Source organism: Microvirga sp. RSM25 (assembly GCF_044784385.1).
Lineage (GTDB): Bacteria > Pseudomonadota > Alphaproteobacteria > Rhizobiales > Beijerinckiaceae > Microvirga > Microvirga tunisiensis.
Window position 1 is genome coordinate 2,320,809 of the sequence record NZ_CP173039.1, and the last position, 189,192, is coordinate 2,510,000.

General features: G+C 62.3%; 178 protein-coding genes, 3 tRNA genes, 2 rRNA genes and 8 pseudogenes (2 of these 191 running past the window's edge). 74 read left to right on the plus strand and 117 right to left on the minus strand.

The window, feature by feature from the left end; genetic code table 11:
* The 3 genes and pseudogenes from ACD578_RS10905 to ACD578_RS10915 all read right to left on the minus strand — a co-directional run.
* Nucleotides 1–1,101 carry the 5' portion of a M10 family metallopeptidase gene (locus ACD578_RS10905; protein WP_404292974.1) on the minus strand. 948 nt of this gene lie to the left of the window's left edge, so the window shows 1,101 of its 2,049 coding nt (coding positions 1–1,101); the start codon lies at nt 1,099–1,101; its stop codon lies beyond the left edge, outside the window.
* A gap of 244 nt (nt 1,102–1,345) precedes the next feature.
* Entirely contained in the window at nt 1,346–1,870 is a 525-nt protein-coding gene (locus tag ACD578_RS10910) for a hypothetical protein (RefSeq protein WP_404293788.1), read from the minus strand.
* Nucleotides 1,871–1,957: 87 nt separating this feature from the next.
* Nucleotides 1,958–3,004 (minus strand): annotated as a pseudogene (locus ACD578_RS10915) (calcium-binding protein); the annotation flags it as partial.
* Nucleotides 3,005–3,870: 866 nt separating this feature from the next.
* Between ACD578_RS10915 and ACD578_RS10920 the strand changes: the two are divergent.
* From ACD578_RS10920 to ACD578_RS10930, 3 genes are all read left to right on the plus strand, one after another.
* Nucleotides 3,871–7,572, plus strand: a complete 3,702-nt coding sequence (locus ACD578_RS10920) for a vitamin B12-dependent ribonucleotide reductase (protein WP_404292976.1) — start codon at nt 3,871–3,873, stop codon at nt 7,570–7,572.
* Between the two features lie 15 nt (nt 7,573–7,587).
* On the plus strand, nt 7,588–8,232 hold the full coding sequence (locus ACD578_RS10925) for an ImmA/IrrE family metallo-endopeptidase (protein ID WP_404292978.1): 645 nt from the start codon (nt 7,588–7,590) through the stop codon (nt 8,230–8,232).
* Nucleotides 8,233–8,848: 616 nt separating this feature from the next.
* Nucleotides 8,849–9,058 carry a hypothetical protein gene (locus ACD578_RS10930; RefSeq protein WP_404292979.1) on the plus strand — a complete coding sequence of 70 codons (210 nt, stop codon included), beginning with the start codon at nt 8,849–8,851 and terminating at the stop codon, nt 9,056–9,058.
* Here the strand turns inward: ACD578_RS10930 and ACD578_RS10935 are convergent.
* The 4 genes and pseudogenes from ACD578_RS10935 to ACD578_RS10950 form a co-directional block, all read right to left on the minus strand.
* Nucleotides 9,037–9,301, minus strand: a pseudogene (locus ACD578_RS10935) (GIY-YIG nuclease family protein). The gene ACD578_RS10930 and the pseudogene ACD578_RS10935 overlap by 22 nt on opposite strands.
* 367 nt (nt 9,302–9,668) lie before the next feature.
* On the minus strand, nt 9,669–10,043 hold the full coding sequence (locus tag ACD578_RS10940) for a hypothetical protein (RefSeq protein ID WP_404292981.1): 375 nt from the start codon (nt 10,041–10,043) through the stop codon (nt 9,669–9,671).
* 918 nt (nt 10,044–10,961) lie between these two features.
* A pseudogene (locus tag ACD578_RS10945) lies at nt 10,962–11,233 on the minus strand (DNA-3-methyladenine glycosylase); the annotation flags it as partial.
* Nucleotides 11,234–11,348: 115 nt separating this feature from the next.
* Complete coding sequence (locus ACD578_RS10950; protein ID WP_404292983.1) at nt 11,349–12,209, minus strand: EcsC family protein; 861 nt, start codon at nt 12,207–12,209, stop codon at nt 11,349–11,351.
* Nucleotides 12,210–12,388: 179 nt separating this feature from the next.
* Here ACD578_RS10950 and ACD578_RS10955 point away from each other — a divergent pair, with 179 nt between their 5' ends.
* Nucleotides 12,389–13,192: a DUF72 domain-containing protein gene (locus tag ACD578_RS10955; protein ID WP_404292985.1), complete on the plus strand. Its 804-nt coding sequence runs from the start codon at nt 12,389–12,391 to the stop codon at nt 13,190–13,192.
* A 347-nt stretch (nt 13,193–13,539) separates the two neighbouring features.
* Here the strand turns inward: ACD578_RS10955 and ACD578_RS10960 are convergent, their stop codons facing one another.
* Nucleotides 13,540–13,785, minus strand: coding sequence for a hypothetical protein (locus ACD578_RS10960; RefSeq protein ID WP_404292987.1), 246 nt, complete (start codon nt 13,783–13,785; stop codon nt 13,540–13,542).
* A 196-nt stretch (nt 13,786–13,981) separates the two neighbouring features.
* Here ACD578_RS10960 and ACD578_RS10965 point away from each other — a divergent pair, with 196 nt between their 5' ends.
* The 3 genes from ACD578_RS10965 to ACD578_RS10975 all read left to right on the plus strand — a co-directional run bounded on the left by ACD578_RS10965 (nt 13,982) and on the right by ACD578_RS10975 (nt 15,208).
* Nucleotides 13,982–14,209, plus strand: a complete 228-nt coding sequence (locus tag ACD578_RS10965) for a hypothetical protein (protein ID WP_404292989.1) — start codon at nt 13,982–13,984, stop codon at nt 14,207–14,209.
* A 67-nt stretch (nt 14,210–14,276) separates the two neighbouring features.
* The gene (locus ACD578_RS10970; protein WP_404292991.1) at nt 14,277–14,762 is read left to right on the plus strand and encodes a hypothetical protein; all 486 of its coding nucleotides are present in this window, start codon (nt 14,277–14,279) and stop codon (nt 14,760–14,762) included.
* Between the two features lie 53 nt (nt 14,763–14,815).
* Nucleotides 14,816–15,208 carry a hypothetical protein gene (locus ACD578_RS10975; protein WP_404292993.1) on the plus strand — a complete coding sequence of 131 codons (393 nt, stop codon included), beginning with the start codon at nt 14,816–14,818 and terminating at the stop codon, nt 15,206–15,208.
* 296 nt (nt 15,209–15,504) lie between these two features.
* Here ACD578_RS10975 and ACD578_RS10980 read toward each other — a convergent pair whose 3' ends face one another.
* The 13 genes from ACD578_RS10980 to ACD578_RS11040 form a co-directional block, all read right to left on the minus strand.
* On the minus strand, nt 15,505–16,218 hold the full coding sequence (locus ACD578_RS10980) for an ABC transporter ATP-binding protein (RefSeq protein ID WP_404292995.1): 714 nt from the start codon (nt 16,216–16,218) through the stop codon (nt 15,505–15,507).
* A complete protein-coding gene (locus tag ACD578_RS10985; RefSeq protein ID WP_404292997.1) occupies nt 16,211–16,972 on the minus strand; it encodes an ABC transporter ATP-binding protein in 762 nt (253 codons plus the stop codon). Before ACD578_RS10985 ends, ACD578_RS10980 begins: the two co-directional genes overlap by 8 nt.
* Nucleotides 16,965–17,972 (minus strand): branched-chain amino acid ABC transporter permease, encoded by a 1,008-nt coding sequence (locus ACD578_RS10990; protein WP_404292999.1) that lies wholly within the window; start codon nt 17,970–17,972, stop codon nt 16,965–16,967. Before ACD578_RS10990 ends, ACD578_RS10985 begins: the two co-directional genes overlap by 8 nt.
* A gap of 4 nt (nt 17,973–17,976) precedes the next feature.
* Nucleotides 17,977–18,879, minus strand: coding sequence for a branched-chain amino acid ABC transporter permease (locus ACD578_RS10995; protein WP_404293001.1), 903 nt, complete (start codon nt 18,877–18,879; stop codon nt 17,977–17,979).
* Nucleotides 18,880–18,944: 65 nt separating this feature from the next.
* Entirely contained in the window at nt 18,945–20,162 is a 1,218-nt protein-coding gene (locus tag ACD578_RS11000) for an ABC transporter substrate-binding protein (RefSeq protein WP_404293003.1), read from the minus strand.
* A gap of 126 nt (nt 20,163–20,288) precedes the next feature.
* On the minus strand, nt 20,289–20,537 hold the full coding sequence (locus ACD578_RS11005; protein WP_404293004.1) for a hypothetical protein: 249 nt from the start codon (nt 20,535–20,537) through the stop codon (nt 20,289–20,291).
* Nucleotides 20,538–20,774: 237 nt separating this feature from the next.
* Nucleotides 20,775–22,478, minus strand: coding sequence for an FAD-dependent oxidoreductase (locus ACD578_RS11010; RefSeq protein ID WP_404293006.1), 1,704 nt, complete (start codon nt 22,476–22,478; stop codon nt 20,775–20,777).
* The gene (locus ACD578_RS11015) at nt 22,468–23,256 is read right to left on the minus strand and encodes an SDR family NAD(P)-dependent oxidoreductase (protein ID WP_404293008.1); all 789 of its coding nucleotides are present in this window, start codon (nt 23,254–23,256) and stop codon (nt 22,468–22,470) included. The genes ACD578_RS11010 and ACD578_RS11015 overlap by 11 nt, the downstream gene beginning before the upstream one ends.
* A gap of 10 nt (nt 23,257–23,266) precedes the next feature.
* Nucleotides 23,267–24,067 carry an SDR family NAD(P)-dependent oxidoreductase gene (locus tag ACD578_RS11020; RefSeq protein ID WP_404293010.1) on the minus strand — a complete coding sequence of 267 codons (801 nt, stop codon included), beginning with the start codon at nt 24,065–24,067 and terminating at the stop codon, nt 23,267–23,269.
* Between the two features lie 81 nt (nt 24,068–24,148).
* Nucleotides 24,149–25,267, minus strand: coding sequence for a C4-dicarboxylate TRAP transporter substrate-binding protein (locus ACD578_RS11025; protein ID WP_404293012.1), 1,119 nt, complete (start codon nt 25,265–25,267; stop codon nt 24,149–24,151).
* A gap of 78 nt (nt 25,268–25,345) precedes the next feature.
* Nucleotides 25,346–26,650 carry a TRAP transporter large permease gene (locus ACD578_RS11030; protein WP_404293014.1) on the minus strand — a complete coding sequence of 435 codons (1,305 nt, stop codon included), beginning with the start codon at nt 26,648–26,650 and terminating at the stop codon, nt 25,346–25,348.
* Between the two features lie 10 nt (nt 26,651–26,660).
* Entirely contained in the window at nt 26,661–27,167 is a 507-nt protein-coding gene (locus ACD578_RS11035; RefSeq protein ID WP_404293016.1) for a TRAP transporter small permease subunit, read from the minus strand.
* Nucleotides 27,168–27,193: 26 nt separating this feature from the next.
* On the minus strand, nt 27,194–27,952 hold the full coding sequence (locus tag ACD578_RS11040) for an SDR family NAD(P)-dependent oxidoreductase (protein WP_404293017.1): 759 nt from the start codon (nt 27,950–27,952) through the stop codon (nt 27,194–27,196).
* A 159-nt stretch (nt 27,953–28,111) separates the two neighbouring features.
* On the opposite strand from ACD578_RS11040, the gene ACD578_RS11045 reads away from it, so the two are divergent.
* Both ACD578_RS11045 and ACD578_RS11050 read left to right on the plus strand, forming a co-directional pair.
* Nucleotides 28,112–28,873 carry a GntR family transcriptional regulator gene (locus ACD578_RS11045; protein ID WP_404293018.1) on the plus strand — a complete coding sequence of 254 codons (762 nt, stop codon included), beginning with the start codon at nt 28,112–28,114 and terminating at the stop codon, nt 28,871–28,873.
* Nucleotides 28,873–29,496 carry a glutathione S-transferase gene (locus ACD578_RS11050; protein ID WP_404293791.1) on the plus strand — a complete coding sequence of 208 codons (624 nt, stop codon included), beginning with the start codon at nt 28,873–28,875 and terminating at the stop codon, nt 29,494–29,496. Before ACD578_RS11045 ends, ACD578_RS11050 begins: the two co-directional genes overlap by 1 nt.
* Before the next feature lie 124 nt (nt 29,497–29,620).
* Here ACD578_RS11050 and ACD578_RS11055 read toward each other — a convergent pair whose 3' ends face one another.
* The 15 genes from ACD578_RS11055 to hmgA form a co-directional block, all read right to left on the minus strand.
* Nucleotides 29,621–30,571 (minus strand): DMT family transporter, encoded by a 951-nt coding sequence (locus ACD578_RS11055; protein ID WP_404293020.1) that lies wholly within the window; start codon nt 30,569–30,571, stop codon nt 29,621–29,623.
* Between the two features lie 60 nt (nt 30,572–30,631).
* Entirely contained in the window at nt 30,632–31,291 is a 660-nt protein-coding gene (locus ACD578_RS11060; RefSeq protein WP_404293022.1) for an EthD family reductase, read from the minus strand.
* 161 nt (nt 31,292–31,452) lie between these two features.
* Nucleotides 31,453–32,409: an MBL fold metallo-hydrolase gene (locus ACD578_RS11065; RefSeq protein ID WP_404293024.1), complete on the minus strand. Its 957-nt coding sequence runs from the start codon at nt 32,407–32,409 to the stop codon at nt 31,453–31,455.
* A 16-nt stretch (nt 32,410–32,425) separates the two neighbouring features.
* Complete coding sequence (locus tag ACD578_RS11070) at nt 32,426–33,613, minus strand: NADH:flavin oxidoreductase/NADH oxidase (protein WP_404293025.1); 1,188 nt, start codon at nt 33,611–33,613, stop codon at nt 32,426–32,428.
* Nucleotides 33,614–33,651: 38 nt separating this feature from the next.
* On the minus strand, nt 33,652–35,388 hold the full coding sequence (locus ACD578_RS11075) for an FAD-dependent oxidoreductase (RefSeq protein WP_404293027.1): 1,737 nt from the start codon (nt 35,386–35,388) through the stop codon (nt 33,652–33,654).
* Between the two features lie 126 nt (nt 35,389–35,514).
* The gene (locus tag ACD578_RS11080; RefSeq protein WP_404293029.1) at nt 35,515–36,195 is read right to left on the minus strand and encodes an EthD domain-containing protein; all 681 of its coding nucleotides are present in this window, start codon (nt 36,193–36,195) and stop codon (nt 35,515–35,517) included.
* A gap of 48 nt (nt 36,196–36,243) precedes the next feature.
* Nucleotides 36,244–36,993 carry an SDR family NAD(P)-dependent oxidoreductase gene (locus ACD578_RS11085; RefSeq protein ID WP_404293031.1) on the minus strand — a complete coding sequence of 250 codons (750 nt, stop codon included), beginning with the start codon at nt 36,991–36,993 and terminating at the stop codon, nt 36,244–36,246.
* 216 nt (nt 36,994–37,209) lie between these two features.
* A complete protein-coding gene (locus ACD578_RS11090) occupies nt 37,210–38,070 on the minus strand; it encodes an IclR family transcriptional regulator (protein ID WP_404293033.1) in 861 nt (286 codons plus the stop codon).
* 31 nt (nt 38,071–38,101) lie between these two features.
* A complete protein-coding gene (locus ACD578_RS11095) occupies nt 38,102–38,824 on the minus strand; it encodes an ABC transporter ATP-binding protein (RefSeq protein WP_404293035.1) in 723 nt (240 codons plus the stop codon).
* A 16-nt stretch (nt 38,825–38,840) separates the two neighbouring features.
* Nucleotides 38,841–40,619 carry an ATP-binding cassette domain-containing protein gene (locus ACD578_RS11100; RefSeq protein ID WP_404293037.1) on the minus strand — a complete coding sequence of 593 codons (1,779 nt, stop codon included), beginning with the start codon at nt 40,617–40,619 and terminating at the stop codon, nt 38,841–38,843.
* A 5-nt stretch (nt 40,620–40,624) separates the two neighbouring features.
* The gene (locus ACD578_RS11105; RefSeq protein ID WP_404293039.1) at nt 40,625–41,545 is read right to left on the minus strand and encodes a branched-chain amino acid ABC transporter permease; all 921 of its coding nucleotides are present in this window, start codon (nt 41,543–41,545) and stop codon (nt 40,625–40,627) included.
* 70 nt (nt 41,546–41,615) lie between these two features.
* Nucleotides 41,616–42,812: an ABC transporter substrate-binding protein gene (locus tag ACD578_RS11110; RefSeq protein ID WP_404293041.1), complete on the minus strand. Its 1,197-nt coding sequence runs from the start codon at nt 42,810–42,812 to the stop codon at nt 41,616–41,618.
* Between the two features lie 430 nt (nt 42,813–43,242).
* Nucleotides 43,243–43,878, minus strand: a complete 636-nt coding sequence (gene maiA / locus ACD578_RS11115) for a maleylacetoacetate isomerase (protein ID WP_404293043.1) — start codon at nt 43,876–43,878, stop codon at nt 43,243–43,245.
* A 10-nt stretch (nt 43,879–43,888) separates the two neighbouring features.
* Nucleotides 43,889–45,196 carry a fumarylacetoacetase gene (gene fahA / locus ACD578_RS11120; RefSeq protein ID WP_404293045.1) on the minus strand — a complete coding sequence of 436 codons (1,308 nt, stop codon included), beginning with the start codon at nt 45,194–45,196 and terminating at the stop codon, nt 43,889–43,891.
* An 8-nt stretch (nt 45,197–45,204) separates the two neighbouring features.
* A complete protein-coding gene (gene hmgA / locus ACD578_RS11125; protein ID WP_404287275.1) occupies nt 45,205–46,563 on the minus strand; it encodes a homogentisate 1,2-dioxygenase in 1,359 nt (452 codons plus the stop codon).
* Nucleotides 46,564–46,622: 59 nt separating this feature from the next.
* Between hmgA and ACD578_RS11130 the strand changes: the two genes are divergently transcribed.
* Nucleotides 46,623–47,057 (plus strand): MarR family winged helix-turn-helix transcriptional regulator, encoded by a 435-nt coding sequence (locus tag ACD578_RS11130; protein ID WP_404293047.1) that lies wholly within the window; start codon nt 46,623–46,625, stop codon nt 47,055–47,057.
* Nucleotides 47,058–47,166: 109 nt separating this feature from the next.
* Here ACD578_RS11130 and ACD578_RS11135 read toward each other — a convergent pair whose 3' ends face one another.
* The 6 genes and pseudogenes from ACD578_RS11135 to ACD578_RS11160 form a co-directional block, all read right to left on the minus strand.
* A complete protein-coding gene (locus ACD578_RS11135; RefSeq protein ID WP_404293048.1) occupies nt 47,167–47,397 on the minus strand; it encodes a hypothetical protein in 231 nt (76 codons plus the stop codon).
* Nucleotides 47,398–47,423: 26 nt separating this feature from the next.
* On the minus strand, nt 47,424–48,575 hold the full coding sequence (locus ACD578_RS11140; RefSeq protein WP_404293050.1) for a potassium channel family protein: 1,152 nt from the start codon (nt 48,573–48,575) through the stop codon (nt 47,424–47,426).
* 29 nt (nt 48,576–48,604) lie between these two features.
* Nucleotides 48,605–49,765, minus strand: coding sequence for an SMP-30/gluconolactonase/LRE family protein (locus tag ACD578_RS11145; RefSeq protein WP_404293052.1), 1,161 nt, complete (start codon nt 49,763–49,765; stop codon nt 48,605–48,607).
* 77 nt (nt 49,766–49,842) lie between these two features.
* Nucleotides 49,843–50,441, minus strand: a pseudogene (locus ACD578_RS11150) (hypothetical protein).
* A gap of 18 nt (nt 50,442–50,459) precedes the next feature.
* The gene (locus tag ACD578_RS11155; RefSeq protein WP_404293054.1) at nt 50,460–51,635 is read right to left on the minus strand and encodes a zinc-dependent alcohol dehydrogenase; all 1,176 of its coding nucleotides are present in this window, start codon (nt 51,633–51,635) and stop codon (nt 50,460–50,462) included.
* Nucleotides 51,636–51,878: 243 nt separating this feature from the next.
* Complete coding sequence (locus ACD578_RS11160) at nt 51,879–53,792, minus strand: PAS domain-containing protein (RefSeq protein ID WP_404293056.1); 1,914 nt, start codon at nt 53,790–53,792, stop codon at nt 51,879–51,881.
* 346 nt (nt 53,793–54,138) lie between these two features.
* On the opposite strand from ACD578_RS11160, the gene ACD578_RS11165 reads away from it, so the two are divergent.
* Together ACD578_RS11165 and ACD578_RS11170 are read left to right on the plus strand one after the other, a co-directional pair.
* A complete protein-coding gene (locus ACD578_RS11165) occupies nt 54,139–54,882 on the plus strand; it encodes an SRPBCC family protein (RefSeq protein ID WP_404293058.1) in 744 nt (247 codons plus the stop codon).
* A gap of 14 nt (nt 54,883–54,896) precedes the next feature.
* On the plus strand, nt 54,897–56,066 hold the full coding sequence (locus tag ACD578_RS11170) for a zinc-dependent alcohol dehydrogenase (protein ID WP_404293060.1): 1,170 nt from the start codon (nt 54,897–54,899) through the stop codon (nt 56,064–56,066).
* Between the two features lie 255 nt (nt 56,067–56,321).
* Here the strand turns inward: ACD578_RS11170 and ACD578_RS11175 are convergent, their stop codons facing one another.
* The 4 genes from ACD578_RS11175 to ACD578_RS11190 form a co-directional block, all read right to left on the minus strand.
* Nucleotides 56,322–58,868 carry an excinuclease ABC subunit A gene (locus ACD578_RS11175; protein ID WP_404293062.1) on the minus strand — a complete coding sequence of 849 codons (2,547 nt, stop codon included), beginning with the start codon at nt 58,866–58,868 and terminating at the stop codon, nt 56,322–56,324.
* A gap of 357 nt (nt 58,869–59,225) precedes the next feature.
* Nucleotides 59,226–60,482 carry a Zn-dependent hydrolase gene (locus tag ACD578_RS11180; protein WP_404293064.1) on the minus strand — a complete coding sequence of 419 codons (1,257 nt, stop codon included), beginning with the start codon at nt 60,480–60,482 and terminating at the stop codon, nt 59,226–59,228.
* Nucleotides 60,483–60,499: 17 nt separating this feature from the next.
* Nucleotides 60,500–61,087 (minus strand): TenA family protein, encoded by a 588-nt coding sequence (locus ACD578_RS11185; RefSeq protein WP_404293794.1) that lies wholly within the window; start codon nt 61,085–61,087, stop codon nt 60,500–60,502.
* 61 nt (nt 61,088–61,148) lie between these two features.
* Nucleotides 61,149–61,991 carry a BtpA/SgcQ family protein gene (locus ACD578_RS11190; protein WP_404293065.1) on the minus strand — a complete coding sequence of 281 codons (843 nt, stop codon included), beginning with the start codon at nt 61,989–61,991 and terminating at the stop codon, nt 61,149–61,151.
* A 27-nt stretch (nt 61,992–62,018) separates the two neighbouring features.
* Between ACD578_RS11190 and ACD578_RS11195 the strand changes: the two genes are divergently transcribed.
* Nucleotides 62,019–62,915: a ribokinase gene (locus ACD578_RS11195; RefSeq protein WP_404293067.1), complete on the plus strand. Its 897-nt coding sequence runs from the start codon at nt 62,019–62,021 to the stop codon at nt 62,913–62,915.
* A 9-nt stretch (nt 62,916–62,924) separates the two neighbouring features.
* Here the strand turns inward: ACD578_RS11195 and ACD578_RS11200 are convergent, their stop codons facing one another.
* From ACD578_RS11200 to ACD578_RS11225, 6 genes are read right to left on the minus strand one after another with little or no spacing between them, the layout of a single operon-like run.
* Nucleotides 62,925–63,695: a glutamine amidotransferase gene (locus ACD578_RS11200; protein ID WP_404293069.1), complete on the minus strand. Its 771-nt coding sequence runs from the start codon at nt 63,693–63,695 to the stop codon at nt 62,925–62,927.
* Nucleotides 63,696–63,736: 41 nt separating this feature from the next.
* The gene (locus tag ACD578_RS11205; protein ID WP_404293071.1) at nt 63,737–64,801 is read right to left on the minus strand and encodes a phosphotriesterase; all 1,065 of its coding nucleotides are present in this window, start codon (nt 64,799–64,801) and stop codon (nt 63,737–63,739) included.
* A gap of 3 nt (nt 64,802–64,804) precedes the next feature.
* Nucleotides 64,805–65,809 (minus strand): ABC transporter permease, encoded by a 1,005-nt coding sequence (locus ACD578_RS11210; protein WP_404293073.1) that lies wholly within the window; start codon nt 65,807–65,809, stop codon nt 64,805–64,807.
* Entirely contained in the window at nt 65,806–66,618 is an 813-nt protein-coding gene (locus tag ACD578_RS11215) for an ATP-binding cassette domain-containing protein (protein WP_404293797.1), read from the minus strand. Before ACD578_RS11215 ends, ACD578_RS11210 begins: the two co-directional genes overlap by 4 nt.
* Nucleotides 66,618–67,568: a substrate-binding domain-containing protein gene (locus ACD578_RS11220; RefSeq protein WP_404293075.1), complete on the minus strand. Its 951-nt coding sequence runs from the start codon at nt 67,566–67,568 to the stop codon at nt 66,618–66,620. Before ACD578_RS11220 ends, ACD578_RS11215 begins: the two co-directional genes overlap by 1 nt.
* 32 nt (nt 67,569–67,600) lie before the next feature.
* Nucleotides 67,601–68,626, minus strand: coding sequence for a LacI family DNA-binding transcriptional regulator (locus ACD578_RS11225; RefSeq protein WP_404293077.1), 1,026 nt, complete (start codon nt 68,624–68,626; stop codon nt 67,601–67,603).
* 779 nt (nt 68,627–69,405) lie between these two features.
* On the opposite strand from ACD578_RS11225, the pseudogene ACD578_RS11230 reads away from it, so the two are divergent.
* Nucleotides 69,406–70,572, plus strand: a pseudogene (locus ACD578_RS11230) (tyrosine-type recombinase/integrase).
* Nucleotides 70,573–71,519: 947 nt separating this feature from the next.
* Here the strand turns inward: ACD578_RS11230 and ACD578_RS11235 are convergent.
* From ACD578_RS11235 to aqpZ, 6 genes and pseudogenes are all read right to left on the minus strand, one after another.
* Nucleotides 71,520–72,769: pseudogene (locus tag ACD578_RS11235) on the minus strand (IS701 family transposase); the annotation flags it as partial.
* Between the two features lie 245 nt (nt 72,770–73,014).
* Entirely contained in the window at nt 73,015–73,182 is a 168-nt protein-coding gene (locus ACD578_RS11240) for a hypothetical protein (protein WP_153885380.1), read from the minus strand.
* Nucleotides 73,183–73,786: 604 nt separating this feature from the next.
* On the minus strand, nt 73,787–74,722 hold the full coding sequence (locus ACD578_RS11245) for an HlyD family secretion protein (RefSeq protein WP_404293078.1): 936 nt from the start codon (nt 74,720–74,722) through the stop codon (nt 73,787–73,789).
* Nucleotides 74,719–74,958 (minus strand): DUF3302 domain-containing protein, encoded by a 240-nt coding sequence (locus tag ACD578_RS11250; RefSeq protein ID WP_404293080.1) that lies wholly within the window; start codon nt 74,956–74,958, stop codon nt 74,719–74,721. Before ACD578_RS11250 ends, ACD578_RS11245 begins: the two co-directional genes overlap by 4 nt.
* A gap of 20 nt (nt 74,959–74,978) precedes the next feature.
* Nucleotides 74,979–75,404: a DUF3597 domain-containing protein gene (locus ACD578_RS11255; protein WP_404293082.1), complete on the minus strand. Its 426-nt coding sequence runs from the start codon at nt 75,402–75,404 to the stop codon at nt 74,979–74,981.
* A gap of 106 nt (nt 75,405–75,510) precedes the next feature.
* Complete coding sequence (gene aqpZ, locus ACD578_RS11260) at nt 75,511–76,263, minus strand: aquaporin Z (protein ID WP_404293084.1); 753 nt, start codon at nt 76,261–76,263, stop codon at nt 75,511–75,513.
* A gap of 375 nt (nt 76,264–76,638) precedes the next feature.
* On the opposite strand from aqpZ, the gene ACD578_RS11265 reads away from it, so the two are divergent.
* From ACD578_RS11265 to ACD578_RS11330, 14 genes are all read left to right on the plus strand, one after another.
* Nucleotides 76,639–77,001, plus strand: coding sequence for a hypothetical protein (locus ACD578_RS11265; protein ID WP_404293086.1), 363 nt, complete (start codon nt 76,639–76,641; stop codon nt 76,999–77,001).
* Nucleotides 77,002–77,324: 323 nt separating this feature from the next.
* Nucleotides 77,325–77,810 carry a sulfatase-like hydrolase/transferase gene (locus ACD578_RS11270; RefSeq protein ID WP_404293088.1) on the plus strand — a complete coding sequence of 162 codons (486 nt, stop codon included), beginning with the start codon at nt 77,325–77,327 and terminating at the stop codon, nt 77,808–77,810.
* Nucleotides 77,701–78,591 carry a sulfatase-like hydrolase/transferase gene (locus tag ACD578_RS11275; protein WP_404293090.1) on the plus strand — a complete coding sequence of 297 codons (891 nt, stop codon included), beginning with the start codon at nt 77,701–77,703 and terminating at the stop codon, nt 78,589–78,591. Before ACD578_RS11270 ends, ACD578_RS11275 begins: the two co-directional genes overlap by 110 nt.
* A 38-nt stretch (nt 78,592–78,629) precedes the next feature.
* Nucleotides 78,630–79,649, plus strand: coding sequence for a hypothetical protein (locus ACD578_RS11280; protein WP_404293092.1), 1,020 nt, complete (start codon nt 78,630–78,632; stop codon nt 79,647–79,649).
* 68 nt (nt 79,650–79,717) lie between these two features.
* Nucleotides 79,718–81,130: a DUF1254 domain-containing protein gene (locus ACD578_RS11285; protein WP_404293094.1), complete on the plus strand. Its 1,413-nt coding sequence runs from the start codon at nt 79,718–79,720 to the stop codon at nt 81,128–81,130.
* Nucleotides 81,131–81,275: 145 nt separating this feature from the next.
* On the plus strand, nt 81,276–82,199 hold the full coding sequence (locus ACD578_RS11290) for a formylglycine-generating enzyme family protein (protein ID WP_404293800.1): 924 nt from the start codon (nt 81,276–81,278) through the stop codon (nt 82,197–82,199).
* On the plus strand, nt 82,196–82,702 hold the full coding sequence (locus ACD578_RS11295; protein ID WP_404293095.1) for a hypothetical protein: 507 nt from the start codon (nt 82,196–82,198) through the stop codon (nt 82,700–82,702). Before ACD578_RS11290 ends, ACD578_RS11295 begins: the two co-directional genes overlap by 4 nt.
* A gap of 4 nt (nt 82,703–82,706) precedes the next feature.
* The gene (locus tag ACD578_RS11300; RefSeq protein WP_404293096.1) at nt 82,707–83,183 is read left to right on the plus strand and encodes a YidH family protein; all 477 of its coding nucleotides are present in this window, start codon (nt 82,707–82,709) and stop codon (nt 83,181–83,183) included.
* Nucleotides 83,184–83,234: 51 nt separating this feature from the next.
* Entirely contained in the window at nt 83,235–84,791 is a 1,557-nt protein-coding gene (locus tag ACD578_RS11305) for an arylsulfatase (protein WP_404293097.1), read from the plus strand.
* Nucleotides 84,792–84,851: 60 nt separating this feature from the next.
* On the plus strand, nt 84,852–85,406 hold the full coding sequence (locus tag ACD578_RS11310; protein ID WP_404293099.1) for an HAD family hydrolase: 555 nt from the start codon (nt 84,852–84,854) through the stop codon (nt 85,404–85,406).
* Nucleotides 85,403–85,807: a hypothetical protein gene (locus ACD578_RS11315; RefSeq protein ID WP_404293101.1), complete on the plus strand. Its 405-nt coding sequence runs from the start codon at nt 85,403–85,405 to the stop codon at nt 85,805–85,807. Before ACD578_RS11310 ends, ACD578_RS11315 begins: the two co-directional genes overlap by 4 nt.
* Nucleotides 85,808–85,825: 18 nt before the next feature.
* The gene (locus tag ACD578_RS11320; RefSeq protein WP_404293103.1) at nt 85,826–86,206 is read left to right on the plus strand and encodes a DUF1622 domain-containing protein; all 381 of its coding nucleotides are present in this window, start codon (nt 85,826–85,828) and stop codon (nt 86,204–86,206) included.
* A complete protein-coding gene (locus tag ACD578_RS11325; protein ID WP_404293105.1) occupies nt 86,203–87,195 on the plus strand; it encodes an HAD family hydrolase in 993 nt (330 codons plus the stop codon). Before ACD578_RS11320 ends, ACD578_RS11325 begins: the two co-directional genes overlap by 4 nt.
* Nucleotides 87,196–87,245: 50 nt before the next feature.
* Nucleotides 87,246–88,562, plus strand: coding sequence for a DUF1214 domain-containing protein (locus ACD578_RS11330; RefSeq protein WP_404293107.1), 1,317 nt, complete (start codon nt 87,246–87,248; stop codon nt 88,560–88,562).
* A gap of 126 nt (nt 88,563–88,688) precedes the next feature.
* On the opposite strand, the gene ACD578_RS11335 is transcribed toward ACD578_RS11330, so the two are convergent.
* From ACD578_RS11335 to ACD578_RS11360, 6 genes are all read right to left on the minus strand, one after another.
* On the minus strand, nt 88,689–89,153 hold the full coding sequence (locus ACD578_RS11335; protein ID WP_404293109.1) for a hypothetical protein: 465 nt from the start codon (nt 89,151–89,153) through the stop codon (nt 88,689–88,691).
* A 33-nt stretch (nt 89,154–89,186) separates the two neighbouring features.
* The gene (locus ACD578_RS11340) at nt 89,187–89,468 is read right to left on the minus strand and encodes a hypothetical protein (RefSeq protein WP_404293110.1); all 282 of its coding nucleotides are present in this window, start codon (nt 89,466–89,468) and stop codon (nt 89,187–89,189) included.
* A gap of 524 nt (nt 89,469–89,992) precedes the next feature.
* A complete protein-coding gene (locus ACD578_RS11345) occupies nt 89,993–90,259 on the minus strand; it encodes a hypothetical protein (protein ID WP_404293112.1) in 267 nt (88 codons plus the stop codon).
* A gap of 256 nt (nt 90,260–90,515) precedes the next feature.
* On the minus strand, nt 90,516–90,893 hold the full coding sequence (locus tag ACD578_RS11350) for a response regulator (protein WP_404293803.1): 378 nt from the start codon (nt 90,891–90,893) through the stop codon (nt 90,516–90,518).
* A 19-nt stretch (nt 90,894–90,912) separates the two neighbouring features.
* Nucleotides 90,913–91,311 (minus strand): response regulator, encoded by a 399-nt coding sequence (locus tag ACD578_RS11355; protein ID WP_244627154.1) that lies wholly within the window; start codon nt 91,309–91,311, stop codon nt 90,913–90,915.
* On the minus strand, nt 91,292–91,489 hold the full coding sequence (locus ACD578_RS11360) for a hypothetical protein (protein WP_404293114.1): 198 nt from the start codon (nt 91,487–91,489) through the stop codon (nt 91,292–91,294). Before ACD578_RS11360 ends, ACD578_RS11355 begins: the two co-directional genes overlap by 20 nt.
* A 217-nt stretch (nt 91,490–91,706) precedes the next feature.
* Between ACD578_RS11360 and ACD578_RS11365 the strand changes: the two genes are divergently transcribed.
* Nucleotides 91,707–92,459 (plus strand): extensin family protein, encoded by a 753-nt coding sequence (locus ACD578_RS11365; RefSeq protein ID WP_404293116.1) that lies wholly within the window; start codon nt 91,707–91,709, stop codon nt 92,457–92,459.
* An 83-nt stretch (nt 92,460–92,542) separates the two neighbouring features.
* On the plus strand, nt 92,543–93,073 hold the full coding sequence (locus tag ACD578_RS11370; protein WP_404293118.1) for a hypothetical protein: 531 nt from the start codon (nt 92,543–92,545) through the stop codon (nt 93,071–93,073).
* Between the two features lie 35 nt (nt 93,074–93,108).
* Here ACD578_RS11370 and ACD578_RS11375 read toward each other — a convergent pair whose 3' ends face one another.
* Both ACD578_RS11375 and ACD578_RS11380 read right to left on the minus strand, forming a co-directional pair.
* Complete coding sequence (locus ACD578_RS11375) at nt 93,109–93,432, minus strand: hypothetical protein (RefSeq protein ID WP_152712688.1); 324 nt, start codon at nt 93,430–93,432, stop codon at nt 93,109–93,111.
* Between the two features lie 63 nt (nt 93,433–93,495).
* Nucleotides 93,496–93,927: a response regulator gene (locus ACD578_RS11380; protein ID WP_404293119.1), complete on the minus strand. Its 432-nt coding sequence runs from the start codon at nt 93,925–93,927 to the stop codon at nt 93,496–93,498.
* A 468-nt stretch (nt 93,928–94,395) separates the two neighbouring features.
* Between ACD578_RS11380 and ACD578_RS11385 the strand changes: the two genes are divergently transcribed.
* Complete coding sequence (locus ACD578_RS11385) at nt 94,396–95,061, plus strand: hemolysin III family protein (RefSeq protein WP_404293121.1); 666 nt, start codon at nt 94,396–94,398, stop codon at nt 95,059–95,061.
* Nucleotides 95,062–95,068: 7 nt separating this feature from the next.
* On the opposite strand, the gene ACD578_RS11390 is transcribed toward ACD578_RS11385, so the two are convergent.
* From ACD578_RS11390 to ACD578_RS11400, 3 genes are read right to left on the minus strand one after another with little or no spacing between them, the layout of a single operon-like run.
* Entirely contained in the window at nt 95,069–95,416 is a 348-nt protein-coding gene (locus tag ACD578_RS11390) for an MliC family protein (RefSeq protein ID WP_404293122.1), read from the minus strand.
* Nucleotides 95,413–95,649 (minus strand): BrnA antitoxin family protein, encoded by a 237-nt coding sequence (locus tag ACD578_RS11395; protein WP_404293124.1) that lies wholly within the window; start codon nt 95,647–95,649, stop codon nt 95,413–95,415. Before ACD578_RS11395 ends, ACD578_RS11390 begins: the two co-directional genes overlap by 4 nt.
* 53 nt (nt 95,650–95,702) lie before the next feature.
* Nucleotides 95,703–95,909, minus strand: a complete 207-nt coding sequence (locus ACD578_RS11400; RefSeq protein ID WP_404293125.1) for a hypothetical protein — start codon at nt 95,907–95,909, stop codon at nt 95,703–95,705.
* On the opposite strand from ACD578_RS11400, the gene ACD578_RS11405 reads away from it, so the two are divergent.
* Entirely contained in the window at nt 95,908–96,582 is a 675-nt protein-coding gene (locus tag ACD578_RS11405) for a type 1 glutamine amidotransferase domain-containing protein (protein ID WP_404293126.1), read from the plus strand. The two genes, ACD578_RS11400 and ACD578_RS11405, sit on opposite strands and share 2 nt — an antisense overlap.
* Nucleotides 96,583–96,623: 41 nt before the next feature.
* Here the strand turns inward: ACD578_RS11405 and ACD578_RS11410 are convergent, their stop codons facing one another.
* The 4 genes from ACD578_RS11410 to ACD578_RS11425 all read right to left on the minus strand — a co-directional run bounded on the left by ACD578_RS11410 (nt 96,624) and on the right by ACD578_RS11425 (nt 101,358).
* Nucleotides 96,624–97,673 carry an alpha/beta fold hydrolase gene (locus ACD578_RS11410; RefSeq protein ID WP_404293128.1) on the minus strand — a complete coding sequence of 350 codons (1,050 nt, stop codon included), beginning with the start codon at nt 97,671–97,673 and terminating at the stop codon, nt 96,624–96,626.
* Nucleotides 97,674–97,765: 92 nt separating this feature from the next.
* The gene (locus ACD578_RS11415) at nt 97,766–99,058 is read right to left on the minus strand and encodes an epoxide hydrolase family protein (protein ID WP_404293130.1); all 1,293 of its coding nucleotides are present in this window, start codon (nt 99,056–99,058) and stop codon (nt 97,766–97,768) included.
* Between the two features lie 152 nt (nt 99,059–99,210).
* The gene (locus ACD578_RS11420; RefSeq protein ID WP_404293132.1) at nt 99,211–100,524 is read right to left on the minus strand and encodes an epoxide hydrolase family protein; all 1,314 of its coding nucleotides are present in this window, start codon (nt 100,522–100,524) and stop codon (nt 99,211–99,213) included.
* A gap of 144 nt (nt 100,525–100,668) precedes the next feature.
* Nucleotides 100,669–101,358 (minus strand): VOC family protein, encoded by a 690-nt coding sequence (locus tag ACD578_RS11425; protein ID WP_404293133.1) that lies wholly within the window; start codon nt 101,356–101,358, stop codon nt 100,669–100,671.
* A 293-nt stretch (nt 101,359–101,651) separates the two neighbouring features.
* Here ACD578_RS11425 and ACD578_RS11430 point away from each other — a divergent pair, with 293 nt between their 5' ends.
* The gene (locus ACD578_RS11430; protein WP_404293135.1) at nt 101,652–102,515 is read left to right on the plus strand and encodes an adenylate/guanylate cyclase domain-containing protein; all 864 of its coding nucleotides are present in this window, start codon (nt 101,652–101,654) and stop codon (nt 102,513–102,515) included.
* A 210-nt stretch (nt 102,516–102,725) separates the two neighbouring features.
* On the plus strand, nt 102,726–103,187 hold the full coding sequence (locus tag ACD578_RS11435) for a DUF1801 domain-containing protein (RefSeq protein WP_404293137.1): 462 nt from the start codon (nt 102,726–102,728) through the stop codon (nt 103,185–103,187).
* A gap of 256 nt (nt 103,188–103,443) precedes the next feature.
* Here ACD578_RS11435 and ACD578_RS11440 read toward each other — a convergent pair whose 3' ends face one another.
* Nucleotides 103,444–105,738 (minus strand): putative bifunctional diguanylate cyclase/phosphodiesterase, encoded by a 2,295-nt coding sequence (locus ACD578_RS11440; RefSeq protein ID WP_404293139.1) that lies wholly within the window; start codon nt 105,736–105,738, stop codon nt 103,444–103,446.
* 731 nt (nt 105,739–106,469) lie between these two features.
* The gene (gene corA / locus ACD578_RS11445) at nt 106,470–107,483 is read right to left on the minus strand and encodes a magnesium/cobalt transporter CorA (RefSeq protein ID WP_404293141.1); all 1,014 of its coding nucleotides are present in this window, start codon (nt 107,481–107,483) and stop codon (nt 106,470–106,472) included.
* Between the two features lie 138 nt (nt 107,484–107,621).
* Between corA and ACD578_RS11450 the strand changes: the two genes are divergently transcribed.
* Nucleotides 107,622–108,095 (plus strand): hypothetical protein, encoded by a 474-nt coding sequence (locus tag ACD578_RS11450; protein ID WP_404293143.1) that lies wholly within the window; start codon nt 107,622–107,624, stop codon nt 108,093–108,095.
* Nucleotides 108,096–108,107: 12 nt separating this feature from the next.
* Here the strand turns inward: ACD578_RS11450 and ACD578_RS11455 are convergent, their stop codons facing one another.
* The 3 genes from ACD578_RS11455 to ACD578_RS11465 all read right to left on the minus strand — a co-directional run bounded on the left by ACD578_RS11455 (nt 108,108) and on the right by ACD578_RS11465 (nt 110,308).
* The gene (locus ACD578_RS11455) at nt 108,108–108,764 is read right to left on the minus strand and encodes a protocatechuate 3,4-dioxygenase (RefSeq protein WP_404293145.1); all 657 of its coding nucleotides are present in this window, start codon (nt 108,762–108,764) and stop codon (nt 108,108–108,110) included.
* A gap of 207 nt (nt 108,765–108,971) precedes the next feature.
* Nucleotides 108,972–109,553 (minus strand): peptidoglycan-binding protein, encoded by a 582-nt coding sequence (locus ACD578_RS11460; RefSeq protein WP_404293147.1) that lies wholly within the window; start codon nt 109,551–109,553, stop codon nt 108,972–108,974.
* A 74-nt stretch (nt 109,554–109,627) separates the two neighbouring features.
* Nucleotides 109,628–110,308: a caspase family protein gene (locus ACD578_RS11465; protein WP_404293149.1), complete on the minus strand. Its 681-nt coding sequence runs from the start codon at nt 110,306–110,308 to the stop codon at nt 109,628–109,630.
* A gap of 183 nt (nt 110,309–110,491) precedes the next feature.
* On the opposite strand from ACD578_RS11465, the pseudogene ACD578_RS11470 reads away from it, so the two are divergent.
* The 3 genes and pseudogenes from ACD578_RS11470 to ACD578_RS11480 form a co-directional block, all read left to right on the plus strand.
* Nucleotides 110,492–110,827, plus strand: a pseudogene (locus tag ACD578_RS11470) (DUF3365 domain-containing protein); the annotation flags it as partial.
* Between the two features lie 71 nt (nt 110,828–110,898).
* Nucleotides 110,899–111,261: a HAMP domain-containing protein gene (locus ACD578_RS11475; protein ID WP_404293150.1), complete on the plus strand. Its 363-nt coding sequence runs from the start codon at nt 110,899–110,901 to the stop codon at nt 111,259–111,261.
* A gap of 116 nt (nt 111,262–111,377) precedes the next feature.
* Entirely contained in the window at nt 111,378–112,742 is a 1,365-nt protein-coding gene (locus ACD578_RS11480) for a serine/threonine-protein kinase (protein ID WP_404293152.1), read from the plus strand.
* On the opposite strand, the gene ACD578_RS11485 is transcribed toward ACD578_RS11480, so the two are convergent.
* Nucleotides 112,735–113,094, minus strand: a complete 360-nt coding sequence (locus ACD578_RS11485; protein ID WP_404293154.1) for a hypothetical protein — start codon at nt 113,092–113,094, stop codon at nt 112,735–112,737. The two genes, ACD578_RS11480 and ACD578_RS11485, sit on opposite strands and share 8 nt — an antisense overlap.
* A gap of 49 nt (nt 113,095–113,143) precedes the next feature.
* A complete protein-coding gene (locus ACD578_RS11490; RefSeq protein ID WP_404293156.1) occupies nt 113,144–113,407 on the minus strand; it encodes a hypothetical protein in 264 nt (87 codons plus the stop codon).
* 198 nt (nt 113,408–113,605) lie between these two features.
* Here ACD578_RS11490 and ACD578_RS11495 point away from each other — a divergent pair, with 198 nt between their 5' ends.
* Nucleotides 113,606–113,776 carry a hypothetical protein gene (locus ACD578_RS11495; RefSeq protein ID WP_404293158.1) on the plus strand — a complete coding sequence of 57 codons (171 nt, stop codon included), beginning with the start codon at nt 113,606–113,608 and terminating at the stop codon, nt 113,774–113,776.
* 3 nt (nt 113,777–113,779) lie between these two features.
* Here ACD578_RS11495 and ACD578_RS11500 read toward each other — a convergent pair whose 3' ends face one another.
* On the minus strand, nt 113,780–114,676 hold the full coding sequence (locus ACD578_RS11500; RefSeq protein ID WP_404293160.1) for a Crp/Fnr family transcriptional regulator: 897 nt from the start codon (nt 114,674–114,676) through the stop codon (nt 113,780–113,782).
* Nucleotides 114,677–114,711: 35 nt separating this feature from the next.
* On the opposite strand from ACD578_RS11500, the gene ACD578_RS11505 reads away from it, so the two are divergent.
* The 5 genes from ACD578_RS11505 to ACD578_RS11525 all read left to right on the plus strand — a co-directional run bounded on the left by ACD578_RS11505 (nt 114,712) and on the right by ACD578_RS11525 (nt 121,142).
* Nucleotides 114,712–115,260 carry a hypothetical protein gene (locus tag ACD578_RS11505; RefSeq protein WP_404293162.1) on the plus strand — a complete coding sequence of 183 codons (549 nt, stop codon included), beginning with the start codon at nt 114,712–114,714 and terminating at the stop codon, nt 115,258–115,260.
* Nucleotides 115,261–115,612: 352 nt separating this feature from the next.
* A complete protein-coding gene (locus ACD578_RS11510) occupies nt 115,613–117,526 on the plus strand; it encodes a type I secretion system permease/ATPase (protein WP_404293806.1) in 1,914 nt (637 codons plus the stop codon).
* A gap of 168 nt (nt 117,527–117,694) precedes the next feature.
* The gene (locus tag ACD578_RS11515; protein WP_404293164.1) at nt 117,695–119,011 is read left to right on the plus strand and encodes an HlyD family type I secretion periplasmic adaptor subunit; all 1,317 of its coding nucleotides are present in this window, start codon (nt 117,695–117,697) and stop codon (nt 119,009–119,011) included.
* Nucleotides 119,012–119,273: 262 nt separating this feature from the next.
* Nucleotides 119,274–120,281 carry a patatin-like phospholipase family protein gene (locus ACD578_RS11520; RefSeq protein ID WP_404293166.1) on the plus strand — a complete coding sequence of 336 codons (1,008 nt, stop codon included), beginning with the start codon at nt 119,274–119,276 and terminating at the stop codon, nt 120,279–120,281.
* A gap of 309 nt (nt 120,282–120,590) precedes the next feature.
* Nucleotides 120,591–121,142 carry a transglutaminase-like cysteine peptidase gene (locus tag ACD578_RS11525; protein ID WP_404293809.1) on the plus strand — a complete coding sequence of 184 codons (552 nt, stop codon included), beginning with the start codon at nt 120,591–120,593 and terminating at the stop codon, nt 121,140–121,142.
* Nucleotides 121,143–121,244: 102 nt separating this feature from the next.
* Here the strand turns inward: ACD578_RS11525 and ACD578_RS11530 are convergent, their stop codons facing one another.
* The 3 genes from ACD578_RS11530 to ACD578_RS11540 form a co-directional block, all read right to left on the minus strand.
* Entirely contained in the window at nt 121,245–121,955 is a 711-nt protein-coding gene (locus ACD578_RS11530; RefSeq protein WP_404293168.1) for a Crp/Fnr family transcriptional regulator, read from the minus strand.
* A 441-nt stretch (nt 121,956–122,396) separates the two neighbouring features.
* On the minus strand, nt 122,397–122,531 hold the full coding sequence (locus ACD578_RS11535) for a hypothetical protein (RefSeq protein WP_404293170.1): 135 nt from the start codon (nt 122,529–122,531) through the stop codon (nt 122,397–122,399).
* Nucleotides 122,532–122,611: 80 nt separating this feature from the next.
* Complete coding sequence (locus tag ACD578_RS11540) at nt 122,612–122,764, minus strand: hypothetical protein (RefSeq protein WP_153885282.1); 153 nt, start codon at nt 122,762–122,764, stop codon at nt 122,612–122,614.
* 116 nt (nt 122,765–122,880) lie between these two features.
* On the opposite strand from ACD578_RS11540, the gene ACD578_RS11545 reads away from it, so the two are divergent.
* Complete coding sequence (locus tag ACD578_RS11545) at nt 122,881–123,117, plus strand: DUF6894 family protein (RefSeq protein ID WP_404293171.1); 237 nt, start codon at nt 122,881–122,883, stop codon at nt 123,115–123,117.
* A 287-nt stretch (nt 123,118–123,404) separates the two neighbouring features.
* Here ACD578_RS11545 and ACD578_RS11550 read toward each other — a convergent pair whose 3' ends face one another.
* The 4 genes from ACD578_RS11550 to ACD578_RS11565 all read right to left on the minus strand — a co-directional run bounded on the left by ACD578_RS11550 (nt 123,405) and on the right by ACD578_RS11565 (nt 128,206).
* Nucleotides 123,405–123,578 carry a hypothetical protein gene (locus ACD578_RS11550; RefSeq protein WP_404293173.1) on the minus strand — a complete coding sequence of 58 codons (174 nt, stop codon included), beginning with the start codon at nt 123,576–123,578 and terminating at the stop codon, nt 123,405–123,407.
* A gap of 2,164 nt (nt 123,579–125,742) precedes the next feature.
* The gene (locus ACD578_RS11555; protein ID WP_153885280.1) at nt 125,743–125,898 is read right to left on the minus strand and encodes a hypothetical protein; all 156 of its coding nucleotides are present in this window, start codon (nt 125,896–125,898) and stop codon (nt 125,743–125,745) included.
* A gap of 186 nt (nt 125,899–126,084) precedes the next feature.
* Nucleotides 126,085–126,597, minus strand: a complete 513-nt coding sequence (locus tag ACD578_RS11560) for a CopG family transcriptional regulator (protein ID WP_404293175.1) — start codon at nt 126,595–126,597, stop codon at nt 126,085–126,087.
* Between the two features lie 142 nt (nt 126,598–126,739).
* Entirely contained in the window at nt 126,740–128,206 is a 1,467-nt protein-coding gene (locus ACD578_RS11565; RefSeq protein WP_404293177.1) for a glycosyl transferase family protein, read from the minus strand.
* 352 nt (nt 128,207–128,558) lie between these two features.
* On the opposite strand from ACD578_RS11565, the gene ACD578_RS11570 reads away from it, so the two are divergent.
* The 8 genes from ACD578_RS11570 to ACD578_RS11605 all read left to right on the plus strand — a co-directional run bounded on the left by ACD578_RS11570 (nt 128,559) and on the right by ACD578_RS11605 (nt 137,214).
* A complete protein-coding gene (locus ACD578_RS11570; protein ID WP_404293179.1) occupies nt 128,559–130,652 on the plus strand; it encodes a TonB-dependent receptor domain-containing protein in 2,094 nt (697 codons plus the stop codon).
* Between the two features lie 62 nt (nt 130,653–130,714).
* Nucleotides 130,715–131,476, plus strand: coding sequence for a siderophore-interacting protein (locus ACD578_RS11575; protein ID WP_404293181.1), 762 nt, complete (start codon nt 130,715–130,717; stop codon nt 131,474–131,476).
* Nucleotides 131,477–131,521: 45 nt separating this feature from the next.
* Nucleotides 131,522–132,457 (plus strand): siderophore ABC transporter substrate-binding protein, encoded by a 936-nt coding sequence (locus tag ACD578_RS11580; protein WP_404293183.1) that lies wholly within the window; start codon nt 131,522–131,524, stop codon nt 132,455–132,457.
* Between the two features lie 140 nt (nt 132,458–132,597).
* Nucleotides 132,598–133,527, plus strand: a complete 930-nt coding sequence (locus tag ACD578_RS11585) for an ABC transporter permease (RefSeq protein WP_404293812.1) — start codon at nt 132,598–132,600, stop codon at nt 133,525–133,527.
* The gene (locus ACD578_RS11590; RefSeq protein WP_404293185.1) at nt 133,520–134,482 is read left to right on the plus strand and encodes an iron chelate uptake ABC transporter family permease subunit; all 963 of its coding nucleotides are present in this window, start codon (nt 133,520–133,522) and stop codon (nt 134,480–134,482) included. The genes ACD578_RS11585 and ACD578_RS11590 overlap by 8 nt, the downstream gene beginning before the upstream one ends.
* Nucleotides 134,479–135,237, plus strand: coding sequence for an ABC transporter ATP-binding protein (locus tag ACD578_RS11595; RefSeq protein WP_404293187.1), 759 nt, complete (start codon nt 134,479–134,481; stop codon nt 135,235–135,237). The genes ACD578_RS11590 and ACD578_RS11595 overlap by 4 nt, the downstream gene beginning before the upstream one ends.
* A gap of 127 nt (nt 135,238–135,364) precedes the next feature.
* Nucleotides 135,365–136,219 (plus strand): alpha/beta fold hydrolase, encoded by an 855-nt coding sequence (locus ACD578_RS11600; RefSeq protein ID WP_404293189.1) that lies wholly within the window; start codon nt 135,365–135,367, stop codon nt 136,217–136,219.
* Nucleotides 136,216–137,214, plus strand: coding sequence for an ornithine cyclodeaminase family protein (locus tag ACD578_RS11605; protein WP_404293191.1), 999 nt, complete (start codon nt 136,216–136,218; stop codon nt 137,212–137,214). Before ACD578_RS11600 ends, ACD578_RS11605 begins: the two co-directional genes overlap by 4 nt.
* 12 nt (nt 137,215–137,226) lie before the next feature.
* Here the strand turns inward: ACD578_RS11605 and ACD578_RS11610 are convergent, their stop codons facing one another.
* From ACD578_RS11610 to ACD578_RS11650, 9 genes and pseudogenes are all read right to left on the minus strand, one after another.
* Nucleotides 137,227–138,078: a DMT family transporter gene (locus ACD578_RS11610; RefSeq protein WP_404293192.1), complete on the minus strand. Its 852-nt coding sequence runs from the start codon at nt 138,076–138,078 to the stop codon at nt 137,227–137,229.
* 290 nt (nt 138,079–138,368) lie between these two features.
* On the minus strand, nt 138,369–138,668 hold the full coding sequence (locus tag ACD578_RS11615; RefSeq protein ID WP_404294069.1) for a hypothetical protein: 300 nt from the start codon (nt 138,666–138,668) through the stop codon (nt 138,369–138,371).
* A gap of 29 nt (nt 138,669–138,697) precedes the next feature.
* Nucleotides 138,698–139,261, minus strand: a pseudogene (locus ACD578_RS11620) (NAD-dependent epimerase/dehydratase family protein); the annotation flags it as partial.
* Between the two features lie 60 nt (nt 139,262–139,321).
* Nucleotides 139,322–140,476, minus strand: a complete 1,155-nt coding sequence (locus ACD578_RS11625) for a mandelate racemase/muconate lactonizing enzyme family protein (protein WP_404293194.1) — start codon at nt 140,474–140,476, stop codon at nt 139,322–139,324.
* Nucleotides 140,477–140,488: 12 nt separating this feature from the next.
* A complete protein-coding gene (manD, locus tag ACD578_RS11630) occupies nt 140,489–141,697 on the minus strand; it encodes a D-mannonate dehydratase ManD (protein ID WP_404293196.1) in 1,209 nt (402 codons plus the stop codon).
* A 4-nt stretch (nt 141,698–141,701) separates the two neighbouring features.
* Complete coding sequence (locus ACD578_RS11635; RefSeq protein ID WP_404293198.1) at nt 141,702–143,402, minus strand: ABC transporter ATP-binding protein; 1,701 nt, start codon at nt 143,400–143,402, stop codon at nt 141,702–141,704.
* Entirely contained in the window at nt 143,399–144,553 is a 1,155-nt protein-coding gene (locus ACD578_RS11640; protein ID WP_404293200.1) for an ABC transporter permease subunit, read from the minus strand. The genes ACD578_RS11635 and ACD578_RS11640 overlap by 4 nt, the downstream gene beginning before the upstream one ends.
* The gene (locus tag ACD578_RS11645; protein ID WP_404293202.1) at nt 144,550–145,536 is read right to left on the minus strand and encodes an ABC transporter permease; all 987 of its coding nucleotides are present in this window, start codon (nt 145,534–145,536) and stop codon (nt 144,550–144,552) included. The genes ACD578_RS11640 and ACD578_RS11645 overlap by 4 nt, the downstream gene beginning before the upstream one ends.
* Before the next feature lie 75 nt (nt 145,537–145,611).
* Entirely contained in the window at nt 145,612–147,552 is a 1,941-nt protein-coding gene (locus tag ACD578_RS11650) for an ABC transporter substrate-binding protein (RefSeq protein WP_404293204.1), read from the minus strand.
* Between the two features lie 170 nt (nt 147,553–147,722).
* Here ACD578_RS11650 and ACD578_RS11655 point away from each other — a divergent pair, with 170 nt between their 5' ends.
* Entirely contained in the window at nt 147,723–148,415 is a 693-nt protein-coding gene (locus ACD578_RS11655; protein ID WP_404293206.1) for a GntR family transcriptional regulator, read from the plus strand.
* A 756-nt stretch (nt 148,416–149,171) separates the two neighbouring features.
* Here the strand turns inward: ACD578_RS11655 and ACD578_RS11660 are convergent.
* Nucleotides 149,172–149,918 (minus strand): hypothetical protein, encoded by a 747-nt coding sequence (locus ACD578_RS11660; RefSeq protein WP_404293207.1) that lies wholly within the window; start codon nt 149,916–149,918, stop codon nt 149,172–149,174.
* A 199-nt stretch (nt 149,919–150,117) separates the two neighbouring features.
* Here ACD578_RS11660 and ACD578_RS11665 point away from each other — a divergent pair, with 199 nt between their 5' ends.
* Nucleotides 150,118–151,128: a zinc-binding alcohol dehydrogenase family protein gene (locus ACD578_RS11665; protein WP_404293208.1), complete on the plus strand. Its 1,011-nt coding sequence runs from the start codon at nt 150,118–150,120 to the stop codon at nt 151,126–151,128.
* Nucleotides 151,129–151,276: 148 nt separating this feature from the next.
* Nucleotides 151,277–151,756 carry a cupin domain-containing protein gene (locus tag ACD578_RS11670; RefSeq protein ID WP_404293210.1) on the plus strand — a complete coding sequence of 160 codons (480 nt, stop codon included), beginning with the start codon at nt 151,277–151,279 and terminating at the stop codon, nt 151,754–151,756.
* A gap of 25 nt (nt 151,757–151,781) precedes the next feature.
* Here the strand turns inward: ACD578_RS11670 and ACD578_RS11675 are convergent, their stop codons facing one another.
* On the minus strand, nt 151,782–152,438 hold the full coding sequence (locus ACD578_RS11675) for a class I SAM-dependent methyltransferase (RefSeq protein ID WP_404293212.1): 657 nt from the start codon (nt 152,436–152,438) through the stop codon (nt 151,782–151,784).
* A 415-nt stretch (nt 152,439–152,853) separates the two neighbouring features.
* Between ACD578_RS11675 and ACD578_RS11680 the strand changes: the two genes are divergently transcribed.
* Nucleotides 152,854–153,039, plus strand: a complete 186-nt coding sequence (locus tag ACD578_RS11680) for a hypothetical protein (protein WP_404293214.1) — start codon at nt 152,854–152,856, stop codon at nt 153,037–153,039.
* Nucleotides 153,040–153,218: 179 nt separating this feature from the next.
* Complete coding sequence (locus tag ACD578_RS11685; RefSeq protein ID WP_404293216.1) at nt 153,219–153,371, plus strand: DUF1127 domain-containing protein; 153 nt, start codon at nt 153,219–153,221, stop codon at nt 153,369–153,371.
* A 44-nt stretch (nt 153,372–153,415) separates the two neighbouring features.
* On the opposite strand, the gene ACD578_RS11690 is transcribed toward ACD578_RS11685, so the two are convergent.
* Nucleotides 153,416–154,093: a class I SAM-dependent methyltransferase gene (locus ACD578_RS11690; RefSeq protein ID WP_404293218.1), complete on the minus strand. Its 678-nt coding sequence runs from the start codon at nt 154,091–154,093 to the stop codon at nt 153,416–153,418.
* 302 nt (nt 154,094–154,395) lie between these two features.
* Here ACD578_RS11690 and ACD578_RS11695 point away from each other — a divergent pair, with 302 nt between their 5' ends.
* From ACD578_RS11695 to ACD578_RS11705, 3 genes are all read left to right on the plus strand, one after another.
* Nucleotides 154,396–155,541 (plus strand): tlde1 domain-containing protein, encoded by a 1,146-nt coding sequence (locus ACD578_RS11695; protein ID WP_404293219.1) that lies wholly within the window; start codon nt 154,396–154,398, stop codon nt 155,539–155,541.
* A gap of 242 nt (nt 155,542–155,783) precedes the next feature.
* Nucleotides 155,784–156,914: an alginate lyase family protein gene (locus ACD578_RS11700; RefSeq protein WP_404293221.1), complete on the plus strand. Its 1,131-nt coding sequence runs from the start codon at nt 155,784–155,786 to the stop codon at nt 156,912–156,914.
* Nucleotides 156,915–158,098: 1,184 nt separating this feature from the next.
* On the plus strand, nt 158,099–159,331 hold the full coding sequence (locus ACD578_RS11705; protein WP_404293222.1) for an alpha/beta hydrolase: 1,233 nt from the start codon (nt 158,099–158,101) through the stop codon (nt 159,329–159,331).
* A 112-nt stretch (nt 159,332–159,443) separates the two neighbouring features.
* Here the strand turns inward: ACD578_RS11705 and ACD578_RS11710 are convergent, their stop codons facing one another.
* The 3 genes from ACD578_RS11710 to ACD578_RS11720 all read right to left on the minus strand — a co-directional run bounded on the left by ACD578_RS11710 (nt 159,444) and on the right by ACD578_RS11720 (nt 163,285).
* The gene (locus ACD578_RS11710) at nt 159,444–160,076 is read right to left on the minus strand and encodes a response regulator transcription factor (protein WP_152713894.1); all 633 of its coding nucleotides are present in this window, start codon (nt 160,074–160,076) and stop codon (nt 159,444–159,446) included.
* Nucleotides 160,077–160,205: 129 nt separating this feature from the next.
* The gene (locus tag ACD578_RS11715) at nt 160,206–162,620 is read right to left on the minus strand and encodes a PAS domain-containing protein (protein WP_404293223.1); all 2,415 of its coding nucleotides are present in this window, start codon (nt 162,618–162,620) and stop codon (nt 160,206–160,208) included.
* 272 nt (nt 162,621–162,892) lie between these two features.
* Entirely contained in the window at nt 162,893–163,285 is a 393-nt protein-coding gene (locus ACD578_RS11720; RefSeq protein WP_404293224.1) for a DUF6455 family protein, read from the minus strand.
* A 188-nt stretch (nt 163,286–163,473) separates the two neighbouring features.
* Between ACD578_RS11720 and ACD578_RS11725 the strand changes: the two genes are divergently transcribed.
* Both ACD578_RS11725 and ACD578_RS11730 read left to right on the plus strand, forming a co-directional pair.
* The gene (locus ACD578_RS11725) at nt 163,474–164,427 is read left to right on the plus strand and encodes a carbohydrate kinase family protein (RefSeq protein ID WP_404293226.1); all 954 of its coding nucleotides are present in this window, start codon (nt 163,474–163,476) and stop codon (nt 164,425–164,427) included.
* Nucleotides 164,424–165,347 carry a pseudouridine-5'-phosphate glycosidase gene (locus tag ACD578_RS11730; RefSeq protein WP_404293228.1) on the plus strand — a complete coding sequence of 308 codons (924 nt, stop codon included), beginning with the start codon at nt 164,424–164,426 and terminating at the stop codon, nt 165,345–165,347. Before ACD578_RS11725 ends, ACD578_RS11730 begins: the two co-directional genes overlap by 4 nt.
* 5 nt (nt 165,348–165,352) lie before the next feature.
* Here the strand turns inward: ACD578_RS11730 and ACD578_RS11735 are convergent, their stop codons facing one another.
* Both ACD578_RS11735 and ACD578_RS11740 read right to left on the minus strand, forming a co-directional pair.
* Entirely contained in the window at nt 165,353–166,264 is a 912-nt protein-coding gene (locus tag ACD578_RS11735; RefSeq protein ID WP_404293230.1) for a histone deacetylase, read from the minus strand.
* 27 nt (nt 166,265–166,291) lie between these two features.
* Nucleotides 166,292–167,182 (minus strand): MYG1 family protein, encoded by an 891-nt coding sequence (locus tag ACD578_RS11740; protein WP_404293232.1) that lies wholly within the window; start codon nt 167,180–167,182, stop codon nt 166,292–166,294.
* 209 nt (nt 167,183–167,391) lie between these two features.
* On the opposite strand from ACD578_RS11740, the gene ACD578_RS11745 reads away from it, so the two are divergent.
* The 3 genes from ACD578_RS11745 to ACD578_RS11755 all read left to right on the plus strand — a co-directional run bounded on the left by ACD578_RS11745 (nt 167,392) and on the right by ACD578_RS11755 (nt 169,340).
* Nucleotides 167,392–167,775, plus strand: a complete 384-nt coding sequence (locus ACD578_RS11745) for a DUF305 domain-containing protein (RefSeq protein ID WP_404293234.1) — start codon at nt 167,392–167,394, stop codon at nt 167,773–167,775.
* A 135-nt stretch (nt 167,776–167,910) separates the two neighbouring features.
* Nucleotides 167,911–168,213: a hypothetical protein gene (locus tag ACD578_RS11750; protein ID WP_404293236.1), complete on the plus strand. Its 303-nt coding sequence runs from the start codon at nt 167,911–167,913 to the stop codon at nt 168,211–168,213.
* A gap of 116 nt (nt 168,214–168,329) precedes the next feature.
* Nucleotides 168,330–169,340 carry a ribonuclease Z gene (locus ACD578_RS11755; protein ID WP_404293238.1) on the plus strand — a complete coding sequence of 337 codons (1,011 nt, stop codon included), beginning with the start codon at nt 168,330–168,332 and terminating at the stop codon, nt 169,338–169,340.
* Between the two features lie 4 nt (nt 169,341–169,344).
* Here the strand turns inward: ACD578_RS11755 and ACD578_RS11760 are convergent, their stop codons facing one another.
* Nucleotides 169,345–169,809: a DUF2726 domain-containing protein gene (locus ACD578_RS11760; RefSeq protein ID WP_404293239.1), complete on the minus strand. Its 465-nt coding sequence runs from the start codon at nt 169,807–169,809 to the stop codon at nt 169,345–169,347.
* Nucleotides 169,810–169,953: 144 nt separating this feature from the next.
* Here ACD578_RS11760 and ACD578_RS11765 point away from each other — a divergent pair, with 144 nt between their 5' ends.
* Both ACD578_RS11765 and ACD578_RS11770 read left to right on the plus strand, forming a co-directional pair.
* Nucleotides 169,954–170,664, plus strand: a complete 711-nt coding sequence (locus tag ACD578_RS11765; RefSeq protein WP_404293241.1) for a L,D-transpeptidase — start codon at nt 169,954–169,956, stop codon at nt 170,662–170,664.
* 220 nt (nt 170,665–170,884) lie between these two features.
* Complete coding sequence (locus tag ACD578_RS11770; RefSeq protein WP_404293243.1) at nt 170,885–171,997, plus strand: DUF882 domain-containing protein; 1,113 nt, start codon at nt 170,885–170,887, stop codon at nt 171,995–171,997.
* Here ACD578_RS11770 and ACD578_RS11775 read toward each other — a convergent pair.
* A complete protein-coding gene (locus tag ACD578_RS11775) occupies nt 171,978–172,409 on the minus strand; it encodes an RNA polymerase sigma factor region1.1 domain-containing protein (protein WP_404293245.1) in 432 nt (143 codons plus the stop codon). The two genes, ACD578_RS11770 and ACD578_RS11775, sit on opposite strands and share 20 nt — an antisense overlap.
* 167 nt (nt 172,410–172,576) lie before the next feature.
* Nucleotides 172,577–172,834 carry a hypothetical protein gene (locus tag ACD578_RS11780; RefSeq protein WP_152713891.1) on the minus strand — a complete coding sequence of 86 codons (258 nt, stop codon included), beginning with the start codon at nt 172,832–172,834 and terminating at the stop codon, nt 172,577–172,579.
* A 124-nt stretch (nt 172,835–172,958) separates the two neighbouring features.
* Between ACD578_RS11780 and ACD578_RS11785 the strand changes: the two genes are divergently transcribed.
* Nucleotides 172,959–174,926, plus strand: a complete 1,968-nt coding sequence (locus tag ACD578_RS11785) for a PhoX family protein (RefSeq protein ID WP_404293247.1) — start codon at nt 172,959–172,961, stop codon at nt 174,924–174,926.
* A gap of 141 nt (nt 174,927–175,067) precedes the next feature.
* Here ACD578_RS11785 and ACD578_RS11790 read toward each other — a convergent pair.
* From ACD578_RS11790 to ACD578_RS11825, 8 genes are all read right to left on the minus strand, one after another.
* Nucleotides 175,068–175,144 (minus strand) — tRNA-Asp (locus ACD578_RS11790).
* Nucleotides 175,145–175,294: 150 nt separating this feature from the next.
* Nucleotides 175,295–175,519, minus strand: coding sequence for a hypothetical protein (locus ACD578_RS11795; protein WP_152716896.1), 225 nt, complete (start codon nt 175,517–175,519; stop codon nt 175,295–175,297).
* Nucleotides 175,520–175,555: 36 nt separating this feature from the next.
* Nucleotides 175,556–176,059: a peptide deformylase gene (locus tag ACD578_RS11800; RefSeq protein WP_404293249.1), complete on the minus strand. Its 504-nt coding sequence runs from the start codon at nt 176,057–176,059 to the stop codon at nt 175,556–175,558.
* 48 nt (nt 176,060–176,107) lie between these two features.
* Nucleotides 176,108–176,503 carry a VOC family protein gene (locus tag ACD578_RS11805; RefSeq protein WP_404293252.1) on the minus strand — a complete coding sequence of 132 codons (396 nt, stop codon included), beginning with the start codon at nt 176,501–176,503 and terminating at the stop codon, nt 176,108–176,110.
* Nucleotides 176,504–177,003: 500 nt separating this feature from the next.
* Nucleotides 177,004–178,044: a hypothetical protein gene (locus tag ACD578_RS11810; RefSeq protein WP_404293255.1), complete on the minus strand. Its 1,041-nt coding sequence runs from the start codon at nt 178,042–178,044 to the stop codon at nt 177,004–177,006.
* Nucleotides 178,044–178,328, minus strand: a complete 285-nt coding sequence (locus tag ACD578_RS11815; protein WP_404293257.1) for a hypothetical protein — start codon at nt 178,326–178,328, stop codon at nt 178,044–178,046. The genes ACD578_RS11810 and ACD578_RS11815 overlap by 1 nt, the downstream gene beginning before the upstream one ends.
* Before the next feature lie 56 nt (nt 178,329–178,384).
* Nucleotides 178,385–180,934, minus strand: coding sequence for a penicillin-binding protein 1A (locus ACD578_RS11820; protein WP_404293259.1), 2,550 nt, complete (start codon nt 180,932–180,934; stop codon nt 178,385–178,387).
* A 206-nt stretch (nt 180,935–181,140) separates the two neighbouring features.
* Nucleotides 181,141–181,899 carry an SDR family oxidoreductase gene (locus tag ACD578_RS11825; RefSeq protein ID WP_404293261.1) on the minus strand — a complete coding sequence of 253 codons (759 nt, stop codon included), beginning with the start codon at nt 181,897–181,899 and terminating at the stop codon, nt 181,141–181,143.
* 178 nt (nt 181,900–182,077) lie between these two features.
* On the opposite strand from ACD578_RS11825, the gene ACD578_RS11830 reads away from it, so the two are divergent.
* A complete protein-coding gene (locus tag ACD578_RS11830) occupies nt 182,078–182,497 on the plus strand; it encodes a DUF1236 domain-containing protein (RefSeq protein ID WP_152716891.1) in 420 nt (139 codons plus the stop codon).
* Between the two features lie 74 nt (nt 182,498–182,571).
* On the opposite strand, the gene ACD578_RS11835 is transcribed toward ACD578_RS11830, so the two are convergent.
* The gene (locus ACD578_RS11835) at nt 182,572–184,842 is read right to left on the minus strand and encodes a DNA translocase FtsK (RefSeq protein ID WP_404293263.1); all 2,271 of its coding nucleotides are present in this window, start codon (nt 184,840–184,842) and stop codon (nt 182,572–182,574) included.
* Nucleotides 184,843–186,222: 1,380 nt separating this feature from the next.
* Between ACD578_RS11835 and ACD578_RS11840 the strand changes: the two genes are divergently transcribed.
* From ACD578_RS11840 to ACD578_RS11855, 4 genes are all read left to right on the plus strand, one after another.
* Nucleotides 186,223–187,709, plus strand: a 16S ribosomal RNA gene (locus tag ACD578_RS11840).
* A 149-nt stretch (nt 187,710–187,858) separates the two neighbouring features.
* Nucleotides 187,859–187,935 (plus strand) — tRNA-Ile (locus tag ACD578_RS11845).
* A 124-nt stretch (nt 187,936–188,059) separates the two neighbouring features.
* Nucleotides 188,060–188,135 (plus strand) — tRNA-Ala (locus ACD578_RS11850).
* Between the two features lie 280 nt (nt 188,136–188,415).
* Nucleotides 188,416–189,192: ribosomal RNA gene (locus ACD578_RS11855) — 23S ribosomal RNA — on the plus strand; it runs 2,034 nt beyond the window's last position.
* The 16S and 23S rRNA genes sit together here with 2 tRNA genes alongside, the layout of an rRNA operon.

Genomic DNA, 189,192 nt, shown 5'->3' on the forward strand with positions numbered 1-189,192 from the left:
ATCGAGCCAATCGTTGCCGACACCTCCGATGAGGGTATCGTTCCCCGAAGCGCCCGACAAACTGTCTTTGCCGTAATCGCCATCGAGCCGATTGTCAGCGGTGTTTCCGATGATCCTGTCGTTTGCAAAGGAGGCGATGACGTTTTCGATCAGAGAGCGGGGATCATCATTGTACTGCAGCGCATTGAAAATATTGCCCTGGGCAAATTTATTATCGCCAAGCGGCGCGAGTTGACGGGTTGAAACGATCGACCACGCTCCAGGATTTAGGTCGATCGTCATCCCCAGATCGAAGCTGCTGAAGTCGTAAGTGTCGATGCCGCCGCCGTCCCACACCGTCATGAAAATATTATAGGCGTAGCCGACCTGGACACCATTGACGAAGGTTTCTCTCTCAGGCGTCCACTTGTAGACGGTGTCCGTGCTGTTGGTGTCGAAGTTGGCGCCATAGAGATATTGCAGGGCCGCGATGTCATACATCATCAAGGTTTGAGGAAAGATCGCAGCACTGTTACCCTCGGGATCGTCATCGCCGATATACTCTTTATAGGTCATGACCGAGAATTCTATGGAGTCACGATCGGGGGTGAGAACGAAGGGATTGTGGGTATTACCCTGTTCATGACCGTGCTTGAGCCCGAGCGCATGACCCAGCTCATGCAGAAGCGTGTGGTAACTATAGGTTTCTACCCCTCCTGACGTGACGCCGTCGTGCAGCCAAACGTCGCCGGCGTGCCCATCGGACGGGGCCGCTTCCGGATAATAGCCCGTCGGCCGTTCCAGCTGTGACGATCGCCCGACTGCGATGTCGGAACGTGAGCTGCCCGTCGAATAGAAAAGGAGATTGGCCACGGCACTCACGGAGGTGAGTGTCGTGTAATCCCCGGACTGGGGCGCGGACGTAGGCCCTTGCAGAATGTTGCGGACCGCTTGCTGGATCCCGGCTCCGACGGGTGCGAAACCATCCATGAACCAATATTTGTAGCGATAAGCGTCCAGGGAATCTGCAAAGTAATAGCCGAGGACGGGAGTGGACCAGGAATTGCCTGAGAGGAGGGCGTAGGTGTTGTTAGCGAGAGCCATGGGTGTTTCCTTGTGCATCGTGCGGGATGCAAGCAAAACTAAATAACGTTGCTTCAAAAGCAACTAGGACGTGTGGGGACGCGCTGAATGGACGTGACCCTTTCAGCCTCACATGAGACGAGGCGCAGCTTGCGGCCGCACCTCGAGTGTTTGTCATGGGTGTGTTGTGGTGGCCGGCTGCACACCACCTGCAGATCGCTCGTTCTCAGCGCCGTGCTCGTGCGGTTGTTGCGTACTGGACCTAAGCCTGCCGCCGGACCGCTTACAGGATCTGGAAGCTTGAGGCGCTGAGCTGCAGATGGTTGGCGATCACGGCGAACTTGATCGCCGCACCCGCCCCCGCTCCGTCGGCATCGTAGAACAGATCGCCCGTGCTCTGGTTGTAGACGATGCGATGCGCCGCCGTGCTCGCCGCAGCCCCGAGGGTGAAGGCCGAGCCCGCCAGAGCATCATAGCCTGCCGCCGCGAACACGCTCCGGCTCAGCACGATCCGGTCGCCCTCGGCCCCCGAGAAGTCCTGCACCGTGTCGACGTTGCCGGCCCCGAGCGCCGTCGAGAACCGGAACGTGTCCGCTCCGGTCCCGCCGTTGAGCACGTCGCCGCCGAAGCCGCTGTCGAGCAGGTCGTTGCCGGCCCCGCCGAAGAGATAATCGCCGCCGGCCCGGCCGAGCAGCGTGTCGTGGCCGCCCTCGCCGTAGAGCTGCGCGCCCGAGCCGCCGCCGCGGTCGAGGCTGGTCAGGGTATCGGCGAAGTTCGAGCCCTGCAGCACCTCGATGTTGGAGATCACGTCACCAGTAGCCGCGCCGCCGTTGGCGTTGCCGGTCATGTCGACCACCACCCCGCTGGTGGCGCTCTGGTACGACAGCACGTCCCAGCCGGCGCCGCCGTCGAGGATGTCGCCGCCCGGCCCGCCGTCGAGCCAGTCGTTGCCGGCGCCGCCGAACAGGGCATCGCCGCCGGCCTTGCCGGTGAGCCCGTCGTCGCCACCCTCGCCGTAGAGCTGGACACCGCTGCCGCCGCCACGGTCGAGGCCGGTCAACATGTCGGCGAAGTTCGAGCCCTGCAGCACTTCCATGTTGAGGATCGTGTCGCCGGAAGCCGCCCCGCTGTTCGCATTGCTGGTCAGGTCGACGGTGACACCACCGGTGGCGCTCATGTAGGAGACCACGTCCCAGCCCTCGCCGCCGTCGATCAGGTCAGCCCCGGCACCGCCATCGAGCCAGTCGTTGCCGACGCCGCCGTCGATCACATCGTTGCTACCATAGCCGATGATGCTGTCGTCACCCGTCCCACCGAAGACGAAGCCGGCCTGGTGGAGAGAATCGTTGCCGATCGTGCCGACCGTGACCGCAGCGGTGGAATAGCTGCCGTCTGCCAACTTGAAGACGACATTGGTCTGTTGAACGGTCGTTCCACCGTCAATTCTTCCGCCGCCTAAGGTTCCACCATCACTGCCGCCTGAGGTTCCACCATCACTGCCGCCGGTAGTCCCGCCGCCGCCGTCGGTACCCCCAGATCCGTAGATCGGCTCCATGAGCTGATAACGGCTGTGGAAGGTGAAGTCAGGGGAAGCCATCTCTACGCCATTGGCACCTGTTTCAAGACGAAAAACAGTAGCAGAGTTGGGATGCTCGGGATCGACGGCATATCGATGGCCGCCGAGTTCGTACACGTCATAGACCTTGCTTCCGATCTGAATCTGATCGACGCGCGTTACGGCGGAGCCTCCCCCGGTGCTCCCGCCAGACCCGCCGCCGGATCCGGTGCTACCCCCATCGGTCGGCCCGCCAATGACGGTGGTTCCGGCCAATACCGTACCGGCAAGCACCCGCTGCTCAAGATTCTCCATCTCTTCCCAAAGATTGAATGCCACGTTTCGTTCTCCTCTCTGCAGCAGAAAGATCCTGCAGTCCTCCCGCATATGATATGATATGTTGTTTCAATAAAAGCTCAAGTGTCCGGAGGCGAGTGGCTCTGTTCGATGGGCCGATATCAACGAGAGGCTTTGGTCCTGTTGCAGGCGCCGCTTTAACCTGTGCCGCCAATGCGCCGTCACGCGGGGCGCCAAACGGACGCACCGATGCACGACCTGCACACCATGGCTCACGTCTCGAACCGCGACTTGCCTCTCGACGTCTTCTTTAACAAGCTCGGTATGACCGAGACCTGCCGCAGGCTGATGGAAGATCCTTCCCTGATTGCAGGAATCAGAATTGACGCGCTCGATTCGTCCGAGACGATCCAGCGCCCGAATCCGCGGAATCCCTTGGATTTCGGCGCTTCCAAGGATTTTCCATGGCTCCGCTCGTCCCGGCCTCGATTGATGCGCCGGCACAACATCGCGTGCCTTTTCGACACGACTCTGGGACGACCAGGCTTGGCCATTGCAGAATCCCGGAACGGATTCTCAGAGGAGTCTCTGTGGCTTAGCTAGTTTTCCACATTCTTAACACTCTTCACACTATATATAGTTGGAACCGTGAGCCGCGACACAAGTTCTTGACGTAAGGCTCGCAACACGACTAGCTTGCCGGGGTACCGACCAGAGACCGGCGACCGACCTGAAAAGGGCGGTTGAAACCTCCCCAGAGTAAGCGTCAGAGCCCCGTGGCAATCCGTTGCCGCGCGACCCGTGACGCCTGATGGAGGCCGTAACTCGGGCGTGTTGCGTGTGGCGATCCGGAAGAATGGATCGTTGGGGCGTCGAACAATCATTGTGGGCTGATGAGCTGCGGGGCAAATCGCGGCCATGGGGACGTTTGTCCCCAGTACTTAGGAATGTGACCTATGCGGATCGAGCGGCGTTATACGAAAACCGGCCAATCGCCTTATTCCTCCCTCGCCTTCCGGCTCGCCACGAGCGAGATCCGCAACCCGGATGGCTCGGTCGTCTTCAAGCTCGAGAACATCGAGGTGCCGGAGACCTGGAGTCAGGTGGCCTCCGACGTGCTGGCCCAGAAGTACTTCCGCAAGGCCGGCGTTCCCGCCCGCCTGAAGAAGGTCGAGGAAAACGACGTCCCGAGCTGGCTGTGGCGCTCCGTGCCCGACGAGGCGGCGCTTAGCCAGCTGCCCGAGGATCAGCGCCTCGGCTCCGAGATTTCCTCCAAGCAGGTCTTCGACCGCCTTGCCGGCTGCTGGACCTATTGGGGCTGGAAGGGCGGCTATTTCTCCTCCGAGGAGGACGCCCAGGCCTTCTATGACGAGCTGCGCTTCATGCTCGCCAACCAGATGGTGGCGCCGAACTCCCCGCAATGGTTCAACACCGGCCTGCACTGGGCCTACGGCATCGACGGTCCCGGCCAGGGCCACTTCTACGTGGACTACAAGACCGGCAAGCTGACCAAGTCGAAGTCGGCCTACGAGCACCCGCAGCCGCATGCCTGCTTCATCCAGGGCGTCGAGGACGACCTGGTGAACGAGGGCGGCATCATGGACCTGTGGGTCCGCGAGGCGCGCCTGTTCAAGTACGGCTCCGGCACCGGCTCCAACTTCTCCAAGCTGCGCGGCGAAGGCGAGAAGCTCTCCGGCGGCGGACGCTCGTCCGGCCTCATGAGCTTCCTCAAGATCGGCGACCGCGCCGCCGGCGCGATCAAGTCCGGCGGCACCACGCGGCGCGCGGCCAAGATGGTCGTGGTCGACGTCGATCACCCGGACATCGAGAGCTACATCGACTGGAAGGTGAAGGAGGAGCAGAAGGTCGCGGCGCTCGTCACCGGCTCCAAGCTCGGGAACAAGCACCTCAAGGCCATCATGAAGGCCTGCGTGAACTGCGAGGCCGAAGGCGATGCCTGCTTCGATCCGGAGAAGAATCCGGCCCTGAAGAAGGAGATCAAGCTGGCGCGCCGGGTGATGATCCCGGACAACTACATCAAGCGCGTCATCCAGTTCGCGCGCCAGGGCTACACCGACATCGACTTCCCGATCTACGATACGGATTGGGATTCGGAAGCCTACCTGACGGTGTCGGGCCAAAACTCCAACAACTCCGTCTCGCTCACCGACGACTTTTTGCGCGCGGTGGAGAACGACGCCGACTGGCACCTCACCGCCCGCAAGGACGGCAAGGTCGTGAAGACCCTGAAGGCGCGCGACCTGTGGGAGCAGATCGGCCACGCCGCTTGGGCCTCGGCCGATCCGGGCCTGCACTTCAACACCACCATGAACGACTGGCACACCAGCCCCGCCGGTGGCCGCATCCGGGCGTCGAATCCCTGCTCGGAATACATGTTCCTGGACGACACGGCGTGCAATCTCGCCTCCGCCAACCTGCTGCAGTTCTTCGACCGGAAGAACCACAAGTTCGACGCCGGCTCGTTCGAGCATGCCTGCCGCCTCTGGACGGTGGTGCTCGAGATCTCCGTGATGATGGCGCAGTTCCCGTCGAAGGAGATCGCGCAGCTTTCCTACGAGTACCGCACGCTCGGCCTCGGCTTCGCGAACATCGGCGGCCTGCTCATGACCATGGGCCTGCCCTACGATAGCGATGCGGGCCGTGCGCTCGGCGGCGCGCTCACGGCGATCATGACCGGCGTGTCCTATGCCACCTCGGCCGAGATGGCGGGCGAACTCGGGCCGTTCCCGAACTACAAGGCCAACGCGAAGCACATGCTGCGCGTGATCCGCAACCATCGCCGCGCGGCGCATGGCGAGGCGGCCGGCTACGAGGGCCTCGCCGTCAACCCGGTCCCGCTCGATCATGCCTCCTGCCCCGATGCGGATCTCGTCGCCCATGCGAAATCCGCCTGGGACAAGGCGCTCGAGCTCGGCGAGAAGAACGGCTACCGCAACGCGCAATCCACCGTGATCGCGCCCACCGGCACGATCGGCCTCGTGATGGATTGCGACACCACCGGCATCGAGCCCGACTTCGCGCTCGTGAAGTTCAAGAAGCTCGCCGGCGGCGGCTACTTCAAGATCATCAACCGGGCGGTGCCCGACGCGCTGCGCGCGCTCGGCTACCGCGAGCATGAGATCGCCGAGATCGAGGCCTATGCGGTCGGCCACGGCTCCATGAAGCAGGCTCCTGCCATCAACCCGGGCAGCTTGCGTTCCAAGGGCTTCACCGACGAGAAAATCGACGCGGTGGAGAAAGGTTTGAAATCGGCCTTCGACATCAAGTTCGTCTTCAACCGTTGGACGCTCGGCGAGGACTTCCTCATCGGCACGCTCAAGGTGCCGGCCGACAGGCTCAACGATCCGTCCTTCGACCTGCTCTCGTTCCTCGGCTTCTCGAAGGCCGACATCGAGGCCGCGAACATCCACATCTGCGGAGCGATGACTCTCGAGGGAGCCCCCTTCCTGAAGACCGAGCATTACGCGGTGTTCGATTGCGCCAACCCGTGCGGCAAGATCGGCAAGCGCTATCTCTCGGTCGAGAGCCACATCCGCATGATGGCGGCATCGCAGCCCTTCATCTCGGGTGCGATCTCCAAGACCATCAACATGCCCAACGACGCCACCGTCGAGGATTGCAAGAACGCCTACATGCTGTCCTGGAAGCTGGCGCTCAAGGCGAACGCCCTCTACCGCGACGGCTCCAAGCTCTCGCAGCCGCTCAACTCCGCTCTCATCGCCGATGAGGAGGAGGATGCGGAGGACGCGGTGGAAGCGTTGACCGCCATGCCGGCCGCAGCAAAAGCAGCCCACGTGTCGGAAAAGATCGTCGAAAAGATCGTCGAGCGCGTGGTGGCCCTGCGCGACCGCGAGAAGATGCCCGACCGCCGCAAGGGCTACACCCAGAAGGCCGTCGTCGGCGGCCACAAGGTGTACCTGCGCACGGGCGAGTACGACGACGGACGCCTCGGCGAGATCTTCATCGACATGCACAAGGAAGGCGCCGCCTTCCGGGCGATGATGAACAACTTCGCCATCGCGATCTCGCTCGGCCTGCAATACGGCGTGCCGCTGGAGGAATACGTGGAGGCCTTCACCTTCACGCGCTTCGAGCCGGCGGGCTTCGTCCAGGGCAACGAGCGCATCAAGTCCGCGACCTCGATCCTCGACTACGTGTTCCGCGAGCTCGCGGTCTCGTATCTCTCCCGCAACGACCTCGCCCATGTCGACCCGTCGGAAGCAGGCCCCACCACCATCGGCTCGGGCGAGGCCCAGTCGAAGGCGCCGGAGCCCGCCCCCGCCACGGCCATCGTGTCCCGCGGCTTCGTGCGCGGCAATTCCGACCGCCTCATGCTGATCCCGGGCGGTGGCGGCAGCGCCGGAGGCAGTGTTCAGCGCTCCCCCGGTCTCACCGTCGGCGCGAACGCCCTGAAGGGCGAACTCGCTCCCGCGGCCGCTCCGATGGAGGAGAAGGTCGGCGAAGCCGAAATGTCCAAGCTCGCCTTCGCGGCACCTTCGGTCGCCGACCGGCGCGCCGAGGCCAAGATGAAGGGCTATGTCGGCGAATCCTGCCCCGAATGCGCCAACTTCACGCTGGTGCGGAATGGTACATGCTTAAAATGTGATACATGTGGCAGCACGACGGGGTGCTCTTAATAGGAGCACCCTTCAATGGGGCAGGACTTCAAGGCTCGACATCAGTGGAGTGAAGGACAGCTTGCGGAAGACGCCTTGAAGGTGCGACGCAAGCACGGATACCGCGACAACACGTTGTCGTTCGACATCCTTGATTGCCTGACCAAGCTGACCTTTACCCGTTCCGTTCCGGTCAAGTACTTTGAACTGACGGATGCCGCTGATCCTGCATATGTGAAGTTCAACCCGTTAGAGCTTCACATTGCACGGGAGATTCGCCGATCCGCGGAAGATGGTAATGGATACGCCCGCCTCGTCGTTGCACATGAGATTGCTCACCTGCGCCTACATAGCGATGGAGTGAATAGCTTTTCGCCATTCAATGATCACGAGGAACGCTGGTTCATCAAAGAGCAGTCCGTCGAGTGGCAAGCCAACACATGGGCTCTCTATTTCCTGCTGCCCAATGCAATCGTCGAGATGCTTCGCTCCACCGATGCAATCGTTGAGATGTGCAACGTCGATCCTTCGACAGCGTCGATGCGTTTAGCCCAGATACAGGATCGCGAGAATCGCCAAGCAATGGCGGGACTTTGCTCGGAGTGCGGTAGCTTCAATCTGATTTGCGAGGGTCAAATTATGAGATGCGGCACGTGTGGCAGCACAACTAGGCGCGGCTGATCCAATGATGTTCAGCCCTGTGGATTGCGAGGAACAGAACATGATCAGAATTCCTGGTTTGCGGAATCCCGTATTCTAGAAACATCAAAGCCGAAGCGACAGCTTCGGCTTTGATGCCCACGAAGTAGCTGTAGAAGTACTTGTGGGGGCGACGAAAAGCGAGACTCGCTTTCCGGTGGGGACTGGGAAACTAGCGTCTTGCCTTTTCAACGTCCAGCGGAGCTTCTGCGTTCCAACAGAAAAGGCCAACTATGCCTAACAACCTTCATATCTCATATGACCTCAACAGCCCGGGGCAGACATACGATAAAGTTGCGGGAGCAATCATGCAGTTGGGAAGCTGGGCGAAGATTCACTATTCCTTCTGGTATGTGAAAAGCCCTCTTACTGCAGAGCAAGCTCGGAATGCGCTGCTAAACGTCATCGACGCTAACGACAGCTTGTACGTAGTAGATGCAACTAACAGTCAGGCAGCATGGCACAACTTGTCACCTGAAGTTGCTACGTATGTTCGGGAGAATTGGAACGTCAGAAAAGTAGCTTAAGCAGTGCCCTGGATGGCCGGGCGCGTCCCGGCCATCTAATTCTTGGAATCCACTGCGCTTTGAAGGCGTGGATGGCCGCAACGAGTGCGGCCATGACGGGGAGCGGTGACGCGCGGGACGGGACGGATCCCTGGATCAAGTTCGAAGCAGCCATGACGGTGGTGCGTTGTCTCGGTCGGTGTGGAAAGGCGGCGATGCGCGGCACGATCCCCGATCAAGTCCGGGGGCATGACGACGCGGATGTGAAACGCATGCGCGCTCACTGGTTCAGCGTTTCATAGAGATCGTCCCAATCCAGGTTCATGGCGTGGATGAGGCGGACCTTCCAGGCGCGGGGCCAGTGCTTCATGGTCGTCTCGCTGGATCGCCAAGCGGATGTCGTCGTGCCATTCGTACCAGACGAGGCGCGTGAGGCCGTATTGCTTGGTGATGCCGTCGATCAGGCTCTCGCGATGCTCCCATGCGCGCCGGGCGAGGTCGCTCGTCACGCCGAGGTAGAGCGTGCCGTTCTGCCGGTTCGTCATGAGGTAGACCCAACCGCCCTTGTGCATGGCACGATGATACTCAGTTGCTTTTCTTCCTCCATCGTCATGCCCGCGCTTGTCGCGGGTATCCACGGCTTTTTCTGCGCGGCGAGTTCAAGACATGGATGGCCGGATCAAGTCCGGCCATGACGGGTGAGGTGACGGAAGACGTGGGTGCATGGGCCCGATCCCGGATCACGTCCGGAGACGAGCATGACCGGAGCGGCGAAAAAGACGTGGGTGCCCACAACACGTGCGGGCATGACGAGGTGTTGACCGGGACGGGAAGACGTGGATGGCCGGACTTGTCCCGGCCATGACGAGGGAGGGGACGCCCATGATGACGAGGCGGGTATGCCGAGCCCCCTCACCTCTCCGGCCTGCGGAACACGCCCTGCACCACCGTCCCGCGTCCGATCAGCTCCGGCGGCGGGTTGGTCCAGTCCACCGCCTCGGGCGCGCGGCCATGCCAGTAGACCATCCAGCGGCCTTCCCCGTCCTGATACACGCCGTAGATCAGGTGGCCGCGCCAATGGCGGCGCTCGCGGCGCCAGCGGCGCTCGCGGCGCCAGCGGCGCTCGCGGCGCGCGAGGCGGACGAGATCGCCGATGCCGCGCATCACGAGCCATGTGATCCCGAGCAGGGTCAGCGGCACGGCGACGAGCCACAATCCTTGGATGAGTTGCGGCGAGCTGTGAAACTTGGAGAGCCAATCGGCCCACATACTGTACGGCTGGTCCATCGCGGCAACTCCCTTGCGAGAAGCGACCACCAGGAACCCTGGTGGCCGGGGAGTTGAGAAGCCGTCAGGGACGACCGCGCTGCCCTTTAGGCTTTCACCCTGGACATGCGACAGCGCCTCCCCGGCCGTAGGCTGGGAAGGCATCGTTGCGGCGGATGCTTGCGCCGCCCTGACGGGGTTCTCACGCCCCAGAGCCGAATGCGTCCGGCTCCGGCACTGAGATAACATGCAAAGGTGGTGAAGGGTCAATGGCCGAAGCGCCAGCCGCGGCGCGCCCTTACGAGCATGCCGCGATCCTTGTCGCCTCAGTGCCTTGGTCGGTCGGGAATGATACCCGTCGCTCCCCTCCCGTCATGGCCGGCCTTGTGACGGCCATCCCTGTCCGGTGAGGCGCTGCGCCTTTTCGATGGGGATCACCGCCCTAGACACCCCCCGTCATGGCCGGGCTCGTCCCGGCCATCCCGATCGGACGAGCGCAGCGCTTTGATCCATCGGGATCACCGGCACAAGGCCGATGATGACGGCGCGGGGTGCAGTCGGAGGGTACGAGGGCTGAGGGTACGAGGCCGAACGGCGCAGGCCGATCCGGGAGCGTGAAAACCAGCCCGGCACCGTCATCCCGGGGCCGCCTGAGCGGAGCCCGGGATCCCTGACGGCCGACGGCGCAGACGGAGACGTCACGCGGCCCGCCCTTTCCTGGTACGTCGCGATTCTCGATCCCCGCCTGCACGGGGATGACAATGTTGTGGGTCAGGCGACACGCTCCTCACGCGATCCCGGATCGCTGGCTCCGTCCAGGATGACCAGGCCAGGATGACCAGGGAGGTGACGAAAGGTGTCGGATCCCCTTCCTCGCGACGCTCAACCTGAGGATGACGCCCCCTCAGCCATCCGGGCGCCGGAACATGCCCTGCAGCAACGTCCCGCCATAATCCCGAGCCCGGCGGTTGCCTCCGATGCCCGGACCAGGACGGCGCTCCCCGGCAGGCAGACGACGTTCAGGCGCCAGTGATTCCGTAAGACCGGTACACGTAGGCATGCCCGGCCCGACCGAACATGGCTGCATTCCGTGCGGTTGGGCCGCGGAAGCTGTGCGAGGCCGGATCGTCGCCCGTGTAGGCCTCGGTTTCGACGATCACGCCGCCGATTCCATCGACGAGCAGAGTGGCCCCGGCAAGATCCTGGGCCATGGTGACGGCATCCCGGGCGAAGAACGCAGACGACAGGGGTGTGGCCAAGGCAGGGCCCTTCTCATGCAGCGACGGGATCTCTGCTTTCCGCGACGACTTCGGCCTGCGCGCGTGCTCACAGGCCTTCCTGGGCCCGAATCCGATCATAGGCCGCGCGAACGGTCCCCTTGCCGTAGATCCGCTCCAGCCGACGCACGGTGAAATGCCCGCGGGCCAGAGTCTGGAAGTGATCGATGAAGGCGGCATTGACGGCCGCACCGCCGATCGCCCCGACAACCGGAACCGCCTGGGCGGCGACCTTCTGCGAAACAACCAATCCGAAGCGGGCTCCGATCTGGGCCAGCAGGCGCACGATGGCCGAGGTGCTCTCGTCGACGACACCGCGCCCGGCCATCTGCTGCAGGGCGCGAGTGACGGACTTCGCCATCGCGGCCCGCACGGCAAAGTAGCCGGCCTCGTGCAGGTTGTCCGAACCGGAATGCCCGCCGAGGGCAAAGACCTGGACACAGGCCAGCACCGTCTCGGGATCCTCAAGGTCCTCGCCCTCGCTCTGGGCGATGCGGGCGATGGAGCGCAGCATGATCGTGGTCGAGATCGGGAGCTCCACCAAAACCGCCGAGATGCCGAGCGCGCCGCCCATGGCCCCGGACAGGACCGCGAGCGCCTTGTGAACACGGATCTCGGGATCCCTGCCCTCCTTCGGGATCGTCCGGAGCGCATACCGCAGGGCGCGGGTGAGCGCCGTCTGGGTGGCCTTCGAGATCACGCCGGAGACCGGCACCGGAAGCGCCTGCCCGAGCAGTTCGATCGGCCGGCCCGCCAGTGCCGACAGGCGAGCCACGTAGCTCGGCCCCTCGAGCGCGAGCACGGCCTGCCGCAGAGCCTCGCGGTCCTCGTCCGAGAGGGCGATCTCGGGTGGCGCGGCGTGGCCTGCGGTCGCTGGAAGCGGTTCCTGGCGGCGAAGTTCCTGGCTCATGCCCTTCATCTGGGGATCCGGAGCGACTACTGACAGGCCCGCCTATGGATTTGGCCTTTGGTCAGCCTACGGAAAGTGCACTGTCTTGTCCCGCGCGGCCAGCGAATGCCAGGACCCACGGCCGGAACGGCTGATCGGCACCTGCGTTGGCACAGCGAGGCGGTTGCACTGAGAGGAGCATGCACATCCTTCCGGAGACACTTCGCCTGATATCCCGCACACCATGTTCATCCTCGGACAGAATTGGCGCCGCGGTGCGGATCGGCACCGCGGCGTGGAGCATCCCGAGAGAGCATGCCGCCCCCTTCCCCGTGGCGGGATCCCACCTGGAGCGCTATGCCGCTGTTCTCAATGCAGTGGAGATCAACTCCTCGTTCTACCGCCCACACCGGACAGCTACCTATGAGCGCTGGGCCGCATCGGTGCCGGAGGACTTCCACTTTGCTGTGAAGATCCCGAAGGCCATTACTCATGAGCGCCGGCTGGCGGATGTCGACGACCTGCTGGACCGGTTCCTGTCAGAGGCGGGAGGCCTCGGGCCCAAGCTCGGGCCGCTGCTCGTCCAACTGCCTCCGAGCCTAAGCTTCCAGAGCGGAATCGCTGATCGCTTTCTGAGCGAGCTGAGAAGCCGGGTCCAAGGCAGCATCGTCTGCGAACCCCGCCATGCCTCCTGGTTCACGCCCGAAGTCGAGGCGCTGCTCACCGAGCTGCGGATCGCCCGTGTCGCGGCCGACCCAGCTCCAGTCGCAGGCGCGGACGAGCCAGGCGGCTGGCGCGGACTGTCGTACTACCGGCTGCACGGCTCGCCCAAGATCTACTACTCGGCCTACAGTCCGGAATATCTGGCCGCCATAGCAGAGGTGCTCGCCCGGAATGCCGCTGCGGGAATTGAAACGTGGTGCATCTTCGACAACACGGCGGCGTTTGCCGCGACGGGAGATGCGCTCACCACCCGAAGCTTGGTGATCGCTGCCGACTGCTAGCACGCACGAGCGAACCGAGCCTACCGCATCTCGAGACGGCTCACCCACCGCTCAGGGGTTCCGAGATGGTCTGAGCCGCGCACGGTCCGGTGAAACAGCTGGCCTCTTAGATAGACGGCCCCCACAGACGCGTGCGGGGCCGCACTGCCGACCGGCGGCCGCCGCGGTATCCCACACCCTGCACGCGATTATGAAGGAGGGTGCCATACAGGACGATAGAGAACGGTTTTCGTTAGCAGCAGCGATCACCGCTGTCTTCACGTTGGGCTGCACCATCGGCGTTCTCTACCTGCCGCTCTTCCTGCGCTGAGCGCCTGCTTGGGTACGGCTCCTGCTTAGACCTTGCTTTATCCGGTCGGCATCGTCACCGTCACATCCGTTCGGCCCATCCGCCGCTGCAATTCATTACAGTCCCGTGCCCGAAGACCCTGGAGATGCTGCAGGCTCTGCACCGCCTGGCCCGTGATGACATGGACCGCGAGACCGTCGTCCTCCCGAGCAACCGTGGCGATCGTCACAAGCCCGGTTGGCGTCTCCCGCTCGATCCGGCCGCCCAGTACGTCGTCACATTGCAGGCGCAGTATGACCTCCATCGGAACCTCCTCGAAACTTGCTCGCACCGGATCAACGGAGCAGATCCAGCACAGGTCCTAGGAAGCGACGGGAGAGCCTCCTGACCACCCATCGATGGATGTCCACGCATTCCACAGATTAAGAACAAATCAAGAACATTTTTATGGTGATCCAGGGCGCGAAGCAGTAGCATCGTGACTTCCAAGGGAGAGGACGATGACTGATCAGGAACAGGCGGCATGCGACGCGGATCCGCTGGAAGCGAATGTCACGGCCGTGATCGAGGCCTGCGGCGGCAATCCAAGAATTGCTATCAAGGCCCTTCTCGTCGAGCAGCTCATTCAGGAACAACGAATTGAACGGTTGGCGGCCGCCCTGTCGTTCGGATATGTGCGCGGACAAATCGGCGCGATGTCCGGGCGGCCCAAATTCCCAACCTCTTGATGCCCACATTCGTGATGGTTTGGCTGACGTCTGTAGGATCGGCCAGGAAGGTCCTGGAACAGCAGCCGTGCTCGGTATCGCAGGCCGCAGGCATGCGATACGGCAATCATACGAGGTCACAATCTCCGCCGAAGGGCCGGACCGTGACCGCGACGATTGGCAGTATGACTTCGAGCACTGGTGTCGCGGACACGGCCGGGTCGTGGAACGTAAGCGCCCCAACCGGAACGGAACAACACGGATCGCTTCCTTCGAGGGAACGCCAGCGGTCGTGGCATTCATTGTCGATTGGATCGGGCTCGAATGGCTGGAGAGCGCCATGCAGGGCAGCGTCGGCATTCAGGCGCCGACGGACGTGTCTGCCCCCTTCGTTCAGCTTCAGGAACTTCTGAGCCTGACGCACAAGATTGATGCCCGAACGAGAATAGCGGATTTCCGGTTCTGGGCCGCGGCACGGGTGACGCTGAGGCTCGACGTCCCTTCCACAGAGCTCAAAACAGGCAACTGGGATCATCTCTTCGATCAGGATCAGACGAACACTGTCCGGGAGTAACGTTATGCACCACTGGCCTGATCCAGATATCATGTGCAATCTTTGACTTGGTCTTGCCTCACGTGGGGTTAGTCGCTGAGCACGTCGTGATTCGTAAATACGCTCTTGGTCTCCTGATCCCGCCAGCGCTTCTGTTGGCCGTGGGTTGGTTTGCTCTGCAAGGCGATGACTTTCTTGAGATCAAGTTCCTGGCCTTTTTCGGCACGCCTGCAGCCGTGATGGTTCTGGCGTGGGCCGCTGTTGTGGCCAATGAGATCGCCAACCAGCGGAGTGAACGGCGACCGCATCAGGGCCGTTCAGCCAAGATCTTATTCGTCTATCCCCTCGCGCCAGCCATCCTTTTGCTTAGTGGCTGGGCTGCCCTGCGCGTCGGCTACATCGACGAAGCGTTGTTTCTCCTCAGCGCCGGGGCTCCTGCGGCGGTCCTGCTCCGCCCTGGTGGCTAACGAGGTTGCGAACAGACGAGCTGCAAAACGCCAGCATCATGATTGAGGGCAGATCCTGTGAACGCACCCGAAACTTGTCAGGATTCTTGGAAGTCGCGGTGAAGGATGGCTGAGTCCATCAGGAGAAAGCAATGAATGTGCAGACTCGCTTGGAGGCCAACGCGATCCTCGATCGTCTTGTCGCAGATGGATCGACCTTCTCCCGAAACGACGCGCGCCGGCTTATCGAGTTGATCCTGTTACGCGCCAGTGGCTCGCGTGCTCGGAGATGACTGTCCGCCGTAGCGCTTTGTGCTTCAATGTCCGAGATACGTCCGACGCACGCTGTCGTCGCGCCGCAGCTGCTCGGATGCACCCTGCAGGGCCATCTCGCCGTTCTCGAGGATGTAGGCGTAGCTCGATGTGGTCAGAGCCACGGCAGCGTTCTGCTCGACAAGAAGGATCGTCAGGCCATCCTTGTTCAGGCGGTCGATGATGCCGAAGATCTGCTGCACGAGCACGGGCGAGAGGCCTAGCGACGGCTCATCCAGAAGAAGCAGCCTGGGTCTTGCCATCAATGCCCGGCCGATGAGGAGCATCTGCTGCTCACCACCTGAGAGCGTGCCGGCCCGTTGCAGCAGGCGGTCCCTCAGCTTGGGGAAGTAATCGAGGACACGGTCGAAATCGGCACGGACCATCGCTGCATCCTTGCGCCGATATGCGCCCATCTCTAGGTTCTCGCGCACGCTCATGTCGCGGAAAACCTCACGACCTTCGGGGACCTGCACCACACCACCTTCGACAACCTTATGAGAGGCCATGCTCTCGATGGGTTTGCCGTCGAAGCGAATGCTGCCGGACTGCACGGGAACGAGGCGGGATATCGTGTTGAGGGTTGTTGTCTTACCGGCGCCGTTGCTGCCGAGCAGCGCGACGATGCTTCCCTCTGGAACGCTCAGCGAAACACCGGATAGGGCCTGGATACGTCCATAGGATGCGGACACGCCGGTGAGTTCGAGCAGATCACGCATGGGCCATCTCCTGTCCCAAGTAGGCTTCGATGACGCAAGGATCGTTGCGCACCTCATCGGGCGTTCCCTCCGAGATCTTGGTGCCGAAGTTGAGGACTGTGACGCGATCTGAGATCGCCATCACGAGCTGCATGACGTGCTCCACCAGCAGAATTGTGATCCCCTCCCGCCGGCAAAGATCCGTGAGCAGCGCATCCAGTGCGGCGATCTCCCGGTTGCGGAGGCCGGCTGCAGGTTCGTCGAGAAGGAGAAGGCGCGGGCGAATGGCGAGAGCACGCGCCAGCTCCAGAAGCTTCTGGTGGCCGAAATCCAGATTGCGGGCAACCGTGTTGCGATAAGCGGTGAGGCCGGTACGTTCTAGCAGGTGCTCGACATGCTCTACTACGCCGGACGGGCGTGCTGACAAGGCTTCGACCCAGGATCTGCCCGCATGGACGTGAGCGCCAATCATTACGTTCTCGAAGACGGTCAGCTCCCCGAACAGCTCCAAGTTCTGGAAAGTTCGGGCAACGCCAAGGCCTGCCATGGCGCTTGCGGGCATCCTTGTCACGTCGACGCCGTCCAGGATAATACTTCCGGTGGTGGGCTGATAGAAGCGTGAGATGCAGTTGAAGGTGGTCGATTTTCCCGCCCCATTCGGTCCAATCAGCGCATGAATGGTGCCACGCTTCACGGCGATGTCGAATTTGTTCACGGCGGTGAGACCACCGAACTTGACCGTCAAGTCGGTGACCTCAAGCAGGTGCTCAGCCACGGGTTATCCTCCCCACTTGGTCGCGAATGAAAGCAAAGAGGCCGCGTGGCGCATACATCATGAAGACGATCAGGATCAGGCCGTAGATGATCTCCTGATACGAGGGTGTCTGACGCAGGAATTCGGAGATCAAACCGAAAACGATCGCGCCGCCCACCGCGCCGACGATGGAGCCAAGGCCGCCAACAACAACCATGGTCAGCACCAGGATCGTGGTCTGGAACCCGAGGCTATCCGGATGAATATAAGTGGAGAAGGTCGCAAACATGCTGCCCGCCACACCCGCGTAGAAAGCGGACAGACCGAAAGCGGTGATCTTAGCCTTGCGCACCGGGATGCCCATGGCCATCGCTGCCACATCGGACTCACGCACCGCCCGGAACGAGCGTCCAACGCGGGAACGGGAGATCACGATGGTCAGGGCAATCATCAGCAGGGCCACGATCACCACCACGGGATACGCCTGCCTGTCGGTGAGAAATTCCAGATCGCCGAGGCGGGCTGGGCTGATGCGCAACCCGTTTGGCCCTCCGGTCACCGGATCCCAGTTCAGGAAAACCCATTGCATGGCCTCACCAAAGGCGAAGGTGGCGAGCGCGAGATAGATGTCTCGCATGCGCAGGGCAACGGTTCCGATCACCATGCCGACCACTCCCGCAACAAGACCCGCCAGCAGCATGGACAACGGAAACGGCCATCCGAAGGCGTTGCCGGCCAATCCGCTCGTATAGATGCCAATGCCGTAGAAGGCGGCATGGGCCAGGGCGAACTGTCCGGTTTCTCCGATCACCAGGTGGAGACCGAGACAGAGCACGATGAAAACCAGGAGAAGATTGGCAATGTAGAGAACATAGCCGGTCACCATGAAGGGAAGGACGACCAGGGCCGCGGCCGCCAAAGCCAGCAGGGCGATCTGCGTTGCCGGCATCCTCTCCGGTGCGGCCAGGCCCGGCCTTTCGGTGTCGGATCCCGGGATAATGATGACTGTCTTGTCGGACATGGTCTCAGACCTTCTTGATTTCCACTCGCCCGCCGAACAGCCCCTGAGGACGGATCACGAGCACGAGCATGATCGCGACGAAGGGCGCGAGCACGATGGCACGGGAGGAGATGAATAGGCCGACGAGGTTCTCGATAATGCCGATGAGGAAGCCGCCCACCACGGCGCCGGGCAGGCTGGTGAAGCCGCCCACGATCGCAGCGGCGAAGCCCAGAGTCACAATCGAGCCCATGTCGGCTGTCATCAGCACCTTGGGCGAGATCAGAAGAGCAGCGATGGCCGAGATGCCGCCTGACAGCCCCCAGACGATCATGTGAATGCGGGTCAAGTCGACGCCGACGAGTTGCGCCGCCTTGGGGTTCATGCCTACGGCGCGCATAGCTCTGCCGATTTTGGTGTACTTGAACATCCAGAAAAAGGCCACCATGACGACAACGGCGGTGGCCAAGATCACGAGGTCAAGGGTCGTCACGGCCGCCTGCCCGATCATGATCGATTGCGGCTCGACCACCGGCGGGAAAGATCGTGGCGTGTCACCGAAGCCAGTTTGCCGCACGAATCCCCTGAGCACATAGGAGAGGCCGAGCGTCGCGATGACGAGGTTCACCGGACTGCCATTGGCCCGCGCCACCTGGTTCAGCACCAGTCGGCGAAACAGAGCCGCTCCGGCATAGGCCACAAGTATCGTCGCAGGCATGACGATCCAGAGCGGCATGCTCCTGAACACCAGAAGATAGAGCGCAATATATCCGGCAGCCATGACCATCTCACCCTGCGAGAAGTTCGGCACTTCGGATGTCTTGAAGATGACGACGATGGCGAGGGCGAGCAGCGCGTACACGCTGCCAATGACAAGTCCAGAGGCCACACCCTGCTGCAAAAAGAGGAAGACTACGTCGAGCGTCATGCTGCCCTCGTTGACGTGAAAAGACCGCGGGAACAATCACGCTCCCGCGGCAGTGCGGGAGGAGCCTATCCCTTGTATTTCCAGCGGCTCTGGAAGGAGCCAGGAATGAGGGTCTGCTGAGTTCCGTCGAATTTCAGATAGATCGTCGACTCCTGAGCCGCGCGATCGTTCGGCCCGAATTCGATGGGACCAGCCATGACACCGGAATCGAACTTCTGGTTTCTCAGGTTGTCGGCCACCTTCTCGCGAGTCGGATTGGGACCCGCATCCTGCAGGGCTTTGACGACCGACATGGCGGGCGCGATGCCATACGGCATGTAGGCTTGGGGGTGATCCGGCTTCGCATCGAGATCGGGGTAGTACTCCCTATACATGTCATATACCCACTTGATCTTGGGGCCGCCGGGCGCATCCGCGAGAACGTCTTGGACGTAGAAGTTCTTGAGGGCATCCCTGTTGCCCACGTTCTCCACAAGCTGAGACATGTTGGCGGTGCCGGTCACCGTGAGAACGATAGGCTTCGTGATGCCGAGTTCATGCGCCTTCTTGATGATCAGGGCCGCAGGCTTGGCATAGGTCGTGATCGCGATCATGTCAGGATTGGCAGCCCTCAACTTAACCAGAGGAGCGGTCACATCTGTAATGTTTGGATTGATCGATTCTACTGCGAGCTGAACGCCAACCTCCTTAGCGGTGACCTGAGCCGCTTCAAGGTTCCAGGCGCCGTAGGCGTCATCATGATTGATGTAGCCGATCTTCTTCGCCTTCAGGTGCTGCTGTCCGAAATCCACAACGGAGCCGCCAACGGCATATTGAGTGATCGAGAAGGCGCCAAAAATGTAATCGGTAGGCGGATAGAGAGCGCCGTCCGCGGAAGCGTTCAGCATCACCCACGGAACCTTGCTCCGAACCACGTAATCCTTGGCCGCAACAGCTGCGGCGGAGCATGAGCCGCCGTTGAGCATAAACACTTGATCCTGCTCTACGAGCTTCTTGACCGCCGAGACGAGATCGTTGGCGTTGCAGCGGTCGTCTTCGATGACGAGCTCGATCTGACGGCCGTGGACGCCGCCTTCCTTGTTGACCTTGTTGTAATACATCTTCGCCGCGTTGATCACGTCGAAGCCATAGGCCATGTTCGCTCCGGAAAGCGGTGAGAACACGCCGATCTTAATTGTTTTCTCGGTTAGGCCTGGCTCCTGCGCAGCGGCTCCTGCGGAGTGAATGAAGCCGGCAGCGAGCAGCGCCGCTCCAAGCCACACACAAGTTATCCTGTCTTTCATTTTTTCCTCCCTTTTTGATTTAACAACGGTTGCATCCGATGGCCCATTCGGGTCGGTGGGAACGCTCGTGATGTACGAAGGCGCCGGATGCATTGGAAAGCATACGGCAGCCAAGTCGCCTTATGGCTAAAAGCGACCAAGCGGAACGGCTGACGACGCTTTTTCAGCGTCGGCGGAATCACGTGAAAAGGGAGGTATGGGTACGTCGATCAGGCCCGGGTTGATCGCGTTGACCCTGATGCACTTGGCGGCCACCGTGCGAGCGAGTGACTGCGCCATCGCATTGCTGTCATCTGCCAGCGCCCGGCAACCCGCAGCATCAATGCCTTTGGCGCTACCAGTCACCGGCACAAATCTTCGGATCTGAGACGTCACCGTTTCCTCCAAAGGCGATCAGGTGCCGCCATTGGATACAATCCAGCAGGTCCGGCACTACTTTGTCAATAATTCTTGAGCGAATGCAGAAGGATTTTATCCAATCCCGTTCCGGCTGTGTCTGCTCCCTACCCGGCCGTGACAGCAGTTCTACGGAAATCAACTTTGCTCTTGGCCAATTCTCTTGTGAGAGACCCGGTTTAGCAAATGAAGCCATATCCCGCTGAAGGATCCGTATCACGATGCGGCGTGCCGTCCGATGACATAGCCGAACGTCAGCGCTGGCCCGAGAGTAATGCCGGCACCGGGATACGACCCGCTCATGATCGAGTTGATGTCGTTGCCGCAAGCATAGAGGCCTTCAATTATCTGGCCACGGGTGTCGCGCACTTGGCCGTTGGCGTTGACGTCCAGCCCCATTGTTGTGCCGATATCGCCGGGGAATATCTCGACCGCGTAAAGCATACCTTCAAGCGGCTTCAGGCACTGGTTCGGCTTATGATCCGGATCCCCGAGAGCGGTCTGGTAGGGAGTCGATCCCTTGCCGAAGTCGGGATCAGCCCCTTGAGCTGCAAACCCGTTATACCGATTGATCGTCCTTTTTAGGGATCCGGCATCGATACCGCATGTCTCAGCCAGTTCCTCCACGCTCCGGCCGCGCTTGAGATAGCCAGACTTCAGATAGAGGCGGATCCGGCCCGGGAAACAGGGAACCGCCCCCAGCCCATAGCGGCGTAGGGAAGCCTGATCGCAGATCAGGAAGGCCGACCTCTCGTTATCGTCCAGTAGCTTTTCCACCAACCCTTGCACGAAATCATGATAGCTTGCCGCCTCGTTGGTGAAGCGCCGGCCATCATGGCCGACCGCAATGATGCCAGGCTTCGCGCGGTCCATGAACAGGTGAGGAAACGGCCGCTTCGAACCATCGGGCTGCGGAATTAATGAGATCGGCGCCCAAGAAGCGGCATCTGAGTTGGTGGTCACGAATGCGGCACCAATCGCCTCAGCGGCAGCAATCGCTCCACCCGTATTTGGTGAAGGTGACATGCTGTAGTGAGGCAAGCCACGGCGGACATGCTCAAACCTCTCAGCGCGGCGCTTAGCATCGTGAGGAAAGCCGCCGCTGGCGAGGACTACGCCCTCCTTGACTGCGATCGCCGTGTTGCCATGGTTCGTGCGCACCATGACACCTGTCACGCGTCCTGCTCCATCTCGCTGGAGCGAGACGAGTTCGTGCTCGGTGAGAAGTGGTATCTTCAAGGCGAAAACTGTCTCAGCCAATCGGCCCGCGACCGCTGCACCCAGACTCAACCGTGTGTTGCGTCCAACAACCACCTTGTCCCTGAAATATCGGAGCACCTGCTTGGTGGCATGCACGAAGGACGGCCACTCGCGCGTCATGCGCACGAAATGGAAGAGGTCCGCGCGTCCGAGTTGCATGCCGCCGAGGATTGTGAACTCTTTGATTGGCGGGCGCAGCCGCTTCAGGTTTTTACCCAACGCCCTACCGTCATATTCCAGCGCATCCAGCACACGCCCCCCGAGCGCAGCGCCTTCCTTGTCCGGATGGTAGTCCGGTGAATAAGGGCGATGGGTCATCTTCAACGCAGTGTTCTTGTTGAAGAAGTCGATGGCTGCGGGACCGTTTTCGAGGAAGGCGTCAACCAGTTCCGCATTGAATCGATTTCCGGTTTCCAACTCAATATAGCGACGTGCTGCCCTGCGATCGTCCTCCATACCGGCCGCACGCATGATCGGATTATCCGGCACCCAGATCGCGCCACCGGATACCGCCGTGGATCCGCCGAAATACTCGGACTTTTCGATAATTACAGGCTTCAGGCCGGCATGAGCTGCGCTGATCGCAGCCGCCAGTCCCGCCGCGCCGGAGCCGACAACCAGAAGGTCACACTCGGCAGGAAGCACTTCTTCAGTCGACATGCACGGGCTCCTGCCTTGGGAAGCGCCCGATGGTCCAACCGCCGTCGACGGCGAGGACCTGGCCCGTGACAAAAGACGATTCATCCGAGGCGAGGAACCGCACAGCACGGGCGACGTCGAGCGGTGTGCCCGCCCGAACAAGTGGGGTCTGCTCGATCATGATCTGGCGGCGCCAGGGCTCTGACCGGATGCGCTCGGCAGTCAGGGGCGTTTCGATAAGACCAGGGGCGACAGCATTCACGCGGATACCGGAGGGTCCGAAATCTGTCGCCATTTGGCGCGTCATGCCAACGACCGCAGCCTTCGATATAGAATAGGCCGCCGAGTTATAGGCCCCAATCAGACCGAAGACTGAGGCCGTGTTCACGATCGCTCCGCCGCCTGCACGGATCATCAGCGGCACTCCCCAGCGGGATAGCGCGAAGGCGCCCTTGACGTTGATATCGAAATAACGCTGCAGATCCTCATCCGTAGTCTCGACTGCATGCGAGCCGCGGCCTATACCAGCATTGTTGACCAGAATAGAAAGCGTGAGGCCGTTCCCGGAAAGCTCGGCGCCAAGCTTGGCGGTAAGTCCTGGATCGGTCACGTCGCCTCGTATTGAGATCACACGGGATCTGCGGGCTGCGAGCGCGTTGATGCCGGCCTCTTCGCGATCGACCGCGATCACCGTCGCGCCGGCGGCCACAAGACCTTCGGCGATGGCTTCACCGATGCCTTGGCCCGCGCCGGTCACAATGGCGGTGCGACCTTCAAGAGTCGTGATGTCGAAGCTCATGACAGCTACCTCAGAATGCCGCGGTGCCGCCGACCGACCGACCACCGTCGACGATCAGGACCTGCCCCGTGACGAAATTAGTCCGCTTATCGGCGAAGAAGGCTACGGCATGGGCGATGTCTTCGGGGATTCCCAGTTCCCCGGTGGGCTGCTGGCTTCGGAGCAAGTGCACGTCCGAGCGCGCCAGCAGCATATCTGTCTGGATTACGCCCGGCGCCACAGCATTCACCGTGATCTGCATGTCGCTCAGATCGAGCGCCAAAGCCTTTGTAAAGCCAGCGACAGCAGCTTTCGATGCAACGTAATGTGCATAGTTGCGTGCCCCGAATGCCGCTCGTGAGCAAAGATTGATGATCCGACCCCATCTCGGCAACTTGCGTGCCGCCTGCTGGGAGAGATGGAACATGCCCACGAGGTTGACTTCATACATCTGGCGAAAGTCATCGGCAGTCAGCTCATCAAAAGCCTTTACATTGAAGATGCCGGCATTGTTCACCAGCACCTGCAGGTTCTCTGCACCATCAATCAGCGCCTGTGTGGCGATCGGATCGGTGATATCGACGATTTCGGCGCGTGCTTTGAAGCCCCGGGACGTTATCTGGTCTACGGTCTCGACCGCGGGCGCTTTGGCGCGGTCGGCTACGATCACGAAGAAGCCGTCTTCTGCCAAACGATGTGCGATGGCGCGACCGATTCCGGAACCTGCACCGGTGACGATGGCAGATTGAAGACTGCGTTCTGACATTGATTTTTCCTCGGATTCTGCCTTGCCGAGCAAAATCGTGCGACCTTGCTCGACATCATCGTGCAACAGAAGGAAACTGCAGATCTATCGCGTTCAGCAGTCCCAGTCGGGGGAGCAGCGCTCAGGCGCGCCGCTCCGAGTTCAGGCTCAGAGGCCGAAGCTCTTCTCATCGACCTTCGAGAAGATCTCATCGGCGACCAGCTTGGCGACCGCATCTTCGTTATTGACGTCAAATCCTTCAAGGAGCTTGGTCCACTTGGCCTGCAGTGCAAGAAATCCCTTTGCAACATCGGTCGGATCCTGCACGCGACGTTCCTTGGCAGTACGACCGGGATAAGTGTCGACCACATTGGCGCGGAACTTGGCCAAGGCCTCGACAAGTGAGGCGTCGGGTTGGTTCATCTTCAATCCACGCTCTTGAGACCCCTTCAGAGCCTTGCTGACAGCCTGAGAATAGGCAATCTGCACGCGAGCGACGCTGCGGGCGGTCACGTCGAGCAGCTTGCGGCGGTTCTCCGGGCCAATGTCAGACCAGAAGTCCTTGTTATAGACATAGGTGACTCCGAGCGAGGTGCCCTGCTCAAGCATGGTGATTGTCTTGACCACTTCCCAGAGCTTAAGGCCTGTTTCGAGACTGGTCGGGTCCGTCAGCGTGCAGTCGATTGAGCCACGCTCAAGGCCGGAATAGACGTCCGCAGCCGTGACAGCCACCGGGACGGCGCCAAGAGAAGAGACCCATTCGTTCTGAGCCGTGCCGGCTGTTCGGATCTTGAGGCCCTTGACTGCGTTCAGGTCACGCACGTCTCGCATGCACAACATCAGGTAGGTCGGTGTGGAGTAGCCTGCCAGAGCGACCGTACCGTGCTTGGCAAATTCATCCTGTATTCTTTTATTTGTAAGCACGGTCTCGGTTAGGGCAAAGGCGGTCGCCATGTCATTCGTTGCCACAAAGGCAAGGTCGTTGATCATACCTGAGATCGGCAGTTCTGACGGAGTATAGGAAGTGGCTACGAGCCCGAGCTGGGCCACATTGTCACCCAGAGCCCCCAATGTGGTCTGCGCCGGCACAAGTGAGCCCGATGAATAAAGCTCAAAATCGACCTTGCCGTTGGTAGCGGCCTTCACATCGGCAAGAAATGGCACGTAACCGACGCTGGTCAGGATGTGGCTCGGCGCCAGCCAAGTCGTCGCCTGATACTTATCGGCATGGGCCACCCCAGTCATCAAGGCTAGCGAAGCAGCGGTGGCAGTCAGGATCTTCCTCATTGTCTCTCTCCCTTAAAGGTTTCGTTTGTTTGAGCGGCGGGACGCAGCCTCGTGTGTCGCGACTTGTCTCCTGGCATTTTATCTCGCCATGAGTTCAGGCAGCCACAGGCTGAGAGCTGGAAAGGCGATTAGTGCCGCAAGCACGAACAGGTCAACGATGATGAACCAAGTGACACCTCCGAAGATCTGATTGAGCGAGACCCGACCGCCGAGTGAAGACTTAATGACAAAGACATTCATTCCGACCGGCGGGCTGATCAGCCCTATTGTCATCAGCTTGATGACCAGGATCCCGAACCAGGTGAGATCGACCCCATGGCTGGAAAGGACGGGCGCGAGCACCGGCATGGTGAGCAGCATGATGGATACCTCCTCCATGAAAGTACCCATCAAAGCGAGAGTGACGCACACCAGAATGATCATGGTCATGGTGTCATAGCCATCGAAAAAGCCCATCACCCAGGTCGGTATCGTGGCAAGCGCCACGAAGCGGGCGAACAGCGCCGCGCCGAGCACGATCATGAAGATGGACGAGGTGCCGGAAGCGGTATCGATGAGCGCGCGTCGGAGCATGCGGTAGTTGAGGCGACCGCGAAGGACCGCGACTATACAGGCTAGAAACGCACCCACGGCGCCAGATTCCGTTGCGGTGAAGACACCGGTGAAGATGCCGCCCATCACGATGAAGGTAATCACCGGCAGTGGCCAAGCATCGCGCAGGAGAGACCACTTCTCCGCCCTCGTCGTCTTATCGACGTAGCGGGGAGCAAGGTTCGGATTGATCATGCAGCGCACGGTGATCATCACGATGAACACTGCGGCTGTAAGGATACCTGGCACGAATCCAGCTATGAAGAGCGTATTGATCGAAGTATCGACCAACAGGCAATAGATGATCATCAAAACCGACGGCGGGATCAGCGCAGCCAAGGTTCCGGACGCCGCCACGGATCCGGTCGCGAGACCAGGATCGTACTTGCTGTCCAGCATCTCAGGAACGGCAATTCGTGAGAAGGCGGCGGAGGTCGCCACGCTCGAGCCACTCGCGGCTCCGAAGAGCGCAGAGGCGAAGACGGTAGAAGAAGCAAGACCGCCTGGGATTCGAGCAAGAAAGATGCGTGCTGCCCCGAACAAACTTCGCGTTAGGCCCGCCTCAACGGCCACGAACCCCATGAAGAGAAACATCGGAACTGCAGAGAGATTCCAATCGCCGATGAGGTTGAACGGAATCGCTTTCGAGATCCCGACCGCAGCGCTGAGACCCATCATTGCCCAGATGCCGAAGAAGGCGGTGACGCCCATGGCGACGCCAATTGGCACGCGGATGCCGATCAGCGCAAGGATGGCGATAACGCCGATTAAGCCGATCTCGAGACGTTCCATCCCAGCTTCCTCAGATTTCTACTGTCGAGTTAGGGTCGGTCGCGCGTCCACGCTCTCCCCGGAGAACACGCATCACCAGCACGACAACAGCAAGGCAAAAACCGAACGGTAGCAGGAACTTGGCCGGCCAAGTCGTGATGCGCCAGATGCCGTCAACTGTCTCGTTGATTCTCCAGGCGCGGACCGCAAGATCCCAAGAGAACCAAGCCAGCACACTGTAGTAGATTGCCGAAATGATATCCGCAGCGATGAGCATAAACTTCTGAGCGCGCGGGGAGACTTTCTCGTAAATCACCTCGACGACGATGGAGCCGCCCGCCGCCTCCACATAGGCGAGCGGAAGGAAGACGGCGCCGATCATGTAGTAGGCGGCCACGACCTCAGCCGTACCGGGCAGAGGAGCATTGAAGAGGTATTTTCCCAGCACGTCGATCATGACGTGGATCATCATCAGCAGGATCACTAGCCCGGAAACCCAAGCCAGCAGTTGGGTGAGCTTTTCGGCAAGCCTTACCATCGTCTCCTCCGTGGCGCTGATCCGCGCTATTGCATCCGGTATCCGCCATTGACGTCGATCACAGCGCCGGTGATGTAGGAGGCATCCTTGCTCAGCAGGAAAGCAACGGCGCCGGCGACATCTTCGGGGCTGCCGACCCGCTGGAGGGGAATGTTTCCGGTGACCGAGGCATAGTTCTCGGGATCCAGCGATTGATGCAGCATGGGTGCATCAATCAGTCCGGGAGCGACCGCATTGATCGTAATACCCATGGAAGCAGCCTCACGGGCGGCAGCCTTCACGAGACCAAGAACAGCACTCTTACTCGCGATATAGGCAGAACTCGAACGGTACCCGCCCAGCTGCGCCGCAACCGACGAGAATGCCACGAAGCGGCCACTTTCAACCGGGGCTCGCGTGCGGGCGCGCAGGTATTCACGCAGAAGCAGGAAGGTTCCGGTGCTGTTCACTCGCTGTGTCAGGTCCCACTCATCCAGGGAAATCTCGGTCAGCGGCGGGCGCTGCCCACCATCCCTCAGCAGCAGAATGCCGGCAGCAGCGACCACGAGGCCGATTTTGCCCCCATTGGTCTCGACATCATTGAAGAGTTTGTGGACCTTCGCTTCGTCCGTCACGTCGAGGGCAAGAGCCTTGTGCCCACTGCCGGGCAGCGACGCCACGACCTCAACTGCACCGGCCTCATTGGTGTCAGTCGCGATGACAGGAAAGCCATCGCTGGCAAGACGTTGAACGATAGCTCGACCGATTCCGCCCGCAGCCCCAGTCACGAGGGCATAATTGGTCATGGATCCTCCCTTGATACATTCTTGCGAAATTGATGTATCGCCAGATTGGATCCAATTCGCGCCCTATACAACCAGACTTTCGTCTTAAATCGCTAAAATTGGATCCACAGCTAAGTCGCGACCACTTGCACTTGCTACGGCGCGCAGTATTTTTGGAGCATGAGCACTGCAACCACATCACTCCCTGCGGAGATCACCAGCGCCGATCTTGTCGCGAAAACCATTCGCGAGAAGATCCTGGAAGGTGAGTTGGAACCGGGCCGAAGGCTCCAGCAGGATCATCTGTCCGACATGCTGGGCGTATCCCGCACGCCGCTTCGGACGGCTTTGGCCATGATCGCCCAGGAGGGACTCATCGAGTATGAGGCCAATCGGGGCTATCGCGTCCGAGCCTTTTCGATCTCCGAGGTGCGGGATGCTTTTGCCGTCCGGGCGCAACTCGAGGGTTTCGCCTGTCGATGCGCAGCTGAGCGGAAGATCCCGGACGCGACGATCGCCAGATTTGAGGCGCTGGTCACGGAGGGAGACCGCCTCCTGTCCGGCGGAACGCTGGACCCTTCCTTACTTCCCGCCTACCGACGCATGAATGTCGAGTTTCATCAACTGATCATATCTCTGGCAGGCAACTCCTGGATCGAGAGCTTCGTGCGACAAACACACAACGTTCCCTTGGTATCGGATCGCATCATTCTCTGGGACAACTACGATATCATCTATCGCTCCCATGACGACCATCATCGGATTGCAAAGGCGATTGCTCAAAATGAGGGTATCCGAGCCGAGAACCTGATGATCGAGCACGTTATCTTCGCAGGAAAGCTCTTGGCCGAGAGGCTCGAAATGGATCCACGCGGAGTCCTGATGTCGCAGAGCAAGACCTCGAATGGGTTCCTCAAGTCCCGCAAGAACGGAAAGTTATGATGACCACCCTGAAACTCTTCCACTCGCCTGCTTCTCCATATGTCCGCAAGGTCTTGGTCAGTGCCCATGAGAAAGGCGTCGCGCATCAGATCGAGTTGCTGCCATCGGCGGCAGGCCCAGTCAAACGCGACCAAACGATCATTCCTCACAATCCATCCGGCAAGGTACCGACGGCCGTCCTACCGGACGGCCAGCCTCTTTTCGACAGCCGTGTGATCTGCGCTTATGTAGATACTTTGAGCGAGACGCCGCGTCTTGTGCCGACGTCACATGACGAGCGGTTCCGTGTACTGACGCTTGAGGCTCTTGCGGATTCCATTCTCGATGCAGCTCTGCTCTGCCGCTACGAGACGGTTATGCGCCCCGAAGAGAAGCGCTGGGCCGACTGGTACAACGGCCAGATGGAAAAGATCGACAGCGGCCTTGATGACCTGTCCCGCAACTGGCTGGGCAGACTGCAAGGCTCGGTCTCCGCCGGCAGCATCGCCGTTGCTTGCACGCTCGGTTACCTGGACTTCCGCTTCGCCGACAAGGACTGGCGCACAGGCCGCAATGCCCTGGCCGATTGGTACGGAGTGTTCGCTGAGCGCGAGTCGATGAAGGCTACTTGGCCTCGGGGGTAATTCGACCCTGGCTGCGCTTAGTCGCCCGCAGCACCGAATGTTCTTCATCTTTCGCAAGAAGAGCCGCCTGTCCGGTGCAGGCGGCCTTTTCACTCTGAATGCATGAGAACCGGGGGTGTAAAGCTTACTTTGGATCTGGCTGGTTGGCAGGATGCGCACTGACAATCCGGATGACATTCAATGCGGTAAGCAGACCTAGCGTGCAGATGGCAACTCCTAAGATCTCCGATGAGGTTGGCCACTCGTTGAGCAGTGGAACCGCGAGCAGAAGTGCGCCCGATGGTACGATCGAGGGAAACAGCGACGCCTCCGTCGCGCCAAGATAGGAAACCGCCTTGGCAATCGCCACAGGCGCAAGGCATCCGCCCAGCACTCCCTGAAACAGGGCCTGGCTGACCCACACGCTAGAAGGTACCGGGCCGTTGGTGTGCCATGCCAGAAAGAACGGCAGGAAAGCGAGAGTCGACAGGAGCGAGACGTACCCGATGCCCGCCAGAGGCTCGACCTTCCAGCGCCCGAGAAGATACGTAAACGTGCCCCAGAGTGTCCCAGCGGCGGCGAAGCACAAATCTCCTAACCAGATAAGGCCTGGTGACTGGGGGCTCACATCCTGGCCCGTGGCGATCACCAGCAACCCGGCGATAAGGATGGTCATCCCCAGCAGTCGGAACGGAGAGGGCTTCGTACGATCGAGAATCCATGCCAGCGTGGAACTGCTTACCATCGTGGCACCGGCGGTTAGCACCACTGCATGCGACAACGGTGCCAAGCCGAACGCGGTATTGATCAGGAGGCCGAACAATGGCCCTGCCAAAGCCACGAGTGTAAGGACGCGCAGCCATCCGAAGCTGTGCTTCATGCCGCGCGAGACGACAAACGGCGCCAACAGGATGGCTGCGACGCCGAACCGGAGCATCGACATATCCATTGGGGCAAGCCCATCCATCCGGCCGAGGCGCGACCCAACATTGTACCCTGACCAAGCGAATGCCGCGATGAGCCCCCATAAAATGCCTGTAGCCATCGATTTCTGACCCTTTGGCTGGATAGTAGTCGTTCGGGCAAGGGACATCATGGTGTGGCCTTCATACGCGCCGCCTGGTTGTTCAAATGGGAGTCATCAAGCCACAATCGTTCACCGCTTGAGATCTTTCAGGGTCAACTCATCAACCTGAAACGCTCCGATAACATTAATATCGGTGGTATCAGCGAGCGCACTCTGCATCGCATTATCGTTCGCGCCTTCCGGTAACCAGACTTCCAGCACGGCGTCGACGACCTGGCGACCCGACCGGACGGCCGGATCGGCCGAGTGTTCCTCGTTGATGACCAGATTGGTGCGGAGTGCCATGCTTTTCCAAAGGGCGGCGAGTAAGGCGAAGAGCTCTTCGTCCAAAAACTTCAGAGCAGCATCGGGGCCACCCAGCAGATAAACGAACTTTGCCGGCAAATGGCTGGTGTTGCCGTGTTGCCGCGTGTCTCCCTGCTGCTGCACTACGATGGTTACGCCATCGAGAAACGTGTGCAAGTCTTCGACACAGGCGCGCTGTTCGGCGGAATCCATGGCCACCCGCATGGCCTCGATGTCGTCGAACCAGAGTTGCGAGATGCCATCCACGCGGTGCAGCCTTGCGGCCTGTGGCGAGGGACGACGAGCGAGGATGTGGTTTTGCCGATATGCCCGCATGGCCGCGACTTGCAGCGCGAGCGGTCCGTGCACATGACGCCAGTGCTCGGAAAAATGAGTGAAGTCGACATCGTCGCGTTTGCGGATCAACCCGCTGCGAATGATCATGCTTCACTCCTGTTTGAGGTCGCAAGAGAACATTGGCGCTTACTCTTCGGTCCAGGCGATCCGGGCCAGTCCAGTCTTCTGGGCGTCCTGTCGGGGCGGCATTCAGGAGGGAACAGTCCAGACTGTTCCCTCTCTCGGTGATTTTGCTGTGGCAGCTGCTTCTAGCCTTGCAGGGCCGCCCACATTTCCCGGTCTCGGTCGGCGGTCCAGATAACCGGATGGTCGATGCCGGAGGCCTCATCGAAGGCGCGGGCGACGTTGAACGGCAGGCAGTGCTCGTAGATGGCGAACGAGCCGAACTTCGGGTCCATGACCTGGCGGGTGGCCGCGAAAGTCTCCTTCAGTGAGCGGCCGCGCGCCACCGACAGCTCCGCCGCGCCATAGAGCGAGGTGACGAAGTCTCGCGTCATGGCCACGGCCTCGCGCACCTGCCGCTCGCCCTGCAGAGCATCACCGCGGCCGGGCGCGATCGCCTTGGGCTGGAAGTCCAGGATGGCGTCGAGCGTCTGCGGCCACTCGCGCAGGTGGGCATCGCCGCAGTAGCAGGCCGAGTGATATTCGACGAGGTCGCCTGTGAACATCACCTCGGCATCCGGTACCCAGGCGACGATGTCGCCGGCGGTATGCCCTGCACCGAGATGAAACAGCTTGATCTCGCGCTTTCCTAAAAACACCGACATGCCGCTCTCGAAGGTCAGCGTCGGCCAGGTCAGACCGCCCGGAATGCTGTTCTCGCCCCGGAACAGGCGAGGAAATCGCCCGATTTCGGAGGCCTTGTCCTGTTCGCCGCGCTCAACGATCAGGTCATAGGTGGTATTCGAGGCGATGATGGCTTCAGCCTTGTAGGCCGAGGCGCCGAGTACCCGCACCGCGTGGTAATGGGACAGCACCACGTACTTGATCGGCTTGTCCGTCACGCTGCGTACACGGGCGATGACATCCTCAGCCATGGCCGGGGTGGCCTGAGCGTCGATCACCATGCAACCGTCATCGCCGATGATGATGCCTGTGTTCGGGTCGCCTTCAGCGGTATAGGCGTAGAGATCGGGCCCGATTTCGGTGAATGACACCGTCTTGTCCGACAGATCTCCTGTCGAGGCGAAGGCTTTGCTGGACATTGTCTGCTTCTCCCGATTACCGGCCGGAGCCTGTCAGGCTTCTGGCGCTGTTGTCCGCGGAACGGAGTTTTTCAATCAGAGGCGCGCGCTTGGCGAGCCATGGCCCATGCTGAATAGGCCAGTCCTCAAACCGCAGGTCATGACCAAGATCGTGAGCCGCGTGATGAGGCCAGTAGGGGTCGTAGAGCGCCTCTCGGCCAACCGCGATCAGGTCCGCCCTGCCCTCTTGCAGGATGGCTTCCGCCTGCGGCCCATCGAGGATGACTCCCACAGCCTGCGTCAGGACATTGGCCTCGCGGCGGATGCGCTCCGAATACGGAACCTGGAAGCCCAGTCCTCTTGGAACGTTCATGTTGCGCGTTTCGTCGGAGAGGCCACCTGACGAGCAGTCGATCACGTCAACGCCGATGGCCTTGAGCGCGCGCGCGAGGACAACGGAGTCGTCCAGCCCCCAGCCGTCCTCGGTGCCGTCGACCGCGGAGATACGCACGAAGAGCGGCTTGTCCTGAGGCCACGCCGCCCGGACATCGCGCGCGACCTCAAGGGCGAGCCGCATGCGGTTATCGCGGGAGCCGCCATAATCGTCTTCGCGGCGATTGGAATGCGGCGACAGAAACGATGCCACGAGATAGCCGTGACCGAAATGCAGCTCGAGAACGTCGAAGCCGGCCCGGTCGGCCCGTTCGGTCGCGGCAATGAACGTTTGCCTGATCTCGGCGATGCCTGCGCAACTCAGGGCCTCCGGAACGGACCACTCAGGGCCCGCGGCAAGGGCACTCGGACCGATGCGGCGCCAAGGCTCGCCCGTTTCCTTCAGTTGCTCCATGGTCAAGGCGCGCCCGCCTTCCCACAGAGCCTGCGATCCGGCTTTGCGTCCAGCATGGGCAAGCTGGACACCGATAGCCGCGCCGTTCTGATGCACGAAGTCGACGATCGCCCGGAACGGTGCGACCTGCTCATCCGACCAGAGCCCCACGTCCCGAACGCCGATCCGCGCGCCCGGCTCCACAGCGGTGCTTTCGACGAAGATCAGCCCCGCGCCACCAAGGGCGAACTTGCCCAGATGAACCAGATGCCACGCGCCGGCGCAGCCCCGCTCGTCCGCTGAATGCTGGCACATTGGCGAAATGACCACCCGGTTCTTGAGTTCAATGCCACGGATGCGCAGAGGCTCGAAAAGGCACGGCCGGTGCGGTGACGTCATGACACTTCTACCTTCTTCGGCTGCAGCACGCGGGCGGCTCACGCCGCTGGCCTGCTCGTGACGGAAGTGCTCTCCTCCGTTACGCCCGCCAGATGTCGGCCGGCGATGTAGCCGAACGTCATGGCCGGGCCCAGCGTGATGCCGCCGCCTGGATAGTTGCCGCCCATGATGCTCGCCATATCGTTGCCAGCGGCATAGAGGCCTGGAATGACCTGTCCACTCTCGTCGATAACCCGCGCATTCGGATCGGTGCGAAGACCCGCGAAGGTCCCGAGATCGCCCGGCACGACCTTCACCGCATAGAAGGGGCCGCGCTCGATCGGACCGACACAGGGATTTGGCTTCTGGTCGGGATCGCCAAGATAGCGGTTATAGGCGGTGCTGCCGCGCTTGAACTGCGGATCCTCGCCCTTCCGAGCGTCGCGGTTGAATGTCTCCACGGTTTGCTCGAAGGCAGCAGGGTCAATGCCGGCTCTCTGCGCGAGTTCGCGCAGCGTTCGTCCTTTGAGCAAGTATCCGTTCTGCAGATAGGGGGTCAGGGGCACAGGGAACGGCTTCACGAAACCGAGGCCATAGCGGCGGATCGTCGGATGATCGACGATGAGCCACGCCGCCTTTTCCGGATCGCCCCCGCAGGCGCCGATCATGGCCTGCACAAAGTCGTGGTAGGAATTGGATTCGTTGGTGAAGCGTTTGCCGTGCTTGGTGACGGCGATGACGCCCGGCTTGCCCCGGTCGATGAAATGCGGGAACGGACCCGATGTTCCGTCACGGCGCGGAACCAGCGAAACCGGCACCCAGGCCGCCGCATTCGGCAGACCCTCGATCGCGCGGCCTCCAACCTTCTCACCGAGCCGGATACCATCACCTGTATTGCCGGGAGGCGCCGGCGACCAGTGCTCCTGTCCAGTAGGAGCATGCGGGAACAGCTCTTTGCGGCGCAGTACATCCTGCGGGAAGCCGCCAGCGGCAAGCACGACGCCGCGGCGGGTGCGGACCTCGGTTACACCATCTTCAGTCTGCACCAGGGCGCCCTTGACCGCACCATCCTCCACGATCAGGTCCTTCACCGGCGAGGAGGTCCAGATCGGAACGTTCAGGTCAAAGGCGGATTTCGCGAGACGCCCGATCAGCGCATTGCCGTTGGTCAGCCGCATCGCACGTCCGTGAGAGGCCAGATCCCGACCGTATTTCGCCAGAAGCACGCCCACATAAGCTGCCGATTTGACAGAGCGGGTGACGTTGAAGAAGTGCAGCAGTTCCTTACCGGAGCCGATCATCATGCCGAGAAAGGTGATTTCCTTGAGCGGCGGCCTGAGGCGCGCGATCTCCTTGCCGAGTTTGCGGCCATCGTAAGGGGTCGCCACGATCGACCGGCCGCCGGGCGTGCCGCCCGGCGCATCGGGATGATAGTCCGAGAAGGCAGGCCCAAGGGTGAACTCCATCTCGGTGTTCTTCTCGAAGAACTCAACCATCTTCGGGCCGTTCTCAAGGAAGGCATCGATACGGCCCGCATCGAAGTGATTGCCGGCTTCGTGCTGGAGGTAGGTGCGCGCCGCTTCCTTGGAGTCCTTGAATCCTTCTTTCTGTGCCAGCGGATTGCAGGGAATCCACATCCAGCCGCCGGAGCGTGCGGTCGTTCCGCCGAAGACCGGCTCCTTCTCCGTGACGATGACGTCGAGTCCATGGTGACGGACCGTCAGCGCGGTCGCAAGACCGCCTGCTCCCGATCCGACAACAAGGACATCGCAGGTAACCATCTTCGTTGGCGTCATGGCGTTCCTCGCATCTCATACCGGCTGGTCAAATGCGCCGGGAGATCTTTGATTCAGCATACGCGAATGCGTTCGTTAATTTGTTTTAGACGAACGCATTCGCTCATTCAAGATATTTCGCAAGCCTCACGCGTTCGACTTCTGGCTCATTCCGGCTGGGACGATCTCATGGGTTTCGACGAGGAAAGTTGTGATTTCGGCGATGAAGCTGAGTGCATGCGCCTGCGAGACACTCGCCGCCGGGGAGTGGAACGCGCCCTCGACATCTGCGACGGAGCGGAACCACAGTTCCACCATGCCATCGATGGGAAGAGCCTCGTAGGAGGCGGGCTGGCCCAGGCCTGAGCTTCGCCCGGTCACAAGATTTTGGGTATACCCCATCAGGTTCGGAAACTTGCTGACGGCTTCGGCGTGGAAGCCCCACCACTCTTCCTTGAACTGCTCGGGGGTGAGACCCGGCTTTCGGGTCAGTATCGACATGCGTTTCACGAGCGGCCCGGCGGAGGGATCGACGGGCACGACCACATTCTGTACGGCGGTGATCAGCGCCGTTGGACCGACAAAGAGGTGGTGGTCGCGTGCGACCTCCTTGTACTCATTGGAAGACAAGGCCCTCTTCATGTCGTCTTCGCTGTCGAACCACAGCTCTGAAATGCCGTCGATGGACCAAGCTCCCCGGGCATGATCGATGGCAAGCTGGCGGTTGTCGACAACATGGTTCTGATGATAGCGTCGCAGTCCCGGCAGGCGCGCGGCGAGAGGGCCATGCACCTCGCGCCAGTGGCGTCTGAACTCGGCCTGAGTCACGCCAGGCCTGCGCGGAGAAGTCCCATGCGAACGATCATGTTGGCCTCCTCAGACCGCTAGATAGCCGCCGTCAACGACGAGAGTCGTGCCGGTCACGTAGCTCGACATGCTGGACGCGAGGAAGACGGTCGGACCGACGAGTTCCTCCGGCTCTCCGAAGCGACCGAGAGGAATTCGAGACAGGAAACGCTCTGCCCGCTCAGGATTGGTGCGCGTCGCCTCGGTCATTGGAGTGTTGAGGGTGCCTGGAGCGATGGCATTCACGCGAACACCATCCTTGGCGAGTTCCTGCGCGAGATTCTGGGTGAGCATGCGCACGGCAGCCTTCGACGTCGAGTAGCTGATCGATGTCGCAGTCGACACGAAGGAGGCAATGGAGGCCATGTTGATGACCGTGCCTTTCGTCGCGCGCAAAGCCGGAACAAAGGCAAGCGTGACGTTCAGGGTGCCGTTCAGGTTCACCTGCATCGCGGCATCCCAGGAGCGCATCACATCGGGGCTGTCGATGGTGTTGCGCGGGCATATGCCGGCATTGTTCACGAGAATGGAAACCTGCCCGATGGAGCCTTCCACATCGCGTGCCAGAGCACTGCAGGCTTCTGCATTGGCAACATCAAGGGCATAGGACCAGGCCTCTCCGCCCTCGTCCACAATTCCCGCGGCCGTGCGGGATGCCGCCTCGCCGTTCAGATCGGTCGCGATGACCCGCGCCCCTTCCTTCGCTAGGCCTCGCGCAATGGCAGCACCATTGCCCTGACCGGCGCCTGTGACCAGCGCAATACGCCCTTTGAGCAGCATTCGTTCCGGCTCCCTGACTTGATTGAGAACACCGCCCCTTTGATCGCGACGGCGCTAGCCTCATATAAGCATATGACGAATGCGTTCGCAAATAGCGAATAGTCGTAAATGCGCCGAGCGCCTGAACTTGCCACCATGCGCGGGCAAGAGCGTGCCTGCGCGACGACAGAGTCTGCCGAGCACCAGCGTTGGATCGAAAGCGGCTGGGGGGAGAAGCTATGCCCGGCGGCGACGCTTTACGGGAGCTTCGGCAGTGGCATTCTGCGCGGCCTCCACCTGAGGCATCTCGCCGATGGCGTGGGGCATGTAACCGAGCTGGGCTGACAACCTGCGCGTGAACGCCAGCAGAGCCTTGGCGTCGGCGCTCTCGGGATGAATGTCCAGAACGCCAGTCGGTCCGATGACGGTGATGGCGAGCTGCATCTGTCCGCTGTAGTCGAAGACGGGAGCCGCGATACCGTTGATGCCAGTAACGGGCTTGCTCTCCGTGGAGGCATAGCCAAGCCTTCTCGCGGTTACGATCTCGGCTTCAAGCTCCTTGCGCGACGTTGCCGTACCCACGCCCTGAATGCGAGCTCCCTTCCGCAGTTCCTCGGCCAACTGAGCTTCGATGACCTTCGGCGACATGAAGGCGGCGAAGACTTTTCCGGTCGCGGTGCCGGTGACGGAAAAAACGGTGCCGGTGCGCACGTTCACGTGGACCTGATCGCTACCCTCTTGGACCTGCACGATGGTAGGACCATGAGTTCCCCACACGGCGATGGTCACCATGTGGTCGATCTGTTCCGCAAACTCGACGATGGCATGACCTGCGAGCCGCAGGGGATCGAAGCTGCGCAGCCGTGCGATGCCGAGCTGGAGGGCGAAGGGACCAAGCTGATAACGGCCGCTTGCGATATCCTGCTCAACGAGTTCGAGCTTACGGAAGCTCACGAGGTAGGCATGGGCTTGGGCGGGGGCAACATCGGCCAAGGTTGCGAGTTCGCGCAGCATCAGGGGCTTTCCCGCTTTGACCAAAGCCGAGAGGATACGCCCCCCGACCTCGACCGATTGTACGCCGCGTCCTTCTATGCTCATGACCTGCTCAGTGTTTGTGATCCGCCCCGCATCACGCGGCGTTGTGGGAAATCCCGAGATACGCCGCGCGGACCTTGGGGTCGTGGAGGAGCTGCTGCCCGGTGCCAGACAGTGTAACACTCCCCGTTTCGAGCACATAGGCCCGATCCGCAATAGCAAGTGCCATATTGGCCATCTGTTCCACAAGCAGGATGGTAATGCCGGATTTACGTAGGGATACGATGATGTCGAAAATCTCCTGGATGATCTTCGGTGCGAGGCCAAGGGAAGGCTCGTCAAGCAGAAGCAGACGGGGCTTTCCCATCAAGGCCCTCGCGATCGCCAGCATTTGCTGCTCACCGCCTGACAGGGTGACAGCGAGCTGATCGCGCCGCTCCCGCAGCCGCGGAAAAAGCTTGAACTGCGCCTCCACCTCGGCATCGAGAGCATCGTTGGACAGCCGCCGGAAATAGGCTCCCAAAGTAAGATTATCGTAGACCGACTGGTCCGGAAAAACCTGACGCCCCTCCGGTGAAAGGGCGATCCCCCGCGCCACCCGCTTGTGGGGCGCAAGCCGCGAAATCTCCTCGCCATCGAAGACGATCTGCCCCGATCCTACAGGCATCAGCCCAGCGATGCCCTTGAGCAAGGTGCTCTTGCCAGCCCCATTCCCGCCCACGATGGCGACGACCTCGCCGGCCTCCACATCGATGGAGGCCTTGCGGACCGCCGCAATCGGTCCATAGGCCAGATCAACGTCCCTCAGCTTCAGCATGTGCGTGCCCCCTGCCCTAGGCTGCCTCGACGGAGGTGCCGAGATAGGCCTCCATCACCCTTGGATCGGCTTGGACCTTGCTCGGCGTGCCCTCGGCGATTTTCTGGCCGTAATCGAGCACGATCACGTGGTCCGAAATCGTCATGACGAGATCCATGTGGTGCTCGATCAGAAGAATGGTCATTCCCTCGTTGCGAATGCGCACCAGCAGTTGTCCGAGTTCCGCCGTTTCCTGCGGATTCAAACCGGCAGCTGGCTCATCCAAGAGGAGGAGCAGAGGTTCCGAGGCCAGTGCCCGCGCCAGCTCGACGCGGCGCTGAAGACCGTAAGCAAGGCTTCCCGCTGGAGCGTCGGCATATTGCAAGAGCCCAGTAAACTGAAGGATATTGTTGACCTTCTGCAGCGCCTTGGCCTCCTCCCGCAGCGCCTTGGGCAATCCGAGGAGCGATGAGACAAATCCGTTCTGCATCCGGGAATGCTGCCCAAGAAGCACGTTCTCGCGGACGGACAGATCCTTGAACAGCCTGAGATTCTGGAAGGTGCGCGCCACACCATGGCCGCAGATGCCGTGAACCGTCTGCTGCGTGATGTCGTGGCCCAGGAACGTCACCTTGCCGCGATCGGGCCGAATAATGCCGGTCAGCATGTTGATGAAGGTGCTCTTGCCCGCGCCATTCGGCCCGATCAGGGCGTGGATATGGCCGACCGTCAGGTTGACAGATACATCTTTGGCGGGAACGACGCCGCCAAAGGCCTTGTTGAGGCTGTCGGCTGTCAGCAGGCTTCCCGCAACCGTCTGGGGGACGGATCGGCTCGGAAGCTTTGATGCAGCCCGGCCCGGCTCAGCGCCTCTGCCCGGGCTGTGTCCAAGCCCGAACCTCCTGAAGAGCGAGCCGAAGACGCCGGCCAGTCCCTTCGGCATGGCGTAGAGGGCGAACAGCAGCAGCGCGCCGTTCACGAAATGCTCAATCCAGGTCCAGCGCGCCACGAGCGCCCCGATGATGACGAGGGTTACCGATCCGAGGAGCGGGCCATAGAGTGAGCCGCTGCCGCCGAACAGCACGAGAAGAAGGATGAAGATCGACAGGTGGAAATTGATGAAGTCAGAGTTGATGTACTGGTTCTGCTGGGCCACGAGCGCGCCTGCCAACCCGCAGGTCACAGCGGCGATGACGAAGGCAAGGACCTTGTAGCGGTACACCGCAACACCCACTGCGCCGGCCGCAACCTCGTCAGCCTGCAGCGACAGGAAGGCTCGTCCGAACCGGCCCTGCAGAAGGTTGCGCAGGAGAAGATGGGCGGCGAGGCAGAGCCCCAGCCCGAACCAGACCCACTGCAGCATCGTGAAAGGCACGCCGCCGATATTGAGCGGCTGAATCGCATAAATGCCCATGGCGCCGCCGAACACCTCGGAGCCTTCCGTGACCACCTTCTCGATCACGATACCAAAGGCCAGGGTGACCATCGCAAGGCTCGGCCCTTTCACGCGCAGCGACGGCATCGCGATCAGGATGCCGAAGACGGCCGAAACGCCACACGCCAAGAGAAGGGATAGCCAGGGACCGACTTCAAAGCGGGTTGTCAGCATGGCCACAGCATAAGCACCCGCCGCGAACAAGCCGGCCTGCCCGAGTGATTTCTGTCCAGCAAAGCCCAGGAGTACGTTCATGCCCGCTGCACACAGGAAGTAGACGCAGATCATGAACAGGGTGCGCAGATAGAACTCGTTGTCGATGAACAATGCAACTGCGGCGATCACGGCTGCGAAAACGACAGATCCAATCAAGTGGCGCATGAGAGTTAAACCTTGTCGACAGCAGCCTGGCCGAAGAGGCCCGCCGGGCGAAACGCCAGAACCAGGATAATCAGGCCGAACACCACAATCTCACGCCATTGTGCCTGCCAGAGGCCGACGGCAGACTCCAGCACGCCCAGGATGAACCCGCCATAGATGCAGCCGCGTGGGTTATTGAGGCCGCCAATGATCGCCGCTGAAAAGGCCTTGAGGGCGAAACCCATGCCCATGAACAGGGAGGCAGAGGCAATCGGAGCAATCAAAACGCCCGCCACGCCTGCGAGACCGCTTGACAGGGCGAAGGCGCCGATCATGACAAGGCTGACATTGATACCCATCAGGCTCGCGGTCTGGGGCGAGTGCGCCACGGCCATCATGGCCTTGCCAATGCGCGAGCGGCGCATCACCAGATCGAGCGCCACCATGATCAGGATGGCGCAGGCCAGAACCAGAAGCTCCTGCGGGCGGACGCCGGCTCCGGCGATCCGCAGCACGTCATCTCCCAGCGGAGACGGCACCATGACGGGCGCAGGCCCCCAGACGGCAAGTCCAATGCTCTGGAGCATCACGCCGAACCCGAGAGTGCTCATCACCCAGTTCATGCCCCCCTTCCCGGCGAAGGGCCTGACCGCAAGCAGAAAGATGAGGATCCCCATCAAGCCCGCGACCGCTCCGGCGACAAAGACCGCCGCTGGATATCGCCAGGCGGAAGCCGCCTCGCTTGGAACAGCCGTCGTTGTGCTCGCTAGGCCCGACAACAGCAGGAGCATCGTCACGCCGATAAAGGCACCAAACGCGATGAACTCGCCCTGAGCGAAGTTCAGCGTCTTGGTGGTTGTGAAGGTGATGCTGAAACCAAGCGCGATCAGGGCGTAGACGCCACCGACGGCAAGTCCGCTGAGGAGAGTCTGGATGTAGACGTCCATGAAAGCTCCAACGTGCAAAGTGTCGACGCCTGCCGGTCCGGGAGAACCGGCAGGCTGGGCAGTTGCAGCCCTACTGCGTGAAGTCCGTTGGCTTGAGAGCCTTCACCACATCGTCCGTATAGGTGACCAGCTTTCCGTCCTTCCAGCGGGTCCAGCGGTAGTCGGCGGCCGTCAGCGCCTCGTGCTCGGACGCGGAGAATGGTTTGTTGTAGGTCTTCATGATGCCTTCGACCGGCGACTGAAGGTTATCGAGCGACTCGCGCATCTTCGGCCCCTCGGTGCTGCCCGCCTGCTTGATCGCAGCAGCCGTAATCATGAGTGCGTCATAGCAATGAGCCGCGAAGCTGAAGGCGCTCTTGGAAGCCATCTTTGGAGCCAGACGATCGTAAAGCTGCTGCTGCTTGGGGGTACGATCTTCGGTGATGGTGCGCATAAAGATCGGCTTTTCAGCCAGCGTCTTGCCTGCGGTATCGAAGAAGCTCGCGTTATCCGACGACCAGGAGGTGAGCGTCACGGGGAAGTAGTTGATCTTCTCCATGCTGCGCACGAGCTGCCCGATCGGGGTGCCCTGCGCCCAGACGAGAACCGTATCGACGCCGGCACTCTTCAGCTTGTTCAGCTGGGAAGTCATGTCGGTGTCGTTGACACCGAACTTCTCAGTCGCCACCGGCTTGAGGCCCTTGGCTTCGGCGAGTTCCTGGAGATCCTTCAAACCACCTTGGCCATACCCTGTGGTCTCAACAAGAAAACCGACATTCTTGGTTGCCGGATTGTTCTTCGTATAGGCAATGAGGCCAGCGACCTGCGCCCGATCCACCATTGAGACGCGGTACATGTAGTTTTCAGCGTTGGCACTCGCAGGCTTGGTGATGTCGGTGGCGGAGCCGATGCAGCCGATAGACGGATTCTTTTTCTGGTTGGGGATGTGCTTCCAGGCGAGTGCATTGCCGGAATTGGTCGGGCCGAGAACCGCCACAACCTTCTCGTTGTCAATGAGATCGCTCATATTCTGGATTGATTTCGGCGGCTGCGAGAGGTCATCGCGCACGACAAGGGTCAGCTTGCGGCCAAGTACGCCCCCGGCTGCGTTGATATCCTCAATGGCGGCTTGGATGCCGAGCACGCCAGCCTGCCCGCTCTGTGCGGACGGCGAAGCGGAAAGATCGCCGTTAAAACCAATCTTGATCTCTTGGGCATAGGCCGCCGACGACATGGCGAGCACACTACCAAGGAGAGCTGCTTTCAGGGCTGTATGTTTTGGCGTCATGGTTTTCCTTCCCTCAAGGGTACGATTTCGGCCGCGGGTACCACGCCCATTGCGCACAACCCGTCCGAGTTTTGGGCAGGCAGGGCCCGCCAGTTCTCAAAGGTCCAAGGGAGGAAAGAGGAGTGCCGACTTTCGCCTGCTCACGCCATCCGCACCGTTTCCGGCAATGCCGGGATAGGCTTTCGGGCGGTTCCTTCCCTTCTGTCTTTCATATCGTCCGCTCTTTTGCCAGAGCTTACCAATATAAGTACCGAATAGCGAATGCGTTTGCAATAGACGAATGCATTGACTTTGGTAGTGGTGACAGCGTGCCTTCAGGGAGAGCCGTCTAGATATCGCTCAAAAGCGAAAGCGGCCGCTTATAGCGTAAGCGGCCGCTGTGAAGATCTCGAAGGACAGAATCCCGTTTCAGAAACCCTGCAGACTCATCCTATTCTGCATCCGGCTGGTTGCCAGGATGCGCGCTGAGGAAAGCTGGATGCTCACCGGCGACTTTCTCGACGCGGAGAATGCGTGGGAAGGCCTCCAGCGGCACCGCAAACCGCCGTGCTGCGTAGAGTTGCGGCAGGAGAAAGACATCGGCCAGTGTGGGCTCCGGACCGAAGCAGAAGCCTTCATCGCCGATGAGGACTTCAACGGCCGAAAGCCCCTGCCCCACCCAAGTGGCGATCCAGGCGGGTACCTCCGGCTCTGAACGACCGAAAACTTTCCTGAGATGGTTGAGCGGACCGACATTGTGCAGCGGATGAACATCGCAACCGATGATCGACGCCACTGCCCTGACTTTGGCCCTTGCCACCGGATCGGACGGCAGAAGCGCCGGTGTCGGATAGATCTCTTCAAGATACTCGAGAATTGCAGGAGACTGGATGAGAATGCTGCCGTCATCGAGTTCGAGCGCCGGCACGCGGCCCTGCGGGTTGATCGCCCGGTAGCTGGGAGCATTCTGCTCGCCCCCGTTGCGGACCAGATGAACGAAGGCCTGCTCCGCCTCAAGCTTTTTCAAGGCGAAGGCAATGCGCACCCGGTAGGAGGAGGTAGACCGCCAATACGTATAGAGCTTCATGCCTGCACCCTCACGCAGCCGGCAGGATCACGGCCCGGCATTCGCCGAAGCCGACCGGCGCACAGCCATCCCGGCGGCCGCGGGCCCGCAGGATCACCTCGTCCCCATCCTCCAGGAAGCGGCGCTCCTCTCCCGAGGCGAGGTTGATCGGGCTCTTCCCGCCCAGGGTCGCCTCCAGAATGCTGCCGCAGCTGGTTTGATCGGGACCCGAGATCGTTCCCGTGCCCAACAGATCGCCAGGCTGCAGATTGCAGCCGTTGCTGGTGTGGTGTGTGACCATCTGGGCCACCGTCCAGTACATGTGCCTTGCATTCGAGAGAGCGAGCCGATGCGGCGGCAGTCCATTTTCCCGCATGCCCGGGGTGAGAAGCAGAACCTCAAGTTCCAGATCCAGTGCACCCTCGCGCTGGTCCGCCTCATTCGTCAGGTATGGCAAGGGCGCGGGATCGCCCTCAGGTCGCCCGGGCTGCGCGATGCGGAACGGCGCCAGCGCCTCCGGCGTCACGATCCAGGCCGAGATGGTGCTGGCAAAGTTCTTGGACAGGAACGGACCGAGCGGCTGGTATTCCCAAGCTTGGATGTCGCGCGCCGACCAGTCGTTCAGCAGGCAAAAGCCGCCCACGTGCTCGGATGCTTTGCCGATGTCGATGGGCGCGCCGAGTTCGTTGCCGGGTCCAATCCAGACGCCCAGCTCCAGCTCGTAATCGAGCCTTTGACTGGGCCCGAAGCCCGGCTCCGACGCATCCGGGGGCTTCGTCTGCCCCCGCGGCCGCCGCACTGGCACACCCGAGGGGCGGATCGATGACGCGCGGCCGTGATACCCGATCGGGACATGCTTGTAGTTCGGCAGCAGCGGATTGTCGGGCCGGAACTGCTTGCCGACATTGGTGGCATGATGAATACCGACGTAAAAGTCCGTGTAGCCGCCGATGTGCGCCGGCAGGTGCAGCGCGCAGTCGGAGGCTGGTTGCAGGCACGGCTCCACCCTGCCCTCGTCAGGGCTGCCCGTCTTCAGCAGTTCGGACAGTCTTGCGCGCAGAGCCTGCCTGGGTCCTGCCCGAAGCGCCAGGAAGGGATTGAGCACCGAACCGGAGGCTGCTTCCGCTGCCCGCGCAGCCTCCCCTGTGAAGAGGTCGGCTGCCAAGGCAGCCGACAAGTCGAGGATCCGGTCGCCAATGGCCACGCCACCGCGCGGAGCGCCGCCGCCGGGGCTGAAGATTCCCAGCGGCAGGTTCTGGATCGGAAAGTCGGAGTGACCGTTGGCAGAGACCACCCAGCTTTCAAGCTTCGAATCATGCGTGTGATCGAGTTGAGCCATCGTTTCGATCACCGCTGGTTTGGGTTGAAATGCTTCTTCAGCTTGTGTCCGTAGGCGCCGTAATCCTTCTGCAGCGACTCGGTGTTCGCGCCGAAGGCCGTCACCTTCTGCGGGAAGCGCGTCTCGAACATGAACGCCATCGTGCCTTCAAGCTTGTGCGGCTTCAGCTCCACATTGCTGGCCTTCTCGAACGCATCCATGTCAGGCCCATGCGGGAGCATCGTGTTGTGCAGCGACATGCCGCCCGGCACGAAGCCGCCGCCGGTCTTGGCATCGTACACGCCGTAGACCAGACCCATGAACTCGCTCATCACGTTCATGTGGTACCAGGGCGGCCGGAAGGTGTTTTCCGCCACCAGCCAGCGGTCGGAGAAGAGCACGAAATCGATGTTGGCGGTGCCGGGCGTTTCCGACGGCGAGGTCAGCACCGTGAAGATCGACGGGTCGGCATGGTCGTACAAAACCGGTCCCACCGGCGAGTAGCGGCGCAGGTCGTATTTGTACGGGGCGTAGTTGCCGTGCCAGGCCACCACGTCGAGCGGCGAGTGGTCCATCTCGGCCACCCACAGCGAGCCGCCCCACTTTACATACATCTTGGAGGGGGCGTCCTTGTCCTCGTAGGCCGCCACGGGCGTGAGGAAGTCGCGCGGATTGGCCAGGCAATTGGCGCCGATCGGTCCGCGCTCGGGCAGCGTGAAGGCGCCGCCGTAGTTCTCGCACATGTAGCCGCGCGCCGGACCGCCCGTGAGCTCGACCCGGATCTTCACGCCGCGCGGGATCACCGCGATCTCGCCCGGCTCGATGTCGATGATGCCGAACTCGGTCCACAGCCGAAGGGAGCCCTGCTGCGGCACGAACAGCAGTTCGCCATCGGCATTGTAGAAATACTCGTCCGCCATCGAGCGGGTGATGAGATAGACATGTGCGCCCATGCCCGCCTGGCTGCCGGCATCACCCGCCGTCGTGATGGTGCGGATGCCCTCCAGGAACGAGACGGACTCGCTCGGGATCGGGATCGGGTCCCAACGCATGGGCGCGATCGGCACCTCCACCTCGACGGCCGGCGCCGTGCGCCACAGGCCGATATCGGCCTTCTGGAACTGGCCCCAATGGGAGACGGTCGGGCGGATGCGGTAGAGCCAGGAGCGCTCGTTGGTGGTGCGTGGCGCCGTGAAGGGCGAGCCGGAGAGCTGCTCGGCATAGAGCCCGTAGGAGCACTTCTGGGGGGAGTTGCGCCCGATCGGCAGCGCCCCGGGCAGCGCCTCGGTCTCGAAGCCGTTGCCGAAGCCGGACATGTAGCCGGGCTGGATGGCGCTCTGCAGCCGGCCGGCGGCCTGGGTCTGTAAGGACGGGTTCTGGACATTCATGGTCGCGACCTCCTAGAGTTGGTCACGACTGTAACTGTCCATTTTGTAACCAACAACCAATGATCAAACTCGAACTCGAACACTTCCTCCCTTACCGGCTGAACCGGATCGCGGCGGCCGTCTCCCAAGACTTCCGCTCGGTCTATGGTCCGCATCATGACCTGACGATCCCGGAATGGCGGGTGCTGGCGACGCTGGGCCAGTTTGAGGCGATCAGCGCCAAGGCGATCGGCCAGCACTCATCCATGCACAAGACCAAGGTCAGCCGGGCGGTGCGGGCTCTGGAGGAGAGGCGCTGGCTCAGGCGCCGCCCGAGCGAGGAGGACCGGCGCGAGGAGATCCTGTCTCTCACAGCCCTCGGCCAGAAGACTTACCGAGAGATCGTCCCGAAGGCCGTGGCGTTCGAATGCCACATCCTGGACGCGCTCGGGCCGGAAGCCGAGGCGGTTCTAAACGCCTTGGAGCGGCTCGAAAAGATCTTCAAAACGCTATGACCCTGTGATTTGGGTCAACCTCCGGCGATCCCCTGCCCTTGTCCAATGTCCGCTTCTGCCAGATTAACGGCCCTCGGGCCTAGGTCTCAGATGTGCCAGAAGCAGACCTTCATGCGACGCCACGATGGATTGCGTCGAAGCCGAGGTCCGTCAGCTCGACTGTCCCACCGTCCGGCACGGTCACATATCCGAGCTGCTTCAACTCCGAAATAGCCACTGCAACAGCGGGATCTGTTCCGAAGTGCGCATCCAGTGTTGCCATTGTTATGCGGGCGCCAGGTTTTCGGTGTGTCTCACGAAAGAACTCGAGGATCTCGCGGGCCGTCTCGCTGAGCGGCATTCCCGCCTCCATCGGATCAACTTCTGCTATTCGGCCACGTGTAGGCGGGGCCGGGGATCGTTCGCGCTGTCCTTCGATCCTAAACCGCTCATTGCCGCGTCAATTTCCTCCATGCTGTAAGCCATGGAGGGAGCCAGGTTCGTGATGTGATGATCCCATTGCATGCGGCAGGAGATGTAGGCCTCGGCACCGGCCTGCCCGTCAGCCGTGATCTCGATCCCCGCCTGTCGAAGCCGAAGCAGGGCGTCGTGGTAGCGTGCTCGCCAGCGGTCCCGGGTCTGCTGGTCCGGTTGAGCCTCGCGCTCTGGTGCTCCAGAAGGGAGGAAGGTGTCCTCCAAGGTAGTGACCAGCATCATTGACGCCTCCCAGAGCTGCGCGACGGCTCCTGCCTCCTTCAGCCAGCGGTACTTCTGATCATCCAGGGCGCTCTTGATCAGGCTCACCGTGTCCAATGCGACCAGCGTGGAACGGGACACCGAGTGGTATGGATCACTGAAGCGGAAATAGAACAGCACCGGGTAGAAGTGGTGCGACTCCTTGGCCATGGTCATCTCGACACCGAGTTCCGACAGGTTCGTGTAGCCTCCACTGAACTGCCCCTGAGGTCCAAGACGGGCCAGCAATTCGGCGGCATCGCCTGTGCACCCTGAGAGGAAATGAATGTTCATGGCCAGCACGTTGCGCCGCTGGAGCGCCGTATAGACCTGCATCAGGTAGGTCAGCGTCAGCGACATCACCGACATGCCGATCAGCGAGTTGAACAGGAAGAGCAGCCGTGTCGGGCTCGTGTGCGGGGTGAAGTCGCTCGCGCCGACAATCGCCATGCTGGTGCCACCGGCATACATCGCGGTGACGAAGTCGGTGGGCGTCTCGCCGTTGGTGGCGCGGATAGACGTGCCGAGTTCCGAGTGCATGATCAACGCCGCCCCAAGCGTCAGCCCGAGAGCCCAGACCCCGACCAGCAGCACGAGGATGACCGGACCACAGACGGACAGAACAACTCCTCGTCTGGTGCCAAAACCCTTTGAGGCTCTGACGAAGGAAGCCCAGACCAGCCGCCCGACCCTGGATCCGATGAGGCTGGTGCCGATCCGGGCGTAGAGCACAGTCAGAAAGATATCGAGCAAGATGATCAGGATCACCAGTATGCCAAGGACCTGCTCCAGTCGCCCCATCATGGCTACCTCCTGTCATCCCAGCTGCTCCGTCAGGGACGTTGCGGTTGCCCGGTCGAGCCGGTCGCCTCCCCGTTCGGTCCAGGCTCGATGCGCCATAACTGCGTCTCAAGGCGCGGGCCTGTCTCGGGTTTGAACCAGCTCATGTCCTGGATGCGGGAACTGGTGACGTAGATGGTCCCGTCGGGTCCCTCCGAGAATGTATCGGGCCAGCGCAGCCGCTTGTCCTGTACAAGTGTGGTGATGCGATCCCCCTCACGAACCTTCACGGCATCCTGCTCAATCGCGCTCAGATAAAGCCGCCCGCGCCCGTCGATCCAAAGACCGTCCGTCGGCTCGGTTTCGGCGATACGCTCCACACGAGCTTCGAGGTCCTTCGCAGACAAACGTGGGTTCTCCAACGCATCCGTCGTGATGCGATAGAGGGTCCGGCCGGTCAGGGCTTTCCAGTAGAGCGTGCGCCCATCGGGAGAGAGCGCGATGCTGTCGGCGGCAAATTCGACCCCGCGCCCGTCGGGCCGGCGCAACTCCTGCCCATCCGTCTTCACCACCACGTCCTTTTCCGGCTGGGTGCTCGGGTGGCCGTCAAGGACGCGCCGAGCCTTGCCGCTCTGGAGATCCACAACAACGAGAGCACCCTTGGCCCCGGCATCGGTCAGGTAGGCATGCCGCCCGTCCGGCGAGAACCGCACGTCGTTCAGGTAGCTGCCCTGAGGCGCGACCGTCTCGTCGAAGCGGATCACCTGCGCAACCTTGTTCGCCGTCAGGTCGATCCTGACGAGCTTGGGCCCACCTTGCACAACGGGTGCTGTGGCTGGCGCGGCCGGATCGACGACCCAGAGATTGCCGTGCGCATCGGCCACGACGCTCTGGACGCACACGAAGTGATCGCTGGCTGACATCAGGTTCTTCTTGGCATTGCGCCAGGAATTCCACTCGTCATCCGGATACGGTTTGATCTGGCCGTCGCGCGTCACCTCGGCCACCGAGATCGGTGCATCCTCCGTCCAACGCGGGAAGTTGACGAAGATGCGTCCATCCTTCGAAACGGTCACCCCGGTCACCTGGTGTTCAAAGCTGGCGACCTGCTGCAGTTGCGCGGTACCCTGAGATGGTGCTGCACTCTGCTGTGCCATGGAGGTGGTGGCCAGCAGCGTTCCGAAAAGCAGGGTCACTGGTGTGAACCTGAGCATGTTCATCTCCATCGTGTGGGATACGGCTGCGCCTCACAGCGTGAACGCCGCTCGACCGCAGCCGTATCGTCGAGAGTTCAGTGAGGACGTGCCCTCTCTTGCGGGGCACGATCGGACACCGCTGCGAGGGGTGGTGCGGCCCGCATGTCCGGAGGCACCTGGAAGTCCTTGGCTGCGCCTCGCGCCGCCTGGACACCCTGCGGGAAGCCTGTCCGATCCCTGTAGGAGCGTGGCCGGCCAGGGGGCGGCTGTGGCGGGCCGTGACCCCCTGCGCGCCAATGATGTCGAGCAGCGTCACCCCGAGCACCGCCGCAAGAGCAATCCCAACATTGTCGCGCTTCGGATTGTCATGCCGCATGGCCGCCATCAGGGTGGCGATGTCGAGCCCGTCTCCGGCCACCCGGCTCCACAGGCCAAGGTGCTTGTCTGGGGAGAGCGAGACGATGCCGTGCCCGATTTCACGGACGCCGTAGGCCCTCACAAGGGCTTCCTTGCCCTCCATGCCAAGCGCCCGGGTGATGCGCTCCGCCGCAATCAGCTCCGTCAGGCCGAGCCCGATGCTGAACCAGCCGAGGGCTTTGGCTAGGCGGTCAGCGCCCCCCAGCGAGCTGGGGCCGGAGTGGATGACCTTCGGGTCGCCCTTGGACCGGGCAATGTTCGAGATGTAATAAGCCATGTCTTCTCTCCCGGGTCTTTAGGGCTTCAGAACCACCTTGATGCAGCTGTCCTGCTTGTCGCGGAACACTTTGTACATCTCGGGCCCCTCATCGAGGCTGACCGTGTGGGTGATAACGAAGGACGGATCGATCTGCCCCTCCTCGATGCGGCGCAGAAGGTCATCGGTCCAACGGTTGACGTGCGTCTGGCCCGTCCGGATGGTCAGGCCCTTGTTCATCACCTGCCCCATCGGGATCTTGTCGACCAACCCGCCATAGACCCCTGGGATCGAAATCACCCCGGCCGGGCGGCAGACGTAGATCATCTCGCGCAGCACATGCGGCCGGTCGCTTTCGGCTCCCAGCATCTGCTTGGCGCGGTCGTAGACCGTATCCGGCATGGAGGGCGAGACATGGGCTTCCATCCCGATGGCGTCGATGCACTTCTCCGGGCCCTCGCCGCCGGTGATCTCGTTCAGGCGCTCGACCACGCTCTCCTCGTCGAAGTTGATGGTGATGGCGCCACCGGCTTCCGCCATTTCCAGGCGCTCCGGCAGGTGATCGATGGCAACCACCTGCTTGGCGCCGAGGAGGACGGCGCTGCGGATCGCCATCTGACCGACAGGACCGCAGCCCCAGATCGCAACGGTGTCGGTCGGCTGGATGTCGCACTGGACCGCCGCCTGCCAGCCCGTCGGGAAGATGTCGCCGAGGAAGAGAACCTTCTCGTCCGGGATACCATCCGGCACCTTGATGTGCGTCGCATCGGCAAAGGGAACGCGGAGATATTCAGCCTGCCCGCCCGGATAGCCGCCGGTCAGATGCGTGTAGCCGAACAGGCCTGCGGTCGCATGGCCGAAGACCTTGTCAGCGAGATACTTCTTGCGGTTGGTGGTCTGGCACACCGAGAAATTGCCGCGTTTGCACTGATCGCATTCGCCGCAGATGATTGTGAACGGAACCACCACCCGGTCGCCGACTTTCAGCTTGCCTTTGGCTTCCGGCCCGACCTCGACGACCTCACCCATCATCTCATGTCCCATGACATCGCCGGGCAGCATCGCGGGGATGAAGTTGTGGAACAGGTGCAGGTCCGAGCCGCAGATGGCGCAGCTTGTCACCTTGACGATGGCGTCGCGCGGCTGCTCGATCTCAGGGTCCGTGACGGTGTCGCAGCGGATATCTTCCTTGCCGTGCCAAACGAGGGCTCGCATGTCTTCCTCCTCCTCTCGTCCAACGAAGATGCAGATGCTACTGCGTCCGCAACTCGTTACGGCACGGGGCAGGTCTCTGCGGGAATGATTGTCAGGGCTCGTGGCGTTTGAACGTCTACAGTGCGGGGAAGTGCTGCGGATGATCCCTGAGGGACATTCCGCTCCGTTTCATGCAGTGCTGCCCTCCCGCTTTGCCCACCTAAGCGAGGACAGCAATATGAGTGGGACATTCCTGCCAGGCGGTCAGGTTTCGGGCGAGCCCGACCCCTGAGGCACGTTCTGCCCTGAGCTGGGCGACTGGAATCCCGCGGAGGTTGCGACCAGCACGGCTTGAGACAGGGTCTGCACCCCAAGCCGCTGCATAACGTGGGCCCGATGGGTCTCTACCGTCCGAGGGCTGAGGCCGATGTCCCGTCCAATTTCCTTGTTGGTCTTGCCGGCCAACAGGCCTGCCAGGACTTCGCGCTCCCGTTCCGACATTTCGGCAATCCGAAGCCGCGCCCGATCTGCCTCCTGGTTCTGCTCATCCCCCTCACGGCTGCTGGCTGCGGCCGACGCCACGGCGGCCAGAAGCTGGTTCGAACCATACGGGACCGGCAGGAAGTCCACGGCTCCAGCTTTCATCACCTGCACCCCAAAGGTCACGTCGCCTTTGGCATCCCCCAGAACAATGACCGGCAGGCCGATGCGCCGGGCCTTGAGCTCCCTCGGAATGACCAGACCACCAGCGCCAGACCGGCAAATGTCGAGAATAACGCACCCGGCCGCGAGAGCCGGGACCGCCTCCAGGAAGGATTTGCCGGACGAAAAGGCTCTGACCCTGTAGCCGGCGTCGCGAAGTAAATGGGAGAGACCTCGGTGGGCGGTCTCTTCGGCATCGACAACATACACGAAACGCCCATCATGGCGGGTGATGTCCTGGGCAATGCCGCCGGCGCGGCGGATCTGGCCCTGAGCGTCGCGAATGGGGAAGTAGGTGTTGCGGATCCAGCGCACCGCCCCATCAGAGCGGATGATGCGGAACTCTTCCGTGATGGCTTCTCCCAGCCTGACCAGGTCAACCGCGCCTCGCGCGCGTTCTCGATCATCCGGATGGACGAAGCGGCTCCACCGGCTGGGATCGCCAAGCGTGCTTTCGATTGTTTCGCCCAAGATGACCTCAAAGGCGGGGCTCAGGTATTCGAGCCGCATCGTCGCAGGGTCGAGGATCCACAGCACGTTGCTGGAATTCTCAGCGAACTGCCGGAAGCGCTCCTCGCTCTCACGCAGGGCTGCTTCGGCCCGCTTGCGCTCCGTGATGTCCAAGGCGGCGCCAATGAACCCCACCGACTGGCCATTTTCGAAGGTGGTCCGGCCATGGGTGGAGACCCAGCGCTCCACCCCATCCTCAATCCCGATCACGCGGTATTCGATGGCGTAGACACCATCACCCATGGGGTCGACACAATGCGCGAGCGCGGCCTCGACGCGCGGGCGATCCTCGGGATGAATGCCGGATAGCCCCACCTCGTAGTCGACATGAGCATCCGGGGGCAGCCCCCACATCGTCTTGAGCCGGGCATCCCAGTCCAGCGCACCGGTGGCCGGATCCCAGGTGTAGGGCGACAGGCCAACGAGATCGATGGCGGACTGGAGCCGGGTCTCGCTCGCCCGCAGCGCCTGCTCAGACTGGTCTCGCTCCTCCGCAGCCTTGACCCGTCCTGTCGTTTCGAACGCGATGACGTGTGCGCCGCCGACCGCGCCGTTCTCATCGAGGACCGGGATGAGATAGTTGTCGAACCATGCGGCTTCCAGAACGCCATGCCTGTTCAAGATCCATTGGCTGTTTTCCAGGACCACCGTCTCGCCCGCGAACACACGCAAGTAGAGCGGCCCGGCGACCTCCCAGACCTCGTGCCAGCACTCAGCCGCGGGCTGGCCCAAGCCGGCAGGGTGCTTCAGTCCCATGAGCGGCGCATAGGCATCGTTGTAGATCTGGATGAGCTCTGGCCCCCACAACAGGTTCATCGGGAGCGGCGCCGCAAGAACCAGATGGACGAGGCTCTTCAGACTTTGGGGCCAGGTTGCGATGGAACCGAGGGACGTCGAAGCCCAGTCGTGGTGTCGCACGCGTTCGCCCATGATGCTGCCGTTGGGAAAGCCTTCCGCCACGTTCATCTCCATTCTCCCTCGAAGCACATCATGAGCGGCCTTTCCGACAAAACTAAACGGTTGTGAGGGCGGCTTCTCAAAACGGGACTACGGCTGCGCGTCTTCCCTGGCCAATCCTGCTGCACCTGACCGCATTGGCTGTTCAGCGATGTAAGTGTGGGCTGAAGGAGGCCAGCCCACGCTGGTTGGTTCGCAGCCACGTATCTTCCCTCAGGAATCGACCGGTATGCGTATAGGCCCTTACGATCGTTACCCTCCACGAGTTCCGCAGAACGACGATTGTTAGCGTCAACCCATCCGATCTCATCAGGTTGGGCGCTACCGAAATCCCTCGACGCCACTAAGGTGTGCCATGACGGACCAACACGATGAACGGCCCCAACGGGATCGCGGCCATAGTGCGGCTCACACTCAAGCAACGGGAGCCGCGCAGTCCTGGCCGAACCAACGGCGACGTCGACAGGATGCTCCCGGGGACCGCTCTAGCCCTGGCATCGTTGGGCTCGCCCTCGCGGCGGCCGCCGGCGTGGCCGCCGTCGGTCTGATCGGCGCCCAAATGCGCCATAACGGGAGTCGGACCAGGACAGGTCCGAACCGACGATCGGCTGCTGGGCACGAGCCGGAAGTCGAGCGCTCGATTACGATCGAGGACGTTCCCGCGGACGAACTTTACCGTCGCTGGCGCGATCCGGAAACCTTGAGGCGGATCATGGCGCCCTTTGCCGATGTCCAGCCCAAGGGTGACGGGCAGACACGCTGGAGCGCCGGACACAATCTCGGCTCCTGGGACATGCGCTTGGCCGATGACCAGCCTGGCGAGTTCATGCGCTGGGAGGCACAAGGCGACGGCGCTCTGATCCGGGAAGCGTCGGTGCGCTTCCGCCCCGCTACCGGCAACCGCGGCACCGTGGTGGTCCTGCGTGCCAGCCTCGATCCGCCCGGTGGCATGCTCGGCCGGATTGCCACCCAGATGCTGGGCAATACGGTACCGGCGGCGCTTGCGAGCAAGTCGCTGCACTTCTTCAAGGCCCTCGTCCAGACCGGCGAGATCCCGACCACCGAGCGCCAGCCGGCAGCTCGGCCCGACCCGCGCTGACGAGGAGGCTTCTCATGCGTGCGCTCATCTGGAACGGCGTCAACGATCTGCGTGTCGAGACCGTCAAGGACCCCGAGATCGTCAATCCGCATGATTGCATCCTGCGGGTCACCATGTCGACCACCTGCGGCTCGGACCTGCACTTCATCGACGGCTACATCCCGACCATGAAGGCCGGTGACGTGATCGGTCACGAGTTCATGGGCGTGGTCGAGGACGTCGGGCCTGAGGTGAAGAAGGTCAAGAAGGGGGATCGGGTCGTGGTGCCGTCCTTCATCACCTGCGGCCAGTGCTGGTACTGTAAGAACAAACTTTATTCGCTGTGCGACAACACCCATCCCAAACCCGAGTTGCAGGAACCCGTCTTCGGCTATCCGACCGCCGGCATCTACGGCTATACCCACGCATTCGGCGGCTATGCCGGAGCGCACGCCCAGTATGTGCGCGTGCCGTTTGCCGACAACGATTGCTTCAAGGTGCCGGATGGTGTGCCGGACGAGCAGGTGCTGTTTCTGTCTGATGCGGCCCCGACCGGCTACATGGGGGCAGATTTCTGCAACATTCAGCCCGGCGACGTGGTGGCCGTGTGGGGCTGCGGCGGCGTCGGCCTGATGGCCCAGAAGAGCGCCTTTCTGATGGGAGCCGAGCGGGTGATTGGGATCGACCGCCTGCCCGAGCGGCTGCAGATGGCCCGCGAGCATGTCGGCTCCGAGACCATCAACTACGAGGAGGTCGACAGTGTCCTGGAGGTGCTCAAGGAAATGGCAGGTGGCCGTGGCCCCGACGCGTGCATCGACGCGGTCGGCATGGAGGCGCACGGCACCGGTCTGCAATACGCCTACGACCGTGCCAAGCAGCTCATGTACATGCACACAGATCGCGGCCAAGCGCTACGCGAAGCAATCCTGGCCTGCCGCAAGGGGGGAACACTGTCGATCCTGGGCGTCTACGGCGTGATGGACAAGTTTCCGATTGGCGCGATCATGAACAAGGGCCTGACGGTGCGCACGGCCCAGCAGCATGGGCAGGCTTACATGGACCGCCTGCTCGACCATGCTCAGAAGGGAGAGCTGAACCCATCGTTCCTGGCGACGCATCGATTCTCGCTCGAAGATGCACCGCGTGGCTACGCCATGTTCAAGCACAAGGAGGACGGTTGCGTCCGCTCTGTGTTCATTCCCTGAAACCGACGTGATCCTCATAACAATGTTTAAGGCTCTGGAATTGTCGGAATAGATGCCGTTTGAGCATATTCGAAAGCTGCCATCGGCATTCGTCTCGGTGAGGCAGTAAAGAGCTCGTTTATACGGCCGCTCTGCCCGACCCAATGTGGGTACGAATATTGACGAACGGCCGTGGAGCTGGTGGCGCTAACCCTGCTGCCGGAATTGTGCTGTACACAAGCCATATGCCTCAGATCTGCTAAAGGCAGCTCCGGATCAAGCGAGTGCATACGCCAAATAAGGCGCCGTCCGGCTGCCTGATGCTTTTGCCACTTCGACTGGCGGCCCCGATGCAACCAGCCGTCCGCCCTCGTCACCGGCTCCCGGACCGAGATCCATGACCCAGTCGCTTCTCGCCGCCACACGCATGTCGTGCTCGACCACGATGACGGTGTTGCCAGCTTCGACGAGCCCGTCGAGCTGAGCCACAAGCCTTTCCACATCGGCCGGATGCAATCCGGTGGTCGGCTCGTCGAGGACGTAGAGCGTATCGCCGCGCTGGATTCGCTGCAGCTCGGTCGCAAGCTTGATCCGCTGAGCCTCCCCTCCGGACAATTCGGTCGCGGGTTGGCCAAGCCGCAGATAGCCCAAACCCACCTCGCGCACGATCGTGAGGGACCGATGCAGATGCGGCTCGCCGGCGAAGAACTCCCAGGCCGCATCGACTGTCATTCCGAGCACGTCGGCGATGGACTTATCGCGATATTTGATCTTGAGCGTCTCAGCGTTGTACCGCGCCCCGTGACAGGTTGGGCAGGGTGCATAGACGCTCGGCAGGAACAGCAGCTCCACCATCACGAAGCCTTCACCTTCGCAATGGGGACAACGTCCCTTAGCGACGTTAAAGGAAAAGCGTCCCGCATCGTAGCGACGGGCCCGTGCCTGCTTGGTTGCGGCAAACAGTTTTCGGACATGATCAAAAAGGCCAGTATAGGTGGCGAGATTCGAACGCGGCGTGCGCCCGATCGGCTTCTGATCGACTCGCACCAAGCGCTTGATCCCTTTCATGCCGCTGACAATCCGGCCGCTGGCGGGAATGACCGCCGCCCGTTCGAGCTCCTCCCCCTCTTCCTCCTGCGCAGGGATGTCATGGCCGAGATGTTCCGCGACCAGTTCGACCAGGGCTTGGCTGACCAAGCTCGACTTGCCGGAGCCGGATACCCCCGTGACACTCGTGAACACGCCCAAGGGAAATGCGACATCGAGCCCATCCAGATTGTTGCGCGTGACGCCGGCGAGGCGCAGCCAGTCTTTCGGTAGGCGCGGCTCCCGAGAACGGATAGGACATTCGCCGAACAGGAAGCGCCGTGTCTGCGAGGTCTCGACCTGTCTGAGCCCTTCCGGTGGACCGCTATAGAGTACGAAGCCGCCCTGCTCGCCGGCACCCGGACCCACGTCGACGATCCAGTCGGCTTGACGGATCACGTCGAGATTGTGCTCGACCACGAACTGCGAATTCCCGGACGCCTTCAGCTGCTCGAGCGCATTCAGCAGCGCCTCCGTATCCGCTGGATGAAGCCCGGCCGACGGCTCGTCGAGCACGTAGACCACACCGAACAGGTTCGAGCGCACCTGCGTGGCGAGCCGCAGCCGTTGGAGCTCGCCGGGCGAAAGCGTCGGGGTGCTGCGTTCGATGGCGAGATAGCCTAGCCCGAGATCGAGCATGACGTCGAGCCGGGCGACGAGATCCTGCGCGATGCGCTGTGCGACCACCGCCTTTTCCGGATGCTCCGCCTCGATCTTTGCCATTCGTGAGGCCGTCCCATCCGCATAGGAGCGGAAGATGTCGGAGAGGCGGGCCAGCGGCAGACTGGAAATGTCGGCGATGTCCAGCCCCGCGAACTTGACGGCCAGGGACTCGCGGCGCAGGCGCTTGCCGTGGCACAGCGGGCATTCGGTGCTTACCATGTATTGCGCCACCCGCCGCTTCATCAGCGGGCTTTGCGTATTGGCGAAGGTGTGCAGCACGTGGCGTTTGGCGCTCGTAAACGTCCCCTGATAGGCGGGCTCTTCCTTGCGTTTGAGCGCGCGCCGAACCTCCTGCTGCGTATATCCGGGATAGACCGGAACGGTCGGCTGCTCGTCCGTGAAGAGCAGCCAGTTGCGATCCTTCTTGGGCAGATCCCGCCAGGGCCGATCGACGTCGAAGCCGAGCGTGACCGCGATGTCGCGCAGGTTCTGCCCATGCCAGGCGGTTGGCCAGGCGGCGATCGCCCGCTCGCGAATGGTCAGCGCGTCGTCAGGCACCATCGATCGTTCGGTGACCTCATAGACCCGGCCGAGGCCATGGCACCCAGGACAAGCCCCCTCCGGAGTATTGGGCGAGAACGACTCGGCATAGAGGATCGCCTGGCCGCGCGGATAGTCTCCGGCGCGGGAATAAAGCATGCGCAGCAGGTTGGACAAGGTCGTGACGCTGCCCACGGAGGAGCGCGTGGTCGGCGATCCGCGCTGCTGCTGAAGCGCGACGGCGGGCGGCAAACCGTCGATGTCGTCCACATCCGGGACGGGCATCTGATGGAACAGTCGCCTCGCATAGGGCGACACCGACTCGAGATATCGCCGTTGCGCCTCGGCATAAAGGGTTCCGAAGGCGAGCGACGACTTTCCGGAACCGGAGACGCCTGTAAACACCACGAGGGCGTCGCGAGGAATTTCGAGATCGATATTCTTGAGATTGTGCTCGCGGGCCCCGCGAACGCGGACAAACCCAGTTCCTTCCCGCACGGCCGTCGGAGATCGGAACTTGCTTTTCTCTGGCATTGCGTGGCTCGGCAAGATATCGGACCCGCGATGATCTAGGGCGATCCGACGCTCCCGCCAGAGGAATGATCTCCGACTCCGCGTAGCGGAACCGCTAAGGGCATGCTCGCCGGGAACAGGCCCTGTCGTTCGGCACTAGGACTATCTTGGAGACTGCGCTGCGCACAAGGCATATGGTCCCGAACCGGCTAACGTCAGCTTCGGGTCAAAATCGGTCCAAGTTCTGGACTTCCTAAAGTTCCGCTTTGCTCCTGGATCCAAACAATCCTGCCCATTCGTATCCGGAGATCGCAGTCGGGATCGTGGTCTTCGTCGGGTGATCTCAAGACTCGATGCGTCCTAGGCACTGCCTCAACCTCATTTGCTCCCAAGTGAAGCAAGCGCCTCCAAGGTCGATGCCAACAACATTCGCGCACCAGCGATACTGTGAGAAGGCTCAACATACTCGGCTTCATTATGGCTCAGGCCATCCCGGCAAGGCACGAAGATCATTGCAGCAGGTGCAACTCGGTTCACAAACAGTGCATCGTGAAAAGCCCCCGAAAGCATGCGCGTGGTCGTAAGCCCCTGTCTCTCAGCCGCACGGTCGAGACAGGCGAGCAACTCTTCTGGGAAGGTGGCAGGAGGCATGTCGAAGAAGCGGCGGCTCTGTGCCTCACACCTAACCGAAGCTGCCGCATCAGCACATGTCTTCTCGATTAAAGCTTCCAATGCATCGAGGGTTTCGGTGTCGGGATGCCGAAGATCCACTGTGAAGGTGACAGACGCTGGAACGGCGTTCACAGATCCCGGATCAACGGCAAACCGCCCCACTGTGAAGCGCGCGCGCTCGTCCTGCGGCATGACTGTATCGAAGAGCCGCTTCAGGGCCGCCACCGCCGCGGTCATCGGATCGCGGCGAAAGGCAAGTGCCGTTGTGCCCGCATGAGACGCTTGACCGGTGATGGTGATGTCAAGCCAGCGGGTTCCTTGAATGCCATAGACGATGCCGACCGGGATGTTCTCCCGCTCCAGGGAAGGCCCCTGCTCGATGTGCAGTTCAAGATAGCCTGCAACGGGGAAGCCCAGCGGCCGCATCTGCGCTTCTGACAACGCCTCGAGGGTTGCGTGCAGCTCTTGGGAGAAGATGTCTCCGTTGCTTGCGCGCAGATCATTCCACTCCGCCGGGATGGCCTTCAGAGAGAAGGCCATCGAACCCATACAGCCTGGGGAGAAATGGCTTCCCTCCTCGTTTGTCCAGGCAACCACCTCCAGCGGCGCCTCCGTCTCGATCCCGGCATCCTCCATGCTTTCGAGCACCTCGAAGGCGGCGAGAGTGCCGAGCGCGCCATCGAAGCGTCCGCCCGTGGGCTGGCTGTCGAGATGACTGCCGATCAGGAACGGCGGCAGATCGCCTCGTTTCCCGTCTCGCCGGACGAAGAGATTGGCGATCGGGTCCAGGAACACCTGAAAGCCTCGCGCCAAGGCCAGTTCCGCGAGAAGACGCCGCGCCTCGCGGTCTTTCACCGACAGAGCCTGCCGGTTCACGCCGCCTGCGGGGGTGGCGCCGATGGCGGCGAAATCGTCGAGGCGCTTCAGCAGCCTCTCGGCGTTGACCTGCGCTTGATGGGGCATGTGATTCTCCGCACAGTTCAAAGATAGGGCGCGTCGTGAAAGGCGATCTCCAGGCTCTGAGCCTGCCCGAAGATTTGGCTGAGCTTGGTGCGCTCTGCTTCACCGAGCGTCGCACCAGCCTCGTCGAGCCGGTCCCTCAGCCACAGGGCTTGGGCGGCAAAATCCTCATGGGCATGGAGATCAACCCATTCCTTCAGAGTCGGGTCGGTAATCGGACGGCAGGCGGCCTCTTTCGACCAGATCCAATACATCCATTCCGCTGCGAACATGGCGGCCACGATATCGAGAAACGTGCCGTCGCGGGCGATCTCAAGCATGTCTGACCGGAATGCTGCTACCTCCGGCAGGCTGACGTTGAAGCTCGCAGGGTCAATGCCACGCGCCGCGAAGGTCTTCTCGAAATAGGCAATCTGCTGATTGGCGAGTGCATCGAGGACGGCGATGAGCCAGCGTTTGTGCTCGATCCGTTCGGCCTTGGCGACCGCATAGGCAAAGATGGAGATAGCTGTATCGACGAAGGCGCCCTCATAGACGAGGTAGCGTTCGAAGACGCCCGTCGACAACCTGTCGTGCTTGATGTCTTCGACGAAGCGATGCCCGATCATGGCATCGAAGACGGCGCGGTTTTCGCGAAGTATCTGTTGCGAAAGGGATTCGGCCACGGTCTCATCCCTCCAGCGCTGGCTCGGCTGCAACACGGAATGCACGCACGCGCTCCGGATCGACCGGGTTCCACCACATGCCTTCCTGCTTGAGGGACGAGGCAACGATCACACCGTTCGTACGCTTGAGGATCTCCGCCACATTGTCTTTGTCGACACCGGATCCAACCAGAAGCGGCAGGTGCGTGGCTGAACCAATCTCTTCGATCTCCGCGACGGTAGCTGTGTTGCCTGTGCGCTGTCCAGTGGCGATAACTACGTCGGCATCGAAAAAGGCGAGATCCCGCGTCAGCTCCTGGATCGACCGATCGGCTACAATCGCGTGGCTGCCATGCTTCACGTGACTGTCGGCAAAGACCTTGATGTGCTCCGCCCGCAGCAGGGAGCGATAGCGCAACGCCTCTCCGGCGCGTCCTTCTATAAATCCCTCATTCGCCACATAGGCATTGGCCCATTGGTTCACCCGGATGAACTTCGCGCCGCCTGCCATGGCGATGGCAAATGCGGGAATGGGCGCATTGGCCAGCACGCTGATGCCGAGCGGAACGCCCGTCGCGCGCGCGACCCTGTCGGTCACGACGGCCATGAAAGCAGAGGTTTCCGGTCCGATATCCTCCGGCTTCGAGAAAGGTATGTCGCCGTGGTTCTCAATTATGAGGCCATGCATGCCTCCCTCGATCAGCATCTCGGCATCCCTCATGCAGGCATCGTAAACGCTCCCCATGGCGGCACCCTGATAGCGCGGCGATCCCGGGAATGCCGGGCAATGGATCATGCCGATGAGAACCTTGTCAGTGCCGAATATTTCTCCTATAGCGCTTGCAGCCTTGCCTGAGATGTTCTTCATTTCTTATCCCTTTTTGGAAGTGAACCCATGGACGCTTACGTCATCGGCAATGTCACCATCGACGAAACCCTCGCCGTCGACGCCATGCCGAAACCAGGCGCTTCCATTCTCGGCACCGAGCGGTCCCGCGACCTCGGCGGCAAGGGTGCTAACCAGGCAGTTGTCATGGCGCGGTGCGGATTGCGCACGCATCTCGTGGCTGGCGTGGGCGGCGACCTGCGCGGCGATCTGCTGCGCCAGCGCCTTGCGGCGGAACCAGTGACCGAGCATCTCGTTCCGATCACCGGCCGGTCGACAGACTTCTCCATCATTCTCACGACGCCCGATGGCGAGAACGCCATCGTCACCACAACCGATTGCGCCCAGAACCTGGATGTCGCGCAGGCCGTCGCTGCCCTGGACGACGCGAAGCCCGGCGATCTTGCTGTGTTGCAGGGAAACCTGACGGACGCGGTCACGCGCAGCGTTCTGGAAGCCGCCCGCTCGCGCAGGATGGTGACGGCTTTCAACCCCTCGCCTCTGCGGCCCTTCTTCGGCGATCTCTGGAGTCTCATCGATATCGCCTTTCTCAACGAGGGGGAAGCTTTTACCCTCACGGACGCCAGCGGAGAGGAGGCGGCGCGCAAGCTGCTCGCCGCCGGCGTGAAAACGGTCGTGCTCACCTTAGGCCGCGACGGCGCGATGCTGGCGACCGAGGACGGCATCATCCGCGTTCCGGCCGTTACCTGCCCGGTCGCCGATACCACCGGCGCGGGCGATACCTTCATGGCGACCGCGCTCGCATCGTCCGCTTTGCGCGGCACGGCTCTCGACCGAACAGCCATCGAGCATGCGAGCAGAGCAAGCGCCGTCACAGTGAGCCGCCCCGGAACTCAGTCGGCCTTTCCGACGGCCGAGGAGCTCGCGGCAATCCTCGACCTGTAGAGATGCATCTCACCGAGCCTCGGTGAGCCAACCGAGCAGGTTCTTCCAGAGGCGGCCATAGCCTTCCCACGCACAGAACGCGGGCGACAGCCAGTGCGGACCAATGTCCGACGTCCATGCTGCCGTGCGTCCCTGCCCGTGGGTGCCGAGAATGAGCAGTGGGTGGCCACCCTGATCGTCGGGCAGGCGTGCCAGGACCTCGACGTCCGCACGGTCGCGCAGTTCGACCTCGTTGACGCCGAGCAGCAGCGGCCAGTCGCCCTCAAGACCGGCCAGGACGGGATGATCCGGACGTACAATCGACGCCACGGCGCCTTCAGGCATTTCGACGCGGTCATCGTAGGGAAGGCACGTGACCGGCAGAGTGTCCTCTACCGGCGTGCGGCGCCAGCGAGCCTTGCCATCGATGCCCTGGAACGAGAAGTAGCCCCCCACCATGAGCAGGCCCCCGCCCTTTTCCACCCAGGCCTTGATCAGCTTCAGGCGGTTGGGAACCGTGCGCGAATGAAGCCACACGTCCGGGGGCAGCAACAGGGAGTTGGAGCCGATGTCCGACAGGATGATCGCGTCGAAGGCGTCGAGCCCCGCCATGTCATAGGGGAATTTTTCGACTGCATCGTGGGCGGTCATGTAGGTCAGCGCAAACTCGCTGCCCTCCAGGGCCTTCACCAGCGGCTCGGCACCGAGATGAAAAGTGACGCTGCCGAACTGGTCGAAGCCCTTGTAGTGGGTGGCGGAGCTGACCCAGCTTTCGCCGACGAGTAGAACTTTCTTTGTCATAGCATAACCATCGTCAAGTTGATCTGTTCGGGCAAGGACACTCAGGACGCACGGAAGACGCTGCGGGGATTGTCCTGCATCATCTGATTGAGAATGGCTTCGTTCAGCCCGTGCCGCCGCAGACGTGGCAGGAAGTGGCGGGGGATATAGGCATAGCCGTTGCCGCCATACCGGGTCAGCATCATCTTCAGGAAAACATCGTGCGACAGGAGGATCCGATCGGTGTATCCCGCCTCCACCAGTTTTACGATCGCACGCGCCGCCTCTTCATCGCTGGGGCATTGCACCTGCTGATCGGCATAGAAGAAATCCATGCCGATCATGTCGTATTCAATGAAGGCGCCACGCGCGGCGAGCTCCTGCTGGTAGGGCTGATCGTCATGGGAGGGATTCATGTGGCACAACACCGTATGCCGCAGATCGCCACCCTCCTCGGCCACCACGTCGAGGACCCGGTGCCCGAGCCTGAACCAGCCGGGTAAGTGCACCATAAGGGGCAGGCCGGTGCGCACCTGGGCCTGCGCCGCGCCCCTCAGGGACTTCTCCTCCCCCGCCGTGAAGTCGGATGAAACACCGATCTCGCCGATCAGCCCGATCTTGACGTCGCTGCCATCTACTCCTTGCGTCGCCTCGCGAACGATCTCGTCGGCGATCTGCTCAGCGGTCATGGCGGCGACCTTTTCAGGGTGCGACGAACCAAGGTAGTACCCGGCGCCCATCACGATGTTGAGCCCCGTTGCCTCAGAGATGCGGCGGAGGGCGCGCGGATCGCGGCCAATGCCCTGGCAGGTCGGCTCGACGACGGTACGCCCGCCCTCCGCCGCAAAGGCCTTGAGCTCGGCGATGGCGAGAGGTTCGTCGTCGAGCGTGATGTTGTGTTTGTTAACGAAAGGATCCTGCCTCAACTCGCCGAGGATTTCGATACAAACGAAACTCTCGGCCAGGTATTGCCGCTCCCGTGTCTTCGGTGCGTGCCACCAGCAGCGGCAGTCGTTGAGGATATGCTCGTGCATGAGCGTCATGCCGAGTTGATCGACCGCCACGGGTCCCGTGACAGTCATCACCTTGCCGGAGCGCACATGCGCGTCCGAGAGTTCCTGGCCCATCACTCACCTGGCCTTTCTGGTGACGAAGCGGAAGTTCGCCGAGAAGATGCGGGTGTTGAGCCAGATCGCCAGGAGAATGATCGCGCCGGTGACGATCTGCGTGAAGAAGGGTGAGATGTGCATCAGGATGAGTCCATTGCCGATGACCGCGATGGTCATGGTGCCCAGAACCGTGCCCAGGATCGTACCGCGCCCGCCCATCAGGGAGGTGCCGCCGAGCACCACGGCCGCTACCACCTGAAGTTCGAAGCCGACGGCGGCGTTGGACGAACCGGACCCGAGACGGGCGGCGATCAGCAATCCCGCGAGGGCCGAGGCGACGCCTGCGATCAGATAGACCGAGGCGACGATCCACTTCGCCGGCATGCCGACCCGGCGCGCCGCCTCCATGTTTGATCCGACCGCCACGACCTGGCGGCCGTATTTGGTCGTGGTGATCACCGCATAGCCGAGGAGCGCCACGCCGATGGCGATCAATGCTGGAACAGGAAAGCCGACGATCTCGCCGCGGCCAATGGTGATGAAGCCCGGCACGTTGTTGATGGGAATCGAATAGCCCTGGGTGAGATAAAGCGCCAATCCGCGCAGGATCGACAGGCCTGCAAGCGTGACAATAAAGGCGGGAATCCCCTGATAGGCCACGAACCACCCCTGGACGAAGCCGATGAGGGCGCCGAGCGCGAGCATCGCCACGACCACCAGGGGCCAGGGAACGCCCATGCTGAGAACGATGGCGGCAACGGCGTTGACGAGTGCGACAAGTGAGCCAACGGACAGGTCAATACCGCCTGTGACGATCACAAAGGTCATGGCCACGGCGACGATGAGGATCGGCGCGGCCTGACGCACGACATTGAGAATGTTGCCGACCGTCAAGAATGTGTCGGTCGTGATAGCAAATAAGGCGCAGCAAGCCAGAAAGAAGAACGCGATGGAAAGGACCTGCGCGTGTTCGACGAAGAAGTCGGCAACCGGCGAGCCCTTCTGCCGCTCCGTATAGGTGCTCATTGTCTGGTCCCCTCGCCGACAATCAGTTTCACGAGATCTTCCAGATTGGTCCTGCCGATCTCCCTCTCCGCGACCTTGGTGCCCTCGTACATGACGGCGATCCTGTCGCAAACGCGGAACAGGTCCTGCAATCGGTGGGTGATCAGCACGACCGAGACGCCGCGCGCCTTCACCCGGTTGATCAGCGCGAGCACCGCCTCCACCTCGGCCACGGCGAGCGCAGACGTGGGCTCGTCCATGATCAGGACCTTTGGGTTGAACGAGGCTGCGCGGGCGATGGCAATGGCCTGCCTCTGGCCGCCGGAGAGCTTTTCCACCTTCGCGGTCAGGCGTGGAATACGGATCTCCAGCGAATCCAGCATATGCCGCGCCTCAAGGAGCATCCGCGCCCGATCAAGGAAGGGACCCTTGGTGAGTTCGCGGCCCAGGAAGAGGTTCCCGACCACATCGATGTGATCGCACAAGCTGAGGTCCTGGAACACCATGTCGATGTGACGAGCGCGCGCATCGGCGGGACCGGAGAAGCGCACCGTCTCGCCGTCGATGGCGATCGTGCCCTCGTCCGGGATGTAGGTACCGGAGATGATCTTCGTCAGGGTCGATTTGCCGGCAGCGTTGTCGCCGACGAGCCCCAGGCACTCGCCCGTATAGAGATCGAGGTCGACGCCGCGGAGCGCCTGATGCGATCCGAACGACTTGCGGATGCCCCGGAGCGAAACCCGCGGCGGAACTGTCTGGGATCCGGTAGGCCGAGGGAGCATAGGCCCCTCGGCTCCGGTGACAGCGTGCTGGTGCTGTCGTTCGATCATCATTTGAACACGGCCCGGTAGGGTTCGACGTTTTGCTTGGTCACGATAGTGACGGGAACCGAGATGGTCGGCTCCACGGTGCCGCCACTTGAGAGCGTCTTCAGGGCAGTCACAGCGGCCGCGCCCATGCTGGCAGGATCCTGCTGGATCACCGCCGCCACATAGCCCTTGTCGATACCAGCGATAGCTTGTGCGGTGAGATCCCAGCCGAACACCCTGACGCTTTCCTGCTTGCCTTGGCTTTCCACGGCCGCGATCGCGCCCATCAGAGCAGGCTCGCCGGTGGCGTAGATCGCTGTCATGTCAGGATTGCCGGTAATCAGGTTCTCGGCGGCCGCGAGGGCATTGTCCTGAATGTTCTGACCGTCGACGACACCTGCCTTGGTGATGCCTGGGGCGCTGCTGATACTCTTCTCAAAGCCCTCTTGGCGAACATTCTGGATGAACGAGTTTAGAGCGCCGACGATTCCGACTTTCGCTTTACCGTTCATGTTCGGCGTCACGTAGTCGAGGAAGAACTTACCCAGGTCGGCGCCTGCCTTCGCGTTATCAACGCCGATCTGCGCCTTTTGCGGCCCCTTCGGCAGGATCGCGTCGATGGCGACCACCGGAATGCCCGCCTGGGCTGCTTGATTGACGGCCGGCATGATGCCATTGACGTCGATGGCGACCACCGCGAGACCATCCACCTTCTGCTGGATGTAGGTCTCGATGGCGCTGTTCTGCGCTGCGGGATCGTTGTTGGCATTGAAGATGACCAGATTGATGCCCGCGGCATCCGCTGCCTTCTTGGCACCCTCGTTCATCTGGTTGAAGAACAGGGCCTGCTGATTGATCTGCACGAGTGCAAAGGTCTTCTTCTGCTGGGCGTCGGCCTGGGTCGTGCCGATTGTGAGAGCCGCGACGGCGGTGAGGCCCAGAGCGGCGAAAGTTCTGCGTTTCATGGTCATAGTCACATCCTCTGTCTGGTTTCCATCGCAAGTTATTGTTTCGACGGCGGCGCAACGGATTTCCGCACGACGATTTCGACCGGCAGGATCTCCTCAGTTGCGTGAGGTTCCCTCTCCTGCCAATTCGTTTCGAGAAGCAGTGACAAGGCCCGCTGTCCGAGCGCCCGGACAGGCTGGCGGATCGCCGTCAGCGGCGGCGCGAACAGATGCAGAGGGCCCACATCGTCAAAGCCTATCATGGAGACATCGTCAGGCACACGAACGCCTTCCGTCTGGAACACCTCCATCAAACCGACGGCGATTTCATCGGAGGTCGCAAAGATCGCAGTTGCCCGGCACTTCTCAGCAATGAAGCGCCGGGCGGCATGACGGCCGAAGCTCGCTGTGTAGTCACCTCTATAGGCCTCGATAGTGGCGTCAGACCCGAAGGCCTTGCGCATGGCACGCTCAAACCCACTGAAGCGCCGACGGGTGCTGACCATCTCTTCTGGCCCCCCGACAAAGAGAACACTCCTGTGACGATGCTCCGCGAGATGACCTCCGGCGAAATGTCCACCCGCCTCGTTGTCGCCGAAGAGTTTCGGAGCCTTCGCGCCGGGAACGTCCTCGTCAACGACGACGACCCTGCCTGTACTGTTGATCAGGTCTGCGAGGCGCCCGTCATCGGGATGGTTCGTCAGGAAGATGAGGCCATCAATGTAATTGCGTGCGATCGACTGAAGATACGCGATCTCACGTCCGGGCCTGTTGAGCGTCGCATTCAAAGCCACTGATAATCCCCTCCGATCTGCCTCCTCTTCGACTGCCGCGACGAACATCGCGAAAAAGGGATTGGCTATATCAGGAACTACGAGGCCAATCGTTTCTGACCGGCCCAGGCTTAACCGCCGCGCATGCGGGTTGGGTTGATAGTTCAGATCTCGGATCGCGTCCTGGATGCGTTTCTTTGTTTCGGTCGGCAGATCTAGGGTCCCGTTCAGCATCCGGGAGACAGTCGCGACGGACACACCAGCCGCACCGGCAACATCCTTCAGACTTGTGACCCGGCCATTGCCCACACCAGCCTCACAGTTTTGTTAACCGGTTTACAAGCTGCGCGAAGCCGGGATCGCTGTCAACCAAAGGCTTGCTGAAAAAATCGGCACATTCCAGGAGTGCTGCACTTTGATTGGTCGGAGTGGCAGCACACGGACCCTCGAGCCTGGCGATTTGGGCGGCCCAACGATATGAAGACGCGCAACAGCAGTTGACGGTCAGCCCACGATCCCGATCATCGCGCTGTAGGCGCACGCGCAATGTTTATACCAATCACGATTGCTGCAGAGCGTTGCCTATTGGCGCGCCCGACACTGCTCGAACGGCTGGCCCGAAATTCGTAGTCTGGTGAACCGTCCAGTTCCGCTATGGGTCCAGCAGGCCGAGTGGCGCTCCCAATGCCTTCGACAAGGAAACAGACTTTCTGGCGAGCGGGCTTGGTCGTACGACTGAAGGCTGCTTGGGCCCTTCGGGACCTTGGCGCAATGACCATACTGAATGTTCTCTATAAGCCATTATAATACGGACCATTTTACGCGCCGAAGGCGTTGATCTTGGCACTTACTACGCTGCTCGAAAACGCGCGCGATTCGTGCCTCTCACTCCCGGTAACTACCTGTTATCGGGAGTGTTGCGCCAATCCGCAATTCAGGCGACATAATCAGCCTCGGCCCGTTCTAAACGGCATTGTTACTTCAGCAACGGCATTGTCACTTCAGCAATCGTTATTTGGGGTGCTTATCCCCACCGTGACATCATCAGAGCAGACCGCTCCTGCCCTGTGTCCCGCAGAGGAGCAACTATGACTACCGCCGGTCTCGAGCATGCGGAGGATCAGCAACTTCGGCGCGAAAACGAACTCGACGCCCTCGCAGGCATCGTTCCGGCGAGCCAGCGAGAAGCCCTTGCTGCACTTCTCACCGACGAGGACGTTGCCACCCTAAAACACTTGGCCGAACAAGGTATGGGAGCGAACACTTTACGGGCTCTAGCCTCCGACCTCGGCTACCTTGAGGGATAGGCGTTGGCAGCGACCGGGTGCCCTCTCCCCTGGCCTCGACCAGAAGCCCTCGCCCTCAAACTCATTGCGCATCACCTCTGGGATCCGGCTAAACGGGAACTCGAGCCAAGTCACGGCATACCCACCCCTGTCAGGAGGCAGCTGAAAGCGGTCGGCCTACTACGTACGGATCAGCCCCACGCTCCCGCATCCGTGAGACGGCGCTTGGCCAGCTGGATCACTCGCCACCGCTGGCGGGGATTGAACACCATCTTCATGACGCCAGCCTTCAAAACGGCCCTTCGTCTGGCAGTACGAGCCAGCACGCGTCCGAAGCAACGCAAGAGCGAACAAGCGATCACACGCGACGTGCTGGATAAACTCCTCGCCACGTTTGCCCGTAACTGTCTCGCTGATACCAGAGATCGCGCACTGCTCCTGACCGCATTTGCGTCTGGCGGCCGTCGGCGCTCGGAACTGGCTTCGCTCAGCGTTGGGCAAATCAAAGCATGCTCTCCAGTGCCCGCAGATCCGCAGGATCCAGACTCAACCAAGCTTCCGTGCCTGATGATTCAACTCGGCCGCACCAAGCGCGCTGACGCCGATGCCATAAACCCAGTTCTCCTGATTGGCCGTCCAACGGAGGCACTAACGGCTTGGCTCGAGCGTACGGGGATCACCGCTGGTGCGGTGTTTCGGGCGATCGATCGCTGGGGCCATGTTCGTCACAGCCCGATTACGGGCGATGGCATCAATGACGTTGTCAAACGACGCTGCCGCCAAGCAGGGCTTGATCCATCGCTGTTCGGCGCCCATGGACTGCGCTCGGGATATTTGACGCAGGCTGCACAGGATGGTGTCTCGCTTGTTGAAGCGATGCAGCAATCACAACATCGCTCGATGCAGCAAGCGGCAAATTACTACAATGAAAGCGCACACAAGCGTGGGAAAGCAGCTCGCCTGTACTAGTCTTGGTTCCAGCGCCTTGAGTGAAGTGACCACCAGCGAGGCAGGTGGCCGGGGAGTTGAGAAGCCGTGCTAGGACGGCCGCGACGACCTTTAGGCTTTCGCCCTGGACATGCGACAGCGCCTCCCCGACCACAAGGTTGGGAAGTCATCGTTGACGGCCGATACCGGCCGCCATGGGTCGGGGTTCTCACGCCCAGAGCCGAATGCGTCCGGCTCCGGAAACGAGGTAACACGGATGAGTGGTGCAGGGTCAATGGCCCGAGCGGAACGCCCCTGCACAAACTCCGGTGCATCGCGTCCCTGAACCGGCTCTTGGGCAAAGGACGAAATGAGCAGGATCGTGAGCCATCGTCCGGCCTTCGGCCGATGGGATCGGCTCCCTGTGGAAGGTACCGCCGCTTCCTCCCGTCCATCCTTGGGAGAGCTCGACGCACGGCAGGCGCTTGGTGCTGAATGGCAGGAGATCGTGAAGTCGGGCGTTCACACCTGCCTCTGATCGCAGCCGCGGGCGAGGAGCGGCGGCCGATCGATCCTGCCGCCGCCCCCACCCGGCACCCGGAGGATGGAATGCCCGGAACGCTTCGGCCCGACGGGCTCTCAGGATAGTCATATCTTTCCGGCCGTCATGCGCGCATGATGATGGATATCCGGGAGGCTGCCATGATGACGCGGATCAAGTCCTACATCTCGTTCGAGAACGAAGCGCTTGTCGTCGCCGGTCTGGCGCTCCTGTTCTGCGGAGCGGTGATCCTGGGATTCATGTGATGCTGTCCCAATCCCTCTATGCCGCAATGCTGATCGCCGTGGTTCTGGCGGTCTACATTCTGATGATCAGGACTTCCTAGCACTACTTTGGCACTTTCATCAGTGAGCCGAGGCTGAAGCGGGCCCGACAGAACGGACATCGCAGGCGCATGGCGTGTGCCAGATGATCAAGCAGCAGGCGCCGAATGGCCGGCAGGCTGGGTTGCGGCGGTGGTCCGCTGGCTTTTCTTTTTTCCCCTTTGGCTGCCCGCAGCCGCAGATGCTGCAGGAACAGATAGGCGATCAGCGTCAGCAGCGCATGCCGATGGAGACCCTGCCAAGAGCGGCCCTCGAAGTGATCGAGCCCAAGCTCCTCTTTCAACTGCTGATGCGCCTGCTCGCACACCCAGCGCGCCTTGATGAGAGACGCTAATTGCTTCAATGGCGTGTCGGGCGGCAGGTTGGACAGGTAGTACTTGCGCTCCCCCGACGAGCGATGCTCACCCACCAACCACATCTCGTCGCCTGGCAGGTGCTGGGCGGCATGCCCGCGCAACTGAACCGCCGGTCCATCAGCCACCCGCACACGCGTAGTGGCAAACCTCGCCTGCAACGGGCCTTTGGTGCCACGCCGCCAGGTGACCCGGCGCCATGACACCTTAGCCAGCATAGCCTCGGCCGAAACCGCTTCGACATCCGGAATCAGCGTCTTGCGGGGTCGTCCGCGCGTGGTGGTGGAGGCCACCATCTGCACATCGGCCGGATAAACCTTCTGAATGCGCACGGTGCCCACAGCCCAGCGCAACCCCAGAGCCGAGAGCGCCTGCCGGAAGGGTGCGCTGATGCCATAGCCGGCATCGGCCAGCACCGCCCCGAAGCTCACGCCAGCCTGCATGACACGCTGGAGCTCAGTGAGGGCGATCTGCGGCTTCGAGCACTCCGTCCAGAAAGGCTCGGGCACACCGGCGCGCTGCAGGCGCCCGGGATCCTTGATCCAGGTGTCAGGCAGGAACAGGCGCAAGGCGACTGGGATCGGCACCTCATCCTTGGCAAGCGTGAGGGAAACCAGCACCTGGCAGTTCGCCTTCTTGCCCACCACCCCGGCATACTGCGGACCAACACCCACCGAGTGGGTGCCTTTCTTCGGCAGAGCGGTGTCATCGATCACCAGGACAGCCTCAGGGCCACCCACAAGCCGATTGGCCTGCGCCAGCAGTTCAGCCTCCAGCGGAGCCTCATCCCACGGCCCCACGGACACGAAGTGATGCAGCTGGTCGTAGCCGACAGGAGCAAGCCGAGCCGCGATGGGCTGCAGGCTTTTGCGCTCACCGGGGCCAATCAGGCCTGCCACATAGAGCGGGCACATGCGCCGACGGGCTGGGTGATGCAGATGGCTGAGGAAGGGTTCGAGCCAGGACTGAAGTTCGTGCTCCCACGCAACTGAGGTGCTCATGACGACCTCCCGCGGAAAATCCTTCAGCGGAAAAACCGGTGGGGCTCCCCCGGTTCCTCATACCTGCCAAAGTAGTGCTAGAGCCTCGGACCCAAGAGCGTAGTTGCGCTTTTGGGATTCATCCGACGCCCTCTCCTAACGAGCGCGTCTTTCGACGCGAACCGGAGGCGCGCATCGGCGAAAAATCGGGTCCGCTTCGGAAGCATGATGCATGGATCCGGGCATTCGCCCGGCATCGCCCTGGATCAGGTGTCGTGCTCGCGGTCCGGCGACGGGATGTCGCCATCCCCATAGCCACGCCGGCCGTTGAGCTTCGCTCGCCCTGGGGCAGCAGGCTGGCCTCGCAGGGCCTGTGCGGCCTTCCAGAGGGCATTCAGAATGCCCTGGGCTAACCCGGTGGGATTCTTGCTCATGGTGGTGTTATAGCGCGCCTGTCAGGCTTTTTCGTGACCCACGGTTTCATGACTCATGGTTTCATGGCTCACGCTGCAGGAGCGACCGATCCAGGTTTATGTTCTCACTTTGTTCTTGACACTGTGTATCATCCGGGCTAGACCGTTGCTCATCCCAGCCCGGCGGGGGGCGCGCTCGCGAGGCGTCGCAAGAGTGGGGCGGGGAGCGGTCCTGCAGCAGGCCTCGCACGCCGGTTGGCGGGAGGCCCTTGGCAGCCCTGGGCTGGTCCAAGTCTAAACGACTAAAAGTCCCGCGTGCGAGGCATCCTGGCTCTTCCCATTCCACCATACCCATCGAGCCGGGCTGCCCAGCGCACCACCCTCGATCATCCTCATGGCTCAGGGCCCCCAAGCCCTGGGCCTACGGGTGCTGGCTCTTTGAAACAGCACGATGCCGGCAAAGCGTCATCCCCACCCCGTCATGGCCGGGCCTGTCCCGGCCATCCCGATCAGACGCGCGGTGCTTCGATCCATCGGGATCACCGGCACAAGGCCGGCGATGACGTCGGAGGGTACGAGCGATGCGCCGGTCGGGAGAAGCGAATCGCCTGGCGAGGAGGTCGGGTCAAAACGGATTGACGTAGTTCAGGATCGCCATCTGCCGCAGCACGACCTTGCGGATGACATGGCTGGCCTTGACCCGCTCGGTGAAGATCGCAGCAAGGCCGGTGCTTCCGGCCGGCAGGCGTTTCGCCGTCTCCCGGTCATCGAGCGTGATGCGGACGATGAACGGCGCCGCCTGGACCTCCGAAGGCATGACGGCAAGGCCGCCGGGCTGCGACTGCCCGGTCGCGATGGCCTGCAGCACCGTCTCGACCTTTCCGGCGAAGACCTGGCCCGGGAAGGCCTTGAACGTGATCTCCACGGGCTGCCCGACCTCGACATAGCGTGCGCTGATCTGCTGGATCTCCACCCCGAAGATGGTCTCCGAGGTGTCGATGAAGGCCATCACCGGGGATTGCCCGGTGACGCGGGCGCCCTTGCGCAGCGCGAGGTTGGTCACGTAGCCGTCGGCCGGCGCCCGCACGGTGGTCCGGTCGAGATTCCACCGGGCGCCGTCGAGCTGGGCGCGCAGTTGCGCGACTTCGGATTCGCGCTCCTGCACGTCGAAGGCCCGGCCGGTGTCCCGGCGCTGCAGCTCGGAGAACTGGCCGAGGCGCAGCTCGGCGAATTTGAGCTGCGCCTCGATGGCCTGGACCTGAGCCTGATAGGTCGTCGGATCGATCCGGAACAGGACGTCGCCTTCCTTCACCGGGGTATTCGCCGCGACGGGCACGTCGACAACCTCGCCGGCGACGGAAGGGACGATCTGCACCGAGTTGCGGATCACCGCCGCCGGCCCGGAAGGCGCTCCCCATCCCATGGGGATGAACAGGCCGACCAGAAGGACGAGCAGCACCAGGATCGGCGACAGCTTCCAGAACGTGTTGAAGGGAATGAACCGGAGCCAGACGAACAGGGCCAGCAGGGCGATGTAGGCGTTGAGCAGGACGACGATCATGGGGACGTCTCGCGGCGCGCCGGCACGTCGACATAGGCCCAGATCAGGACCAGCGGCCACAACACGAAGCCGCAGATCAGGGTGGCCCAGCTTCCGACCGCCACCGCCTCCGGCCACGGATGCCCGCGCTTTCGAGCGATGCGACCCGGCATCGTCCCGAGCGCCACAAAGACCGCCACCAGAGTTCCCACAAGGACGACAAGCACGATCCAGGCGAAGATGTCGATGACGTTCATCGTGCCCACCACCGCGTGGCTTACGTCCTGAGATCGTCGGGAACCTTGCCGCCGCTCGCCGCGAGCTTGCTCATGACCTTCTTGTGCAGCCAGACGTTCATGGATGCGGAATCGGACGTGTCGCCGGTATAGTTCAGCTCATTCGCGAGTTCCTTGCGCGCGGCGAGGCTGCTGTCGAGATCGAGCAGCTTCATCAGGTCGACGATCGACTTGCGCCAGTCGAGTTGCTGCCCTTTCCGGGCGGCGAGGTTCGTCAGCACCCCCTCGACGTCGACCTGCGCCATCGGTGCGGCCGTGCCCGCGGCCGACGCGGTCGCCGGGGCCGGGGCGGCAGCCTCCTGCGCGGGCGGTGCTGCGGCGGCTGGTGTCGGCGAAGACTCCTTCGACGACTCCTTCGCGGCCGCGGAGCCGAAGATCGCGGACTTGATCCGGCCGAAGATGCTCATCGTGTCCTCCTGTTGAACCTGCATTCCGATGGCCGCCCGGGAAGGGAAGCCGGTACCGTGCCGGGCGATGGCGCCCGTTCGATCAGGGACTTGGCGGCGAATCCCGCTACTCGGCAGGCGTCGCCGGGGTCACTCCCGTGACGAGCGCCGACGGCTCCTCGCTGAGCCAGCGATAGAGGATCCCACCCAACGCACCACCGATGAGCGGTGCGACCCAGAACAGCCAGAGCTGCGCCAGCGCCCAGCCGCCGACGAACAGGGCAGGCCCCGTGCTGCGGGCCGGGTTCACCGAGGTGTTGGTGATCGGAATGCCGACCAGGTGGATCAGCGTCAGGCCCAGGCCGATCGCGAGGGGGGCGAACCCGACCGGTGCCTTGCCGTGGGTGGCGCCCATGATGATGAACAGGAACATCATCGTCAGCACGACCTCGGCCACGAGGCCGGAGAGCAGGCTGTAGCTGCCTGGCGAATGCGCGCCATAGCCGTTGGCCGCGAAGCCCTTGGCGAGATCGAAGCCCGGCGCCCCGATGGCGATGGTGTAAAGAACCGCGGCTGCCACGATGGCACCCATCACCTGCGCCACGATGTAGGGCACGATGTCCTGCCTCGGGAAGCGCCCTCCGGCAGCCAGCCCCACTGTGACGGCCGGGTTGAGATGGCAGCCCGAGATGTGCCCGATGGCATAGGCCATGGTCACGACTGACAGGCCGAAGGCGAGCGAGACGCCGAGCAGCCCGATGCCGACCTCGGGAAAGCCCGCGGCGATCACGGCGCTGCCGCAGCCGGCGAAGGTGAGCCAGAAGGTGCCGATCCCCTCGGCGACGCATCGGTGGATGTTGTGACTGTTGTGGAGGTCCATGACCTGCTCCTGGGCGGCGGAACGGCATCCCGATGAGGCGGTCCGGTCATGAGGCATGCCCGGATGACGGCGCATCGAGATCCGGATCGTGCATGCTCGTGGATCGGTCGCGGCCGCCTGGACCGTAGTTTCCTCCCATTCCGGAACGTTGACCACTGGGGAAACACCTGAACCGGGGCGGGATGATTCCTGAGAGGTATCGCTGCGGGGAACGTCGAAGGGCGCGAAAAAAGCCGGACCGGTCAGGCATTCCCTCCCGGAATTTCGGGGAAACCGCCGATTTAGTCCCGCGCAGGCGCCTGCTAGGCTGGGGCTGCATTCTGGGCACTCCACTCCTGAATCGCCTGATCGAGATGCGAGCGGACGCTCCACTCCTTGCGACGACGGACCGATGCGACGGAGAATGGACATGGGGCGGTAGCCGAACTCGTCTGCCTGCCGGCGCTTGCCGAGACCCTTGGGGAACTCGAACGGGTCCAGCGCGACTGCAAGGCGGCGAGGAACAGGCTGATGACGATCCGGGAGAGGCTGGACGGTGTTCTCGACGACGCCTTCCGGCGCCAGTCCTTCGGTCCGCTCGAGCATCTCTTCCGCGAGGAGGAGGCCGCCCTGAAGGCATACAAGCACTCGGCCGCGAGGCTTGCCGCCGCGGAGGAGCGCTGGCTCGCTGTCCAGGCGGCATTGGCCTACGAGCGCAGGATGATGTCGGGTTCGGTCCCGCGCCACCGACTGAACTGACCTCACCCTTCTCAGGGATGAGAGCCGGGGGTGGAACGCTTCCTCAGGGCATCGTGGCTTTCGTTCAGTGTTTTCCTGATCGCCCCTCAGGTGTTCCCCCAATTCCGATTGGTGGCTGCGGCGCTAAGCTATTGTGGTGCCGAAGCCGATCCCTTCCGCAGACACGGAAGTAGCCCGGACCGCCCGCGGCAGGGAGCGCCTTCATGAAGCTGTCTACGCTGCCCGTTGCCGTCACCCTCGCGATGTCTTCCTGCCTTCCGTCACCTGCGGACGCGGCTCCTTTCCTCGGAGCAAGCCCGATTCCGCAATAAGGAGCAGATACGATGGCCAGACCTTTCAAAGGCAAGATCAGCTTCGACATCCGCGACTCCGAGGCGGACTGGGAAGCGTTCCTCGCCGGTAAGGCGCCGAAGGACGCGCCCAACGTGCTCGTCATCCTGTACGACGACACGGGTTGCGCGGCGTGGTCGCCCTATGGCGGACGCATCGAGATGCCCACGCTCGACCGGCTGGCCAGGAACGGACTGACGTACTCGCAATGGCACACCACGTCGGTCTGCTCGCCGACCCGTTCCTGCTTCCTGACCGGCCGCAACCACCACCAGAACGGCTTCGGCTCGATCTCAGAGTCCGCCGTCGGCTTCCCCGGCTACAGCGGCCACATCCCGCTGGAGAACGCCACCATCGCGACGGTGCTGCGTGACGCTGGCTGGAGCACGTTCTGGGTCGGCAAGAATCATAACGTTCCCGTCGACGCGTTCGACATGGGCTCGTCCAAGAAGCGTTGGCCCCCGGGGCCTGGGCTATGACCGCTTCTACGGCTTCATCGGCGGCGAGACGAACCAGTGGTTCCCGCAGCTCATCGAGGATAACCATTACGTCGAGCAGCCCTGCGGACCCGAGGAAGGCTACCACTTCTCGAAGGACATTGCCGACAAGGCGATCTCTTTCATCCGCGACTCCAAGCAGTCGCAGCCCGAAAAGCCGTGGTACCTGTGGTACTGCCCCGGCGCCAACCACGCCCCGCACCATGCGCCGCAGGACTACATCGACAGGTACAAGGGCAAGTTCGACGACGGTTACGAGGCCTATCGCGAATGGGTGCTGGCCCGGATGATCGAGCGCGGCATCCTGCCCGAAGGCACCGAGCTCACCCCCATCAACCCGATGACCCCGGGCACGGTCGCCGAGAGTGACCTGGTGCGTCCCTGGGACACGCTGTCGGATGACGAGAAGAGGCTCTTCTGCCGGATGGCGGAGGTCTATGCCGCCATGTCCGAGTACACCGACGTGCAGATCGGCCGGCTCATCGACTATCTCGAAGAATCCGGCCAGCTCGACAACACGCTGATCCTCTACTGCGCCGACAACGGCGCCTCCGGCGAGGGCAGCCCCAGCGGCTCGGTCAACGAGAACCTGTTCTTCAACGGCTATCCGGACGATGTCGGCCGCAACCTGGCAATGATCGACAAGCTGGGGTCGCCCGACACCTACAACCATTATCCCACCGGCTGGGCGGTCGCCTTCTCCACACCGTACCGCATGTTCAAGCGATATTCCGGCTACGCGGGGGCACCGTCGACCCGCTGATCATCCACTGGCCGAAGGGGATCAAGGCGCGGGGCGAGGTGCGCCACCAGTACCATCACTGCACCGACATCGTGCCGACGATCCTCGAATGCTGCGGGCTCAAGATGCCGGAGGTGGTGGACAGCGTGAAGCAGGCGCCGCTCCCGGGCGTGTCGATGCGCTACTCGTTCGACGCCGCCGAGGCGCCGACGACCAAGGAGACCCAATACTACGAGATGCTCGGCACGCGCGGCATCTGGCACCAGGGCTGGAAGGCGGTGACCGAGCATGGACCGGTCCCCATCGACCTCGGCCACTTCGACAAGGACCGCTGGCAGCTCTTCCACACGGACGAGGACCGCTCAGAGGCTACCGATCTCGCCGACCGTCATCCGGAGAAGGTCAAGGAACTCTCAGAGCTGTGGCTGGCGGAGGCGCAGAAATACAACGTGCTGCCGCTCAACGACCTGAGCATCCACGAATTCCACCAGCTGGAGTTCAAGGCGGAGCCTCCGGCGGGCGGCCGGTATGCCTATTATCCTGGGACGACCGAGATCCCCGAGGCCTCGGCCGCAAGGACGCTGGGCGTGTCGTTCAAGATCCTCGCGGAGGTCGAGTTCACTGGCGACTCGCAGGGCGTGATCTTCGCCCAGGGCTCGCGCTTCGGCGGCTACACGATGTTCGTGAAGGGCGGCAAGCTCTTCTTCGTCTACAACTTCCTCGGCATTCCGCCCGAGCAGCGCCTCACTTGCGCGGCGCCGCCTCTCGGCAGGCACATCGTTGGCGTCGAGTTCATCAAGGAACGCATCGGCGAAAACGGCGAGGCGCAGGGCCAGATGACGCTCTACGTCGACGAGGAGGCGGTCGCGACAGGGCCGTTCCGCACCCAGACCGGCCACTACGCCCTGTGCGGCGAGGGCCTCTGCATCGGCTACGACGGCAGCGACGCGGTCAGCAGCGAGTACAAGCCCAAGTTCCCGTTCACCGGCGGGCGGGTGGTCAAGGTCGTCTACGACGTCGCGGAGGACGTCTATGTCGACCTGGAGCGCCAGCTCGCAGCGGTGATGGCTCGGGACTGAGGAAGCTGACGGACAAAGATCGCCATTCGATGATGTCGGATGCGTCAACCAATGCGAAAGGAAATGCGATGGCACAGGCGGCCGCAAGCAGGATCGATAGCGCGCACGAAAGCCGTTACCAGTTCGAGCGCGGATTTCCGGTGGGCAACACCGTCCAGCAGGCCTACGACGATGCCGATCTCAACCGTGCGATCCAGGCCTACCGGTTCTTTTACCCAACCGTCTCCGGCGCCGCGATCGTCAAGGGCAATCACGAAATCGGCGTCGTACCGAACAAGGTCTTCGGCATCCTGGACTGCGCGCCCGAGCAGCTCGTCTTCACGGCCAATTCCGACACGCCATACGGCCCGCTGCTGCTGGACCTGAGCATCGGACCCCTGGTCGTCGAGCTTCCGCCAGGGCCCCTGATCGTCTGCTCGATGGACATCAATCAGCGCTGGGTCGCCGATATGGGCCTGCCCGGTCCCGATGCGGGCAAAGGAGGCAAGCATCTGCTCCTGCCGCCCGATTATGAAGGTGACGAACCTGCCGGCTACTATGTCCACAGAGCCAGCAGCAACCAGCAGATCGTCGGAGCACGCTCGCTGCCGGTCGGCGGTGACGTGAAGGCCGCGAAGGATCGTCTCGCGACCATCAAGGTCTATCCGCTGAAACCCAACGCCGATTGGACGGAGCCCCAATGGCTCGACGTCACCGGCAAAAAGCAGGATACCACGCCGCTTCAGTGGGAAGACAACTTCGCCTTCTGGGAGGTTCTGCACAAGACGGTGGATACGGAGCCGGCCTTTGCCGGTTATCACGCCTATTATGGTGAATTGGCCGCGCTGGGCATCGAGAAAGGCAAGCCGTTCAAGCCCGATGCGCGGATGAAGGCAATCCTGGAGGAAGCGGCGCGGGTCGGCAACGCGCAGATGCGCGTGCAATCCTTCGGCGATCGCCGTCCCGATCGCCTGGTCTGGAAAGACCGGCAATGGCAATGGGCGGCGCTGCGCTTCGAGGATGGCGACTTCAATACCAAGAGCCATCTCGACAGCGAAGCGCGCGAGAAATGGTTCTATCAGGCTGTCGGGGCATCGCCGGCCATGTTCCGGCGCGATGCAAGCGCAGGCTCGCTCTACTGGTTGGGTCTGCGCGACAATCAAGGCGAGTATCTCGACGGCGGCAAGAGCTACAAGCTCTCTGTCCCCCTGCCCGTACCGGGCAAGCTCTTCTGGTCGGTGACGGTCTACGATTCCGACACGCGCTCGCAGATCCAGACCCAACAGAAGAAGGCGGCGCTCCGCTCCCTATTCGAACTGAAAGACCTGCAAGGTTCATCCGTCGAGCTGCATTTCGGTCCGAGGGCTCCCAGTGGCGAGGAAGGCCATCGGATCGAGACGATCCCCGGCAAGGGCTGGTTCGTCTATTTCCGCATCTACGGCCCGGAGGCAGCGACTTTCGATGGAAGCTGGAAGCCCGGCGACTTCGAAGAGGCCCGCTAGCATCGGCGAACAAGAGAGACGATGGGCTTCCTGCGGACGGAGACCATTCGGAACGACGCGACTTGGAGGACCTGACGCCATGACGGCCACCATTCTCGATCCGGCTGCCGCCGTCCGATCTCGACGCGAACCGTCCGATCCGGCCATGATCTGGATCGCCGGCGGCACATTCCGCATGGGATCGGATCAGCACTATCCCGAGGAGTCCCCGATTCACCGCGTGACCGTCGACGGCTTCTGGATCGACCCGACGCCAGTCACCAATCGGGATTTCCGGCGCTTCGTCGAGGCGACCGGTCACGTCACTGTCGCGGAGCGCAAGCCTGACCCCGACGACTATCCCGGTGCCTTGCCGGAGATGCTCAAGGAGGGTTCCCTCGTCTTCAGCCCGCCGGACTATCCGGTCGATCTGCGCGACTGGAGCCAGTGGTGGGCCTTCACCTTCGGGGCGACCTGGCGTCGGCCCTACGGACCCAAGTCATCGATCAAGGGCCTGGACGACCATCCGGTCGTGCATGTTGCCTACGAGGATGCCAGTGCCTATGCGGCATGGGCCGGCAAACGCCTGCCGACCGAGGCCGAGTGGGAGTTTGCTGCCCGTGGCGGACTCGATGGCGCGGAATTCGCCTGGGGCGACGAGTTCACCCCGGACGGACGCCAGATGGCGAACACCTGGCAGGGCGCGTTCCCGTTCCAGAACAAGCGCGAGGATGGCTACGAGCGCACCTCGCCGGTCAATGCCTTCCCGCCGAACGGCTACGGCGTGCACGACATGATCGGCAATGTCTGGGAATGGACCTCGGACTGGTACACACCCAAGCATCCGGCCGATGCTCCGAAGGCCTGCTGCATCCCGGAGAACCCCCGCGGCGGTCGCGAGGCCGACAGCTACGATCCGCGCCAGCCGCAGATCGTGATTCCGCGCAAGGTGCTGAAAGGCGGTTCGCATCTCTGCGCCCCGAACTACTGCCGCCGCTATCGGCCCGCCGCCCGCCACGCACATCCCGTCGACACCTCGACAAGCCACATCGGCTTCCGGTGCGTGTCCCGGCAGGAGGCGAGCTCGTGAACAGCCAGGCGGCACCACGGGGCGCTCGGATCATGGCCTGGCTCGTGGTTGTGCTCGTGGCCGCGCTGGTCGTGCTGGGACTCGCCTGGTACGGCTTCTCGACCGAGGTGCACCAGCGCATCTGGCGCGACATCGCCGAACGTCCCGGCGGCCCGATGTCGTTCCGCTTCCTGCTCCAGCCCGCGATGGCGGTCATCGCGGCCATCCACGACGGCGTCCAGGACGCGCGCACGGGCCGCTCGCCCTACTTCTGGACCGTCCTCAGCAACCCCTCCGAACGGGCCGGCCGACTGCAAGAGGGGCTGCTTGCGACGGCCCGCCTCGTGCTCATCGGACTTGGCATGGATGTCCTCTACCAGTGGCGGGTGCTGGACACCTTCTATCCCGGAGAGGCGCTGCTCGTGGCTCTGCTGCTGGCTGTCCTCCCGTACCTCCTGTTGCGCGGACCGGTGAGCCGGATTGCTCGCCGTTTCGTCCGTCCATCCTCCGGCAGCGCGAGGTAACGCCATGAACCCCCCGACCGGAAAGCCTCCCGTCACCGCGCAGTCCGATCCGGACCGGATCTCGGTCGAGCTGTCGTCGCGACGCACGGGGATGTCGTTCCAGCGTACGCGCATGAGCGCCGACAGGACGCTGATGTCGGTGATCCGCACCTCGCTGTCGCTGATCAGCTTCGGCTTCACGATCTACCAGGTGTTCGAAAAGCTGCGGGACGCCGGTGCCATCGCTCATGCCGCTGCGCCCCGCAATTTCGGCGTCGCCCTGGTCGCGCTCGGCATCGCGATGCTCGTCATCGGAATCGTCTATCACGTGCAGTTCATGCTCGGCCTGCGCCACGAGCGCGAGGCAATGAAAGCCGCCGGCCTCGTCCACGGTGAGAGCCACTTTCCGGTTTCGCTCACGCTGATCACCGCCGTCGTCCTGCTCGTCATCGGCGTCGTGGCCATCGTGAGCATGATCTTCCAGGTCGGGCCATTCGGTTGAGGAGGCACCAGCCCGTCCCCTTGCAACGCCTTCACGTCCAGGGAGCCACTCATGGCACAGCAGCCTAAGAAGCAGAACGGTAAGCCCAACATCCTCGTCATCTGGGGCGATGACATCGGCCAGTCCAACCTCAGTTGCTACACGCACGGACTGATGGGCTACAAGACCCCGAACATCGATCGCATCGCCCGGGAGGGCATGCTGTTCACCGATTCCTACGGCGAGCAATCCTGCACCGCCGGGCGTTCATCCTTCATCACGGGTCAGAGCGTCTACCGAACCGGCCTGTCCAAGGTCGGCATTCCAGCCGCGCCCGTCGGCATGAACGAGAAGCTCGTGACCATCGCGGCGCTCCTCAAGGAGCAGGGCTACGCCACCGGGCAGTTCGGCAAGAACCACCTCGGCGATCTGAATCAGATGCTGCCGACCAACCATGGCTTCGACGAGTTCTACGGCAATCTCTACCACCTCAATGCCGAGGAAGAGCCGGAGATGGAGGACTACCCATCGGAAGTGGATTTTCCGAACTTCAAGAAGAACTTTGGTCCGCGCGGCGTCATCCATTCTTGGGCGACCGAGGAGGATGATCCGACGGAGGAACCGCGCTGGGGCCGCGTCGGCAAGCAGAAGATCGAGGATACCGGGCCTCTGAACAAGAAGCGCATGGAGACCTGCGACGACGATTTCATCGCCGCGGCCACGGACTTCATCAAGCGGCAGAACGAGGCCGGAAAGCCATGGTTCGTATGGCTCAACACCACCCACATGCACCTGTTCACGCACACCAAGCCGGAGAGCAAGGGGCAGGCGGGCCGCTGGCAGTCGAACTATCACGACACCATGATCGATCATGACAGGAACGTCGGCCAGATGCTCGACCTGCTCGACGAGCTCGGCATTGCCGACGACACCTTCGTCCAGTACTCGACCGACAATGGCCCGCACCGGAATTCCTGGCCGGACGGCGGCATGACGCCGTTCCGCAGCGAGAAGAACACCAACTGGGAAGGCGCGTTCCGCGTGCCGTTGCTGGCGCGCTGGCCGGGGCACATCGAGGCCGGATCCGTGGCGAACGGCATCGTGCAGCATCACGACTGGCTGCCGACCTTCCTGGCCATGGCCGGAGCCCCCAACGTGGTCGACAAGCTGAAGCAGGGCTATCAGGCCATCGGCCGCACCTACAAGAACCACATCGACGGCTTCAACCTGCTGCCGTATCTGACGGGCGAGCAGAAGGAGAGCCCGCGCAACTTCTTCTTCTACTTCAGCGACGACGGCGACGTGCTCGGCCTGCGCTTCGACAACTGGAAGATCGTCTTCATGGAGCAGCGTACGAAGGGCACCATGGCGGTCTGGGCAGATCCCTTCACCCCGCTGCGGATGCCGAAGATGTTCAACCTGCGCACCGACCCGTACGAGTTCGCCGACATCACCTCGAACACCTACTACGACTGGTTCCTGCACAACGCCTACTTCATCTACGTGGCGCAGGCCGGCGCGGCGAAGTTCGCCGAGACCTTCAGGGAGTTCCCGCCTGTCCAGAAGCCGAACACCTTCACCATCGACGATGCCATGGCGAAGATGACGGAGGCAGCAAGCGTGGATTGAGAAAATCCCGACGGGCGGTGCTTCCGCCGCCCGTCGACCTCCATATCATGAGGGCTGAGCATGGCGGATCGGGCGCTCCCATCCTGGAACGAAGGACCGGCAAGGGCCGCGATCCTCGACTTCGTGGCCCGCGTGACAACGGAGGGCGGTTCCGACTATGTGCGGCCGGCCGAACGCATCGCCACCTTCGACAACGACGGCACCTTGTGGTGCGAACAGCCGTTGCAGAACCAGTTCTTCTTCGTCTTCGACCGGCTGGAGGCGCTCGCCAGCAAGGATCCTGCCTTGCGCGAGCGGCAGCCATTCAAGGCCTTCCTGGAGCGGGATGTCGTTGCCATCCATGCGCTCGGCAAGCAGGCGGCGTTCGAGATCGCCTTCGCCACCCATGCCGGCATGACCGCCGACCAGTTCACGGCGATTGCCCAGGACTGGTTCGCGGTGGCCCGGCATCCCAAGCTGCATCGCCCCTTCCCCCTTTGCGTCTACCAGCCGCAGGTCGAACTCCTCGCCTATCTGCGGTCGAACGGCTTCAAGACCTTCATCGTCTCGGGCGGCGGCATCGACCTGATCCGGGCCTTCGCCGAGGAGGCCTACGGCATCCCCCGGAGCAGGTGATCGGGTCGAGCGTCAAGCTGCGCTTCGAGGCTGGGGACAATCATGTCGATCTCATGCGGCTGTCCGAACTCAACAGCTTTGACGACCGCGAGGTGAAGCCGGCGAACATCGCCCTGCACATCGGACGGCGCCCGATCCTGGCGTTCGGCAACTCCGACGGGGATCTCGCCATGCTGCGCTATACCCTGGCGGGCAAGGGCGCCCGGCTTGGCCTTCTGTTGCATCATGATGATGCGGATCGCGAGTTCGCGTACGACCGCGAGTTCCGCCTGAGCCCCCTCGTGGAGGCGCTCGACAAGGCGGACCAGTATGGGATCACCGTGGTCGGCATGAAGGATGCCTGGAAGACCGTATTTCCGGAAACCGGCGCAGGCGCGGCGGCCAGCCGCCCGACGTCGTGACACGCAACCGGTGCGGCGATGAGGGAATGGCTGATCTTCGCCACCGAGACGGCCATCCTGGTCATCGATGCCATGGCGCTGGTCGTCATCGTCTTCGGCACTGTCGAGGCCTTCGTTTCCGGTCTACGCTTAATGATCACCGGGACGGCAAGCGATGCCGAGAAGCGCGAGGTCTGGCTCCGCTACGGCCGGACATTGGTTGCCGGGCTGACCTTCCAGCTCGCGGCGGACATCATCGAGACATCGGTCACCACGGACTGGGAGGCGGTCGGACGGATCGCCGCCATCGCGGTGATCAGGACCTTCCTCAACTACTTCCTGGAGCGCGATCTGGCGGACATCCGCGAGCGCCAGACGGAGCGACGGAGGCTTGAGGAGCCTAAGGGAGTGCAGGAATGAACCGCCGCCAACTGATCTCGCTGCTGGGAGCCGGCCTGCTGGCCCTTGGGTTGCCCTCCTATGCCCTGGCGCAACCGGACCCACTGCCGTCCTGGAACGATGGCGCGCCCAAGCAGGCGATCCTCGATTTCGTCGGGCGGGTGACACGGGAAGGCGGACCCGACTTCGTGCCGCTGCCTGAGCGCATCGCCACGTTCGACAACGACGGAACGCTGTGGGCCGAGCAGCCGATCTACTTCCAGGTCGCGTTTGCCCTCGATGAGGTCAAGCGCCTCGCGCCGCAGTTCCCCAAATGGAAGGACAAGGAACCCTTCCGATCCGTCATCGCTGGGGACTTGAGGGCCCTGTTAACCGCGGGCGAGAAGGACCTGCTGGAGATCATGGCCGTCTCGCACAGCGGGATCACCACTGAGGAGTTCAACAAGGCCGTGGCGGACTGGCTCGCGACGGCACGCCACCCGACGAAGGATCGACCTTACACCGACCTCGTCTACCAGCCCCAGATCGAGCTTCTCAGGTATCTGCGGGCCAACGGCTTCAAGACCTTTATCGTGTCCGGCGGCGGTGTCGAGTTCATGCGCGTCTTCGCGGAACGCATCTATGGCATCCCGCCCGAGCAGGTGGTCGGTTCGTCCGGCGTGACGAAGTTCGAGATGGGATCCGACGGCAAGCCCGTGCTGCTGAAGGAACCGGAGGTCGAGTTCATCGACGACGGTCCGGGCAAGCCCGTCGGCATCAATCGCTTCATCGGGCGTCGTCCGGTCCTCGCCTTCGGCAATTCCGACGGTGACCAGCAGATGCTGCAATGGACGGCGGCGGGCGACGGCCCGCGCTTGATGGGCATCGTGCACCACACCGACGCCGAGCGCGAATGGGCTTACGACCGCCAGTCCCATATCGGCAGGCTCGACAAGGCGCTCGACGAGGCGACCGCGCGCGGCTGGACGGTCGTCGACATGAAGCGCGACTGGCGCGCCGTCTTCCCATGACGATCACGGAGCATCGACACCCCGAACAGTGAAGGACGGGAAGGTAAGCCATGAACAGAACAGCATTTGCAGCACTCGCGTTGATCTGCGCAGCGACGTCGGTATTCGCGCAAGGACTCCTGCCGCGCCCTCAGGAGCAGGATATTGGCGATGCTTATATCTATCTGCTCGGCCGTGCCCTGGTGATCCGGCAGGAACACATGGATCGGAAGGCGCCGGGCTTCGCCTACAACGCCATCAAGTACAATCCGCTCGGATCGGCCGACTTCGTCAACCCGAACTTCGACGTTGCCTACCTGGAAGCGTGGTTCGCGGTGGACGACCGCACGCCCGTGATCCTGGAGGTGCCGGACATTCAGGACCGCTACTACACGGCCCAGATCCTCGACGAGTGGGGAGAGGTCATCGTCAACATCAACGAGCGGACCTTTCGCTCCAAACCCTTCGGCAAGTTCGCCCTGGTCAAGCCCGGCTGGAGCGGCGTGCTGCCAAACGACGTCTCGCGGATCGAGCTGCATTCCAGCAAGGCCAAGATGCTGGCCCGCGTCGAATTGAAGGGAGACCCAGAGGGTGCCTTGAAGCTGCAACGCGCGTTCAAGGCGTCTCCGCTCGGAACACCCGTCATTGCACCGCCGCCAGCCATGCCGGCATTCGGGAACAAGGACCTGATCGGCGTCGAGATCTTCGATGACGTGGACCTGACGCTGGCGAGCGCGCTCGACGTTGCGCCTAACGCTGCCGAGATGCAGCAGAAGGTCCGCGCCGTCGCGGCCTTCGTGGCGTCAAGCGATGAGGCCCGTGCGACCGTGGACGCACAACTGCGCAAGGTCGTCCCCGAGTTCCAGGAATATGCCTTCACAAGGAGCGCGCCGTATCGCAATCACTGGATCGGTGGCGGCACGACGGGCAACTACGGCAAGGACTACCGACTCCGCTCGGTCGTCAACTTCGCCGGCATCTGGGCCAACACGACCGACGAGGTGATCTATTTCGTGGCGACCCGCGATGCCGACGAGAAGCCGCTCAACGGCAGCAGCAGCTACATCATGCACTTCCCAGCCGACAGGCTGCCCCAGTCGGCCGTCGATGCCTACTGGTCAGTGATCCTGGTCGGCGTACCCGACTATCGTGTCGTGCCCAACCCGCTCAACCGCTTCAACTTCAACAACCACTCGCCGATGCAACGCGAGGCGGACGGTTCGCTCAAGATCGGGATCGGATCAAAACCTGTCGCGGGCGTGCCGGATTCCAACTGGTTGCCGGCCCCTGACGGCTTGCCGTTCTCCCTGACATTCAGGACCTATGTGCCGAAGGACATCGTGAAGCGGGGTGGATGGCAGCCCGCGCCCGTGACGATGATGAAATAGGCAACGCGGGAGGATGGAAGACGATGCGAAGAATTCTGATGATCGCAGCCTGCCTTGCGGTCGTCGGCCCTGCCGCGCTCGCACAGGCGCAGCCTCATCGAACGCCGCTCGACGACCCAGTTCCCGTCACGGCGGACAGCGTCCCCGCGCCGAGATCCTGAATGGCACCTGGTCCGCGCCGGCGCTGACATAGGGAGCGCCGAAGGGAAGGCTGACCGAGAACGCGAGGTTGCCGCCGAGGATCTCCAGCGGCGTGACCCAGATCGGGGTGACGAAGTCGACATAAGCCCGCTGCTTGACGTTGCTGACCACGGCGCCGCCGATCTGGAGGCGCCGGGCACCCGGCAACTCGCCGTAATAGTAGTAGGCATCGTTGTTGAAGTAGAAGCCGGGCGGCGGCACGACCCCGGCCAGGGGCCCACGCAGCCCGGGAACGTAGAGACCGGCGCCGCCCTCCGTCGCATGGGCCGGCCCCGTGGCGAAACCTCCGGACAGGGCCTGCAGGAACAGAGCAGCCATCCCAACGGACGCGGCGCGCCATCTCCGGCTCACCGTCGTCACGGGAGCGGGTTCGTATTCACCACGTGCCATCAGGGCTTCCTCGATCATCCGGTGGTTCCAGTCCTAACCGTTGCCCGTTCGCTCCCCTGGGCCATCGCCAGGGCCGTCCTCGTCGTCGATGATCCGGCTGCGGCGTGGAACTCGCGTGACCTTCGGCGGATCGCTGGCCGGGAAGGTGTCGTCGAGTTCCTCGTCCAGCTCGCGGTCGAGGGCCTCGCGTTCCTCATCCTCGAGCGTCTTCCGTGGCTCCTTCGGCATCGGGGCCTCCCGTCGGTCGCGTGAGAATTGCATGTCGACGCCCCCGCAGACCCGCCCGTGCTGAAGCCCGTCACCGTGGTTCGTCATGATGCTCACCCTCTCGTGTCGAGCATCTTTCGGCCTTCGTGAAGAAGCAATCCCATCGGCGGAGGAATAAACCCTCGGTTAAACAGGAGAGAACCCTGAGATCGGACCCGGGACTTCCTGAACGAAATCCATCATCAGGGCTCGATGGGCCTGTTCCGGACCGCCTACCGCGCCAGGGTCGCCTTCGATTGGCGTTGACCTTGCGCATGGCCGCGGAGCGGTGGCTTGCCACCGTCTTCAGGTTGAGACCGGGATCTGGGCCGCTTCCTTGTTGCTGTCGACCCGGCCGTACGCATCGTGGTCTCAAGCGTACGGATGACGGCATCACAGTGCCACCAGCCGGCAGCCCTGGGCAGGCGCACGAAGTCTACGGTGGGTGCGAGGAGCTTCGGATGGTCCGGCAGCCGGCGGCGATCCAGCACGACTACGGACCCAACGCGTACATCGGCCCCAAAAGTGCATTCCACTTTTGGGGCCGATGCTCGAGTGGCTGATGCGAACCGACTATCGGGCCCTCGCGGTTGTCATCGACCGCGCCCCTTTCCTTTCGGTTTCGCCATCATCTGCTGCATCGCGGCTTCCGCTTGAGCCCTGGCTTCTGCATCATGATTAAGGTTGCGCACTTCCGAGGGCTCGTCCTGGTCCCGGAGGCCGTTCTGGCGTGCCCGCCACTGCTTGGCCTGGGCGGTCGCTGCCGCCGCGTTCGCAAGCTTCTCAAGGCGGTCGAGCTGGGGGGTGCTACCCTGAACCTTCTCGGTCTGCTCGTCATCTTGCCCTGGTCGTGTCGGCATGTGTCCACTCCTCGTTAAGGGTAAGCGCCGCTTGTTCCTCTCCAGGTAACGAACAGCTGTCAAGTATGCTGTCAACGTTCTTGGCACGCCGCTGGTTCGAGTTTAGCGTGTCATTGGGAATAGCTCCCCAACCGCGTGGCAGTGCTCATTGGCAGAATGCACACTCGAAGCCTGCGTTGGCACGGCATGCCTGTTCGAATGGCCAGGGGCTGCCGATGAACCCCTGTCGACACAAAGCCCCGTTTTGTTTTTTGAATTACGATCCCCGCAGAATCTGCATCATCTCCGTGATATGCCGCACGAGAGTCGCAGCGCGGTACGGCTTGGGCAGGAAGTGGCCGTGATCGGGGATCTCGTCCGGACGTAGTCGGGCATGGCCGGAGGATATCAGCAGCAGCACATGGGGCCAGCGCCGATAGACCTGCTCGGCCAAGGCCATGCCGTTCATCGATCCCGGCATATCCACGTCCGTGAACAGCACCTGCACTTCGTCGGAATGCGCTTCAAGCACCGCCAGCGCTTCGTCGGCGTTCTTGGCCTCCAGAACCGGGAAGCCGGCCTCGTCCAGCTCATCGACGGCGGTCATGCGCACCAACGGCTCGTCCTCGACCACGAGGACCACAGGTGGAGTGATTGGATTGACCGGGCCTCACTTAGGTCACCGGCGGCTGCGGTTCGCGCATGGCCTTGTCCGCCTCGACCAGCACGTCGAGGCCACGCCAGGGCTTCGGCATGAAGGTGACGCAATCCGGCAACTCGTCCAGCCGATCTCTTGCGGCACCGGAGGTCAGCACGATCCGGATCGTCGGCCAGAGGGTGCAGGCCGCCCTGGCGAGCTGCACGCCGTCCATCATGCCGGCCAGACGGATATCGGCGAAGATCATCGCGACCTCCCCTCCGCGCTCCTGGAGACAGTCCAGCGCCGCCTCGGCGCTCTCAACCTCCACCACATCGAGCGCGGTTTCCTCCAGCAGGGCTGCTGCGAGTTCCCGGACATCGGGATCGTCCTCGACGATCAAGGCGATGTGCGGCTCAGGCTGCATCGTGGTCATGCCGAGCCTCCCGGCTGTCCATTCGTCGCAGGATGGCCGCAAGCGGTTCGGGAACCGGCTCTGCAAGCACATCGCGATACACCTCGGCAAAGGCACGGGCGATCATGAAGGTGGCGACGTCCGGGCAGACGTCGGCAACATGGGGCAGGCGCACGTCGCCTGGGGCGTCGTGGGGCATCGGCTTTCTCCTGGGCTGTTCCCGTCAGCCTGCCGCGGCAACACGGACGTTCAGGCTAACATACGTTAAACAGGGCAACCGCGAACTCACGGGGTGGTTTCAGCGTGGCGGCAGAAACAGCGCTTTTCAGGCCTTTTGCCGAACTCCGGCATCAGCGGCAAAAAAGCGAACCATAAGCGTGACCATTGCGTTACCTTCTCGGAGCAAGGCGAGGGTCATGGTGCATACCCGGCAGGGATTGGCCGCTATTTTCATAGTGTGGGGCAGCGTCGTTGCGGCGCAGCCGGCGCCACCCCTGCCCCCGCCTCGGCCCAGCGATGCTCCCTCTCCCGCGCAGACGCCTGCCCCCCAACCCGAGAGGCCCCCGGCCCCTCCGAGCGAGGCTGCGGCACCCTCTCAGGCGGAAACCGGCACGTGCCTGACCGAACTCAAAGCAGCGGGCTTCGACATTGAGACGGCGGAGCAACCGTCCTCCTCGAATGAAAGCTGCCGGATCGACGCACCGGTTCGGCTGAAGGCGGTTCCGGTGCCATCGCGGCCGGGAACCACGGTCCGCCTGGCTGCCCAGCCCGTGCTCGCCTGTCGTTTTGCCGGGCAGTTCGGTCACTGGATCGGGGACTTGGTCGCTCCGGTGATAGCCGGCAGCCTGAACACCGAACTCAAAAGCGTACAGACCGGCCCGGGGTTCGAGTGCCGCAACCGGAACGGGGCCGCGACAGGCAAGCTGTCGGCCCATGCCGAGGGCCTGGCGATCGACATCGCGGCATTCGAGTTCGCGAACGGTTCGCTTCTGCGGGTCAAGCCCGATCCCGGCGCGGCGCCCGACCAGGCTCTCGCGAGCCTGCGCACCGCCGCCTGCGGCTGGTTCACGACGATCCTGGGTCCCGGATCGGACGAGGCCCACCACGACCATCTTCATGTGGATATCCTGCAGCACGGCTCGAGCGACCGATACCGGATCTGCCAGTAAGGTCCGGACTTCCTGCGCGGCCCGTGCCCCGAGGAACCGCCAAAGGTAGCCCGCGTTGATGCCGCGTCACAGGAACCGCTTGCATGAGCATCGTCGCGCCCCGCCTGATCGCAGCCGCCATCCTGTCGTACATCGTCACCGCACTTACCTGCGGGGCCGTGTCGGCCGCCGAGACCGATTTTCTGGATCGCTTCCGGGGCAATTGGTCCGGCTCCGGCAAGGTCCAGCGTGAGGGCGCTTCCCAGCCGCGGCAGGTGACCTGCTCCGTCACGGGAAGCCCTGCCGAGAACCGGATCAGCGCCCAGGGCACCTGCCGCGCCGCCCTCATCTTCACTCGCTCGATCGGGGTCGAGCTCGCCTTCGATCCCCGCTCCGGCACCTATCGCGGCACCTACACCGGCGCGCGGATCGGCCCGGCCCGCCTCAGCGGCACGCGCAGCGGCGATGCCGTGAACCTCAGGATCGAGTGGCCGCGCCCGGTCAACGGCGACACGCAGGCCGCCATGGTGATCCGGAACGAGGGCCGCGGCACGCTGCGCATTACGATTGCGGATAATCTCACGCCCGGCGGGCCTACGCAGCAGACCTCCGAGATCGTCCTGGCGCGCCGGTAGCCGGGACAACACGTCCCGGCGGCATCCGTTCGTCCCTACTGCTCGGTGAAGAAGGTGAGAACGACCTTGCCCTTGTCGCTGATGAGGCACACGAACCGGTTCGGCTTGTCGCTCTTCTCGCGCTGAAGGTAAGCGTCTCCCATGACCACCATCCGGATCGGCGTATCCTCGACCCGGGTGGCTGCCTTCGAGATGGCAAGCGATTCCATGTCGAAGGTCAGGTGTTCGAGAGAGGGCGATCGCTCCTTGAGGGCAGCCAGTCCCGACAGGCGGCACGCCTCGACCTCGGCAGGCGCCTGGGCGAGAGCCGATGCGGCCGGGAGGATCGTGCTGGCAAGAACGGCGAGAACAAAGCGCATGGATATTTCCCTTTCGGATTAAAGTGTAACCGGACCCTGTCGCAGCGGATCCGAGACTGACGACTATGGAAATGATCGTCCCTGCGCGGCACGATGCACTTCACGGATCATCTGCGGCAGGCGGTAGGGCTTGGCGAGAAAGGCCGCTCCCGCTGGAATGCGATTCTCGTGACACCGTCGAGAGCGACCCGAGGCAAGGATGAGCGAAAGATCAGGCTGTACTCTGAGCGCTCGATGGGCGAGGTCACAGCCATCGCGTCCACCCAGATCGATATCCGTGAACAGGACATCGACCGTCTCCTGACCGAGGATGATCTCGGCCTCTTCGGCACTGGCTGCGGTCAAAACCGCAAACCCGGCCTCTTCCAGGGCCTCGGCTGCCGCCGCACCAACCATCAGATCGTCCTCGACCACGAGAACGTGGGTGGGACTTGCCTCTGGGGTTACACACGCGGTCTGGGCGGCTCGATTCCAGAGAGTTGGGATCAGGATCATGCGGGGCCTCTTCCGTCGGGAGTTCGGTTGTCTAACCCCGAGCCGGCACGAGGCGTTCACAACGGAAGACGCCTTCCGCTCGGCATGGTGAGCGGTCCGTTAACAACCACCACTCGTCATGTGGGCTTGGATCCGTCGATGAGTCCCACCAAGACCTCGGAACAAGCCAACTCTGCCTCGTCCCGAGACGTTCAGACGAAAGATGCAACTCGTGACCTGGAATATCTGCTCGGCATCGGAAGCAGCCGTCACGCGCTGTCTTGAAAAGGTCTGCTCATCGCGCAAATGCCGATGGACTGCCAATGAAAGGCGGTAGAGCGTCAAGGCTGTCGCAGGCAAGGCTGTCGCAGGTCCTGGCTCCCGAGCGTGCCAGCACTACATTGGTTAGGGTCCGCTCATCCGGCAGACCTGGACGAATTCACACCGCATGGTTTGCGGGTGTATCCTGCACGCAACCCTTCCTCAGAGGTGACGACCTTGAAATGGGACTATGACATGAAGGAGATCATCGCCGATGGCATTGTGCATGCTGTAGGCGTGACATTCGGAACCGCCTCCGTCATCGCCCTGCTCATCATGGCCGCTCCAGCCGTCGGGGCCTGGGAGTTCACATCCCTTCTGGTCTACGGCATCGGTCTTCTGACGGTTCTCACCGTCTCGGCGCTCTACAACCTTTGGCCGGTCTCGCCGATCAAATGGACGCTGCGCCGGTTTGACCATTCGGCCATTTATCTCCTGATCGCAGGCACCTACACGCCGTTCATCACACAAATGAAGGCAAACGCCGAATCCCTGGCGCTGCTGGTCGGCGTGTGGCTTACTTCTGCGGTAGGCATCGCACTCAAACTCACCTTCCCGGGCCGCTTCGACCGCCTCTCAATCCTGCTCTACCTGCTCCTGGGTTGGAGCGGCGTTATGGCGTACGAATCCGTGTTCGGCATGCTTCCCGCCTCCACCCTCTGGCTTCTTGCCGTCGGCGGCATCCTCTACACGGCCGGCGTGGTGTTCCACCTTTGGGAGAGCCTGCGCTTCCAGAATGCGATCTGGCACACCTTCGTCCTCGTCGCGGCCGGCTGCCACTATGGTGCCGTGCTCGACTGCCTGGTGCTTGCACGGGCCTGGCGCGCCACATGATGAGGAGCTAGACGTCGGCCGCGCAGGTCGTCGATCGTCCCGCTCGAGTCAGGGTTGCACTTCTTCCTTTGATCCAGAACTCGACATCGCCCTGCGTATATCGACCTCCATCGGCAGAAAGGGCCTGTGGAAGCGTCGTCTGGTTCGAGGACCCGGCATAGACAAGCTTTACCGATCCCATTGATGCGCCTGGGGGAGAGAACGTGGCCTGAAGCTTTGTGCCATCCACACAAGTGTAGTGAACAGGTTTCAGATCCTGGGCTGCCGCTCCTGCGATGGCGCATATCGGCAGGAGCGCGGCCAGTATGGTCCTGCCCAGGACGGGCCACGTACGAAGAGCTTGGTGCCTCCTCACTTGCCAGCCGCCTTCCGCAAGGCCGCATTGATGCGGTCCTGCCAGCCCGGACCATCCTGCTGAAAGTACTCGAGCACGTCCTGGTCTATTCGCAGGGTGACGGCCTCCTTCACGCCCGGGATGGACGAAGCCTTGGGCGGCTCCTCGATCGGCTTGGTCGTCGCCTTCTTGAAGGCAGCCTCGGCAGCTTTGAAGGGATCGCTCGGGCGCCGTCCTCCAGGTGATCTCGACATGTTTCCTCCCACTTGACCACTGCGTCTCAAGCTACTTGATAAAAACGTACGCGTCACCCGAGGGTCCTGCATGCCGGTGCGTTGGTCTCCGACAGATCGTCGACGCGCGCTGCGATCCGGCAAGGTTGAGGCATGGCCTCGAACCGCGCCCGCCGCTCCACCGCGACATCACCCCGCCATAGATGGCGGTTATTCGTCTGCCCGTAACCGTTGATGACCGACTTTGACACTTCCGCGAGCCAACCAAGGAATACACCCATGAAAATTCTGATGGTACTGACCTCGCATGACCGGCTCGGCGATACGGGCAGGCCGACCGGCTTCTGGCTCGAGGAATTCGCCGCGCCCTACTATGTCTTCAAGGATGCCGGCGCCGAGATCACAGTCGCGTCGCCCAAGGGAGGCCAGCCGCCGATCGATCCCAAGAGCGACGAGCCCGGCAATCAGACCGACGCGATGGCACGGTTCAAGACGGATCCCGCCGCGCAGGAGGTTCTGGCGAACACCCGCAAGCTCAGTGACGTCAGAGCGGACGACTACGACACCCTGTTCTATCCGGGCGGACACGGCCCGATGTGGGATCTCGCTGACGATCCGACGTCGATCGCCCTGATCGAGGCGGTCTACAACGCCAACAAGCCGGTCGCTGCCGTGTGCCATGGGCCGGCCGTCCTGCACCGCGCGACCTACCAGGGCGAGCCGATCGTCAAGGGCAAGCGTGTCACGGGGTTCGCCAATTCCGAGGAGGAAGCCGTCGAGCTCACCAACGTCGTGCCGTTCCTCGTCGAGGACGAACTGAAGCGGCTCGGAGGACGCTATGAGAAAGCGGCGGACTGGGAGAGCTTTGCCATCGTCGATGGACGCTTGATCACCGGCCAGAATCCTGCCTCGTCGACCGCAGCGGCTCGAGAACTCCTGAAGCTCCTCGGCTAGCGCTTCGCGCGGAAAACCGGGTCCACTTTTCGCACGATGCGCTAGCGCCCCACGTCGACCACCGCCTCCGCGAAGGCTTGCGGCGCCTCCTGGGGCAGATTGTGCCCTACCCCACCCGTGATGACCCGGTGCGCGTACCGACCGGAAAACTTTTTGGCATAGGAACTGGCGTCCGGGTGTGGGGCACCATTGGCATCGCCCTCCAGGGTTATGGTCGGCACGGTGATGACCGGGAACTCGGCGAGCCGCTTTTCGAGTTCGTCATGCCTTGGATCGCCGGCGGCGAGGCTGAGCCGCCATCGGTAGTTATGGATGACGATGGGGACGTGATCCGGATTGTCGAAGGACGCCGCAGTGCGGTCGAACGTGGCATCGTCGAACTCCCATTTCGGCGAAGCGAGCTGCCAGATGAGCTTGCCGAAATCGTGCCGGTACCGATCGTAGCCGGCCTCGCCGCGATCCGTGGCAAAGTAGAACTGGTACCACCATTCGAGTTCGGCCTTGGGCGGCAACGGCATCCTGCCGGCTTGCTGGCTGCCGATCAGATAACCGCTCACGGATACCATGGCCTTGCACCGCTCCGGCCAGAGCGCCGCGACAATGTTGGCCGTCCGCGCTCCCCAATCGAAACCGGCGAGCGTCGCCGTCTCGATCCGGAGGGCATCCATCAATGCGATGACATCGACGGCGAGCGCCGACGGCTGGCCGTTCCGGAACGTTTCAGCGGACAGGAACCGGGTCGGCCCATAGCCGCGCAGATAAGGCACGATTACCCGGTAGCCCTCCGAGGCCAGCAGAGGCGTCACATCGACATAGCTGTGAATATCGTAGGGCCAGCCATGCAGCAGAATGACCACGGGACCGTCGGCGGGACCCGCTTCGGCATATCCGACGTTCAGGACGCCCCCGTCGATCTGCTTCAGTGGGCCGAACGACGTGTTCGTCCCCGGCCTGCTTCCGGACGCATCGAGCGATCTTTCTCCGCTGGATTGTGCCTTCGCTGGCCCCGCCACACCGAGCCCGGCCGCAGCAACGGTCAAAGCCGCCGTGCGCAGCAGGCGGCGGCGATCATCATCGTATCGTTCGGACATTGTCCAGTCTCCAGATAGCTCCAGGCCGCTGATGCTGCGCGTGGCAGGCGACGATGGGGCGCATCACATAATTGCGCTCCATCGCCTCTCCGTCAGCGCAATGATTTGAACGCACCCCTGAGTTCCCGAACGAAGGTCTCGGGCTGCTCCCATGCCGCGAAGTGTCCGCCTTTCTCGAGCCGGTTGTAGTGGACCAGCCTGGGAAATGCTTTCTCGGCCCAGCTCCGTGGGGCCGCATAGATCTCGTCGGGAAAGACGCTTACGGCAACCGGGATGGTGATGTTCTTCGGGGCGAAGAATGCGAGCTTGTTCTCCCAATAGAGACGCGCCGAGGAGACTGCGGTGTTCGTCAGCCAGTAGAGTGTGATGTTGTCGAGAATATCGTCGCGCGTGAGGCCCTCAGGCTGACCGTCGAAGACCCGTGCAATGAGCTCGTAGCTGCGGATGTCGTGATCGAGCATCCAGGCGGCAAGACCGATGGGTGAATCCTCGATCCCGTACAGCGTCTGGGGGCGGTTGCTCATCTCCTGGGCATAGGCCAGGCCGTGCTTGTAGAAGAAGTCGAGCTGATCGTAGGCATGCCGCTCGTCGGCCGAGAGCCCCGACGGAGCCGGATCGCCGAATTGGAGGGCCTTGGCAATCTCATCGGGTACGGTGGCCGGCATGTTGGTGTGAATGGCGATCAGTTCCGGAGGCGCCTGCACGGCCATCTGCTCCGACACCGCATCGCCCCAATCGCCGCCCTGCGCAACGAAACGCGTGTATCCAAGGCGCTTCATCAGCGCCACCCAGGCGCGGGCTATGTGCTGCGGATCCCAACCGGGAGCCGTGGGCTGTCCTGAGAACCCGTGGCCCGGCAGCGACGGGATCACCAGGTCGAAAGCATCCGACGCACTTCCGCCATGGGCCGTAGGGTTGGTCAGCGGATCGATGACCTTCAGCTGTTCGATGATCGATCCGGGCCATCCGTGCGTGATGATCACCGGCAACGCATCGGGGTGAGGCGAACGGACGTGGATGAAATGAATGTCCAATCCATCGATGTTGGTCGTGAACTGCGGCAGCGCGTTCAGCCTCGCCTCGACCTTGCGCCAGTCGTAATCTGTCGCCCAATAGCGCGCGAGTTTCTGCATCGTCGCGAACTGCACGCCTTGCGATGCATCCGTGACGGTTTCCCGCTTCGGCCACCTGGTTGCGGCGATGCGGCGACGAAGGTCGGCGAGCGCCTCGTCGGGAATGTCGACGCGGAACGGACGGATTGTGGTGTCCTCGGCCGCCGTGCCCGCGAGGGCGGGCTGCGCGGCCAGAGGCGTGAGGATCGGGCTGACGGCGAACACGGCTGCCGAGGTTGCGAGAAGCATGGCTGAGGTGGTGACAAGAGACATCGTGTTCCTCCCTGCGTGTTGGTCGATGGGGGTGTCAGTCGACCGTTGTCGGCTCGGCTTCCAAGGACGCGTTCAACTCGTGAGCCGTTCTAAACCTCCGGCAGATTGACGATCAGAAACTCGCCCTGCGGGGCCTCCAGTCTTCGGAGCGATCAGCGCAGCACCCTGAACGCCGCCTGGATTTCCTTGGTGAAGAGGTCCGGCTGCTCCCAGGCCGCGAAGTGCCCGCCCCTGTCGACCTCGTGGAAGTAGATCAGGTTGCGATAGGCGCGCCGGGCCCATGTCTCCGGGGCGCGATAGCTCTCCCCCGGAAAGACCGTGATGGCCACCGGGAGCGAGATCTCGGCGGTCCTTTCCGGAACCGAAAAAGCAGGACTGCGTCCGCCGGACTCCCAGTATAGCCGCCCCGCAGAGGCTGCGGTGTTCGTGAGCCAGTACAGCGAGATGTCGTCCAGCACCTCGTCCGGCGACTTTTCGGGATCGCTGCTGCTGTAGGTCCACGTCCCGAAGCCCGGATGCCCGAGCATCCACGCCGCAAGGCCGGCCGGAGAATCCGCGACCGCGTAGCCGATCGTCTGCGGCCGCGTGCCCATCATCAAGGCATAAGAGCGGTTCCCCATTTTCGCGGCGGTGCTGAGCTCGTCGAATGTCGCGCGCTCCTTCTCGGACAAGTCCGCCGGCGGGCCCGCGCCGGCGGCGAGCGCCGCGGCCACTTCGGGCGGGACGACAGCCGGCAGGTTGATGTGGATGCCCAGCAGTCCGGCCGGCGCCTGGCGCGCCATCGCGCCGGACACGGGAGAGCCCCAATCCCCGCCCTGGGCGACGTAGCGCGTGTAGCCGAGGCGCTTCATCAGCTCCGCCCAGGCCCGCGCAATGCGGTCGGGCCCCCAGCCGGTGTCCGTCGGCTTGCCCGAAAAGCCGTAGCCCGGCATCGAGGGAAGTACGAGATCGAAGGCGTCCTGCGCACCTCCTCCGTGAGCCGGCGGATCGGTCAGCGGACCGACGGTCTTGAGCAGCTCGAACACCGAGCCCGGCCAGCCGTGGGTCATGATCAGCGGCAGAGCGTTCGGATGAGGCGAGCGGACGTGAATGAAGTGGATGTCGACGCCGTCTATCCTGGTCATGAACTGCGGCAGGGCATTCAGCTTGGCTTCGGCCTTCCGCCAGTCGTAGCCGGTGCCCCAATGTTCGACGAGCGGCCTGATCTTCGCGAGCTGGATGCCCTGCGACTGGTCGGCGACCGTCTCCTGATCGGGCCACCGTGTCGCCGCGATGCGGCGGCGGAGTTCGACCAGCGCCTCTTCCGGAATGTTGACGCGGAAGGGGCGGATTGCAGTGTCTTCAACCGCCGTGCGCGCTGTAGCGGGCTGCGCGGCGAGCGGCGTGGGAACCAGACCGACGGCGGCCGCTGCGGCCGACGTGGCCAGAAGCACTGCAACCGAGGTCGTGAGAAAGGACATCGTCATTCTCCCTGGTCGGCAACTCTCTGGTCGCCAAGCGAGCTTGCGTGCCGGGCGGTGAGATCGGCATGCTTGTCGATCGTCAGGGCATCCGGGAGGCCCGCGGCTCCCGAGGTTCTGTCCGCTCCGCCCGTCGCTGGGGCCCGCCGCTCATGACGGCAGTTCCTTGCCGGCCTGCTCCCGGACCATGTACTCGGCGTACCAGTCCGGCCATTCCTCATCATGGTGGCCGATCAGTTTCTCGTGCTCGCCGTGCGCGGTTGCTGCACGGCGGAGCGCCGCCGCGAGCTCGGTCGACGAGGTGAATGTCGTCCCGTCCGCATCCACGCGTCCGGGCAATCGCGCGGTGACCTCCTGCAGCAGCCAGCCGTTGCCGTCAGGATCGTTGAACGAGGCGCACGAGCGGTAGGTACGGTGTTCGGGATCCGGGCCGCTGATCCGGAGCCGCCCGAACACGTAGGGCTCGTCCGCGCCGGCGCGCACATCGTCGGCGCCGTGGAATACTTCGCTGATCTCGACACCGCGACGGAGCAGCTCCTCACGGGCGGCCTCGATGTCGGAGACGACGAGGTACAATCCTCGCGCGGAGCCAGGTGCCGCCGCGGTCACGTTCCTGCCGAAGATGACCGAACATCCGGAACCGGGCGGCGTGAATTGGATCGCGCGCCAGTCGTCATCAGTGGCGAAGTCGGCATCGAGCCTCCAACCGAGGTCGCTGTAGAAGCGCTTGGCGCGGTCGACATCCGCAACCGGGATGACGACGACCTCGAGCTTCATGTCGACCGTCCGCGCGCTCGGGGCCTCGATCGCGGTTTCGCTGCGCACTTGAGTCATGCTCATGTCTCGCTCCTTGGTTCGGGAGCCTTGCGAGCGGCGACACACGTCCAGGGGCGTGGACCGAGCAGAGGCTTGCAGCCGAACCGATTACGTTATCGGGTTACGCAAACCACGCGGTACAGGAGGGAAGTCGACAGGGGTGTCGATGAAAGGGGCTCGTCTAAGCCCAGGGCCATTACGGGACCTTACCTATGTGAACAGGATACGCCAACTTGCCACGGCGGGAAAGGGGTGTCGGTGTTCCGCCCGGGCACGGATTGCGGCAGCCCATGCGCTTCAGAAGATTCCGCGCTATCATGCCTGTCATGACCGAGAAGCTGAAACGGCGGTTGACCACTGTTCTTTGCGCCGATGTGCACGGCTATTCCCGCCTGATGGAGGCGGACGAGCCCGGCACGTTGGCGACCCTGCAGCGCTATCGAACTGCCATGGCATCGTTGATCGAGCGCCATGACGGGCGGATCGTCAATACCTGGGGGGACGCCGTCATCGCCGAATTCCCCAGCGTCGTCGAGGCGGTGCAGTGCGCCATCGAGACCCAGCAGGAGCTTTCCTCCCAGGACCCTCATCTGCTCGAGGCGCAGCGCATGCGCTTTCGCATCGGCATCAACCTGGGCGACGTGATGGTGGATGGCGCGGACATCTATGGAGATGGCGTCAACATCGCGGCGCGGCTTCAGGAGTTGTCCGAGCCTGGAGGCATCCTGATCTCCGGCCCGGTCTATGATCAGGTCTACAACAAACTGTCGGTCGGGTTCGACTATCTGGGCCAGCAGCAGGTCAAGAACGTCACGGCTCTCGTGACGAGCTATCGTGTGACCTTGGGCGGCACAACCCTCGGACGACCCGAGTCCAATGACGGGGTGGAATCCGCGGCAAGAGCCGCTCATGCCGGAGGCGCTCCATCGCCTCGTGACAATGCCGGGTCAATGACGTCGGTGCGCGGCCTTTCCGGGCGGTTGGCGGACCTGCCGCGCCCGCTCCGGGCAGCCATCGTGATTTCCGTGTTCCTGTTCCTGATCAACCTCTTCAGCGGACTGCACGAAATCTGGTTCCACTGGCCGGCCATGTCCATTCTGTTTGTCGTGATTTTATGGATGGGCTTGCGGCGCAATCTAGTGCCCGACCGAGCGGAAAAGCGCCGGAGGTCCCGCGACTGATGCGATGCGCCTCCGGCAAGCGAAAGCCTGCTCCGAGCGCCATCACCTTGATCTCAGGCTGCCCGTCATGGCGGGCGGGATGTTCAGAAGAGCGCTCACTGGCGCTTCCCCCAGTCCCTGTTTAAAAAGCAGCGTGGCGTCATCGCACCAGGGCGCGACGGCAGCACGCGCGGACCGGCGATACGCGAATGACGGGGAGCGACAACAACCATGACGAAGGCGACAGCAGCCATGCAGAAGAGCAAGAGCGGCTCGGTGGAAGGAGAAGACTCTCCCTCTCGGCTGATCGATGGGAGAATCCAGGAGTTGGCTGACTGGCGGGGCGAGACGCTCGCCCGGATCCGCGCTCTCATCCAGCAGGCCGACCCCGACGTGGTCGAGGAGTGGAAGTGGAGAGGCGTTCCGGTGTGGTCGCATGCGGGAATCATCTGCACCGGCGAGACGTACAAGAGCGTCGTGAAGATGACCTTCGCCAAGGGCGCCTCGTTGGAGGACCCTTCAGGCCTGTTCAACTCCAGCCTCGACGGCAATACACGGCGCGCCATCGATATCCGTGAGGGCGACACAATCGACGAAGAGGCGCTGAAGGCGCTCATTCGCGCCGCCGTGGCACTGAACACATCCTCAGCCGCAAAGCGGCCGAGGCGCGCATCGGCAAGTTCCAGTGCTTGAGCGCACCGCGGATCGACCTAACGCGCCTACCCCGCCCTTGAGCGCATCCCGTTCCTGCACGCCCTGCAGCGCAACGGAAAAGTGAACGGGTCCAAGCCTCGCGACACGAGCCTACCCGTCCTCCACGTCATCACCGGCCTTGTGCCGGTGATCCCGATCCTGTGAGACGCCGAGCCATTCCACGTCAGGATGGCCGGCATGATTCCCGGATCAGGTCCAGCGCCGGACGCGACGTCGGAGGAGCACACCAGTGTCCTTACGCAACCGCCCGTACCGGCGCCTGTTCGTCGCGTTTGTTCGGCTGCGTGCCTTGAAGGTTAGTGATGAAGGCCGCGATGGCTTCGCGGGGCATCGGCTTGGCGATGAGGTAGCCTTGGGCCTGGGAGGCGCCGGCCAGGCGAAGGGCGTTGAGCTGCTCTTCCGTTTCGACGCCTTCGGCGGTCGTGCTCATCTTCAGGTCCTTCGCAAGGCCGATCGTCGCCTTGATGATCGCGCGGCTGTCCGGGGAGTCCAGCATGCCGCGCACGAACGACTGATCGATCTTGATCTTGTCGAAGGGAAAGCTGCTGAGATAGCTCATCGACGCATAGCCGGTGCCGAAATCATCGAGCGCGATCGAGACTCCGAGCGCTTTGAGCCGCTTGAGCGTCGCGGTCGCTTCATCGGTGAGCTTGACGGATTCCGTGATCTCCAGCACCAGGCGTTGGGCCGGCAAGCCGGAAATCTCCAAGGCCGCCTTGACACTGGCGAGAACGTCCCGGCTCCTGAACTGCACCGGAGAGAGATTGATCGCGACCTTGAACGGCTGGGGCCAGGTCATGGCCGTCGAGCAGGCTTCCTCGAGGATCCAGTCGCCCATCGGGCCGATGAGGCCCGACTCTTCGGCGGTCGGGATGAACTGCAGAGGCGAGATCATGCCTTTCGTCGGATGCTTCCAACGCGCCAGGGCCTCGCAGCCCCACAGCTGATTTGTCGCCAGGTCGAGGATCGGCTGATAGAACAGTTCGAGCTCCTTGTTATCAAGAGCGATCTTCAGGGCGCCCTCGAGCGCGCGACGTTCCGCGCGGGAATCCTTGATGTCCGCGTCGTAGAGCCGATAGCTGCTGCTGGAATCGGACTTTGCCGCGTAGAGGGCGATATCGGCCGCTTTCATGAGCTCGGTCGAGGTCTTGCCGTCGGAGGATGCGATCGCAGCACCGATGGACAGGCCGACATCGATCTCCGTGTTGCCGGCCGTGCACGGGACCCTCATGGCGGCCTGAATAGCCGTGACAAGGTCTATGACCTGCTGCCGGCCTCTGATCGGCCGTTGAATGATCGCGAACTCATCGCCGCCAATGCGCGCGATGAAGTCGGTCTTTCTGAGACGTTCGCGCAGGCGCCGTGCCACCGTCTGGACGATCTCGTCGCCCACCACGTGGCCGTAAGTGTCATTGATGTCCTTGAACCGGTTGAGATCGAGAAGGAACAGGGCAAAGTCCGTGCCGGATCTCTGGGATGCGAGGTATGTCCGCTTCAGGTCCTCGGCGAAGAGCAGTCGGTTGGGAAGCTTCGTCAAAACGTCGTGGCGCGACAGGTAGCTCTCGCTGGCCGCCCGCAGAATACCGGTTCGCACATGCCTCAACCCGAGCAGAGTGGCGGCCTCGATCCCGATGTCCATCAGATAGGCGACGAACCCGATCAGGCGGCTTTCAAGGCGCCGTCCGGCCATGAGTTCCGCGACGGTCCGGCTGACCGCGATGCCTCCCGGATAATGGGCGAGAGGATGAAGAGCGACCACGCGCTCCTTCCGGTCGATCCAGCTGACATCGCGAATGAGCGTCGCGATGTTCTTGGCAATCAGGCGCTGCAGGGGAGTGTTGGGCCTCCACACACGGCGCCCGAGTGCCCTCTCCGAGATCGGGCAATGCGCCAGGATGATGCCGTCGCGCCGATAGAGCGTGATCGCCTGGGAGTGCGTTCTGAGATGATCCTTGTAGATTTGCTCGAAATGGCTGAGATCGATCGTGGCGACGACGATGCCGAGGAAATTTCCGTCGGTGTCTTCGATTTTCCGGGCGAGGGAGAGAACCTTTTTGCCGGTTGCCCGGATCCTCATCGGTTCGCCGAGATACAATGTGAGTGACGGATCCGTCGCGAGGGCCCGGTAGTAGGAGGCATCCTTCAGATAGATCGGATCCGACATCGGGCGGGGTGTCGACGAGCCGACGATCCGCCCCCGGGCATTGACGAGATCGATGCGGACGATCTGAGACAGGGAATGACACGCTCCGACCAGAATGGCCTTCGTGGCCTGCGAGGCGGAGAACCCGTCGAACTCGTGCGCCTTGAGGCAGGCTTGCGGGATGCGGCCGACCACATCCCGCATGACGTTCTCGACGGATTGGAAGACGCCGTCGGTCCGCTCCTGAAGAGAAAGGGCAAGGTTTGCCAGATCACCCTCGGCTCTGGCGAGATCGTCGTTGTGTCCACGCGCGAAGAGGAAGGCAGCACCGATGATCCCGATCGCCGCGGTCAAGATGCTGAGGGAGATGATCACGTAATCTGGCAAAATGGCTTCGCTTCGGGCTCTTGAGCGACGATCTCGGCCAGAGTTCACCAGGAGTGGTCGTTATTCCGTTAACTCTGGCAGGAATTCTGTCCGCTTGAATCAAAAAAGCAAAGCTTCGTCCGGGAATGGCTCCTTCCACGCCGTCATTCCAGGGCCGCGCGGCGGAGGCCGGTTCAAAGGGCAGCGCCGCAGGCGTGGAAACCCATAATCGCTGACGATGAAGAAGGAGCACAGCGCGAGCCACCGCGTCCTCTCTTGCACCCGCCTTCGTCACACTCTCCTTTGTCTTGCTCCTTTGTCTTGCTCCCCGTCATGGCCGGGCCTATCCCGGCCATCCCGATCCGGTGAGGTGCTGTGCTTTGTGGATCGGGATCACCGGGACGAGCCCGGTGATGACGGGAGGGTGTGTGTAATGTTCTCACTTTGTTCTTGACACTGTGTTTCATCTGGGCTAGACCGTTGCTCATCCCGGCCCGATGGGGGCGCGCTCGCGAGGCGTCGCAAGAGTGGGGCGGGGAGCGGTCCTGCAGCAGGCCTCGCACGCCGGTTGGCGGGAGGCCCTTGGCAGCCCTGGGCTGGACCAAGTGTAAACGCCTAACAGTCCCGCGTGCGAGGCGCCGTCCGGCTCTTCCCATTCCACCATCCACATCGAGCCGGGCTGCCCGTCGCACCACCCTCGATCACTACACGGCTCGCAGCGCAAGCTGCGGGCCCGCAGGCCCATGCTTTGTTCAGAGCCACTGCTTCCGGCGGAAACGCCAATACAGCCACGTACAGGTCACCACGATGATCGTCAGCACGAACGGGTAGCCGTATTTCCAATGCAGCTCGGGCAGCACGTCGAAATTCATGCCGTAGATGCCGGCCACTGCGGTGGGCACCGCCAGGATGGCCGCCCAGGCCGCCAGCTTGCGGGTGATCTCGTTCTGCTGCGACTGGCCGGTCATCAGGCTCGATTCAAACGCGAAGGCCAGCACCTCCCGCAGCGACTCGATCTCCTCCTGCACCCGGCGGATGTGGTCGGAGACGTCGCGGAAGAGCGGCTGCATCGCGGCATCCACTCCTGGCAGCCCCGGCTGCTCGAGACGCCGGCACACCTCCACCAGCGGCACCGCGGCATTGCGCAGGCGCAGGAGATCCCGGCGCAGCTGATAGAGCCGGACGATCTGGTTCTGCGGCTGGTTCGCGGTCAGGATGCTGTCCTCGATCTCCTCCACCTCTTCCTGGATCGTCTCGATGACCGGAATGTAGTTGTCGACGATGAAGTCGAGAATGGCATAGAGGATGAAGTCCTCGCCCTCCGAGAGCGCCTTGGGCGCCGCCTCGCAGCGCTCCCGCACCGGCGTATAGGTCGTCGAGGCGCCATGGCGGACGGAGACCACGTAGCCGCGCCCGACGAACAGGTGCGTCTCGCCGAAGGCGATGCGCCCCTCCACCATCTGGGCCGTCCGGGCGACGACGAACAGCGCATCGCCGTATTGCTCGATCTTGGGTCGCTGATGGGCCTTGAGGGCATCCTCGATGGCGAGCTCATGCAGGCCGAACTCCGCCTGGACCGTCCTCAGGAGATCGAGCCCAGGCTCGTGCAGGCCGATCCAGACCACGTGCCCGGGCTTGCGCGACCATTCCCCGGCCTCTTCGATCGGGATCTCCAGCACGCGCCGCCCGCCCGCATAGACTGCCGACGCGACGACGCCAGGCACGCCCTTGGGCTGAACGGAGACGAGCTTGAGAGGGTTTGCCATGACGATCCAACGCATAACAGTTCCGGACGTTGCCATGATGTAACGCGCACGCGCCGCTCCGCAAGCGCCGATGCGGGCTGGTGGTGGATCCGGGTGCGACGTGGTACATTGGCCCGCCGCCTGCAGGGGATCGATCCGATGACCAAGACCGTCACATCCCTCTTCCATAGCGAGCATCACGCGACCGCCGCCGCGAGCCACCTGAAGCAGGCCGGCATTCCGGCCGACGACATCGACATTTGGACCACCCCGCACAATCTCGCGCCTCTCCTGGAGGATCTGGGCGTCTCGCGAACGGATGCCCATGCCTATGCCGAAGGCGTGATCCGCGGCGGCACCGTTGTGATCGTGAAATGCGATGCGTCCGCGGTCGACGAGGTCGTCGGCATTCTGGACAAAGAAGGCGTGCTGGATCTCGACGAGCAGCAGGCCGCCTGGCGCTCCGAAGGTTGGGAGGGCCCCGCTGCCGCGGAGCAAGCGGGCGACCTCACCGGATCTTCGGAGATGGCCCGGTCCAGGACCGACAGTACGGGCGCCGAAAGGACGGAAGCGGTCGTCCACGGTCGGATCCGCATTCAATCCCGCAGGGCGGAGCGCCCGGTGCCGGAATAGGCATGCCGGCGTTCACGCCGCCACGACGATGTCGAACTGCCCATGGAGCGCGCCGGGCTCCGGAGATTGCGCCGCGAGCAACGGCACGATGACGCTGCGGCGCGCGTTTGGGTCCCGGATACGGTTCAGGACGCCGTCGCGGGCGTTCAGAGTTTCGCCCTCGATATACATCTGCGTGACCAGCCGTCCCTGCCCCGGCACATGCACGGCAAAATGAATGTGGGGCGTCCGACCGGGATATGGCACGGGTCGAATGGTGCGAAAGCGATACCGCCCCTGCTCGTCGACCTGCGTGCGGCCGTACCCCTGGAAGGCGTGATCGATGCGCCCCTGTCCGGCCGCACGAGGATGACGGTAGATGCCATTGGCATCGCACTGCCAGATCTCGACGACGCTTCCGGGCTTTGGCTGGCCGCGCAGATCGAGCACACGCCCCGACACGTGGATCACCTGCCCCAGTGCCCGCGCGGCCTGGCCCGTCACCCGGACGAGATCGTTGTCCATGTCGGGCGGAAACTCGACGGGATAGAAAGGCCCCTCGGTCTGCCCCGGCGTCGCGACGAGCTCGGCGGCGAGCAGGATCTTCGGAGCGACCGCAGCCGCCGCTGCGATGCCCGCATGGAGCAACAGGGATCGCCGATCGAGAAGCGCAAGGGACGGACAGGCCATCGGAACCTCGGACTTGGTTCAGTGATCCTGAGGATAAACCAGCCCTGCCCTCATGCCAGATCCTCGGAAACGGAATCGCAGCAACGTGATGAATGCCTCCGATCCATGAGCGGGCGGCGGCATGACCATTCGCTCACGCCGCAAATCGTCAGGGTACGGATTCATTCGATGCAGCTCCCGGCCCTCCGACGAAGGCGGAAGGTTCGATCACTGCGGTTCGTTCGGGAGGAGTGCATCGAACTGCTCGGGCGTCAGGTAACCTGTGACTGCCGCGCTGCGACTTCTCTGGTAACCCATGATCGCTTCCCGAGTCAGCGGTCCCATGATCGCATCGAGCGGACCCGTGTAGAGGCCGAGCTCCCGCAGCCGTTGCTGAATCAGACGGCGCTGCTTTTGTCCGAGTTGCGTGTCTTCGATGGGGGTCGCTACCGGCGCATGTCTCAACCCTTCAGCCTGGGCGGCTGCAATCTGGGCCTGTGCTTCGACGCGCTTGGCTTCCTGCTTTGCCTTTTCAGCGTCGGCTTGAGCCTTCTCGACATCGGCCTGTGCCTTCTTGGCATCAGCTTGAGCCTTCAGCACCTCGGCCTGTGCCCGCTCGGCTCTCAACTGCTCATCGCGAGCGCGTGTTTCGGCCTGCTCACGCGCTCGGCGCTCCGCTTCCAGCTTTCCCTCGATTTCGTCCGGCTTCTGGGCGGTGGAGGCGACTTGTGGGGTGGTCGAGGCGACCGACTGCGCGACAGGTGCGGGAGCGGGCTTTGCGAGGCTGAGCTCGTCAACGCGCCCAAACACGGCCCCCATGCTGCCGTTCGATGCAACTTTTACCGCCTCACTGAGCGACGGACTTGGTTGTTGGAGCAGTTTGGTCAGCGCGTCCGCGGCCTGTTCGCCTGCTGCGTCGATCCGGGATACCGGAATGCGAGCCGAGCTGGAGAATATGGTGACGGCGTTTTTGGAGCTTCGCTGGTGAACTGAGGCCTGGCATCCAATCCTTCAATGGGAGTCTCGAAGGTCGGCGACGTCATGAAGAAGAATACGCCACCCGTCTGCGCTCGCCCGACGATCTGCGCGATATTGGTGATCGAGAGAGCGCGCGATAGAAGGTCGGTCGCTCGTCCGAGTTCAGTGTTGGTTGCGAGGAAAAAAGTCTGGCCGCCCCAAGCGACGCCGTGCCCGATCAAGACGACGAAGGCAAGGTCGGCTCCCTCCGCCTTCGCTGCGAAATCGCGCAGACTGGCTCTGGCTGTAGCATTGCTCGGGTTGGGGCTTACGATCACCTCGAAGCCACGAGCTTTGAGGGCCTCTGCGATCTCGGCACCCCGCTTCGCACCGATGCCGGATCTCGGAAGTTTCTGATAATCTTCCGATGCTAGGACTAAAGCGATCCTCCCGGCAGCCCGAGCAGTGGCGACGCTCATCAGAAGCAAGAACAACGCAAAGATGATACTCCCCAAAAAGAGTATCGCGTGCGCCCAACCAAGCTCTGCCAATGTGCTTTTGCGCACAGAGGAACGGCCCGCAAACCCACCTGCTTGTCCGAAATGCATGGCACGGCTCCACGACTTGCACTATCATGAAATTCGGTAGTTGTTACGCGAACTCACCTCACGAGCCGTTGGAGATCTCCCGTGGGATTACGGCTGAAATTCAATATCATTCTCGCCGTCTGCTATCTGCTTGGGCTCAGCCTGTCGATCTATCCATTTTATCAAATTTCCAGACAAGAAGCCATGGATCAGCTACAGTCGCAGATCGATGTTCTGCGAGCTCAAGCGCTCTCCATACGTCGCTATACCTCGGAAGAGATTCAGCCTTTACTCGCCGAGCACTCGAGCGTCCAGTTCCTGCCGCAGACGATTCCATCCTTTTCGGCTCAGACGGCATTTCGCAACTTCCGAGGATTTTACCCGCAATTCTTCTACAAGGAAGCTGCGCTCAACCCGACCAACCCCGCCGATCTTGCACGCGACTGGGAGCGAGAAGTCATCGAGAAGCTTCGGGCAAACTCCGATCTGACCAAGGATGTCAGCTTTCAGACGATCGACAATCGCTCCCACTACACGGCAACCTATCCCCTGGTGATCAAAGACGAGTCCTGTCTGACCTGCCATTCGACTCCAGACAGGGCTCCCCCTCGATGGTCGCGCTCTATGGCAATAAGAACGGCTTCGGCTGGAAGCTTAACGAGACGATCGGAGCGCAGATCATCTCCGTGCCCATGGACATTGCCGAAGGATCGATCTGGCGGAACCTGGGACTATTCGTTGGCACCTCGAGCGTCATCTTTCTGGTTCTACTGATCCTGCTCAACATCCTGCTGAACCGGTATGTGATCAGCCCTGTCACGCGGATGGCGAAGACAGCAGAGGCCGTCAGCATGGGCGATGCATCCGTTGCCGAGTTCGAATTTCCAGGTTCGGACGAGATCGCCTCCCTGTCACGCTCTTTCAACCGGATGCGCAGGAGCTTGGATAGCGCATTGAAGATGCTCGAAAAGTGATCAACACGATTGATCCCTGGCCCAACAGAACCAGATTACCGCTCGTCAGGGAATTTTCTCCGATGGCCGCAGACAAGGATCTGAGGACAGGAAGTAGCCAAGGCGGAGCAAGTGGAATGCCCGCCAGGGTTGGCAAGTATCGCCTTGACCATGTCGTCGGCCGCGGTGCAATCGGCGTCGTCTACAAAGGTTATGATGAACAGATTGATCGGCCATTGGCGATCAAGACGCTTCGTCCCGAAATTCTGGAGAACCTGAGCGAGAACGACGAGCTTCTTCGCCGTTTCGCCACCGAAGCGCGTTCCGCTGCACGGTGCCTGCACCCGAACATCGTCACAGTCTTTGACTTCGTGGAGCATGATGGCGCGCCTTATATCATCATGGAGTATGTCAATGCAGGCACGCTGGAGAATGTGATCCGGCGGGGCACGCTGCTGCCAATTCGGCAGGTCGGCGAGATCATGGCTCAGCTGCTATTCGCCCTCGGCTACGCTCACTCCAAGGGGGTCATCCACCGCGACGTCAAGCCCGCCAACATCCTCTGCCCTTCCGCAGCCTCGATCAAAGTCTCCGATTTCGGTGTGGCCCATGTCGAGGCCCTCGATCTTACGAAGCCGGGCGGCATCCCGATCGGCACGCCAAACTACATGGCTCCGGAACGGTTTCTCGGGCGTCCAGCCGATGCCCGCGCCGATCTTTTCTCCGCCGGAGTCATCCTCTTTCAAATGCTGACTGGCGCGAAGCCGTTCATTGCTGCCGATCTGCCTGAGTTGATGCGCAAGCTCATGAACGATTCACCGCCACCGATCATGACCTACCGGCCTGAACTCTGGCCGGAAATCGACGCGGTAGTGCAGCGGGCTCTGGCTCGCAACCCCGAGGATCGTTTCCAGACAGCGGATGAATTCGTCGTTGCACTCAATGCATCGATCGAAATGCGCCCCAGCGCCGATCTCCCACCGCTCGATTTGACCGAGCTCTCCCACACACCGGGAAAGGAACAGCCTGCACCGGCAAAGGAACATCTCAATCAAACGATGGCCGAAGTGCTCACTCCCGGCACGATCGATGCGCTTGGGCGATCTCTCGCGCACTCGCTTGGTCCGATTGGGCACCTTTTGGTGAAACAGGCCTCCCACGAGACCATGGATGTCGATACGTTCCTCGATCTGCTCGTGCAGCAAATCAAAACCGAGGCCGAAGCGGCAACCTTCCGGAAAACGGCCCAGCAGGTGCTGCGTGACGACAAGGGCTTCAAGATAGCCCAGATGGAAGCCGTCATCTCACAGACGGAAATTCGAGCGGTGACCGAGGTTCTGCTGCCTCTCATCGGTCCGGTTGCTCCGACGCTTGTCGCCCGCCAAGCGGAAAAATCGGTCGGCCGGGATGATTTCTACCGCCGTCTTTCAGACTTCATTCCTAGCGAACGGGACCGCGCGAGCTTTCTCAAGATTCGTGGTAAACTCAGCGAGATCAAATAGTGACATGTAGGTCATCGATGAAAGAGTGATGGACAATCTGGCACCCGATGCACCGCAGCCTGCCGGCAAACGAATCCGACGCCTCCGAGCGGTCTTCGCGGCCGACATGGCAAATTTTGGCGGCTTGGTTTCTGTGGACGAGACCAACACCCTCGATGCCTTGTGGGCAACCCGGCGCATTGCCCGAGAGGAGCTTGCGGCCCACGGCGGATGGCTTTTCGGGATGCCGGGAGATGGCCTCTTCGCGCTCTTCGAGAGTGCAGTCGATGCCGTTCGTTGCGCACTTGAGACGCAGGCGCGCCTTGCGGCCATGACGAAACTCGACGCGGTTCGCCTGCGGATCGGCATCCATCTCGGCGATGTTCTGTTCCAAGAGGATCTTCCTTTCGGCGAAACGCTCGTCATAGCAGCGCGTCTGGAAAGTCTCGCGGAACCTGGGGGATTCTCGTATCGGCAGCCGTCATGGAGGCCGTGGCGCCGCGCATCTCGGCGACATTCGGTGAGCGCGGTGTGTTCGACCTCAAGCACAGTCCGCGGCGGATCACGACGTTCAGCGTGGCGATGCCCCCCGCGTCGTCCGATATGAATGCGACCTTGAGCCTGATCGAGCCGCTCGACCGGACGGTGCTGTCGGTGGCTCCGGCAAGGAAGGAAGAGAGGGTCATCCTCCCATCGCCTTCCCCTGCCTGCCCGGAGCCGCAGACCATATCATTGCCGAAGGCCGCACCTCTCGTCGTCCCAGTCCGCTCCGCGGATCCGGCTTCGCTACCTGGTCGTGAAGCTGTCCCGGAGAGCCCCCTGCCCGCTCGGCCCCTGTGGACTCCGCTGCCTTTCAGGCCTGTCTTGCGGAGCTTGCTCAGACCTTGACGACCTATCTCGGGCCTGTCGCCGGATTGCTCGTCAAGCGGCATGCCGCGACACTGACGGATCTTGCTAAGCTTGTTGAGGATCTTGCCCGCGAGATTCCGGCAAAGGACGAGCGCCTGCAGTTTCTCAGTCGCGCTCAACAGGTTGTGGCGCGACGGCGCCGCTGACCTCTACTCGCCGAATTCTGCAATTTCGTCGATCCGCTCGAGGTCGTGAACGATCAGCCCGCCTCGGTTCTGAGTCAGGAGGCGCTCTTCGGCCCACCGGTTCAGAACCTTGTTCAAGCCCTCGCGTGACATCGCAGTCCATTGGGCCATCTCGCTTTGGGTCAGCTTGAGAACGACTTCGATCCCCTTAGGCGTGGCCTTGCCATGATCCCGGGCAAGATGGCCGAGAATGCGCGCGAGGCGCTGGGGCGCCTGGCGCAGGGTGGCATCCTCCATCCGGGCGCTGGTCCATCTGAGGCGCATGCACAGCAGGTCGATTACGTTGCGCACCAGTTGCGGATCACGATCCAGCGCTTCGTAGAACGTTCGCCGAGCGATGCTCATCAGGCGCGTCCGCAGCATGGCGGAAGCACCCGCAGTCCGCACGCCACTGTCAAGCATGCCGATTTCGCCGAAAACGGCTCCATTGGTCAGGACGTTAAGCGTGACTTCGGCACCTGCTGCCGAGACCGTCCAGATCCGAACTCGCCCATCGGCAATGACATAAAGCGCATCGGAGGCATCTCCGACATTGAACAGCAGCTCGCCCTTCTCCAGCGTTCGAAGCTGAGCTCTGCGGGCAATCTGTTCGACAGTCGATGGATCAATGGCCTTGAAGATATCGAGCGCTTCGAGCTTGACCGCCTTGTCTGCGCCGGTCGCCGCATGTGACGCTTGAATCTCTGCCATGGTCGATTTCCCACAGGGGTGGAGCACAAGGCCACCGAGCATAACGTCCACCGGACTACGTGCAAAGACAAACCGTAGAGCAAGGCCATGTGTGACGTAGATCACTGTCTGCTGCTGGGCACGGGTGGTACATCTGGCGCTCCGTGCCCGATTTCGCTGGGCAATCAGCATGATCGACCGATCGGGCCGCAATCGAGGAGAGCCCGATGTCCGATCGCACTTGGCACAAGAGCTGGAATGGACGGGATGAAAATTCGGAGCGGCATCCCGGCGCCCCCCACCACGCCTCCTATCAGGATGATGAACCTCATGTGCGCTCCCGCGGGGGCCGAAGCGACATCCATGAAAACCGGGACGATCCGCCAGAGCACCACCTCAGGAACGATTACGGCGATCGCGGGCGAGATCAGGACGATTCTCTTGACGGCTCGGTGCAGCCGCATGACGGCGGGAATCTTGGCTGGGATGCCGCCTGGGACGATGCCGGCGGGTTCGAGGCGGTGCTTTTAAGTCATCTGTCCGACACGCTTGGCCCTGCCGGGGGCTTTCCGCCGATCATCGTCTTCGCGATCGACGACCTCGATGTGGAATTCAATACCCTGATCCAGACCACGCAGATTCAGAACACCCTTGTCTTCCTGAACGCGTCCGACGGCGGTTCCATCGATATCGGCGGCGATGTCAATGCGAACGGTTTCCAGTCAGCATCGGTCGAACAATCGACCGGATTCATGAACCTTCCGGACTTCGCTTGAGCGATGTGAAAACGCGGTAATCCTCCTGCGTGCACTGATGGGTCCCGTTCTTGGGGCTCTCCTTCTTTATTACGAGTTCTCCGCATACCGGCAATCCTCTCCCAGGGCATCATCGGCTGAGCGCCGGTGGCGCTCTTCCTCTCTGGCCTCGCCGTTCCCGCTCCGCCGGCCCGGCCGATTGAACAATCCGCGGGGACCAAGCCCCAAACTGAAAGATTGTGAAGCATGTCACAGCGTTTGGCGCGGAGTTCGCCCATGATCGCACCACAGACGCCAATTGGCCTGACCTAGCTTGCACGGTTTCAGCTCGCCCGGATGGCTCGTAACAAGGACGCTCGCGATGAAGCAAGGAATGAGGAACAGCGCCGAAGTCCAACTCCGTAACGCTCTTCGCACGCTTAGGAAGCCCTTAATCGGCATCAGCGCCATCAGTTGCCTCGGGAACGTCCTGATGCTGACCGGCCCCATCTTCATGATGCTGGTCTACAACAAGGTGCTGTCGAGCAAGAGCCTCCCGACACTGGTGGCCCTCTCTCTGCTCGCTCTGCTGCTTTATGCCTTCTATGGTCTTTTGGAGGGGCTGCGTGGCAGGCTCATGGCCCGTGTGGGCATCACCTTCGACCACCGGCTGGCTCCAACCCTGTTCGAGGCAACGCTGAAGCTGCCGCTCCATTTCGGACCGCATGCCCGCAATCATGATCCGCTTCAGGACTTGGCGTCGATTCGCAATTATCTCATGGGTCCTGGCCCGGCCGCTCTCCTCGATCTCCCATGGATGCCGATCTATTTCACGATCCTGCTTCTGGTCAATCCGATCCTTTTTTTCGCTGCCGCTGCCGGCGCTTCGTTTCTCGTCATCCTCAGCTTGATCAACGAATACGTCACCAAAGGGACGATCAAGTCCGCAACTCAGGTGCATTCGGCAACCATGACCCTGCTGCTTGATGCAAGGCGCAACTCCGAGGCGGCCGCGGCCATGAGCATGGGAGACGACCTGTGCAAGCGTTGGGGCAGCAGCTACGTGAACTCGATCTCCCATGCACGCAGTCTCGCAGACCACGCCAGCGTCTTTGGCGCCATTTCCAAAACGGTTCGTCACGTCCTGCAATCGGCTATGCTCGCACTCGGCGCCTATCTCGTCATCGAGGCGCAGATGTCGCCGGGTGCCATGATCGCGAGCTCGGTTATCCTGGCCCGCGCGCTCACGCCCATCGATCAGGTCATCGGGAACTGGCGCAACACATCGGCCGCCTTGCAGGCCCTCCGGCGGCTGCGGCTCCTCACCTCCAAGCTTCCGAAGGCAGTTCAGCAGCAGCATGGCATGCCGCGTCCGCACCACGCGCTGTCAGTGCGGGACGTCGCAATCGTTCCTCCGGGTGGGGCAGTCGCGACCGTCGCCGGCGTATCGTTCGAAATCGAGGCAGGCGACGCCCTTGGGATCATCGGCCCGAGCGGCTGCGGCAAGTCCACCCTCGTCCGCGCCCTGGTCGGCGCCTGGCCCACGGCCCGTGGCGAGGTTCGCTTCGACAATGCCTTGATCGGCCAGTACTCGCCGGACGCTCTCGCCGATGCGATCGGCCACCTTCCCCAGAGCATCGAGCTGTTCGATGGCACGATCGCCGAGAACATCGCACGCTTTCGCAAGGATGCAACCACCGAACAGGTGATCGAAGCCGCGCGATTGGCGGGCGTGCACGACATGATCCTCGCCTTCCCGCTGGGATATGACACGCCTGTCGGAGAAGGCGGCGCCACATTATCCGGCGGTCAGCGCCAGCGCATCGGTCTCGCCCGCGCCTTGTTCGGAAATCCGTTCCTCATCGTGCTCGACGAGCCCAATTCCAACCTCGATCCGCTTGGGGAACAATCGCTTAACGACGCCATTCACCAGATGCGCCAGGCAGGGAAGATCGTCGTCATTGTGGCTCATCGGCCGAGCGCCATCTTTGCCGCCAACAAGATCCTGTCGGTCCGCGGCGGCCGCGCCGAGATGTTCGGCCCGAAGGAGCAGGTCCTTGCCGCCTTGTTCCCTCGCATCGGGCAGCCGCACAAGCCATCTCAAATGATGGGCCCACAGTCAGGCGGCGGAACAGCGGTCACACAGCCCGGGCCGGTCGCCGCAACGGGTGGGGTTATCTCCGAGCTGCACCCCACGCCGTCCACGCAATCCGAACCCGAGGTGCCGGGTGTGGGACCTTCGACCCGGACGGACAGTCCTGCCACGGCGACCGTCACCAGCCTGGATGCAACCCGGGCGCAACGATGAAATGGCCATGTGAGCTAGGAACTGTGACCTGGGCCACAGCATCGGGTCGCGCAGCGTGCCAACGTGTTTCAGGAATGAGCGTCGGGCTTTCATGACCTGCGCGAGAGCCTGAAGACGGATCCACCAGTCGCCCTGCAGGCGACGGCAGCCCACACAGCGGAGTGCGCCATGACCGAGTTCGAAGCTGACCTCGTCGCCAATTCCTCCTCCATGCGGCGGCTGATGCGCTGGTTCATCTTGAGTTCGTTCATCGTGTTCTTCGGGATCGGCGGCTGGGCGGTCGCGGCCAAAGTCGACAGTGCGGTCGTGACATCGGGTACTTTTGCGGTTCAATCCAGTGCCCAGGCCGTTCAGCATCTGGAGGGCGGTGTCATCGGAGCGATCCTCGTCAAGGGGGGCGAGCTTGTGCAGGAAGGGCAAGTCGTTGTCCGGCTCGATGCCGCAAAGGTTACAGCCGATGCGAGCATATTCGAACGCAAGCTGATCGATCTGACCGCCCAAAAGGCCCGCCTCGAGGCCGAGAACCTGGACCGTACGTCGATCACGCGACCTGAAATTTCAATTCCCTCCAAGCAGGCGGAAAGCGCATTGAGAGCAGCTTTCGCTGCCGAGGAAAACTTCATGAACGAGCGGCGCTTCACGCGGATGAGCCAGCTCTCTCAGCACCAGGAGCGCAAGCATCAGGTCGAGCGGCAGATTGACGGGTTCGGGGAGAGATACAAGGCGCTCAAGGAAGAACTCGTCCAGGTGACGGCCGAGCTTGCCGACCAGCGAATGCTCGACAGCAAGGGCCTGATCCGACGCCCTGTGCTGCGCCAGACAGAACGCGAGGTGAGCCGCCTGAAAGGCGAAATGGGCGACATCGAAGCCCGCATTGCGGGCGCCCGCTCGCAGCTCACGGAGATTCAGTTTAAAATTGCCGAGCTCACCCAGAATTCGCGCTCGGAGGTCCTGAGACAGCTTCAGACTGTCACGGCTAGTCTCGCCGAGACCGAAGAGCAACTCGCGGCCGCCCGGGACCGTCTTCAGCGGCTCGACATCCGTGCACCAAGGACGGGACTGGTCCACGAGCTCATGGTTCATACGGTCGGCGGCATTGTCGCCCCCGGTCAGAAGCTGATGTCGATCATCCCGAGCGCGGAACCGCTGATCGTGAATGCAAAAATCCGGCCCGACGAGGTGAATCAGGTGCATCTCGACCAGCCGGCGACCATCCATATCAGCTCGTTCAAACTCCCCGTGCCGCTGGAGCTCGAAGGATTGGTCACCAATGTCTCTCCGGATCAGGTTGTCAGCAATCAGTCCGGACAGGCCTATTTTACCGTCACGATCGCAATCGCTCCGGGAGAACGGCGCAAGCTGGAGGGGAAGGAACTGACACCGGGACTTCCCGCTGAAGTACTGATCCGGGGCGACTCTCGGCGCATCATCACCTATCTGACGCAGCCGCTCACCGACAAGCTTGCCATCACCTTCCGCGAGTAGTGACGGGACACTCTCATCTGACGCCCTGGCGGCCGCGCAGGATCATGCGCGAGCGGCCAGGGCCTACGGATCGTGACCTGGGCAGCTTCCCTGGCCGGACACGGGCAGAGTTTCCTACCCAGTTCGCACCCTCGTCATCGAGGACGGAAGCCATATAAGATCTCCCCGACCAGGACCTGGACGATGCCTACGCCAAGGGGCGACCATGAACAGGGCTGAGAGCAGCTTTTCACGCAGGAGACGTTCTGCGCGGAGGCAGGAGGTGAAATCCGTCAATCTGGCACTCCAGGGCGGTGGAGCACACGGAGCCTTTGCGTGGGGCGTGCTCGACCGCCTGCTGGAAGAGGACGCCATTGCCTTCGATGGAATCAGCGCCACGAGCGCAGGAGCGGTCAATGCCGTCGTCTGCGCTTACGGGTTGATCAAGGGAGGACGCGGGGGAGCCCGCCAGGCCCTGAGGGAGTTTTGGCAACAGATCTCGCGTGCCGCTCTCTTGAGTCCCATTCAACCCTCCTTCCTTGATCGCCTAACGGGAAATCGCAGTCTGGAGTCATCGCCGGTCTTTCTTCTGTTTCACATGCTGACGCAAGTGGTCTCGCCGTACGAACTCAATCCGTTCAACTATAATCCGCTTCTCGACGTGCTTGAACGAGTCGTCGATTTCGAGCTTTTGCGACGCAGTCCTCAGGTCAAACTGTTTCTCTCGGCCACGAATGTTCGCTCCGGTAAGATCCGGGTTTTCGAGAACCACGAGATGAGCGCCGAGGTCGTGCTTGCATCGACTTGCCTGCCGTTCATCTTTCAGGCCGTCAAAATCGACGAGGAGTATTATTGGGATGGAGGCTACATGGGAAACCCAGCTCTCTTCCCACTGATCTACCACTGCGAGGCCTCCGACATCGTCGTGATTCACATCAATCCCATCAGCAGGCCCACCGTTCCGACGACGGCTGCCGAGATCCTCAACCGGATCAACGAGATCAGCTTCAACTCGTCCTTGATGAGGGAGGTGCGTGCGGTCGAATTCCTGAACGGACTTGTCGACGAGGGACGCATCCTGACACCCGATATCAGGCAGGTGCGCCTGCATGCCGTCGAAGCCGACGAAGTCATGCAGCGCCTTGGAGCGGCCTCGAAACTGAACGCTGATTGGGATTTTCTCACAGATCTGTACACGATCGGCCGCAAGAAGGCAGATGCCTGGCTGCGGGACGATTTCTCGAAAGTCGGGATCAAGTCATCCATCGATATCCGGGACAAATATCTGTAGGCGTGAGAGAGAGTTTCACGACATGTCTTGGCCGTCGTCTGTCCTGACCGCCGTGACGATCCTCAGATTCACGTAACCGCGGACCGCTCTTCACGTGGCGCGCTGGCATACGCACCAGGCCATCGATCCAGCTCAAGCTGAAGTTTGTGACCACGGGCACAGAACAAACGTACGAAAAAAGTCAGTCTGATCCCATGAGCGGTTCAGGCCGAGGGGAATTCTCCCATTCGGTCTGACCGCCACCATCTCCCGCGGGAGGTCGAAATGGGAAGACGGATTTGGATCGTTCTGGCCTTGCTCTTGTCGGCGATGAGTTCCGTGAATGCCGGTCCACATCTCTTTCGAGATGACGAAGCTCCGCCCCTCCCAGGCTGGGTAGAGTTCTGCAATCGAAACCCGGAAGAATGCAGCGTCGATCTCCGGCAGCCGGAAACACTCCCGATGACGGCGGATCTTGCCGCCCTCCTCTCCTCCGTGAATCTCTCCGTGAACCGTGCGTTGATACCTGTGACCGATCATAGCCATTGGGGCGTCATCGATCTGTGGAGCTATCCGACCGACGGATTAGGCGACTGCGAGGACTACCAGCTCCTTAAGCGCAGAATGCTGATCGACGCAGGCCTGCCGCGCCGGGCGCTGCGGATGACGGTCGTCATCGACGAGAACGGCGAAGGCCATGCGGTTCTGACCGTACGCACGGATCGCGGGGATCTCATCCTGGACAACAAGTCGGATGAGGTGCTGGAGTGGTTCAGGACGAACTACAGATATATCAAGCGGGAAAGTGCCGAGACGACGGGTTGGGTTTATCTTACTCTCGATCCGGCCGGCACATCACTCACGTCCTCTTACGATAGATGACCGTTGGGCCTATTGCATCGGTTGTCCGCACGTCCGAGCCTGATCGGCGGCATGGTACATCACCACTCGCCCTCATGTTGCCAGACGGAATTCAAGGGCGCCTCATTCCGACTCCCGGTCGCGCTCGGCAGCTTCCTCCTGCAGGCGCCGTGTGTCAATGATCTTCACGCGGGCCCGCCCAAGCGCCACGACTCCGCTTTTTCGCCATTTCTGTAGCTGCCGATTGACCGTTTCCCGTCCGGCTCCGACAAGAATGCTGAGCTCTTCCTGCGTGATGTCGATCTCCTCCCCGAAATCCTCGGCAAGCTTCAACAGGCGTCGCGCCAGCCTGGATTTGAGGGACAGGAGCGATGCCTCTTCCAACCGTTCGCTCGAGAAGCGGAGGCGCTCGCAAAGCAACTCGATGATCCTGGTCGTGATCTCCGGCTGCCGCTTGAGAAGATCCTGAAAATCACTACGCCGGATCATGAATAATTCGACTTTGCCAGAGGCAACCGCATCGGCACTCCTGGGCTGCCCATCCAAAAGGGCGATCTCGCCGAAGATGTCGCCAGGCCCAAGGATATTGAGCGTGAACTGCCGGCCTGTATCGGTCGTCGTCGTGATGACGATCTGCCCCCGCCTTACCCCGTAGAGAGCATCCCCAGGGTCGCCCTTGAGAAACAACGTTTCTCCATCGAGCATCTTTCGGGATGTACATAAGGCCGCGATCTGTGCGATCGCGTCGGGACCGAGCGCGGAGAAAAAGGAACTCACGGAGAGAGCCGAGAAAAACGGCAAATCCCTTTGGATCTGTTCTCCACCGAGACGCACTGCTGTGCCTCCCCAGAATGGTCTCGCGAATGGAACTCGCAACCCAAGCCGAAAGCCAAGCAATTATATATGAATTAGGGATTCTCTCAACCTGACAGGACAGGGTTCTGTCTCAAAGGCCGACCACGGAGTGAAAGCTATGTGTAGGATCCGCGCTCCCGGCGGAGCCCAGGAATGGAGGCCTATTCCTGCGCCGTTCGACCGGCGAGCGGAGTGCCTGAGCAGACGCGGCATATGTTGAAGCGAATGCGAAATACCTCTGATCCGGCAGGCGAGTGCTTCGCGTGCCGGTCCCCGGCAAGGCCAAGCCTGCGGAGAAGCTGGACGGGTCGAATCCTACGCACGTCTGGCTCATCCACCATTTTGGCTACTGCTTAGCTCCGGTCAATTCCTGCAAGATCCAGCGCCGCGCGCGCCGCATGGCGGAGAGTTTCGAACGCTTCATTGCGGCCTCCTGCTGGCGAACTGGCGGGGATGGATGACAGTTGCGGGCTCTGCCTTCCGAACGGCAGGCCGGATCGGGACGGAGACGATCACCGGCTGATCGGTCGATCGGTCCAGGACGATGAGAACCATGATAACCTCCTGAATTCGCTCCTATGATCTCTGAAACCGGACCGTGGTTCTGTGACGATGGTCACAGAGGTGAGATTGGCTTACACGGCGAGCGAAACCTGCAGACGCGTGAGCCGGGTCACATCGAGCATCTCTTTGCCGGACAATACGACGGGTCTCGGCGCACGGCCGTTCACGGCAATGGCGTCGGCCACGAAGAGGAGAGCGAGGAGGCATAGGATGCGACGGGACATGATCGGGCTCCATGTGAGGCTGACCATGCCACCGGACTCTGCTGAGAACCGTGATCGTGAGCACAGAAGCCGGGAGCGACCCGTGCAAGAGTGGAGCTATCGAGATGGAGGCTCAAATGTTCTATCTGTACTTTCACTGCGCAGGTCCTGGCGAGATCCTGATTGATCGTAACGGAACAGAGGTTCTCGACCTGATAGAGGCTCGCGATTGGGCACTTACCTTGGCGCGAGCACTCGTCGAGAGAGCCTACGGCACGCACGACTTCTCGGATTGGCACGTCTATGTCAGTGACGAGGACGATGACGAAATCCTGCTGATCCCATTTTCCGCCGTCATGCCGACCATCCACTAAGGAGGGGCTCGCAGGATGCAGGGCGAGTTCAGCCCCTCTTAAGGCCGAGGTTCGTCATCCTGCCTCTCCGTAGCCTGCGACTGAAAATTCGCCCTTTGGGCGCTTCTGGTCATAGCCATTACAACAGTCGAAACCTTCCAAGCCCTCACGCCGTCCCGGATCGCTGCTGATACCGGAATTCAGGCAAGATCGACCATTCCCTATGTCGGCGCTGCACTCCCAGGCAACGATTTCATTGCGCGGAAATAAAGCGCTATCTTGCTGAAGGAACTCTCGCGCCAAGGACGTCACAGCTTCGGATATCGACGCCGGCGGGCGAGCCAGTCGGACTGTTCGGCCAAATGACGCCATCTGCGCGCCATTGAACGGAGTTCCACGCGCATGTCCGCCTTCTGGTACGGATCGTCCGCCAGACGATCCGCCCCGGCGGCCTTCTCCTGGTAGTGCTGATTGAGATTCATACTCTTTTCCCGCAGGACGCGCCTGGACCACAGCCCCCGATACGTTTGCGTCAATCACGTCCTGACGAAGCCTGTCGGCTTGTCGGGAACGGTAATGGTCACTTGCTGACCGGTCCGGGGATCGAGAATGTTGAGCGTCATGTCGGACTCCTTCAATGGAGTCCATCATGGCTCGGAGAGCTCCGTCGTTCCGTGACGACCGTCACATAAGTCCCGGTGTGATGTAGCGCACAGCCAATTGAAGGTGATTGGGTTAATTTAAGAGGGTTCCTCCCTGTCAACTCAGCGCCCAGATCTCGTTTCGGGCGCTTTTCTTTTGGCATTTTCCAGAGCGCTGCGCCTTCGATACGGAGTTCCTTGCCTTCTAGGTTTCAGGGATCGTCAGCATCTTCGGCGTCATCGGTCCGTTCACTTTTACCTCTGTGATGGGCCTCACATTGGCAGGCTGTCCTTCTGTGTATGGTTGGAGGGTGCAATGGCCCTTTCAAAGGAGATTGAATATGACAAAGACTTATCGGGCGCGGGTTGGTGCCGTGCTGTCCCTCATACTCTTGAGCGGATATGGCGCTACGAGTGCCTCAGCGTGCGACCCTCGGGTCACCACACGTCCCGGGGACCTATGGGACAGGCCAGCCCCCGTTGTGCGAGACCATCGTCGTCCTGTTGACGCCTATCCCGGGGGCGTGGTTGTGACCGACACCTCTCGTGGTCCAATCGTGCGGGACCATCGTCCACGTCCGGTCGTGCGGGATCACCGCTGGTAATACTTGGCGCGAGAACATTTTTCGGTGGAGTGGATCCAGTTCGTCATCAGAAATGCGACAAACCAAGGAGAGATGATTCCACGCGAGTGGAATCATCTCTTCGGCCAGAGCATCAATATTGAATTGCTCATGGCCTGATAAACCAATCAGTCAGGGTATTTGCTCCCATCACACCGGCGATAGTCATTGTCCGACAATGATGACCATGATGGTCCGGCCGCTCAGAGGCCTTGACCATCGGGCTCTCCGTTCAGAAGCGCAGGTTTCGACGAAGCAATGTCCGAAATCGGTCGATACGGCTTTGATGCCGGGGTTTGTCGTTGAAAGGATTGATCCGTATTGCGCCGCCCGATGGCGAGGCCGCACTTCCATCGGACCAGGGCATGGAATCCGAACGCGGATCCGCTCTTCGCTCCGAACGATGCGCCAGCGGGCGACCCAGCACTGCAGGATACGATGGAAGAAACCCCTGCTCCGTTAAGTCATGTCACCTCTGCGCCAGAACGATGCTCCGTCGGGCAAGTTCCTGCTCCTCGGCATCGAAATACCGCTGAAGCCAGACGTACGCCTCCCGGATCAACACTCTACGCTTCGAAGGATCTGTAACCTTGCGCGACAATGTCATCGTAATTGTGTAGCGGGTCCAGTAACGCCTGCACTTGTCCATGGCATCCACTCCTGGGTGTCGAGAATTCAGATTGAATCTTCATGCCCTAAGAGCCGCACCGGGATCTGTGCCCGGCGTCACAGTGCCAGATCGACAACGCGACAGGTCGGTCGCCGAACTCTGAGCCTTATCCCACTCGAGCGGAAGGTAGATCCCTGCTCCGAACTGTGACGGCGGCCACAGTCCTCCAGCGGGTTTCGGGATACAAAGATCTTATCCTGACATGGGAGCATATCATGAAGCACAATCGGAAGCCGTTCGTATCCATCCGGAAAGGCAATTCTAAATCGGTCTTCGACTCGATTTACCTTCGCGAAGCCGTATTCCGCAAGGCTGTCACGGCAGCGGATGTCAAAGCTGGACTTCTGCCGAGAAAGAACGGTTAAGAAACTGTTGTCGATCGTCAATAAGAGCGGGACCTGAACCATCAGGTCCTTCAGTCGAGATTTCTCACCATGGGGCGCTGAAATCACGTGAAGATCACGCGCGACTGTTCCCAAGATCGTATTCGCCAGGGATGTGCATCGCGACATATCGGCTCCGATCCACGATCGAATTGCCGTTGCGCAGCGATCTCGTGGGACATCTTACAATGCATCGCAGGTTGTTGAGACAGATCTGACAGGTCTGCATTCTCGCAGGAAGGATCAGGATCTCGTTCTGCAGGGCTTCCAGCCGGCATCGTCAATCATCGTCCAGCGATGCCCTGTTGAGCCGATCGGCTTGCCATCCCTTAGCTCACGCGCCGCCAATAGCCTTCGAATGGGATCGCGACGTCTCGACGGTCGTCCGTCGAGAACCGAGGATAATCGTTACTTTGCGTCCAGCCGCCATTACCGCCTGGAACGAAGTGCAGATACGCGAACACGATATGAGAGATGACCCACATGCCGACCTCCTGAATTACGTCGATGTTAACCGGAAGGAGCGGATCGCTCTGCGATGAAAGTCACACAACGTGCGGCGCCATTCCGAACGGCGCTTCCGACGATTCAGTATTCGGGCGACCTGACGTGAGAGCGTTTCCGACGACGAGCGGCACCATCGCGTGTCCGCCGGCGATTCTACCGGCAGGTCACGGATTCGCCAGCTGACGGTCGATCGCCCGTTCGATCCATTCGTCACGCGTTACTCCAGCCCGTCCCGCTGCTTCGTCGATTTGTCTGAGCAGATCCGGTGTCAAGGCCGTCTGAACGAGAACATCCACCTCATCGGGATTCGTCGGCACATAGGCCAGCCCCGTCACCAAACGCGCAAACCGACGAACCCGGTCGGCTTTCTGCTGGTCCGAGAGGGTGCCGTCGGCGGCGACAAGCGGACAATAAGCGCCAATCAGGTGGTCGACGATGAGTGCAGGCTTCATCCCGCTCCTGCGCAGATCGGTCATGAGTTCCCCCAGCCGATTACCCGCAGTGACGTCGTTGGCTCCCGAGTACAGATCGCTGAGCGAGAGAGCCGTTCCAGGCGCGCCTGCGGCGGTGGTCTCAGGGCAGGTAAAGGCGGCGGCACCGGCCGGTGCCATGACTGCGCCTCCGATTCCGGCGAGCAACACCAGAGCAACGAACAATCCGTGTCTGACAGCCATCATTCCCTCCATCGCATCTCAAAGGGCCAACATCTTAACGCTTCGCGAGAGGAAACGCTCAATCGTTAAAGCGAGCGATGGAGCTGGGCGGCGGGACAGCGTGACCTATCTGGTGGATTATCCCACCTGCCGAAGCATTGCGCCTTCAGGGGGTACATTTTCGTCGGGCATCCCAGAGTTCTCTCGCCCGCAACCGGCATGTCTCATACTGGCCTGCATTTCCTCTTGCCAGTGACAGAAGTGCAGTCGCGGCGGTGGCAGTAACAATATCCGTGACGCGCTCGTCGCGTACCTTGCCCGCCCAAACGGCGCGCCAGTATTCCAGACCTGTCATTCCGGTCAGAGGATAGGCTTTGGGCTCCGGCCGTGCGGGGACGAAGAGATCCTCTGCTCTGCCGTCGACAAGGCGCAGGAGTGTGCTTGAGCGGAAGGGTGTTGCCTCGGCAGCGTCACGGCTTGCGCCGAGAATGGTCATGTTCCTGAATCCGAGAAGTGCTCCAGCATCGCGATGCAGTTCACGATAGGCTGGGCGCACGACGCCCATCATGCTCGTGGTTGCACCCAGCGGGTTGAGAAGGGGCATCAGGGAATTGATCGATGAGCGCGTCTCGAGCACGCTGTAGAGCGACAGCAGACTATGAATTTGCGAGGACAGAGCCGCTACCGGGATATAGGCGATCCCGTGCTCTTCGATGGCATCGGCGGCAGCGGCACGGCTTGCACAGATCGGTATGCCGATGGCCCGCGCCGCGGACACGAGCGTGCCTTTAATGTTATCGGCTCCATCGTTGCCATGAAGAAGAATGCGGTAGCCGGACTGCGCGAGCAGCAATGCAGCCTGAAGGAACCAGGGCATTCTTCTGGATTTCGGAGAGATGTAAGCCGGCCAGTCCAGGTCGACGGAGGATGACCTTAGATCTGTCGCTCCAATATGGGTGCGGGCCGCCTGCGCAAAACCAGCGAGTTCGGCGGCAGTCTCTCCCCTGAAATGCATTACGGAGAGCAGAGCACCCACCTGCACCGGATCCGCTCTTCCTTCGAGAATGGTGGAGAATGCATCTTCCGCTTCGCTCGTTATCAGAGGGCGGCTGTGCCCGATCCCGGCTCCGATCGTCGCGATATGTTTTGCAAGCCGCTTTCGTGCATCGTTCGCTTTCCCGATGACGGCGAGCTTGCGCGCAAAGGACTCCGGAAGCGGCTCGCCCTCAAGCAGGATGCTCGGCCTCGTCGTTAAGGGCGCCGCTTCGATGACGGGACTTCCCGACCATGCTGCCGGATCGATGATCAAGCCATCCGATGATCTCACATGCGGCTGAAAAAGCGCCTCGGCCTCGGCCGCCAGAGCGCGAATGCGCTGGCGCATGGATTCGGCAAACGGCGTTGGAATGAGCCGTCTGGAAGAGCGAATGAAGATCGGGTCGTCGTAGACTTCGCGGATCTGACCGAGGAGCCTGCTCATGGCAGGCGTACCCATACCCATCCGTTCGGCGGCTCGGCTGACGCTCCCCTCAATGAGCAAGGCGTCGAGCGCCAAGAGGAGACGGAGCCGACCCAGCTTCAGGAAAGGTTCTTCGGGTGCAGGAGCCACAATTGTTCTGTCTTCAGATCCCATTCAAAAACCGCCGGACAATCGCATGACGATTTCACAAGGCAGAGTGGCTATTCCTCATTACGGTAGATCTTTCAAGCCGCACAGGACAACTTTAGAGCTATTATAACTTGCGTTTTTCTGAACTCAGAATGAGTCTCAAACATAGGCGTTGACCATGCGCTCCCGCCGAACCTAGTAGCTGCCTCATCGTTCAGTGATGTGAGGGGCTTGGAGATAGATGGAAGGGATTGATGCCTCGGTTCGGCAGGATTCCGGGACAGGACTTGCAGCCCACACACCTCGCGCCCTCCGTGTCGAGAAGCCGAAATCCGCCGCGCGACATGGGCAGGATGCGAGAAGCCGGACGGGCCGAATGCTTACCACGCTCTTCGCCTGCACCAGCCTGTCGACCGCTCTCCTCCTCGGCCCGAGTGCCGCCATTGCGCAGGCTGTCGACACCAACGCGGCTGCGGGTAACGATGATGTGATCAACCTCGATCAGGTGGTCGTGACGGCGGCGGGCTTCGAGCAGACCGTGAGGGATGCGCCGGCGAGCATTTCCGTCATCACCCGCGAAGAGCTCGAAAAGGGTTCGTTCCGTGACCTGACGGACGCCCTGCGGGAAGTGCAAGGCGTCACGGTGACCGGCGTCGCCAACGAGAAGGACATCTTCATCCGTGGTCTTCCCGGCACCTACACCCTGATCCTCGTCGACGGGAAGCGGCAAAGCACGCGCGATGCCCGCACCAACGGCAATTCGGGCTTCGAGCAGAGCTTCATCCCCCCGGTCTCGGCCATCGACCGTATCGAGGTCGTGCGCGGCCCGATGTCCTCCCTGTACGGCTCCGATGCCATGGGCGGCGTCATCAACATCATCACCCGGAAGGTGTCCGACAAATGGACGACCTCGTTAACGGCTGACGGCACGCTCCAGCAGCACCAATATTTTGGCAATTCGGCGCAAGGGTCGTTCTATACGAGCGGCCCGCTCATCCACCGCATGCTGGGCCTTCAGCTCTGGGGACGCGGCTTCGGTCGCAGTGAGGACGATTTCCTGAGCGGCATCACGGGGGCACGGGAGGGCAACATTGGCGGGCGGCTGACCTTCACGCCCAACGAGAACCATGACCTTATGGTCGAAAGCGGCTTCACGCGCATTCGCCGGAACGCCTCCAAATGGGGAACGCTCGAAACCTCCGCCAACGACACGTACAACGACAACGATCGTAAGTACTGGTCGCTGACTCATGAAGGGCGGTGGGGCCCTACGACCTCGAATTTCTCCATTCTGCAGGAATGGGCGGAACGCCGGAGCTACACGGAGAATCCGCGCACGTTCGCCTTCGACAAGAACCCACGCTCGCCTGAGATCCGGAACACCATCGTCGACGGCAAGTTCACGACTCCCTTCGACCTTCTCGGCGACCACACCCTGGTGACCGGCGGCCAATGGTCCAACGCCTCGCTGAACGACCAGAACCCGGGTCGGCGCACCGGCATCGATGAGACGTTCACGATCAACCAATGGGCGCTCTTCGCAGAGGACGAATGGCGTCTGACCGACACCTTCTCGCTCACGAACGGCTTGCGCATGGATTATCACGAGATCTACGGCGCCCATTACAGCCCCCGCAGCTACGCGGTCTGGCATGCCACCGAGAACCTGACCCTGAAAGGCGGTGTCTCGACCGGCTTCCGGGCTCCAGAAAGCCGCCAGATCGCGCCGGGTTACGCCTACACCACAGGCGGCGGCGGCTGCACCTACGGTCCCAACGGAACCTGCGGCGTGATCCTGGCCGATCCCAATCTCCAGGCGGAGACGAGCACGAGCTACGAGGTCGCGGCTCTCTGGGACAATCTCGACGGGTTCACCGCGAGCGCGACCTATTTCTACACCGACTTCAAGGACAAGATCAGCAACTCGCTGGTGCTGGACGATGCCGGCAATCCGGTGCGCTGGTCGGAAGATCCGAACTATCGCCTGTGGTACAGCTACAATATCGACGATGCGATCATCCAGGGCGTCGAACTGGCCGCCAGCTGGCGGGCGACGGACGAAATCTCGATCCGCGGCAGCTACACTTTCACGGATTCCGAGCAGCAGACCGGCGACTTCGCCGGCTTCCCCCTCGCCCGCACGCCAAGGCACATGGCCAATGCGCGCCTGGATTGGGTCACGCCCGTGGCGGGCCTCTCGACATGGACGGCGGTGAACTATCACGGTTCCGAAATCGTGGGTGGCGCACGCATCGGAACCAACGGCACGCCGGTCATCATCAACGGCGCCTCCGGCCGGACATACGATGCCTACGCCACGATGGACGCGGGCCTCACCTATAACTTCACCGAGCAGCTCGCCCTGAACGCCGCCATCTACAACCTCTTCGACAAGGAGATCGAGCCCACCGATTACGACACGGTGGTTGAAGGACGCCGTCTCTGGGTCGGCATGTCAGCGACCTTCTAACCCCCTGGAGAAGCCCCTCCCCGACCGCTTCGGCCACGCGACAGCCGCGAACAGGAACAGGCATGATACAGGACAGCAAGCCGGACATCCACGAGAGGCCCCGCCAGCGGCCTCCACTGAGGAGCTGGGCTTTTCGGGTCGTCGACGGCTTCGACGTGGAACCGAACATGCGCCGCGTCGTCCTGACGGCGGAGGATATCGGCGAGTTCGCCTACAAGCCGGGCCAGGCCATCGTCCTGATGATCCCCTTGGCCGACGGCGAGGCGGGACGGCGTGACTATACGATCCGCGGCATGGACCGCCTGGCGGGTACGATCAGCGTCGATTTCGTTCTCCACGGCGATACGCCGGCACCCGCCTGGGCGCGGCAGGCGAAGCCCGGCGATACGATCGAGGCGCGCGGACCGCGTGGAGGCACCGTACTGCGCCCGGATGCGGATTGGCATCTCCTGACGGGCGACGAGACCTGCATTCCGGCCCTCGCCCATATCCTCGGGATGATGCCGGCCGGGGCGAAGGCGTTCGTCTTCATCGAGGTCGAGGATCGGAATGGCGAGCTCGATCTGAAGACCGAAGCGGATGCGGTCATTCGCTGGGTGCATCGCAATGGCGCACCGGCCGGACCGAGCGAGTTGATGAACGGCATGCTACAGGATCTCGCCCTGCCACCGGGCAACGGCCACGCTTACATCATCGGCGAAACCAGCAATGTTCGCCGCCAGCGCCATACCCTTTTGGCCCGCGGGTTCGCCCGCGATCAGATCTCATCGGAAGGCTATTGGCGTCCGGGGCGGATCGGCGGACACGACCACGTGGACGACTGAGCTCCCGAAGGCCGAAGGAAGATCGATAACCGGAGAATTGGAGTGATGATGACTTTCTCTGCCCGCTGCCCCCGTCCCCTGGCAGCCCTTGTCGCCGGGGCTCTTGCTCTTGCCCCTCTGACGATCGGCGCCCATGCGCAGGACCTGACAATCCAGCATGCCAAGGGTGCGACGACCGTTCCCGCAAAGCCCAAGAAGGTTGTCGCCTTCGACATGGCCTCGCTCGACACGCTGAATGCCTTGGGCGTGGAGGTCTCCGGCGTCCCGACCGCACGGTTCCCGGAATATCTGGCGAAGTACGGCTCGGACAAATACGAGAAGGTCGGCACTCTGTTCGAGCCGGATTACGAGGCCGTCAACGGGGCCGATCCGGACCTGATCATCGTGGGTGGCCGCTCCAGTGCGAAATATGCCGATCTGGCGAAGATTGCCCCCACCATCGATCTGACAGTCGATCCGAAGGATTTCCTGGGCAGCGTGAAGCGCAACGTCCAGCTCCTAGGCAAAATCTTCGACAAGCAGGCGGAAGCCGAGGCCCAGTTGGCGAAGCTCGAGAAGTCCATGGCCGACCTGCGGCAGGATGCGGCCAAGGCCGGCAAGGGCCTGCTGGTGCTGACGACGGGTGGCAAGATGAGCGCCTATGGACCGGGCTCGCGCTTCGGCGTGCTGCACGGCGAGTTCGGGATCGTACCCGCGGTCGAGGGGCTGGCCACCACCAACCACGGTCAGGCCGTGACGGCGGAATTTATCCTCAAGACCAATCCGGACTGGCTGTTCGTGATCGACCGTGACGTGGTCACCGGCCAGGGCAACGGCGCGGCCAAGAAGGTGCTGGAGAACGAGCTTGTGGCCCAGACCACGGCCTGGACGAAGGGCCAGGTCGTGTATCTCGATCCGGTCAACTGGTATCTCGTCGGCGGCGGGCCCACGGCTCTGCAAGCGAGCGTCGACCAGATTGCCAAGGCCGTGACGAAGAAGTAAGCCGCTTTTCCGGATACGGACCGACTGCGGGTCGCTCCCTGAGCGATCCGCTTTTGCATGTGGAACCCCGGGCCGGGCCAAGGCCCGCCTGAAGCCCCCGAGCGAACGTGAGACTCCTCCTTCCTGCCCTGGCAGCCGTGATGATCCTGGCTCTGATCAGCCTGCTGATCGGCGCGAGCGATCTGTCCTTCGCCGCCCTCTTCTCTCCTCAGGAGGGAGAGCGCGCCGTCCAGATCCTCGTGGTTTCCCGCATTCCCAGAACCGTTGCCCTCATCTTGGCCGGCACGGCCATGGCGGTGGCCGGACTGATTATGCAGATGCTGACCCAGAACCGGTTCGTCGAGCCATCCACGGCGGGCACGGTCGAGTCGGCGAGTCTCGGACTTCTCGTCGTTACGCTCTTCGCCCCTGACTTCCCGGTGATCGGGAAGATGCTGGTGGCCGCAGCCTTTGCGCTCGCCGGAACGGCCCTGTTCCTGCGGATCCTCCGCCTCGTGCCTCTGCGCTCTGTCCTGACCGTGCCGCTGGTCGGCATCATGCTCGGCGGCATCATCAGCGCGATCACCACGTTCTTCGCCTACCGGTACGACCTCACGCAGTCTCTGAATGCCTGGACGACCGGGGACTTTTCCGGTGTTCTGCGCGGCCGCTACGAACTGTTGTGGGTGACTCTTGTCCTGACCCTTCTGGCCTATGCGGCCGCCGACCGGCTCACCCTGGCCGGGATGGGACGGGACTTCGCCACTAATCTCGGCCTGCATTACCGCAGCATCGTGTCCTTCGGCCTGATCATCGTGTCCATGGTCACGGCGACCATCGTCGTCACGGTCGGCATGATGCCGTTTCTCGGCCTGATCGTTCCGAACGTCGTCAGCATGATGATCGGCGACAACACGCGCCGCGCCCTGCCCTGGGTCGCCGTGATGGGCGCGGGCCTCGTGCTGGCCTGCGACGTGGTCGGCCGCGTCGTGTATTACCCCTACGAGCTTCCCATCGGCACCATCATGGGAATCGTCGGCAGTGCCCTCTTCCTGGTTCTTCTGCTCAAAGGGCGCGAGCGCCTTGCGTAAGAAAGACCTGCGACCGATCCGCGTGCTCCTGATCCTCGCTGCCGTCGCGGCGGCGGTGGTCGTGCTGTTCATGACGCTGAATGCCAAAGGACGGTGGGATTTCATCCTCCCGTTCCGCGGCATGAAGGTCCTGTCCATGGTCCTAGTCGCCCATGCCATCGCGGTTTCGACCGTGCTGTTCCAGACGGTGAGCCACAACCGGATTCTGACGCCCTCGATCATGGGCTTCGACGCCCTCTACGTCCTGATCCAGACCGGCCTTATCTTCACCCTGGGATCGGCCGGCTTGGCGGCCCTCGATCCGCGCCTGCTGTTCGGGATCGAGGTCGCCGCGATGATGGCGTTGTCCAGCGTACTCTACCGCTGGCTGTTCTCCGGCAGCAGCCGCAGCCTTCATCTCCTCCTTCTCGTCGGCATCGTCTTCGGCGTGCTGTTTCGCAGCCTGTCCGGCTTCATGCAGCGGATCATCGATCCCAACGAGTTCGTCGTGCTGCAGGACCGGCTGTTCGCGAACTTTAACAGCGTCGATGGCAACCTGCTGGCTGTTTCCTCTGCAGCCGTTGCCGCCGTATCCGTCATCGGCTGGCGGCTCATGCACACTTACGACGTGCTGGCTCTGGGTCGCGAGACCGCCGTCAACTTAGGCGTCGACCACAACCGGGTGACGAGTGTCGTGCTCATGCTGGTGGCGGTCCTCGTCTCCGTGTCCACGGCTCTCGTCGGACCCGTCACCTTCTTCGGGCTTCTCGTCGCCAATCTGGCGTATCAAATTGCCGGAACCCACAAGCACCGCTTCATCCTGCCTGTCGCGAGCCTGCTCGCGATCATCTGCATCGTCGGCGGACAGCTCGCTCTCGAGCAGATCTTCGCCTTCGACACGGCGCTCAGCATCGTTATCGAATTCGTGGGCGGAATCGTCTTCCTTGCCCTCCTGATCAGAGGAACGGCCCGTTGATCGAGATCTCCAAAGTCAGCAAGGCCTATGGCGACGCCATCGTCGTGCGCGACGTGTCGCTGCGGCTTCCCCGGCGCGGCGTCACCTCCATCATCGGCCCCAACGGCGCCGGCAAATCGACGCTTCTGTCGATGATCAGCCGCCTTCTGCCCATGAGTGCCGGCACGGTGACGGTCGACGGACTCGACGTCACGCGGACGCCGTCCGACATTCTTGCCAGACGGCTGTCCATTCTCCGGCAGGACAACCGGGTATCGTCCCGTCTGACGGTCCGGGATCTGGTCGAGTTCGGTCGCTATCCGTATTCCAAGGGCCGCCTCACGACGGAAGACCGCGCCCACGCCGCCAGGGCAATCGGGTACCTGGATCTTGAGCCTTTGGCCGACCGCTTTCTCGACGAGTTGTCGGGCGGCCAGCGGCAGCGGGCCTACGTCGCCATGGTGCTCTGCCAGGACACCGACTATGTCCTCTTCGACGAGCCCTTGAACAACCTCGACATGAAGCACGCGGTCGGCATGATGAGGCTGTTGCGCCGGGCTGCCGACGATTTGGGCAAGACGATCGTGCTCGTGCTGCACGACATCAACTTTGCGTCCTGCTACTCGGATTATCTGGTCGCCATGCGCGACGGTGCCGTCGTCCATCATGGCACCCCGGCCGAGATCATGACCGGGCCTGTCATTCGCGCCGTCTACGACATGGACGTCGAGATCCAGGACGTCCGCGGCCACAGAATTTCGAACTATTATCTCTGAGCCCCCGGAACCGTCACCAGCACTTGTGCCTGCAGCGCCTCGGTTTCGTGTACACTGCGCCTTCCGGCGATACGCGCGGTCCCCGAAGAGGAGCGCGCGCCAAGCCGAAAGTGGAGGATCCGTCCGCATGCCCAACCGTCTGATCGCAGACCGCGACCGCTTCGCGAAACTCCATCCCGAACAGCGGATCGCCATCGGCGGCCTCGAATGGGGATACGTGCAGGCGGGCGACCGAGGACCGGCGCTGCTGCTCATCCCCGGCACCCTTGGCCGCGCCGACATCTTCTGGCAGCAGATCGAGGCGCTGAAGGACCGCGCCCGCATCGTCGCCGTCACCTATCCCAGGAGCGGCGGCGTGATCGAGTGGGCAAGCGATCTCGCAGAATTGTGCGGCAGGCTCGATCTTGGGCGCGTCACCGTGCTCGGTTCGTCCCTCGGGGGATACGTGGCACAGTACTTCGCCGCGACCTACCCGGATCTCACCGAGAGGCTCATCGCGGCCAACACGCTGCATTCCGTCGCCAATGTCGCGACCCGCCCGCCCTATTCCTCGGACCTCGACAACGCCCCGATCGAGGAGATCCGCGCGGGGTTCGGCCGCGGTCTCGGCGCTTGGCGCGAGGCGCATCCTGAACAGGCGGAGGTAATCGACCTTCTGATGGCGGAAGTGGCCGGGCGCATTCCCGAGCCGGAGCTCCGCACGCGGCTGAATGCGCTGAAGCGCGGGCCCGAATTGCCGCCGCTCGCTCTGCCCCGCGAACGGATTGCGACGATCGAGGGCACCGACGACCCGCTGATCCCGCCGCAGATGCGCGATGCCGTGCGTGCGCGGCTGAACCCGTCAGTGGCTTATCGCTTCGAATGGGGTGGACACTTTCCCTATGTCGTGCGACCGGATCTTTATGTGGCGCTGCTCGAAGAGCAGCTCGGCCTGCCCGTCACGGGTGACGGCTGGGGCAAAGGGGAAATGCGCGCGCGATGATCATCCTCTCCGACAAGGAAATCCGGTCGCTCCTGCCGATGACCGACGCCATCGAGTTCGTCCAGCGAGCGATGATCGCGGTCTCAGCCGGCGCGGCCAACCTGCCGCTGCGATCGGCGATCGATGTCGGCGCCCCCAACATGATGGGTGTCATGCCGGGCGCTTTCCTGCCGGGCAATGATCAGGTCGAGGCATGCTTCGGCGTGAAGCTGGTGAGCCTGTTCCCCGGAAATCCCGATGCCGGATACTCGTCCCATCAGGGAGCGATCGTCCTGTTCGAGCCGGAGCACGGCTCGGCGATCGCCATGATGAATGCCGGGCTTTTGACCGCAGTGCGCACGGCCGCCGCGAGCGCGGTGGCGACGCGGGCGCTCGCTCGGCCGGATTGCGGCACGCTCGCGATGGTCGGGGTCGGCGAACAGGCCGAGCATCACCTCGAGGCCATGCTCTGCGTGCGGCCTTCAATCCGGGAGGTGCGGATGGTCGGGCGGCGGCGCGAGAAGGCGGATGCCTTCGCGTCCCATGCCGCTGAACGCTATCCCGGCCTCGCCGTCAGCGTGTTCGACGACGTTCGCTCCGCCGTCGAGGGAGCCGACCTCGTCTGCACGGTCACGTCCTCGCCCGAGCCGATCCTGATGGGCGAGTGGGTGACGCCGGGCACCCATCTGAACGTGGTTGGCGCCTCGATCCCCTCGAAGCGCGAGATCGACGAGGAGATGGTGGCGCGCTCCCGGCTCTACGTCGACTACCGGCCCTCCACTTTCGCGCAGGCCGGCGAAGTCATCCATGCGCTCGAGAGCGGCCGCATCCAACGTGAGCACGTGCTGGCCGAGATCGGCGAGGTTCTTGCAGGCAAGGCGGCAGGGCGTGAGGCGGCCAGCGACATCACGCTCTACCGCTCGCTCGGCATCGCCGCGCAGGACCTCGCCTGCGCAACCCATTGCTGGCATGAGGCGAAGGCCCGTGGCCTGGGTGTCGAGGCATCGCTGGATTGAGCGGAGCGAGCGCTACCGCTGGCGATCCCACACGAGGGCCGCCAGGGGCATGACGTGGTTGCGTCTCAGAGTGATGATCAGGACGCCACAGAGCGCAATGCCTGTGCCGATCCCCATTCGCAGGTCGAAGTGATCCCCCGTGATGAGAAGTCCAAGCGCCACGGTCATCAGCGGGTTCATGATGGTCAGGGGCGCGATGAGGTTGGCAGGGTATTTTCCGATGAGCCCGTAATAGATGGTGTGGGCCACCAGGGACACGATCAGGGCTGAAAACAGCAGAGCCGCCAGGAAGGTCCAGCCGGCCTCCATCGCGCGCGGGATCTGGTTGGCCTCGAGGCTCGCGGTGAGGAAGGTCAGCGGCAGCACGGAAGCGAGGCCGATCCAGGCCTGGAACCGCAGCGGCTGCACGCCCTCCATCTGCTTCATCATCACGGCCGCCAGCGAGCCGGCGGCCGCGGATCCCAGGATCAGGGCGAGGCCGCCCGAGATCGGAAAGCCGCCGGCGGGATCCCACATCACGAGCACGCCGCCCACGAACGTCAGCGTAATGCCCAGGCCGCGCTTCCAGTAGACCTTCTCTCCCAGTATCGCGACCGACAGAAGGGTCGTGATCGGCAGGCCGAGCTGCGACACGATGGCAGCGCTCGACGGGCTCGCCGTCCGGATGCCCAGGAAGAAGAGAGCAAAGCCGCCTCCCCCATGAGGAACCCGACCAGAAGGATGCGCCAGGTCGGTCGCGGCATGGGCAGGAGCCAGGGCAGTGCCAGCATGGCGACGATGCCATAGCGGATGGCCGCATAGAACAATGGCGGTATCGCCATGTCCGAGACGACGATCTTGCTCACCACCGTGTGAGCCGCCCACAGGAGGCAGACCATGAGCATCAGGGAGAAATCACGCAGAGTCATGATGATGGATAACTCGGCCCCAGCCTGCACCACAAATGCCGCGTCGGAAGGCCTGCCATGCTCCCACGGGCCTTGGGGCCAGTGCTCTTCACGTCGTTCGTCATCACCGGCCTTGTGCCGGTGATCTCGTTTGGTTGAAGCGCTGTGCTCATCGGATCGGGATGACCGGGACAAGCCCGCCTATGACATCCAGGGCTTGTGCACATAAGGCTCGAGGGGCCTTGCTTCCTAAATCCAAACAGAGCCTCAAACGACATGGTCCCAGATATCGTCCTGCGGCTCGTAGCCGATGAGCCGGCAGGTGGTCTCGATATCCCATGGCATGCCTCGATTGGCCGACATGCCGTTGACCACGATCCCAGGCTGCGGCCAGGCTTCCGCATCGGCGAGAAGCGCCCGTTCCATGACGGCCGCGAAGTCCCGGTTCGAGAGCCACATGTTGCGGAACCACCGCAGATCACGCTCGGTGTCCGGGCCGGCATTCGTTTCCTCGCCGGGCAGGCCGGACGTGTTGATCGTCTCCGGCCTGTTCTCCCCGGCTGGCACCAGCCGATCCGAACGCAGACGCTGGTCAGCCTGCCGTTCGACCGGTGCGCCTCGGCGAGGCAGGCGCGCTCGCCCATCAGCTTGGACGCCGCATAGGCAAAGCCCTGGAGCATCTCCCGGCCGTTGAACCAGCGCGTCCCCGGCCCCGGCGGCAGGGACGTCGTCAAGGCGCCGGGCGTCAGGCCATCGGCCAGGGGCGCGTCCTTGTATTGCCCCATCACGTGGTTGGATGAGGCGAACACGATCCGTTGCAGTCCGGCCCGGCCGACCGCCGCCAGCAGGGCCAGGGTCATGTCGAAGGACGCGCTGGCATCGCTCCAGGGCGCGTCGGGATACGGATTCTGGGCTGCGAAATGCACCGCAGCATCGACCCCGGCCAGGGCCTCGTGCCATCGCACGTCGGAGGGATCCGCAAGATCACCCGCGACCCATTGCACCCGATCCGCGGGCGTCACGGATGACGGCGTCGAGCGATCGAGTGCGACGATCCGCTCGCACCAGTCCTGTGCCAAGAAATGAGCGATCAGCTTCTGGCCGAGATTGCCTCCCGCGCCCGTGACGAGGACGGAGCGACCCGGTTTCAAGGAAGTCATGATCGAACGGCCCTCCGTGATGATGTTCGATGGGCAGTATCACCCTGCCGCCGTCGGCTGTCACCAGTTGGTCGCCGAGCCGTCCCGCCTCCTCAGATGCGGCGCCTCCCAGAACTCGAAGCTCTGCCTCGCGATCAGTTCCTCGTTGACCTCGATACCGAGACCGGGCGCATCGGGAACGACATAATGCGCTCCTGCCAACCGCGGCTGAACCGGGAAGAAGTCCGAGTTGTCGAAACCGAGATGCGTTTCCGCGGGGCTCGCGCGGGTTTCGAGCCAGGAAAAGTTCGGGACGGCGGCCGAGAAATGGATGGTCGCCGCGGTGCAGACGGGCCCGAGCGGATTGTGCGGCATCATGTCGACGTAATGGGTTTCGCTCCAGGCGGCGACCTTCATCGATTCCGTCAGGCCGCCGACATTGCAGACATCGAGGCGATTGTATTGATGGATATCGCGCTCGATGTAGGGCTGAAACTGCCATTTCGACGCGAATTCCTCACCGATGGCGAAGGGAATGTCGGTCAGGCGACGCAGCGCCTCGTAGGAACTCGGCGACTCGTCGCGGATCGGCTCCTCGAGAAAGTCGAGGGTGCCGGACGGCATCTTCTGGCAGAAGCTCGCGGCCTCCGCGACGCTGAGGCGATGGTGATAGTCGATGCCGAGGACGATATCGCCGCCAAGGGTTTCGCGGGCCTTCACGCACCACTTCGCGGTCGTCGCAATATGCTCACGCGGCTCGTAGATGTCCTTGTGCTCGTGGCCGGAGGGTGAGAGGCGCATGGCCGTCCAGCCACGCTCGACCAGCATCTGCGCCTGTTCGATCATCGCCGGACCAGGCTCCGCGAAGGTGGTCGCGAAGGTCGGAATGCGGTCGCGCTGCTTGCCGCCGAGGAGCTCGTACACAGGTACGCCGAGAGCCTTGCCCTTGATGTCGTGGAGCGCGATGTCGATGGCCGAGATCGCGGCCTGCAGCACACGGCCGCCCTCGAAATACTGGCTGCGGTACATCTCCTGCCACAAGGCACCGATCTTGAACGGATCGCGGCCGCGCAGGAATTCGGCATAATGCTCGAGCGCGCCGACGACGGCTTTCTCGCGGCCGGATAGGCCGCTCTCGCCCCAGCCGAAAATGCCCTCGTCCGTCTCGACCTTCACCAGAAGCTGGTTCCGGATGCCGACCTTGACGGCGTAGCTCTTGATCGCGGTGATCTTCATCGTGTCCTCGAATTACCAATGCCACAGGGTGCCGTCTTCGAGACGGTTCACCGGGAGATACGCGCGCTGATATGGGTATCTTTCCGCCAGCTTTTCATCGATATCGACGCCATGGCCGATGGCCTCGCCCGGATGCAGGTAGCCGTCGGACAGGCTCCAGGCGCTCGGGAAGACCTCGAGGATCTGCGGCAGATAGCCGGAATATTCCTGGATGCCGAAATTGGGGACCCACAGGTCGAGGTGGAGGTTGGCGCCGAGGCAGATCGGCGACATGTCCATCGCTCCGTGGCAGGCAGTGCGGACGTTGTAGACGCTCGCGAAATCCATGATGCGGCGAAGCGCCGTGACGCCGCCCGCATGCACGGTCGTCATGCGGATGTAGTCGATGAGTTGCTCCTCCATGAGAAGCCGCGCATCCCAGATGGTGTTGAACACCTCTCCGACGGCGAGCGGGGTGGTGGTGTGCTTGCGGATCAGCCGGAAACCCTCCTGGTGCTCGGCGGCCACCGCATCCTCGAGCCAGAAGAGACGCGCGAATTCCAGGTCCTTGCCGAGCCGCGCCGCTTCGATGGGCGTCAGGCGATGATGGGTGTCGTGCAAAAGCTCGATGTCCCAGCCGTGGGCCTCCCGCACCGCCTTGAAGAGTTCCGGGACATAGCGCAGGTATTTCGATGTCGACCAGGTTTCCTCATGCGGGACCGCATCGTCGAGGGCGTTGTTGGTCACCGATTTCGCGCCCGTCCCGTAGACGTCCGGGAGCCCGGGAATGCCGACCTGGACGCGGATCGCCTTGTAGCCCTGCTCCTTGCGGTGGCTTACGGCCTCGACCGCCTCGGCGATGTCGCGGCCCTGGGCATGGGTGTAGCACAACACCTTCTCGCGGCTCGCGCCGCCGAGAAGCTGATAGAGCGGCATGTTGGCGGCCTTGGCCTTGATGTCCCAGAGCGCGGTGTCGATGCCGGCGATCGCCGCCATGGTGACCGGACCGCGCCGCCAATAAGCGCCCCTGTAGAAATACTGCCAGATGTCCTCGATCCTGCTCGGGTCGCGGCCGATCAGCAACGGTGCGAGATGGTCCCGCAGATAGGCGGCGACCGCCAGCTCCCGGCCGTTCAGCGTCGCGTCGCCGACTCCGGTCAGCCCCTCGTCCGTAAAGATCTTGACGGTGACGAAGTTGCGCCCCGGCGAGCAGATTATGATTTTGACGTCGGTGATTTTCATCGCGTTATCCGTTGGCTGAAACCGTGCGGCCGGCATCGTACCGGAACCGGTTGTGGATGCGCCGATTGCGTGGATCGGGATGGGGAATGGCGGAGAGCAGCGCCCGCGTGTAGCCGTGCGCCGGGTTGTTGACGACCTGATCGGTCTCCCCTACCTCGACGATCTTGCCGCGATACATGACCGCGACGCGGTCGCACATGTAGCGGATCACCGACATGTCGTGGGAGATGAAGACATAGGAGAGGCCGAGCTCGTCCTGCAGCTTCATCATGAGGTCGAGCATCTGGGAGCGCAGCGAGACGTCGAGCGCCGAGGTCGCCTCGTCGGCGATGATGAGGCGCGGGTTCAGCGCAATGGCGCGGGCGATACCGATGCGCTGCCGCTGGCCGCCAGAGAAGGCATGCGGATAGCGCTCCCGCCAGGCCGGCTCCAGTCCCACCTGCTGCATCAGGTCGGCGACACGGTCGTTGAGCTCCCTGCCCTTCATGCCGGCGATCTTGAGCGGTTCGGCGATGATCTGGCCGACGGTCTTGCGTGGGCTGAGCGAGCCTACCGGATCCTGAAAGATCATGCGGACTTCGCTGCGGATTTTCACCAGCGCGGCCTTGTCGGCCGTGCGGATGTCGACCGTGTTGCCATCCGGGCGACGATAATCGATGGCGCCGGACTGTGCGTCGTAGATGCGCAGCAGGCAGCGTCCCATCGTGGTCTTGCCGGAGCCGGACTCGCCGACGATGCCGAGCGTCTCGCCCGGGCGCACGATCAGCGAAACGTCGTCCACCGCCTTGAGGCCGGAGGGAAAGGTGAGCGAGAGGTTCCGGACGTCGAGGAGCGGCGGGGTCCCCGCCGGGATCTCCGGTCGTGTCAGCCGGAGCTCCGCCTTCTTCTCCAGCCTGACGACGGAGTCGATCAGCCGGCGTGTGTAGGCGTCCTGCGGCGTATGGAAGATCTGCTCGACCGATCCTCTCTCCATCACCTTGCCGCGATACATGACGAGGACCTCGTCGGCGATTTCGGCGACGACCCCCATGTCATGGGTGATGAAGAGCACGGCCATGCCATGGCTGTGCTGCAACTTCTTGATGAGATCGAGGATTTCGGCCTGCGTCGTCACGTCGAGGGCCGTCGTCGGCTCGTCGGCGATCAGCACGGAAGGGTTGCAGGCGAGCGCCATGGCGATCATCACGCGCTGGCGCATTCCGCCCGAGAACTCGAAGGTATAGCGGTCGATGGCCGTTTCCGGCCGCGGAATCTCGACCTGCCGCAGGAGTTCGAGAACGCGCTCGCGCTGCTCGTGCTTCGGCGTGCCGAAATGGATGCGCAGCGCCTCGCCGATCTGCGTGCCGATGCGGTGGACCGGCGAGAGCGAGCTCATCGGCTCCTGGAAGATCATGGCGATCTCCTTGCCGCGCACGCTGCGGATCTCCCGGCCCCGCGGGTCGAGCCTGGCGAGGTCGGTCGTCGAGCCGTCGGCACGCGTTAGAAGGACGGAGCCGCCCTCGATGCGGCCGGGCCTGTCGACGATCTGCAGGATCGACCGCGCTGTCACGGACTTGCCGGAACCGGATTCGCCGACGACGCACAGCGTCTTGCCGCGTTTCAGCTCGAACGAGACACCGTCGACCGCCTTGAAGATGCCCGTGCGGGTTGGGAAAACGGTCTTGAGGTCCTTGACCTCGAGGATCGTGTCGCTCGTCGTGCTCATGACACCGACTCGTAGGGATCTGCGGCATCGCGGAGGCCGTCGCCGAGGAAGTTGAGGGAAAGAACCGAGATGACGATGGCGGCGGCCGGCGTGAACAGCAGCCACGGCGCCTGGGCGACGGCGCGGATATTCTGGGCCTCCTGCAAGAGAACGCCCCAGGAGATGATCGGCGGCTGCAGGCCGATGCCGAGGAAGGACAGCGCCGTCTCGGCCAGGATCATCGAGGGGATCGCCAGCGTCAGGGTCGCGATGATGTGGCTGATGAAGGACGGCACCAGATGGTGGAAGATGATGCCGACCTCGCTCATGCCGTCGAGGCGGGCGGCGATCACGAAGTCCTCGTTTCTCAAGGACAGGAACTTGCCGCGCACCTCGCGCGCCAGGCTCGTCCAGCCGATGAGCGAAACGATCAGCGTGATGACGAAATAGGTCCGAAGCGGCGGCCAGCCGACGGGGATCGCAGCCGCAAAGCCCATCCACAGGGGAATGGTCGGGATCGAGCGCAGCAATTCGATGAAGCGCTGGATCGCAAGGTCGATCCAGCCTCCGAAGAAGCCGGAGATGCCGCCGATGGTCACCCCGAGGATCAGGCTGACGAAGACGCCCACGAGGCCGATGGACAGCGAAATCTTGGCACCATGCACGACACGCGAGAAGATGTCGCGACCGAGGCGATCGGCGCCGAAGATGTACATGCTGTCGCCCGGCTTCGGGTTCGTGAGGCCGAAGAGCTTGGTCTGCATCGGAATGAAGCCGAGCAGGTAATAGGGCTGCTGCGCCGGCACGAAGAAGGACACCGAGACCGGCTTCGTGGGATCGGGCATGAACTCCCGACGCATCGACTCGGTGTTCAGGGTCATCTTGAGCTGGTCGACATGCGGCCGGAACGAGCCGTCCAGCATCAGCGACAGGCCCTGGGGCGGCGCATAGGTGAAGCGCGCGTTCGTTGCATTGGGATCGAACGGCGCAATGAAATCCGCGAAGGCCGCGACGAGATACATGAACACGATCACGACGAGGCTCGCGAGCGCGATCTTGTGTTTCTTGAACTTGAGCCAGAACAGGCGCCACTGGCCGGCGACGGCCATGTCCCTGCGGTGCAGATCGAGCGACGTCGTCGTTTCGGGCGGAAGGCTGGTGATGTCTGTCATTGGAGCCGGATCCGCGGGTCGGTGATGGCGAGCAGGATGTCCGAGATCAGCGTGCCGATGATGGTGAGCACCGAGATCAGCAGGATGAGCGAGCCGGCGAGATACATGTCCTGGGCGAGCAGCGAGCGGAGCAGCAGCGGCCCGGTGGTCGGCAAGCTCATGACGACCGAAACGATGATCTCGCCCGAGATGACCGCCGGCAGGATCCAGCCGATCGTCGAGATCAGCGGGTTGAGGGCAAGGCGCACCGGATAGCGCAGCAGGAGCTCGAATTCGGACATGCCCTTGGCCCGCGCGGTGGTGACATAGGGCTTCGAGAGTTCGTCGAGCAGGTTGGCGCGCATGATGCGCACCAGCGCGGCGAGCGATCCGAGACCGATGACGACGACCGGCAGCCAGACGTGCTGGGCGAAGTCGACGAGCTTGCCGAGGCTCCACGGCGCATCGACGTAGTCGGGCGAGAACAGCCCGCCGACGCTCTGACCGAACCAAGCGGACATGACGTACATGGCCGAGAGCGCCATCAGGAAGTCCGGCACGGCCAGGAAGAAGAAAGCCAGGAATGTCGCCGTGTAATCGGAGATCGAGTACTGGCGCACCGCCGACAGGATCCCGATCGGGATGGCGATCGCCCAGACGAAGCAGAGCGTCAGAACCGAGAGCAGCAGCGAGAAGCCGAGGCGGTTCCAGATGAGCTCCGTGACCGGCTTGCCGAGTTCGAAGGATATACCGAAATCGCCGCGGGTCAGGATTCCGGCGATCCACTTGTAGTACTGGAAATAGATCGGCTGATCGAGGCCGTAGCGCTCGCGCATAGCGGCGACCGTGCCCGCCTCCACGGCGCCGCCCTGGCTTGCCCAGTCCGCCATCAGGGTCGTGAGATAATCTCCCGGCGGGAGCTGGATGATGATGAAGGCCACGATGGAGACGGCGAACAGTGTCGGAATCGCGAACACCATTCGCTTGGCGATGTAGCGGAGCATGAACCTGACCGTTCGATGGGATCGAAGGGGTACCCGACGGCAGCTCGCAGGCCGCCGTCGGCACCGGAAGTGGCCCTACTTGGCCGGCTTGTCGAAATACCACTGTGTCAGCGTCGGAGCCGGGTGCCAGAGGTTGCCGGTGATCGGGATGCCGTTGACGACGTTCTTCAGGCTGTTCGAGGTCATCATGTATTTCGGCATGGGGCGTGAAATACCGATGTTGAGGAAGTTGTCGGCCGACAGGTTGAGGAAGTCCTTCATCTTCTGGCGGCGGTCGTCGTCCGTGACGGCGGCATTGACCTTGTCATAGGCGGCCATGAGCGCCTGGATCGCCTCCGGCGGTTCCTCGCCCGTGGCATGGTTCGAATACCACTCGCTCCATTTCATCGCGAAGAAGATGTCGGCCTTCTGGAAGGGCATGTAGCAGCGGGGATCCGTATAGACTTCGGAAAGCCCGCCCACGCAGTTCCAGATGTAGGCGTCCTGCTCGTTCGCCGACCACATGGTGTTGAGGCGGGCGCGGTCGGTGGTGCGCAGCTGGATGTCGACGCCGATATCCTTGGCATATTGCTGCACCATCTGCATGACGTCCGGATAGGACAGGCCGAAGACATCGGCCACCATGAAGTTGATGGTGAAGCGCTTGCCGGTCTCATCCAGACGGAAGCCTTCGGCATCCTTCTTCGGCATGATCTTGTCGAGGATTTCATTCGAGCGCTTGGGATCGAACTCGGTGTATTGTTTCGCCTGGCGCTCGTTGAAGAGCTCGTGCTCGGGCTGGACGGCCACCTGTGCCGGAGCGCCCTGCCCCACATAGACCAGATCGATGATCTCCTGCCGGTTGATCGCATGGCTGAGCGCGATCCGGAAATCCTTGTTCTGGAAGATCTTGCGCTTGACCGGATCGGTCGAGTTCAGATTGAGCAGGATGACCGCGTCGTTCGCCGGCAGGTCCTTGACGTCCACGAAGCGGTAATTACCGGTCTTCTGGCCGTCGAAGAGCACCGACTTGAAGGTGGAATTGTTGATGTGTCGGAATGCGAAGTCGAACTCGCCCGAGGTCATCTTGAGAGCCATGAGCTGCGGGTCGTCGAGCTTGGCCCAGGTGATGCCGTCGATATAGGGGAGCTGGTTTCCGGCCGTGTCCACCTTCCAGTAATAGGGATTGCGGGTGGCGACCACGCGCTCGCTGTCGGCATAGGGAACGGTCAGCACCCAGGGATTGAGGGTCGGCAGTTCGAGGTTCTGCCAGAAGGGCGGCTGGAAGGTCAGCGAGACTTTGGAATTGAACAGCGCCACCCAGTCGCCGGCGGCCGAGTTGGCCTTCAGGAGCGCCGGGATGCCTTCCTTGTTGTACTTCTCGTGAAACTTGCTGAGGTAATGCTTGGGATAGATGACCGGCAGGTGGCCCTGGCCATAGGCAAGCTGCTGCAGGAAGAGCCCGTAGGGCGACTCGAACTTGAACTCCACCGTCTGGTCGTCGATCTTGGTCACCTTGACCGGCTTGCCGGCCACCGTGAAGGTCGGGTTCTTGGCGGGCGAGAGCGCGTTGTTCATGAACACGTCTTCGTACCAGAACATGATGTCGTCGACCGTGAACGGATGGCCGTCACTCCACTTCAGGCCCTTGCGGAGCTTGAACGTGTAGGTGGTCGCATCGTCGGAAGCCTTGAACTCCTCGGCCAGCGACGGCATGACCTTCTTCCACTGCGGGTCCCAGCGCACGAGCAGCTCGTTGGCGATGGTGCGAGTCAGATTGTACTGGTCACCGTTGGCGAGGATCGTCGTGCGCAGGGTGCCGCCATATTTGCCGACGCCGTCGATCATGGTTTCCACATAGGGATTTTCCGGGAGGCGGCTGGCGACGGCGGGCAGCTTGCCTGCCTTCACCTGCTCATCGAGCATCGGAGCCTGCTTGTAATCAGCCGCCCCGGCCGGCGACAGCGCCCCCAAAAGCATGGCGCCCAACAGGCCCGTCGACATGACGAGGCCCGGCAGCTTGTGCTGGTAGCCCATAGCGTTTTCTCCTCTTGGCCGGCTTTTTGCCGGCTTCCTCCCGAACGACAGCCTTTCCGGCCCTCGCACTGAAAAGCTTTCAAATCGTACATTATTTGTCAATATGAATGTATCGATTAAGATGGTTCGCCCTTGGCAAGGGTGCGCAGAGTGAATAAAGAAACATTTTTATGAGAACGATCGCCAGCATCCGACACGCTGCCCCCGAGGACGAGGACACCAATTCCTCGGTCTACGACCGCCTGCGGGACGACATCATTCATGGCCGCGTCAAACCGAACGAGCGCCTCAAGGTGTCCGAGCTTGCAAGCCGCATGGGCACGTCCACCAACCCCGTCAGGGAAGCTCTGCAGCAGCTGCGCGGCGAAGGCTTCGTCGTCATGACGCCGAACCGCGGCGCCCGCGTCCGGCCCATCGACGAGGAGTTCGTGCGGGACATCTGCGAGATCGAAGTGCTCATCGAGCCAGCGCTGACCCGGTGGTTCGTCGGGATCGTCACCAAGGCCGAAATCGACGAGCTGGAGCGCATTCAGGCGGAGATCGAGGCGCTGAATTTCGCGGACGAGATGAAACACTCCAATCTCGACCTGCAGTTCCACCAGCTCATGTACGACCGTCACTACAATCGGCACGCGGTCGACCTGTGGGTGCGCCACCGTCAAATTCTCTGGGCGATCAGCCGTCGCTTCCCGACGTCGCTCAGCCGGCAGACAAACGTGCGCGAGGAGCACCAGGAGCTGATCGCCTGCATCAAGGCGCAGGATGCCGAGGGTGCCGCACAGGTGATCGCCAGGCATGTCAGCGGTTCCGGCCGTCACATCATGGAGCGCATGCGCCTGGCCCGGCTTGCTTCGCAATCATAAGGACCGCCCTTTCCTTCCACGCCCTCACCGGCCTTGTGCCGGTGATCTCGATAGGTGAGGCACAGCGCCTCTCATGATCGGGATGGCCGGGACAAGCCCGGCCATGACGGGAAGATTTCACCCGGTTGCCCTGCCCTCGCCTCAAGGCGGCGGGAAAAGCAGCCCATGGCTTCAGAGGCTGGACCGCTCTCCGTCGCCAGACATGAAAAAGCCCAGGCTCCGGGGCGAACGGGCGGGATGCCTTCGCATCTCTCGCCTCGCCTGCTACGGGCCTGGGCTAATAGGGTCCAGACGGGCGCCTGCATCGTCAGGCAAGCGCAGGAACGGACCATGCCGGAGTACATCCGTCCTGGCACGATCTCATCGACGCTGGCGGTGACGCCCGCCGCTGTCGAAGTCCACAACAATGTCCGCTGGGTCAGTCTGATATGGGGATCGCTTTTCGATCCGCAAGGGGCGCAGCGCACTTCTTCCAGCGCATCAGGCTACAAAAGAGGATCCGATTTTCCGCGCCCGACGATCTGCTCCCCTGAGGCTGGTTCATCAGTCTCACACCTCATCCTGAGGAGCCTGCACGGCAGGCGTCTCGAAGGAGGATCCGGAGAACACTGGAAACGCCCTGATACTTCGAGACGGATTGCTGACGCAATCCCCTAAGGATGAGGGTTCAGGAGTGCCTCATCTTCAAGCCAGCCTTCCAGGAAACAAGCATTGGATCCAATGCTCAAATGGTGCGTCTGACCTGAGCATGCGTCGCTATGACGGCATCTCGCCCAGGTTGCTCCCGTTCGGGATCACCAAACCTGTCCGCTGCCTGGCCCGGTCGGCGGCTTCCTCGGCGCATTTCTCCAGGTGGGCCGTCTTGTTGATCACCTGAAGATTGGGCGCGCCCCAGAAGGCGAGCAGTTCGGGCCAGGGCCGCGAGCGATGCTCGGACCAGACGGCGAAGAGCGGAACGCGGTGGTCGACCTCGGCGGTCTTGAGCAAGCGGCGCCCGCTCGTTGCGCATCGCCGCTGCTGGCGCAGCTTCAGGATCCTGAGATGGTCGGGCGGTGCCGTCCAGAGCTGCCAGGCCACGACGCAGGCGGCGTGCCACGTGGCATTCCTGTTCGGCTTGTCGTCGCCCCAGAGGTCGCAATGCCAGCCCAGCCGGTACACGGGCTGCCCACAGACGCAGCAATGCCCCGGCCCGCGCGTGAAGGCCGCCTCCCGATAGGGTGCCGGGGGCGTGCGGAAGGACATCGGCAAACCGGCTTCCTTGTCGGAGCCGAGACGCCACTGCCATCCTGCCGGCTGTCCGCTCTTAACCGCAAGCGCCCGCGCGAGCCGGTCGGCCAGGAGCGGGCGATGCCGCCAGTAGGATTCCACGGCGCGGCGCTGAGTCGGCGGGATCAATGGCTGCCGGAGCGCGTGGGACAGAACGCAGGCCGGAAAAAGCGCGGAGAGACGTTTCTCGAGCCGGGCGCGTGCCTTCTGGTTCTTCTCGTCTCGCCAGGTTGACATCCGGATCGGCCGCCTCGTGTGAATCGTTCTGGGGACCAGAGCGTCGATCCCAACAGCGGATTCCACTTTTGGGATCGATTCGTTGCTCAATCCTAAAGGCGGCGCATCATCGATGCGGAAAACCGATCGGCTTTGCGCTTTCGCGTTCTCGCCCTAAGCTTGCAGGATACGAAAAGTTACCCGTTGGGAGAAAACGCCGATGAAAGCCCTTCGATGCGACGAGCCCGGCCGGCTTACCATTATCCAGCGGGACGTTCCGAGCGCCGGTCCAGGTGAGGTGCTGGTGCGCATCCGGCGGGTCGGGATCTGCGGAACCGATTATCATATCTTCCAGGGGAATCAGCCCTATCTCGAATACCCGCGGGTGATCGGCCACGAACTCGCAGGCGAGATCGCCGAGGCGCCGAGCAGCAGTTCGTTCAAGAGCGGCGATATCGTCTGCATCGAACCCTATCTCTATTGCGGCACGTGCCGCGCCTGTCGGCAGGGCAAGACGAATTGCTGCCAGAACCTGCAGGTTCTGGGGGTGCACCGCGACGGCGGGGCCTGCGAGTACATTGCCGTGCCGGAGCGCAATGTCGTGCCGGCGACGGGCTTGGGCCTGGACGAGGCGGCGATGGTCGAGTTCCTGGCGATCGGCGCCCATGGCGTGCGCCGCTCTGGGGCCGGCCCGGCGAGCCGGGTCGCCGTGGTAGGCGCCGGGCCGATCGGGATCGCGGCGGCGATCTTCGCGAAGGCCCGCGGCGCTGAGGTTTCGGTCCTCGACATGAACGCCCGGCGGCTTGCCTTCTGCCGCGACGAGATCGGCGCCGACCATGTCTTCGAGGTGTCGTCCGGCATCGACGATCGACTCAAGGCGGCCACCGACGGCGATTTTTTCGACATCGTCATCGATGCCACCGGAAGCCCCAAGGCGATGATGACGGGCTTTTCCTATGTCGGCCACGGCGGCACCTACGTGCTCCTGTCGATCGTGCGCGCCGACATCACGTTCAACGACCCGGAATTCCACAAGCGCGAGACGTCCCTGCTCGGCAGCCGCAATGCCACGCGGCAGGATTTCGAGACCGTGCTCGAGGCCATGCGCAGGGGCAAAGTGCCGACGGCAGCGCTGGCAAGCCACCGTGGCGGCCTCGACGACGCACCGGGACTCATTCCGATGTGGTCGGCCCCCGAGGCCGGGGTGATTAAGGCGCTCGTCGAACTCTAGAGCGTCATCAAGGATCGATGCCTGCGGCTCGCCTCCGGCATTTCCTTGACAAGCCATGGAGAGAGGCAGAGCCTCGAAGAGGCGGCAGATGATTTTTCCTGACCGCTCCGGTTTGCGTCCGCCACATCACCCCTTTCGGGAGGTCGCGATGCAGTCATTCATGCTTCGAGCCACCACCTGCGTTTCGGCCCTTGCCCTCGTCGTTGCACCGGCCTATGCGCAACAGCAGCATCAGCACACCATGGTCAATCCGGACGAGATCACCTGGAAGGACGCGCCTCCGTCCCTTCCCAAGGGGGCACAGATGTCGCTTCTCTATGGAGACCCGGCAAAGGACGGCATGTTCGTGATGCGGCTGAAGTTCCCGGCGAACTACAAGATTCCGGCGCACACCCATCCGACCGATGAGGTGATCACCGTCGTCAGCGGCGAGTTCAGTATCGGCATGGGCGCCGCGTTCGATCCGGCGAAGACGAAAGCCATTACCACCGGTGGTGTCATCGCCATGGCGCCGGGGACGCAGCATTACGCGCAGGTCGGCAAGGAAACGGTCGTGCAACTGAGCACGCGCGGTCCCTGGTCGATCGCTTACGTGAATCCGGCGGACGATCCGCGCAAGTCGCAATAGCAATGCGGCCCGGGCCGGAGAGGCCCTACTTGAAGATCCGGCACTTCGGCGGATCGAACTCGAAGGGGAATTTGCCCTCGGCGGCAAAGAAGTCGTCGAAGGCCTTCTTCACACCAGGCCAATGCGGGTAGTCGTCGCCGATCAGCACGCCTCCGGGCCGGATCATCGGCCACCATTCGCGCAGGTCCGACGTGACGGCGTGAACGTCGTGGCCGCCATCGATGTGGACCACGTCCGGTCGCACATCGTTGTGCCGCAGGACGTGCGCCGCATTCACCGAGTCGAGCGGCAGGGGTAGGACGTAATCCTGCAGCCCCTCCCCAACGATATTGGCCGCGAAGGTGTGGTAGAGGGCAGGAAAGCCGTTGATGAAGTTGAGGTGTGCGAACCACTCGTCGTTGTTCCAGTGGTCCCAGGCCCCGAGCCAAGTATCGACGGCGATCACGACCCCGTCGTGGTTCATCTCCTTCATCTTGGACGCCAGCGAGATGACGGATCCGCCCTTCCAGACGCCCACCTCGACCACCACCGCCGGTCGCAATCCCTCGATGGCCTCGGTCAGGTAAGGATGGCTCGAGCCCCAGCCCTGATGATCCTGCCGGTACAGGCGGGCGGGATAGTTCAGGAACGGATCATGGCCGCGCCACATCCTGCTCACCAGCGCCTCACGGACTTTCGTCATCCTCGGCCTCGCTCATGGTGGATGTGCAGACAGCCTTCCACGACTGAACAACCGCGTTCCTGCCGACAAGGTTCATGAGGCGGAAAAGGCCGTCGGGCCAATTGCTCCGCCTGACGGGTGCGATGCTTCGCTCCAGCAGCCCACAGCGTGAAATCCGCCGCGATTTCCGTGAGCGTGACCGTGCCGGAGCGCCTGGGCAGGCGGAACTGGTTCTCTGCTGGCCTGAATGCTCAATCCCAAAGCACTCTGCTGCACAAACAGGCTCCCAGCGCATAGCAATAAAGCGTTTACCTTTGTGACATGCGATAAGCGCATAGGACACATGCCGCCAAGCCGCCTTTTGCAGCGCACAAAAACCCTCATATTACCTATACGAAAGTATGAGGCCCCGCTGGGCCGAACCAGGACAGACCCGATGAGCACGTTGCAGATCAGCGCCCCCCTTACGATCCAGACCACCGCCGACGCCCGGCGTCCCGGACCGGTGCTGCGCGTCCTCCGTGCCGTGGTCGATGCCGTGGCCGAGACCAATCGCCGGAGAGCCGCGCGCGAGATCTCCCGGGTCGCCCACCGCTACGGCATTTTGGCCGACCGCGTCTGAGATCCAGTCCGAGCCGAAACACGCATTCAGGAGATCACCATGATCATCGTCAGCTTCCTCCGCCTCTTCCGCAGCATCCTGTCCGAAGCCCGCCAGATGCAGCGCGAGGCGGCCCGCCGTCACCCGCACCTCGATTGGTAATCCGGAACGCCGGAACCCGCTTTTACGGAGATACACCCATGATCACATCCATGATCCTCGCCCGCCTCGCCTCCTGGCGCCGTTACCGCCAGACCTTCCGCGAGCTCGAAGCGCTCAACGACCGGGAACTGGCCGATCTCGGCCTCGGTCGCCGCGACATCCGCGCGGTCGCCCGCCAGGCCTCTCACTAACCCATCCCCAAGGCCTCAACCAAAGGCCTCCGGGGCTCGTGTTCTCACGACGCGAGACGAGTTGGCGAATGGCGCGGAGAGACCGCGCCTTCGCGCACCGCCTGTGCGGCATGCGCGATGCCCTGGCACTGGAAGCCGACCGGTCGCGGCGCGCCGTCGAGATAATAGGACTCGATGCGCTGGATCGTGAATCCCGCTTCGTCGAGCAGCTTCTGAACAGGGCGCGTCAGGTTGCAGCCCACGGCGAGCCTGCGCCAGATCGGGTTGAGCCGATGCTGCCATGCCGCCACGCCGGCGTCACTCGACAGGCCGTGTTCCAGGAACAGCACGCGTCCGCTCGGCTTCAGCACGCGGCGCACTTCGCGAAGAGCCTGCACCGGATCCTCCACCGAGCACAGGGTGTAGGTGATCACCGCGGTGTCGAAGATGCCGTCGGCCAGGGGCAATGACTCGGCCGGCGCCTGGATGATCTTCAGGGGCACGCGCGAGAGACGACGGCGCTCGCGGCCGAGATCCAGAAACTCCGCGATGGGATCGACGCCGATCACGCCCGTGACGCGCGCCGGATCGTAGAGCGGCAGGTTCAACCCCGGCCCGATCCCGATCTCCAGCACCATGCCAGCGGCCTGCGGGACGACCTTCTCGCGCTCGGCCGCGATGACTTCCATCGAGCACAGGCAGCTGACGAAGCGCGGGCCGATATGACGTGCATAGAACCCCATGTCGAGGTCCTCCCGTTTGAGATTAGAAAAGACGCCCCCTTCCTATCCATAACCTGCGCCGGAGCTGCGATCTGTGAGCCAGCGCACGCCGTCTCGCTTGCATCCGTCGATGACGACGGGCGCCGCATTCTCTCAACAGCAGCGCACCCGATTATTCTTAATTTAACCAAGCCGTCGTTTAATCGGTCTTGTGAAGATATTGCTTCACGCATGAAGGCCTCGATCGCTCCGGCGCTCTTTTCCTGCGCCATAACGGATCCGAGGCATGTCATGCGCCATCGAGTTGTTGCGTAGAGTTCGCCATGTTGCACAGATCCTATCCGTCAGGCGGTCGCGCCCCGCGCAGAAAGCGGCGCAATCTTTTTCCGACTGCAGCGCTTGTGGCGATCTCGATGAGCCCTCTCGCCTATTTCGTCGATTTCCACCACCAGAGCGACGAGCCTCCCGTCGAACACGTGAGCAGCACCGCCACCCCGGCGCCTTCGCAGGGAGCGGCAGTGGTTGCCTACGACGCGACGCTGGTCGACCCCAAGCCGACCATGAAGACCGAGGCTCTTCACTTCGCCCACAACGCTCCGCTCCAGGCGGCCTTCAGGTCGCCACCGGCGCAGCGTCATGCGAGCATCGCGCCGGTGGCGCATCCGATGCCCGAGGCGCCCGCTCAGCCGGCGCCTATTCAGGAGATGGCGGAAGCCGCGCAACCCATTCTCGCGCCGGTTCCCCTGCCCGCGCCGGTTCCCCTGCCCGTGCCGCGTCCCGCCGACCTGCAGCCTCCGAAGCCTGCAGCATCGATGCAGATGGCGAGCGCACCGGCGCGTGTGCCGATGACCCAAAGGACAGCGGTTGCGGCCATTGCGCCGGCCGACAACCCCTCATTCCTCGAGAGGCTCTTCGGCATCAAGCCCGCCTCCCCGCCCGAGGCCGCCCTCAGCTATGCATCCCTCGACAACGGCACCGGCAGCATCGCGCCGACATCGCGCTTCGTCCCCGCACCCGATCTCGGGAGCGGGGGAACCGCCGTCTACGACATCACCGCCCAGGTCGTCATCATGCCGAACGGCGAGAGGCTGGAGGCGCATTCCGGTCTCGGCGACATGATGGACAATCCGCGCTACGTGAATGTGCGGATGAAAGGCGCGACCCCGCCGGGCACCTACGTCGTCACCGAACGCGAAGCGCTCTTCCACGGCGTGCGGGCGCTTCGTCTCACACCGGTCGGCGGCAGCGCCGCCATCCATGGCCGCGACGGCATTCTCGCCCACACTTATATGCTGGGCCCGCGCGGGGACTCGAACGGGTGCGTGTCGTTCAAGAATTACGACCGGTTCCTTCAGGCCTATCTGAGAGGCGACGTGAAGCGCCTGATCGTCACCGCCGGACGCGGACAGGATCTCCTCCCCCGCATGGTCAACAGGAGCAATCTCCGGCGTTCCGCGCGCGCCATCTGAGGCGGAACGCGCCGGCCGGGCAGCAGACCCCATCCCCTCGTCATCACCGGCCTCGTGTCGGTGATGACGATGCGAAGGGCGCAGCGCTTCACTGGATCGAGATAGCCGGGACAGGCCCGGCCATGACGCGGACGGAACCGTATCTACCCCCAATGGATCGCCCTACCTCCAAAGGTTCGGCCGTCTGGCTTTGCGCTCCCAAGCGCCTAGTTCATGATCGGCTTCGCCAGAGGGAGTGCGGCATGACGGGGGTTTCAGGGGCGACGATGGGATGGATTGTGTCGCGTCATGTGTTTCGGCCGACCCTCGCCGTCGCGGTCCTTCTCGCTGCATTCCTGAGCAACGCACCGTCTCGGGCGCAGAGCGTCGGCTATCTCGTGCCGGCGCCGGCGAAGGACAACGTGCAGGCGAAGCCGAAATACGAATGCGACGCGCCGGATGCGCCGGTGATCACCCTCGATACGCAGAGCAAGTACAGGCAGGACGACGCTCAGCGCGCGACCATCGACGAAGAGGCCGAGGACACCTATTCCGACGCCGTGGAGCCGCTGCGCGCCTATGGAAAAACTCTGGCGCGGATCGCGAACGCCTATGTGAAATCCAATCCGAAGAACACGGCGGCGGCGGCTTGTGCCCTTACCTGGCTCGATCATTGGGCATCGGCGAAAGCCATGACCGATCTGCGTTCGAAACAGGCACGTTTCAATCTGGGCCAGGCGCTCGGCGGTTTCGCGCTGGCCTATCTGCAGATCCGCAATGCTCCCGACCTCTCGGACGAGCAGAAGAAGCGCGTCGAAGCCTGGCTCAAGACATTGGGCCGGCAGATCGTCGACGCCAAGGAGACCGGCAAGGGCGTCTCGGGCAGGAACAACCACCGCTACTGGGCGGGCCTGAGCGCCGCGGCCGCGGGCATCGCGAGCGGCGACAGGAGGCTGACCGATTGGGGAATCGACAGCGCCCGGATCGGTCTCGCGCAGATCACGCCGGAGGGCACGCTCCCGCTCGAGATCAACCGCGGCAAGCGCGCCCGCGACTATCACATCTTCGCCGCCGAGCCCCTGGTCGCCACCGCGGAGCTCGCGCACAGCCAGGGGATCAATCTCTATGCCGAGCACGGCGGCGCCCTCTCCAGGCTGGTGAATCGTGTGGTCGAATCCCTGGACGATCCCTCCTTCTTCGAGACGGCCACCGGCATCAAGCAGGAGCCCTATCCCGGTGACGGCACCGTGCCGCCGCATCGCATCGCCTGGCTCGAAATCCACGAGAGCCGTCATGCCTCACCGAAAGCCCAGACGGTGCTGAGCCCCAAACGCCCCGTCGCCTCCAGCGGCATCGGCGGCAACACGACGCTGCTGTTCCACGACGAGGATTGATCGGCGTTTCACTCATGCCGGAACTTGTTCCAGGCCCCGTCTCTTCGACGACAGGTTACAAGGCGCATAGGGCCGCTTGGCTTGCGGCCATGACGGTGCAGGTGTCATCCCCGGCGGGCGCAGGCCGGGACGGGATCCACTGAAACGCCCTACGCTATGGATTTCCGTCCCCTTGCGATGGCGGCGCCCTCTCCGGCCGGGCATGACACCTCCGCCCTCATTCCGCGGCCGCGCAGCGGAGCCCGGAAGCCATAGCCGCTGACGACGCAGGATTGAACGCAACGCTGCTCACTCTGTCTTGGGACGCGTAGGGATGGGTTCCGGGTTCGCACTACAGGTGCGCCGCGGAATGAAAGCGGCCGGACCCTCTCCTCGTCCTGGCCACCTCTCCCGTCATGGCCGGGCTTGTCCCGGCCATCCCGACCCGGTGAGGCGCAGTGCTTTACGGATCGTCATCACCGGCACAAGGCCGGTGATGACGTGGAGGGTTTAACCAGGTCTGCGGACTATGTTCTCACTTTGTTCTTAACACTGTGTATCATCCGGGCTAGACCCTGGCTCATCCCGGCCCGACGGGGGCGCGCTCGCGAGGCGTCGCAAGAGTGGGGCGGGGAGCGGTCCTGCAGCAGGCCTCGCACGCCGGTTGGCGGGAGGCCCTTGGCAGCCCCTGGGCTGGTCCAAGTGTAAACGCCTAACAGTCCCGCGTGCGAGGCGCCGTCCGGCTCTTCCCATTCCCATACCCATCGAGCCGGGCTGCCCAGCGCACCACCCTCGATCACCCCACGGCTCAGGGCTCCCAAGCCCTGGGCCTACGGGTGCTGGCTCTTTGACATCGATTCTTGAAGCCATCTGCGCGCAAGCATCCGATATGCGAGAAGCCCCGCGCGTGGCTCCACGCGAACAGAGACTGAATGTTTGATGCCTCTCGATCACAGCCTCGGAAGCACAGCCCCAGGATTTTTCGGCGGAAGTTTCAGGCTGAACCCGAACGGCGGCGGCTCCGTCTGCGCAGGGGAGAGCGGGATTTGTTCTTTCCATGCTCGACAAGGCCGACAACCTGATGGAGATTTGCCCCAGCAGGATACCGAAGGACCGTGAGCCCGATGCGACGATCGAGACAGGATGGCGACGATAGTGCGCCGGTCGTGAGGCTCAGAGTCAGCGTCAAGCGTCTGAAGAGCGGCTTGAGCACCGTCGCTCCCATTGCCTCCTCCGTCGTGACATTCGCCGTTGCGCTCGGCCTGGCCGGATGCGCCAGCATCAAGGGCACACTGGTTCCGGTGCCCGACACGGTCCCCGGCGCGAGCAAGGTCGACATGCTGATCGCCACGACGCGCCTGCGCGCGACGGACCCGCAGGAATTCTACTCGGGCGGTCGTGGGCCGGAATTGTCCTTTGCCGAATTCACGGTCTCGATCCCGCCCGCAGCCAACCGCAAGGAAGGCGAGGTGCAGTGGCCGCAGAGCGTCCCCGGCAATCCCGCGACGGATTTCGTGACCCTCAAGGCCGACGTGATCGACCGCAAGCAGGCGGTTGCCTGGTTCAATCGCACCGTCCGGACGGTGCCCCAGCGGCGCGTGCTCGTGTTCATCCACGGCTTCAACAACCGCTTCGACGATGCGGTCTTCCGCTTCGCACAGATCGTGCACGATGCCGGCACGCCCGTGGTGCCGGTGCTGTTCACCTGGCCCTCGCGCGGCAGCGTGCTGGCCTATGGCTACGACCGCGAGAGCAACACCTATTCCCGCAACGCGCTCGAGAGCACGCTCCGGACCCTGGCCAGTGACCCGGGGGTCGGGGAAATCTCGATCCTCGCGCACTCGATGGGCAACTGGGTCACCCTGGAAGCGCTTCGCCAGATGGCGATCCGAGACGGGCGTGTCGCTCAGAAGATCCGCAACGTGCTCCTCGCCGCTCCCGACGTGGACGTCGATCTGTTCCGAGAAGCCGTCCTGGACATGGGCAAATCCCGCCCGAGCTTCACCCTCTTCGTCTCCCAGGACGATCGGGCGCTGGCAATCTCACGGCGGATCTGGGGCGATGCGGTGCGGCTCGGTGCGATCGACCCGGATCAGGAGCCCTATCGCAGCGAGTTGGACAAGTCCGGCATCACCGTCCTGAACCTGTCGAAGCTCAGGACGGGTGATCCCCTGAACCACTCCAAGTTCGCCGAAAGCCCGGAGGTCGTGCGCATCATCGGCCGGGAGCTGGCCGAAGGTCAGACATTGACGGATTCCCGGGTCGGCGTCGGCGACCGGATCATTCAGGTCACGGCTGGGGCCGCGGCGGCCGTCGGCACGGCGGCGGGCCTTGCCGTCTCGGCCCCGGTTGCGGTCATCGACCCGCGGACGCGCGAGAATTTCCAGGAACACGTCGAGGGTCTCGGGCAGGCCGTGTCGGGAGCGCTCACGCCGTAGAGCATTTTTCGGCGACGTGGATCCGGTTTTGCGCTTTCAACGATGCGCTGCTTTAGGGATCTAGCATCGAGAGCCCTGGATGGGATGAAACGCCTGCCTCGGAAGGGGCGCATCAAGGCTCGACCAGTTTGTTGCGGATTGCGTATCGCACCAAGGTTGCCGTCGAATTGACGTTGACCTTGCGCATGGCAGAAGCCCGATGGCTTTCGACCGTCTTCAGATTGAGGCCGAGAATCTGGGCCGCCTCCTTGTTGCTGTGGCCTTCCGCGATGAGCTGAACCACGCCCCGCTCCCGGGCGGTCAGCACGCCGTCGGTGGCATGTCCCTGTGACAGAAAGGCGTTCAGAAGGGCCTCGGACACACGCCCCGTGAAGAACGGCTTGTGCTGCGACAGGGATTCAACCGCTGCGATGAGGAACTTGCGGGCATCGGATTTCAGAAGGTATCCGCGGGCTCCGGCCTCGAGCGCTTCGCGCAACAGCAGCTCGCTCTCATGCATGGTGAAGATCAGAACTTCGGTCTGCGGCCGGACCATGCGGATTTCGCGTGTCGCATCGACACCGTTGAGGAAGGGAAGCTGATAATCGAGAATGGCGACGTCCGGTCTGGTCTCGGCGACCAGCTCGACAGCCTTGCGGCCATCTTCAGCCTCGGCGACTACTTCCCAACCGGATTGACTGCTCAGGATGGCATTGAGTCCGGAGCGAACCACGTCATGGTCGTCGGCAATCAGGATGCGCGTCATGGCCGAATGCGCCCTTCCCGTAAAGCTTTCTTATAGCCCAAAAGTTCGACCGTGGAACCCAGGGGAAACCCTGAAAACACCTGGGGTAACTTCCCATCGAACAGGTGACGTCCCTTTGCCGCTCCCATGTCATGCTTCGAGAGCCATGACAGCCGGCATAAGGCGCGGCGCGGTCGCGCGGATGATGGTGCCGCGCCGACCGCTGCGGATCCGGAGGCTGCCTCCGAACTGACTGAGGCGGATGCGCATTCCCGGGATTCCGACGCCAAGGGTCGCCTGCCGCACTCCTGTCTCTCCCCGCCGGCTCCGCATACCGTGTCCATTATCCGCCACGAACAAGATGACCTGATCGGATGTCAGGCGCAGGTTGAGTATGACTTGAGAAGCCTTGGCATGACGGTGGACATTGGCCAGTCCCTCCTGGACGATGCGGAACAGAGCGCGCTGGAGATCGACAGGCAGCCCATCGGCTGCCTCGTCGAAGCGCAGGATCGTCCGCAGATCCGTCCGCTTCGAGAAGCCGTCCGCGAAGTTCTGCACTGTGCTCACGAGGCCGTCGGTTTCCAATCTGGGAGGATGAAGCAGATAGGTGAAGATGCGCAGCTCTTTCAGGGCCTCCTCCAGCGAGCGGTCGATCTCGCCGAGGATGCGGCGCCCGGAGGGAGGGAGGCGGAAGTTTTCCACCTGCATCAGATTGAGACTGACGGCCACAAGATGCTGCGCCGTCGAGTCGTGTAGCTCCACGGCAATCCTTTCCCTCTCCTCCTCCTGGACAGTAAGCAGACGTCCCGACAGGGCGGTGATCTCAGCCTTGACGGCCACAAACTCTGTGATGTTCTCGTGAGTCACGATAATGCGTGACACCTTGCCCGTCATGAAGCGCATGGCTCTCACCTGGAACCAGTGCGGCCCATCCGGCCCATCGCAGCGATAGACATCCCGATAGTCCCGCCGTTCTCCGGATATGACGGCTTCGAGGCCTCGATGGATCCGCGTCACGGCAGGGTCATCCTGCTCGGCACGGGCACAGACATCGAGATAGTTCATGCCGAGGCCGTGAGACCGGTCGGAATATCCATTGTCCCGAGCGAACCGGTGCCAGGCCTCATTGACGGAAATGACGGTTCCCGCATCATCGAGAACCGCGATGTGGGCCGAGAGCGCGTCCAGGGAAGCTTGGAGAAATTCTCTCTCCTGCATGATCGAAAGCCGGGCCCGGTACTGTTCGGTGACGTCCCGGAAGAAGACACTGACGCCCTTCGGGGTCGGCTCCACTCGATAATCGATTTGCTTCCCAGGATTGTACGTCGATGGGAACTCGCCGTGAAATGGGGTGCGTCCTTCCAGGGCCTGCTTCAAGGCAGCGTCAAATTGCGGGTGATGCCCGACGACAGCGAAGTAGGAATGTCCGATCACGTCGGTTCGCGGGAGCTCAAACCAGCGCATGGCCGCAGCATTGATGTCGGTGATGCGGTAGGCGTGATCGAGAGTGAGATAACAATCGCTGACGCTCGCCAGGATGGCTGCGAGACGTCCATTCGTTTCCACGAGTTCCGCTTTAGTCGACACGGCGGTAACCGTCAGAGCATCGATCGAACCGACATTTCTCAGGGTAATCCCGGCTGAGGCGATTCCCATCAAGGCCAGGGCGATCCCTGCAGACCAGATCCATCGACGAGCCGAGTAAAGCGGCTCGTCGATCAGGGCTTCCGGTATTGTCGACAGGACGACATAGCCGGTATTGCTTGAGCGCTCGAAAGCCACGAGGATGGCACCGCCCTCGCCATCGACCTCGAAATGCCCGTTCCGATCGCCATTCGCCAGTGCATTTGCCAATTGCGGTCGCAATTGCGAGGCGAGAGGGAGTTCCGCTTCGCTCCATCTCACCTGCTGAAGCTTGTAGTCGAGAATGAAATTGGTCCAGCCGGCCGGTGGGTTGCTGTCGCGGATTGCCTTACCGAAATGAGCCTCTGGCACCGCCAGCGTCAGAATCCGCTCGCCTCCGGGATTAGGGCTGGCGAGTTGCAGGCTGACCCCGATGATCCACTCTTTTGTCCGCGGTGCGTAGATACGTTCCGACAGGGTGAGTCCGACACGCTTGAGCAGTTGGAGCCGCTGATCGCTAACCGGGAAAGATGTGACGGGAGGCATGGGCGCCCCATAGGGGAACGCGGTGCTGAGGAACAGGCGCTCCCGATTCCAGAGAACGAATCGGGATCCCTCGGGGCGAGGCGTTGCCAGGAGCTGCTGGTGAAAGGGCTTGAGATCCTCGATCTCCAGAAGCGGCGATGCCGAAAGTCCCTTTAGGATGTTACCGAGCGCCTCGGCCTCGCGGTCGAGAATGTGGGATGCCGCCGCCGATGCCGACAGACCTCTGTGAACGATGCCGTGGCGGTCCTGTATCGCATGCCAGTAGATCACCGCCGAGGCAATCAGGAACGCGAGACCGGCCGTGAGGGCGGCCGCAAGGATGATCCGGTTACGGGTTCTGGATGATGAGACCCCTGACGCAACATGAGGCCCAGCCGCAGTTGCAGCAGGCATGCCACCTCCCTCGCAGGGATGGGGCGCCGGCCTCACCGATGCATCGCTCCATTCCGGAGAGATCCAAGGGTAAACCCTGAAGCGAAGCCCGGCCCACCACGATGTCTTGCAGCCTCGCGCGTCGGGACAGGTCGAAACCGACTTCCCCGCACGACCATGCCGCAACGACACAATGCCATGACTGGGCGTGAAAATAAACATATGTTATGCGAGCAGGATCCCTTGATCGCGCCGCTGATACACCTGAGGCGGCCTGGGTTTTCCCCTCGACCTCAGGCGTGCGCCGGCTTTGAAACGTTCTCGTCTTGCAGCTCCTTCAGGGTCTCGGCATTGGGGCAGTATTCGCCATAATGAGCGCGCGCCTGCCCTTGATCGAGATCGTTCCGACAGCGAACTGCCGCCGTGCATCCCGAGCAGGTCAGACTCATGTCGCGCATCAATGTTGCATGAATATGCCTGATCCGGTCGCTATCGAGAGAAAGCGCATTCATGAGGCGAGGCAGCTCCGCCGCCTCGGGACCTCGGGCAACGAGGACAGGCAGCATGTCTGTCGAAACCCCGATGTCGCGGGCGAGCGCGTCCCTTTGATCCTGGTCGCGAGAATCGAGCTCCTGCGCCCGCATCCAGTTTGATTGCCATCGCTTGATCGCCGCACCCAAACTCATGGTTACCTCCATGCTGTCATGGCAAGCCTAGAGGGATGTGCGGCTCCGTCTTTGATCCATCGCAAATAAGGGTCGGCACCCGCGGAGAGGACTTGGGAGCGCGGCGATGTGCTCCGGCCCATTGCGGCATGGCCGGCCTTTCGGCATATCGTCTGCACAGCGATACGGTCGAAGGATAGGTCTGCAACATGGAGCCGGAAACGAGCAGAGTGGTCTGCATCGGCGGAGCCGCCGTCGACCGCAAATACCGCGCCCTGGCCACGGTCCGGCCCGGTACATCCAATCCCGTCACCTCGGAACGCTCGTTCGGCGGCGTTGCCCGCAATGTGGCGGAGAATATCGCCCGGCTCGGAACCCAGGTCTCGCTGGTTTCGATCGTGGGCACCGACGATAACGGCCTCGCGCTAATCAGCGATCTCGAGCGGCTCGGCATCGATACCCGGCATGTGACATTATCCGAAGCGCATGCGACGGCGGAATACGTCGCCGTGCTGCAGCCGGATGGGGAGCTTGCCGTCGGGCTCGCCAATATGGCGATCTTCGATGAGATCACTCCTGCCCTGCTGCGCGGGATCCGACCCGAACTCGGATCCGCTTGGGTCTTCGCCGACTGCAACCTGCCTTCCGAGACACTTCACGACCTTATCGGCCTTGCCCGCCGACGAGCCTTCATGCTGGCGATCGACGCCGTCTCGACCCCGAAGGTGATGCGCCTTCCGCGCGATCTGACGGGCGTCGGCATTTTCTTCCTCAATCTCGACGAGGCCCGGACCTATCTCGACCGCCCCGAGGTTTCGCCGCAAGCAGCGGCGGAAGCACTGCTCGCCCGTGGCGCGGAACAGGTCGTCCTCACATTGGGAGACAAGGGGCTTGTCGCAGCAGATTCCTTTGAAATCGCAACAATTGCTGCGTTCAAGGCCGAGATTGTCGATGCAACGGGTGCAGGAGATGCCCTGATCGCCGCCACTCTCGTGGCCATGCTGAAGGATGCATCACTAGTCGAGGCAGTCACACTCGGAACGGTCGCAGCCACCCTGACGGTGGAGAGCCCTGTAAGCGTCCGGCCCGATCTGTCGCTCGCCTTGCTGGAATCCACATCGTCGCTTAGAGCCGAGCAGACTTTTAAACGGGAGCTTTCATGAAATACGACACCGCCAGCCGTTTCCTCGATATCGCTCCCGAGGTACAGGCCACGCTCGTCGCGGGTGGAGCGGTCGTCGCGCTCGAATCCACCATCATCACCCATGGCATGCCCCATCCGCAGAACGTCGCCACGGCCCGCGAGGTGGAGACGGTGGTGCGGGAGAACGGTGCCGTTCCCGCCACGATTGCGATCATCGAAGGACGCCTCAAGATCGGTCTTTCAGATGCAGAGCTCGACTGGCTCGGCACCGCCAAGGACGTGATGAAACTGAGCCGCGCCGACCTGCCCTATGCGGTCGCCTCCCGGCGGAACGGAGCAACGACGGTAGCCGCGACCATGATCTGCGCCCATCTGGCCGGCATCCGTGTTTTCGCCACTGGCGGCATCGGCGGCGTCCACCAGGGGGTCGAGGACACCATGGACATCTCGGCCGATCTCGACGAGCTTGCCCGCACCCCTGTCGCGGTGATCTGCGCCGGCGCAAAGGCCATCCTCGATCTGCCACGCACCCTCGAATATCTCGAGACGCGCGGCGTGCCCGTGGTCGGCTACCGGACAGACCGCTTTCCAGCCTTCTGGAGTCGGACGAGCGAATTGTCCGTCCCGTTGCGGCTCGACAGCCCGGATGCGATGGCGGATCTGATCCGCACCAAGGAGGCGCTGGGGCTCGACGGCGGCGTTCTGGTTGCCAATCCCGTTCCGAGCGCCAATGAAATCCCCGCGGACGAGATGAAGGCCTTCATCGACGCGGCCGTGGCCGAGGCGAAGACGCGTGGCGTTGTCGGAAAGGCCGTGACACCCTTCCTCTTGTCCCACCTGTTCGAAAGGACAGCTGGGCGAAGCCTTGCCACCAATATTGCCCTGGTAAAGAACAATGCCGCATTGGCCGCGCAGCTTGCGGTATCGCTGACGCGCTGAGCGCCCTACTCGTTCTCGCTCCAGGCCGCCATCGCCTCGAAAACGATGGCATGCCGCCGGGCCAGAGCTTCGATGTCCATGGAGTAGCCTCCGCCGATGACGGCGACGAGCGGAATTCGACGGCTGCGCGCCTGCTCGATCACATAATCGTCCCGCCGGCGCAGGCCCTCGTCGGAGAGGGCAAGGCGTCCGAGCTTGTCCTCCCGGTGGGGATCGACGCCTGCATTGAAGAATACGAGATCCGGCTCGACCGCATCGAGAAGGCGCGGCAGGTGGGCCCGAAGCGCCTCCAGATAGGCGTCGTCTTCCAGGGAATCCGGCAGCCCGATATCGAGATCGCTGGGGATCTTGCGAACGGGATAGTTCTTCTCGGCATGCATCGAGAAAGTGAAGAGATCAGGCTCATCGCGCAGGCAATCGGCGGTGCCGTCGCCCTGATGCACGTCGAGATCGACGATGAGCGCGTGTTGAATAGCGCCCTCGGCATGGAGGACCTTTGCTGCAATGGCCACATCGTTGAAGACGCAGAAGCCGGCCCCGGTCTCCCGCTGCCCATGATGGCTCCCGCCGGCCGTGCTGCCTGCAAGGCCGTGCTGGAGCGCCAGTCTTGCCGCGAGCAATGTCCCCGCGGCGGATGCTCGCGCGCGGCGCACCACGCTCTCAGTGACGGGAAGACCGATCCGCCGCTCGATCTCGCGGGGAACGGAGCAGGCGAAGACCCGGTCCACGTAGGCGCGATCATGAGCCAGAGCGATCAGTTCAGCCGAGGCCTCCTCCGGTTTCACGAAGCCGTTGGATGCAAGCCCCTTCTCCGCAACGACCTCCGCCAGACGCCCGTATTTTCGCATGGGAAAGCGATGACCGTTCGGCAGTACGGCCTCGTAGACGGGATGAGAAACGATCGGCACCTGCTTCATGACTCAACCCTCGCGGATGAGGCTCGTCTATTGACCGGCGGCAATCGCCTTCTCGGCCAGTCGAACAGCAGATTCCTGCGACCGCGCTCCGCAGATGAAGCCGCTCGGGTGGCAGAAGACGCCGTCCGTGATTCCAGCAACCCGAGAAAACTCCTCCTCCTGCAAGCCCCGCCACGCTTCCGGCAAGGGCAGTCTCTGGCCGAAGGAGTTGGGCTCAGGCGGGATGGTTCGGCAATACCAGGATGTCGAATCCTCGTTCGGATAGATGATGAAGAGAAGGTCGCGCAATCCACCCTCGAAGACAGCCTTTTCCCAGGGCAGTTTATTATTGAGGACGATAACCCTGGGGTCCCGCGCCTTTCTGGCAGCGGACAGCACAATCGACTGCGCCTCGGCTTCCGCGTGAGCCTGCCGGCATGCCCGAACCAGGATGCCTCTGGCAAAATCGGCCGCCTCGAGAAACGCGTCATCATAGGACTGGTCGCTGACCCAGGTGGGATTGAAGGCTTCGATCAGGAGGGAAAGATGCCCCTGGCTGACGGACGCGACGCCGTTGTCGGCCTGATCGATGGCAAGGATGAAGCCGAGGTCGATATCCTGCCAGACCGCATCCAACAGGTCCTCATCGATCCCCGGGATGAGTTTAGGCAGGGTGTTGCGCCCGAAATCACGCCAGATCAGGCCGACTGAGCTATAGGGTGTGCCATCGGGTCGGCGCGGGAGATCCCGCATGTGATGATCGTAGCGCCCCCGCGCGACATCGTAGATACCACCCACGTCGAAAACCAGATCGGCCGCCTCGATCAAGGCTGTATCGCGAGTGCGAGCGAAGTCGAAAGCCCCCAAGGCTTCCCGTAAAACGGAGAAGGCAAAGACATCGTCGGCATGGAATGTGCCGCTATGGGTGATAACCTTCATACCGCCCTTCCCGACCACTGTCGGCTACTCCTGAAAAAGTTCCGTATCTTTATCCGCGATAACAGAGCTACTCGAAGAAGATAAGCTGCCGCAATCACATCCTTTATGCTGATGACAGCATATAACCCTTATGCCCCTGATCAGCTTGACCTTCCCATGGTGGCAAGGTCCAGAGCCATTTAGGACCTTAGGAGAAAGGATTTTCGATCATGAGGACCCGTTCCGTTGTCCTTGCCGCTGCGCTGAGCGCTCTTCCCACCCTTGCCTTGGCGCAGGGTGCGCATGGGGGGCATTCAGGACACTCCACGCCGGCACAAACGGCACAGACGCCGAGTGCGCCTTCTACCCACGGCTACCGCCAAGCGAACGAGACGATGCATCGGAACATGGACATTACGTTCAGCGGCGACTCGGATGTGGATTTCGTGCGCGGCATGATCCCCCATCACCAGGGCGCCATCGACATGGCGAAGGTGGCGCTTCAACACACCAAGGACGAGCAGATCCGGAAATGGGCCACCGAGGTGATCCGTGAGCAGGAGCGCGAGATCGCCGAAATGGAGACCTGGCTGAAGAATAAGGGCATTCCGTAAGTGGAGCTTGTTACATCCGTGGCAGGGCCTACCTCCGGCCTTCTTCATATCGCTTCATGTGCAGAACCTCTGCCACGAACGTGCAGTGTCGAGCGTTAGTGGATATCCCTTGCGGGCGAATGGAAAGGACGAATCATGTTCACGCTTACGATCAGCGACAAGCCGGTTGCCATCACCAATGCCGATGAGGATGAGGCCCGCGAGCTCCTCATGAGCGAGGATTTCAAAGATGATCTCAAGGTTCTGGAGAGCGAAGGCGCTGCCCTATGGGACGGCTTTGCAACCCTCAACGTCAGACCTGCGACGGAAGAGGAAAAGACCGAGTTCGAGAACGCGGATTTCGACGAGGACGAGGATGATGACGATGATGGGGAAGAAGGTCCTTACATCATGTTCCTGGTCGACGTGACCGATCCGGATGAGGGCGACGAAGACTGAGAGATCGCATTCAGGACACACGTCCGACCGGACGACAGCAACAAGGCCGAGCCCGGACCGTCCGGGCTCGGCGGGTCGACGGGGAACACCGGGCAGGTCAGGGTCGTTGGCCCGAGATGAGTTGGCTTGTTCAACCCCGCCTTGTGAACGACCCTTTCAGCGACCCAGGTGTCTATCTCGATTTTCGCTATGGCCGCCGAGCCATTCTCTTCGATCTGGGCGACGTCAGTGCTCTCTCCCCGCGCGAATTGCTGCGGGTGAGCCACGTGTTCGTCTCGCACACCCACGTGGATCACATGGCCGGCTTCGATCGGCTGTTTCGGCTGTGCCTTCATCGCCCGTTTCCGCTGATTCTCATCGGCCCGCCGGGCTTCGCGGCCCAGGTGGAGCACCGGATTCGAGGTTTCACGTGGAACCTTCTGGATGAGAACTCGGTCGATTTCTGCCTGCGTGCCATGGACTACGACGGCAAAAACCTGACAGAAGCTGCCGTGTTTCATGCCCGCGAGGCCTTCGCCCGGAAAGAGTTCGATCTGCCGGTTTTTCCGCAAGGCGTTGCCTGGATGGAGGATGAGTTCAGGATCGAGGCCGTTGCCCTGGACCACGGCATCCCTTCCCTCGCCTTCGCTCTGAGGGAGGTTCTCCAGGTGAATGTGTGGCGGGGTGTGCTGAATGAGTTGGATCTCCCGCCCGGTCCTTGGCTCAACGAGGCCAAGCGGGCGGTCCGCCTCGGCCTGCCCGACGATCATCCGGTCGATGTTCCGGGGAAGCCAAGTATTCGTCTGGGCGATCTGAAGGGCCGTGCATTGCGCATCGCCCCCGGCCAGGCGGTCGTCTACGTGACCGACGCGGCGCCCCATCCGGAAAACCGAGCTAAAATCCTTCAACTCGCCCGAGCGGCCGACCAACTCTTCATCGAGGCCGTCTTTCTGGAGCGCGACCGTCCCCTGGCTCTCGCGTCTCTTCACTTGACGGCGTGGGAAGCCGGATCGATCGCCCGTGAAGCCGGGGTCAGGTTTATCACGCCGTTCCATCATTCGGCCCGCTACCTGTCGGAGCCGGACGTCCTCCGGGAGGAGGTGTTCGAGAGCTTTCGCGTCGACGATCGAAAGGCGATGCGAGCCTGATCGTCTATTCCAATTGGAAGACCGCTTGGTGGATTTGTCTCGCATCGGGTCTGCGACTCGAATTGAACCGGATGACGCGATAGCCGCATGACTTCAGAACCTTGTCGCGCTGAGCATCCTTTCGAGCGTCGTGAGAGCGGTCGTCGAGCTCAATGATCGCCACCACCTCCATATCCTGAACGACTGCCCAATCGACGCGCGTGTTCGAGATCCTCTTGAAGGCGATCCAGAAGGCGCGGCTGCCTTCCTTGGCATCGGGCCGGACGAGCGCCAGGATGGGAACCTGAGGCCATATCTGGCAGTCGGGGCATGCCGCAAGAAGGCGCTGGTAGAACTCCCTCTCGTTTTCGGTCATGATCGAATGGCGCCGATAACGTGGCTTGCGGGTCCAAAAGAGGACCAGAACGAACACAATGCCGAGCAGGCCAATTCCTGCGAGCCACGACCATGAGAGATTTTCAATCATCATATTAAGCTGCCCCTGCCCTGCGCTCGCTCGAATGTGAACGGTCAGGCTTCCTCCTACCGGTGAAGCATAGCAGCTACCATGAAACCGAGACGCGTGGTCCTGCGTCTTCTTATTGTCGAGTTAAGCCTGCCCGGGGAGAGCACAATGGACCTCAGCCGCCGAACCTTCCTGCTTGGAGCCTCAGCCGCTGTCGGCAGCGTCGGTCTGCCGATCCATCGCAGCTTCGCGCAATCGATGCGAGGCATGTCCCCGTATCAAGGGATGTATGGACCTGTGGATGACGATATTTTCCCGATTCCAGGCATCGATCTCTCCAAAATCAACGCGGCCTACCTGCGCAAGGTTGTCCAATATGACACGGCTGAGCCGCCGGGAACCATCGTAGTCGATCCTCGATCGCGTTATCTGTACCTCGTCATGCGCGACGGCATGGCCGTACGCTATGGCGTCGGCGTTGGTAAGGCCGGTTTCAGTTGGGCCGGAACGGCCACCATCAGAGATAAGCAGGAATGGCCCGATTGGTATCCGCCGAAGGAGATGTTCGGACGGCGGCCCGAGCTTATGGAGCAGATGGGCGAGTTACCCGGCGGTCCGGGCATGCCCGGCGGCCCCGGCAACCCGCTCGGCGCCCGAGCGCTTTACCTCTGGCAGGGTAACAAGGATACGCTCTATCGCATCCATGGCACCTTCGAGCCCTGGACCATCGGCACCAATGTTTCATCCGGCTGCATCCGCATGATCAATCAGGATGTGATCGACCTCTACAATCACACGCCGACGGGCACGAAGGTGGTAGTGCTGTCATCGCCATCGGGCCGCCCGAGGCGCAATCAGACTGCGGCTGTGCCTGATTAAGCAAAAAGGTACGGTTCGCGCCTATTTTTGCCATGGTTAACGATCACACGTCGCTTAGGGACGCGGGAAATAACGAACCATGGCGCGAATTTTCGCCCGATCCAAACGATCGGCTGGCGGATGCAGGAAGGTATCTGCATCCGGACACAGTTACCTGCCCGGCAGGAAGAGCGCTTCATATCTGGCATTCGGTCTCTTGAGTGCGGCTTCTTTTCTCCTGATGGCGACGGTTCGCACTCAGGACGCCGCCGCATTCGGAGAGACGCGCACCCTCACCTTCTTCCACACGCACACGCGGGAAAGCTTGACAGTCACCTTCCGCAGCAACGGGCAGTATGACTCAGGCGCCCTGCAGCAGCTCAATTGGTTTCTGCGTGACTGGCGCGTGGAGAAGCCGGCGCAGATGGACCCACGCCTGTTCGACATCCTCTGGGAAGTCTATCGGGAATCCGGCTCGTCACAGCCCATCAACATCATCTCCGCCTATCGGTCTCCGGAAACCAACGGTGCCTTGCGCCGCCGGTCGAGCGGGGTCGCCGAGCACAGCCAGCACATGCTCGGCAAGGCCATGGATATCCGTCTGCCGGACGTGGACACGGCCCGTCTGCGCGCCGTCGCGATGAAGATGCAATATGGCGGCGTGGGCTATTACGCGTCCTCCGCCTTCGTCCATGTGGATACCGGCAACGTGCGAGCCTGGCCCCGCATGACGCAGCAGCAGTTGGTGCAACTGTTCCCCGACGGGAAGACCCTTCACCTTCCCTCCAACGGCAAGCCGCTTGCCGGTTACGAACTGGCGAAAGCGGAGATCCTCTCTCGCAATGCCTCCCTCGCCACGCAGGCCTCGGCCGGTGGCGGCCCCTCCATCGGCAATCTGTTTGCCAATCTCTTCGGCCGCAAGAACGCCGCGCAGCCGCCGCAGGCGGAGACTCCAGCCCCGAGCACATCGACGATGGTTGCTTCGGCCGATCCGGAGAGCCTCAAGGAGATTGTTCCGACAGCCCCTCTTCCGCCGCAACGACCGCGGGACATCAAGCTTGCCACCGCAATCATGCCGGACGCAGCCTCGGATGCGCTTGCGGCGATTGTCTCAGCACCCGCCCCGAGGATCGTTCCCGGACCTGCAGCCATTCTCGGCTACGACGAGACGGCAGCGGCAAAATCTCTCTTCGACCCGAGAACCGCCTTTCTCGATCTTGGCTTCGAATCCCACGCCAAGCATGAGCTCAGCGCCACGCGTTTCACAGGACCGGCCGTCAAACCGCTTCCCATCGTAAGTGAAGCTCAGGCTGAACTGCTGAGAGACGGGGAGTTCAGACGCCCAGCATCATGACGAGGCCGACCAGCAGCACCAGAACCAGCAGGCCGGAAAAGGCGACGGCCCAATGGGCAGTACGCTTCCCCTGCGGTGCCGATTTGGCGGTTTCAGGCTGAGATGGATGCACCTTCTGAAGAGGAGCCGTTCGCCGCTTCATCCGCGCAGCTGCGGCGCGATCCGGGAAAGGAATGATCTCGGCGCTTTTGGCAGGTGCCGGATTGGGCTTCGCATTTTGTGAAATGAGGCTGTCTTCCAGTTCGACCGGAATGCCGGTCTCTTCCAGGTGAACGACGACAAGGGCAATCTCCTCCGCACTCATGGAAGTGATCGGCAGATTGGCTTCGAGGTCCTGGTTCGTGAGATGGCCCTGCTTGCGACCAAGGGCGATCAAGCGGTCTAGGGTATTGCTGTCGAGCGCCGGCTGCATGAGGGCACGACCCCATTGTGTCTGTTGGGCGAAGAAGCGGCCAAAGCCGCTTCAAGGAACTTCGCCGAGCTAACGCGACAATAACCCCAGACGTTTCACCTGGAAAATGCCTCACGTGGAATTTTGACGACGCTTTAGCCGTAAGTCGAATGTGCCGCGATGGACGGCTAGTTCTTCGTCGCATTGGAGGCCTCCTGCAGGGCCTCCTTTTCCCGCTTGAGCTGGTCGGATAATTGCTCGGCAATGGCCACGAGTTTGCCGGCCATCATGTGCTTGCCTTGAAGCTCGACCTGCCCGGCGAGCCCCACGGTCAGGAGGGACTCGAAGACCAGATCGGCCGGGATGCCCTTCCGGATCAGATCGATGGCGACCTTCTGCCATTGATCGGACAATTGCTCTCGGAGTTCGGAAATATCATTGCTCATCGGCCAACCATACATGATCCGGCTCGGGATGTCCCCTGGGGACCCCTTTCCTGTGGTTCTGTCACCAAGCTTACATAGAACCGTTCTAATGCGCTTCTCGTCCCCAAGAGACGGAGAAGCCGATATGGACGAGCACAAGGCCCGCCTTCGCGCAAGCGAACTGGAAGATTCAGGCGATGTCGGAGTGAACCCGACGCAAAATCTCACGATGGGCGAGATCATCGCCACTCGCTTCAACCGGCGCGACCTTCTGCGCGGTTCGCTCGCGGTCGCGGCGATCTCTGCGACTGTGGGCACCCGCGCGCTGGCGGCCAATGAGCAGCCGGCCAAGAAGGCGAACGGTCTCTCCTTCGACTTCAAGGAGATCGAAGCGGGCGTCGACCATACCCACCACGTGGCCGAAGGCTACGATGCGAAGGTGCTCCTGCGCTGGGGCGACCCCCTCTTTCCCGATGCGCCCGAGTTCGACCCGAAAAGCCAGACGCCCGAGAAGCAGGCGCGCCAGTTCGGCTACAACACCGATTTCGTCGGCTATATCCCGATCGACGGCTCCAGCGACCATGGCCTCCTCGTGGCGAACCATGAATACACCAACGAGGAACTGATGTTCTCGGGCGTCGGCATCCAGGACGCCAAGGACGTCGCCTTCGCGAAGATGACCAAGGACCTGGTAAATATCGAAATGGCGGCCCATGGCGGCACCGTGGTCGAGATCCGTCGGATGAACGGCGAATGGCAGGTGGTCAAGGGTTCCAAGTACACCCGCCGGATCACGGCCGAGACTCCCATGGACATCACCGGCCCCGCCGCCGGTCATGACCGCATGAAGACCTCCGCAGACACGACCGGCCGCAAGGTGCGCGGCATGATCAACAACTGCGCCGGCGGCGTGACCCCCTGGGGCACCTGGCTCAGCTGCGAGGAGAACTTCAACGGCTATTTCTGGGGCGCACTCGGCGACACTCATCCAGAGGCCAGGAACTACAAGCGCTACGGCATCGGCACGCCGGCCTACGCCTGGGGCAAGTTCCATGACCGCTTCGACCTCGCCAAGGAGCCGAACGAAGCCAACCGCTTCGGCTGGGTCGTCGAGATCGACCCGTTCGATCCCACCTTCGTGCCGAAGAAGCGTACCGCGCTCGGTCGCACCAAGCATGAAGGCGCTGCCGGTATCACCAACAGCGACGGCCGCTATGTGATCTATCTCGGCGACGACGAGCGCTTCGACTACGTCTACAAGTTCGTTACCGCCGGCAAGGTCGACATGCGGAACCGGGCCGCCAATTTCAGCCTGCTCGATGAGGGCATCCTTTACGTTGCCAAGTACAATCCGGACGGCAAGGGCACGTGGCTTCCGGTGGTGCATGGACAGGGACCGCTCACCGAGGCCAACGGCTTCAAGAGCCAGGCCGACGTGCTGATCGAGACCCGGCGCGCCGCGGATCTTCTGGGCGCGACCAAGATGGACCGCCCCGAGGACATCGAGGCGAATCCTCAGACGAACCGCGTCTACGTCATGCTGACGAACAACATGCGCCGCAAGGACGACCAGGTGGATGCCGCCAATCCACGGGCGAACAACGCCTTCGGCCACATCGTCGAGATGATGCCGGACAGTGGCGATCACGCCTCTACCGCCTTTACCTGGGAAGTGTTGGTGAAGTGCGGCGACCCGTCCGTGGCGTCGGTCGGCGCGACCTTCTCGTCCGAAACGACCAGGAACGGCTGGTTCGGCATGCCCGATAACTGCGCCATCGACAGCCAGGGTCGCCTCTGGATCACCACTGACGGGAACAACGCCAAGGCGACAGGCCGTGCGGACGGCTTGTGGGCCATGGAAACCGAGGGCGAGATGCGCGGCACGTCCAAGCACTTCTTCCGGGTTCCGGTCGGCGCGGAAATGTGCGGTCCCTTCTTCACGCCCGATGACGAGACGCTTTTCCTGGCCGTCCAGCATCCCGGCGAGGCGGAAGAAGGCGCACCTGTGAGCTTTGACAATCCCATCACGCGCTGGCCGGACTTCAAGGACGGAATGCCGCCGCGCCCTTCCCTGCTCGTCGTCACGAAGCAGGGAGGCGGCAAGATCGCCTGACGGTTTGAGCAAAACCCAAAGCACCAAGACGACAAAGGAGCCCATTGCGGCTCCTTTGCTCTTTCGCGCGCATGGATGCGCGTTTCTTGATGCCGTTGTTAAAGTTAGGGACCGTGTACCGCCATCGCAGCGTGGGGAGAGTGGCGCGGGCGACGGGGCTCGAACCCGCGACCTCCGGCGTGACAGGCCGGCACTCTAACCGACTGAGCTACGCCCGCGCATTTCTCTCGCATCGCCTGCCCGAAAGTGGCGTTTCTCGCGATGGAGGCGCGCAAGTACCGGTGAATGCGCACGGTGTCAAATGATGTTTGGCTTATCCCCAACCCTGCCTGTGCTACAGGCAGGAGCCGGATCCTCAATAGCCGACACTAGTCTCTGGTGCTGATCGAAAAGACCTCATGACCGGCCCCATTCAGAACGCGCACGGCTTCGACCTCGGGATCGCGGGATTGCGGGCGGCGGGCCAGGGAGAACACCTTCAGGGCCCGCTCCTTCGCTTTGTCGAGGGAATCGGTGCGGACCATGATCCGGCGGATGACGCCTCCGCCCGCCTCGTCCGAGGCCACGGTTTCAATACGATAGATTTCGAACACGGCTTTAAAAACTCCAACATCAGAGCAACTCCACCATCACGCCCTGATGCGCTGGAGCTTTTCGAACCGCTTGATAAGGCGGTCCCGCTTCAATTTCGATAGACGGTCGATCCAGAAGATGCCGTCGAGCTGATCGGTCTCATGCTGGAGGCAGACAGCCATCAGGCCTTCCGCCTCCTCCTCACGTCCCACTCCGTCAAGACCTCGGTAGCGCACCCGAACCCGGGCATGGCGCTCAAGCTCGTCGGTGACGCCCGGCATGGAGACGCTCCCCTCCACATGCCGGATCATGTCGGAGGAGGACCAGACGATGTCCGGATCGACATAGATGTGTGGCTCGAGGTCGGATTCCAACTGGATGACCACGAGCCGTCTGAGAACGCCAACGTGCGGCGCCGTGATGCCGATGCCGGGTGCGGCATGCATCGTTTCCACCAGATCCCGGGCGAGTGCCCGCACGTCTTCATCGATATCGCCGACCGGCTCGGCCTTTTGACGCAGACGAGAATCGGGAAAGCGGACGATCGGACGGATGGCCACGTGACCTCACTTGGGCAGGGAATCTGACGGATGATATGCGGGTTGGGGCTACTTGTAGCGGCCGCGGCGCTGAAGCACCTCGATCTTGTACCCGTCCGGATCTCGCACGAAGAAGAAGCGCGCCAGAGGCGTGCCCTCGAGTTCGAGTTCCTTGAGCGGTGTCGGGCTAAGGCCGAGGGATTCGAACCGGGCGTGCTCTGCCTCCAGATCGTCGACCGAAAATGCCAGATGCCCATACCCGTCGCCGAGCACGTAGGGCTCCGTCCGACCATGATTGATTGTCAGTTCCAGTTCGAACTCGCTTTCTGCGTTGCCCAGGTAGACGAGCGTGAAGTCTTCAAACGCCAGTCGCTCCGCCACCCGGAGGCCGAACGCCTTGTCGTAGAATGCGAGGGAGCGCTGCTCGTCGAGCACCCGGATCATCGAATGAATGGCCTTGGCCATGGAAAGGAACCTCTTCAGAGTTGATCGCCCCACCTGCTCCGGCAAAGGGGACCCCACATCAATCAACCGGTCCTGGAGATAACAGGGCGCAGCACGGAACGGAAGAACGTCGAAGCTCGCCGATGAACGGCCGCCTGCAACCCAACAAAAAGCCTTCCCCGGCGGGAGCCGAGGAAGGCAAGTTCGGGAGGAAGAAACGCTGACTGCCCGGCTCCAACATCCTTGAAACCGGATTGTTACGCAGATGCGGCGTTCCACCACACCTTTCGTCAGTAATCCGAAAACTCAGTGAGAGCCCGGATCATGGCGCAATCAAGGAAAATTGATGCCTGCCAAGGTTCGAGAATGGCATTTCCGAAGGAACATTGATCAAGCTGAATGCTTGGTTTGGTACGGAGGCACCATTCCCCGCAACCCCTTGTCGCCTCCGCACACTCTGCAGCCCCGTTCGGCCTGATTGGAACGGGGCTTTTTCATCAGATTAGCCCCTGCAATCCGGATTATTGCTCGAACTGCCCGGCGATGGACCGGATGCGGTTGCGGACATAGTCCGGAAGACCAGCGCTGATGGAACTGCCGGAGTTGAACGAGCTTTTGCCCATCAGAACCTGGGCCGGGATCAGGTTCCGCAGCACGGGAACGCTCTCGAATTCCTTCTTGCGCTCCAGAACATCGGTTTCGACCGCAAGGGTCATGAACACGGTTGCCACCGTCTTTCCGGCATCAGCGGGATATGGCTGGAGGACCGCCAGCAATTTTCCGAACTGCATGACCTGATTGACGTGAAAGATCGTCTGTTCCAGCACCCCGGCAACGGGGGCATCGAGGCCGGTGAGCTTGGCGAAGCCGGCGCGCTCGATCTCCTCAGGCGGAAGCGTACGGATCTCCGTTTGAAACTCCATGAACTCCGAGATCTTCTTGCCGCCCTCCTCAAGCTTGTTGGCGAGGCGGATTCCGACTGGCAGCTTGCCTTCCAACGGATAGCGGGATTCGATGCACAGGCTGCCTTCAGCCTCGCACCAGCGGCGGCCCGGATGACGATTGTAGGCGCTTTGCGGATCCGCCTGCGGTGCAGCCTGCTCCGCATCGATGCGGCGGTGCTTGATGGAAGGATCTATCTTTTCGAGCACCTCGAGCCGGGTGTAGCGCCCAAGATCGATGGCGCCAGGCGCCTTGCCGATCAGGAAGCGTGCCTCCACTACATACATGTGGAGCTTCTCGGTGTAGGACTTCGGGATCCCATGAACCGAGACCTTGATGGTCGGCTCAATATAATCCGGAAAAAGGCTCAAAAGCTGTTTCTGCAGAGGCCTCTCGCGCGCCCAATCCTCGAACCGGATCAGGCCCGTGCCGGTATCGGCAAGCTTGTCGTCCTTATGATCGCTGAAGACGATGGTCTTTGGCTTCAGCTTTGACGGCGCGATCGCCGTTACGGATGGCACCTCGTCGATCTTGAACTCCTGGGCTTCGAGCGCTCCAGCGGAGACAAAAAGAGCAGCGAGGACGGTCAGCACCCGTCCGAAAGGCTTCGTCGATGTCATCAGTAAACCTGTCCGTTGCGCCAAAAATAGTCCGGGTCCACCCGCCGGGGCCGACGGGGAGCCTCATCCTCCCACCACCAGCGAAAGCCCCTGTCGGGCTCGGCCTGGCGGCGTGACAGGGGAGCATTCTGGCGCAGGCTGTCCAGCCAGCCCGGCCCCTGCGCATAGGGACCGTCTTCGTAATAATCCGGTCCACCCCTCTCCTCGCCATCGCTCCACGGATCGGGATTGCGGAACGCATACACCTCCGATTGGGGTACGAGGCGGAACTGCGTCTCGTTCAAGCGGCCGAACCAGCTCAGGCGGAAGTATTCCGTAAAGCCCCTGCCCTGCCCGTCGGTCAGCCTGTCGCCGGTATTGAGATCGATCGGCAGGGCGATGAGCTGCTTGGCCGCCTGGGGCGATGGCGGGCTGAGGGTGCCTTCGGCGCATGGTGCTCCCAGGCCGCCTGAAGAATGGATTGAAAGATGGGAGCCGCCACCTTGCCACCGGTCTGTCCACGGCCGAGCGTCCGGCGCTTGCCGTCGGCATTGTCATGCCCGACCCACACGGCAATGGTGACGTCGTTGGTGAAACCCACGAACCAAGCATCGTTCTCGTTGTCCGAGGTTCCCGTCTTGCCCGCAGCATAGGGCGCAAGCGCCTTCAGGGAACGGGCCGTTCCACGTTCCAGCACGCCCTGCAGCATGGTCTTCAGCTGAAAGAAGGCGGCCGCATCGGCGGAACCGAGCCGAACCAGCGAATTGGCCTTGCGGCTGTAGATGGCACGTCCATTCTCTTCCACGGTCTCGATGGCATGAGGCACCGGCATGGCGCCCTCATTGGCAATGGCCGCGTAGAAAGCGGCGAGATCGAGGATCCGCACCGGCTGCGCGCCGAGAACGAACGGATAATGCGGCGTGCATTCCAGATAGAGCTGCGCCTCGATCGCAAGTTCGCACACCCGTTTCAGGCTCTGCTCCGGAGAGGACTCGATACCGCCGTCGAGCAGACGTGCCGTCACCAAATTCTTCGAGTTTTCGAGCGCCCGACGCAGGGTCATGATACCGGAGCGCCCGCCGTCGAAGTTCTTCGGGCTCCACGAGTCGCCCCTTGCATTGGCCTCGCCGCCCACGGGCGGCAGCGTTACGGGCGCATCCCAGATCAACGTGTTGGGCTGCAAGCCCTTCGACAGCGCCGCAAGATAGGTCAGCGGCTTGAAGGCGGAGCCCGGCTGCCGGTGCGCCTGCGTCGCTCGGTTGAGCTGGCTCAATGGATAGGAGAACCCGCCCGTCATGGCGAGGATGCGGCCGGTCCTGTTCTCAAGAACGACCGCTCCGCCCTGCACGGACGGAGGCGTCCTCAAATCGGCGCGAACCGAACCCCTGCCCTTCTGCTCGATCACCTGGACACGCACCACGTCATAGAGCTTGAGGTCCCGGCGAGCCGCCTCCCAGGCATTCAGCGGCAGAACGCGCCCATCCGTGAGGCCGACCCGCAAGATATTGGCTCCAGTCTTCCGGTCCTTCCCCTTTTCGATCACGACACCCGCCGACCAGTGCACGTCATAGAGAGGCAATCGCACCGCCTCCAAAGCCCGCTTCCAGGCCGGTGCGTCATCCTTCGTGAGTTCGAGCGCTTTGACGGCCTGCGCAAGATTGGCTTCGGCGCCTTGGTAGCGCTGTCGTCCGATGCTCAACTCATAGCGAGCAAGTCCCTCCTGCAAGGCAGCCTCCGTTGCCTGTTGCAGAGCGGGGTTGATGGTGGTTCGCACCGTATAGCCGCCCGCACTCAGACTCTCGATATCGGCAATCGCGCGGGCATCCCGGCTCACATGATCGACGAAGTGAAAGCCCGTCGTGCGCCTGATGCGCTCGAACGGCACCCTCGGGGGCAGAGAGGCGATTGCCTGCTGCACCTGGTCGGACTTCAGGAATCCATCGTCCTGCAAGCGGCTCAGCACATAGGCCATGCGTTCCTGAGCGCGATCGGGCTTCGTGTCGGGACTGTAGTAGTTCGGCCCCTTGGTCAGGCCCGCGAGCAGCGCCCCTTCGGAGACCGACAGCGCCTTGGCGCTCTTCCCGAAATAGCTCCGCGCCGCCATCTCGATCCCCCAGGAGGAGCGGCCGAGATAGATCGAGTTGAGGTAGATCTCGAGGATTTCCGCCTTGCTGAGCACGCGTTCGATGCGCGAGGCGACGATCATTTCCCGCATCTTGCGATCATAGGTCACGTCGTCGCCGACGAGCAGGTTTTTCGCCACCTGCTGCGTGATGGTGGAGCCGCCCGCGGGCCGTCCAGGATTGGCCAGGTTGCCCACGAAGGCGCGGATCACGCCACGCTCGTCCACGCCCTTGTGCTGATAGAAGCGCTTGTCCTCCGCCGAGACGAAGGCCTGCTGCACGCTTTTAGGAACGTCCGACAAGGGAACCCAGATGCGCCGGTGATCGGGCTCGTACACCTCGGCGAAGCGCTTGCCGTTTCCGTCCAGAATGACGCTGACGCCAGGGAGCTTGAGGCCTTTCAGCTTTCCGGCATCGGGAAGCCCGGCGACGGCCGCATTATAGTAAGAAATGACCTCGCTGAGATCGACAGGCGACGGCTCGACCTTCTCGTCCTTGCAGAACTGGCGATAGCTCGCATGCAGGTCGTTGAAGCTCAATCCCTGCAGCACCTTCAGATCGCCGGCGATAGCCTGCGGGTCGTCCATGGCCGTGGTGATGAGATCGTCGAGATTGATGTCCTCGATGTCGAAGGCGCGCCGCATATGGGTGCAGCCGTTTTTCAGGATCTGCGAGACCTGTTCCTGATCCCGCGCAGGATCGAAGCTCGTCCTGACCGAGTCCGGATCGACGAGAACCTGGCTCAAGGTCAGGGCGGTTGCAAAGATCTTGACGAGGATCGCACTCATTCCGTCGCCGTCATCGAAAAACTACACTCCATGGGAAGGCAATCGGCACGACCGTTCAGGACGTGCTCCGCCGCCGGTTCGCATCCTGCTTGGAACAAGCTGAATAGAAACCGTACATCGCGGCTGATTTAGGACCGCCCTTCCAGTGAGATGGAGCAGTCCAGCTTACTTCCCAGATGGGAATGCCCCTTTCACGGCAATGTGTCTCACCCGCGCCCGACGAACGGCATCTTCGTCGCCATGACGGTCATGGTGAGCACATTCGCGTCGAGCGGCAGCCCGGCCATGTAGACTACCGCATCGGCCACATGCTTGGGGTCGATCCTGGGCTCGGGAGCGAGCGTCCCATTGGGCTGCAGCACGCCCTCCGTCATCCTGGCTGTCATGTCCGTAGCGGCATTGCCGATGTCGATCTGCCCGCAGGCGATGTCATAGGCGCGGCCGTCGAGGGAGATCGACTTCGTCAGCCCCAAAACTGCGTGCTTGGTCGCGGTATAGGGAGCCGACAACGGGCGCGGGGCATAGGCCGAAACGGAACCGTTATTGATGATACGCCCGCCGCGCGGGCTCTGGTCCTTCATGATCCGGAATGCCTCCTGCGTACACAGGAACGTCCCGGTCAGATTGGTATCGACCACCTTTTGCCACTGCTCGAAGGGAATATCCTCGAAGGGAACGGCCGGAGAGCCCATCCCGGCATTGTTGACGAGGAGATCGAGCCTCCCGAAGGCCTGCTTCGTTTCGGCGAACAGAGCTGCGACGGAGGCAGGGTCCGTCACATCGGTCGGCACGAGGAGAGTCGAGGTGCCTTCTTCAGCAATCCCCCGCTCGGCAGCTTCCAAGGCCTCCCGCCGCCGCCCAGCCATGACGACTCTATAGCCGGCCTTCAAGAGACCTGCGCTGATCGCCTTGCCGACTCCGGTCCCAGCTCCCGTCACGACTGCAACTTTGGAATGTTCCGCCATCGTATCCTCCCAACCCATGTTTCTGTCCGTCTTGAAAAAGCATTCGAGGTCATGAACGGCAAGGACAAAAGGTTTGCCTGCCCACACCTTTCAAATGAGGAGCTTGTCCATTGGACCGCGATGGGAACCGGCCAAGCTTTCCCGCGTTCGCATGGTGGTACCCGGAAAGGAATCCGTCATGCGCAATCACGTCCTAAGCTCGGCTGCCCTCCTGACACTTCTGGCTCTTCCCCTTGCCGCATGCCAGAGCAGCACTGAAACCGGTGCAGCAACTGGCGCTGCGGGCGGTGCGGTGACCGGCGCTGTCATTGGAGGTCCCATCGGTGCCGTTGTCGGCGGCGTTGCCGGTGCAGCCGTAGGAGGCGTTCTCTCGGCCGAGGAATCGACCCGGGTCCGCACCTATGTGGTCGCCCAACGCCGTCCCACGATGCGTGTTTCCGAAGAAATCGTCGTCGGCCAACCGATCCCGCCGCGCGTGCGGCTCTATGACGTTCCCCCGAGCGTCGGGCTTCGGGACAATTACAGCTACACGATCGTGAACGACAGGACCGTCCTGGTCGATCCGGACACCCGAACGGTCGTTCAGGTCATTCAGTAGATCGAGGTCTCCCTGCACAACGAAAAAGGCGGCTGTCACCAGCCGCCTTCCTTTCATTGCCATCGGGCGAGCAATCAATCGTCCAGGTCGAGATGATTGATCAGAATCTCGCGTTTACCGGCGTGGTTTGCGGGGCCGACGATGCCCTCGTGCTCCATGCGCTCCATGAGCGAGGCGGCGCGGTTGTAGCCGATCTGCAGCCGGCGCTGGATGTAGCTCGTCGACGCCTTCTTGTCGCGCAGCACCACCGCCACCGCCTGATCGTACAGGTCACCACTGGGGGAGCCGAACTCGCCCTGGTCGAACACGGCTGTGTCAGGTGCACCACCGCCCTCGTCCTCGTCGGCCGTCACCGCGTCCAGGTACTGCGGCCGGCCCTGGCGCTTGAGATGCGCCACCACCTTCTCGACCTCCTCGTCCGAGCAGAACGGCCCGTGTACGCGCGTGATCCGGCCGCCGCCGGCCATGTACAGCATGTCGCCCTGGCCTAAGAGCTGCTCGGCGCCCATCTCGCCCAGGATCGTGCGGCTGTCGATCTTCGAGGTGACCTGGAACGAGATCCGGGTCGGGAAGTTCGCCTTGATCGTGCCGGTGATCACGTCCACCGACGGGCGCTGGGTCGCCAGGATCACGTGGATGCCGGCCGCGCGCGCCATCTGGGCCAGGCGCTGGATCGCGCCCTCGATCTCCTTGCCGGCCACCATCATCAGGTCGGCCATCTCGTCGACGATCACCACGATGTAGGGCAACGGATCGAGATCCATCACCTCGTCCTCGTAGATCGCCTCGCCGGTCTCGCGGGCAAAGCCGGTCTGCACCGTGCGGGTGATGGTCTCGCCTCTGGCCTTGGCCTCGACCACGCGGGCGTTGAAGCCGTCGATGTTGCGCACCCCGAGCTTCGACATCTTGCGGTAGCGGTCCTCCATCTCGCGCACCGCCCATTTGAGGGCGACGACCGCCTTCTTCGGGTCGGTGACCACGGGGGTGAGCAGATGGGGAATGCCGTCGTAGACCGAGAGCTCGAGCATCTTCGGGTCGACCATGATCAGGCGGCACTCGGCCGGCGAGAGCCGGTAGACCAGGGACAGGATCATGGTGTTGATCGCCACCGACTTGCCCGACCCGGTGGTGCCGGCGACCAAGAGGTGCGGCATGCGGGCGAGGTCGGCGATCACCGGCTCGCCGCCGATGGTCTTGCCGAGACAGAGCGCCAGCTTCTGCTTCGAGGTCTCGAAGTCCTGGGAGGCGAGGAGCTCGCGCAGGAACACGGTCTCGCGCTTGTGGTTGGGCAGCTCGATGCCGATGGCATTGCGGCCCTGCACCACCGCCACGCGGGCCGAGACCGCGCTCATCGAGCGCGCGATGTCGTCGGCCAACGAGATCACCCGCGACGACTTCGTCCCAGGCGCAGGCTCAAGCTCGTACAGCGTCACAACCGGACCGGGACGAACGTTGATGATCTCGCCCTTGACGTTGAAGTCCCACAGCACGTTCTCGAGGGTCGCAGCATTCTCCTGCAACATCTCGACCGGCACCTCTGCACTGTCCCAGATCTTCGGCTCCGCCAGAAGATCCAAGGCCGGAAGCTCGAACGCGAACGAGGCTCCCACAGGCGCGGAGACGCCGACCGATACCGATGCATAGTTGTCACGGCGGAAGCTGTCATTGGCAGGGGCCGGAACGATCGGACCTTTGTTGACGCGTGGCTGCGTTACGACGGCTGCGCGCCGCGGCGGCACCTCGATGACGTCCTCATCGTCCATGAGACCCTCGGAGGCGTCCTCGTCATCCTCCCACGGCAGCACTTCGGGCTCAGCCGGAGGCGGCGCTGGAACGCGTGGCGAAGCCGCAACCGCTGGCGCTGCTTTCTTTACGACCGGAGCCCTCTCCTCTCGCTTGACCTGAACGGGCGCAGTCGCAGGGGCCGGCGCCGAGGCCGTCGGCAGCGTCGGATCCAGCAGATAAGTCCCCGGCTGCCACATGAAGCTATAAGATTGCTGAACGGCAGGAAGCTCATAGGGAGCAGCGCTGCTCGTTGCAGGAAGAACTGCCTGCTCGATGGCCTTCGGCGCAGCGATAGGTTCCGCGGCGACCGGCACGTTCCTTTGAGGAGCTTCTCCCCGTGGCCTCACGGGAACGGCCCGCTTGGCCTGATCCGGCGCATGAGAAGGGGTGCGGGTGAAAGCGCGTGGTGCACCGTTACCAACCTCCTGCGAGGCCGCTTTGGTCTGGAGCGCGAGCAACCTCTCCTGGACCGCAGGAGCAGGATCGGCCGCTCGGACGGACGCGATCTCTTTTGCCTGCCTTTCCGCAATATCCGGTGTCGATTGGGGAGTTGTCTGCATCCTGCGCTCTTTCAGAACGCGTTCGGGCGTGCGTGTGAAGCGGACATCCGGAGACATGGAAAACGATTGCTCCCAGACGTCTCCGCGGGGAGCGCCATTGGGGCCTCTATCCCGCAAAGCCCGATCCACAACGATCTCCCGGGAGCGGGAACGTTCGTCAGCCATTTTTGGCCGTGACAGCCCCTGTCTCAATCCGCGGTCGGAAGCGCCCATGGATACGCTATCGATCTCCCGATGAGGTTCGAAGGAAGAGGCTTGGGAAGAGGATTGGGACGGGTCTTGAAACGACGCTTGGCGCGCCCCCGCCGCAGGAGCCTGCGCAGATCTGACAGATGGCTCTTTCTCTCCGTGGCCATCAAATTCCGGATGTTTGTCATCTTCCCGCTTGAGAGAGCCATAACCATGGGCGGCGGAAGATGGAGACCGTCGTTTGAAATGCATTGTCTGTTATGATGTTGGGGCTGAGTCAATCAGCCCGAGAGGAGGTTCGCTCCGATTACGCCTGCCAAAGGTAAAAAGAGGATTAGGAGGCGAACGCGAAGCACGGCTGCCCGTACTTGTCCCCAGCATGACATATTGTTCACAACCCTTTAAAAACCGGGACATCCTCCCCATATCTGTTAAGAACTAAGGCATCCCCCCACATTCCCTCCCTTGCACGCAACGAGACATTGAAGATGTCTCTTGCAATCGTCTTGGAAGCGTTTATATCGGCGCCTCCTTCCTGGTGCGGTTTGGCGCTGGGGGATTTTCGACCAGTTGGATTTCTACGGCTCCGGAGCAGCGATGTTTCGGGCGGGTCCGACTGGTGTGAGCTTTGATTTGATCTGGCTCTGGTCATGAGCGGCAAAGGTTCGGCGGGATCGTCGGCGGTGTTGCGGGCTCCTCTGGCGGTGTTTTCCAGCATGGGCTGCGGGATTTCGATCCTGCGGCACGGTCAACGCAGAAGCGGCAGCGTTTCTGTGAACGGGAGTGCTTGGTCTTTACTTGTGAGAGGCCAAGAACGACGTCGCGAAAGCTTACAAAAACTTTCACGATGCCGGTTGACAGCGGAAGCGACAGAGACTAGATCAGTCTCATCGGCGGCGGGGTTCTTCAACGAGCGCGGCGTCGGGAGGCTTCGGGGCCTGGCCATCCTGGCAAGGGATGGGTGAGGTGGCCCGGGGTTGTTTTTGTGTCTCTGCGTGAGGCACCTGTTCTTTGACAAGTGAAGAGAGAAGAGAAGCGTAGGCGGCGGTGTCCTTGCGGATCGTCCTTCGGGGCGATCGAATGAGAACATCGACCATGTCTATGCTTTGGTGAGTACACCGCTTCAGGGAAACCTGGAGATGGAGGTACTCTGTCAATTTGCGTAGAGATTTAGTCGAGATCAAATTCTTTCAACTTGAGAGTTTGATCCTGGCTCAGAACGAACGCTGGCGGCAGGCTTAACACATGCAAGTCGAACGCATCCTTCGGGATGAGTGGCAGACGGGTGAGTAACGCGTGGGAACGTGCCCTTCAGTTCGGAATAACCCAGGGAAACTTGGGCTAATACCGGATACGTGCGAGAGCAGAAAGATTTATCGCTGAAGGATCGGCCCGCGTCTGATTAGCTAGTTGGTGGGGTAATGGCCCACCAAGGCGACGATCAGTAGCTGGTCTGAGAGGATGATCAGCCACATTGGGACTGAGACACGGCCCAAACTCCTACGGGAGGCAGCAGTGGGGAATATTGGACAATGGGCGCAAGCCTGATCCAGCCATGCCGCGTGAGTGATGAAGGCCTTAGGGTTGTAAAGCTCTTTCAGTGGGGACGATAATGACGGTACCCGCAGAAGAAGCCCCGGCTAACTTCGTGCCAGCAGCCGCGGTAATACGAAGGGGGCTAGCGTTGTTCGGAATCACTGGGCGTAAAGGGCGCGTAGGCGGCTTTGTAAGTCGGGGGTGAAAGCCTGTGGCTCAACCACAGAATTGCCTTCGATACTGCATGGCTTGAGACCGGAAGAGGTTAGTGGAACTGCGAGTGTAGAGGTGAAATTCGTAGATATTCGCAAGAACACCAGTGGCGAAGGCGGCTAACTGGTCCGGTTCTGACGCTGAGGCGCGAAAGCGTGGGGAGCAAACAGGATTAGATACCCTGGTAGTCCACGCCGTAAACGATGAATGCCAGCCGTTGGCGAGCTTGCTCGTCAGTGGCGCAGCTAACGCTTTAAGCATTCCGCCTGGGGAGTACGGTCGCAAGATTAAAACTCAAAGGAATTGACGGGGGCCCGCACAAGCGGTGGAGCATGTGGTTTAATTCGAAGCAACGCGCAGAACCTTACCAGCCTTTGACATGTCCCGTGTGGATCCTGGAGACAGGATCCTTCAGTTCGGCTGGCGGGAACACAGGTGCTGCATGGCTGTCGTCAGCTCGTGTCGTGAGATGTTGGGTTAAGTCCCGCAACGAGCGCAACCCTCGCCCTTAGTTGCCATCATTTGGTTGGGCACTCTAAGGGGACTGCCGGTGATAAGCCGAGAGGAAGGTGGGGATGACGTCAAGTCCTCATGGCCCTTACGGGCTGGGCTACACACGTGCTACAATGGCGGTGACAAAGGGCAGCGAACCCGCGAGGGGGAGCTAATCCTTAAAAGCCGTCTCAGTTCAGATTGCACTCTGCAACTCGAGTGCATGAAGGCGGAATCGCTAGTAATCGTGGATCAGAACGCCACGGTGAATACGTTCCCGGGCCTTGTACACACCGCCCGTCACACCATGGGAGTTGGTCTTACCCGACGGCGCTGCGCCAACCGCAAGGAGGCAGGCGACCACGGTAGGGTCAGCGACTGGGGTGAAGTCGTAACAAGGTAGCCGTAGGGGAACCTGCGGCTGGATCACCTCCTTTCTAAGGACGATCCCTCAAGGCCGACCTCGGTCGGTTTTATCGGATCGCTTGGAACAAAAGAGACCAGTCAGGTCTCGCTATGCGGGACGCTGCCGTCTTCGTTTCTCTTCTCATTCCGGATACATCGGTCGGGGTTTCCACTCCGATTGGGGCCTGTAGCTCAGGTGGTTAGAGCGCACCCCTGATAAGGGTGAGGTCGGACGTTCGAGTCGTCCCAGGCCCACCATTTATCTTGGTTAGCCTCAGACGCCGTCCTGCTCTTCTTGCGAAGGCCGACCGGCCGCCGCGCCCCGTGGCGCGGACAGCCAAGAAAGCGGACGCTTTCGCCGGCGCCTGAGGCCAGGTATCAAGGGGCCTTAGCTCAGCTGGGAGAGCGGTAGCTTTGCAAGCTTCAGGTCGTCGGTTCGATCCCGACAGGCTCCACCATTTTTATGGATCCGGACGTCCAGAGGCCATGACGTGTTCATGGCCGTGGATGATGTCTAATTCGCCTCCCCTCTTTGGGGGTGAGCGCGGATGTTTGAAATCGTAAAGAGGCAGCATATTCGACCAGCGGGCACCTAGTCCCGCGAACCAGCCACGGCCCGCAGCCGTGTGCGTCGGATATGCTTGGCAAGCAAAACATGTCTTTGGAGAAATCCAAAGACAGGTCTTTCTTTTTTGGTCATGTCCGGCTTGTAGCCGAGCGGACATTGATCATGAGAGTAATCAAGTGTCGTAAGAGCATCTGGTGGATGCCTTGGCGCTGAGAGGCGATGAAGGACGTGGTACGCTGCGATAAGCCTTGGGGAGCTGCGAACGAGCTTTGATCCAAGGATCTCCGAATGGGGAAACCCCCCTTCGATCCTTTGTATTGTCAGGGCAGGAGCGATCCTGTTTTGGCACTACGGAGGGTCAGATGAAGGGATTAGGCCCTGAATACATAGGGGTTTAAGGCGAACCCGGGGAACTGAAACATCTAAGTACCCGGAGGAAAGGACATCAATTGAGACTCCGTTAGTAGTGGCGAGCGAACGCGGACCAGGCCAGTGCCTGCATGACACGTCATCGGAACCGTCTGGAAAGGCGGGCAGAACGGGTGATAGCCCCGTACGGATCAACGTGATTGCAGGACTTGAGTAGGGCGGGACACGTGAAATCCTGTCTGAACATGGGGGGACCACCCTCCAAGCCTAAGTACTCCTCAGCGACCGATAGTGTACTAGTACCGTGAGGGAAAGGTGAAAAGCACCCCGACGAGGGGAGTGAAACAGTTCCTGAAACCGGATGCTTACAAACAGTAGGAGCCCAAGGTTCGTCCTGGGTGACTGCGTACCTTTTGTATAATGGGTCAGCGACTTAAAGTAACGAGCAAGCTTAAGCCGATAGGTGGAGGCGCAGCGAAAGCGAGTCTGAACAGGGCGTTTGAGTTCGTTGCTTTAGACCCGAAACCGGGTGATCTAGCCATGAGCAGGTTGAAGGTGCGGTAACACGCACTGGAGGA

Excerpts from the sequence above, each read along its gene's own strand:
- ACD578_RS10920 (WP_404292976.1), top strand. The coding sequence starts at position 3,871 with ATGCGGATCGAGCGGCGTTATACGAAAACCGGCCAATCGCCTTATTCC.
- ACD578_RS10925 (WP_404292978.1), top strand. The coding sequence starts at position 7,588 with ATGGGGCAGGACTTCAAGGCTCGACATCAGTGGAGTGAAGGACAGCTT.
- ACD578_RS10930 (WP_404292979.1), top strand. The coding sequence starts at position 8,849 with ATGGCCGCAACGAGTGCGGCCATGACGGGGAGCGGTGACGCGCGGGAC.
- ACD578_RS10940 (WP_404292981.1), bottom strand. The coding sequence starts at position 10,043 with ATGGACCAGCCGTACAGTATGTGGGCCGATTGGCTCTCCAAGTTTCAC.
- ACD578_RS10950 (WP_404292983.1), bottom strand. The coding sequence starts at position 12,209 with ATGAGCCAGGAACTTCGCCGCCAGGAACCGCTTCCAGCGACCGCAGGC.
- ACD578_RS10955 (WP_404292985.1), top strand. The coding sequence starts at position 12,389 with ATGCACATCCTTCCGGAGACACTTCGCCTGATATCCCGCACACCATGT.
- ACD578_RS10960 (WP_404292987.1), bottom strand. The coding sequence starts at position 13,785 with ATGGAGGTCATACTGCGCCTGCAATGTGACGACGTACTGGGCGGCCGG.
- ACD578_RS10965 (WP_404292989.1), top strand. The coding sequence starts at position 13,982 with ATGACTGATCAGGAACAGGCGGCATGCGACGCGGATCCGCTGGAAGCG.
- ACD578_RS10980 (WP_404292995.1), bottom strand. The coding sequence starts at position 16,218 with ATGCGTGATCTGCTCGAACTCACCGGCGTGTCCGCATCCTATGGACGT.
- ACD578_RS10990 (WP_404292999.1), bottom strand. The coding sequence starts at position 17,972 with ATGTCCGACAAGACAGTCATCATTATCCCGGGATCCGACACCGAAAGG.
- ACD578_RS10995 (WP_404293001.1), bottom strand. The coding sequence starts at position 18,879 with ATGACGCTCGACGTAGTCTTCCTCTTTTTGCAGCAGGGTGTGGCCTCT.
- ACD578_RS11000 (WP_404293003.1), bottom strand. The coding sequence starts at position 20,162 with ATGAAAGACAGGATAACTTGTGTGTGGCTTGGAGCGGCGCTGCTCGCT.
- ACD578_RS11010 (WP_404293006.1), bottom strand. The coding sequence starts at position 22,478 with ATGTCGACTGAAGAAGTGCTTCCTGCCGAGTGTGACCTTCTGGTTGTC.
- ACD578_RS11015 (WP_404293008.1), bottom strand. The coding sequence starts at position 23,256 with ATGAGCTTCGACATCACGACTCTTGAAGGTCGCACCGCCATTGTGACC.
- ACD578_RS11025 (WP_404293012.1), bottom strand. The coding sequence starts at position 25,267 with ATGAGGAAGATCCTGACTGCCACCGCTGCTTCGCTAGCCTTGATGACT.
- ACD578_RS11030 (WP_404293014.1), bottom strand. The coding sequence starts at position 26,650 with ATGGAACGTCTCGAGATCGGCTTAATCGGCGTTATCGCCATCCTTGCG.
- ACD578_RS11035 (WP_404293016.1), bottom strand. The coding sequence starts at position 27,167 with ATGGTAAGGCTTGCCGAAAAGCTCACCCAACTGCTGGCTTGGGTTTCC.
- ACD578_RS11040 (WP_404293017.1), bottom strand. The coding sequence starts at position 27,952 with ATGACCAATTATGCCCTCGTGACTGGGGCTGCGGGCGGAATCGGTCGA.
- ACD578_RS11045 (WP_404293018.1), top strand. The coding sequence starts at position 28,112 with ATGAGCACTGCAACCACATCACTCCCTGCGGAGATCACCAGCGCCGAT.
- ACD578_RS11050 (WP_404293791.1), top strand. The coding sequence starts at position 28,873 with ATGACCACCCTGAAACTCTTCCACTCGCCTGCTTCTCCATATGTCCGC.
- ACD578_RS11055 (WP_404293020.1), bottom strand. The coding sequence starts at position 30,571 with ATGATGTCCCTTGCCCGAACGACTACTATCCAGCCAAAGGGTCAGAAA.
- ACD578_RS11060 (WP_404293022.1), bottom strand. The coding sequence starts at position 31,291 with ATGATCATTCGCAGCGGGTTGATCCGCAAACGCGACGATGTCGACTTC.
- ACD578_RS11065 (WP_404293024.1), bottom strand. The coding sequence starts at position 32,409 with ATGTCCAGCAAAGCCTTCGCCTCGACAGGAGATCTGTCGGACAAGACG.
- ACD578_RS11070 (WP_404293025.1), bottom strand. The coding sequence starts at position 33,613 with ATGACGTCACCGCACCGGCCGTGCCTTTTCGAGCCTCTGCGCATCCGT.
- ACD578_RS11075 (WP_404293027.1), bottom strand. The coding sequence starts at position 35,388 with ATGACGCCAACGAAGATGGTTACCTGCGATGTCCTTGTTGTCGGATCG.
- ACD578_RS11085 (WP_404293031.1), bottom strand. The coding sequence starts at position 36,993 with ATGCTGCTCAAAGGGCGTATTGCGCTGGTCACAGGCGCCGGTCAGGGC.
- ACD578_RS11090 (WP_404293033.1), bottom strand. The coding sequence starts at position 38,070 with ATGAGCATAGAAGGACGCGGCGTACAATCGGTCGAGGTCGGGGGGCGT.
- ACD578_RS11095 (WP_404293035.1), bottom strand. The coding sequence starts at position 38,824 with ATGCTGAAGCTGAGGGACGTTGATCTGGCCTATGGACCGATTGCGGCG.
- ACD578_RS11100 (WP_404293037.1), bottom strand. The coding sequence starts at position 40,619 with ATGCGCCACTTGATTGGATCTGTCGTTTTCGCAGCCGTGATCGCCGCA.
- ACD578_RS11105 (WP_404293039.1), bottom strand. The coding sequence starts at position 41,545 with ATGGACGTCTACATCCAGACTCTCCTCAGCGGACTTGCCGTCGGTGGC.
- ACD578_RS11110 (WP_404293041.1), bottom strand. The coding sequence starts at position 42,812 with ATGACGCCAAAACATACAGCCCTGAAAGCAGCTCTCCTTGGTAGTGTG.
- maiA (WP_404293043.1), bottom strand. The coding sequence starts at position 43,878 with ATGAAGCTCTATACGTATTGGCGGTCTACCTCCTCCTACCGGGTGCGC.
- fahA (WP_404293045.1), bottom strand. The coding sequence starts at position 45,196 with ATGGCTCAACTCGATCACACGCATGATTCGAAGCTTGAAAGCTGGGTG.
- hmgA (WP_404287275.1), bottom strand. The coding sequence starts at position 46,563 with ATGAATGTCCAGAACCCGTCCTTACAGACCCAGGCCGCCGGCCGGCTG.
- ACD578_RS11130 (WP_404293047.1), top strand. The coding sequence starts at position 46,623 with ATGATCAAACTCGAACTCGAACACTTCCTCCCTTACCGGCTGAACCGG.
- ACD578_RS11135 (WP_404293048.1), bottom strand. The coding sequence starts at position 47,397 with ATGCCGCTCAGCGAGACGGCCCGCGAGATCCTCGAGTTCTTTCGTGAG.
- ACD578_RS11140 (WP_404293050.1), bottom strand. The coding sequence starts at position 48,575 with ATGATGGGGCGACTGGAGCAGGTCCTTGGCATACTGGTGATCCTGATC.
- ACD578_RS11145 (WP_404293052.1), bottom strand. The coding sequence starts at position 49,765 with ATGCTCAGGTTCACACCAGTGACCCTGCTTTTCGGAACGCTGCTGGCC.
- ACD578_RS11155 (WP_404293054.1), bottom strand. The coding sequence starts at position 51,635 with ATGCGAGCCCTCGTTTGGCACGGCAAGGAAGATATCCGCTGCGACACC.
- ACD578_RS11160 (WP_404293056.1), bottom strand. The coding sequence starts at position 53,792 with ATGAACGTGGCGGAAGGCTTTCCCAACGGCAGCATCATGGGCGAACGC.
- ACD578_RS11165 (WP_404293058.1), top strand. The coding sequence starts at position 54,139 with ATGACGGACCAACACGATGAACGGCCCCAACGGGATCGCGGCCATAGT.
- ACD578_RS11170 (WP_404293060.1), top strand. The coding sequence starts at position 54,897 with ATGCGTGCGCTCATCTGGAACGGCGTCAACGATCTGCGTGTCGAGACC.
- ACD578_RS11175 (WP_404293062.1), bottom strand. The coding sequence starts at position 58,868 with ATGCCAGAGAAAAGCAAGTTCCGATCTCCGACGGCCGTGCGGGAAGGA.
- ACD578_RS11180 (WP_404293064.1), bottom strand. The coding sequence starts at position 60,482 with ATGCCCCATCAAGCGCAGGTCAACGCCGAGAGGCTGCTGAAGCGCCTC.
- ACD578_RS11185 (WP_404293794.1), bottom strand. The coding sequence starts at position 61,087 with ATGATCGGGCATCGCTTCGTCGAAGACATCAAGCACGACAGGTTGTCG.
- ACD578_RS11190 (WP_404293065.1), bottom strand. The coding sequence starts at position 61,991 with ATGAAGAACATCTCAGGCAAGGCTGCAAGCGCTATAGGAGAAATATTC.
- ACD578_RS11195 (WP_404293067.1), top strand. The coding sequence starts at position 62,019 with ATGGACGCTTACGTCATCGGCAATGTCACCATCGACGAAACCCTCGCC.
- ACD578_RS11200 (WP_404293069.1), bottom strand. The coding sequence starts at position 63,695 with ATGACAAAGAAAGTTCTACTCGTCGGCGAAAGCTGGGTCAGCTCCGCC.
- ACD578_RS11205 (WP_404293071.1), bottom strand. The coding sequence starts at position 64,801 with ATGGGCCAGGAACTCTCGGACGCGCATGTGCGCTCCGGCAAGGTGATG.
- ACD578_RS11210 (WP_404293073.1), bottom strand. The coding sequence starts at position 65,809 with ATGAGCACCTATACGGAGCGGCAGAAGGGCTCGCCGGTTGCCGACTTC.
- ACD578_RS11215 (WP_404293797.1), bottom strand. The coding sequence starts at position 66,618 with ATGATCGAACGACAGCACCAGCACGCTGTCACCGGAGCCGAGGGGCCT.
- ACD578_RS11220 (WP_404293075.1), bottom strand. The coding sequence starts at position 67,568 with ATGACCATGAAACGCAGAACTTTCGCCGCTCTGGGCCTCACCGCCGTC.
- ACD578_RS11240 (WP_153885380.1), bottom strand. The coding sequence starts at position 73,182 with ATGAGCAAGAATCCCACCGGGTTAGCCCAGGGCATTCTGAATGCCCTC.
- ACD578_RS11245 (WP_404293078.1), bottom strand. The coding sequence starts at position 74,722 with ATGATCGTCGTCCTGCTCAACGCCTACATCGCCCTGCTGGCCCTGTTC.
- ACD578_RS11250 (WP_404293080.1), bottom strand. The coding sequence starts at position 74,958 with ATGAACGTCATCGACATCTTCGCCTGGATCGTGCTTGTCGTCCTTGTG.
- ACD578_RS11255 (WP_404293082.1), bottom strand. The coding sequence starts at position 75,404 with ATGAGCATCTTCGGCCGGATCAAGTCCGCGATCTTCGGCTCCGCGGCC.
- aqpZ (WP_404293084.1), bottom strand. The coding sequence starts at position 76,263 with ATGGACCTCCACAACAGTCACAACATCCACCGATGCGTCGCCGAGGGG.
- ACD578_RS11270 (WP_404293088.1), top strand. The coding sequence starts at position 77,325 with ATGGCCAGACCTTTCAAAGGCAAGATCAGCTTCGACATCCGCGACTCC.
- ACD578_RS11285 (WP_404293094.1), top strand. The coding sequence starts at position 79,718 with ATGGCACAGGCGGCCGCAAGCAGGATCGATAGCGCGCACGAAAGCCGT.
- ACD578_RS11290 (WP_404293800.1), top strand. The coding sequence starts at position 81,276 with ATGATCTGGATCGCCGGCGGCACATTCCGCATGGGATCGGATCAGCAC.
- ACD578_RS11300 (WP_404293096.1), top strand. The coding sequence starts at position 82,707 with ATGAACCCCCCGACCGGAAAGCCTCCCGTCACCGCGCAGTCCGATCCG.
- ACD578_RS11305 (WP_404293097.1), top strand. The coding sequence starts at position 83,235 with ATGGCACAGCAGCCTAAGAAGCAGAACGGTAAGCCCAACATCCTCGTC.
- ACD578_RS11310 (WP_404293099.1), top strand. The coding sequence starts at position 84,852 with ATGGCGGATCGGGCGCTCCCATCCTGGAACGAAGGACCGGCAAGGGCC.
- ACD578_RS11320 (WP_404293103.1), top strand. The coding sequence starts at position 85,826 with ATGAGGGAATGGCTGATCTTCGCCACCGAGACGGCCATCCTGGTCATC.
- ACD578_RS11325 (WP_404293105.1), top strand. The coding sequence starts at position 86,203 with ATGAACCGCCGCCAACTGATCTCGCTGCTGGGAGCCGGCCTGCTGGCC.
- ACD578_RS11330 (WP_404293107.1), top strand. The coding sequence starts at position 87,246 with ATGAACAGAACAGCATTTGCAGCACTCGCGTTGATCTGCGCAGCGACG.
- ACD578_RS11335 (WP_404293109.1), bottom strand. The coding sequence starts at position 89,153 with ATGGCACGTGGTGAATACGAACCCGCTCCCGTGACGACGGTGAGCCGG.
- ACD578_RS11340 (WP_404293110.1), bottom strand. The coding sequence starts at position 89,468 with ATGACGAACCACGGTGACGGGCTTCAGCACGGGCGGGTCTGCGGGGGC.
- ACD578_RS11345 (WP_404293112.1), bottom strand. The coding sequence starts at position 90,259 with ATGCCGACACGACCAGGGCAAGATGACGAGCAGACCGAGAAGGTTCAG.
- ACD578_RS11355 (WP_244627154.1), bottom strand. The coding sequence starts at position 91,311 with ATGACCACGATGCAGCCTGAGCCGCACATCGCCTTGATCGTCGAGGAC.
- ACD578_RS11360 (WP_404293114.1), bottom strand. The coding sequence starts at position 91,489 with ATGCCCCACGACGCCCCAGGCGACGTGCGCCTGCCCCATGTTGCCGAC.
- ACD578_RS11365 (WP_404293116.1), top strand. The coding sequence starts at position 91,707 with ATGGTGCATACCCGGCAGGGATTGGCCGCTATTTTCATAGTGTGGGGC.
- ACD578_RS11370 (WP_404293118.1), top strand. The coding sequence starts at position 92,543 with ATGAGCATCGTCGCGCCCCGCCTGATCGCAGCCGCCATCCTGTCGTAC.
- ACD578_RS11375 (WP_152712688.1), bottom strand. The coding sequence starts at position 93,432 with ATGCGCTTTGTTCTCGCCGTTCTTGCCAGCACGATCCTCCCGGCCGCA.
- ACD578_RS11380 (WP_404293119.1), bottom strand. The coding sequence starts at position 93,927 with ATGATCCTGATCCCAACTCTCTGGAATCGAGCCGCCCAGACCGCGTGT.
- ACD578_RS11395 (WP_404293124.1), bottom strand. The coding sequence starts at position 95,649 with ATGTCGAGATCACCTGGAGGACGGCGCCCGAGCGATCCCTTCAAAGCT.
- ACD578_RS11405 (WP_404293126.1), top strand. The coding sequence starts at position 95,908 with ATGAAAATTCTGATGGTACTGACCTCGCATGACCGGCTCGGCGATACG.
- ACD578_RS11400 (WP_404293125.1), bottom strand. The coding sequence starts at position 95,909 with ATGGGTGTATTCCTTGGTTGGCTCGCGGAAGTGTCAAAGTCGGTCATC.
- ACD578_RS11410 (WP_404293128.1), bottom strand. The coding sequence starts at position 97,673 with ATGTCCGAACGATACGATGATGATCGCCGCCGCCTGCTGCGCACGGCG.
- ACD578_RS11415 (WP_404293130.1), bottom strand. The coding sequence starts at position 99,058 with ATGTCTCTTGTCACCACCTCAGCCATGCTTCTCGCAACCTCGGCAGCC.
- ACD578_RS11420 (WP_404293132.1), bottom strand. The coding sequence starts at position 100,524 with ATGACGATGTCCTTTCTCACGACCTCGGTTGCAGTGCTTCTGGCCACG.
- ACD578_RS11425 (WP_404293133.1), bottom strand. The coding sequence starts at position 101,358 with ATGAGCATGACTCAAGTGCGCAGCGAAACCGCGATCGAGGCCCCGAGC.
- ACD578_RS11430 (WP_404293135.1), top strand. The coding sequence starts at position 101,652 with ATGCCTGTCATGACCGAGAAGCTGAAACGGCGGTTGACCACTGTTCTT.
- ACD578_RS11435 (WP_404293137.1), top strand. The coding sequence starts at position 102,726 with ATGACGAAGGCGACAGCAGCCATGCAGAAGAGCAAGAGCGGCTCGGTG.
- corA (WP_404293141.1), bottom strand. The coding sequence starts at position 107,483 with ATGGCAAACCCTCTCAAGCTCGTCTCCGTTCAGCCCAAGGGCGTGCCT.
- ACD578_RS11450 (WP_404293143.1), top strand. The coding sequence starts at position 107,622 with ATGACCAAGACCGTCACATCCCTCTTCCATAGCGAGCATCACGCGACC.
- ACD578_RS11455 (WP_404293145.1), bottom strand. The coding sequence starts at position 108,764 with ATGGCCTGTCCGTCCCTTGCGCTTCTCGATCGGCGATCCCTGTTGCTC.
- ACD578_RS11465 (WP_404293149.1), bottom strand. The coding sequence starts at position 110,308 with ATGCATTTCGGACAAGCAGGTGGGTTTGCGGGCCGTTCCTCTGTGCGC.
- ACD578_RS11475 (WP_404293150.1), top strand. The coding sequence starts at position 110,899 with ATGGTCGCGCTCTATGGCAATAAGAACGGCTTCGGCTGGAAGCTTAAC.
- ACD578_RS11480 (WP_404293152.1), top strand. The coding sequence starts at position 111,378 with ATGCCCGCCAGGGTTGGCAAGTATCGCCTTGACCATGTCGTCGGCCGC.
- ACD578_RS11485 (WP_404293154.1), bottom strand. The coding sequence starts at position 113,094 with ATGGATGCCGATCCGCAGGCGAACCGCGTCGAGTTTCGTCATGGCCGC.
- ACD578_RS11490 (WP_404293156.1), bottom strand. The coding sequence starts at position 113,407 with ATGACCCTCTCTTCCTTCCTTGCCGGAGCCACCGACAGCACCGTCCGG.
- ACD578_RS11500 (WP_404293160.1), bottom strand. The coding sequence starts at position 114,676 with ATGCTGATTGCCCAGCGAAATCGGGCACGGAGCGCCAGATGTACCACC.
- ACD578_RS11505 (WP_404293162.1), top strand. The coding sequence starts at position 114,712 with ATGTCCGATCGCACTTGGCACAAGAGCTGGAATGGACGGGATGAAAAT.
- ACD578_RS11510 (WP_404293806.1), top strand. The coding sequence starts at position 115,613 with ATGAGGAACAGCGCCGAAGTCCAACTCCGTAACGCTCTTCGCACGCTT.
- ACD578_RS11515 (WP_404293164.1), top strand. The coding sequence starts at position 117,695 with ATGACCGAGTTCGAAGCTGACCTCGTCGCCAATTCCTCCTCCATGCGG.
- ACD578_RS11525 (WP_404293809.1), top strand. The coding sequence starts at position 120,591 with ATGAGTTCCGTGAATGCCGGTCCACATCTCTTTCGAGATGACGAAGCT.
- ACD578_RS11535 (WP_404293170.1), bottom strand. The coding sequence starts at position 122,531 with ATGGTTCTCATCGTCCTGGACCGATCGACCGATCAGCCGGTGATCGTC.
- ACD578_RS11540 (WP_153885282.1), bottom strand. The coding sequence starts at position 122,764 with ATGTCCCGTCGCATCCTATGCCTCCTCGCTCTCCTCTTCGTGGCCGAC.
- ACD578_RS11545 (WP_404293171.1), top strand. The coding sequence starts at position 122,881 with ATGTTCTATCTGTACTTTCACTGCGCAGGTCCTGGCGAGATCCTGATT.
- ACD578_RS11550 (WP_404293173.1), bottom strand. The coding sequence starts at position 123,578 with ATGAATCTCAATCAGCACTACCAGGAGAAGGCCGCCGGGGCGGATCGT.
- ACD578_RS11555 (WP_153885280.1), bottom strand. The coding sequence starts at position 125,898 with ATGTGGGTCATCTCTCATATCGTGTTCGCGTATCTGCACTTCGTTCCA.
- ACD578_RS11560 (WP_404293175.1), bottom strand. The coding sequence starts at position 126,597 with ATGATGGCTGTCAGACACGGATTGTTCGTTGCTCTGGTGTTGCTCGCC.
- ACD578_RS11565 (WP_404293177.1), bottom strand. The coding sequence starts at position 128,206 with ATGGGATCTGAAGACAGAACAATTGTGGCTCCTGCACCCGAAGAACCT.
- ACD578_RS11570 (WP_404293179.1), top strand. The coding sequence starts at position 128,559 with ATGCTTACCACGCTCTTCGCCTGCACCAGCCTGTCGACCGCTCTCCTC.
- ACD578_RS11575 (WP_404293181.1), top strand. The coding sequence starts at position 130,715 with ATGATACAGGACAGCAAGCCGGACATCCACGAGAGGCCCCGCCAGCGG.
- ACD578_RS11580 (WP_404293183.1), top strand. The coding sequence starts at position 131,522 with ATGATGACTTTCTCTGCCCGCTGCCCCCGTCCCCTGGCAGCCCTTGTC.
- ACD578_RS11585 (WP_404293812.1), top strand. The coding sequence starts at position 132,598 with ATGATCCTGGCTCTGATCAGCCTGCTGATCGGCGCGAGCGATCTGTCC.
- ACD578_RS11600 (WP_404293189.1), top strand. The coding sequence starts at position 135,365 with ATGCCCAACCGTCTGATCGCAGACCGCGACCGCTTCGCGAAACTCCAT.
- ACD578_RS11605 (WP_404293191.1), top strand. The coding sequence starts at position 136,216 with ATGATCATCCTCTCCGACAAGGAAATCCGGTCGCTCCTGCCGATGACC.
- ACD578_RS11625 (WP_404293194.1), bottom strand. The coding sequence starts at position 140,476 with ATGAAGATCACCGCGATCAAGAGCTACGCCGTCAAGGTCGGCATCCGG.
- manD (WP_404293196.1), bottom strand. The coding sequence starts at position 141,697 with ATGAAAATCACCGACGTCAAAATCATAATCTGCTCGCCGGGGCGCAAC.
- ACD578_RS11635 (WP_404293198.1), bottom strand. The coding sequence starts at position 143,402 with ATGAGCACGACGAGCGACACGATCCTCGAGGTCAAGGACCTCAAGACC.
- ACD578_RS11640 (WP_404293200.1), bottom strand. The coding sequence starts at position 144,553 with ATGACAGACATCACCAGCCTTCCGCCCGAAACGACGACGTCGCTCGAT.
- ACD578_RS11645 (WP_404293202.1), bottom strand. The coding sequence starts at position 145,536 with ATGCTCCGCTACATCGCCAAGCGAATGGTGTTCGCGATTCCGACACTG.
- ACD578_RS11650 (WP_404293204.1), bottom strand. The coding sequence starts at position 147,552 with ATGGGCTACCAGCACAAGCTGCCGGGCCTCGTCATGTCGACGGGCCTG.
- ACD578_RS11655 (WP_404293206.1), top strand. The coding sequence starts at position 147,723 with ATGAGAACGATCGCCAGCATCCGACACGCTGCCCCCGAGGACGAGGAC.
- ACD578_RS11660 (WP_404293207.1), bottom strand. The coding sequence starts at position 149,918 with ATGTCAACCTGGCGAGACGAGAAGAACCAGAAGGCACGCGCCCGGCTC.
- ACD578_RS11665 (WP_404293208.1), top strand. The coding sequence starts at position 150,118 with ATGAAAGCCCTTCGATGCGACGAGCCCGGCCGGCTTACCATTATCCAG.
- ACD578_RS11670 (WP_404293210.1), top strand. The coding sequence starts at position 151,277 with ATGCAGTCATTCATGCTTCGAGCCACCACCTGCGTTTCGGCCCTTGCC.
- ACD578_RS11675 (WP_404293212.1), bottom strand. The coding sequence starts at position 152,438 with ATGACGAAAGTCCGTGAGGCGCTGGTGAGCAGGATGTGGCGCGGCCAT.
- ACD578_RS11680 (WP_404293214.1), top strand. The coding sequence starts at position 152,854 with ATGAGCACGTTGCAGATCAGCGCCCCCCTTACGATCCAGACCACCGCC.
- ACD578_RS11685 (WP_404293216.1), top strand. The coding sequence starts at position 153,219 with ATGATCACATCCATGATCCTCGCCCGCCTCGCCTCCTGGCGCCGTTAC.
- ACD578_RS11690 (WP_404293218.1), bottom strand. The coding sequence starts at position 154,093 with ATGGGGTTCTATGCACGTCATATCGGCCCGCGCTTCGTCAGCTGCCTG.
- ACD578_RS11695 (WP_404293219.1), top strand. The coding sequence starts at position 154,396 with ATGTTGCACAGATCCTATCCGTCAGGCGGTCGCGCCCCGCGCAGAAAG.
- ACD578_RS11700 (WP_404293221.1), top strand. The coding sequence starts at position 155,784 with ATGACGGGGGTTTCAGGGGCGACGATGGGATGGATTGTGTCGCGTCAT.
- ACD578_RS11710 (WP_152713894.1), bottom strand. The coding sequence starts at position 160,076 with ATGACGCGCATCCTGATTGCCGACGACCATGACGTGGTTCGCTCCGGA.
- ACD578_RS11715 (WP_404293223.1), bottom strand. The coding sequence starts at position 162,620 with ATGCCTGCTGCAACTGCGGCTGGGCCTCATGTTGCGTCAGGGGTCTCA.
- ACD578_RS11720 (WP_404293224.1), bottom strand. The coding sequence starts at position 163,285 with ATGAGTTTGGGTGCGGCGATCAAGCGATGGCAATCAAACTGGATGCGG.
- ACD578_RS11725 (WP_404293226.1), top strand. The coding sequence starts at position 163,474 with ATGGAGCCGGAAACGAGCAGAGTGGTCTGCATCGGCGGAGCCGCCGTC.
- ACD578_RS11730 (WP_404293228.1), top strand. The coding sequence starts at position 164,424 with ATGAAATACGACACCGCCAGCCGTTTCCTCGATATCGCTCCCGAGGTA.
- ACD578_RS11735 (WP_404293230.1), bottom strand. The coding sequence starts at position 166,264 with ATGAAGCAGGTGCCGATCGTTTCTCATCCCGTCTACGAGGCCGTACTG.
- ACD578_RS11740 (WP_404293232.1), bottom strand. The coding sequence starts at position 167,182 with ATGAAGGTTATCACCCATAGCGGCACATTCCATGCCGACGATGTCTTT.
- ACD578_RS11745 (WP_404293234.1), top strand. The coding sequence starts at position 167,392 with ATGAGGACCCGTTCCGTTGTCCTTGCCGCTGCGCTGAGCGCTCTTCCC.
- ACD578_RS11750 (WP_404293236.1), top strand. The coding sequence starts at position 167,911 with ATGTTCACGCTTACGATCAGCGACAAGCCGGTTGCCATCACCAATGCC.
- ACD578_RS11755 (WP_404293238.1), top strand. The coding sequence starts at position 168,330 with ATGAGTTGGCTTGTTCAACCCCGCCTTGTGAACGACCCTTTCAGCGAC.
- ACD578_RS11760 (WP_404293239.1), bottom strand. The coding sequence starts at position 169,809 with ATGATGATTGAAAATCTCTCATGGTCGTGGCTCGCAGGAATTGGCCTG.
- ACD578_RS11765 (WP_404293241.1), top strand. The coding sequence starts at position 169,954 with ATGGACCTCAGCCGCCGAACCTTCCTGCTTGGAGCCTCAGCCGCTGTC.
- ACD578_RS11770 (WP_404293243.1), top strand. The coding sequence starts at position 170,885 with ATGGCGACGGTTCGCACTCAGGACGCCGCCGCATTCGGAGAGACGCGC.
- ACD578_RS11775 (WP_404293245.1), bottom strand. The coding sequence starts at position 172,409 with ATGCAGCCGGCGCTCGACAGCAATACCCTAGACCGCTTGATCGCCCTT.
- ACD578_RS11780 (WP_152713891.1), bottom strand. The coding sequence starts at position 172,834 with ATGAGCAATGATATTTCCGAACTCCGAGAGCAATTGTCCGATCAATGG.
- ACD578_RS11785 (WP_404293247.1), top strand. The coding sequence starts at position 172,959 with ATGGACGAGCACAAGGCCCGCCTTCGCGCAAGCGAACTGGAAGATTCA.
- ACD578_RS11805 (WP_404293252.1), bottom strand. The coding sequence starts at position 176,503 with ATGGCCAAGGCCATTCATTCGATGATCCGGGTGCTCGACGAGCAGCGC.
- ACD578_RS11810 (WP_404293255.1), bottom strand. The coding sequence starts at position 178,044 with ATGACATCGACGAAGCCTTTCGGACGGGTGCTGACCGTCCTCGCTGCT.
- ACD578_RS11820 (WP_404293259.1), bottom strand. The coding sequence starts at position 180,934 with ATGAGTGCGATCCTCGTCAAGATCTTTGCAACCGCCCTGACCTTGAGC.
- ACD578_RS11825 (WP_404293261.1), bottom strand. The coding sequence starts at position 181,899 with ATGGCGGAACATTCCAAAGTTGCAGTCGTGACGGGAGCTGGGACCGGA.
- ACD578_RS11830 (WP_152716891.1), top strand. The coding sequence starts at position 182,078 with ATGCGCAATCACGTCCTAAGCTCGGCTGCCCTCCTGACACTTCTGGCT.
- ACD578_RS11835 (WP_404293263.1), bottom strand. The coding sequence starts at position 184,842 with ATGCAGACAACTCCCCAATCGACACCGGATATTGCGGAAAGGCAGGCA.